This window comes from Micromonospora sp. LHW51205 (assembly GCF_003315815.1).
Lineage (GTDB): Bacteria > Actinomycetota > Actinomycetes > Mycobacteriales > Micromonosporaceae > Micromonospora > Micromonospora chalcea.
In genome coordinates this window covers 624,759-855,444 of the sequence record NZ_QMEZ01000003.1, presented here as the reverse complement: position 1 = coordinate 855,444, position 230,686 = coordinate 624,759, and the positions used below count along the sequence as shown (strand labels likewise).

Here is a 230,686-nt window from a genome sequence, read left to right as displayed (position 1 = left end):
CCCCCGCGAGGTCAGTTCGAGCAGGGCGCGCCCGATGGCGGCGGTGAGCCGGGCGTTCTCCGCGTCCGCCGGATCGGCGTCGCTCCATGCGAGGGCGCCCGCGTCCAGCAGCCGGGCGAGGCGGGCCCGGATGTCGGGGGCGTCCGCGGCGCACGACGGCACCGCGCGGACGAGCTGCCGGACGACCTCCAGCGGTACGCTGCGCTCCGCGCGGGAGGCGCTCGCGCCGATGACCCGTGCTCCGGCGTCGCAGGCGCGCCGGGCGAAGGCCTGTGAGAGCGCGGTCTTGCCGGAGCCGACCGGGCCGGTCAGCACGGTCACCGGCCGGTCGGTCGGCGAGGTGCCGCCGCGGAGCAGGTCTGCGAGTCGGCGCTCCAGCAGGCCGAGCTGGCTCGAACGCTCGGTCAGCTCCATCACCGCCCCCTCCGGGGGAGGGCCGGGTGCCCGGTGCGGCCCGACAGCTCGACCAAATTGGAGACCGGCAATTCTTGACCCATTCCATTATCGGCAAGGATCGACTGGTGTCGAGCCTTGCCGGTGCGCCATCGACCGACTTGACCGGTTGGCTGCTGCGAGCCGTGTTCCCGTGTGCGTCGGCGATAATTCCCCAGCTCTCTCGGGGTCGACACTTCCTATCGACCTGCTTGATGGTGGGAGTATGGCAGTTGGGCAATTGGGCGGCAAGCCGAGTTGTGTAAAGGATGGGCAAACATGGGTTACTTGTCTCGGGTGACCCGACCGGGGGTGGCGACGGAAAGTCGCCGGCTGGTCCCGTACCGTGACAGAGCGCTCTCCTGAGCCGATGGTTCCGCTTATTCGGCCCGCCTGCTGATTGGCGAATGGGCTCTTCCGTGCTAATCCGACGTCCGGGCGTTACCGGTCGCTCTCGCCGCAGGGTTCGAAGCTGCCGCGGTCGCGGCGTGCGGAGGCGTCGAGCTGGGCGTCATCGTCGTTGAACTCGGCGTTCGTGACCCCGCCCGTGCCGATCCCGGCGCGGGCGGGCGTGGTGCCGGAAGCTGCTGTGGAGGTGTCGTCCGCCCCCGGGGCGGGGCCGTGGGGTCCGGTCGGGGCTCCGGCAATTGCCGGAGGCGCTCGATTGTTGCGATGTAAGGCATTGATGCCGGAACTGCGATCGATGCCTGTCCGGCCCTGCCGGCGGTCGAGGCTTGGTGGCGTCGGCGGGCCACGATTCGGACGTTTGGGAGATTCTGCGATTATGTATGAAAAAGAATTATGAATCCGAGTGTCCCGTTGGTTGCGGAGGCCTGCGGTCCCATCCGGCCCGAAGGCTGATCTAATGCGGCACACGTCAATGCGATAAAGCCGTGACGGCGAGCTGCCGGGCATCGAGGAGGACGTTTTACGGTCGATTTTCGCTCGCTGAGGACAAATGCGGCCTCTGCATTGTTCGCCGAGCCGGAGTGAGCGCTCGGGTCGGCCGTTGTGTCAGGACGGCCGGGATTCGGTCCTAGCTGGCCAGTAGGCCCGGACAGGGGGATTCGGACTCGGCGGCTAGGGGTTGTGCCCGACGATAGCCCGGCCCTAATTTCGGGGCACCCGGTCTCCACCGTCTGGATAGCCGGACATGGGGCCGTGCAGGCCCGAGACCTGAAGGGTTCTGTGGCCGTCGTGATGTCCCAGCTGCCGCCGCGACTCGTTGCGGCCCCGCGCAGGGGATAGCGGAGATGACGCTGCTGCCGGTGCTGCGTGGATTCGGTGCGGATCGGGCCGACGCGGTCACGGTGGCCGGAGAAGCCCTCTCCAGCGAGGCCCTGCTGGGCTGCGTCACCGCCGTCGCTGATCGGATCAGGGGCGCGACCGCGGTCGCGGTCGACGGCACACCGACGCTGGAAGCGGTGGTCGGAATGCTCGGCGCCCTCCTCGCCGGGGCGCCGCTCGTACCGCTGCCTCCCGGCGCCGACGAACGCGAACGCCGCCGTATCCTGCGGCAGTCCGGAGCGACGGTGATCCTCGGCCGTGCCCCGTCCGGGGCCGACGGCCTGTCCACGATCCCGGTCGACCTGCGAGAACACGCCTCGACGCGGCATCCCGAGCCCGCCCCGGGCAGCGACGCCGTCATCCTCTACACAGGTGGCGCATCAGGGCCGCCACGAGGGGTGCGCATCTCGCGCCGCGCCATCGCCGCCGACCTCGACCTTCTGGCCCGTGCGTGGCACTGGAGCGAGGAGGACGTGGTCGTCCAGGGCACCCCGCTGTTCCGGGCGTACGGTCTGGTCGTCGGCCTGCTCGGCGCGCTGCGGGCCGGCAGCCGTTTCGTCCACCTCGACCACGCCGGCACCGGGCCGGTCGGCTCCGTGCACCTGGCGTCGCCCGACCAGTGGGCGAAGATAGCGCTGGACGGCCACCGGGCCCGGCCGCTGTCCGCGGCGCGGATCCTCGTTTCCGCGGACGGCCCGCTGGCCCGCGCCGTGGCCGAACGGCTCCGACTGCTCACCTCGCACCGGCCGGTGCAGGCCTACGGCACCACCGAGACGCTCGTCGCGCTGACCGGGCGCCCCGGCGACCGTACGGTGCCGGGCGCTGTCGGCACCCCCCTGCCCGGCGTCGAGACGCGCGTGCTGGACCGCGAGGACCGGCCGGTGCCGGCCGACGGCCAGTCGGCGGGCGAGCTGAGCGTCTGCGGGCCGATGCTGTTCAGCGGGTACGTCGGCGGGCGGAGCCTCGCCGCCGGTCGCTGGCACGCCACCGGGGACCTGGCCAGCGTGGCCCCCGACGGCACGTACCGGATCATCGGGCGACGCGGGCTCGACGTGGTGCACAGCCGGGGCCGGCGGATGCCCGCCGGGCAGATCGAGGAGGCGTTGCTGAGCCACCCCGGCGTGCGCGACGCCGCCGTCGTCGGCACGCCGCACCACGCGCTCGGCGAGCAGGTCACCGCCTACGTCGTCGCCGAGGGGGTGACCGCGCAGGTGCTCATCGACCACGTCGGCCGGTACCTCTCGGCGGGCCAGCGCCCCCGGCGGGTGCACTTCGTCGACGAGTTGCCGCGCAGCGCCTTCGGGCGGATCAGGAAGTCCCTGCTGATCGCCGGCGGCTGAGCCGGCCGGACAGGGGGCAGCGGTGACCCGCCCCCGCCACGGTCAGCCCTCCACCCAGCCGTGCCGCCGGGCCAGCTCCAGCATCCTCGCACGTACCGCCACGATCTGCGCTCCGGTCAGGTCCGACACGGAGGTCACCAGCGCCTCGGTGGTCTCCGCGGAGAAGGCCCGCTCGGAGAGGACGTCGCACAGGCCCTCGTCGTCCTCCGCGCCGCCCGTGGCCTGCCCGCTGTCCCTGCTGCGCCCGCCGCCGACCGCGACGCCGGACACCCGCACCAGCACGGCCTTGGGCCCGCGCTCGGTCTCCACCGCGTCGTACTCGACCGGGACGCCGGGCGTCAGTGCCCACTTGTCGCCGTCGAGCATGTTCGCGTGCACGAACACGTCGTCGCTGCCGTCGTCCGGGGCGATGAACCCGTAGCCCCGCACCTCGTCGAACCGCACCACTTTGCCAGTGAGCATCGCCATTCCCGCGTCCATCCGCCCCAAATCCAGGTGCCCCGCCCGCAGGACCGGGACGGCGCTCAGAGTGGCACCTGTCCCGTGCAGGCCGGCACCCGTACCCGACCCCTATGGTGCACCTATCGCCGAGGCCCGCCGCGGCGAGGGGTGCCGCAGCGCCTACCATCGGCCAACGTGATCGAGCAGATCCTGCCCTCCACCGTGGCGGTGTCCGAGTCCTTCACCGATCCCGCCGGCGTGACCCTGTTCCCCGAGGAGGAGGCGCTGGTGGCACGGTCGGTGGAGAAACGACGCCGGGAGTTCACCACCGTGCGGCACTGCGCCCGGCTGGCTCTCGGCGAGCTGGGCCTCGCCCCGGCGCCGATCGTCTCCGGCGCACGCGGTGCCCCGCTCTGGCCCGACGGCGTGGTCGGCAGTATGACGCACTGCGATGGCTACCGGGCGGCGGTCGTCGGCCGTACGGCGGCGTTCGCCAGCCTCGGGGTGGACGCCGAGCCGCACGCCCCGCTGCCCGACGGGGTGCTCGGAGCGATCGCCCTGCCGGCCGAACGGTCGCGCACCGTCACGCTGGGCGCGGTCCGCCCCGCCGTCTGCTGGGACCGCCTGTTGTTCAGCGCCAAGGAGGCGGTGTACAAGGCGTGGTTCCCGCTCACCGGCCAGTGGCTGGACTTCTCCGAGGCGGACATCGTGTTCGACCCGGCCGGCACGTTCGAGGCCCGGCTGCTGGTGCCCGGTCCGGTGCTCGGCGGGGCCGAGGTGCGGGCGTTCGCGGGCAGGTTCCTGGTCGAGCGGGGACTGGTGGTCACCGCGATCAGCATCCCGGCGGTCGCGTCCTAACCGTCGGCGCTGAGCCGCGTCTTCTGCACCTTGCCCAGGGCGTTGCGGGGCAGGGCGTCGACCAGGCGCACCTCGCGTGGTCGCTTGTGCGCCGAAAGGCGCCGGGCCACGAAGTCGATCAGCTCGGCCTCGCCCACCCCGTCGCCCACCACGTACGCGGTGACCTGCTGACCGAGGTCGGGGTGCGGTGTGCCCACCACGGCTGCCTCACGGACCCCCGGGTGCGTCAGCAGGGCGTCCTCCACCTCCCCGGCGCCGATCCGGTAGCCACCGCTCTTGATCAGGTCGGTCGACGCCCGGCCGACGATCCGGTGCCAGCCGTCCGGGTCGACGGTGGCGACGTCCCCGGTGCGGAACCAACCGTCCGGGGTACGGCTCGCCGCGTCGGCGTCCGGACGGTTCAGGTAGCCGTCGAACAGCGTGGGGCCGGTGACCTGAAGCTCGCCCATCGCCGCCCCGTCGGCCGGGAGCGGGGTGCCGTCGTCGCCGACCAGCCGCGTACGGACCCCGGGCAGCGCCAGCCCGACGGTGCCGGGCCGGCGTGGGCCGTCCGTCCGGGCGCTCACAGTGATCAGGGTCTCGGTCATCCCGTACCGCTCGACGACCCGGTGACCGGTGAGGGTGGCGAGGTCGGCGAAGACCGCCGCCGGCAGCGCCGCGCTGCCCGAGACCAGCAGCCGCGCCGGACGCAGCGCCCGGGCCGCGTCCGGGTCGGCGGCGATTCGGGACCACACCGTCGGCACCCCGAAGTACATCGTGCCGTTGGCGGCGGCGTACCGGTCGGGGCTGGGGCGGCCCACGTGGTGCAGCCGGCCGCCCAGCCGCAGTGGTCCGAGCACGCCGAGCACCAGCCCGTGCACGTGGAACAGCGGCAGGCCGTGCACCAGCAGGTCGTCCGGCGTCCATGCCCAGGCGTCGGCCAGCCCGTCGAGGCAGGCGGCGATCGCGCGGCGGGAGATCACGGCGCCCTTCGGGGCGCCGGTGGTGCCGCTGGTGTAGAGGATCACCGCGGTGCAGGCCGGATCCGGCTCGGGGTGGACGGTGTCCGACCGGCGGGTCAGGTCGACGGGTACGACGGGCCGGCCGGCGTCACCGACGGTGCGTTCCGCGCCGGCCGGGGCCAGCAGCGCCGTCGCGTCCGAGTCGCGCAGGATGTGATCGCGCTCCATCGGCCCGGCGTCCGGCGGGATCGGCACGACCGCAACCCCGGCCGTCAGCGCGCCCACCACGCCGACCACGGTCTCCAGGGTGGCGGTGGCCTCGATCGCCACCCGGTCGACGCCGCGCAGCTCGTCGGCCACCGCCGTGGCAAGGCGGCGAAGCTCCACCCAGGACGCCGCCCGGCCGCCGACCCGGATCGCGTCCGGGTGCTCGTCGGTTGTCTTCGTCAGCCAGCCCAGCAGCGGCATGGTGCGATCCTCTCAGCGGCCCGGTCCGAGCCCTGCCGGGGGCCGCGACGCCGGTAGGGTCGTGGGGTACCGCCGGATCCGGGCGGGCGAGTGCGCCGCCGGTGGGCCGGGAGAACGGTCCTGACCGTAGTCGGGGGTCTCCGCGGCCTGCCACCCCTACCGGCCGTGGCGGTCGTGCGGGCGGGGAGGTGACATCGATGGTCGCGAGGGCGACGGCGGCACCCGACGGTGTCCGGGCGGTGGTGTTCGACCTCGACGGGGTGCTGGTCGACAGCCTCGCCGTGGCCAGAGAGGCGTTCGCCCTCGCCTACGCCGAGGTGGTCGGCGACGGCCTGGCCCCGGTCGACGAGTACTGCCGCCACCCGGGCCGGTACCTGCCGGAGGTGCTGGAGCTGATGGGTCTGCCGGCGGCGCTCGCCGAGCCGTTCGTGCGGCAGAGCAACCGCCTTGCACACCGGGTCAGCCCGGTCGTCGGCGCGGCGGAGCTGCTGCGCACCCTGCGTCGGCGGGGGATCGGGCTCGCCGTGGCCACCGGCCGCAGCGGTGTACGCGCCCGGGACCTGCTCGGCCGGCTCGACCTGTTGCCGCTCGTCGACCACGTGGTGGGCTCGGACGAGGTGCCCCGCCCGAAGCCCGCGCCCGATATCGTACGGCGGGCGCTGCACCTGCTCGGGGCCCGGCCGGAGGAGGCGCTGATGGTCGGCGACGCGCCCAGCGACCTGGCCAGCGCGCGGGCGGCCGGGGTGACGGCGGTGGCCGCGCTGTGGGGCGAGTCCGACGAGGAGACGCTGCGCGCGGCCGGCCCGGACGTCGTTCTGACCCGGCTCGACGAGCTGCTGCCGCTCTGCCCGGCACGGCGGTGACGAGCCACACCGGATCCGTGGGCGAGAAGCCGCCCGGAGCCGCCGCCCGCCCGGACGGGACGCCCGGACACCTGGCGTGACCGGGCGACACCCCTGTCGCCGGGCGGTACCCCTGTGGAGGATGGTTTCCCGCCTCGACACCCCCGATTCGTCACCTGATCAGTTGATCGGGGCATCGGTTGCGCGGATGATGTCGGGCGTCGGTCGGCCCGGGTCCGGCCCGTTGCCGCGGACCGACGCCGCGATCAGCCGAGTGGTCCGCCCTTCCCGGCGGCAAACCGCACATGAAGGAGGACCATCCCGGATGCCGGTCATCGAGGTCGATCATCTGCAGAAGCGGTACGGCGAGAAGGTCGCGGTCGACGACGTTTCCTTCACCGTCGAGCAGGGCGAGATCTTCGGCGTCCTCGGCCCGAACGGCGCCGGCAAGACGACCACTGTGGAATGCGTGCAGGGGTTGCGCCGTCCCGACGGCGGGACCGTCCGGGTGTTCGGGCTGGACCCGGTGCGCGACCGCACCGAGGTGCGCCAGCGCGTCGGCGCCCAGCTCCAGGAGAGCCAACTGCCGGACAAGGTGCGGGTGCGGGAGGCGCTGGACCTGTACCGGTCCTTCTACCGCAACCGGGCCGACATCGACGAGCTGCTGACCGACCTCGGCCTGGCCGAGCAGCGCAACACCTACTTCCAGAAGCTCTCCGGCGGGCAGAAGCAGCGGCTGTCGGTGGCCCTGGCGCTGGTGGGCAGGCCGGAGATCGCCATCCTCGACGAGCTGACCACGGGCCTCGACCCGCAGGGCCGCCGGGACACCTGGGATCTCGTCGAGCGGATTCGCGACCGCGGCGTCACCGTCGTGCTGGTCACCCACTTCATGGAGGAGGCGCAACGACTCTGTGACCGGATCGCGATCATCGACAAGGGGCGGATGGTGGCCATCGACAGCCCCGCTGGCCTGCTCGCCCGGGTCGGCAGCGAGCACCGGGTGCACTTCCGCCCGGCGGAGCCGGTCGAGGACGCCCTGCTGCTCGCCGCGCCCGACGTGACCGGGGTCAGCCGCTACGGGGCGGAGGTGACGGTGACCGGCACGAAGGACGTGCTCCAGTCGGTCCTGGCAGTGCTCAACGGGCGCGGGACGACCTACACGGACCTGCGGGTCGAGCAGCCCACCCTCGACGACGCCTTCGTCGCCCTGACCGGCCGCGGCGGCCGGGCCGCCGCGCAGTCCCCGACCGACGGGAGGTCGTCGTGAGCGCCCTGTCCAAGCTGATCGCCGTCGAGACGAAGCTGTTCCTCCGGGAGCCCGTGTCGTTGTTCTTCGTCTTCGCCCTGCCGATCGGCCTGATGCTCGTCTTCGGCCTGCCGCAGCGTGCCGGTACCGCCGCCGACACCGGCCAGCACGCCGAGCAGACGTTCCTGCCGTCGCTCGCGCTGGCTCTCACCATCGGCATGCTCGCGCTCTTCACCCTGCCGATGGCGCTGGGCATCTACCGGGAACGCCGGATCCTGCGCCGTCTGGCGACCACCCCGGTGCAGCCCGCGCTGCTGCTGGTCGCCCAGGTCGTGGTCAACCTCGTGATGGGCGTGCTCGGTGCGGTGGTCACCTCGATCGCTGTGCGGTTCCTGCTGGACCAGCCGGCGCCGGCCAACCTGCCCGGGTTCGTACTGGCCTTCCTCCTCGGGGTCGCGTGCCTGTTCGCCGTCGGCCTGCTGATCGCGGCGCTGGCGCCGTCGGCCCGGGCGGCACAGTCGATCGGCCCCGCGCTGTTCTTCCCGCTGCTCTTCCTGGCCGGCGCCTGGCTGCCCCGCGACCGGATGCCGGGTGCCCTGGCGGCCGTGGCCGACTACTCGCCGCTCGGCGCGACTGTCGACACCATCGGCGCGGCGTGGGCGGGGGCCGACCCCGAGCTGCCGCAGCTGATCGCCCTGGCCGTCACGGCCGCCGTCGCCGCCCTGGGGGCGACGCGGTTCTTCCGCTGGGAGTGAGCCCGCCTCCCGACCGGGCTGGTCCGCCGGCATCGTCGCTGCCCAGGGCCGTTTCTAGGGGTGCGCTAAGGGTGCTCACGAAATGTGATCTGCACTACGTTCGGAGCTGAACGGGTGGCCGCTCACCGGACAAGGACGTTCGACCGCGGAGCGTCCGTTCACCCGGCAACGGGTGTCGTTGGACCTGTGTGGACCGAACCGCGTCCCGCCTGCGGCGGCTCGTGGGGTGTGCGGAATGCGACGGAGGTCGTGCCATGAAGGACGTTTCGCAAGCTGATCCGGTCGCCCGGGACGCCGCCGGCGTCATCGATGTCGTCCTGGAGGGCGGCCCGGCCGGCCTGCCGGCCGATCTGCGCAGCCGTCGGGTGTCCAGGGCCGAGAAGAAGATCAAGATCCTGTACTACGGCGGGTACGAGCACTTCGAGCGGGGCGCCGCCGCCGCGACGGTCGAGCCGGTGGTCTTCCGCTGGACCGGCCGGACCCGGATCGCCGAGTAGCGAAGGGACGCAGCAGTCTCATGCGGGCACAGGACCAGCGGACGGGGCCGCACCTGACGGTCAGCGACACGAGCGAGGCGATCGCCTTCTACACGGACGTCTTCGACGCCGTGGCCATCCAACGGGAGTGCCTGCTCGACGGGCATGTCGTGCACGCGGAATTGGCCGTCGGCGGTCATCGCCTGATCGTGAGCGAGTGGTGGGAGGCGGGCGACCCGTCGGTGGCCGCGAACCGTGACGAGGTGTTGACCATCGAGCGGACGGACCCCGAGTCGGTGCTGCGGCGGGCGGTGGCCGCGGGCGCCCATGTCGAGCCGCCGGCTGCCCCGTCGCACCAGGTCACGTTGCGCGACCCCGCCGGCCTCTGCTGGACCGTCGTCGGCCCGCAGCGGGCGGGGTAGGGCGAGTCCCGGCGGACCCGGGACAGGCCGCGGGAACCCGTGCGTACGGCGCGGGTTCCCGCGGCCTGTCCGGCGGGACGTCGCCGGAGTCCGCGCGGTGCGCGGCGCCTGGGCGCTCCTCCGGTCTCCTGGTCAGCCGCGCGGCGGTCCCGCCGACAGTCCGGCTTCCGCCGTCAGGTCCTGAGTCGTACGCGGGCCGGCGGGGGCGACGATCAGCTGATCGTCTGCCGGGCCGACGGTTCCCTCAGCGCCTCCGCCACCAGCGTACGCAGCCGCCCGGCGGTCGCCCCGGCCGGCACACGCGGCGGTGGGCGTGCACCGTTCGCCGTTGGTGTCGGCCGGAGGTGTCGGATCTGGGCAGGGGTGTTCGTAGTCAATGAGCGGGGCAGCCCACGAGGCTGCTGGGTGATGCGCCCGTGCGTCCAGGCTGTTGCGGTTGACCATCGAGAGGTAAGGCATGGCCAAGCTGATCTATGTGAACAACGTGTCGCTCGACGGCTACATGGAGGACGAACGCGGCGCGTTCGCCTGGTTGCCGATGGACGACGAGGTGTTCGTCGTCTACACCGATCTCCTGCGGTCCGTGGGCACGTTCCTCTACGGACGGCGGCTGTACGAGGCGATGGCCGTCTGGGAAACCGACGCCGCTCTGGCCGGGCAGTCCGACCTCATGGCCGACTTCGCAAGCGCCTGGCAGGCAGCGGGAAAGGTCGTGTACTCCACGACCCTCGCCGCGGTGTCGACCGCCGACACCCGACTCGAACGCCGCTTCGACCTCGCCGCGGTACGCGAACTGAAGGCCACGGCCGGCAGCGATCTCACCGTTGGAGGTGCAAACCTCGCGGCGCAGGCTCTTGAGGCCGGGCTGGTCGACGAGTGCCAGCTGTTCGTCTGGCCCGTGGTCGTCGGCGGGGGTAAGCCGGGCCTGCCGTCCGGCATGCGCGTCGACCTCGAACTCCTCGACGAGCGCCGATTCCGAAACGGCGTCGTACACCTCCGCTACCGCCCTGTCGGGCAGTGAACGACGGCCCGTCCGATCGCCTGCGCTTGCGTGAAGGTGGGGCGCTGACGGCTGATCCGACCGGATGAGGTCGACCATCACCCACTTCGGTGAACGCATCCCGGGCGCGGCTCAATCCCCGCTCTCGGTGTTCGGTGTTCGGCAGCGGCACCGTGGCAGCTTCTGTGACCCTGTCCTGGTGAGCGCGCCCGGTGACGAGGCTGTCGAGCTGCGTGTTCACGGGGTCTCCGGCGCGTCGGCGGAGACCATCGTCGATCATCCGATCGTGGTGCGGGTGGCGGGGGACCGGCACGCCGGGTTCTACCGGGTCCGGGAGGGACTCGGTCGGGCGGGCGGCGCCACCGCCGGGGTGGTGGTGGAGGCGTACCGGTGGGGGGCCCTGACCGCGGGGGTGGCGGTGCGGACGGCGTCCATGCTGCTGCTGTTGCCGTTCATGCTGGGCAACCTCGCGGTCTGGCTGCGCCCCACCCTGGCGGACCGGTTCGGCCTGCTCGGCGGGTTGTGTCGCCTGCTCGCCGGGTCGCTGACCGTGGCGTTCACGCTCGCGCTGGTCGGGGTGAGCATGAACCTGCCCGGCTGGCAGTGCGTGCCGTACGTGGAGTGCCGGCAGGGGCGGCCGTACCTGTCCTGGCTGGCGGCGTTGCCAATGGGCCCGCGCCTGGCGGTGCTGGCATTGGTGCCGCTGCTGGCGTTGCGGGTGTTCTGGGCCGTCGGCGCGCGCTCGGCGCGTGCCTTCGAAGGCTTCGAGGCCGCCCCGCCACACGAGCGGGTGCTGGAGTCGACCGGGAGCCTAGCCGCACCGGGGATCTGGCACGACGAGCGGATGACGTCGTGGCTGCGTCAGATCCATGTCGGGCTGGGCGCCGGCACTGTTTACGTCAGCCTGGTCGTCGCGGTGTCACACGATCGGTGGAACGGCGTAGCCGTCGCGCTGCTCGGCCTCACCGGCGGACTCGTGCTGTTCTGCGCGGCGCTGCTGCTGGTGACAGTGAGCGTGAGGTGGGCCGGCCCGCTGCGACGCCTGCTGTGGATCCTCGTCGCGGTGGCCACCGTGTCGAGTCTCGGATACGCCGTGTCCCGACGGGAGGTGCCGGTGGTGGCCGGGCAGATGCCCGGCTACGAGGGCGCGGCCGCCGGCCTGGTCACCGCGCAGGGACTGCTGCTGGTCCTGATCGCCGCGGTGACGCTGGCGCGGCAGCACACCCGGCCGGCCGGCTCGCGCGCGCTGCTGCGCGGACTCGGCACGCCGCTGGTGGCGGCGATGTCGGTCACGGTCACCTCCGCCTACACCACCACGTTGGTGTTCCGGACCGCCGACCATCTCGACCGGGGCCGCATCCCCGACCCGATCCGGCCCAGCCCACCTGCGCTGGGCCCACTGGAACCACCGGTGGCGTACTGGTGGGCCGCGCTCGCCGGGCTGGCCGCGTTGCTCGTCGTCACCGCGGCGATTGCCCTCACCCTGCCCGCCGCCCGGCGCCGTCGTCGGGCGTACGCGCAACGCGTGGTCGAGCGGGACTACCCCGACGCGCCCGCTTCGGCGGCGCCGCGGCTGGCCGCGGTCCGCGACACGGTCGCCCGCTCCTTCGTCACCGAGGAACTCGGGCCGACCCTGGTCGCGTTCTTCGTGGTCTCCTCACTCGGGCTCGCCACCGTGGCGCTCGACCTCGTCGGGATCGGCCCCACACAACTCGCCGCCCGCCTCAATCGGCGCCACGACGTCCTCGCCGTGCTCACCGCATATGTCACCGACATCGGTATCTGGATCATCAGCCTCATCGTCGTCGGACTGCTGATCCTGGCCTACCGCGCGTACCGGTCGCCGGAGACCCGCCGGCTCGTCGGCGTGTTGTGGGATCTGGGCACGTTCTGGCCCCGGACGGTGCACCCGTTCGCACCGCCCTGCTACGCGGCGCGGGCCGTGCCCGAACTGACGCGGCGGGTCTGTGCACTGGCCGCGCATGGGCCCGTGGTGATCTCCGGGCACAGCCACGGCTCGGTACTGGCCGCCGCCACCGTCCTGCACCTGCCATCCGAGACTCTGCCACGGATCGCGTTGCTGACCCACGGCAGCCCCCTGTACCGGATCTATGCCCGCCTCTACCCGGCCTACCTCGGCGAACGGGTGCTGTGCGAGCTCGGTGAGCGGATCGACTGGCGGTGGCGCAACCTGTGGCGTGATACCGACCCGATCGGCGCGCCGATCTTCGACCATCCCGACCTCACGCCTGGCGTACCTCGGGAGGCCGCAACTGTCGACGTGCGGCTGCGCGATCCCCGCGGTGTCACCGTGGAGCCGACGGACACCGTTCCGCCCGCAGTGGAACGCCACTGGCCGTATCACACGCAACCGGAGTACCAGGACGCTGTCAGGCTCCTCGTCGGGAGGATCCGTGGCCGTGCGCCGTAGGTGGTGAGGTCAGGTTCGGGGCGCGGCCTGGACGACCACGGGGGGAGTCGCCCAGGCCGCGTCGGTGGTCAGGTGTGACGACGGTGACAGCGGGTACCCGCGCCCGTGAACAACGGGTGGCGGGAGCATCCTCATGCCCGGATCCCTCCCGGAACGTGGCCTGCACCGGATCGCCGGTGTGGCGGCGGAGGGATCGTCGTGGTGTCGGCCGACATCGGCGCGGGCCACGACGCCGCCGCCGCTGAACTGGCTGCCCGGCTCGCCCTCGACGGCGTCGAGGTGCACCACCTCAACTTCTTCACGTCCCTGCCCAAGCCCCTGCACGGGATGATCCGCGAAGGTTACCGGTCGCTGTTGCGCTGGTGCCCGCTCAGCTACGACGCCTTGTTCACGATCACCGACCGTTCGCCACCGCTGGTGGCTATGATCAGGTCCGCCTTACGGTCGGCCCGCCGGCGGATGCTGATGCAAATGCCGCCGGACACCGGCCTGGTCGTGTCGACGTTCCCGTTCGCCAACCAGATCCTCGGCCCGCTGCGCCACAGCGGGAGGCTGAGCACACCGGTCGTCACCTATGTCACCGACTTCGTCATCCACCCGACCTGGATGGCGACCGGCGTCGACACCTACTGCGTGATCCACGAGGCCACCCAGCAGCAAGCCGCTGTTCGTGGCGCACCGGACGTCCGACTCGTCGACCCGCTTGTACCCGCCCGCTACCGGCCACCGACGGATGCCACCAGACGCGCCGCCCGCGCCCAGTTCACGCTGCCCGAAAAGGGAAGACTAGCGCTCATCGTCGCCGGGTCCTGGGGTGCCGGCGACGTGGCCCGTACCGCCAGGGAGGTACTGGCCGCCGGCTGTGTCACACCAGTGGTGGTATGCGGACGAAACGACAGCCTGCGCCGGCGCCTGGCCGGCTTTCCCGGGCACGTCATGGGCTGGGTCGACGACATGCCCACCCTCATGCAGGCGGTGGACCTGATCGTGGAGAACGCTGGTGGCCTCACCTGCCAGCAGGCACTGGCCGCGGGTCTGCCCACCATCACCTATCGCCCGCTTCCCGGCCACGGCCGAGCCAATGCGCAGGTGCTCGCCGGCGCAGGCCTGACCACCTACGTCCGAAACCCCGCCGACCTGTGCCAGGAGTTGACCCGCACAGCGGCTTCCGCCCTGCCGGCGTTCACCAGCGCCGACGACATGGCCGCGATCGTGTCCGCGACCCTACGGTCCGGGGCCGGAGTGGATGGGAACCCGCGGTGACGTCCCGGCGCTCACCCGCGGACCGCTCCTGCACCCAGCCATGATCTTTTACGCGCTGGCCGGGGCCTTCAGCTTCGCGCTGTCCGCCGCGCTGCATCAGCGCGCCGCGGCCCAGCAGCCGCGCTTCGCAGCGCTCGACCCGCGGCTGTTGCTGCGGCTGTTCCGCAACCGCCTGTGGCTTTCCGGCTGGATCCCGGACACGGCCGGAGTCGTCTTCCAGGTGCTCGCGTTGCGTTCCGGCGCGCTCGCGGTCGTGCAACCCATCATGGCCAGCGGGCTGTTCATGGCAGTGCTGATCGAGGCCGTCATCGCCGGCCAGCGCGTCGCGCGCCGGGACCTGCTCGCGGTTGCGGTGGGCGTGGTGGGCCTGACCGCGTTCCTGCTTCTCGCCGACGTCCGCGCCGGCGTGACCCGCCCTGCGCCGACGGCCTGGACGGTCGCCATGAGCTGCGCGGTGGCGGCCATTACGGCCTGCGTCCTGGCCGCGCGCCGCCGCCATGGCGCCGCGCGGGGCGCGCTGCTGGGCGTGGCCAGCGGCGTCGCGTACAGCTTCGCGGCGGCGCTGGTCAAGGACCTCGCCGGCGGCTCCCCGGGCTCCCTGCTGTCCGCCGTGGTCAGCTGGCGATCCGCGGCGCTGATAGTGGCCGTCGCCATCGGGCTGATCCTGAATCAGGCCGCCTTCCAGCACGGTCGCCTCGCCGCACCCCTGACAGCTCTCACGCTCACCGACCCCGTCGTCAGCGTTCTCGTCGCCATCACCGTCTTCCGGGAAACACTCTCCGACGAGCCCATCCGTATCGTCGGCCTTGTCCTGGCGGCCGTCACGGTCGGCGGCGGCGTGTGGCTCGCTGCTTCCGCCTGCTCGGCGGGATCGGTCGAACACCGCCGACGGTGACCGTCACCCTTCCCGGTGCCTTCGTGGGCGTGCTGCTCGGCGTCGGCGCACCCGTCGAGGCGGTCGCCGTCGCGGTGACCATCGAACTGGTCGCCGACGGGCTGCTTCGCCGACCGGAACGCCGCGGATAACCCGATCTCCCCGAGGTCCCGCCACCGAGTCGGCAGGATGACATGGTGAACTACCGCCTGTTCGAACTCATCAACGATCACGCCGGACGCATCGACGGTATCGACGACGCCATGGAGTTCGCCGCGACCAGGTTGCTGTATCTGATCTTCGCAGTCACCGCGTTGCTTGCCGTGGTGACACTGCGCCGCCGACGAACACGCCCGGTCGTCGAGCTCGGCGCCGCCCTGGTCCTCGCCTTTGCCGCAGCCACCGTCCTGGCGCATTCGAACAGTCAGCAGCGCCCGTTCCAGAGTCATCACGTGCACCAGCTGATCCCTCACGGTGCGGGAGTTTCGCTGCCCAGCGACCACGCCACCGCCGCGTTCGCGCTGGCGTTCGGCGCTTACGCCTTCCTGAGCCGCCGGTGGGGCGTGGTACTGGCCGGAGCGGCGCTTGTCGTCGGGGTCGCCCGCGTCTGGGTCGGCGTGCACTACCCAGGCGACATCCTCGCCGCGGCAGTCATCGCCGGCCTCGCCGTCGTGGCCGTCAGCCTGGCGGGCCACCGCCGGCGTCGACTCGGCGCACCGAGTCGACGAACATAGCGGGGCACCAGTCAGCCGGACCCTGGCTCCGATCATCACATTTACGAGGCGCCACCGCGTGAAGCCTTCGGTAACGACGAGGCCGTCACCAGTGATGACCGGCGTATGTCCCAGGACGTGCCTCATGCCGGGCTGCCGCGAGGCAGACCATGCGTTGGGCGCTCTGCTTGTGACGCCCCTGCCATGGCCGCCGCCCGCGCAGGCGATGTGCGGGGCGGTGGCTGTGCCTCGGGGAGCGGGCTGCCCGTTGGGCCCTACGAGGCGTCCGCTTGGCCTGGGCGGTCAGGGGACCCAGCAGACGGAGGTTGCCGTGGGCCGGGACGCCGGGGTCGGTGGCGCAGAGGAACAGCGTCTGGTCCGGGGCACCCGGCATGGCGCCTCGTCAGCATGCTCGGTCCGACCGCCGGGTGGCTCATCCGCTTGATGCCGTGCCCGCGCTCGTACACGTGGTGCCTGTTCCGGCAGGTACCGGACTGCGGATTCCTGATCGGCAGCTCGCTGACGAGCTGGTTGTTCGGGTGCACGGGTCGCCCGGCACGCCTGCACGGCCGGTGCATGTGGTCACGCACCGACCGTTTTCGGCCCGCCGGAGGTCACCCGCAGCGGTGACGCTCCCGCTTCGGTGTCTGGGATCGGCTCGTTTCGGCAAAGATCGGAGGGCGGGGCAGGCGCAGCAAGGGCCCGAATGGGTGTCTGCCCGCCACATCGACGCTCCGCCAGCAGGGGCGAGTTCCTACGGAGGGTGTGGTGGCCGACGGGAACGCAAGCGACAGGGGCCTACGGCTGGCGGCTGTCCTGCTGGGCCTGGCCGGGATCTTCGACGCGGTAGCTGGTGCGGCCGACCTGAGCGGCGCCCGCTACGTCTCGCTTGCTGACGGTGCCGTGCACGAGCACGACCTCACCGGCTGGGCTTGGCTGCATCTGGCCGTCGGGGTGTTCACGGCGCTGGCCGGAGCCCTCGGACCGCTCCGCCGCCGTTGGTCGACGTCCCTGGCTCTGGCTGCAGTGGTGATCTTCGTCGGGCTCCACCTGTTCTTCCTCACCTATCACCCGATCCGCACGGTGCTGGTGCTCGGACTGGCACTGGCTGCCGCCCGCTTACTGATCATCAATCGATCTCGCGCTGTCGCTTGAGAGCGTCCGGGCGACGGTACCCGCACGCCTACGCAAGCGAGTGGCCGGCTCCGCGGTGGGCCGGCGACCAACGAGGACGGATCAGTCGGTTGGCTGACACACCTTCCCCGTGAAGGCGGGATCGGGTTGCCGGAACGCGGACCAGGCCGGGTTGGCCGCGATGGGCAGGGGCGGGGCCTGCCAGGCGGCGCCGAGACGTTGCAGGAGTGGGTACTCCTCGCGTTCCTGCTGGATCGGTTCGCCGGAGAGGAAGGTCAGGAGCCGGTCTTCGACCAGGCTGCGGTTGAGAAGACCCCCGTGTACGCCGGGCATCTGGAAGACGGGGATCCCGCTGTAGTCGCCGGGTGGCGCCTCTGCGGCCGTGGTGGTGGGAATGAAGGCGACCATCCGGATCCCGGGCACCGGACACATGAGTTGGTTACGGTAGAACGGCGCGTCGTCGACCAGGGAGCGGATGAACGGTTCGTCGGGCCCGGCATGTGGGCCACCGAACAGGCGCATCACGCCGAACACGATCCGAAGCTGCGATCCCGTCGCCACGCCCCAGCCGTGGTTCTCGCGCGGGGGCGGGTAGTAGGCGCGACCCGCGTTGATCAGGGGACTGAACATGGCCAGCGTGTCGACGGCGGGGTGCGCTCGCTGCTGAAGGTAGGTTCGGGCGACGATCGCGCCTTCGCTTTCCCCGATCAGGGCGATCGGCCGGCCGGTGCGCTGGTGTAGCCGTCGCACCTGTGCGTCGAGGAGTCCCACGCTGTCCGCCACCGAGATCGTGGTGTCGTGCGGCCGGTAGGGCAGGGGTGTGCCGTCCCGGCTCAACCCCCGGTAGGAGAACCTCTCGACACGATTGTCGAGAGGTTGCTCGCCCCCGTACGACGACCCGTAACCTGCGAGGACGATGACTGCCTGCGGCACGTCGGGCGGCAGCGGGTGGTCGAGGACCACCGCCTCGGCCCGCAGGCTCTTGTCCGGCACCGCATCCACCATCGGCGGGATGAGCAACGGCACCGCAAGGGCGAGAACCGCCGCGACGGGAGTCGCCGGCACCCTCACCCACCGTGTCGACGGATTGATCAGCGCGGTACGGACCGTCCGGTTCCACAGCAGCCCGTTGACCAACCCGGCCACGGCGGCCACCGGCACCGACCACCAGCCCGGCAGACTCCAGCACAACGCGCCGGCCACGGTCAGCACCACGAAGTTGAGCATCGACCATCCCACCAGCGAGATCGACGGCAGGCCTCGCCACCACGGCCCCACCACGGCTGCCCGTTGCAGGAATGGCGCCAGCAGGAACAACGGCACCAGGGAGGCCAGCAAGACCCAGGACAGCGCCACCACCGACGCGGCCACCGAGATCAAGGCCCACGGGGCGACGAAGACCGCCACCAACGCGGCGAGCCCGACATTCCGTTTCAACAGCCACCGCGCCGGTGGCCGAGGCACCTCAGCCGGCCATGCCAACATCACCAGCAGCGTGTGGAAGAGCCCTCGGGCCACCACCAGCAAACTGAGCCAGAACACGAACGACGGCCACGAGTCGTGATAGACATACAGCCACCGCAGGTCGTGGTAGGTGTCGTACGGCCACACCGCCGCCGCCTGCGGCGCGAGGCCCCGCGCCGCGACGAAACCCAGCGAGACCAAGACGACGGCCTCGACCGTCGGAGACACCGCGGTCAGCAGCAGCAGGCCCACCAGTCTGCGGTCCGCGACCAGCACGCTGCCTCCCTTGCCGTTGCCTCTGCATGGAGATTTCCGCACACCACGCCCAAAGGGCGGCGTATCCCGCAAGGCCGTACCCGATAGGAACAGCACCGCCGCGCCTGCCGGGATGGCCGGACCGCGAAGGCCGCGTTGCTGGCGCCGCCGGCTGCCCTTCTGGGAGCGGGTTCGGACCCTTGTCAGCGAGTCGACATCCGCGCACCGCGCCGGCTACTCCACCACCGGGCGGGCCCTCACCCTCCGGCAACCTGTCCGACATCGACGCCGCCGGCCGCGGCGGCTGCACCTGCATCCTCGACGTAGGGACGGAGTTCCGCGACGCTCGGTGCGGCAACCTCGTGCCATCGCGGCAGCGCGTTCGAGCACCGCCTGCCGTCGGATCTCCTCGTCTTCGCACCACAGTTGCAGGAATACCCGACGACGGCTTCCCCGACGTGCGCCCGCGTCAGCTCGCGAATGGGGTACTGCGGGCGTCCCTGGCGTGCCATCCGACCCGGACACCGGCAGGGCTCGATCCCTCACACCGAGCACACTGTTGCCCCCGCCGGTGGCGATCCTCTACGGTCTGCTCAAGCGGTGGGCGGTGCGGTCCGCATCCGACCGACACCGCCGGGTGCCCGTCGAGCGGGCCGGGATGGTGGAGTCCCGGGCCACCCGTAGGCGGCGTCGCGGCGGTCGTGTGACTCCAGCTCGTACTCCGGGTGGTCCTGCCCGGCGCGGCTCCACGCGGAGCCGACGGCGAGCGGGCCACGCCGACCCCACCGGAGAATCCCGTGTTCCTCAGCCCGCACGAGCAGGACCGCCTGCTCGTCCACGTCGCGGCCGACGTCGCTCGCCGCCGCCGCGAGCGCGGCCTGCGACTCAACTATCCCGAAGCCGTCGCGATCATCACCGCTTTCCTTCTCGAAGGGGCCCGTGACGGACGGTCGGTGGTCGACCTCATGTCGGCCGGCCGGAGCGTGCTCGGCCGCGAGGACGTCCAGGACGGCATCCCCGAGCTGCTGAGGGAGGTGCAGGTGGAGGCGACGTTCCCGGACGGTACCAAGCTCGTGACGGTGCACCACCCGATCCCGTGATCCCCGGGGAGATCCTGCCGGCGGCCGGCCCGGTCGAGATCAACGTGGGCCGGCCGGTGACCACTCTGGTCGTGGTCAACACGGCCGACCGTCCGGTGCAGGTCGGCTCGCACTACCACTTCGCCGAGGCCAACCCGGCCCTGATGTTCGACCGGGCGCTCGCCTGGGGTCAGCGTCTCGCCGTTGCGGCGGGCACCTCGGTCCGGTTCGAGCCGGGCGTGAGCCGCACCGTCGAGCTGGTTCCGCTCGGCGGCGCACGCGTCGTGCCCGGCCTGCGCGGCGAGTGCGCCGGGCCGCTGGACGAAGCGCCACCGGCCGCGCCGGGAACAGACGCGCCGACGAGCGGGGCGCCGACGACCGACGGGCCGACGCGGTGACCGCCGTGCGGCGGGACCGCTACATCGATTTGTACGGGCCGACCACCGGCGACCGCATCCGGCTGGCCGACACGAGCCTCCTGATCGAGGTGGAGACCGACCACTGCGCAGGCGGCGACGAGGCGGTCTTCGGCGGCGGCAAGGTGATCCGCGAGTCGATGGGCCAGTCGCGGGCGACCCGCGCCGAGGGCGCCCTCGACACCGTCATCACCGGCGCGGTGGTGCTCGACCACTGGGGGGTGGTCAAGGCCGACGTGGGTCTGCGCGACGGGCGGATCGTGGCGCTGGGCCGGGCCGGCAACCCGGACACCATGCCCGGCGTCCACCCCGAGCTGGTCATCGGCCCGGCCACCGAGGTCATCGCCGGGAACGGCCGGATCCTCACGGCCGGCGCCGTCGACACGCACGTGCACTTCATCTGCCCGGAGATCGTCACCGAGGCGCTCGCCGGCGGCATCACCACACTCGTCGGCGGCGGCACCGGCCCCGCCGAGGGCACCCGGGCCACGACTGTCACCCCGAACGCCTGGCACCTGGCCCGCATGCACGAGGCGCTGGACACGCTGCCGGTCAACGTGCTGCTGCTCGGCAAGGGCAACACCGTCTCACCGGAGGCGCTGTGGGAGCAGCTGCGCGCCGGCGCGGGCGGTTTCAAGCTGCACGAGGACTGGGGCACCACACCGGCGGCGATCGACGCCTGCCTGCGGGTGGCGGACGCCTCCGGGGTGCAGGTCTCCATTCACACCGACACCCTCAACGAGGCCGGTTTCGTGGCCGACACGCTGCGGGCGATCGCCGGCCGGGCCATCCACTCGTACCACACCGAGGGCGCGGGAGGCGGGCACGCGCCGGACATCATCACAGTGGCCGGCGAGCCGAACGTGCTGCCGTCGTCGACCAACCCGACCCGGCCGTACACCGCCAACACCCTGGCCGAGCACCTGGACATGCTGATGGTCTGCCACCATCTCAACCCGTCCGTGCCGGAGGACCTGGCCTTCGCCGAGAGCCGCATCCGGCCGTCCACCATGGCCGCCGAGGACCTGCTGCACGACCTCGGCGCGATCTCCATCATCGGCTCCGACTCGCAGGCGATGGGCCGGGTGGGCGAGGTGATCCTGCGAACCTGGCAGAGCGCGCACGTCATGAAGGAGCGGGTCGGCGCGCTACCCGGCGACGGCGCTGCCGACAACCACCGGGCCCGCCGGTACGTGGCGAAGTACACCATCTGCGCGGCGATGGCGAACGGGCTGGACCGGGAGATCGGCTCGGTCGAGCCGGGCAAGCTGGCCGACCTGGTGCTGTGGGATCCGGCGTTCTTCGGCGTACGACCGCACCTGGTGCTCAAGGGCGGCATGATCGCGTACGCCCAGATGGGTGACGCCAACGCGTCCATCCCGACGCCGCAGCCGGTGCTGCCACGCCCGATGTTCGGGGCATACGGCGCCGCGGCGGCTGCGACCAGCCTGGCGTTCGTCGCGCCGGCCGCCCTCGACGCCGGGCTGCGCCTCGACGTGCGGCGGCGGGTGGTGCCCGTCGCGGACGTGCGCTCGCGGGGCAAGGCCGACCTGCCGGAGAACGACGCGATGCCCCGGATCGAGGTGGACCCGGACACGTTCACCGTGCGGATCGACGGTCAGGTGGTGGAGCCGGACCCGGTGACACGCCTGCCGATGGCCCAGCGGTACTTCCTGTTCTGATGACGACGTCGAGCCTGCTCCTGCTGGTGGCCGACGGTCGCTTCCCGGCCGGCGCGCACGCCCACTCCGGCGGCCTGGAGGCGGCCGTCGCCGCCGGCCGGGTCACCGACCTGGCCACGTTGGAGGCGTTCCTGGCCGGCCGGCTGGCCACCGCCGGGCTGGTCGGTGCGGCGTTCGCGGCGGCGGCGCACCGGGCGGTGACGTCGGGTTCCGCCGTACGCGGGTCCACGCTGGCGTTGCTCGACGCGGAGCTGGACGCCCGGACGGCGGCGCCGGCGCTGCGTACGGTGTCCCGCCGCCAGGGACGGGCCCTGCTGCGCGCGGGCCGGGCCATCTGGCCGGAGGCGTCCTTCGACGACCTGCCCGCCACACCCGGCGGAGCGCACCAGCCGTTGGTGCTCGGGCTGCTCTGCGCCGCCGCGGGCCTGAGCCGCGCCGAGACCGCCACCGTCGCCGTCCACGGGACGGTGACCGGTGCGGCCAGTGCGGCGGTACGCCTGCTCGGCCTCGACCCGTACCGGGTCCAGGCCCTGCTTGTGGGTCTCGCCGGCCGGTGTGACGGCATCGCCGCGGCGGCGGCCCGGGCCGCCGACGACCCACCCGAGCGGCTGCCCGCGGCGGCCGCCCCGCTTGCCGACATCCATGCCGAAGCTCATGCCACCTGGGAGGTGCGTCTCTTTGCGTCCTGACACCGTTGCGCCCGAGGCCGACCGGAATCCTGCCCCGCACGACGAGACCGTTCCGCACACCCACCCCGAGCCGGGGGTGGACCCGCATCCGCCGCTGGCCCAAGCCGGCCGGGCGCTGCGCGTCGGCATCGGCGGGCCGGTCGGGTCCGGCAAGACCGCCCTGGTGGCGGCCCTGTGCCGGGCGTTCGCCGGCGAGCTGCGACTCGGCGTGGTCACAAACGACATCTACACGACCGAGGACGCCGACTTCCTCAAGCGGGCCGGTGTGCTGGACCCGGCCCGGATCCGCGCCGTGGAGACCGGTTGCTGCCCGCACACCGCCATCCGGGACGACATCGGGGCCAACCTCGACGCCGTGGACGAGCTGGCCGAGGCGGTCGGCCCGCTGGACCTGGTGCTGGTCGAGAGCGGCGGGGACAACCTGACCGCCACGTTCAGCCGAGGGCTGGTGGACCGGCAGATATTCGTGGTCGACGTGGCCGGCGGGGACAAGGTGCCGCGCAAGGGCGGACCCGGGGTGACGTCCGCCGACCTGCTCGTGATCAACAAGACCGACCTGGCCCCCATGGTGGGCGCGGACCTGGCCGTCATGGACCGGGACGCGCGGGCCCGGCGCGGCGACCTGCCGACCGTGTTCCTGTCGATCGTCGGCGACCCGGCGGCGGGACGGGTCGCCGACTGGATCCGCCACGAACTGGCCCACCACGCGGCTCTGCACCCGGTCGCCGCGCGGGGCGGCCCGGCCTGATGCGCGCGTACGCCCGGCTGGTGGCCCGGGCCGACGGCCGGGGCGGCACGGTCCTCGCCGAGCTGCGCGGTGAGACACCGCTGCTGCTGCGGCAGACGCCCGGGCGCGGTCGGGCCGTGACGGTGTACGTGGTCGGCGGGGCGGCCGGCCCGCTCGCCGGCGACGACCTGCGGCTGGAGATCGACGTGGGACCGGGGGCGGCGGTGCGGCTGCACACCGTCGCCGCCTCGGTCGCCCTGCCCGGCCGGCCCGGCGTCGTGTCGCGGATGGTGGTGCGTGCCGTGGTGCACGACGGCGGTGCGCTGCACTGGCTGCCGGAGCAACTGGTCGCCGCGGCCGGCTGCGCCCACCTCGCCGAGTCCCGGGTCGAGGTGGCCGCCGGGGCGAGGCTGACGTGGCGCGACGAGGTGATCTGCGGCCGGTACGGCGAGGCGCCGGGCAGCGCGGTCGTGCACACCCGGGTCGACTACGACGGCCGTCCGTTGCTGCGCCAGTCGCTTGCCGTGGGACCGGGCGCGCCCGGCTGGGCCGGCCCCGCGGTGCTCGGCGGCGCGCCGGCCACCGGGTCACTGCTGGTGGTGGACCCGTCGCTTCCCCACGAGCCCGCGACGGTCGAGGGCACCGTCGCCCGGCTGCCCCTGGCGGGCGGTCCGGCGACACTGTGGACCGCCACCGCTGCCGACGCGCACACGCTGCGCGCCCACCTCGAAGGCGATCCGCTGCTCACCGAGGTGTAGTGAGGCGAACGCCGGCCGTCTCAGCGTCATCGCGCCGAGCCGCCGGGTCGAGCCGGGCGATCAGGTCGGCGAGGTGGTCGAGCAGGGGAGTGTCGGCCGGTACGCCCGCCTCGGCGAGGCTGGTGCGGACCCGCTCGTCGAGGCGGGCGTGCTCGCGGCGGCCTCGGGCGGTCAGGTGGGCCCGGATGCGTCGCCGGTCCAGCGGGTCGATCCGCCGGAACACCAGGTTCCGGTCGACGAGCTGGTCGACCAGCTTGGTGAGGGTCCCCGGCGGCAACGACGCCTCGGCGGACACTTCGCTCATCGGATGGCCCTGCCCGTCGGCGAGCAGGCAGAGCACCCGCCACGCCTCGGTGGTCAGGTCGTCGTCGGCCAGCACGGCGGCCAACCGGCGGGAGAGCAGCCGTTCGGCGCGGGTGAGCGAGCGCAGCAGATCGGCTGGCGCCCCGGGCACGTCTGACATGGAACTCCCTGGGCCGGTGGCCCTGCCATGGTAGCGACTCGTCCCGCTCCATGGAGAGCTATGGTTTTCCCACGTCGGCCGGGCAATCATGGGCTCATGTCCGCGCCGGCCCCGCCGTGGCTCACAGTCGATCGGGCCGTGGTCAGCATCGCGCTGGTGTACCCGATGCGCGGGCCGGCGGGAATGTTCGGCCCGACCTGCGAACTCTGCGCCCAGCTCGCGGTCGAGGAGATCAACGCCGGTGGCGGGGTGCTGGGCCGCGAGGTGCGGCTGGTGCCGGTCGACGGTGGCGCGCCGCCGGCCGAGGTGGCCGCCCAGGTGGAGGCGCTGGTGTCGGTGGGCGCCGTGCAGGGCGTGACCGGCTGGCACATCTCCTCGGTGCGGCAGGCGCTCGCGCCCCGGGTCGCGCACCGCGTGCCGTACGTCTACACCGCCCTGTACGAGGGCGGTGAGCGTACCGAAGGGGTCTATCTGACCAGCGAGACGCCGGACGCCCAGCTGTGGCCCGCGATGCGGCTGCTCGCGGGGGAGCAGGGCGCGCGCCGCTGGTTCGTGGTCGGCAACGACTACGTGTGGCCCCGGCGCACCGCGCGGGCGGCCCAGCGGTACGCGCTGCGCGGCGGTGGTCGCGTAGTGGGGCAGGCGTTCCTGCCGTTGGAGACACACGACTTCGACGACGTGTTGCGCCGGATCGAGCGCAGCGAGGCCGACGCGGTGGTGATGCTGCTCGTCGGCGCGGACGCGGTGCGGTTCAACCGGGCGTTCGCGCGTGCCGCGATGGACCAGCGCTGCCTGCGGCTGAGCACCCTGATGGACGAGAACATGCTGCTGGCCAGCGGGGCGGGCGCGACGCGGCGGCTCTACAGCACGGCGGGCTTCTTCGCCGGCCTCGTGACGCCGGAGAACCTCGACTTCCACGGCGAGTTCGCCCGCCGGTTCGGGGTGGAGGCGCCGCCGCTGGGCAGCCTGGGGGAGTCCTGCTACGAGGGCGTGATGCTGCTCGCCGCGCTGATCGGGCAGGCCCGCACCCTCGACGTACGGGCGATCGAGACGGCTGCCGACACGGTGGCGTACCACGGGCCGCGCGGCCGGCTGCAGCTGCGTCGACGGCACGTGCGCCAGCGGATCTACCTCGCCGAGGCAGACGGTCTCGACTTCACAGTGCTCGCCCAGCTCTGACCGCCCGGTACCGGCCCTTGACACGTCCACCCGGCCCGGCCCTAAGATACTTCCTGCGTGAAGTATCTACCCCAGGGGTGGATACCGCGAATGTCTGTCCACCGTCGGCGGAATCTGTCCGCCGACCATTGTGGTGGCGCAATTCCTCACCGAATTCATCACGGCTGACACCGCCTCGCACGGGGCGGTGTCAGCCGTTGCGGCGTGCGTTCTCTCCGGGTTTCCGGGAAACAGTCAATTAAGGACCGGGAAACGTCCGCGCAATCATGCCGGTCAACGCTTTGCGTGCCCAAAGCCGATGCGATGACCACAGGCGACGTCCACCCGTCGACCCCGGCATCGCCAACTCCACCGGACCGCACCGACCGTCCTTTCGCTACTTGAGCGCACCGCAGGGAGATTAGATGTCACTTCTTTGGGGCCGCCGCATCCTGGCGGGGGCCATGACCCTCGTCGCCGCGGTCGCCGTGACCGCGTGCGGCAGCAAGACCAGTGACGAGGGCGGCGCGGCCGGCGTCACCGCCGACGTCTCCGGCGACACCGTCAAGGTGGGCCTGCTCAACTCGCTCTCCGGTACCATGGCGATCAGCGAGGTCACCGTCCGCGACTCCATCATGCTCGCCGTCGAGGAGATCAACGCGGCCGGCGGCGTCCTCGGCAAGAAGATCCAGCCGATCGGGGAGGACGGCGCCTCGGACTGGCCCACCTTCGCGGAGAAGGCCGAGAAGCTGATCTCCGAGGACCGGGTCGCGGCCGTTTTCGGGTGCTGGACGTCGGCCAGCCGCAAGGCGGTCAAGCCGGTGTTCGAGAAGAACAAGGCGCTGCTGTTCTACCCGGTGCAGTACGAGGGCCTGGAACAGTCGCCCTACATCTTCTACACGGGCGCGACGACAAACCAGCAGATCGTCCCCGGGCTCGACTACCTCAAGGCCCAGGGAACGAAATCGGTCTACCTGGTCGGCAGCGACTACGTCTTCCCGCGAACGGCGAACAAAATCATCAAGGCGTACGCGGCGGCGAACGGCATGACTGTGGTCGGTGAGGATTACGCGCCGCTCGGGTCCACCGAATTCGGCACGATCGTCAACAAGGTCAGGTCGTCCGGCGCGAAGGCGGTCTTCAACACCCTCAACGGCGACAGCAACGTGGCGTTCTTCAAGGAGTACAAGTCGGCCGGGCTCACCGCCGCCGCGATGCCTGTGGTGTCGGTGTCCATCGCCGAGGAGGAGGTCAAGAGCATCGGCACCCAGTACCTGGAGGGCCAGCTGACCGCCTGGAACTACTACCAGACCACGCCCGGCGCGGCGAACGGCAAGTTCGTGGCCGCGTACAAGGCGAAGTACGGCGCGGACAAGCCGACGAGCGACCCGATGGAAGCCGCCTACGTCAGCGTCTACCTGTGGAAGGCGATGGTCGAGAAGGCCGGCGCGTTCGACGTCGAGAAGGTCCGTGGCGCCTCCGACGGCATCACCTTCGAGGCGCCGGAGGGCCTGGTCACCGTCGACGGCAAGACCCAGCACATCGCCAAGACCGCCCGCATCGGCAAGGTCGGCGCGGACGGCCTGATCACCGAGGTGTGGAACTCCGGCAAGCCGATCGCGCCGGACCCGTACCTGAAGACCTATCCGTGGGCGAGCGGCCTGAGCTGACGACGCCGGCCCCGGGCGGGGTGGCCCTGCCCGGGGCTTCGACCAGCAGTACGGGAGTACCCACCGTGACAGTCCTCTTCGGTCAACTCTTCACCGGCATCAGCATCGGCGCGGTGCTGCTGCTCATCGCGCTCGGGCTGGCGCTGACCTTCGGCCAGATGAACGTCATCAACATGGCGCACGGCGAGTTCATCATGGCCGGCGCGTACACCACGTACGTGCTGCAACAGAGCATCACCGGCGCGGGCCTGTCGCTGCTGGTCGCGCTGCCGGTGGCGTTCGTGGTCGCCGGCACGATGGGGGTGCTGCTGGAGATCCTGCTGATCCGCCGGCTCTACGCCCGTCCGCTGGACACCCTGCTGGTCACCTGGGGCGTGTCCCTGATGCTGCAACAGCTCGCGCGGGACATCTTCGGCAGTCCGAACGTGCAGACCCGCGCGCCGGACCTGCTCACCGGCAACGTGGCGGTGCCCGGCGGGCTGACGGTCGCCAACAACCGGCTGTTCATCCTGGCCCTGGCCCTGGCTGCCGTCGCCGCCCTCACGCTGGCGCTGCGGTTCACCCCGCTCGGACGCCGGATCCGCGCGGTCGTGCAGAACCGCGACCTCGCCGCGGTGTCCGGCATCCCCACCGCGCGGGTCGACCGGACGACCTTCTTTCTCGGCTCGGGCCTGGCCGGGCTCGCCGGGGTGGCGCTCACCCTTCTCGGCCCGATCGGCCCGACCATGGGCACCAACCTGATCATCGACGCCTTCCTGGTCGTCGTGGTCGGCGGGATCGGTCAGCTCAAGGGCAGCGTGATCGTCGCCTTCGCCCTCGGGGTCCTCCAGGCCACCGGGGAGTACCTCACGACCCTCAGCGTCGCCAAGGTGATCGTCTTCGTGGCGATCGTCGCGTTCCTCCAGTGGCGGCCACAGGGCCTGTTCACCCTGCGGACCAGGAGCCTCGCATGACCGCCGTGACACCCGCGCCGCCGAGCACCGCCGGCGCACCGGCCCCGGCCGACGTCGCGCCTGGGAGCCGGTCCGGTGGCCGGTCCCGGCTGCGCGCGGCGGCGGGGTTCGCGTTCGGCGCGGCGCTGCTGTTCGCCGTCGCGCCGCTGGCGCTGTCGGACTTCCGGCTGGCCCTGCTCGCCAAGTACCTGTGCGTCGCCATGGTGGCCGTCGGCATCGGCATCGCCTGGGGGCGCGGCGGCATGCTCACCCTCGGCCAGGGCGTCTTCTTCGGCCTGGGCGGCTACGCGATGGCCATGCACCTCAAGCTCGCCGACGCGGGTCCCGGTGGGATGCCCGACTTCATGCAGCTGTACGGGCAGCTCGACGAACTGCCGGTCTGGTGGCGGCCGTTCGCCAGCCCGTGGTTCGCGCTGCCGGCCACGGTGCTGCTGCCGATGGCCGTCGCGTTCGGGCTCGGCTCACTGGTGTTCCGCCGCCGGGTGCGGGGCGCGTACTTCGCCATCCTCAGCCAGGCGCTCGCCGCCGCCATGGTGATCCTGTTGATCGGCCAGCAGGGGACCACCGGCGGCACCAACGGGCTCACCGACATCCAGGGCTTCTTCGGTTACGACCTGGACGACCCGGTCAACCAGCGGATGGTCTACTTCATCATCGCCGGCGTCCTGCTCGCGCTGCTCGCGTTGGCCCGCCAGATCGTCCACAGCCGCTACGGGGAACTGCTGGTGGCGGTGCGGGACAGCGAGGAGCGGGTCCGCTTCCTCGGCTACGACCCGGCGTCGGTCAAGCTCGTCGCCTACGTGGTGGCGGCGGGTATGGCGGGCCTCGCCGGCGCGCTGTTCGTGCCGGCGGTGGGCATCATCTCGCCCGCCCTCATCGGCATCGTCCCGTCGATCGAGTTCGTCATCGGTGTGGCGGTGGGCGGCCGGGCCACGCTGCTCGGGCCGGTGCTCGGCGCGGTGGCGGTGGCCTGGGCGCGTACCGCCCTCTCCGAACGTTTCCCGGGCACCTGGACGTACCTGCAGGGTCTGCTCTTCGTGGTGGTCGTGGCGTTCCTTCCCGGCGGCCTGGCGTCGCTGTGGGCGCTGGCCCGCCGCCGCGCCGAGCGGGCGGAGGTGCACCAGTGAGCGACGACCGGCTGGACGGGCTGTCCGTCCGTGACGTGCGGGTCAGCTTCGACGGCTTCACCGCCGTCGACGGCGTCTCGCTGGAGGTGCCCGCCGGTGACATCCGGTTCCTGATCGGGCCGAACGGCGCCGGCAAGACCACCCTTGTCGACGCGATCACCGGTCTGGTGCGGGCCACCGGCTCGGTGCGCTTCGGCGACCAGGAGCTGCTGGGTCGCCCGGTGCACCGGATCAGCCGGCTCGGCGTCGGCCGGACGTTCCAGACGTCGACGGTCTTCGAGGAGCTGTCGGTCGTGCAGAACCTCGACATCGCCGCGGGCGCCCGCCGGAGCTGGGCCACCCTGGCCCGGCGCCGGCGGGGGATCCCCGACGAGGTGGCCGCCGCGCTGGAGACCATCGGGCTGGCCGGCCGGGCCGACCAGCTCGCCGGCACGCTCGCGCACGGCCAGAAGCAGTGGCTGGAGATCGGCATGCTGCTGGTGCAGGACGCGCGGCTGCTGCTGCTCGACGAGCCGGTCGCCGGGATGAGCCACGAGGAGCGCGACGCCACGGGCGTCCTGCTGGAGACGGTGAGCCGGGATCGCACGGTGGTGGTGATCGAGCACGACATGGACTTCCTGCGTCGCTTCGCGCGCAGCGTCACCGTGCTGCACGCGGGGAGGGTTCTCAGCGAGGGCACCGTGGCGCAGGTCCAGGCGGACCCGCGCGTGCAGGAGGTCTACCTCGGCCACCCGGTCGACGCCGGGTCGGTCCCCAGCCCTCTGGAGGCATGATGCTGACCCTGCGCGGGGTGTACGCCGGATACGGGCGTTCCCGGGTGCTGCACGGCGTGGACCTCGCCGTCCCGCCCGACGGGGTGGCCGCGGTGCTCGGGCACAACGGCGCCGGCAAGAGCACCCTGCTGCGGGTCGCGGCGGGCCTGCTGCGCCCGACCGCCGGCACCGTCGAGCTGGACGGCGAGGACGTCACCCGTCTCGCGCCGCACGAGCGGGTGGCGCGTGGCATGGCGTACGTCCCGCAGGGCCAGCAGTGCTTCCCGCACCTGACGGCGGCGGAGAACCTGCGCCTCGTCGCCGACGCCCGGCGCGACGGCGCGGTGGCGACGGCGGAGGCGCTGGACCTGTTCCCGGCGCTGCGTCCGCTGCTGCGGCGGCGGGCCGGGCTCCTCTCCGGCGGCCAGCGTCAGCAACTCGCCATCGCCCGCGCGTTGATCACCCGGCCCCGGCTGCTCATGCTCGACGAGCCGACCGAGGGCATCCAGCCGTCGGTGGTCGCCGAGATCCAGGAGCGGATCGTCGAGCTGACCCGGCAGTCCGGCTTCAGCGTGCTGCTCGTCGAGCAGCATCTCGGGTTCGCGCTGCGGGTGGCGAACCGCTATCACGTCCTCGAATCCGGCCGGGTCACCTCGCACGGCGACGGGGGAGTGACGGCGGAGCGGGAGGTACGGGCGGCTCTCGCGGTCTGATCCGGGACGGGTCCGATTTACATTGACGGTGGTCTTTACTAAGATCGTGGCCGGGAGTCGCCAAGCGCTGCTGGGCAGCAGTGCCGTCCACCTGGTGGGCGGCTTGAATCGACCGGCGTCACCTTCTCCGGGGTGGGCACCCAGCGAGGGCCACTGGGCGTCGGCGCATCCACTGGAGCATCATGAAAATCTCACGGACAGCACGCCGTCTGGGACTGGCCGCGGCCGCAGTTCTCGTCGCCTCGTTCACGATGGTCGTGGTCAACCAGGCCGGTCCGGCCTCGGCGCACGGATCGGTCACCAACCCGCCGTCACGCAACTACGGATGTTACGAGCGCTGGGGTTCCGACCACCTCAACCCCACGATGGCCCAGACCGACCCGATGTGCTGGCAGGCGTGGCAGGCCAACCCGAACACCATGTGGAACTGGAACGGCCTGTACCGCGAGAACGTCGGCGGCAACCACCAGGCCGCCGTGCCGGACGGGCAGCTGTGCAGCGGTGGTCGCACCCAGAACGGCCTGTACGCCTCGCTCGACGCGGTCGGCGCGTGGACCGCGAAGTCGATGCCGAACAACTTCACGCTGACGCTGACCGACGGCGCCAAGCACGGTGCCGACTACATGTTGATCTACATCACCAAGCAGGGTTTCGACCCGACCACCCAGCCCCTCACCTGGAACAGCCTCGAACTGGTGCTGCGCACCGGCAGCTACCCGACCACCGGGCTCTACGAGGCGCAGGTGAACGCGGGCAACCGCACCGGGCGGCACGTCGTCTACACCATCTGGCAGGCGTCCCACCTCGACCAGCCGTACTACCTCTGCAGTGACGTGATCTTCGGCGGCGGCAACAACCCGCCGCCGACGACCCCGCCGCCGACCACGGCGCCGCCCACCACCCCGCCGCCCACCACGGCGCCGCCCACCACGCCGCCGCCGGCCGGCAACGGCGCCTGCACCGCCACCTACCGCAAGACCAGCGAGTGGTCCGGTGGCTTCGGCGCCGATGTCACCGTCCAGGCCGGCAACGCCGCCATCTCCGGATGGACGGTGGCGTGGACCTGGCCCAACGGCCAGAGCATCACCAACGCCTGGAACGCGACGGTCACCTCCAGCGGCTCGTCGGTCTCCGCGTCGAACGTCGCCTACAACGGTTCCCTGAGCGCCAACGCCAGTACCAGCTTCGGCTTCAACGCCTCCTGGAACGGCACCAACTCCGCACCCATCCTCACCTGCACCGCCCGGTAACAGCGTCTGCGGTGGGGTGGCGCGGCACGCGCCACCCCACCGCCGGCAGGGCCCTGCGCCAGCATCAGGAACCGCGACGAGGTGAGGAACGACAATGATTTCCCGGGTAGGCGTCGGCGGCTGGTACCGAAGCGTCTTCGTGTGGATCGAGGTGTGCCTGCTTGCCGCGTCGCTCGGTGTGGCCGCCCTGGTCACCTCGACCACCCCGAGGACGGACCCGGCAGTTCTCCGCCAGGAGATCCTGACCCGGATGCGTACGACCCTCGAGCAGGCGGACCCGAAAGATCATCAGCACGCCGGGCACACCGCCCCACAGGCGCCGGCCGGAGAGCAGGCGCCGCCGGCGATCGTCTGCGGAGTCCATGTCTACGGTTACGAGCCCACCGGGGCCGCCACACTGGCCGACGTCGAGACGGTCTACGGCTTCCACCTCTGCGGCGTCGCCGAACAGAAGCGCCACTGGGACGGGGCGGTCAAGCTCGTCGGCCCGGTGATCATGGACATGACCACCCAACCTCCCGGCATTCAGGTGGTCGAGGCGACCGCCGACGTCAGGTTCGTCGACCGGCTACGGGAGATGTTCCCCGACAAGTACGAGGAACTGGCGCTCAGGGAGGCGTTGCCCGCATCGGAGATGGCCGACCTGCGGCGCCGGTACGACGCCGCCGCCGGCCTCTGACCACGCCGGACGGCCGACACCCGCCGGCGGGCAAGCGGCCTGGCCGGCAGCAGATCGTCACCGGAGGGGATGCTCTCCTTCCGCCGTCTGTGGCAGCTGTTGCGCCGGTTCACGCCCGCGGCGGGTCCAAAAAGCGTTGTGCCAGATCGGCGAGGGTGTCGGCGGTGGCGTCGACGGGCGCGGTCGGCAGCACGATGTGGCTGACGACCAGTCGCGCGAGGGATTCGGCGCCGACGGTGACGTCATCGGCCGGCACCCGGGGCAGGTGCGTGCCCGCCCACTCTCTCAGCACCGTGACGGCGGCGGCCAGGGCCAGGTCGGCGCGGGTGGTCAGGTAGGGGAGCAGGGCGTCGGTGCCTCGGGCGCTGTTGAGGACGGTTTTGACCAGCGGGTCGGTGCCGGCCTGTGTCAACACGAACGTGACCGCGGCATGGACGGCGGCCCGTACGTCGCCGCCGTGTGCGGACAACGCCTCCCGTACGCCGTCCGTGAACCGGTCGATCTCGCGGTGTGCGATGGCTTCGCCGAGTCCGGCCTTGTTGGTGAACTCGTTGTAGAGCGTCTGCCTGCTCACGCCCACGCGGGCCGCCACGTCGGCCATTCGTACCGCGTCCCAGCCGCGGTCGATCGCCAGGTCGCGGCCGGCCTTGAGGACCGCGTCGCGCAGGTGGCGGCGCGCGGTGTGGCGATAAGGCGGAGGGTCGACCATGGTGCGCCGAGTCTATCGACTGGACACATACGCCCTGCATGCCCACCAAATTTACGCGGGGTCAAATATTGTCAAGCATGGGTATCCGTGTGACAGTCGACGCAGCGCTCGACACTCCGGAGGCGGCACATGCAGACCTCGATCGATGCTCCAGCGGTCGCCGCCGGTTGGCATGACGGCAAGAAGCACCTGTGGCCACTGGCTCTTCTCGTACCGGTGCTGCCGTTCCTGGCGTACGCGTTGTGGCAGGCCGGTGCGGGACCCGCTGCCTGGTGGCTCACCCCGGCGGTGGTCTTCGGACTCATCCCGGTCATCGACGTGCTGCTCGGTGACGACGGGGAGAACCCGCCCGACGACGTCGCCCGGCGGTTGCAGGAGGTCCGTTACTACCGCTGGATCACGTTCCTGTTCCTGCCGGTGCAGTACGCCGCCCTGCTGCTCGGAGCATGGGTCTGGACGCGTGGCGGCCTCGGTCTCGCCGGCGCCGCCGGCCTGGTCGCCACCATCGGAATCGTCAACGGACTGGCCATCAACACCGCACACGAGCTCGGCCACAAGCGCGAAACGGTCGAGCGGTGGATGTCGAAGATCGCGCTCGCGCCCACCGGGTACGGCCACTTCTACGTCGAGCACAACCGCGGACACCATGTCCGTGTCGCCACACCGGAGGATCCGGCCAGCGCCAGGCTGGGGGAGAGCTTCTACTCGTTCTGGCCACGTACGGTCTGGGGCAGCCTCATCTCGGCGTGGCGGCTGGAGACCGGCCGCTTCCGGCTGCGGCGCAAGAGTCCGTGGACGCTGCGCAACAACCTGCTCAACGCCGGGCTCATGACCGTCGTGCTCTTCGCCCTGCTGATCGCGGTGTTCGGGTGGCGGCTCGTGCCCTTCCTGCTCCTACAGGCGATCGTCGGCTTCTCGCTGCTGGAAGCGGTCAACTATCTCGAGCATTACGGACTGTGCCGCCGGCGCACGGCCACCGGCCGCTTCGAGAAGGTCGACCCACGGCACAGCTGGAACAGCGACCGCGTCGTCACCAACGTGTTCCTCTTCCAGCTGCAACGCCACAGCGACCACCACGCCAACCCGCTGCGCCGCTACCAGACGCTGCGCAGCTTCGACGTCTCGCCGCGGCTGCCCGGAGGCTACGCCTCGATGGTGTTGCTCGCTCTCGTTCCGCCGCTGTGGTACCGGGTGATGAACCCGCGGGTTCTGGCGCACTACGGCGGCGACCTGAATCTCGCCAATCGCAACCCCCGCGCCGAGGCCCGGCTGCGGCGCCGCTACGGCCGGCCCGCAGCGGACACCGCCTAGCTGCCGGTAGACCTCGGCCCTGCGGCGCGAATTGCGAGCACCCTTCTTATTTACATCGACCGGGATTACGCTCTGGGCCAGTCCTGAGGTGGATCACATCGGAGGTTCCTATGAGGAGAATGACCATCCGTCGCACTTCTGCGCTCCGCCTGGTGTCGGGCGCACGCCGGCTGTGGATCGAGTGGTGCTGGTAACTGCCGGTCCGGCGGGCGCTTCCGGGCGCCCGCCCCTGCGGCGGTGGGCCCTGCGGTGACCGGCGGGCCGGAACGTTACGACTGCCACCGCGACCACGGGCCGTACGCCGGGGTCTCGGTCTTCCTGGGTCGGGTCGCCGCCGACCGGCCCCGCCTGGCGGCCCGGCACGCGGTCGAACTGCGCGCGATCGCCCCCCGGCTCGATCCGGCGGCCCGGCCGGCCGCCGAGGAGGAGCCCATCCGCTTCCACCCCGCCCGCCGTACCGCCTGCCTGGCCTACGGCGCGGCGGAGCTGGTGGCGGCCTGGGCCGGCACGCTCCGGCGGCCGGTGACCGTCCGGTTCGATCACGTCGCCAGCGCCGACGAGACGACCACCGAGCTGCTGGACGCGCTGGCCCGCCGGCTCGGGCCTTCCCCGGTGCGCCTCGACCTGCGCGACGAGGGCGCCCCCGACCCGGCGCCCGACGGGCGCACCCCGCAGGCGCTGCGGCGGGCCCTGGGCGACAGCCTGGCCCGCGGCTACTACCACCACGCGGCCCGGGTCGCCCGGCGCGGGCGGGCGACGGTCACCCCCGACGGCGACCTGCGGCACTGGTGGGCGTTCACCACCGGCCTGGCCACCGCCCTGGCGGCCCTGAACCGGGCCGCCGAGGCGCTCGACCTCTACGACGAGGCGCGGGCCGTCACCGACGATCCGAAGATCACGATGTCGGCGGCGTACGCCACCGCCATGCTGCACGCCCGGCACCTGCCGGTGGCCGAGCAGGACCCGGCGCTGGCCCGGCAGTGGCTGGAGCGGGCGCTGTACCTCGCCGCCGAGCTGGCCGACCCACGCCAGCGGCTGTTGTCGACGGTCTTCTACGAGCAGGGCCTGGCGCTGCTGGACAGCCGGGCCGGCCGGCCCGACCGCGCGCTGCGGCTCGTCGACGACGGACTGGCCCGGCTGACGGCCGCGCTCGGGCCCGGCGAACGCCCGCAGGACCTGGCCCGGCTGCGCCACAACCGGGCGCAGGTTCACCTCGCGCTGGGCGACCCGGCGCGGGCGCTGGCCGACCTGGACACCGTGATCGCGCACGACCCGGACAACTGCGAGTACTACGTGGACCGCGCCGCCCTCTACCGGGCGGCGGGCCGGACCCGGGCCGCGATCAGGGACTACGACGCCGCCATCCGGCTGGGACCGCACCTGCCCGAGGCGTACTACAACCGGGCCGTGCTCCACCAGGAGCGGGGCCGCCCCGAGCGGGCGCGCGCCGACCTGGAGCGGGTGCTCGCCATCGAACCCGGGCACCTCGACGCCCGGATCGCCCTGGTCAACCTGCACGTGGAGCGCGGCGAGCTCGACGCCGCCGAGGCCGGCGCACGGGCCGGGCTGGCCGGCGCTCCGCACGAGCCCGCGCTGCTGTGCACCCTGGGCCTGGTTCTCGCCGAGCGCGGCCGGCCCGCCGAGGCCGACGAACTGCTCACCCGGGCCCTGAGCGGGGACCCCGGGCTGGTGGAGGCGTGGACGAACCGGGCCGCCGCCCGGTTCGAGCGCGGCGACGTGGCCGCCGCGCTCGCCGACCTGAACCGGGCGGTGGCGCTGTCGGAGGCCCCCGTGCCGCGCTACAACCGGGGCACGGCCCTGACCCGGCTGGGCCGGTGGGACGAGGCGGCCCGCGACTTCGCCCATGCGCTCGCCCAGCCCGGCCTGGACCGGGCCCTGCGCCGGGATCTGCGCGCGGAACTCGCCCGCTGTCGCCGGGCGCTGGCCGGCTGACCCGGCCGGGCGTAGCTCGGGAGACGGCCGAAGACGCGCGGATCGCCACTGCCGCTCCGGCCCCGCCCACGATCGCCCGCCGGCGCCGGCGTTCACAGCAGCCGGCGCCGGGTCAGGAGCCGGAAGGCCAGATATCCCGGCGGTACCGGGAGCCAGAACGTCGCGAGACGGTAGATCAGGGTGCCCGCGACGGCGGCGTCCAGTGGCACTCCGTAGAGCAGCAGACCGGAGACGAGCGCGGCTTCGGTGGCGCCGAGCCCGCCGGGGGTGGGCGCGGCGGACGAGACACCCTCGCCGACGAGGCAGACCAGGATCACCGGGGGCAGGTGGGCCAGCGGGACCGGGCCGGCGGCGATCAGCGCGACGTAGAGACAGAGGCCATAGGTGAGGGTGAGCGCCGTCGACGCGACGACGAGCCACCGCAGCCCGTGCTGGTGGCGCAGTTCGCGCAGCGCGGTCACGACCTGGCCGGCCGCGGCGCGTCCACGCCGCCGGACCCGGGGTACGGCGAGCACGCCGGCGAGGACCAGCAGCACGGCCAGGGCGCCCAGTAGCAGCGGCAGTGCCCTGGCCGCGTCGTGGGTGAGGATGCGGGCGGGCTGGCGTGCGAACGGCAGCAGCACCGGCAGCAGCAGCACGACGGACACCACGCCGGCGGCGCGGGAGACGGCCACGGCGGTGCCCGCGTCAGCGGCGACGAGTCCCTTCTGGTGCAGGTAACGCAGGCTGAGCGCGGCGCCGCCGAGGCTGCCGGGCGCCAGCCGGTTGGCGAACGACGCGGCCACCTGCACCAGGGTGGCCTCGCCCAGCGGGACCCGGCCGGCCGTGGCCAACCGGAGCACGAGACCGCTGAGCAGGTAGGTCAGAGCGGAGCCGAGCAGCGTCGCGGCGACCGCTACCGGGTTGGCGTGCACGATCAGACCCAGGGCGGTGCGGATCTCGCCGAGCTGGGGGAGCAGCAGGTGCACGACCAACCCCAGGACCAGCAGCTCCAGGACGGTGCGGCGGCTGATCCGGACCACCTTCGCCGCCGGGCGGTCGCGGTCCGGGCTGCGTCGCAGGATCTCCTGGCGAAGGCTGTCGAGCATGCCGGGCCGGGCGCGCAGGGCGGTCCGGCCGGCGCGGGACAGCACCGCGGGTTGCAGGAACGGCACGCTGTCCGCGACCGCCGCGACACCCAGGTGGTCGATCGCCGCATCGACCACGCCGGCCGGGTCGACCCGGCCGGCCAGGGCGACCATCAGCTCGACGACGTCGCGGGCCCGCTGCTCGGCCGAGGCGTCGTCGGCGCCGAAGCCCAGGTCCACCAGGTAGACGTGGTCCCGGCCGACGAGCACATTCGCGGCCCGCAGGTCCCGGTGCGCGATGCCCACCCGGTGCAGACGCGCCACCTGGTCCCAGGCGTCGCGTACGGCGGCAAGCGGGACCGGCCCGACGACGGCGTCCAGCGGGGCGGCGTCGATGAACTCCTGCACCAGCACGGCGTCGCCGCCGGGCGCGGCGGCGGTCGTGACGACGGCCGGTATCCGCACGCCGGCACGCGCGGCGAGCAGGGTCAGACAGGTCTCGTGTTCGCTCTGCTGCCGTGCGCTCAGGTACGGCGGCGCGTCGGCCACGTGGCGGTAGCGCATCCGCCGGTAGAGCTTGTAGACCCAGTCCGCGTCGCGTTGCTCGCCACCGGTCACCTTGACGAACAGTCGCCGACCGCCGGTGGTGACCGCCTGCCACGGCTGCGAGCCACGGGCGTCGCCGTGGATCGGCGCCAACCATGCCACCTCGATCCCGCGCCGCCGCAGCGTCGCCCGCAGTGCGGGCACCGACCGTTGCGGCCCGACCTCGCCGACCACGAGTCGGGCCAGACACACCGCGAGCCAGCCGACGAGGACACCGCCGGCCACATCGATCGGCAGATGCGCTCCGACGTGGATCCGCGCGACGGCGACCAGCCCGATCACCACCCAGGCGGCGCGGCGCCACCGGGGGCCGCCGGCCCGCGCGGCGACGAGCGCCAGGGCGGTGGCGACCGCGACGTGTCCCGACGGGTACCCGAGGCGTCCGGTGATCGTCTCGCGCAGGACCACGTCGGTGAACAGCGCCGCGGGCCGCTGCCGGGCGACCGCGGCCTTGACGGCTGTCGCGAGCCAGTACGCCAGACTCCCGGCCAGCAGGAGAGTCCACGCGGCGCCGATGCGGCGTGCGATGACGGCTGCTGCGGCGGCGACGAACACCGCCGGGTACGAGCCGACCTGCATGACCAGGACCAGGACCGGGGTCAGCCCGGCCGGAAGGTGGTTGAGCAGGGTGAACAGGTCCTGCTCCCAGCGAGGCACCCGGTGGCTGCGTACGGCCGCGCTGAGCGCCGCCAGAAGGCACGCCGAGACGGTCAGGCTGACCAGCAACGCCGGCGACGGGCGATGCGTACGCGCTCCCACCGGTCCTCGGCCGCCCCTCGTCCGGCACCGTCCCTGCCGTCGACCCGAACCCTACGGTTCGTCCGCCCGCGGGAGCCGCTTCTCTCTCACCGGCCACTCTCCGGGGCGACAATCATCGGGTGGACAGGATCCTGGCGGTGCTCGTGGGGCTGCCGCCGCTGCTCGTCCTGACCCTGGTGATCGTCCTGCCGGCCCTGGAGTCCTCGACGCTGCTCGGGCTGGTCGTACCGGGTGAGACAGCGATCCTGATCGGCGGGCTGGTGGCCCACGGTGGCGCGCTGCCGCTGTGGGCGGTGGTGGCCGCCGGGGCGGCCGGGGCCTGCCTCGGTGACCAGGCCGGGTACGCCCTCGGCCGCCGGTACGGCGCGGGTGTGCTCGCCCGCGCCCCGCGAGTGCTGCGCCGGCGCCTCGACATCGCGCGGGCCCGCCGCCTGGTCGCCCGCCGCGGGGCGCGGGCGGTGCTCATCGGACGCTGGGTGGCGGTGCTGCGCGCCGTGGTTCCCATGATCGCCGGCGCAGGTGGGATGCGGTGGCCGGTGTTCCTGCGGGCGAACCTGGCCGGCGGCCTGGTGTGGGCGACGGCCGTGGCGCTGCTGGGCTACCTGGGCGCCGCCTCCTACCGCTATCTGGAACGGGAACTGGGCATCGGGGAGTGGGCGCTGCTGGCCCTGATCGGCGTCGGCGTGGCGCTGCGGGCGTGGCAGAGGGCACGGCGCGAACCGGCCGACGGTGAGCGGGCAGGCCAATCACCCGCGCGCGGTGGGGCGGATCGGTAGCGTCGCTCGTGGGGGTGGCCGGCGACCGCGGAGTGCGCAGTGGGGCGAGCAGACGACGGGCGCGCGGCGTTCTGGGCCGGGCCGCTGCCGCAGGCCGTGGCCGCCGTCGGAGCCTCCACGGCCGGGCTCACCGGTGAACGCGCCGCCGCCCTGCTGCGCGAGCACGGGCCCAACCGGGTCGACGCGGGCGCCAGGCGGGGCTGGCGGCTCCTGCTGTCGCAGTTCACCAGCCCGATCATCCTGATCCTGATTGCCGCGACCCTGCTGTCGATGGCCGTCGGGGATCTGATCGACGGCACCATCATCCTGGCCATCGTCGCGGCCAGCGGTGGCCTCGGCTTCTGGCAGGAACACGCCGCCGGGCGGGCCGTCGACGCGTTGCAGGCCCGGGTCCGGGTGGACACCGAGGTGATCCGCGACGGGCGTGAGGTGTCCGTACCGGTCGAGGAGGTCGTCGTCGGCGACCTCGTGGTGCTGCGCGCCGGGGACGTCGTCCCGGCGGACTGCCGGATCGTTGAGGCGGAACGTCTGCAGGTCGACCAGGCGGTGCTTACCGGCGAGTCGTTCCCCGTACCCAAGTCGGACGACCCGTCGCCGCCGGACGCGGAGCTGACCGCGCGCGGCAACGCGCTGTGGATGGGTACGCACGTGGCCAGTGGCACCGCGCGCGCGGTGGTGATGCGCACCGGCCGCGACAGCACCTTCGGAGCGGTGTCCCGCCGGGTCGCCTCCCGCCCCGCCAGCACCGGCTTCCAGCGCGGGCTGACCCGCTTCGGGCTGCTGCTCGTGCGGATCATGGTGGTCCTGCTGGTCGGCATCTTCGTCGCCAACCTGCTGCTGCACCGCCCGGTCATCGACTCCCTGCTGTTCTCGCTCGCCCTCGCCGTCGGGCTGACCCCGCAGATGCTGCCGGCGATCGTCGCGGTCAGCCTCTCCGCCGGCGCCCGTGCGATGGCCGCGCACCGGGTCATCGTCAAGCGCCTCGAGGTCATCGAGGACTTCGGCGCCATGACCGTGCTGCTGACCGACAAGACCGGCACCCTCACCGCCGGCACGGTCACCCTCACCGGCTGCCTCTCGGTCGACGGTGAGCCGGACGCCGAGGTGGCCCGGCTCGCGAGGCTCAACGCCGGCCTCCAGCGTGGATTCCCCAACCCTGTCGACACGGCGATCATGAGGGGGCAACCACCCGCCGACCCGGGCACCCGCATCGCCGAGGCGCCCTACGACTTCACCCGCCAGCGCCTGTCCCTGCTGGTGCGCGACGGAGACGAGCCGATCCTGGTCACCAAGGGTGCGCTACGCGCGGTGCTCGACGTCTGCGCCACCGCACGCACCGCCGCGGGCACGGTACCGCTGGACGAGGTACGCGAGCGGGTCCTGCGACGGTTCGCCGCGCTCAGCGACCAGGGCGACCGGGTGCTGGGCCTCGCCGTGCGAGCCATGCCCGGCGCCACAGCCGTCGCCGTCGCCGACGAACGGGAGATGACGCTGGTCGGGCTGCTCGCCTTCCAGGACCCACCCCGCGCAGACGCCGCCGCCGCCATCCGCCGGCTCGCTGACATGGGCGTCACGGTCCGACTGGTCACCGGCGACAACCGGCACGCCGCCCGGCACGTCGCCGCCAGCGTCGACCTCGCCGGCGAACCGCTCGTCGGCGCCGACCTCGCCGCCTGCCCCGACGACCAGTTGCCGGAGCGGATCGCCGACGTCACCGTGTTCGCCGAGGTGGACCCGCTGCAGAAGGAACGCATCCTGACCGCGCTGCGCCAACGCGGCGACGTCGTCGGGTTTCTCGGCGACGGCATCAACGACGCTCCCGCGCTGCACGCCGCCGACGTCGGCATCTCCGTCGACACCGCTGTCGACGTCGCCAAACAGGCCGCGGCGATCGTGCTGCTCGACAAGAACCTCGACGTGATCGCCGACGGCATCCGCCTCGGCCGCCGCACGTTCACCAACACCTTGAAGTACATCCGGGTCAACACCAGCGCGTCCTTCGGCAACGTCGTCAGCATGAGCATCGCCGCGCTCCTGCTGCCCTTCCTGCCGCTGCTGCCCCGTCAGGTCCTGCTGCTCAACTTCCTCTCCGACATCCCCTACACCACCCTGTCCACCGACTACGCCGATCCCGAGCAGATCCAGCATCCGCGTACCGTCGACGTCCGGACCATCCGCAGGTTCATGCTGGTGTACGGCTCGATCAGCATCGCCGTGGACCTCCTCGTACTCGGCGCCCTGCGCTGGTGGTGGCACGTGTCGACCGACGTCTTCCGCGCCGCCTGGTTCGTCCAGTTCACCGCCACCGAGATCATCGCGCTGCTGGTGCTGCGCTCCAATCGGAGTTTCCTGCGCAGCCGCCCCTCCGCCGCGCTCGCCGGCACCGGACTGTTGCTCATCACGGTCACCGTCGCGCTGCCCTTCAGCCCACTGTCCGGGCCACTCGGACTCGCCGCGCTCCCGCCGGTGGTGCTGGCGGCCCTCGCCGCGGTCACCCTGGTCAACGTCGCCGCCAACGAGACCGCCAAGCACGTCGTCCCGCCGGACCCGACCGCCGCACGGCGGGTGCCCCGCCCGTGACGGTCTCGCGTCCATCGGTGATCGCCTATTGACAAACAAAATTAACAATTGGACCCTGCTGAGAGAGCGCTCTCCCGTCCCTGTCTCCAGCGAGGTGTCGCCATGCGTCTTCGAAGAAAGCTGCTCGCCGCCGCGTCCGCACTGCTCGCCGGGCTCGCGGGCACCGTCGTCGCCACGCCCGCCCACGCGGTCGGACCGGCGTTGCTACCCGTCACCGTCACCAACACCACCGGTCGCACCGACCCGGTCTACCTCTACGTCATCGGCGTCCAGCTGTCCTCCGGCCGGCTCGGCTACGTCACCGCCGGTGGCGCCTTCGTGCCGTGGAGCGGCGGGCAGATCCCGCCGTCGCCCGCGCCGGACGTCTCCATACCGGGCCCCGGCAACGGCGGCAGCACCACGATCCAGTTCCCCCGGGGCTTCTCCGGCCGGGCCTACTTCGCCCTCGGGCAGAAGCTGAAGTTCTTCCTCACCCCGGACGGGCTGGTGCAGCCCGCGCCCTGGGCGGCCGGTGACGCGAACCGCGACATCCTCTTCGACTGGAGCGAGTTCACCTACAACGACTCCGGGCTGTGGCTCAACAGCTCCCAGGTCGACATGTTCGCGATCCCGCACGCGGTCACGGTGACCGGCGCCAACGGCGTCACCAAGCGCACCGGCGACGTGGTGGCCAACGGACGCAACGCGGTCATCGACGGCATCCGGGCGCAGCCGGGCTGGGCCAACACCGTCCACACCCGCTCCGACGGGACCGTGCTGCGCGTCCTGGCTCCGGGGAAGGCGGCCGGGGCCGGCCTGCTGAGCACCACCTATCTGGACTCCTACATCGCCTCCGCGTGGAACGCGTACACCACGAAGACGCTGACCGTGGCGCCCTTCGCCGACCAGCCGGCCATCCGGTACTACGGCCGCACCTCGGGCAACACCATGACCTTCACAAACGGCAGCGGCCAGGTGGTCGCCTCCTTCAACCGGCCCTCCTCGGCCAGCGTCTGGGGATGCGACGGCGACCTGCCCGCGCCGAACGACCAGGTGGTCGGCCCGATCTCGCGTACGCTCTGCGCGGCCCTCAACCGAGGCACGCTCGGCACCATCGACACCCAGCCCAGCACGAACGCCGCCGACTTCTACCGCAGCAACCCCACCAACCAGTACGCCCGCCTGATCCACGCCAACATGACCGACGGCCGGGCGTACGCGTTCGCCTTCGACGACGTCGGCGGATTCGAGTCACTGGTGCACGACGGCGACCCCCGTTCGGCCGGACTGATCCTCAGCCCGTTCACCGGCGGTGGGGGCGGCAACCCGGCCACCGGGGTGCCCGTGGTCAGCAACTGGAACAACAAGTGCATCGACGTGCCGAGCTCCAACTTCGTCGACCGCGCGCCGCTGCAGATGTGGAACTGCAACAACACCAACGCGCAGAAGTGGACGTTCAGCGGCACGGCGCTGAAGAGCCAGAACAACAAGTGCATGGACGTCGACGCCGGGTCCACCGCCAACGGGGCGGTGGTGCAGCTCTACACCTGCAACGGCACCGGCGCCCAGCAGTTCACCCTGAACTCGGCCGGGGACCTGGTCAACCTTCAGGCCGACAAGTGCGTCGACATCAAGGACCGGAACGGCAACGACGGCGCGAGGCTCCAGCTCTGGGACTGCACGGGCACGGCCGGCCAGAAGTGGCGCAAGGGCTGACCGGCCCTGCGACGGGGGGCGGGGGCCGACCGCGAGTCGCTCCCGCCACCCGCCGCGACGGCTCGCCGTCCCGCAGGACGGACGCGCCGACCACGTCGGCTCACCGCCCCATACGATGGACAACGGTGCTGGTTCGCCGTGCCCGTGAAGGGTGTGGCGTCGTAAGAGGGAACCCGGTGTGAGTCCGGGACTGCCCCGCAGCGGTGAGTGGGAACGACAGCCGTCATCGAAGCACTGGACCGTGAGGTCTGGGAAGCGACGGCCAGTAGGTGACCGGGTGGATCCGGTCGCGCCCGCGAGTCCGAAGACCTGCCCGCACCGCGCGCACCGTCCGGTGTGCGCCGCCGACGGTCGCTCGGGACGGCCGGTGCGGAAGCCGGTACGCCGTCTGTGCCCCTTCCCTCCCCGCCTCGATCGGCCTCGTGTGCTTCGAGGGAAGGGATCTCCATGAGTACCGCATTCGGTCAGAGCACCGTGCTGGGCTATCCACGTATCGGGGGCAACCGGCAACTCAAGAGGGCCGTCGAGGCCTACTGGGCGGGCCGGATCGACGCCGAGGAGTTGGCGGCGACCTCTGCCGCGCTACGGGCGAAGGTGTGGCGGACGCTGCGCGACGCGCGCCTGGACGCGATCCCGTCCAACACGTTCTCCTACTACGACCACGTGCTGGACACGGCCGTCGCCGTCGGCGCGATCCCGCGCCGGTTCGCCCGTCTCGGCCTCGGCGACCTCGGCACCTATTTCGCCATGGCCCGGGGCGTCGATGCCGAGCCGGCGCTCGAACTGACGAAGTGGTTCGACACCAACTACCACTATCTGGTTCCCGAGATCGGCTCCGACACCACCTTCGCGCCGAATCCCGACAAGGCGCTGCGCGAGTACCGCGAGGCCCGCGAGCTGGGAATCGACAGCCGGCCGGTGCTGGTCGGGCCGGCGACATTCCTGCTGCTGGCCAAGCCCACCGAGGCCCGCGGCGAACCGTTCGACCGGCTGACCGACCTGGTCGACGTGTACGCCGGCATCCTGCGATCCCTTGCCGCGGCGGGCGTGCGATGGGTGCAGCTGGACGAACCCGCCTACGTCGCCGACCGGAGCGCCGCCGAGATCGACGCGCTGCGGGAGGCGTACACCCGGCTCGGCGCGGTGGAACAGCGGCCGGCGATCTTCGTCGCCACCTATTTCGGCGAGCTCGGTGACGCGCTGCCCGCCCTGCTCGACACGCCGGTCGAAGCGGTCGGCGTGGATCTGGTGGCCGGGCCCGGCAACCTGCGGCGGCTGGCCGGTGCGGGACCACTGCGCGGCAAGACGATCGTGGCCGGCCTCGTCGACGGCCGCAACGTCTGGCGTACCGACCTGCGGGCCGCCGTGGCGGCCGGTGCCGCCGTCACCGCCCTCGCCGACCACGTCGCCGTGTCCACCTCGTGCTCGCTGCTGCACGTGCCGGAGGACCTGTCCGCCGAGACCGCTCTCGACCCGGCGCTGCGTCAGCGGCTCGCCTTCGCCCGGCAGAAGGTCGATGAGGTCGTCCGGCTCGGCCGCGCGCTGCGCAACGGCACCACGTCCCTGCCCGAGCCGCTGCCGCCCACCCCTGCCGCCTGGCGCGACGACACCGTACGCGGTCGGCTCGCCGCGCTGCGCGCCACGGATCGGCAGCGCGGCGCGTACCCGGAGCGTGCGGCGGCACAGCAGGCCCGGCTGAACCTGCCGCCCCTCCCGACCACGACCATCGGATCGTTCCCGCAGACCGACGAGCTGCGCCGCGCGCGTGCCGAGCACCGGGCCGGGCGTCTCGACGACGCCGCCTACACGCAGCGGATGCGCGCCGAGGTCGAGCACGTCGTCCGGCTCCAGGAGCGGCTGGGCCTGGACGTGCTCGTGCACGGCGAGCCGGAACGAAACGACATGGTCCAGTACTTCGGCGAGCAGCTGGACGGGTTCGCCGCCACCGAACACGGCTGGGTCCAGTCCTACGGCTCCCGATGCGTGCGTCCGCCCGTCATCTACGGCGACGTGGCACGCAGGGCGCCGATGACCGTCAACTGGTCCACCTACGCGCAGTCGCTGACCGACCGGCCGGTCAAGGGCATGCTCACCGGCCCGGTCACGATCCTGGCCTGGTCGTTCGTCCGCAGCGACCAGCCACTGGCAGACACTGCGGACCAGGTCGCGCTCGCCCTGCGCGACGAGTGCCGTGATCTCGAGGCAGCCGGTATCCGGGTCATCCAGGTCGACGAGCCGGCGCTGCGTGAGACGCTGCCACTGCGCAGGGCGGACCAGAAGGCGTACCTGGACTGGGCAGTCGGGGCGTTCCGCCTGGCCACCTGCGGAGTCGCCGACGACACCCAGATCCACACCCACCTGTGCTACTCGGAGTTCGGGGAGGTGATCACGGCCATCGACGCCCTCGACGCCGACGTCACGAGCATCGAGGCATCCCGCTCCCGGATGGAGGTCCTCGACGACCTCGCCGCGATCGGATACCGCCGGGGTGTGGGGCCCGGCGTCTGGGACATCCACTCACCCCGGGTGCCGTCCCACGACGAGGTCGTCGGCGCGCTGCGCCGGGCCGTGGCCGCGGTGCCGGCCGAGCGGCTGTGGGTGAACCCCGACTGCGGCCTCAAGACGCGCGGCTATCCCGAGGTCGAGGCGTCCCTCCAGCACCTGGTCGCCGCCGCGGCCGAGCTGCGCGGACGCTGAGCCGCCGGCCGGGCGGAACGCCGCGCCGTTCCGCCCGGCCCGGGCCCGGTTCAGCCCTTGACAGGCCGTGCCCGGAGCGCCGAGGCTGCATGAAGTGATGTATGTCGATGTTACGGGGGCATGATGCGACGCAGGATCTTCGCGCTGGCTACAGCAGCCGCGGTCGTCGTCGGCGGGGCCATGACGATGGCGCTGCGGCCGGCCTACGCCGCGACGGCGTGCACGGTGGACTACACCATCACCCGGGAGTGGTCCAGCGGCTTCTGGGCCGAGCTCACCGTCACCAACCTGGGCGCTCCCGTCACCGACTGGTGGCTGCGGTTCCGGCAGGCGAACGGTCAGACGATCACCATGGGCCTCGACCGGCTGCCGGACGGATACACGCTGGGCAGCGGCGAGATGTATCCGATGACCATGCTCCGTCCGCCGGCGGGATCCACGCTGCCGACCGGCGCCTCGGTGACGGTGCGGTTCGGCGGCAACTACCAGGGTGCCGACCCCGAGCCGACCGACTGGGTGTTGAGCGGCCAGCCGTGCGACGGGGACGGCGCCGACCCGACCGGCTCGTCGCCGCCGCCGGCCTCGGGGAGCCCGCGGCCCAGCCCACTGCCGGGCGGGCCGTCGGTGGCGCTCACCTCGCCCCTGCCCAATGACTTCTTCGCCGCGCCGGGCGTCATCCCGATCCGTGCCGAGGCCACGGCGGCGCCCGGCCGGCGGATCGAGCGGGTCGAGTTCCGCGAGCGCGGCAGGCTGCTCGCCGTGGACACCACCGCGCCGTACGCGTTCGACTGGCGCGGCGTGGCGGCGAACAGCGGCACCCGCGTCACCGCCACCGCCTACGACAGCAGCGGCGCCCAGGCCACCGCCGAGGTCCGCGGCATCCGGGTGCTCCCGCCGCAGGCGCCCGGCGCCGCGCCTGCGCTGAAGGCGTTCGGCAACCGCATCCTCACGGTCACAGCCAGTCCGAGGCCGTACCGGCCCCGTGGAATCATCCGGTCGGCCGCGCCCGGCGAATGCGCATGGGGACCGATCCACTGGGACGGCCCGGTCGACGACGCGTCGGTAGGCGCGCTGCGGGCCCGCGGCGTCAACGCGGTACGGGTCGTGCTGAGCGACGCCTGCTACGCCTACACCGGCAGCCCTGCCGATCGGCAGAACCGCGTCGGCTACCTCGACGAGGCGGCCCGGTACGTCGACCGGCTCGTCCGGGCCGGCATCACACCCGTCGTGTCGCTGCGGCAGAGCGACATCTCCGCCACCCGCACGTTCTGGAGCGCGGCGGCGGAGGTGTTCGGCGACGACAACGCAGTGGTCTTCGACATCTCGCCGTACGACTTCCCGGCGGCCGGCGGCACCGATCCCGCGGCGGTCTGGACCTGCTGGCGCGACGGCGGTACCTCGTGCACGGGCACCGGCCTGCCGCCCTTCGGCGTGCAGGAGCAGATCCGCCTGCTTCGCGTCCAGGGCTCGTTCAACCTGGTCCTCGCCGCCGGGATCGACGGCGGCAACGATCTGAGCCGGTGGCTGGAATATCGCCCGGCTGACCCGGACGGCCGCAGCGTGGCCGCCGCCTGGCGCGTCGACGACCGCTCGGCCTGCGCCACGCCGGCCTGCTGGCGGTCCACGCTGCTCCCGGTCGCCGCCCAGGTGCCGCTGGTCGCCACCGACGTCAGCGCCGGCTCGGGGGCGCCGACGTTCGTACCGCGGACTGTCGCCTGGCTCGACCAGCACGGCATCGGCCACCTGCGCCGGTGACCGGGGGAGGGGAGGTCGCGGCCGGAGGGCCGGTCAGACGGCCGTGCGCGCCCACTGCTGGTTGGTGCCGCTGCCTCTCCTACCCGTACGACCCCTCGACCGGGTCGGCGTGGGCGGGACATCGCACATCGAGCCGTCCATCGACGTTCATCCAACAGATCGGCGTGCGTAAGCTCCGCACGGTCGGATCCATGGAACCTACGGAGGAGGTTCCATGGATCGTCGAACGATGTTGCGGGCCACTGTTGTCGGTGCGGGCGCTGTCGCCCTGCCGTTCACGGCGTGGTCGGCGGCGTACGGAGCCCCGGCACAGAACGCGGCGGGGCCCTACGGTGGGCTTCAGGCAGCCGACGCCAACGGCATCCAGTTGCCGGCCGGGTTCACCAGCTCGATCGTCGCGCGGTCCCGGCGGACGGTGCCGGGGACGTCGTACACCTGGCACGACGCCCCGGACGGCGGCGCCGTGTTCCCGAACGGCACCGGCTGGATCTACGTGTCGAACTCCGAGGTGTCGGCCGGTGCGGGTGGCGGCGCCTCGCGACTCGTCTTCAACTCCAGCGGGGCCGTGGTCGGGGCGTCGCGGATCCTCTCCGGCACCAACAACAACTGCGCCGGTGGCAAGACGCCCTGGAACACCTGGCTCTCCTGCGAGGAGGTGTCCCTGGGCCGGGTCTTCGAGACGTACCCCCTCGGCGGGACCGCGGTGGCGCGTCCCGCGATGGGCCGGTTCAAGCACGAGGCGGCCGCGGCCGACCCGGTCCGCCGGGTCGTCTACCTGACCGAGGACGAGACCGACGGCAAGTTCTACCGCTTCGTGCCGGCTACCTGGGGCGACCTGTCCGCCGGAACCCTCCAGGTCCTCCGCGCCGGTACGGCCACCTCCGGCACGTTCACCTGGGCCACGGTGCCCGACCCGGACGGCTCGCCCACCCCGACCCGGCAGCAGGTGTCCGGCGCGAAGACGTTCAACGGTGGCGAGGGCTGTCACTACGCGGACGACACCGTCTGGTTCACCACGAAGGGCGACAACCGCGTGTGGCAGGTCAACCTGGCCGCCGGCACGTACGAGCTCGCCTACGACGACAACCTGGTCAGTCCGGGCGCCCCTCCGCTGACCGGCGTCGACAACATCACCGGGTCCACTGCAGGTGACCTCTACGTCGCCGAGGACGGCGGCAACATGGAGATCTGCATGATCACGCCGGACGACAAGATCTCGGTCTTCCTGCGGATCACCGGACAGAGCGGTTCGGAGATCACCGGGCCGGCGTTCACCCCGGCGGGGGACCGGCTGTACTTCTCCTCGCAACGCGGCACGACCGGCTCGTCGTCCGGCGGCATCACCTACTGCGTCACCGGTCCGTTCCGCCGTTGACCGGCTCCCGGTCCCGCCGGCAGTGACCACACGGTGAGGGACGCCCGGTCCTCACCGGGCGTCCCTCGCCGGCGTGCTCCACGCGGACGCGCCGGGACGACGGCTTCTCGACGTCGGGTGTGAAACCGCCGACTCCGCCGGCCGTCACGGCACGTGGCCGGTTCCTGGCGCATTGACATCGGCGCACCGGCCACAGCAGACTGTCGCGACAACTCAACCACCGCGTGTACGTGCGGGGGAAGACCGGTCGAAATCCGGCGCTGGCCCGCAACGGTAGGCCGCCCAGAGAACTCTGCGGCGGCGAGCCCGAATACCCGTCGTACTCGTGCAACCGCTCCCCACCCGTCGTGGCCCACGGGTCGGAGTCCCGGACGCCCCCGCGTACTGCGGTCGTCCGGGCTTTCGACGACCGCCGGGCCGGAAAGGCGCTTCCGATGGTCGTCCGCCGAAGCCGGCACCGCCTGCTCGCGCTCCTCTGCGGCGTACTCGCCGCCCTCACCCTCACCACACCGGCCGTCGCCGCCCCCGATCGCGCCGCCCTCACCCGCCCGGAGGCCGCCGCCGGCTGGCTCGCCCGGCAACTCGTCGACGGCGAACGCTTCGAGGCGGTCTTCGACGGTGTCGCCTACCCCGACCAGGGGCTGACCCTCGACGCCGTGTTCGCCTTCGCCGCCGGCGGCGTCGCCGACGACCACGGCGCCGGCGCGCTGGCCTGGGTCACCCGGCCGGACATCCGCGACGGCTACCTCGGCGACGGCGTCTCCGAGGCGTACGCGGGCGCGACCGCCAAGCTCGCCCTCGCCGTGCAGGTGCGCGGTGGCGACCCGGCCGACGTCGGCGGGGTGGACCTGATCGCCCGGCTGCGTTCGCTGCAGACGCCGGCCGGCCGGTTCAGCGACCGGTCCGCGTACGGCGACTACAGCAACGCGTTCAGCCAGTCCTTCGCGCTGCTGGCGCTGGACCGTACGGCGGCCGGGGCGCCTCCGGCGGCGGCCGCCTGGCTGGCCGGCATCCGATGCCCGGACGGCGGCTACCCGCTGCTGCCCGCCCAACCGGTCTGCACGTCCGACGTGGACGCCACCGCGCTCGTGACGCAGGCGCTGCGCGCCGCGGACCGTCCGGCCGACGCCGCCGCCGGGCTGCGCTGGCTGGTGTCCGTTCAGCGTGCCGACGGCGGCTTCGCCAACGCGGCCGGCACACCGAACGCCAACAGCACCGGCCTCGCCGCGCAGGCCCTGCGCGACGGTCACCGGCTGCCGGCCTGGGCGCGGTCCCGGGCGTTCCTCGCCGGACTCCAGGTCGGCTGCGCCGGGGCGCCCGCCGACCGGGGCGCCGTCGACTTCGACGGTGGCGGCTTCGACCCGGCCACCGCGCCCCGGGCCACCGCCCAGGCCGTCCTCGGTCTCACCGGGATCGGGTACGCCCGTCTGTCCGCCGCCGGCGCCGACCCCGGCGCACCGGCGCTCGCCTGCCCGTGAACCGCCTCGCCGCTCACCCGATCACAGGAGGACCCGTGTTCCGTCACCGTCCCACCGCCCGCACCTGGATGGCCGGCCTGCTGGCCGCCGTCGTGGCCGGCGTCGCGCTGACCGCAGTCGAACCCGCGCCCCGGTCGGCGCACGCCGCCGCCTGCGCCGGCACCTCGGGAGTCACTGTGGTCGTCGACTTCGCCGCGCTCGGCGGCGGCGTCCAGGTCGCCTGTGCGCCGGGCGATCCGGCCACCGGCCTGGCCGCGCTTCAGGCCGCCGGCTTCACCGTCACCGGCACCGCCCGCTGGGGCCTGGCCTTCGTCTGCCGGATCAACGGCAAGCCCACCGCCGCGACCGAGCCGTGCGTCAACACCCCGCCGGCCACCGCGTACTGGTCGTACTGGCATGCGTCCAGCGGCGGCTCCTGGTCCTACAGCACGTCGGGGGCGACCGGCTACAACCCCGCGCCGGGCAGCGTCGAGGGCTGGTCCTTCGGCGCCGGCGCCCCGCCGAGCATCGCCGCTCCCTGACCCGCCGGCTGCGAACGGTGTGACCAGCGGCGCGCCGGGTACCGGCAGCTGCTCTGGCGTCGTCGCGCGCCCGGGCGGTACGGTGTCGGCACCCGGTGCGCCGGGCACAACTGCATACGTCCCGTGTGGGGGGAAGCCGGTTCGAAGCCGGCGCTGACCCGCAACCGTGAGCGAGAGTCCCTTTCGCGAGCCGGAATGCCCCGCCCGGGACGAGCGGCTTCCACTGTCGAGGTCTACAGGGTGAAGTCCGGGCCGCCGAGGTCCGACCACCCCGCCCACCGCAGCACGCGGAGCGGGGTGTCCGTTTCTCGGGGCGCTTCCCGGAGCTTTCACCGACCGCTCCGCGAAAGGCACCCTGATGCCACTGTCCCGGCGTCTCACCATCGGTCTCGGAATCGCCACGGCGACAACTCTCGCCACGATCACCAGCGCCCCGCTCACCGTGGCCGCGGCACCCGCCCCGGCCCACGTCACCGCCGCCCGCGACGCCGCGTCCTGGCTGGCCGGTGAGTTCAAGAACGGTTCGCTGCCCGGACCGTTCACCCCCGAGGACTGGGGGCTGACAATCGACGGTCTGGTCGCGCTGTCCGCCACCGGCGTCGACGCGCAGACCCGGCAGGCGGCAACCGCGCAGGTCGCAAAGCATGTACGGTCCTACAACAGCTACGACGACTGGGGCATCGAGGGCTTCACCGACGGCGGGGCCACCGCCAAGCTGCTCTATGCCGCAGCCGCCGCCGACGCGGACCCCACCGACTTCGGCGGCTACGACCTGCGGGCGGAAACCCTGTCGCTGATCGCCACGGCCGACGCCGGGCACCAGCGGGGACGGATCACCAGCCGTACCACCGCCGACAGCGGCCCGGACGCCAGCAACACCTTCGACCAGTCCTTCGCCGTGCTCGGCCTGGCCCGCAGCGGCGACCTGCCACAGGATCCGGTGGACTTCCTGATCCGGCAGCAGTGCGCGGCGGGCGGCTTCCGGCTCTACCCGGACGCCGCCGACGGGCCGTCGCCGTCCTGCGACGACCAGCCCGGCGCCACCCTCGACGTCGACTCGACCGCGATGGCCGTGCAGGCATTGCTGGCCGCGGCCGAGGACGGCGCCACGGGCGCCGGCGACGCCGCCCGCAAGGGCGCCGACTGGCTGGTCACCCAGCAGCACGCCGACGGTTCCTTCGGCGGCTCGGGACCGACCACCGGCGCGAACTCCAACAGCACCGGCCTGGCCGGGCAGGCCCTCGCCGCCGCCGGCCGCGACGACGAGGCCGCCCGGGCGGCGACGGCCCTGGCCGCGCTGCAGCTCACCGCGGGCAACGGTGGCGCGGCCTCCGCCGACGCCGGCGCGATCGCCTACAACACCGACGGATTCACGGCTGCCGCGGCGGCCGGGATCACCGACACCGACCGGGACCAGTGGCGCCGGGCCACCGCGCAGGCCCTGCTCGGGCTGGCCCAGGTCCCGCTGGGCCGGATCGGCCTCGACCCGCCGCCCACGTCGACTCCCACCCCGACCGGCACGGCCTCGCCCACCGCGCCGTCCACGCCCTCCGCGTCTCCCACGCTCACCACGTCGCCTCCACCGACCGGCACCGCCGGCCCGACGCCGAGCGTGACCAGCCCTCCGGCGACACCCGCGCCCACGACCGCGGCGCCGGCCACCGCCGCGCCGCCGATCACGACCCCGGCCGCGTCCGGGCCGGGCGGGCTGCCGACGACCGGCGTGGCGATCGGTAGCTACCTGCTGATCGCGCTGCTGCTGATCGGTGGCGGAGTGACACTGCTCGTGCTCGGCCGACGGCGGGCGGGATGAGCCTCCGCGCCGCCCGTGGCGCGCTGGCCGTCGCCCTGGTCACCGCCTGCACCACGATCGGACCGGGCAGTCCTGCGGTGGCCGCCGGGTCGGCCGGCTACTGCCCGGACGCCTCCGGGGTCACAGTCGTGGTGGACTTCAACGAACTCGGCGGCGGGACGGTGGTGCGGTGCGCGCCGGGCACCCAGGCCACCGGCCTCGCGGCGCTCAAGAACGCGGGCTTCCCGATCACCGGAACCCTGCGCTGGGGCGAGGGGTTCATCTGCCGGATCGACGGCAAGCCGTCGGCCGCGACGGAGAAGTGCGTCGACACCCCGCCTGCGAGCGCCTACTGGTCGTACTGGCACGCCCCGAACGGCGGCAGCTGGACGTACAGCGACAAGGGCGTGCTCAACCGCAAGCCGGCGGCCGGTAGCTTCGAGGGCTGGTCGTTCTCCCTCAACCGCAACGCCGACGACGCGCCCCGTCCCGGCGTCGTGCCGAAACGCCCCGCCCCTCCACCGCCACCGCCACCACCGCCGCCGCCCACGGGCGGTGAGCCGGCGGCGCCACCACCGGCGGGAGGAACCGTCGCACCGCCGCCGGTCGCCGGTGGCCGGCCCGGCGAGCCCACCCGGCCGGGCGGCACCTCCGGCCCGCCGGTCTCCGTCGGCCCGCCGACCTCCGCCGGCACGTCACCGACGGCCGGTACGCCGACCCTGACGGCGACGCCGGGCGCCGCCACCGGCACGGCACCGCAGGGCTCCTCCGACGAGCCGGTGGTGACGGATGTCGCCGCGTCCCGTGACGACGACGGCCTGCCACTGGGCACGATCGCCGGGGTGCTTCTGCTCGCCCTGCTCGCCACCGGCGCGCTGGTCGCGGCCCGACGACGCCGTGCCGCCGACCCGGATGACTGACGTCACGGTCACCGGGTCGCGGCCGGCCGACGCCCGTCGTCTGCCGGGCCGATGGCCGGTGTGGTGGCTGCCCCGGGGGCTGCACCCGGGCGCATGGTGGCTGTGGGCGCTCGGCCTGGCCACCGCGGCCAGCCACACCACGAATCCGCTGCCGCTGGCCCTGCTCGTCGCCGTCGCCGGTCTGGTGGTGGTGCGCCGCCGGGGCGACGCGCCGTGGGCGTTGGCGTTCCGCATGTACGTCTGGCTCGGCGCGGTGATCGTCACGATGCGGGTGGTGTTCCGGATCGTGTTCGGCGGCGGCCAGGGCGACCACATCCTGGTCCGGCTGCCGGAGATCCCGCTGCCCGCGTGGGCGGCGGGCATCCGCCTGTTCGGACCGGTCGCCGCCGAGCAGATCCTCGGTGGCTTCTACGACGGGCTGCGGCTGGCGACGATGCTGATCTGCCTCGGTGCGGCGAACGCCCTGGCCAACCCGAAGCGGCTGCTCAAGGCCGTACCCGGAGCGCTGTACGCGATCGGCACCGCCGTCGTGGTCGCGTTGTCGGTCGCCCCGCAGCTGGTGGAGAGCGTGCTACGGGTCCGCCGGGCCCGGCGGCTGCGCGGCGCGTCCGCCCGCGGGATGAGGGCGCTGCGCGGGATCGCCCTGCCGGTGCTGGCCGACGCGTTGGACCGGTCCCTGGCCCTCGCGGCCGCGATGGACTCCCGTGGTTACGGCCGCACCGCGGCGGTGCCCGCCGGGCAGCGAACCGTCACCGGGGCGCTCGTCCTCGGCGGGCTGGTCGGCGTCTGCGCCGGCACCTACGGGCTGCTCGACACCGCCGCACCCGGCTACCTGGGGCTGCCGATGCTCCTGGCCGGACTGACCGCCGCCGTGACCGGCATGCTGCTGGCCGGCCGCCGGGTCCGCCGCAGCCGGTACCGACCGGACCGCTGGCGCCCGGCCGAGCTGCTCGTGGCCGGCTGCGGGGTGGCCGCCGCGGCACTGACCATGCTCGCCGGCTCGGTGGACCCGGAACTGCTCTACCCGCCGGTCAGCCCGCTCACCTGGCCCCAGCTGACCCCGCTGATGCTTCTCGCCGTCGGCGTCGCGGCGGCACCCGCCTGGCTGGCGCCGCCACCACCGCCGACAGTATGTGCCGGACGCCCGCCGTCGGTGGACCGGCCCATCCCCGTCACGGACGTGCCGGCAGACGGAGTGCGCGCCGCGAGGGCATCGACACCGGGAGACCGCCCATGATCACTTTCGACCGGGTCACCGTCCACTATGCCGAGGGCGGCCCGCCACCGTTGCGGGATGTGACGTTTCGCGTCGAGGAAGGTGAACTCTGCCTGGTCGCGGGCCGTACCGGTGCCGGAAAGTCGACGCTGCTGCGGGCGATCAACGGTCTCGTCCCACACTTCACCGGCGGCACCCTGCACGGCGCCGTCACCGTCGACGGCAGGGACACCCGCACGCATCCGCCGCGCGATCTCGCCGACGTCGTCGGCGTGGTCGGCCAGGACCCGTTGGCCGGCTTCGTCACCGACACCGTCGAGGAGGAACTGGCGTACGGGATGGAGCAGCTCGCCCTGCCACCCGCGGTGATGCGCAAGCGGGTGGAGGAGACGCTGGACCTGCTCGGCATCGCCGACCTGCGCGACCGGCCCCTGCGGACGCTGTCCGGCGGTCAGCAACAGCGGGTCGCCATCGGCGCGGTGCTCACGGCGCACCCCCGGGTGCTGGTGCTCGACGAACCCACCTCCGCGCTGGACCCCACCGCCGCGGAGGACGTGCTCGCCACCGTCACCCGGCTGGTGCACGACCTCGGAGTGACAGTGGTGCTGGCCGAGCACCGGCTGGAGCGCGTCCTGCAGTACGCCGACCGGCTGCTGTACCTGCCCGGCGACGGCCATGTCCACGACGGGACGCTGGCGACCGGGCTGGCCCACATCGACATCGCGCCACCCCTGATCGAGCTGGGTCGCCTCGCCGGCTGGACACCGCTGCCGTTGTCGGTCCGTGACGCCCGCCGACGGGCGTCCGACCTCCGGCACCGGCTCGCCGGCGTGGCGCCGCCGCCGGTCCCGGCGGGCGCGGACACCGGTCCCACGCTGACCGCGCGGAAGATCGTCGTACGGTATCCGGGCACCGTCGCGGTGGCCGGCGTCGACCTTGATCTGCGCGCCGGCCGGGTCGTCGCGTTGATGGGCCGCAACGGATCCGGCAAGTCCAGCCTGCTCTGGGCGGTGCAGGGCAGCGGCCCACGCCACGGCGGCACCGTCGCCGTGACCGGGCCGAAGGGCACCGTCGACCCGAAGGCCCTGCCGGCCGGTCAGGCCCGCCGGCACGTCGGCCTCGTCCCGCAGGACTCCGGTGACCTGCTCTACCTGGAGACAGTCGACGCGGAGTGCGCCCAGGCCGACCGGGAGACCGGCGTGCCGGCAGGCACCTGCCGGGCGCTGGTGGACCAGCTCGTCCCCGGACTGCCCGGTGACCGGCACCCCCGGGACCTGTCCGAGGGACAGCGGCTCGCCCTCGCACTCGCCGTGCAGCTCACCGCCGCTCCGCCGGTGGTCCTGCTCGACGAGCCGACCCGCGGCCTGGACTACCATGCCAAGCGGCAGTTCACCGCCGTCGCCCGGATGCTGGCCGGCAGCGGCCGAGCCGTGGTGGTCGCCACCCACGACGTCGAACTCGTCGCGACCCTCGCCGACCGGGTGATCGTGATGGCCGAAGGGGAGATCGTCTCCGACGGCACCACCGCAGAGGTCATGCTCGCCTCGCCGGCGTTCGCGCCGCAGGTGGCCAAGGTCCTCGCCCCTGCCCCCTGGCTGACAGTGGAACAGGTCGCCGCCGCGCTCGACGAGACCAGGGCACCGGCATGAGCGTGCTGCGGGTCGCCCCGCGTACCGCTGTGGTGCTGACCCTCGCCTCGGCCGCCGCGCTGGCCACCTTCACCTGGCCGTTCTTCGTCCCCGCACACCCGGAGAGCACCGCCCGCACCGGCGAGGCGCCGCTGGTCTTCATCGTCCTGCTGCCGGTACTCGTGGCGCTCGTCCTCGCCGAACTCACCTCCGGCGGCATCGACAGCAAAGCCCTGGCGATGCTCGGCGTACTCGCCGCCGTCAACGCCGCCCTGCGCCCCCTGGGTGCGGGGACCGCGGGCATCGAGACCGTGTTCTTCCTGCTCGTCCTGGCCGGCCGGGTCTTCGGACCCGGGTTCGGGTTCCTGCTCGGTGCCACGTCGCTGTTCGCCTCCGCCCTGCTCACCGCAGGCGTCGGGCCGTGGCTGCCGTTCCAGATGCTCTGCGCCTCGTGGATCGGCCTCGGCGCCGGCCTGCTTCCGGCCCGGCTGCGCGGCCGCGCCGAGGTCGCCGTCCTGGCCGGGTACGGGATGCTCGCCGCCTACGGCTACGGCCTGCTGATGAACCTGTGGTTCTGGCCGTTCAGCGTCGGCGCGGACACCCAGCTGTCCTACGTCGCCGGTGCCCCCGTACTGGAGAACCTGCACCGTCTCGCCCTGTTCACCGCCGTCACGTCCACCTTCGGCTGGGACACCGGCCGCGCGATCACCACCGCCGTGGCGATAGTCCTCGCCGGTCCCGCCGTCCTCGCCGCGCTGCGCCGCGCCGTCCGGCGGGCCGCGTTCGGCGCGCCGGTCACCTTCGCCGCGGCGTCCGACAGGCCCGCGGCGAAGGTGACAGGCATCCCGCAGTCCTCCTCGCAGGCGACGTAGGGCGCCGGCCGGAGGGTCGGTCAGACGGTCGTACGCGACCACTGCTGGTTGGCGCCGGTGTTGCACGCGTACTGCTTGAGGACCACACCGTCAGCGGTCGATGCGGCCGGTACGTCCACGCACTTGCCGCTGTGCCGTGCCCGGAGTTGGAAGTAGCTGCCGCCTGTGACCATCTGGAACTGCTGGTTGGTGCCGGTGCCGCAGGTGTACTGGATCAGTTCGGCGCCGTCGGCGGTGGACGCGCTCACGACGTCGAGGCACTTTCCGCTGTTGCGGCTGACGAGTCGCCAGTAGCCGTTGCCGGCGTCCTGGAACTGCCACTGTTGCCACGTGTTGCCGTTGTACGTGTACTGGCCGACGCGCGCGCCGTTGTCGGTGTTCGGTTGCTGGACGTCCATGGCCTTGCCGCTGTGTCGCACGGTGATCCGGTAGAACGTGTCAGTCGACGGCGGGGGCGTCGTGGGGCCGCCGCCGATGGTGTCGCCCCAGGCGTACCGGATCTGGTCGGCGCCGGAGGTGTTGCGGACGGTCAGGTTGAGGTCGGTGCCGCTACCGCTGAGCGAGTACATCGAGTACCAGTCGTAGCCGATGGTGCCGGGCTTGCCGCCGAGCGCGGGCCAGTAGGTGCCGCCCATCCGGTTGTCGCGCATGACCTGGGCCATGGCGCGGATGTGGCGCACGAAGTTGTCGGTGCTGTTCGCGTCGGCGTAGTTGCGGCCGTCGTTCATGGGTGCGCCGAACTCGGTGGCGACCGCCCGCGACGCGCAGTTGCCGAGGCGGGTCTGGATGTGGCTCCGGAAGGCGTCGTAGGTCATCTCGCCGTAGAAGAATGCGTAGTGGTGGAACGACAGCAGCGTCGAGGCGAATCGGTTGTCGTTGCAGATGTCGCGCAGGTCCTGACTGAACCCGGTGCCCCCGATGAGCACCCGGCTGGGCACCGCCGAATAGTGGTAGCTGAGCCAGTTGGCAGCGACGTTGCGCCACTCCGTCGAGCTGTAGCCGTGGGGCTCGTTCATCGGCTCGAAGTAGACGTTGGAGTTCGAGCCGTACGTGTTCGTCACCGTGGACCACATCGCGTTCCAGGCGGCGAGGTTCGTGATCCGGCCGCCGGAGGCGGCGCCGTCCTCCCAGTAGGCGAGGATGACCTTGAACCCGCGGGCGGTGGCGGCGTCGATGGTGCCCCGGTAGGCCTCCCACCACGCCGTCCCCACCGTGTGGGTGTTGATGGGCAGCCGGACGGTGTTGACGCCCATGGTGGAAGCCATGTCGTCGTAGAGGGCGTTGGCCTTGGCTCGCACCGTCGCGTTGCTGTCGGAGGAGCTGAGGCCCTGCACGACGAGGGGACCGGTGCTGAAGTTGTCACCCAGCACGGCCCAGTTCATGCCTCGGAACTGGTTCGTGGCGGCAGCGGCCGGCGACGACATGACGGCGACGCCGCCGACCATCGCCGTCGTCGCGGCCACCAACACGATCAGCAGCCGGCGTAGTGACCTGGTGCTCCGCGACGGGCCCGCTGGGCGGCGCCGCGACAAGGTGGTCCGCGTCGGGAAGTGGTCGATCATCTGATCCAGCCTCTCTGGCTCCGGACATCGGGCCGACCGCCGAATCCGCTGCTGCCCGTAGTGGTCCCGGCCGTCGTGAGGTCCCTCTGGAGATGGGCGCTGTTAGCGCTAACGCCGGTGGAGCGGCGTACCTCCGGGCTTCAGCGGCGGGTTGCGTGACACCGAGGCAGGGGTATGCCTTCTGGCTGTTAAATGTGCGTTGCGAACAAGTGTTCGCGATAACATCCGGGGTGTCAAGGCATCGACATGTGTCGTCCCCTGTGGCGATCGGGGTGCCGGGGTGGGGCGTGGCCCTGCGTCGACCTCGTGATCCAATGAGGCGCATGGTTCTCCAGTGGATCGCCGCCGGCCTCCTGTTGCTGATCGGGCCGGCGCGCTCGGCGGGCGGGCGCGGCGGAGGCGTCGGATACTGGGTCGATGACCAACCCCGACCTCGATCCCGAGGTGTACCCGCCGATCGACCCGCGTGAGGACGTGCCGGACGATCCCGGCGAACTCCTCCCGGACACGCCCGGTGAACTGCCCGAGGCGCCGGTCGAGCCGATGCCCGACGACGGGGAGCCCGGGGGTGTGCCCGAACCGGCCTGACCGGCCCGGCGCCGGGGTGCCCGATAGATCGACGATGGTGGATAATCTTGCGGTGACCGGCGCGCGGACCGCAGGGGAGACCGGATGAGAATCGTCGACGCCCGGGTGATAGTGACCTGCCCCGGCCGGAACTTCGTGACCCTGAAGGTCGTGACCGACGCCGGCGTCACCGGCGTCGGTGATGCCACCCTCAACGGCCGGGAACTGGCCGTCGCGTCCTACCTGCGCGACCACGTCGTGCCGCTGCTGATCGGGCGTGACCCGGCCCGGATCGAGGACACCTGGCAGTACCTCTACCAGGGGTCGTACTGGCGGCGCGGACCGGTCACGATGAGCGCCGTCGCCGCCGTGGACACCGCGCTGTGGGACATCAAGGGCAAGGTCGCCGGGCTGCCGGTCTACCAGTTGCTCGGCGGCCGGTCCCGCGAGGGCGTGACCGTGTACGGGCACGCCAACGGCGAGACGGTCGACGAGGTGCTGACCGAGGTCGCCCGTTTCGTCGACCTCGGCTACCGCGCGGTGCGGGTGCAGTGCGGCGTGCCCGGCCTGCCCCGGACGTACGGCGTCAGCGCCGACAAGATGTTCTACGAGCCCGCCGACGCCGCGCTGCCGACCGAGACGACCTGGTCCACCGAGGCGTACCTGGCCCACGTGCCGGGCGTGTTCGCCCGGGTCCGCGAGGAGTTCGGGCCCACCCTCCGGCTGCTGCACGACGTGCACCACCGGCTCACCCCGATCGAGGCGGCGCGGCTCGGCAAGAGCCTGGAGCCGTACGCGCTGACCTGGATGGAGGATCCGGTCCCGGCGGACCTGCAGGAGGGCTTCCGGCTCATCCGCTCGCACACCACCACGCCGATCGCCGTCGGCGAGGTCTTCAGCAGCATCTGGGACGCCGCCCAGCTCATCCGGGAACAGCTCATCGACTACGTCCGTACGACTGTGGTCCACGCCGGCGGGATCACCCACCTGCGACGCATCTTCGACCTTGCCGCGCTGCACCACGTCCGCAGCGGCTCGCACGGCGCCACCGATCTCTCCCCGGTCTGCATGGCCGCCGCGCTGCACCTGGACATCGCCATCCCCAACTTCGGTCTGCAGGAGTACATGCGGCACACCGAGGCGACGGACGAGGTGTTCCCGCACGGCTACCACTACGACGGCGGCTACCTGCATCCGGCCGAGACTCCGGGGCTCGGCGTGGACATCGACGAGCAGGCCGCGGCCCGCTACCCGTACGCGCCGGCCTACCTGCCGGTGAACCGGCTGACGGACGGCACCGTGCACCCCTGGTGAAGCGCGCCGGTTCAGTGGATGCGGCGACCGTGCGCGTCCGGCACCCCGGACTTGCGGAAGAAGTAGGTGTTGATCTGGTCGCGCCACTCGACGGCGCTGCGGAGCTGCTCGTCGAGGCGCTCGGCCACCCGGTCGTGGACGGCCGGGGCGAGGGCCCCGGCGAGGAGCCGCCACCGCTCCCGCATCGCCGCCACCTCCTCGACCCCGGCGAAGTGGGTGTCGTAGATGTGCTGGATCACGGTACGGCCGCTGTGCAGCACGTGCCGGTACGGGACGTGATGGAAGAACAGCAACAGCTCGTCGGGGCAGCGGTCGCGGGACTCGTACACCTCCGACCACGGCGGCGGGTACTGGCCGGTGAAGCCGGTTCCGGTCGCCCGGGTCCGGTCCACCCCGACGCCGTCGCGGTCGGCGAAGTGGTAGGTGCCCCACTGGGTGTACTCGTAGCCGTCCACGTCCGGGCCGTAGTGGTGGCCGGGCCGCACCATGAACCCGACGCCGAGCGGGGCGGTGTAGCGCTCGTAGGTGCGCCAGGAATCGTCCATGATCGCGTGCATCGTGCGCCGCAGCGCTTCCGGGTCGCCGGAGGTCACCGGCAGCCACGTCAGGTCGATCCACTCGTCGAGGATCGCGCCGGGATCCAGCAGCGGATCCCAGGCGAGCCGGCCGAAGGCGTACAGGTTCGCCTGAGCCAGCGGGTGCCCGGTCCAGAACGGGTCGTCGCCCACGTTGGACACGGCGACCAGGCCGCCACCGGCGCCCGCCACGTCGGCGATCGTGTCGCCGGCCGCGCCGTGGGGCCGGAACCGCAGCACCTCGCTCCACCAGGGTCCGAGGTAGCAGACGTGCCGCTGCTGGCCGGTGTACTCCTGCGTCGCCTGCACCTCCACCGCCAGCCGGGTAGCAGGCATCGCGGCGAGCACCGGGGACACCGGTTCGCGTGGCTGGAAGTCGATCGGGCCGAACTTCACCTGGACGATCACGTTGTCGGCGAATCGTCCGTCCAGCGGCGCGAAGTGGTCGTGGGCGGCCCGGGCCCGGTCGGTCGACCGGTCCCGCCAGTCCTGGTGGTGGTCGTAGACGAACGCCCGCCAGCGCACCACGCCGCCGTGCGGTGCGAGCGCCTCGGCGAGCAGGTTCGCGCCGTCGGCGTGGTCGCGCCCGTACGCGAACGGGCCGGGCCGGCCCTCGGAGTCGGCTTTCACCAGATAGCCGCCGAAGTCGGGAATCCGCTGATACACCCGCCGGGTGGCGGCGGCCCACCAGTCCCGTACGCGCTCGTCCAGCGGATCGGCGGTGGGCAGGCCGCCGAGGACCACCGGGGCGGCGAAGGTCACCGCCAGATGCACCCGGATGCCGTACGGGCGGAACACCTCGGCGATCTCCGCGACGTCGCCGAGCCGGTCGGTCAGCAGCAGCGCCTCGGTGTCGTGCACGTTGACGTTGTTCACGCAGATCGCGTTGACGCCGCAGGCGGCGAGCAGGCGGGCGTAGTCGCGGAGCCGGGCGGGCTCGTGCCGGGCGGCGCCGTCGCGCCAGAACAGAGAGCCGCCGGCGTAGCCCCGCTCGACCTGGCCCGACACCGGGTGCAGGGCCACGTTGTCCCAGTGGTCGAGCATCCGCCGGTCCAGTGCCGGCCGGTGCCGCCGCGCCGGAAGGTCGTCGTGGAAGGCCGCCGCGCCGAGCCGGACCACGTGGAACATCCCGTACAGCAGGCCGGCCGGCGCGTCGGCGAGGACCACTGTCACGCCGCTGGCCCGCGTCAGCAGGTACCCCTCGTCGCCGAGCGCGCCGTCGCCGGTGCCGTTCACCGCCGGTGTCGCGCCGAGCCGGACCGTCTCCGCCGCCGCGTTCGGCACCGGGCCGGCGCCGCGCAGGGCCAGCACCAGGTCGGCGTCGACAGGCCACGGTGGCCCGTGCCAGAGCCGTCCGCCGTAGCGGGCGCAGGCCCGGCTCACCTCGTCGAGGACGGTGTCGACCAGGAGCCCGTCGCCGTGCACCAGCACCGGCCGGGAACCGAGCTCACGGAACGCCGCAGTCGGTAGCCAGGCGGCGTGCCAGGCCGACTCGCCGCTGTCGGCCGACAAGCGGCCGGTGACCGGGACGCTCACGCGGTGAACTCCGCCCGGATGTCGTCGATCATGGGAGCACCGATCCGCAGCAGCGCCAGCACCAGGAGCGCTGCGAGCAGGGCGAGCACCGCCTCGGAGAACACCGCGGTGACGCCGGCGGCGGCGACCAGCAGCGCGACGTTGCCGATTGTGACGCCGGGCTTGCGCGCCACGTAGTAGACGGCGAGCCGGAGCACGTCGCGGGTGCGGAAGGTGAACAGCGAGACGATCACCAGCGCGTTGACCCCGACCAGGATCACCCCCGCCCCGACCACGACGAGCGGCACGGCCCACCAGCCGGGGACGGCGGCGGCGGGCAGGTTCGCCAGGTTGACCGCGATGACTGCGAGCCACAGCAGCGTCGGCGCCCAGACGCGCAGCACGCCCGCCAGGTTGGCCCGGTAGGCCCGGCGGAACGCGGCGGCGGGACGGAGATCGGTCAGGTCGGGGCGCTGGTGCCGCAGCGTGTACAACGCGGCCGAGACGGCCGGACCGACCGGCAGCGCGGCGGCGGCGACCAGCGGAAGGTTGCTGCTGTCGCGGTCGAGCAGCACGAGCACGGCCAGACCGGGCAGCGTGCTCACCAGGAGCAGCAGTTCGACCACGAGCAGGGTGTGGACCGTCGCGGCGGCCCGCGACAACGGCCCGTCGCCGAACTCCCGCAGCCCGCCGGTCGCGCCGGTCACCGTCGGTCCTCGTGCGGGTCGAGCAACCTGTCGTCCCACCACGGCGGCGTCTCGTCCACCACCGGGGTCAGCTCGGCGAGAGTCACCTCGTGCCGGGCGAGGTCGAGGTCGAGGTCCGCCCGCCCGCCCGCGACCGGCACTGCCCGATGGGTACGGGCCGGCTCGGCGGCCTCCCGCAACGCGTCGAGCTGCCGTGGCCGGGGTGAGTGCGGGCTGCCCATCTCCCGCCAGGCCGCGAAGGTGTTGCCGGCGTCCTCACTCACTGCCGAGCGGAGCAGGAACGCCGACGCGGTGCCCGGCGGGCCGATCGGAACCGACAGCGACAGGGTGTGCCGCTCGGGTACCGGCTCGCGGCCGGTGACGTCCACCGGGGCCCAGGCCAGGACCGCGACCCGGCCGTCGGGGTGCCGGGTGACGAGATGGTCCGGCCCGCGCGCGAGCACCTCGTCGCCGAGCCGGGCCATGAACGCGTACAGATGGTAGGTGGGTTTCTTGATCTGCCGGTGGGTGAGCAGGCCGAAGCCGCCGTGCAGCGGCGCGGTCGGCACCCCCTCCTCCTCGAACACGTCGCTGAAGGTCCAGTAGGAGAAGGAGTCGACCAGATCCCCGCCGCCGGCCAGCACCGGAGCGAGGTAGGCGGCGTGGAAGGCCGTGTCGTGGATCGGGTTGTCCGGCCGGTAGGAGGAGTTGAACTCGGTGATGTGCACCGGGTGGTCGGCCAGCGCGGTGCCGGCCAGGTGACGGCGGGGCGCGGCGAACTGTTCCAGCAGCTCCGTGGCCGGAGCCAGGGTCTGCCGGGTGCCGAACGGCAGGTGCCGCGCCGGGCCGGAGGTGTAGGCGTGCCGGCTGACGAAGTCGACGGGCACGTCGCGGTCGGTGACGAACTCGGCGAACGGCTTCAGCCACTCGTCGGCCCCGGGGGACAGGGCCGGGCCGCCGACCTGGAGCGCCGCGTCGACGTCCTTGACGGCGTGCGCCGAGACCTCGTACAGGCGGTGGTAGGCGTCCTGGTCGGCGCGCGCCCAGAACGCCGGCAGGTTGGGCTCGTTCCACACCTCGATCGGCCAGCCGCGCACCTCGTCGAGGCCGTACCGGTCGACCAGGTGGGTCACCGTGGCGCGCACCAGGTCACCCCATTCGGTGTACGACTCCGGAGGCGTCACGTTTCCCCGCCACCAGAACACGGTCTGGTCGCCGGAGGCGAGCGCCGAGGGCATGAACCCCAGCTCCACGAAGGGCCGGATGCCCAGCGCGAGGTAGGCGTCGACGACCTGGTCCACGTAGGTGAAGGCGTGCCGCACCCGGCGCTCGCCCCGGTATTCGTACGGGCGGTGCACGCCGACGCCGTCGCTGAGCAGCCCGTGGCCGCGGATGTGCCGGAAGCCGATGTCCTGCTGCACCAGCGCCAGCGAGTCCTGATAGTCACGTCGCAGAGCCAGGTCGAACCGGCCGGTGCCCACGCAGGTACGCCAGGCGTCGGTCAGCCGGCCGGCAGGCCGGTCGGGGACGAGGAGCCGCGTCATCCGTGGTTCTTGCGGTACCGGTCGTACGCCTTGTTGACCAGGTCGATGTAGGCCTGCGCGTTCTTGCCCTTCAGCTCCGAGACGTAGGCGTCCCACTCGCTCAGCGGCCGCTGGCCGAGGGCGAACTTCAGCGTGTTCTGGGTGACGTGGTCCTTCAGCGCGGTCGCCCACAGCGTCGTCTGCTCCCGCTCGGAGTCGCTGAGCGGCGCCGGTGGCGGAGTCACCCAGGGCGCGGCCTTGCGGGCGTTCATCTCCTTCTGGAACTCCAGTTCCTCGGGCGAGAAGAACGACTGCACCAGGTCGAGCTTGCCCCCGTAGGCGAAGACGCCGTTGTAGAAGCCGAAGTCCTTCTGCAGGTGCTTGGTGCCCTTGGGGTTGAGGCCGATGACGTTGACGTCCGGGGCGAGGGTGCGCTTGCCCGAGCCGTCCTTGGTGTACGTGGTTCCCTCGACGCCCCACTTGGCGAACTCCTGGCCGGCGTCGGAGTACCAAAGCCAGTCGACGAACTGCATCATGGCCACGAAGTTCTTGCCGTCGCGCGCCTTGCTGGAGATCATCACGCCGTTCTCCAGCCGGGTCGCCGGGTTGACCGCTCCGGCCGGCCCGACCGGGAAGAGGATCTTGCCGAGCCGGGCGTTCGGGTTGATCTTCGCGATGTCCGGGCGGTAGTCGTTCACCAGGGTCTGCGCGTTCGTGCTGATCACGAAGGACTTGCCGCTGGCGAGCTTCTGCCGGGCCTGGTCGTCGGTCTGGGTGAACGTCTCCGGGTCGAGCAGCCCCTCGGCGACCAGCTTGTGGAGATACTCCACCACCTGCCGGTAGCCGTCCGAGGCGCCGGTGAAGACGTACTTCCCGGCCCCGGAGTCCCAGCTCGTCGGCTGGTAGTTCCAGCCGGCGCCGGGCAGGCCGTGCGCGAGGGCCAGCATGTTCAGCAGGTTGCCGGCCGGGTTGGGCTTGCCGAACCGGTCGGAGAACGGGATGACGTCCGGGTGGGCCGCCTTCATCGCCTTGAGCATGGCGTACACCTCGTCCCAGGTGGTCGGGGACGGGATCTTCAGCTGCTCCAGCACGTCGGTGCGGACCGCGAGCGTGTAGTCCTGCCAGGGCTTCTCGTGCAGGCCGGGCAGCAGGTAGAACTTGCCGTCCTCCTGCCGGAGCGTGTCCATCTCCGGCTGGAGCTTCCACTTCTCGATCTTGTCCTTGAAGTGCGGCATCAGGTCGAGGTAGTCGCTGACCGGCAGGATGGCGCCGGAGGAGACGTACGAGTTCTCCTGCGGGTGGTAGGTCTTCGGGATGATCATCGGGGCGTCACCGGAGCCGACCAGCACGCTGCGTTTCTGCTCGTAGTCGCTCAGCGGCACGGCGACCGGGTCCAGCTTGACGTTCGTCCGCCCGGCCAGCTCGGTCCAGAACAGCCACTCCGGCTTGAGCGGGTAGTTCGGGTGGTTGTTGTAGAGGATCGAGAACGTGACCGGCTCGGTGGCCTTGAACTGGTCGCCGATGCCGTACTTGTCCATCGCGCCCGTACGGTTGCGGTCGAGGTCCTTCTTGTCCGGGGTGTCGTCGCCGCAACCTGCCAGGGCGACGACGGCGGCCGCGCCGCTGGCGAGCAGTACCTGGCGCCGGGACAGCTGGGCCATGGGTTCTTCCTTCCGGTGGTGGGGTGGTGGTGCGGGCGGCGGCTATCCCTTCACGGCGCCGAGCATGATTCCGGAGACGAAATAGCGCTGGATGAAGGGATAGACCGCGAGGATCGGCAGGATCGTCAGCACGATCGTCACGGACTGGATGGTGGCGGCGGACTGGACGACGTCGCCGGCGCTGCCGAGGCCGCCGCCGGTCTGCGTGGCGTCGGTCGCGCCCGCGATGAGGTTGCGCAGATAGACGGTCACCGGGAGCAGGTCCTGCCGGTCCATGTAGAGGAACGCGGCGAACCACGAGTTCCAGAACGAGACGGCGTAGAACAGCACCATCGTGGCGACCATCGCCTTCGACAGCGGCAGGACGATCCGCAGCAGCGTGCCGTACGTGTTCAGCCCGTCGACGGCGGCCGCCTCCTCCAGCTCGACCGGCAGGCTCTCGAAGAACGCCTTCATCACCAGCAGGTTGAACACGTTTATCGCGTTGGGCAGGGCGATCGCCCACACCGTGTTCTTCAGCCCGAGGCTGGTGACCAGGACGTAGTTGGGGATCAGGCCGCCGGTGAAGAACATGGTGAACACGGCGATCCCGACCAGCGCGGTCCGGCCCCGCAGGTGCTTCTTCGACAGCACGTACGCATAGCAGGTGGTCAGCACGACGGAGACGAGCGTGGCGACCACCGTGTAGAAGACGGTGTTGCGGTAGCTGACCCAGAACGTCGGGTCCGACGTCACCACCCGGTACGCGGTCAGGTTGAACCCCCGCGGCACGAGGTTCACCTCGCCCGCGACGATGTACGCGTTGTCGCTGAGCGAGCGGGCCACGATGGTGAGGAACGGATACAGGGTCACCACCACGACGCCGGTCAGCACGAGGGCGTTCACCACCTGGAAGACCCGGTAGCCGCGGGTGGGCCGGGGGCCACGCGGCCGGGCCACCGGTTTCCGTGTGCGGGCCTGGGCGCGGGCCTGCGTGCTCACCACAGGCTCGTCCCCACCGTGCGCCGGGAGATCGCGTTCGCCGACAGCACCAGCGTCAGCCCGATCACGGACTCGAACAGGCCGATGGCGGCGGCGTAGCTGAGGTTCCCGGAGACGATGCCCACCCGGTACAGGTAGGTCGAGATCACGTCCGCCGTCGGGTAGGTGAGCGGGTTGTACAGCAGCAGGATCTTCTCGAAGCCGACGGCCATGAAGGTGCCGATGTTGAGGATCAGCAGCGTCACCATCGTCGGCCGGATCCCCGGCAGCGTCACGTGCCAGGTCTGCCGCCACCTGTTGGCGCCGTCGATGCGGGCCGCCTCGTACAGGTCGCCGTCGACGGTGGTGAGCGCGGCGAGGTAGAGGATGGTGCCCCAGCCGACGGTCTGCCAGACCTCGGAGGAGACGTAGATCGTCCGGAACCATCCGGCCTGCTGCATGAACGCCACCGGCTCGCCGCCCACGGCACGCACCATCTGGTTCACCGTGCCGTCCACCGACAGCAACTGGAGGACCATGGCGGCCACGATCACTATCGACAGGAAGTGCGGCAGGTAGGACACCGACTGGACGAACCGCTTGAGCGCGCGGTTGCGCACCTCGTTGAGCAGCAGTGCGAGCACGATCGGCAGCGGGAAGCAGAACACCAGCGTCAGCGCGCCCAGCACCAGCGTGTTTGTGAACACGCTCCAGAAGGTCGGGTCGGTGAAGAACAACCGGAAGTACCGCAGCCCGGTCCAGTACTCGCCGAAGAGGCTGCCGCCCGGCTGGAAGCGCCGGAACGCGATCACGTTGCCGAGCATCGGCAGGTAGCGGAACGTCAGGAAGAACAGCAGCGGCAGGACTGCGAGCGAGTAGAGCTGCCAGTCCCGGCGCAGGGCCCGCCGCCAGGGCGTACGGCGACTGCGCGGGGTCGGGGCTGCCAAGCTCGTCCTCCCCCTGACCGTCGGCCGGAACGTTTCCGGTAATACGTCGTAAGCCTTTCGGAAATTTATGGGTATCGTTATCTTCGTGTCAAGAGCGTCGATTGATATCTCCCTCGGCCAACTCCGCCGCTACACGCCGGCTGTCGTCGAGCCCGCCGACTTCGACCGGTTCTGGCGGGCCACCCTCACCGCCGCCGCGGCCAGCCCGGTGCTCGTCGACGTCCGCCCCGAACCCACCGACCTGCGGCTGCTCGACGTGTGGGACGTGACGTTCGCCGGGTTCGCCGGCGAACCGGTGCGGGCCTGGTACACCCGTCCCGCAGGCGTAGCCACACCGCTGCCGGCAGTGGTGGAGTACCCCGGCTACGGGCGCGGCCGGGGCCTGCCGGGGGAGCGGCTCACCTGGCCGGTGGCGGGCTACGCCCACCTGCTGGTGGACAACCGGGGACAGGCCGGCCTGTACAGCCGCGGTGACACCCCGGACCCGCACGACGCTCCCGGCGGGCCCAGCCCCGCCACGAGGGGAATCCTGTCCCCGGACGACTACCACTACCGCCGCCTGATCACCGACGCAGTCCGCGCGATCGACGCCGTCCGCGTACTGCCCGGGGTGGACCCGGCCCGCGTCGCCGCGGTGGGCAACAGCCAAGGTGGTGGACTCGCGCTCGCGGCGGCGGGCCTCGCCGACGGCCTCGCCGCGCTCCTGGTCACCGCCCCGTTCCTGTGCGACATCCAGCGCGCCATCGAAGTGACCGAGGCGTCCCCCTACGGCGAGATCGCCCGCTACCTCGCGGTGCACCGCGAGGCCGAGGAGCCGGTCCGGCGCACGCTGTCCTACGTCGACGGCGTCAGCTTCGCCCGGCGCGCCACCGCACCGGCGCACTTCGGGATCGGTCTGCGCGACGAGGTCTGCCCACCGAGCACCGGCTTCGCCGCCTACAACCAGTACGCCGCTGCCGCATCGGCCACTCCGCTACGGGAGATGCACACGTACCCGTTCAACGGCCACGAGGGCGGGGAGGCCGTCCACGTCCGGCGGCAGCTGCGCTGGCTGGACGCGGTGATGCGTTCCGCCGGGACGGCAGCCGGCTGACGGACTCACCGGATGTCCGATGCAGGGCGCTAGATCACCCGGCGGCGTACCCGCCACACCACCACGCCGATCAGGATCGCCGCGACCGCGACGAACACCGCCGCCTCGATGAGCTGGAAGGTCCAGAACCGGTCGGCCGGGTGGTAGACCCCGAACCGCTGGATGCCGCGTTCGTGCAGGAACTGGCTGAGGTTCGTGCCGGCCTGGTTGGCCGCGTCCTCCAGTTCGTAGTACTCCGTCGAGCTCAGCCTGCGCCCGGCGGCGTCCGCGTAGCCGCGTTCGATCACCCAGTCGGCGACGCCGGCTCCGGCCTGACCCTTCGTGCCGCCGGCGGGGACCGGCTCCATGGTGGTGAGCGGCGTGGCGTACGCGGGACGGGCCAGCAGCGCCACCGACATCCGGGCGGCGAGGAACGCCCCGAACGCGACGCCGAACGCGGGCAGGCTGCGCCGCAGGATCGCCCCCGCGGCGGTGGCGACGCCGAACGCGAACAGCGCGTACGCCAGCGGAACGAGCCCTTCCAGGTCGAAGGCGTCGTACTGGAACCGCCCTTCCCAGGCGTCGAACGGCTGACGGAACCAGGTGAGCACGGCGGTGAACATGCCGGTGAGCGCGACTGTGACGCCGGCCAGCGCGGCGAGCTTGGCCGCCAGCCAGCGCATCCGCGGCACGGCCTGGGTCCAGGCGAGCTGCCAGGTGCCGTCCTCCAGTTCGCGGGCGAGCAGCGGCGCGCCGAGGAACGCGCCGATGAGGACGGGCACCAGGTAGAAGGCCGCGAGGAGGTTCTCGACGTACCCGTACTCCTCGTCGAGCCGGCGGAAGGCGGCCGTGCACGTCTCGCCGGCGCCTGCTGTTGCCGCGCACCGGGCGGGGCCGCCGGGGAACAGGTCGTGGGCCTGCGTTCCGAGCACCAGCAGGGCGATGCCGAACACGCCGAGGAGCAGAGCCAGGACGCAGACCTCGGTGCGGTGCTGGCGCCAGATCAACCACGTCATGCCGCCACCTCCGACGGGACCGCGGCGCCCGGCTCGGACGGCCGGCGCAGGTACGCCAGCACCAGGTCCTCCAGCCCGACCGGCTGGGCCTGCCAGCCCGGGGCGGCCGGGATCCCGCCGTCGCGTACCAGCAGGGTGGTGTGCCGGTCGCTGTGGACGGCCTCCACGACGGCGCCGGCCCGGTCGAGGTCGGTGGCCGTGCGCGGGCCGACGAGCAGCCGGTGCTCGGCGAGGAGGGTGTCGATGTCACCGGTGAGCGTGACCCGGCCGTGGTTGAGCACGACCAGGTGGTCGCAGACACGTTCCAGCTCGTGCACGACGTGGGAGGAGAACAGGACCGTCACCCCGCCGTCGGCCACCGCGCCCATGAGGACCTGCAGGAATTCGCGCCGGGCCAGCGGGTCGAGGCTGGCGACCGGCTCGTCGAGGACGAGCAGGTCCGGCCGTTTCGCCAGGGCCAGGGCCAACGCGACCTGGGCCTGCTGCCCGCCGGAGAGCGAGCCGGCCCGGCGGTCCAGCGGGATGCCCAGTTTCGCCAGCCGGCGCTCGGCCAGCCCCTGGTCGAAGCGGAGGTTGCAGGCCCGGCCGAAGCGGAGCATCTCGGCGACGGTGAAGCGCTTGTACAGCGGGTGGTCCTGGGCCAGGAACCCGATCCGGGACAGGGTCTGCGGGGTGCTGGCGGTGACGTCGTGGCCGAGGACCTCGACGGTGCCGGTGCTCGGCGCCAGCAGCCCGACGATCAGGCGCAGCAGCGTGGTCTTGCCCGCGCCGTTCGGCCCGACCAGGGCGATCACGCCGCCCGCCGGCAGGGTCAGGGTGCAGTCGCGCAGCGCCCAGCCCTTCCGGTACCGCTTGCCCACGCCGTCGGTGCGCAGCGCGATCTCGGTGTCTGTCACGCCACGTCCTCGTTTCTCGTCTGCTGGTGGACGGAGGTGAAGAGCGCGTCGACCGCCTGCTCGTCGAGGCCGGCCTCGTAGGCGCGGCGCAGCCACGTCGCCAGGCCGCGGCGCAGCGACGTGTACGTCGACGGCGACATCGCGGCCGACTGCTGCTCGGTGACGAACGTGCCCTGGCCGGGCCGGCCGGTGACCAGGTTCTCCTGCTCCATCTGCCGGTACGCCTTGGCCACGGTGTTCGGGTTGATGGCCAGGTCCTCGACCACCTCGCGGATGAGCGGGAGGCGGTCGCCGGGTTGGAGGAAGCCCAGCAGCACCGCCTGGCGGACCTGCTGGACGAGTTGCAGGTACGGCGGCACGCCGGAGTGGGTGTCGAGCCGGAAGACGAACACTGGTAGCCCTTCGCTGTTTTACTAGTACCGTAGTAAAGCAGCAGGTGAGCGGTCAAGAAGGGCGGGTTGGCCGCGGCTGGGGGATCGACATGATCGCCGATGGCTGTATCGTTGCCGACGCCGCATCCCGCAGGCCGCTTCCAGCAAGGACGACCATGACCGCCTCCACCGTCACCGCCGTCATTGACCTCGACCTGACCGGCCCCACCATCTCCCGCCACGTCTACGGCCACTTCGCGGAGCACCTGGGGCGCTGCGTCTACGGCGGCTTCTGGGTGGGGGAGGGCTCCGCGATCCCGAACGAGGGCGGGATCCGCCTCGACGTGGTGGAGGCGCTGCGCCGCATCGGCATCCCGAACCTGCGCTGGCCGGGCGGCTGCTTCGCCGACGACTACCACTGGCGCGACGGGATCGGCCCGCGCGAGCTGCGCCCCCGCATGGTCAACTCGCACTGGGGCGACGTGGTCGAGGACAACTCCTTCGGCACGCACGAGTTCATGGCGCTGTGCGAGCTGCTGGGCGCGGATCCGTACGTCTCCGGCAACGTCGGCTCGGGCAGCGTGCGGGAGATGTCCGAGTGGGTCGAGTACCTGACCCGCGGCGACGACTCTCCGATGGCCGCCCTGCGGCGGGAGAACGGGCGCGACGAGCCCTGGCGGGTCCCGTTCTGGGGACTGGGCAACGAGGCGTGGGGCTGCGGCGGCAACCTGCGCGTCGAGCAGTTCGCCTCGCTGGCCCGCCAGTACGCCACCTACGTCCGCGACCACGGCGACAACACCGTCTACCGGATCGCCGCGGGCGCGAACAGCGACGACTACCACTGGACCGAGACGTTGATGCGCTCCTTCGACGACCTCGCAGCGCCGGACTCCCGCGCCTGGCCGTTCCAGGCCGTCTCGCTGCACTACTACACGATGACCCGGGGCTGGTCGTCGAAGGGCGCGGCGACCGGCTTCGACGAGGAGGAGTGGTACCTCGCGCTGCGGAACGCGACCCGGATCGAGGAGCTGGTCTCACGCCACGAGGCGGTCATGGACCGCTGGGACCCGCAGCGCAAGGTCGGCCTCGTCGTGGACGAGTGGGGCACCTGGTGGGACGTGGAGCCGGGCACCAACCCCGGCTTCCTCTACCAGCAGAACACGCTGCGCGACGCGCTGGTGGCCGCGGTGCACCTCGACACGTTCCACCGCCACGCGGCGCGCGTCGTGATGGCGAACATCGCGCAGACAGTGAACGTGCTCCAGGCCATGATTCTCACCGACCCGGAGACGGGCGCGCTCGTGCTGACGCCCTCGTACCACGTGTTCGCGATGAACCGGGCCCACCACGACGCGGCGTCGCTCGCGGTGACCTTCAAGGGCGACGTTCCGGTGCGCGAGGTGGTGGGGGATCACCTGGCGACGCTCTCGGCGTCCGCCTCGACGCGCGGCGACACGGCGCTGGTCTCGCTGTCGAACCTCGACGCGCGGCGTCCGGTGACCGTCGTCCTCGACCTGCGCGGTCGGGACGTCACCTCCCACCGTGCCACCGTCCTGACCGCCGACGCGCTCGACGCGCACAACACGCCGTCGACCACTGGCGTCGCGCCCCGCGAGCACGCCGGGGTCACGGACCACCCGCGTGGCCTGGAGGTCGAACTGCCGCCGCACGCGTACGTCACGGTGGCGCTCGACCTCGCCTGACCGCCGGACACACGGCTCCGCGCACGGCCGCGTGACGACAGCGGTCCGGTGACGCCTGCGTTCCTCTCCTCACTCCGGCGCCTGGGGCCAGTAATCGCCAGTGACCTCGGTCGATCGAGTTCGCCCAGTGGCGCGCTGCTCGGTCCGATAATTTTCGGTGCTGTGCCGGTCGGAACGTCTGCCTCTTGCCCGGTGCTACCGCAGGCAGCGGGGTCGTTGACGGATGGCGGGGCACTTAGTAGCCTCAGCGCACACAATCCTGGCATGTAAATATCTCGATAAGTTTCGGAGACGACGACCTCGCCTGCGGTGCCCACCGCCGGAGGGACCGTCGCGCTGATTCGCCGCGGTCACCCGACCACCGCCGCGCACGATTACCGCATGGAGGGCCGTTGAAACGCGTCCGGAGCACCGTAGCCATCATCGCCACCGCCGCGCTCCTCCTCGGCGGATGTGGCGGATCAGACGGCGAATCCGACTCGAAGACCTTCGAGTTCTGGTCGTTTGCCAACATCAACCAGAAGGCCGACGTCGACGTCTACACCAAGGCGCACCCCGATGTGCGCATCAAGCTCACCGAGGTCGGCAGCACCACCGAGACCGCGCAGGCGCTCACCGCCGCGCTGGCCGGTGGCAAGGTGCCCGACCTGGTGCTCATCCAGGCCGACGACCTGCCGAAGTTCATGCAGTCGCCGGACAACTTCGTCGACCTCACCACGCTGGGCGCCGGCGACATCAAGGGGAACTACCTCGACTGGGTGATGTCGCAGGCGACGACCAAGGACAACAAGATCATCGGGGTGCCGACCGACGTCGGCGGGCTGGCGGTCGCCTACCGTACCGATCTGTTCAAGGCGGCCGGCCTGCCCACCGACCGGGACGAGGTCGCCAAGCTCTGGCCGACGTGGGACGAGTTCATCAACGTCGGTAAGCAGTACGTCCAGAAGACCGGGAAACCGTTCGTGGACAACACGCCGACCAGCGTCTTCTTCCAGGCGGTCAACCAGGGCAGCCAGCGCTACTACAGCGCCGACCGCAAGCTCGACTACGACAACGAGCAGGTCAAGGCGGCGTTCGACGTGACGCTGAAGGCCTTCGAGGCGGGCATCTCCGCCAAGCAGGGGTCGTTCTCCTCCGGCTGGACCGCGGCCATGAAGAAGGGCGACTACGCGGTGGTGTGCTCACCGTCCTGGATGCTCAGCCAGATGAAGACGAACGCCCCCGAGACGAACGGCAAGTGGGACATCGCCACCATTCCCGGGGGTTCGGGGAACTGGGGCGGCAGCTTCCTCGCCATCCCCAAGCGCGCCAAGAACGCGAAAGCGGCGTGGAACTACATCTCCGAGATGCAGTCGCCGAAGGGCCAGCTCGAGCACTTCCTGATGCAGGGGTCGCTGCCCACCACGCCGTCGGTCTACACGGACCCGCAGCTGGTCGGAAAGACCGACCCGTTCTTCAGCAACGCGCCGATCGGCAAGATCTACACCCAGTCGGTGCTGGGGATCAAGCCCTTCTACTTCGGCCCGCAGGACGGCCCGATCGGCACCGAGTTCCTCAACACGCTCACCAGCGTCGAACAGGGCAAGGTGAGCCCGGCGAAGGCCTGGGACACCGCGCTGACAAACGTCAAGAACGCCGTACGCGAATGACCGAGGGCTGACGTGCGGCAGCCGGGCACCGCCCGGCTGCCGCCCATCGCGGAGGTGACGCTTTGACCACCATGCTCAGCCCGGCCACGGCCCCGCCGGACCTCCGGCGGCCCCATCGCAGACGGCGGATCCAGCAGGGCGTACGGGAGTTCTTGGCGCCGTACGCGTACATCGCGCCGTTCTTCGTGCTCTTCCTGATCTTCGGTCTCTTCCCGCTGCTGTTCACCTTCTACATCTCCCTGTTCGACTGGGATCCCATCGGTGAGCACCGTTTCGTGGGGCTGGACAACTTCACCGAACTTCTGCACGACCCGCGCTTCTGGGGCGCGTTGCGGAACACGTTCAGCATCTGGGTGATGTCGACGGTGCCGCAGTTGCTCCTGGCGCTCGGCCTGGCGCATCTGCTCAACCACGCGCGGCTGCGGCTGGCCGCGTTGTTCCGGATGTCGGTGCTCGTCCCCTACGTCACCTCGGTCGCGGCCACGACCATCGTCTTCGCGCAGATGTTCGACCGCGACTACGGCATGATCAACTGGTTCCTCGGGCTGCTGGGCTTCGACCACATCGACTTCACAGCCTCGCTCTGGGGCAGCCACGTCATGATCGCCACGATGATCGCCTGGCGCTGGACCGGGTACAACACGCTGCTGTACCTCGCCGCGCTGCAGTCGGTACCCCGGGAGCTGTACGAGGCCGCCGCCGCCGACGGCGCGAACGGCTGGAAACAGTTCCTGCACATCAGCATCCCGTCGTTGCGGCCGATCATCGCGTTCACCGTCGTGACGTCGACCATCGGCGGGTTGCAGGTCTTCACCGAGCCGCTGCTGGCCAACCCGGTGGGTGGGCTCACGTGCGGGGCGGCACGGCAGTGCCAGACCGTCACCCTCTACCTCTACGAGCAGTCCTTCGGGCAGTTCCACTTCGGCTACGGCGCGGCGGTCGGCGTCGCGCTCTTCGTCATCGTGGTCGCCTTCTCCGGACTCAACTATCTGCTGGCCACCCGCGTCCGCTCGGAGCGCCCATGAAGCCCGCACCCTCGACCGCCGCGCCCGTACGGACCCGGCGGCGCTCGGCCAACCGCGTCTCGATCGCGGTGTACGCGCTGCTCACGCTCGTGGCGCTCGCCAGCGTCTTCCCGCTCTACTGGATGTTCGTGGTGGCGACGACGGACTCCGCCACCGCGACGACCCTCCCGCCGACGATCACACCCGGCGGCAACTTCCTGCACCTGGCGGAGCTGGTCTTCACCATCGTGCCGTTCGTGCAGTCCCTGCTCAACAGCGTCATCGTCGCCGGCACGATCGCCGTGGGCCAGGCGGTGCTCTGCGCGCTGGCCGGGTTCGCCTTCGCCAAGCTGTCCTTCCCCGGCCGCAACACGCTGTTCCTCATCGTCGTGCTGACCATGACGGTGCCGGCGCAGCTGGCGGTGGTGCCGCAGTACCTGATCATGTCCCAGCTGGAGTGGGTCGACACCCTGCAGGCGGTGATCGTTCCCGGTCTGGTCAGCGCGTTCGGCATCTTCTGGATGCGTCAGCACATCGGCAGCACCATCGACGACGAGCTGATGGCCGCGGCACGTGTCGACGGCGCCACCACCTGGCAGATCTTCTGGCGGATCGCGTTCCCGCTGGTCCGCCCGGCGGCGTACGTGCTGGGGCTGTTCACGTTCGTCTACGCGTGGAACGATTTCCTGTGGCCGTTCATCGTCCTGAAGTCGCCGGAGAACTACACCGTCCAGATCGCCATCAAGGCGCTGCAGCAGAACCGGGACATCGACCTGGGGCTGGCCATGTCCGGCTCGTTCCTGGCCACCATTCCGCTGCTGGTGCTGTTCGTGTTCGTCGGACGCCGTCTGGTGCAGGGAATCATGGAAGGCGCATTCAAGGGGTGAGGTCCGTCTCGGTCCCGTCAGCCGGCCGGCCGGTAGTCGAACCAGTCGAAACCGGCGCTTCCCTCGGTGACGTACATGCCGATGACCCGGCCGGTGAACCCGGAGGCGACCTCGGTGGACAGGTAGCGCCCGTCGAGCTCCGCCAGGCACGACCAGCCGTCGCCGGTCTCGACCTCGAAGCTGATCGTGTCACTGCCGGCCGCCGTGACGCCGACGAGGCCCGCCCGCGCCAGGTCGCCGGACGAGGTGACCGTCGGGGGCAGCACGCCGGTGGTCCGGATGGCCAGCGCCACGGTCACCGCCCCCGCGGGCACCGGGCACTCCCCGAACACCTGCCGAAACGGTCCGACCCGGCCGACGACCCGGGCCCGCCCCCGGGCGAGCTCCAGGTCGTAGTGGTGGGCCTCGTCGATCCTGATCGTCAGGCCGGACCGGCCGGAGCCGGGATCGAGGCGGGCGCTGACCCGGCAGTCGTGGTGCTGCTGGCGGCGGCCGACGACGGTGGCGCCACTGCGGTCGAGGCTGTCGCCGGTCGCGTGCAGCGTCAGCCAGCCGGGCCGGTCGGTCAACGACCACGCCGAGTCGGGCCGGCTACGGGGAGAGATCCACTGTGGGCCGAGCCGCTCGTCGTCGAAGTCGTCCCGCTCGGCCCACCGGCTCGTCCCATCCGGGCCGTTGGCGATCGAGACCGGGTCGACCACCGGCCACCCGTCGACCCAGCGCACCGGCGCCAGGAACGTCTCCCGTCCCAGGACGTGGTAGGGCGGCCACTGGCCCTTTGGCCGGATCCCCAGCAGAACCATCCACCAGCTGCCGTCGGCCGCGTCGACCATGTCGGCGTGCCCGGTCGCCTGCACCGGCCGGTCGGTGCCGCGATGCGTCAGGATCGGATTGGCCGGCCCCGGCTGGAACGGCCCGCGTGGCGAGCGGGCGCGAGCGACACTCACCGCGTGGCCGGTGTGGGTGCCGCCCTCCGAGACGAGCAGGTACCACCAGTCGCCGACCCGGTACAGATGCGGCGCCTCCGGGTACTGGCCACCCGTCCCCGACCACATCGCCACCGGCCCTTCCAGGACCTCTCCGGTACGCGGGTCGATCCGGTACGACTCGACCCCGGACACCGTCATCCAGCAGGTGCCGTCGTCGTCCCACGCCAGCGACGGGTCCACGCGGGGCAGATCCAGGTAGACCGGGTCCGACCACGGGCCGGCCGGGTCGGTCGCCGTGACGATCAGGTGCCGGTCGAGCGTGACGTTCGTCGTGACGACCCAGAACCGGCCGTCGTGGTGGCGGATCGTCGGCGCGTAGATGCCCCGCGAGGCGAGCGTGTCGGCCGGCAAACGGAGCTGATCGGCGCGGTCCAGCACGTTGCCGATCTGCTGCCAGCTGACCAGGTCACGACTGTGGAAGATCGGCACACCGGGCGCGTACTCGAAGCTCGAACACACGAGGTAGTAGTCGTCACCGGCGCGGCAGATGCTCGGATCGGGCCAGAAGCCCGGGAGGATCGGGTTGCGGTAGCCGTCGTCCGCAGGCTCCGGTTCCATTTCCGCTCCTTCTCGTACGGGCACAACGCCTCCACGAGTGTCGATGTCGCGAACCGTATCGGACAACCCGCGAGTGGGCGATGACAGTTCTCGGCCGCCTCCTGTCCCGGCGCCCCCGTCGCGACGCGGCCACGGAGTTCCCGTACACCTTCACCGTGCGGCGCGGGCTGCGCGTGCCGATGGACGACGGCGTCGAGCTGGTGGCCGACCTCTACCAGCCGGTCGGCGTGGTGGAACCGCCGTTGCCCACGATCGTCGTCCGCTCCCCGTACGGCCGGCACGGCTCGCTGACCCACGCGCCGGCGCTGGCCCGCGCGGGGTTCACGGTGCTGGTGCAGAGCTGCCGCGGCACCGGTGGCTCCGGTGGCAGTTTCCGGCCACAGCTCGACGAGCAGCGCGACGGCATCGCCACCCACCGGTGGGTACGCCGCCAGCAGTGGTGCACCGGCACCGTCGCGACGTACGGGGAGAGCTACCTCGGCTACACCCAGTGGGCGGTGGCCGGACGGATGTGCCGTGACGACCCCGGCAACGCCCCGGACGCGCTGTGCCTGAACGTCACGATGGCCGACTTCGGCCCGATCACCTGGACCAACGGCGCGTTCTCGCTGGAGGGCTCGCTCGGCTGGTCGCGCCGGATGGACCTGCGGGGCCTGCGCGGCGCCCTGGTCCGGGCGTGGCTCGCGCGGCGGCCGGACCGGAAGCTGGCCGCGGCCTTCGACGTGCTGCCGCTGTCCGGTGGCGACACCGCGGTGGCGGGCCACCCCATCAGCTGGTACCAGGACTGGCTGGCCCACGAGAAGCTCACCGACGACTACTGGACCCGGCAGTCGCACACCGCGTCGGTGCCCGACGTCACCGCGCCCGTGTACATGGCCACCGGCTGGTACGACATCTTCCTGCCCTGGCAGCTGCGCAACTACGCCCAACTCGTCGCGGCCGGCCGCCCGCCCCGGCTGACCATCGGCCCGTGGGGCCACAGCAGCGCGCAGAGCCCGTTCCTCACCGAGTCCATCGCGTTCCTCAAGGAACACTTCGCCGGCGCGCCCACGACCCGGCCGGCACCGGTGCGCGCCTTCCTCACCGGCGCGGAGCAGTGGCACGATCTGCCCGCGTGGCCACCGCCGGGCACCGTGGCGCAGCGGTGGCACCTGCACCCGTCGGGGCTGCTCGACCCGGCCGTCCCCGGCGCGGGCAGCACCCGCTACACCTACGATCCCGACCGGCCCACGCCCGCGCTCGGCGGCCCCGGCATGGGCCCGTCCCCGGGGCCGGTCGACAACAGCGCCCACGAACGCCGCGCGGACGTGGCCGTCTTCCGCAGTCCACCGCTGGCGCACGCGCTCGTACTCGCCGGGGAGCCGACCGCCCATGTCCGGTTCCGTTCGACGGCGGCCAGCGCGGACGTGTTCGTGCGGATCTGCGACGTGCACCCCGACGGCCGCTCGATGAGCGTGTGCGACGGGATCCGCCGCGTCGGCGGCGTCGGTACCGCGGCTACCGACCCGCAACCGGACGAGGACGGGTTCGTCGAGCTGGAGGTGCCGCTGTGGCCGGCGTTCCACCGCTTCGCCGCCGGCCACCGCGTCGCCGTGCAGGTCAGTTCCGGAGCGCATCCGCGCTACGCCCGCAATCCCGGCACCGGCGAGCCGGCCGCCACCGCGGCCAAAACGGTGCGGGCGGAGCAGGAGATCTCCCACGGCGGCGACCACCCGTCCCGGATCGACCTGCCGGTATGGACCTGAACAGACATCTCCAGAAGGGACCCCCGGATGGCATCCGTATTCCATGTGGCGACAAGCGGTTCCGATCGCGCCGACGGCTGCGCCGAGCGGCCGTTCCGGACGATCAACCGGGCGGCCGGCGTCGCCCAGCCCGGTGACACGGTGGTGGTGCACGCGGGGGAGTACCGCGAGTGGGTGAAGCCACGCCACGGCGGTCTCAGCGACTCCCGCCGCATCACCTACGAGGCCGCGCCCGGCGAGCACGTGGTGATCAAGGGATCGGAGCGCGTCACCGGCTGGGAGCCGCTCGGCGGGACGGTGTGGCGGGCACGAGTCGACAACGCGCTGTTCGGCTCGTTCAATCCGTTCGCCGAGGAGGTGACAGGTGACTGGATCGTCCACCGCACCGGCACGCCACCCAAGCACCTCGGCGAGGTCTACCTGAACGGCCTGAGTTTCTTCGAGGTGGGGAGCCGCGCGGAGGTCGAGGACCCGCCCCGGCGTACCGAGGTCGTCGACGACTGGACCGGGGTGACCCGTCCGGTCGGCGATCCCGACCAGACCCGGCTCGTCTGGTACGCCGAGGTCGGTGAACAGACGACGATCTGGGCCAACTTCCAGGGCGCCGACCCGAACACGGAACTGGTCGAGATCAACGTACGCCGCAGCGTCTTCTACCCGGAACAGCCGCACCTGGACTACATCACCGTCCGTGGCTTCGAGTTGGCGCACGCGGCCAGCCCGTGGGCGCCACCGACCGCCGACCAGCCGGGCCTGATCGGACCCGGCTGGGCGAAGGGCTGGGTCATCGAGGACAACGTGATCCACGACGCCAAGTGCTCGGCGATCTCGATCGGGAAGGAGGGCTCCACCGGGCAGAACTTCTCCGCTCTGCGCGGCGACAAGCCGGGCTACCAGTACCAGCTGGAGTCGGTCTTCGCGGCCCGCCGGATCGGGTGGGACCGGGAGCACATCGGCTCGCACGTGATCCGCCGCAACACGATCTACGACTGCGGCCAGAACGCGATAGTGGGTCACCTCGGGTGTGCGTTCTCCACCATCGAGGACAACCACATCCACCGCATCGGCCTGAAACGCGAGTTCTACGGGTACGAGATCGCCGGCATCAAGCTGCACGCCGCCATCGACGTGGTGATCCGGCACAACCGGATTCACGACTGCTCGCTCGGCACCTGGCTGGACTGGCAGGCGCAGGGCACCCGGGTCTCCCGCAACGTCTACCACGACAACTGCCGGGACCTCTTCGTCGAGGTCAGCCACGGTCCCTACCTGGTCGAACACAACATCTTCGGCTCACCCGCCGCGTTGGAGCTGTTCAGCCAGGGCGGTGCCTTCGTCAACAACCTGATCTGCGGCACGGTACGGCTGGAGCCGGTGCTGGACCGCGCCACCCCGTACCACCTGCCGCACAGCACGCAGGTCGCCGGGTACGCGGTGATCTACGGTGGGGACGACAGGTACGTGGGCAACCTCTTCCTGGGCGGCGATCCGGGCGCGGCCTACGCGACGGGTGCGGAGGGTCGGGGGACGCCGCTGGGCGGCACCGCCGGATACGACGGCCATCCCGCGTCGTTCGCGGAGTACCTGGCCCGCCTGGACGAGCAGCCGCCCAGCGACCAGAAGAAGTACCTCGACGTGAAACAGCCGGTGTACGCCCGGGCGAACGCCTACGCCGCGGGCGCCCGGCCGTTCGCGGGCGAGCGTGAGCCGTGGGTGCTGGGCGCCGCGACGGTGACGGTCGTCGCCGAGGGCGACGCGGTCTGGCTCGTCACCGATCTGCCCGAGACGTTCGACGAGGCCCGTGTCGGTGTGGTCACCGGCCGGGATCTGGAACGGGTCCGGTGCGCCGACGCGGATTTCGAGGAGCCGGACGGCAGCCCGGCCGTCATGGGCGTCGACCTGGTCGGGGAACCCCGGCAACCGGGACGCAACGGCGCCGTCGGCCCGATCGCGGGCCTCGCGTCCGGGTCGCGCCGCACGCGCGTCCTCTGACGGCGGACCCGCCCGTACGCGAACGGAGACGGTGACGCCGGCCCGCGTCACCGTCTCCGTCTGCCTCAGCCGCGCGCGGCCCAGTCGCCGAGGGCCCAGTCGCGCACCTCGGGCATGTCCTCCAGGTGCTCCACCACGTACGTCTCGTGGCGGTCGAGCTGGCTGCGGCACCACGCCTTGAGGTCGGCGGCGCCGCGCGGGAGGCGCTTGGCGTTGTTGATGGCGTCCATCACGAGGTGGTACCGCGACGCCTTGTTGCGCACCGTCATGTCGAACGGCGTGGTGGTCGTGCCCTGCTCGATGAAGCCACGCACGCGGAACCGGTCCGCGTCCGGGCGGCCGTGGACGAGCTGGTGGATCGCGCCGGGGTAGCCGTGGAAGGAGAAGATCACGTCTACGTCGTCGGTGAACAGCTCGGTGAACAGGGTCTCGCTCATGCCGTGCGGGTGGTCCTTGGGCCGGACCAGGGTCATCAGGTTGACCACGTTGACCACGCGGACCTTGAGCCCGGGCAGCCGCTCGCGCAGGATCTGCGCCGCCGCGACCGTCTCCATGGTGACGACGTCGCCGGCGCAGGCCAGGACGATGTCGGGGTCGCTGGTGCCGTCGTCGGTGCCGGCCCACTCCCAGATCCCCGCGCCGCGGGCGCAGTGTTCGATCGCCTCGTCCATGGACAGGTACTGCAGCTGCGGCTGCTTGTCGATGACGATCAGGTTGATGTACGACCGCGACCGGAAGCAGTGGTCGGCCACCGACAGCAGGGTGTTGGCGTCCGGCGGCAGGTAGACCCGGGCGACGTCGCCCCGCTGGGTGAGCACCACCTGGATCAGGCCCGGCCCCTGGTGGGAGAAGCCGTTGTGGTCGTTGCGCCACGCCGTCGAGGTGAGCAGCACGTTGAGGCTCGGCACCTTCGCCCGCCAGGGCAGGTGCTTGGCCTCCTGCAACCACTTGCCGTGCTGCACGGTCTGCGAGGCGCTGACCATCGCGAACGCCTCGTAGGTGGCGAACATGCCGTGCCGGCCGGTCAGGTTGTAGCCTTCCAGCCAGCCGTGGCAGTTGTGCTCGCTCAGCACCTCCATCACCCGGCCGTCGCGGCCGATCGCCACGTCCTCCGGTGTCACCCGCTCCATGAAGGCACGGTCGGAGACGTCGAAGACGCTGCCGAGGCGGTTGCTGTTGGTCTCGTCCGGACAGAACAACCGGAACCGGTCGGCGTTGCGCGTGTAGATGTCGCGGATCATCTCGCCCAGCTTGCGCGTCGACTCGGCCCGCTGCTGCGCCGGCCGGGGCACCTCGATCGCGTACGACCGGAAGTCCGGCAGGTCCAGGTCCCGGGTCAGCAGTCCGCCGTTGGCGTGCGGGCTGGCGCTCATCCGCAGGTCGCCGTCGGGGGCCTGGTCCCGGATCAGCGCCACCGGCGCGCCGGTGGAATCGAACAGCTCCTCCGGACGGTACGACCTGAGCCAGCGCTCGAGCAGCGCGAGGTGCTCCGGGTTGTCCTTGACGCCGGACAGCGGCACCTGGTGCGAGCGCCACGTGCCGGTGACCGGCGTCCCGTCGACGGTGTCCGGGCCGGTCCAGCCCTTCGGCGACCGCAGGACGATCAGCGGCCAGGTCGGGCGGGTGCCGTCCCAGGAACCGTCACGGGCGGCGGTCTGGATGTCGCGGATCCTCGTCCACGCGGCGGCGAGCGCGGCGGCGAAGCGGTGGTGCATGCCGGGCAGGTCGGAGCCCTCGACCTCGATGACGTCGTAGCCGTGGCCCCGCAGCAGGTGGCGTACCTCCTCGGGGTCCTTGCGCCCGAGTACGGTGGGACCGGAGATCTTGGCGTCGTTGAGGTGCAGGATCGGCAGGACGGCGCCGTCGCGTTCGGGGTTGAGGAAGGACACGCCCTTCCAGGAACCCTCGAGCGGCCCGGTCTCGGCCTCGCCGTCGCCCACCACCGCGATGGCCAGCAGGTCGGGGTTGTCCATCACCGCGCCGAACGCGTGGACCAGGACGTAGCCCAGCTCGCCACCCTCGTGGATGGAGCCCGGGGTGGTCACCGACACGTGCGACGGGATGCCGCCCGGGCTGGAGAACTGCCGGAACAGGCGCAGCATCCCGGCCTCGTCCTGGCTGACGTCCGGGTAGATCTCGCTGTAGGTGCCCTCCAGATAGCCGGCGGCCACCAGCGCCGGCCCGCCGTGGCCCGGGCCGGCCAGGTAGATCGCCTGCTGACCGGTGTGCCGGATCAGCCGGGAGACATGCGCGTAGATCAGCGACAGGCCGGGGCTGGTTCCCCAGTGGCCGAGCAGGCGCGGCTTGATGTGCTCGGCCGACAGCGGCTCGCGCAGCAGCGGGTTGCCCTGCAGGTAGATCTGCCCGATGGTCAGGTAGTTGTTCGCCCGCCACCACGCGTCCAGACGGGCGAGTTCGGTGTCGTCGAGTTCGGCGAGCGTACGGATTTCGGATTCGACCGCGGTCACCGTGCTTCCTTTCACTGATCTCGTCATGTCCGGACCCAGGTTAGGCCCAGCCGGGCTCGTTCACCGGGGGCCGCAGACCGCAAGCCGCGGGACCTTCGGCCCTCTCGATCCGTAGTACGCGGCGCGCATCAGTTCCTGCATGTCGCCGAGCATCGGCATCCGCGGATTGGCCGGCGCGCACTGGTCCTCGTACGCGTTCAGCGCCTGCTGCGGCAGCGCGGCGAGGAAGGCCCGCTCGTCCACCCCGACGGCCGCGAACGACGGCTCGATGCCGACCTCGTCGCGCAGGCGCTCGATCGCCGTGGCCAGGGCTTCGACCGCTTCGGCGTCGGTGGCCGCGGGCAGCCCGAGGGTACGGGCGATGTCGGCGAAGCGCTGCGGCGCCCGGTACGTCTCGTACCTGGGCCAGCCGGTGAGCTTGCTCGGCACGGTCCCGTTGTACCCGATGACGTGCGGGAGCAGGATCGCGTTGGTGCGCCCGTGTGCGACGTGGAACGTGGCACCCAGGGTGTGCGACATGGCGTGCACGATGCCGAGGAAGGCGCTGCCGAACGCCATGCCGGCGATCGTGCCGGCGTTGTGCATCTTCTCGCGGGCCACCGGGTCCGCGGCGCCCTGGTGCACGGCCCGGGCGAGGTTGCCGAAGATGAGCCGGACGGCGTGCAGGGCCAGACCGTCGGTGAAGTCGTTGGCGTAGACCGACACGTACGACTCGATGGCGTGGGTGAGCGCGTCGAAGCCGCTGTCCGCGGTGACCACCGCCGGCAGGTCGGCGGCCAGGACCGGGTCGACGATCGCCACGCTCGGGGTGAGCGCGTAGTCGGCGAGCGGGTACTTCTTGCCGGAATCGGTGTCGGTGATGACCGCGAACGGGGTGACCTCGGCTCCGGTGCCGGAGGTGGTCGGAACGCAGACGAGTTGGGCCAGCGCGCCGAGGGTGGGGAACTTGAAGGCGCGTTTGCGGATGTCGAAGAACTTCTCCCGCAGATCGGCGAAGACCACCTCGGGGTGCTCGTAGCGCAGCCACATCACCTTGGCGGCGTCCATCGCCGAACCGCCCCCGAGCGCGACGATGGTGTCCGGGCGGAACGAGCGCATCAACTCGGCGCCCCGGTCGACCGTTTGTACGCTGGGCTCCGGCTCGACGTCGTCGATGATCTGCAGGGCGACCTGCTCGCGGCGGCGGTGCAGCACGGACAGCACGCGGTCCACGTACCCCAGTCTGGTCATGGTGTGGTCGGTCACCACGGTGACCCGGCGCACGCCGGGCATGTCGGCGAGGTAGCGGATCGCGTTCGGCTCGAAGTAGATCTTCGGCGGCACCTTGAACCACTGCAGGTTGTTCGTCCGCCGGGCCACCCGCTTGATGTTGATGAGGTCGACCGCTGTGACGTTGTGCGACACCGAGTTGTGGCCGTAGCTTCCGCAGCCCAGCGTCAGCGACGGCAGGAAGGCGTTGTACATGTCGCCGATGCCGCCCTGCGAGGCCGGCGCGTTCCAGATGATCCGGACGGCCTTGACCCGGCGGCCGTACGCCTCGGCCAGGTCGGCGTCGCGCGTGTGGATGACGGCGCTGTGCCCCAGGCCGTCGAACTCGACCATCTGCTCGGCGTACTCGAATCCCTGGTCGTGGCCGGTGGCGGGCAGCAGGGCGAGCACCGGGCAGAGCTTCTCCCGGGTCAGCGGCTCGGCCGGGCCGACCCGGTCGACCGGAACCAGGATGATCGAGGTGTCCGGGTCGACCGGGAATCCGGCGTGTTCGGCGATCCAGGTCACCGGCTGCCCGACCACGTCCGGGTTGAGCTTCCCGGAGCCGAAGAGCAGCTTCTCCAGCAGCGACTTCTCCTCCGGCGTCGCGATGTGGGCGTGCAGTCGCCGGAACTCGGCGAGGGCGGCCGGCCGGATCGCGTCGTCGATGATGACGGCCTGCTCGGAGGCGCAGATCATGCCGTTGTCGAACGCCTTGGACAGCACCACGTCGTTCACCGCGCGGGCCACGTCGGCCGACGCCTCCAGGTACGCGGGGACGTTCCCGGCGCCGACGCCCAGCGCCGGTTTGCCGGTGGAGTAGGCGGCCCGGACCATGGCGTTGCCACCTGTCGCCAGGACCACCGAGACGTCGGGATGGCGCATCAGCTCGTTCGTCGCGGCCACCGACGGCTCGTCGATCCACTGGATGCAGTGCGCCGGCGCGCCGGCGGCGACGGCGGCGTCGCGGACCGTGCGGGCCGCTTCCTGGCTGCACCGTTGCGCCGCCGGGTGGAAGGCGAAGATGACCGGGTTGCGGGTCTTGAGGGCCAGCAGCGCCTTGAAGATGGTGGTCGAGGTCGGGTTCGTCACGGGCGTCACCGCGGCCACCACGCCGACCGGCTCGGCGATCTGGGTGATGCCCGTGATGTCGTCCTGAGCGATCACCCCGACCGTGCGGACGTCGGCCATGTGGTTGGTGACGTGTTCGCAGGCGAAGATGTTCTTCACCGCCTTGTCCTCGAACACGCCGCGACCGGTCTCCTCGACCGCCAGCATCGCGAGTTCGGCGTGCCGGCCGAGCGCCGCCACCGACGCCTTCTTCACGATCCCGTCGATCTGTTCCTGGCCGTAGGAGTCGTAGGCGGCCAACGCCGTGAGACCGTTCTCCACCAGGGTTCCGATCATGCTTCCGCCCTCCATCGGTCGTCACCCCGAACATAGATCCGCGGTGATCGATGCGACTATGGCCGGTGGGCCCGCGAGGACGGGACCACCGGCCCGCGCTTGGCCCGCTGGATCTGCTCGTAGACGTGGGTCCGCAGTTCGGTGAACCGGGGCAGGGCCCGGGTGGTGAGCTGATCGCGTTTCGCCGGGAGGTCGATCACCAGGTCCTCCTGGACCCGGGTCGGTGAGTTCGACAGGACGAGTACGCGCTGGCCCAGGTAGACGGACTCGTCGATGTCGTGCGTCACGAAGACGGTGGAGATCCCCCGGGTCAGGTGCAGTTCGCGGACGAGGTCCTCCAGGTCCGCGCGGGTCTGCGCGTCCACCGCGGCGAACGGCTCGTCCATGATCAGCACGTCCGGCTGGTACGCGATGGCGCGGGCGATCGCCACCCGTTGCTGCATTCCGCCGGAGAGCTGCCACGGGTGGCTGCGCGCCGACTGCGGCAGCCCGACCGCGTCGAGGGCGTCGGCGACCAGCCGGGCGCGTTCGGCGCGGGAGAGCTTCTTGTGGCGGAGCGGAAGCTCCACGTTGCCGCGGACGGTCAGCCACGGGTAGAGGCTGCGGCCGTACTCCTGGAAGACCACGGCCATCGCCGGGCTCGGCCCGGTCACCGGCGAGCCCTCCATCTCGACCAGGCCGCTGGTGGGCCGCAGCAGTCCGGCGAGGCATTTCAGGAGCGTGGTCTTGCCGCAGCCGGAGGGACCGACGACGCACAGCAGCTCACCGGGATCCATGGTGAAGCTGAGATCCCCGATCGCCTCGACCTCGCCCCGGCCGGAGGCGTAGACCTTCCGCAGGTGCTCGACCCGCAACAGGGGGGTCCCGTCAGGCACGGGTGATCTCCTTCATTCCGTGGTACCAGCGCAGGACGCGGCGTTCGACGACACCGAAGGCCACGGCGAGGAAGACGCCGATGAGGCCGAGCAGGAGGATGCCGCTCCACATCTCGGCGATGAGGTAGTTCCGCTGGAAGTAGGCGATCCGGTAGCCGAGGCCCGCCGACGACGCGAACATCTCCGAGATGACCATGAGGATCAGGGCCACCGAGAGCGCCTGCCGTACGCCGGTCATGATGCGCGGACTCGCCGCCGGGAGGATCAGCAGCCACAGCCGGTCCCACCGCGAGATCCGGAACGAGCGGGCGGTCTCCAGCATCACGCTGTCGGTCGACCGGACGCCTTCGATCGTGTTCAGCAGGATCGGCCAGATCGCGCCGGAGGTGATGACGACGACCTTCATGGTGTCGGTGATGCCGAGCAGGAGCATCGCGACCGGGATCAGCACCGGCGGCGGAATCGCGCGGAAGAACTCCAGCAGCGGCTCGAGCATCTCGCGTAGCGGGCGGAGCCGGCCGATGACGACGCCGGCGGCGACGCCGAGCAGGATCGACGCGAACAGGCCGATCAGGAGCCGGTACACGCTCGGCAGGACGTCCTCGACGAACGCCGGGCCGATCCAGGTCTGCCGGAACGCGTCGAGGAGCGTGCCGGGGCCGACGAGGAACCGGCTCGTCGACCGGGTGGACCAGACCGCCCAGAGGCCCACGGCCAGGACCGGAAGGCCGACCGCGAACAGGAGGTTCTCGGCGACCCTGACGCCCAGGTCACGAGGGCGGGCCTTTGCCGCGCCGACGGCGGTCATCGGGCCGCCTCGTCCGCGAGCACCGACTGGTGCCAGGCCAGCGAGCGGCGTTCGACGAAGCGGAACACGACGTTCACCAGCAGGCCGAGCATCCCGGTGACCACGACGAGGCCGTACAGGCCGACGGCGTCACCGGCGGAGCGGGACAGCTCGATCATCCGACCGAGGCCGGGGTTGCCGATCACCATCTCGGCGGTGACGGCCAGGATGAGCGCGACCGCCGCGCCGAGGCGCAGGCCGGTCATCAGGTACGGCAGAGCGGTCGGCAGGATGAGGTAGCGCAGCCGCTCGGCGCGGGTGAGGCCGAAACTCCGCGCGGTGTCCCGGGCGACGCTGTCGACGTCGGCGACGCCGTAGATCACCTGCACGAACACCTGCCAGAACGCCGCGTAGACGATGATGACGAGAGCGGCGCGCATCTGCAGGCCGAACATCAGCACGGCCAGCGGGATCAGCGCGACCGACGGCACCGGTCGCAGGAACTCGACTGTCGTGTGGGTCGCGCGACGCAGGAACGGCACCATCCCGACCACGGTGCCCAGCGCGACCGCCGCGAGCGTCGCCACCGTCAGACCGATCGCCCACGACGTCATGGTGAGCCGGACCCGACGCCAGAACGCCAGGTCGCGGACCTCCTGGGCCAGCCGTCCGAACACGTCGGTGGGGTACGGCAGGTAGTCCGGGTCGACCAGCCCCAGCGCCGGGATCAGTTGCCAGACGACGAGGAACCCCAGCAGGCCGACGGCGCCCAGCAGGATCTTGCGCATCGGCCGGCTACTGCTGCTGCTGGATGAGGCGGTCGAAGTCGGGGCGCCGGTCGAGCACGCGGTACTTCTGGGCGAGCGTCGCCAGTTGCTCCAGGCCGGCCCGGTCGAGCTCCCACCCGAACGACGGGAGCCGCACGGAGTCCGCCACCGCCTCCGGCAGTTCGAGGTTGTCCTTGATGGCCTGGCGCAGATCCTTCTCGTTGGCCGGATCCTTGGCCCAGGCGAGCGTCTTCTTCATCGCCGCCGAGAAGTCCGCGACGAGCGTGGCGTCGGAGTCCTTCAGCTTGCTCGACGTGATCGTCGTCAGGGTGGTGAGTCCGGGGACGGTGGCCTGGTACGGAGCGACCACGAGGACGTCGCCGCGCTTGCGCATCTGGGTGATGAACGGCTCGGTCACCCAGGCTGCGTCGATGTTGCCGGCGGCGAGCTGGGCGGGCGCGTCCGGGAAGGCCACCTCGACGAACTTGACCTTGGTGGGGTCGCCGCCGTCCTTCTCGACCGCCGCCATGATCGTGACGTCGCCGGCGGCGCCCAGGCTGTTCACCGACACCTTGCGCCCGGCGAGCTGGGACGGCCGGGTGATGCCGGATTTCGCCGACGCCAGCACGGCGTTGATGTCGTCACCGTCGGCGTAGGACGACGCGTAGTTGCCGATGATCACCACGCCGAGGTTCTGCAGGTCGGCCCGGAACGGGCCGAACGGCTGACCGATGGCGAAGTCGATGTCGCCGTTGATCAGGGCCGGGATGGCCTGGGCCCCGCCCTGTGCGGGCACCACTTCCACGTCGAGCCCCTGCTCCCGGAAGATGCCCGCCTTGATGCCGCCCCACAGCGCGGCGGTCTCGCTGATGGGCAGCGCCGCCACGCGGACCTTGCGCAGCTCGCCGCTCGACCCGGGGGACGGATCGGTGGCGTCGGAGTCGGTGCAGCCGGTCAGGGCGATCGCGACGCTGGCGAGAACAGCCAGGGCGGTGACCTTCTTCATGGACGAGCCCTTCCGTGCGAAGCGCTGGTGCATCCGGAGGAGTGGGGCCGGCGAACAGAGATGAACCATCCGACCGCGTCGATCAGCGTCGTGCAGAGTTGATTGATTGTCAAGAATTCTGATAAGGCCACTCGCATTGCGCCCGAAGTGGTCAGACCTCGATGACAATGCGTCTTGACGAACGACGATTTTGTGACCAAACTGTGCGGTGGCGGAGGGGGCGACGACTTGGCGATCGTGATCGTGGGCGCTGGTATCGGTGGCCTCACCACCGCGCTCAGCCTGCACCGGGCCGGCTTCCGTGACATCGCCGTCTATGAGCGCGCCGACGCGCTGCGCCCACTCGGCGTCGGGATCAATCTGCTTCCGCACGCCGTCCGAGAGCTGACCGAATTGGGCCTCGGAGAACGCGTGGAAAGGCTGGGCGCCGCACCCGGCACACTCGCTTACTACAACCGGCACGGTCAGCAGATCTGGAGCGAGCCGCGCGGACTGGACGCCGGATATCGCTGGCCGCAGCTTTCCGTGCACCGCGGCCGGTTCCAGATGGAACTGCTCGCCGTGGTGCGGGAACGGCTGGGCGCCGACGTGGTGCGCACCGGGCACCGGCTCGTCGGCGTCCACGACGGCGTCGCACGCTTCGCCACGGCAGCGGGAGAGGTGAGCGTCGCGGCCGACCTGATCGTCGGCGCGGACGGCATCCACTCCGCGCTGCGCCGGCAACATCAGCCCGACGAGGGCGAGCCGCTCTGGAACGGGCTGACGCTGTGGCGGGGGACGGCCCGGGCACCCGGATTCCTGGACGGGCGAACCATGATCATGGCGGGGGACGCGGAGCAGAAGTTCGTCGCGTACCCGATCGGTCCCGGCGTGATCAACGTCGTGGCCGAGCGGCGCGGCCCCGGCTTCGCCGGGCCCAACGCGGACTGGAACCGGGCGGTCGACCCCGCGCCCGTCGTCGCGCTCTTCGCGGACTGGCGTTTCCCGTGGCTCGACGTGCCGGAACTGCTGGCCGCCGCCGACGAGATCCTGGAATACCCCATGGTGGACCGCGACCCCATCGACACGTGGACCCACGGGAACACGACGCTGCTCGGAGACGCGGCACACCCGATGTACCCGAACGGCTCCAATGGGGCGTCGCAGGCGATCCTGGACGCGCGTACCCTCGCCTTCCACCTCGCCACCGCGACGACGGTCCCGGCGGCGCTGGACGCCTACGAGGCGGACCGGCGGCCGGCGACCACCGCGCTCGTGCTGAGCAACCGGCGGCAGGGCCCGGAGCAGGTGATGGTGCTCGCCCGCGAGCGCGCGCCGGACGGGTTCGCGCACATCCACGACGTCATCCCGCCGGACGAGCTGACCGAGATCGCCACCGGCTACAAGAAGGCGGCCGGCTTCCTGCCCGCCGATCTCAACGAACGTGCCTCCCTGACGCCGACGGTCTTCTCCGGTGTCCTGCCGTGACCGGCCCCGAATCGGCCGAACTGGACGCGGCACGCCTGGCGTCGGTCATCTCACCGCTGCGCCGCACGCTGCTCGCCGCGGCCCGGGCCGCCGAGCACCTGCCGGAGATCCCGGACGCGCAGATCGAGATCGTGCGGGCACTGCCCCGCGGCACCGTGTCCGGCCCCGGTGAGCTGGCCGAACGACTCCGCCTGAGCCGCTCGACGGTCAGCAACCTGCTCACCACGATGGCGGGCAACGGCCTGGTCGAGCGCCGCCCCCGTCCCGGCAACCACCGCCACGTCGACGTCCTGGCCACCCCGAAGGCCCTCGACCTGTTCGACCGCTTCGACCTCGCGAGCGGAGACCTGGTCGCCCGCGCCGCGGCCACCCTGTCGGCGGCGGACCGCGCGGCCCTCGCCGCCGCGGTGCCCGCGCTGGAACGCCTGCGCGACGCGCTCGCGGACACCAAGGACACCCCATGAGTACGCGCCGACCCGCCGTCAGCGCCCCGGCGGTGCCCGGACTGGAGGCCGCGTTCGACGTGGAGGTGCGGCTCGGCGTGCTGGAGGACCACGGGGTGACCCGTGCGGGCCACCGGCGCGTGGTGCCTGTCGTCGGCGGCCGGGTCACCGGCCTGTTCGACGCCGACATCCTGCCCGGCGGCGCCGACTGGCAGCTGGTCCGCCCCGACGGCGCGATCGAGATCGACACGCGCTACTCGGCGCGCACCGCCGACGGCGGCCACGTCTACCTCCGGACGTTCGGCGTCCGCAGCGGACGCCCTGAGATCCTCGCGGCGTTGTTGCGCGGCGACGCGGTCGACCCCGCCGAGTACTACTTCCGCCTGGGCGTACGACTGGAGACGTCGGTGCCCGCGCTGGCCGCGCTGGAGCAGTCGATCTTCGTGGCGTCGGCGATCCGCGAGGCCGACCGGGTGCGCTACACCGCCTACCGCGTCACGTAGGTGTTCGCGCTCCGGGCCTCAGATCTGCACTCCCGCGTAGATCCACGGCACGATCAGCGCGTACCCGAGCAGGAGCGCGCCGACGGTGACGACCGGTGAAGGTCATGTGGGTGTCGGGTACGCCAGGGCGCGCTTGTCCGGCTTGCCGCTCGCCGCCACCGGAACCCGCTCGATGGCCTGGATCGTCTTCGGTGCCGACGAGTCGCCCAGCGCCTCCGTCACCACGGCACGCAGCCGCCCGGCATCGATGTCGTGACCGGCGGCCGGCACCACGTACGCGTGCACCGCCTCCCCGGTGACGTCGTCGGGACGGCCGACGACGTACGCCTCGGCGACCGTGGGATCGGCGGCGAGGACCCGTTCGATCGGGCCCGCGTACACCAGGTTGGCGTGCACGATGATGACGTCCCGGATCCGGCCGAGCAGGTGCAGGTAGCCGTCGCCGTCCAGCCGGGCCAGGTCGCGGGTGCGCACCCAGCCGTCGACGAACACGTCGGCGGTCTCGTCCGGGTCGTCCCAGTAGGCGGTGGCCTGCGCCGGTGTCCGCACGAACAGTTCCCCCTCGGTGGCGGGCCGGCCGTCGGCGTCCCGGATGGACAGCGCGGTCACCGCCGGTGGGCGGCCGACCGAGGCGAGCGCGGCCGGGGACGCGAGCATCTCGGCCGGCGTCACCATCGTGATCATGCCGGTCTCGGTCTGGCCGTAGCCGTGGAAGACGACGGGGCCGAGCACGTCGAGCGCCTCGGCCAGCCGGCCCGGTGGGAGTGGGGAGCCGGACACCAGCAGGGCCCGTAGGCTGCTCAGGTCGACCGGATCGGCGCGCTGGTCGCGCACGAGCTGGTACAGCTTGCCCACGGTGATGACGCTGGCGGTCGCCCGGTGCCGGGCGATCATGCCGGGGAAACCCGGGGGCCGGGCCGCGACGAGGGTGCCGCCCGCGGCCAGGGTGAGGATGCCGTACTCCAGCATCACCTGGCTGCTCAGCGAGCCGAAGACCAGGTAACGCTGGAGCCGGGTGGCGAGGTCGGCGATCGCCGGGGGCCACCGGTCCGGGTACGGGGCCCAGGCCGCGCTCATCGCCGCGTACGTCTGCGCGCAGCCCTTCGGGCTGCCGGTGCTGCCGCTGGTCCAGACGATCCGGGCGACGTCGTCCGGGCGACCGGCGGCGATCAGCGGCCTTCCGTCGTCGGGGGTGCCCGCCAACTCGGCGACCCGGGCGTCGTCGACCAGCAGCGTGTTCTCGCCGAGTTGCCAGGCGCGGTGGGCCGGTGTCAGGTCGGGGCGGATTCCGGATACCCGGGCGCCGACCGCGAACGCCGCGATGATCGCCGCGAACGCCTCCGCGGTGACGCCGAGCCGCAGGGCCACCCCGACGCCGGGGCCGGCCCCCGCGGCCCGGAGCCCGGCGGCGATGCGCCGGACCAGCCGGTACATCTGGGCCGTGGTGACCCTCCGGTCGCCGTCCTCGAAGACCGGCCGGTCGTCACCGGTGGCGAGCAGGTCCAGCACGGGCTGCGGCCAGACCTCAGCCGGCATCGGAGAGCACGCCCTTGACGAAGAGCACGAGCGGCTGGTGGTGCACGTCCGGCAGATTCCAGTGGTTCTCCAGGTTCTCCGCGAGGTGGTGCGTCGCGACGACCCGGCCGCCGCGATGGACCCGGACGACCGGGTGCAGGTAGCTGGCGTCGTGCGCGTGCGCGGCGTCGTTCTCGGCGATCCGGGGCACCGTGACGTCGAACGGGTCGACCTGGTCGTGGTCCGGCCCGTACTCCAGGGTGACCACGAACGCGAACGGCTCCGGGCCCAGGCCGCCGTCGTGCACGTACGCGACGGGCACCTCCTCGTGGTAGCGCGCGGTGTCGCCGTCGACGACGACGACGTCGCCGAGGACCGCGAACTGTTGCCACAGCGCCGAGGTGCGGTTGATCCGGGCGATGACCGCGTCGGCGATCGCCTCCGGGGTGGGTTCCAGCGGCGTGGCCGGCCACGGGGTGTCGTGGTGGCGGGCGCCGAGGATGCGGTGCAGGGCCCGCACGCCGTACCGGAAGCCGTGGATGAACCCGTTCGTCGAGCGCTTGAAGTCGCGCTGCTGGGTGAGGGTGCCGGCGAAGTAGAGGCCGGGCACGTTCACCGACTCGTACGCCGGGGTCTGCTCCGGGAAGCGGTCGTTGATGACCAGCCGCGGCCGGGCGGACGGGTCGAAGATGCTCGCGTCGAACCGGAATCCGGTGCAGAGGATGACCCGGTCGTAGTCGATCTGCCGGATCGCCTCGACCGTGCGGGCGTACCGGAAGTCGATCCGGTAGCCGCCGTCGTCGCGCCGGGCGATCCGCTCGACGACGCCGTCGAGGACCGCGTTCTGCGACTTGAGCTGGTACGTGTCGAGGAAGTTGTTGTTCACCGCGCGCAGGTGCCCGACGTAGTGCGACTGCCACGCCAGCTTGATCGAGTGCGGGCCGGCGAGGTGGATGACAGCGGCCGTCTCGACCAGGGCGTCAGCGGTCTCGAAGGCCGAGTTGCCCTTGCCGATGATGAGGACGCGCTGGTTCGTGAAGTCGTCCGGGTCGACGCTGACCGTGTCGTACCGCTCGGCGAGCGCGGCGCCCTCGATCGGCGGGACGTACAGCTGGGACACGCCGGTGGCGACGACCACCCGGCGGGCGGTGAGGGTGTCGTCGCCGGTGTCGACGGTGAACAGGTCGCCGTCGCGCGCGATCCGGGTGACCCGGGTGTCGTACCTGACCCGGAGGCCGCGTGCGAAGTCGGCGAGGTAGCGCACCAGGTCGGCCGCGTCCGGGAAGTACCGGCGGCTGTAGTTCTTGAACAGCAGCGCCGGATCGTCGGTGAGCAGCGAGTTCCAGTCCGCGCGCAGGTTGAACTCCGGATCGTCGGACCCGGTCCAGACCTTGTTGATCGAGATGAGTTGCCGGTGCCGGGGGTAGGTGGTGAAGAACGTGCCCGGCGCCGGGCCGGCCTCCAGGACCAGGTAGTCGCGGCCGTCGCGCTCCAGCAGGTGAGCGAGCTGCAACCCGGCCGGTCCGGCTCCGATGATCAGATAGTCGACCGTCATGCGCCGCAACGTAGCGACTCGATCTCAGAGCGTTCTGAGAATTCGTCTCTAGGGTGCGATCGCATGACGACAGAGGTGGACCTCGATGTCCCACTGCGGATCGCCGACCTCCGTGCCGCCCGTGACCCGGTCAAGGTCGTGGTCGGAGCACAGGCCAGGGAGCGCGTCACGGCAGCCCGTACCTTCCTGTCCGCGGTGCTCGGCGACGACCGCGCGGTGTACGGCGCGACCACCGGCTTCGGCGCTCTCGTCGGGTACGCGGGCCGCGCCGACCTGCGCGACCAGGCCGACAACACGCTCGCCCACCTCGGCGCGGGGCAGGGCCCGGAACTCGACCCGGAGGTGGTCCGCGCGACACTGCTGCTGCGGGCCGCGTCGCTGGCCCGGGGCGCGTCGGGGGTCTCGCCGCACGTCATCGACGCGCTCGCGGCGATGCTCGCGACCACGTTCGTCCCCGCGGTGCCCCGGCTGGGTTCGGTCGGCGCCAGCGGTGACCTGATCCCGCTGGGCGCCGCCGCCCAGGCGTTACGGGGCCGTGGGCACGCCTACCTGGACGGGGTACGGCTACCGGCGGCCGAGGCGCTGCAGCGGGCCGGCCTGGAACCGCTGCCGCTGGACGGGCGGGACGCGCTCGCCCTGGTCAACGGCACGTCGCTGACCACCGCGGCGACGGCGCTGGCGCTGGACGCGGCCCGCTGCGCGCACCGGGCGGTCCAGGTGCTCACCTGCCTGCTCGCCGATCTGCTGGGCAGCGACACGCAGTTCCTCGACGCCCGGCTGCTGGCCGCGTACGGCCATCCGGGCGCGGTCGACGTGGGCGCGCGGATGCGGCGGGTCGGCGCCGGGATCGTCGCGTCCGGGGCGCGCCCGTTGCAGGAGCCGTACAGCATCAGGTGCGCGCCGCAACTGCTCGGCGCGGCCGAGGACGCGCTGCGCTACGTCGACGCCGTTGTCGGGGCCGACCTCGCGAGCGTGACCGACAACCCGCTGTTCTTTCCCGACGAGGACCTCGTCGTGCACGGCGGCAACTTCTTCGGGCAGCCGGCCGCGTTCGCCGCCGACGTGCTGTCGATGGTCGTGGCGCAGGTCGGCAACCTCGCCGAACGGCAACTGGATCTGCTCGTCGACCCGAACCGCAACGGCGGCCTGCCGCCGATGCTGGCCGCCGGCCCGGGACAGCAGCACGGGCTGCAGGGCGTGCAACTGGCGGCGACCGCCCTGATCACCGAGATCCGCCGGGACACCATGCCCGCGAGCATGCAGAGCGTGCCGACCAACCTGCACAACCAGGACGTCGTCCCGCTCGGCACCCAGGCCGCGCTGCGGGCGCTGGACCAGACCCGGCTGCTGCACCTGATCGTCGGATCGCTCGCGGTGGGACTGCGCCAGGCGGCGTACGTCGGCGCGCGTGCGCCGACCGCGCCCGGCTGTGCCGAGGCGCTGGCCGCGGTGGCCGCTGTCGTACCGCCGATCGACCCGGACCGGCCGCTGGACGCCGACGTTCGGCGCGCCGCCGATGTGATCGCCGATTTCTCCGTTTCCTTCTCCTGAGGTGGACGCACATGACGCTTGACTACCTGATCGTCGGAGCCGGACCGGCCGGCCTGCAGCTCGCGGCCCTGCTGGAGGCCGACGGCAAGCGCGACTATCTGGTCCTGGAACAGGCGGGGATACCGGGGGCGTTCTTCGCCACCTTCCCCCGCCACCGGCAACTGATCTCCATCAACAAGCCGCACACCGGCTCCGACGATCCGGAGCTGAACCTGCGGCTGGACTGGAACTCGCTGCTCAGCGACGACCCAGCGCTGCGGTTCACCGGCTACACCGAGCGGTACTTCCCCGACGCCGACGTGATGGTCCGCTACCTGGCCGACTTCGCCGCGAGGACGGGGGCGCGTGTCCGGTACGGCTGCCGCGTGACGTCGGTCGGCAAGGTCGACGGGGTGTTCGAGGTCCGGGCGGGGGAGGAGGTGTTCCGGGCGCGACGGCTCGTCGTCGCCACCGGCGTCTCGCAGCCGTACCGGCCGGAGATCCCGGGCCTGGAACTCGCCGAGCAGTACGCGGAGATGTCCGTCGACCCGCGCGACTACCTGGACCAGAAGGTGCTGATCATCGGCAAGGGGAACTCCGCGTTCGAGACCGCGGACAACCTGATGGAGACCACCACGCTGATCCACGTGGCCGGGCCGAGTTCGATCCGGATGGCCTGGCGCACGCACTACGTGGGACACCTGCGCGCGGTGAACAACAACTTCCTGGACACCTACCAGCTGAAGTCGGCGAACGCGATCCTCGACGGCGACGTCAAGCGGATCGAGCGCGACGGTGACGGCTTCACTGTGACCTTCTCGTTCTCCCGCGCCGACGAGGTGGTCAAGGAGCTGCGGTACGACCGGGTGCTCGCCTGCACCGGGTTCGCCTTCGACGCGTCCATCTTCGACGACACCTGCCGTCCGCAACTCGCCATCCGGGACCGCTTTCCGGCGCAGACCGCGGAGTGGGAGTCGGTGAACGTGCCCGGCCTCTACTTCGCCGGCACGATCAGCCAGGAGCGGGACTTCAAACGCTCGACGAGCGGCTTCATCCACGGTTTCCGGTACGCCGTCCGGGCGCTGCACCGGATCCTGGAACGGCGGTACGGGGACACGCCGTGGCCGGCGGAGAAGCTGGACGCCACCGGGGAGCTGATCGCCGACGCCGTCGTCGCGCGGGTCAACCGCACCTCCGCGCTGTGGCAGCAGTTCGGCTTCCTCGCCGACGTGGTCACCGTCGCCGGGTCCGACGCGCGCTACCACGAGGAGGTGCCCGTCGAGTACTTCACCGGCACCGGCCTGCGTACCCCCGACCACGACTACGAGCACGCCTTCGTGGTCACCCTGGAGTACGGTCCCGAGCACGACCAGGTGGACCCGTTCGACGTCACCGTCAACCGGGTCGCCCAGGACGTCGCCGGCCAGGCCCACGACGCCGCCTACCTGCATCCGGTCGTCCGCCATCACCGGGCGGGCCGGGTCGTCGCCACCCACCACCTGGCGGAGAACCTGGAGAACCGGTGGGACCGGCCGGAGACCCATGTCGCGCCGCTCGTCGCGTTCGTCGACAGCTGCCTGAGCAGTGCCGAGAGCTGAGATGCGCCCGCTCGACGCGGCGCTGGACGGTCCGGCGCTGAACCTGGCCGAGCTGGCCGCCGACGCGCGGGGCCGCCTGGACCCGGTGCACTGGGACTTCTTCTCCGGCGGAGCCGGCGAGGAACGTACGGTGCGCGCCAACGAGGCGGCCTTCGCCCGGCGCTACCTGGTGCCCCGCGTCCTGCGCGGCGCCGCCCGGCGCGACCTGCGGGTCTCCCTGTTCGGCAGCCGGATCTCGATGCCGGTGCTGATCGCGCCGACCGCGTTCCACCGGCTGGCCCACCCCGAGGGCGAGGTGGCCACCGCCCGCGCCGCCACCGAGGCGGGCACGATCATGGTGGTCAGCATGGCGGCCACCCGCCCGGTCGAGGAGATCGCCGCAGCCGGCGGGCCGCTCTGGTTCCAGCTGTACCCGCAGCCGGACCTCGACTTCACCGCATCGGTGGTACGGCGGGCGGAGGCGGCCGGGTGCAGCGCTCTGGTCGTCACCGTCGACTCGCCCGTGTTCGGCCGGCGCGAACGCGACCTGCGGCACGGCTTCGTCGACCTGCCGGCCGGGCTGAGCTGCGAGAACATGCGCGACGCGACCGGCCGGGTGCGGGACATCGAGATGGACGCCGGGCTGGACTGGGCCCGGATCGCCCGGCTGCGCGAGATCACCGCGCTGCCGATCCTGCTGAAGGGGGTGCTGCATCCGGCGGACGCGGCGCTGGCCGTCTCGTACGGTCTCGACGGTCTGCTGGTCTCCAACCACGGGGGCCGGCAGCTCGACGGCGCGCTGGCCACCCTGGACGCGCTGCCCGCGGTGGTCGAGGCCGTCGGCGGGCGGCTGCCGGTGCTGCTCGACGGCGGTGTCCGCCGGGGCGCCGACGTCCTGGTGGCGCTGGCGCTCGGCGCGAGCGCGGTGCTGGTCGGCCGTCCGGTGCTGTGGGGGCTCGCGGTGGGCGGCGCCGCCGGGGTACGCCACGTGCTCGACCTGCTCCACGCCGACCTCGACCGGACGCTGACGCTGGCCGGCGTCACCGGGCCGGCCGACCTGCGCGACGACCTGGTCGCCACGGTGGCGTGCGGATGAGCGCCCTGATCGTCCTGCTGGTCCTGGCCGGGATCGGGTGGACCGTGCCGTACTGGCTGCCCCGCACCGTGGTCCGGCTGCGGGAGTGGGTGTTCGTCAGAGTCAACGGTGTCGAAGGCGTTCCGGTGCCGGGCCCCGTCGTCGGCATGGAGCACTTCGAGCGGGTGTACGCCGATCCTGCGGCGGACGGACGCAGCCGCGGGGCCGGGCTGTCGGACCTGTTCTGGTACTGGCTGGCGCCCGGACCGCACATGCACCAGGAACATCTGGAGCCGGGGGAGCGCTACCGCACCGTCGCCGCCACGACCCGGCGGGTGCTCGCGGTACGCCGCGAGCGCTGCGACGCTCTCGCCACCGCCGCCACCCGGCGGGTGCTCGACCTGTTGCCGGCCGACCGGACCAGCCACGTCCGGCTGCGTGACCTGATGATGCCGGTCTGGGCCGAGGTCTACTACGAGCTCGTCTTCGGCGAGGCGTGCCCGCCGCACGCGCGGGCGCTGATCGTCGCCAACGCCGACGACGTGGTCAGCGGGCTGAAGTGCACCGGACTGCGGCACATGCGCCGGCGCGAGCGGCTGACCGGGTATCTGCGCGACCGGATCGAGGCGGGCACCTGCCCGGTGACGCTGCCGCCGCCGTTCACCGCCCAGGAGACGGCCTGGTATCTCCAGGGCGCGTTCTTCAACACCGCCGTGGTGCAGATGTCCGAGGCGATGGCGCACGTGCTGCTCGCCCTCGCCACGCACCCCGACGTGCAGCGCGGACTGGACGGTGACGACGCGCTGGACCGGGTGATCGACGAGACGCTGCGGGTGCACCCGCTCTTCGGCGTCGCGCACCGGATCACCTCGGCGCCGATCACGCTGCCCACCGGCGTGTCGCTGCCGGCCGGAACGGTGCTGCTCTTCAACTACCTGGCGTTCCACCGCGGTGGGGCCGCCGGTGACGACCGGTTCGACCCGGACCGGTGGCTGACGCTCAAGCGCGGCGACGCGCACTTCATCCCGTACGGGGTCACCGCGAACCGCGCCTGCCCGGCCCGCGGCGTCGCGCCGGTGATGATGCGCGCCGCGACCCGCGAGGTGCTGCGCCGCTACGTGCTGACCTCCTCCGTCTCACACACCCGGTCGCTGCCCAGCCGGGGCCCGGCGTATCTGACACCGGTCGGGAGCCCCCCGCCGGGGCGGCTGCGGCTGGCCGCGATGCGGTCGCGGGACCGGTGGGCCGACGTGGGCCGCAGCGTCCGGCAACTGGTGTTCGGCACCTGGATGGTGGTCGACGCCCGCCGGCAGCGGTTGTGCACCGACTACTTCGAGAGGGCTGTCCGATGACACCAACGGAGCTGGCGCCACGGTTCTTCATCGCGGTCACGGTGATCCTGATCTTCTGCAAAGGGGTCGCGTGGCTGCTCGGCAAGGCGGGCCAGCCCGCCGTGGTCAGCGAGATGCTCGCCGGCGTACTGCTCGGCCCGTCGCTGCTCGGGCTCCTCCTGCCGGACGTGCAGAACGCCCTGTTCCCGGCCCCCCTGCTCCCGGTCCTCTACATCGTGGGTCAGGTCGGCCTGGTGCTGTTCATGTTCCAGGCCGGGTACGCGTTCAGCAGCCATCGGGTCACCGGGCTCGCCGGCACCGCCGGCGTGATCTCGCTGGCCGGGGTCACCGCGCCGCTGCTGCTGGGGGCGCTGCTGGTGCTGGTGACGGCGGGCGTTGTGCCGATCCAGGCCGACGGGACGTCACTCGGGGTCTCGGCCGCGTTCGTCGGCGTCGCCCTGGCCATCACCGCGTTCCCGATGCTGGCCCGGATCATCACCGAGAAAGGGCACGCCGGCACCCGGCACGGCACGCTCGCCCTGGCCAGCGGCGCGATCGACGACGTGGTCGCCTGGATCATGCTGGCCGCCGTGCTGGCGGTCGCGTCCGGCCGGGCCGGTCCGGCGATCGTCACCGCGGGCGGAGCGGTCCTGTTCGGGCTGGTGCTCTGGTTCGGCGGGCGTACGGCCGCCGCCACGCTGATGACCCACCGGGCCCTCAACGACCGCGCCCGGCTGCTCGGCACCGTCGCCCTGCTGTTCCTGGTCGCCTGGTACACCGACGAGATCGGGCTGTACGCGGTCTTCGGCGCGTTCGCGGTCGGCGTGGTGATGCCGCGCACCGACAACACCGACAAGGTGGTGGACACGCTCACACCGGTCGCCGCGACGCTCTTCCTGCCGTTGTTCTTCACCTACTCGGGCCTGCGTACGGAGTTCGGCCTGCTCGCCTCGCCGCCGGTGCTGTTGTTCGCGCTGGCCTGCGTGACGGCGGCGATCGCCGGCAAGTTCGGCGCCTGCTGGGCGGCGGCCCGGCTGCGGGGTGAGCCGTCGAGCGTCGCGATGCGGGTCGGCGCGCTGATGAACGCCCGTGGCCTGATGCAGCTCATCGCGCTGAACGTCGGGCTGGAGGCGGGCATCGTGAGCCCCGCCCTGTTCACCGTGCTGGTGCTGGTCGCGCTTGTCACCACGCTGATGACGACGCCGGCGCTGAGCTGGATCGAGCGCCGGGAGGCGCGGCAGCCCGACGGCGTACGGACGCCCGCGCTGGCGGTTTCAGATAGTTGAAGAGGCAAGTACTGACGCTTCCATCGTCAACCATCTATGAGATCGTTAACATATGCGGGGCGGAACATCGAACCGGCTGTTGCTGGTCGAGGACGACGCGGATCTGACCGAGATGCTCACCGAGACGCTCGGCCACGAAGGTTACCTGGTCGACCAGGCCTTCGACGGCCAGCGCGGGCTGCATCTCGGGCTGACCCGCCCGTACGACGTGATGGTCATCGACCGGATGCTGCCGGCGCTCGACGGCCTCGACCTGGTCACCCGCCTGCGCGCCCGGGCGGTCCCGGCCCGGACCTTGATGCTCACCGCCCTCGGCACCGTCGACGACCGGATCGCCGGGCTGGACGCGGGTGCCGACGACTACCTGGTCAAACCGTTCGACCTCGACGAACTGAGCGCCCGGGTCCGGGCGCTGTGCCGGCGCCGGCCCGAGCCGACCGACGTGCTGCGCATCGGCGCCGGGCGGCTCGACCTGGGACCGCGCGAGGCGGTGCTGCCCGACGGCACCCGGGTGGCGCTGTCCACCCGCGAGTTCGAGCTGCTGCGGGTGCTGGCGGCCCGGCCGAACGCCGTCCATCCGCGAGCCGTGCTGCGCCGCAAGGTCTTCGAGGAGGCCGCCGGCGCGTCGATAGTGGACACGTACGTCTACTACCTGCGGCGCAAGCTCGGCCGCGCGGTGGTACGCACCGTGCACGGTCTCGGCTACCGCCTCGGGACCCTCTGATGGAGGCGGTCGAGAAGGCGATCGTCAGACGGGCCCGGCTACGGATCGGCCTGCTCGTCGGCCTCACCATCGGCGGCCTGCTCCTGCTGGCCGGTGGCATCTCCTACGCGGTCCTGGTCCGCGGCCAGGAGGCGCAGATCCAGCGTGAGCTGGCGTGGGGCACGGAACACGGGACGATCGCCGGGCCGCCCGCATGCAGTTGGATCTTCCGGTACGACGGCGCCACCGTGCTCACCGGCGCGAACCCGCCGCCACCGGGCTTCCCGTTGCACGACACGCTGGCCACCGTGGCGGCGAACCGGACCACCGAGATCACCACCGTCGCGCGTAACGGCACCACGTACCACGTACGCACCGAGGCGCGCGGCGACACCGTCGTCCAGGCGGTGTTCGACGCCCGCTTCCAGCTCTCCGACCGCCGGCACCTCCTGCTCGCGTTCAGCCTCGCGGCGGTGGCCGGGCTGCTCGCCGCCGTGCTCACCGGTGTCCTCGTCGGCCGCCGTGCCGTCGCGCCGCTCGCGGAGGCGCTGACCCGGCAGCGCCGCTTCGTCGCGGACGCCAGCCACGAGCTGAGGACGCCGATCGCCCAGGTGCACACCCGGGCCCAGCTGATCGCGCGCCGGGCACGCAACGACGGCGCCGCCACGAACCTGGACGACCTGGAACGGCTGATCGGCACCACGCGCCGGCTCGGCGAGATCGTCGACGACCTGCTGCTCTCCGCCCGGCTCGCCGCCGCGCCCGCCGACCGGGAGCCGGACCCGCCGGTCGACCTCACCGCGCTGATCGGTACGACAGTCGCCGCCGAGGGTGACCGGGCAGCCGAGCGCCAGGTCACGCTCGTCCTGGACGTCCCGGGTGACCCGCTGCCGGTGCCGGGTGTCGAGTCGGCCCTGCGCCGGGTCGTCGGCGAACTGCTGGCGAACGCGCTCGCCCACACCCCCGCGGGAGGCCGGATCACCGTGACGCTGCGGGCGGTGGACAACGCCGCGGAGTTCGTGATCGCCGACACCGGCAAGGGCTTCGACCAGGCGGACGCCCGGCGGATCTTCGACCGGTTCCACCGTGGCGCGGGCGCCGGAGACCGCCGCTTCGGCCTGGGACTGGCGCTGCTTCAGGAGGTCGTCACGAGCCACCACGGCACAATCGAGGCGGAGGGTCATCCGGGCCGGGGAGCCCGCTTCACGGTGCGCCTTCCCACGGCGGGATCGTCGGCTACCACGGGTCGGGCCGCGCGGATCAGGAACCTTCGGATGTGGCAGCTCGGCGTCGGTACGTGATCGCCGGACGGGACGGATCGCCACACCGGGACGCCGCGTGGTCGCTCCGAGCGCACTGGCCGCCAGTGCGCTCGGAGCGACGGATGAGATCGCCGGTGCGAACCCGGGCATCCCCCGGCCCGCGGTGCCGGGTCAGATGCCGAGCGACCTCCGAGTGGCCCGCACCGTGTCGGACAGTTCCTCGTAGCAGTCGAATCCCCGCTCGATGCAGTCCATGTCGACCCCGCATTCGCGCTGCCGCGCCCGCAGCAGTGACTCGTCCGCCACATACACCGGAAAGGTCAGGAAATCGACGTCGGGAACCCGTTCCCGGAGCACGGCTACCTCGTCCTGCCCGTCTTCCCTGACCTTGAGCCAGCCGTTGAGGTCATCGTGGACGACCGCGCCGGCGGCGATCCCCTTCGTCCAGCCGGTGAAGAGCGCGGCGAGGCTGGTGGCGGCACGAGCCGAACCCCAGACGTCGGGGGTGAACTCGTAACGCCAGATCTCGCCCTCGTACTCGCCGGCGAGCACGAACGTGTAGACCAGATGCTCGAAGTTGAACAAGCGCACCTGGTGCCGCCACGGGAACGGCGTGCCGATCGAGATGGCCAGGGTGTCGAGTTCCTCGCCCCCGTCGGCCGGCCACGGCATGATCCAGCCGCCGTTGGGAAGCAGCCGCCGGGGCGGCCAGTTCTGTGACTGGAACCAGGTCAGCTGCTCCGCGACGTGGTCCACGCCGAAGATGCGGTAGACCGAGCCGGGCGGCTGCCCGGCGGGCGCCTCGGCGTGCTCGGGCCAGTCGAGGCCGGCCGCGGTCGCCGCCGCACGGTACTCCGCGACGGCGTCACGCAGTACGCGCATGTCGTCGAGCATCAGGGAGCCGCCGCCGGCTTGGGGCTCATGCACATGCTGGCCCCGCCCTCACTGACCCGGAACCCGAAGCTCGGCCCGTTCGCCGCGACCCACGGCTTCACCGGCAGCACGATGAACCGCTCTCCGTCGGCGACCTCGCACTTGCGGAAGAACGCCGACATCTCGGTGCCCTGCGGGCTCGACTCCGACGGTGGAACCGGCTTCAGGGAAGCGCGCTCGCCCGACAGGTTCACCGCCTGGTTGGTCACCCAGAACGGGAACTCGTCGCACACGGTTCCCGGCGCGCGCCCGGTGCACTCGTTCGGCGTGAAATGGGTGTTGAACCACCGGCGTGGATAGCCGGCGTCGATGGCGGCCCGACCGCCCTGGCTGCGAGCCGGGTAGAACCACTGGGCCCGCGTCGGTGGCTGCGGATATCCACCGTCACCCATCGCCGTCACGATGTGGGTCCCGGTCTCCTTCATGGGCCGGAGGTCGTAGGACACGCCACCTGGGACGTAGACGGCGAAGCCGTTGTCGCAGCCGGCCGTACCCTGGGTGCCACGCTGGGCGGTGCACGCCGCATCGATGATCCGCTTGAGCCGGCCGTCCTCGGCGTTGGTCCAAGCGAAGGGAATGCCGTCCCGGTCGGCCACCAGCTTCGTCGTCTTGATCACCTCCGCGTAGATCTTCAAGCTGTTGTACCACTCGCCCTCGTCCGCGCCCCAGTTCTCGAACGTGTCGAAGTCGGTGTCGTGGCGGATCGGGTACTCGAGGATGCCGTGGATGCCGATCTGACCGGGGAAGAGGATCTCGAGCAGCGCCCAGAGCGCGAGTCCGATGCCGATTCCCGAGAGAGCGACGACGACCCAGGAGGTGCCGACGGCGGCAGCGGGCGCGACTGCGACGAGCCGGACGGCCTGCGCGGCAGGCGCCAGCACGAGCGTGCACGTGGTGGTGTTCTGGGCGCACCAGGTGATCGGCATCGTCGCATTGCCCGGATCGAACAGCGTCGAGACGCGACCGGGGACCGGGTCCACCGAGGAGATCACCGGACCACGGCCGGGCGGTGCCGCCGAGAAGAGAAGCTGGGTGAGGCTGTCCGCGCAGTTGACGAGCTTCTCCCCGGACGGCGGTAGGAAGGCGTCCAGGCAGCTGTCGTTCGAGACGGTGTAGCAGCCCGGGAACAGCTCCGTGCTGCCGGCCGGCACCGTGACACTGGTACGCGAGTCCGCAGCGAGGTAGAAGTCTCCGCCGCTCCCGGCGCACTGAGAGCCTTCGCTTGCCGCCTGCTGGGTGGCGGCGGGAGACACCTCGTCCGTATTGATCATGGTGGTGAAGTCGGCGGAGAGCTCACGGGCCACCGTGCGGTCGGCGCGTAGCGCCTCGACCCGGAACGTGTACGGCGTGTACTCCTCCAGGGGGCCGATCGGAAGGACGATGCTGTTCCCCGCCGTGCACGGGTTCGCCGGATTGCCGTCGGCGTCCTGGCAGAAGTGGGTCAGCGAGAACTCGTCGTACAACTGGCCGTCGAGGTAGGCGCGGTAGCTGGTCTCGGTTGCGGGGTCGGGATGCCATGTTGCCGTGGCGGCACCCTGCTCCGGGTCGAGGACCAGGTCGGCGTCGGGATCCGGTGGCGGCGGGGCGGCGGCCGTCGTGAAGGACGCCGTGGCGCGGGTCGCGGACTTGTTGCCGGCCAGGTCGACGGCGACCACGGAAACCGTGTGGTTGGTGGACGGCGACAGCCCGGTGATGGAGTACGACCGGGTGCCGATGGTGGTCCGGTGCGGGGTTCCGCCGTCGACGGTGATCTCGTACCCGGCAAGGCCGTAGTTGTCCGTGGCCTCGCCCCAGGTCGCCTTGGCCGTGGTCGCCGTGATCGCGCCGACGGTCAGGTCCGGGACGGCGCTCGGCGGGAGCAGGTCCACCACGGTGACGGACCGCAGGATCCGGGCGTAGCGTCCGGGTTCGCGTTCGGCGCGGGCGCACACCTCGTTCTCGCCCAGTTCCGCCGGGCGAAGACTGGCGGTCCACGACGCCGACCAGTCCGACACACCGGCCGGCGGCGGCCCGAGGGTGATGTCGGTGGTGGTCAGCCGGCCGACCGAGACGTCGACCATGGTGGCGTTCTTGTGCAGGAAGCCGCTGAGAGCGATCTTCCCGTGCTCGTCAACCGCGACCTCGGTCCCGGTCGTCGGCCCTTCGAGCCGGATGGAGGCGTGGTTGACGTCCTCCGGCACCGACGGGTCCGCGCACGCGGGAAGTTGCTCGGCCGGAGTCGCCTCGGCAGCCGGCTGGCTCACCAGGCCGACGGGGAGGATGAGCGAGACGGCGAGCGCCGTAGCTCGTAAGAATCTGCTGAAATGCCTGTCGTGCCCATGGTTGGCCATGCCTACCCCCGTATGAATGACGCCAATCAATGGTTGGGCGGACATTAGCAAGGCGCGGTCCATCGTGGTGGCCCCCTCGTCGCCCGGTCGCACCAGGCGACGTGGCCGGAGCGGAGGTCACTAATCGGTTGCCCGTCGCGGTGAGGGCTGCCTAGATTGCCGATCATGCACGACATCGACGGGCGTTCCGGATGAGCAGCCGTCTCCGCGAGATCGCCCGGCAGACGGTCGCGATCGCCGAGTCGGGGCGCTACCGCAACAGCGCCGGCGAGGACATCGCGATCGAGGCAGCGGTCAGCGCCGCGGTCGACGGCACCCGTGAGCACCTGCCGGACGAGGTCCTCCACCTGGACGGCGCGAAGCCCGGCGCCGACACCGTCGAGGTGACGTACGAGTCGACGTTGCAGGCGGCCCGCCGGCTCGGACCCGGCGCGGCGTGTCTGGTGTTCGCGTCGGCGAAGAACCCGGGTGGCGGGTTCCTGGGCGGGGCGAAGGCGCAGGAGGAGAGCATCGCCCGCTCGTCGGCGCTGTATCCCTGTCTGCTCGCCGCCCCGGACTTCTATGCCTTCCACCGGGGGCAACGGGATCTGCGCTACAGCGACCGCGTCGTCTACTCCCCGGGCGTGCCGGTGTTCCGTGACGACAAGGGGAACCTGCTCGACCGGCCGTACACGACGTCCTTCCTGACCGCGGCGGCGCCGAACCTGGGCGCGATCGTGCGCAACCAGCCGGAGCGCGCGGCGGACGTGCCGGCGGTGCTGGGCCGGCGGGCCCGGCGGGTGCTGGAGGTGGCGGCCGCGCACGGGCATCGGACAGTGGTGCTGGGCGCGTGGGGGTGCGGGGTGTTCCGCAACGACCCGGCCGTGGTGGCCGGCGCGTTCGCCGACGCGCTCCGGGTGGTCGACCGGTTCGACCTGGTGGTGTTCGCCGTGCGCGACGGGCTGCCGGGCACACCGGTCTACCGCACGTTCGCGGAGCGCTTTCGGTAGGTTCGTCGCATGAGTGAGGACACGCTCCGGTCGGTGGAGATCGAGCGCACCAGCGTGGGCAGGTACGTCGTGCGCAACGCCCGTGGCGGCGAGCTGTCGATGGGTACGGGGGAGGACGCGACCTTCACGCCCGTGGAACTGCTGCTGGCGGCGCTCGGCGGCTGCACCGCCGTCGACGTCGACCTGGTGACCAGCCGGCGCGCCGAACCGACCCGGTTCGCCGTCACGGTGAGCGGTGACAAGATCCGCGACCCGGAGGCCGGCAACCGGATGGAGAACCTCACCGTCACCTTCGCGGTGGCGTTTCCGGCCGGCGCGGACGGTGACCGGGCCCGCGAGGCGCTGCCCCGATCTCTGCGGCAGTCACACGACCGGCTCTGCACCGTGTCCCGCACGGTGGAGCTGGGCACCCCCGTCACCATGGTGGACGCGAGCGACAGGGGCCCGGCCGAGCCTCGGTGACCGCCGGAGACCCGGTGCCACCCGGGCCGGTCAGCCAGGTCTGTTAACGCTAACCATTGTCGAGGCAGTGTCCCGGCATGGGTCGCCATCCGGCCACAGAAAAGCCTTCGGAAAGCTTCGACCCCCCGATTACCTTGACAGCCGTCTATGTTATCGAAAACATGACTGGTAACTCGGACGTAACGCCGCTGCCATGATCGCTCGCCCCGTCTCGTGATCTCGGGAGCGGAAGCGACCAAGCGCGGGAGGTTTCGGTGGCACGGACCGCTCAGACGACGCGGACGGTTGCGGTGGTGGTCTCGGCGACCCTGGCACTCGGCGCGGGGGCGCTGGCCGGGGTGCCGCCCGCGTCTGCGGCGACGGTGGACACGACCGCGTCGTACGTGTTCGTGAACCGGCACAGCGGCAAGGCGATGGACCTGTACGACTGGTCGACGGCGGAGAACGCGCCGGTGAACCAGTGGACGCGCAACGACCTCGCGGTGCAGCAGTGGCAGTTCGTGGACGCCGGTGGCGGCTTCTACAAGGTGCGGTCGCGGCACAGCGGGAAGGTGCTGGAACTGCCGAGCGGCAGCGACGGCACCCAGCTGGTGCAGTCCACCGACAGGTCGTCGGCCACGCAGCAGTTCCGGTTGCAGGACTCCGCGGGCGGGTTCGTGCGGTTCGTGAACCGCCAGTGGAACAAGGTGATCGACGTGTGGGGCTGGTCGACCGCCGACGGCGGCCGGCTGGCCGGCTACTCCGACCTGGACGGCGGCAACCAGCAGTGGCAGCTGATCCGCCTGGGCGGCGGGACGCCGACCACCCCGGCACCCACCACTCCGGCACCCACCACTCCGGCGCCGGCGTATCCGCAGCCCGGCCGGGTCACCGGCGACATCGGCGTGCACGACCCGACGGTGGTCAGACGACCCGACGGCACCTACCTCGTCGCGCACACCGGTGACGACATCGCGTTGAAGACCTCCACCGACCGGGTGGCCTTCCGCAACGCGGGCACCGTCTTCCCCGGTGGCGCGCCGTGGACCACCACGTACACGGGTGGCGCGCGCAACCTCTGGGCGCCCGACCTGTCGTACCGCAACGGGCGCTATCACCTGTACTACTCGGCGTCGACCTTCGGCTCCAACCGTTCGGCGATCTTCCTGGCCACCAGCGCCACCGGAGCCTCCGGGAGCTGGACCAACGAGGGGCTGGTCGTCGAGTCGCGGACCACCGACGACTTCAACGCCATCGACCCGAACCTCACCGTCGACGACCAGGGCCGCTGGTGGCTCACCTTCGGCTCGTTCTGGTCCGGCATCAAGATGATCCCGATCGACCCGGCCACCGGGCGCCGGCTCGGCACCGCCATGTACGGTCTCGCGAACTACGGCCCCGGCATCGAGGCGCCGGTCCTGGTCAAGCGCGGCGCCTGGTACTACCTGTACGTCTCGTTCGACAGATGCTGCCAGGGCGCCGCCAGCACGTACCGGATCATGGTCGGCCGTTCGGCGAGCCCGACCGGGCCGTTCCTGGACCGCGCCGGCCGGGACATGCTCGCCGGAGGCGGTACCCAGATCCTCGCCTCGCACGGCAGCGTGCACGGGCCCGGCCACCAGGCGGTCCTCGCCGACACCGACGGCGACGTCCTCTTCTACCACTACTACGCCGACAACGGCGCGTCGCTGCTCGGCGTCAACCGCATCGGCTACGACGCCGACGCCTGGCCCTACGTCTACTGACCCGGGACCAGCCCCGATACCTGGCCCACCTGGGAGGGCACATGCCGCTTCGACACCTGCTCCGCACGGCCCACCGGGCCGGCGCGGCGCCCGCACGCCGTCGCCGGCGGCCGATGCTGGCCGCGGCGCTCGCGGCGATCGCCGTGACCGCCGGCCTGCCGGTGGCCGGACCCGCGCAGGCCGCACCGGCGGTGAGCTACACCAACCCGCTGGTCAACCAGCGTGCCGATCCGCACATCGTCAAGCACAGCGACGGCTACTACTACATGACCGCGACGGTGCCCGAGTACGACCGGATCGTGCTCCGGCGGGCCACCACCCTCCAGGGACTGGCCGGCGCCGCGGAGACGACGATCTGGCGTCGGCACACCAGCGGAGAGATGGGCGCCCACATCTGGGCGCCGGAGATCCACTTCATAAACGGCAAGTGGTACGTCTACTTCGCCGCCGGACGCACCGACGACGTGTGGCGGATCCGGATGTACGTGCTGGAGAACGCGAGCGCGAACCCGCTGTCCGGCTCGTGGACCGAACGCGGCCGGATCACCACGCCGTGGGACACGTTCAGCCTGGACGCCTCCACGTTCGTCGTGAACGGGGTGCGGTACCTGACCTGGGCCCAGCAGGAACCCGGCATCTCCACCAACTCCAACGTCTACCTCGCCCGGATGGGCGCCAACCCGTGGCAGATCACCGGCACGGTGACCCGGCTGGTGGTGCCGACGTACGACTGGGAGACCCGGGGTTACCGGGTGGCCGAGGGCCCGACGGTGATCCAGCGCAACGGCCGGGTGTTCCTCACCTACTCGGCGAGCGCCACCGACGCCAACTACTGCCTCGGCATGCTGACCGCGTCCGCCGGCGCGAACCTGCTCGACGCCGCCGCCTGGAGCAAGAGCCCGACCCCGGTGTTCGCCAGCAGCGCCGCCACCGGCCAGTACGGCCCCGGACACAACTCCTTCACCGTCTCCGAGGACGGGCAGAGCGACATCCTGGTCTACCACGACCGCAACTACCGGGACATCAGCGGCGACCCGCTCAACGACCCGAACCGGCGGACCCGGATCCAGAAGCTGTACTGGAACGCCGACGGCACCCCGAACTTCGGCATCCCCGTGCCCGACGGGGCCACCCCGGTCCGGCTGCGGTCACACGACCTGACGACGAGCTACGTCCGGCACTACGACTACCGCGCCCGCGTCGAGCCGAACGTGACGAAGCTGGCCGACTCGCAGTTCCGCATCGTCCCCGGCCTCGCCGGCGGCGGATCGGTGTCGCTGGAGTCCACGAACTTCCCCGGCTACTACCTGAGGCACCGCGCGTTCGCCCTCTACGTCGAACGCGACGACGGCTCCGCCCTGTTCGACAACGACGCGAGCTTCCAGCGCCGTCCCGGCCTGGCCGCGCCCGAGGCGCTCTCGCTGGAGTCGCAGAACTACAGCGGCCGGTACGTCCGCCACCGCGACGGACTGCTCCAGCTCGAAGCGGTGGACACCAGCGCCGACCGGGCCACTGCCACCTTCCACCTGGAGTAGGCGCCCGCAAACCGGCGTACCCCCTTTGGAGGTCCACGATGCTCAACCCCGCAGTGACGTCGCCGCCCGGCGCCCGACGGCGCCGGCGGGCCGGCCTGGTGCTGGCCCTGGTGGCGGCGGTGGCCGGCGCGATCGGCGTGGCGGCGGTGGCCGCGCCGCCGGCGCAGGCCGCCACCATCGACACCAGCGCCTGGTACGTGCTGGTCAACCGCAACAGCGGCAAGGTCCTCGACGTCCGGGACACCTCGACCGCCGACGGCGCGGTGATCCAGCAGTGGTCCCGCAACGACGGCGCGTGGCAGCAGTTCCAGTTCGTCTCCTCCGGCAGCGGCTACTACCGCCTGCGAGCCCGCCACAGCGGCAAGGTGATCGACCTGTGGGAATGGAACACCGCCGACGGCGCCGAGTACCGGCAGTGGCCCGACCTCAACGGCACGAACCAGCAGTTCCGGGTCCTCGACTCGGACAGCGGTTACGTCCGCCTGATCAACAGGCACTCCAGCAAGGCCCTGGAGGTCTGGGAGCGGTCGACCGCCGACGGCGCCCGGATCAGCCAGTACACCGACCTCAACGGCGCCAACCAGCAGTGGCAACTGGTCCCGATCGGTACCGGCACACCCACCACGCCGCCACCGGCCACCGGGTGCGGCAGCGGCTCGTACCAGGCCGAGGCAGTGTTGAACGGTGGAACCTGGACGGCCCGCAACGGATCGTCGACCGTGTACACCGGCTCGGACATGCTCGCCGCGATGCAGGCGGCGGTGAACTCGCTGACGCCGGGACGGACCGCGAAGCAGCGGGTGGTGGTGCGCGGCTCCGGCTCGATGAGCGCGGGCTCGCGGTTGTCGCTGCCGTCGTACACGACGCTGGCGGTCTGCGGCACGATCAACGTGACCGGCTCGGGGTCGGGCGACTACGCGCCGGTCTACTCCCGCGGCACCACCGACGTCGAGGTGCAGAACCTGACGCTCACCGGTGCTCCGCTGTACGGCATCTTCATGCGCAACGTGAACAACCTGACGCTCGGGCAGATCGACATGCGGCTGTCCGGCGGCCTGGGCGTGCGGATCGACAACCACGGTGGCGACCGGGCGGTCAAGGTGCGCAACGTGCGCATCGACACCGTGTACGTGTCGGGGACCGGCGCGCACGGCGTCGAGACGTACGGCGTCGACGGCCTGACGATCGGCACCGTCACCGCGCGCAACACCGGATACTCCGGTCTGCTGCTCAACGACACGATCAACGCCACAGTGGGCACCGTCGACGCGCAGGGCGCCGGCACCGGAACCGGCTACGCGGCGTTCCGGATGGCCAACCGCAACGGCCGGATCGGCAGCTCGTACCCGACGAACATCCGGGTCGGCACCGTGATCGCGTCCGGTGGCGGCCGGGGGATCTTCTGCGTGTCGGAGTCCGGCGGCGCGGTCGTCGACCGGGTGACGATCTCCAACACCGGCAACAACTCGATCCTCGTGGAGAACTGCTACAACGTCACGATCGCCGGGGTGTCCGGCACGGTGACCGGCGGCGGCGAGGTGCGCATCGCCTCCCGGACCGAGTTCCCGATCTCCTCGGGCATCCGCTTCCAGAACCTCTCCGTCACCAACACCAACATCACCCAGAGTCCCTGCGGCGGAGCGAACAACACGATCAGCAACGTCACGCGGGTCAACTCGACGCTGACCTGGTGTTGAGCGCCGCAGGCGCACCCCCGCACCACCCACCCACCACCACCGTCCACCGGAGGAGTCCCCGTGACAACGGCTCTCACCACCACCGAAAGGCGCCGGCGGCACCGCTGGCGGTCAGTGGTCGCCGCCGCCGGCGCCCTCGTCGTCGGCACCGTCGGCGCGGTCGTCGCATCGCCCTCGGCCCAGGCCGCGACCATCGACACAGGCGCGTACTACGTGCTGGTCAACCGCAACAGCGGCAAGGTCCTCGACGTCCGGGACACCTCGACCGCCGACGGCGCGGTGATCCAGCAGTGGTCCCGCAACGACGGCGCGTGGCAGCAGTTCCAGTTCGTCTCCTCCGGCAGCGGCTACTACCGCCTGCGAGCCCGCCACAGCGGCAAGGTGATCGACCTGTGGGAATGGAACACCGCCGACGGCGCCGAGTACCGGCAGTGGCCCGACCTCAACGGCACGAACCAGCAGTTCCGGGTCCTCGACTCGGACAGCGGTTACGTCCGCCTGATCAACAGGCACTCCAGCAAGGCCCTGGAGGTCTGGGAGCGGTCGACCGCCGACGGCGCCCGGATCAGCCAGTACACCGACCTCAACGGGTGGAACCAGCAGTGGCAACTGGTGCCGATCGGCGCTGGCAGCCCCGGCACGCCCCAGACCGGGCTGGTCGGCTGGGCCACCCAGAACGGCGGCACCACCGGCGGCGGCAACGCCGCCGTCACCACGGTGACCAGCGCGTCCGCCCTGTCCAGCGCGCTCGGGTCGTCCAGCGCCGCGGTGATCCGGGTCTCCGGCACGATCTCCTGCTCCGGCATGCTGCGGGTCCGCTCCAACAAGACGATCCTCGGCAACGCCGGCGCGACGATCTCCGGCTGCGGATTCACCGTCAGCGGCGACCGCAACGTCATCGTCCGCAACCTGAACTTCCGCAACTGGAACGATGACGCGATAAACGTCGAGCAGTCGGCCACCAACATCTGGATCGACCACAACAGCTTCACCAACGGGTACGACGGCGCTGTCGACATCAAGCGCGGCTCCGACTTCGTCACCGTGTCCTGGAACCGCGTCTACGGTCACGACAAGTCGATGCTGCTGGGCCACAGCGACGACAACGGCAGCCAGGACGTCGGGCACCTGCGGGTCACCTACCACCACAACTGGTTCGACGGCTCCAACCAGCGCCACCCGCGGGTGCGCTTCGGCAACCCGGTCCACGTCTACAACAACCTCTACAGCAACGTCGGCGGCTACGGCGTGGCGTCGACGATGAACGCCGGGGTGCTCGTGGAGGGCAACTACTTCGAGAACACCGCCGACCCCTACCACCGGGGCGAGGGCTCCTCCGGCCCCGGATCCCTGGTCGCACGCAACAACTGCTTCGTCAACTCGGGGGCCGGGCAGGCCGGCGGCAGCGTCGCCGGCATCCCGTACCCGTACACGATGGACGCCGCCTGCGACGTGAAGTCCGTCGTGACGGCGGGCGCCGGCGCCGGCCGGATCAGCGTCTGACCGCGCGCCGCCTGGCGCCAACACGTCACCGGCTGGGCCGGCCCGGGCTTTCTCGGGCCGGCCCAGCCGTCGGAAGCAGGGCCGGGCCGGGCTCTCATTGCGGGGCCGCCGAGGGGGTGACGGGATGAACTATCGGAAGAAGTTCCGGAAACAGAAAGCGCTAACAGAACACAGATGTACTGGTCGTCGACATTGTCACTAGAACGCTTCAACGGATAGTCTGTGCCGGTCGGGCGATCGAAGTTCGCCGAAACTTTCGACAAGCTACCGCTACGGAGAAGCGACATGACGACCGCAACAAAGAGCCCCGAAACAGCCGGGCCCCACGGCGGCGAGGTGCGCGGCCGTCTGATCCGAAATCCGGTTCTTCCCGGCTTCAACCCCGACCCGTCGATCTTGCGCGTCGGCACCGATTACTACATCGCGACGTCGACCTTCGAGTGGTACCCGGGTGTCCGCCTGCACCACTCGACCGACCTGGTGCACTGGCGCCCGCTCGGCGGCGTCCTCACCGAGCGGCGTCTTCTCGACCTCACCGGAGCGGGTGACTCCTGTGGCGTCTGGGCGCCCGATCTGTCCTATGTGGATGGCGAGTTCCATCTCCTCTACGCCGACGTCGCCAGCTTCGCCAGCGGGTACTGGGATCCCCAGAACTACCTGGTGACCGCGTCCGACCTGGCCGGGCCCTGGTCGGATCCGGTGGTGCTGCACGGGCGCGGGTTCGACGCGGCGTTGTTCCACGACGAGGACGGCACGACCTGGATGCTGTCGATGACCGCGGACTGGCGGCCCGGCCGCGACCGGTTCGCCGGCATTCAGATCCAGCAGTACGACCGTGAGGCCCGTCGCCTCGTCGGCGCCGAACGGGTCATCTTCCACGGCACCACGGTCGGCGTCACCGAAGGGCCGCACCTGTACCAGAAGGACGGCTGGTACTACCTGGTGACCGCGGAGGGTGGCACGTCCTGGACGCACCAGGTGACAGTGGCCCGCTCGCGTAGCCTGTTCGGGCCGTACGAGGTCGATCCGGCCGGCCCGATGCTCACCTCGCACGGTCGTCCCGAGCTGGAGCTGCAGAAGGCCGGCCACGGCAGTCTCGTGTCCACGCCGGACGGGCGTTGGTACCTGGCGCACCTGACCGCCCGGCCGTACACCCCACTCGGCCGGTGCGTGCTCGGCCGGGAGACCGCGATCCAGGCCGTGCAGTGGCCGGAGGGGGAGTGGCCGCGCATCGAGGGCGGGGTACCGGCGGTGACGGTGCCGGTGCCGGGCGAAGCCGAGCCGGCAGAGGATCCGACGGAGGACCGGGACGACTTCACCGGGCCGGTGCTCGGCCCGGAGTGGTCGACGCTGCGCCGCCCCGCCACTGCGGACTGGGTGGACCTCACGTCGCGTCCGTCGTACCTGCGGATCCAGGGCGGGCAGTCGCCGGTCGGCCGCCAGCGTCCGAGCCTGGTCGCGCGCCGTGTGACCGCGCAGCAGTGCGAGCTGACCGCGCACATGCGCTTCGAGCCGGCCAACTACCGCCAGCTCGCCGGCGTCACCGCCTACTACAACACCCGCAACTGGCACTTCGCCTACGTGACCGCCGACGACGACGGGCGGCCGGTACTCGAGGTGATGTCGTCCGACAACGGCCGGCGGGCCATGCACGACGCGTGCCGCGTCGAACTGCCGGAAGCGGGGGAGATCACGCTGCGGGTCACCTTCGACGGTCCCCGTGTCACGTTCGCCTATCAACCAGCCGGCGCGGCGCACTGGATCGGGCTGCCGGCGGAACTGGACGCCACCATCCTGTCCGACGAGTACGCGGCGACGCTCGTGGACGGTGAGCCGGAGGGCTGGGGCTTCACCGGCGCGTTCGTCGGCCTGTGGGTACAGGACCTGGGCGCCGAAGGCGGATACGCGGACTTCGACTGGGCCTCGTACCGCTCCTGGTGAGTAGTGGCCGGCCTGATCGCGGCCGGGTGTGTGCGCCGTCCCCGGCGTCCGCGCCCGGCCGCGTCGCGTTGCGCACCCGGTCGGTCGACGTCTCGGCGCGGCACGTGGAAACATGGTCGACGTACGTCGATCGATCGAACGGGGGATCATCGTGACGACGCAATTGTCAAAGGCCGCCGTCGTGCCGGGTCCGGCCGGGCATCCGCTCCTCGGCATGCTGCCGGCGCTGCGCCGCGACCTGCTGGGCACGATTCTGGACGGCTTCCACACGTATGGCGACGTGGTGGCGTACCACGTCGGACTGCCCCAGGGGCCGCGCGCCGTCAGCATGGACGTGGTGAACGTGCACCACCCCGACGGCATCCACCAGGTCCTCACCACGCCGCAGGTGTTCAGCCGCCGCGCGAGCGCGTACGAGATCCTCCGCGAGTTCATCGGAGAGGGCCTGCTGACCAGCGACGGAGACCGGTGGCTGCGACAGCGGCGGACGCTGCAACCGCTGTTCACGCCGCGCCGGGTGGCCCGCTACACCGAGCTGATGACCGAGGAGGCAGCCCGCGTCGCCGACGACATGGCGCTCACCACGGGATCCGTCGTGGACCTCTACCAGGTGATGCAGCGCTACACCATGCGTGTCGTCGGCCGGGCGCTGTTCGGCGACGACATCGACGAGGTCGTACCCCGTCTGCAGGAGCTGATGCCGATTCTGGGCGACCTCGCGCTGGCGCGCGCCCTGCAGGTGGTCAAGCTGCCGCTTAGCTGGCCGACGCCGCGGGCACGCCGGATCGGGCAGGTACGCGCGAGTCAGTACGAAATCGTCGACCGCATCATCGCCGATCGACAGGGCCGGGCGGTCGGGGAGGGTAAGGAGGATCTGCTCAGCCGGTTGTTCGCGGCCGAGGATCCGGAGACCGGGCAGGCGCTGTCCATCGAGGAAATCCGGGACCAGGTCCTGGTGTTCCTGCTCGCCGGCCACGAGACGACCTCGGCCGGGCTGGCCTTCACCATGCACCTGCTGGGCCGCCATCCCGACGTGCAGGAGCGGGTCGCGGCCGAGGCCGCCACGGGCGACGGGGAACTGGTGCGGGCCGCGGTCCTGGAAGGCATGCGGCTGTACCCGCCCGTGTACAGCATGGAGCGGATGTCCGAGACGGACGTCGTCGTCTCCGGTCACCGGATTCCCGCCAACACCAAGGTGGTACTCGCTCCCTGGGTCACGCACCGGCACCCGGAGTTCTGGCCCGACCCCGAGCGCTTCGAGCCCGACCGGTTCCTCGGCCGGCAGGAGCGGCCGCGCTATGCGTATTTCCCCTTCGGTGGCGGGCCGCGTAGCTGCATCGGGGAACACTTCGCGCTGCTGGAGATGACCGTACTGCTGAGCGCGTTGCTCGCCCGCTATCGCGTCGACACGCGCGACGAGAGGCTGGAGCTCGTACCGATGGTCACTCTGCGTCCGGCCGGCGCGGTCCGGGCCACGCTGACCGTCCGGTGAACCGGCGCCCTGGCTGATCCGACGGGGTCAGCCAGGGCGCGTCCGGCTCCGGTGAGGGTCGGTCGCTACGTGGCCCGCGACCCTTCGCCCTTCGCGGCGGGCACCGCCTCGACGGCTGGTGGAGCGCCAGTCACCGCGGCGGGCCGGGGATCGGCGGCACGCCTGCGGGGCCTGGCGAACCGGCGCATCATCGGCCGTTCCACGCTGACGTGCAACAGCGACGCGAGGCCGAGCGTCACCAGGTACGCGCCGACCATGACGGCCAGCGCAGCGGCGACACCGAAGCCGTTCGCGGACATGTTGCCGGCGCCGTACAGCACCAGGATGTGGATGAGATAGAAGGCGAAGGACGTGTCGCCCAGCCAGCCGGCGACCGGCCCGCGCAGTGGTGAGCGGTGCCCCTCGACGTCGGCCCGGGCTGCGGCGGCCACCAGCAGCGCGAGCGGGACGACCATCGCCGCGACGACCGAGTAGAGCAGCGGCACGACCTCGGAGACGCCGTAGAAGGCCAGCGTGACAAGTGCGGCGGCGGGCAGGCTCAGCCGGAACCACAGGCCCTGCATGACGAGCCGGGCGATGACGATCCCGAGGAGGAAGTCCAGCATCCGGATCAGCGGAAACTGTTGCACGAACCAGAACTGCGGAAATGCCGCATCCGCATAGGTGTACGTCGGCTCGGCGGGAAGGAACGCCGTGGAGACGACGGGGGCGACGAGCATCGCGGCGACGATGCCACCGGCGATCCACCAGAGCCAGGCGGCGGAGAGCCGCCGGAAACCGGCGAGCAGCCACGGGAACGACGCATAGAAGAAGATCTCACAGCTCAGCGACCAGCTCGGGGGATTGATTCCGTTGAAGATGAACTCGTCCGGAATCCAGCTCTGCACCAGCGTGATGTTCGCCAGCGTCGGCCACAGCGGCGCGCCGCCCCGGATCAGGACCATGAGAACGACGACCACGGCGCACACGACCAGATGGTTCGGCAGGATCCGGGCGGCCCGGCGGCGCCAGAACTGGCGCTTCGGCTCGTGCTCCGGAGCCGACCAGGTCAGGACGAAGCCGCTGAGGATGAAGAAGAAGCCGAGGGCGGCAGAGCCGGTCCGGCTGAGGACGGCGAACCACCAGTCGTCGATCCGGTCGTCGGCGAAGAAGCCGAACAACGTCGTGTGGGAGAAGAAGACCGTCACGGCCGCGATCCCCCGCAACCCGTTGAGCGTCGGCAACTGCCGGGCCATGCGGCCCGCCTGCTGTGTCATCGGCGGCCACCCTCCGTGGTGTCGGACAACTCCTGTCGGCGTACCGGCCGGCGCGTCCGGAACGCCTGCTCCGCGATGTCGGCCGCGCGCCGTACGCCGTCCAACTCCGCGATCCTGCGCTTGTAGTGCTGGGCCTTCGCCCGGTAGGCGGGGTCGCCGCTCACCCTGTCGACGGCCGCACGAAGCCGCCCCGGAGTCACCTTGTGCACCGGGATGAACTCGCCCGCGCCGAGGTACTTGAGCCGGGCCGCCACGCCCGGCTGGTCGTTGCCCACGGGTAGCGCGACCATCGGCACGCCGTGGGCGAGGGACTCCAGCGTGGTGTTGATTCCGGCGTGCGTGATGACGAGGGACGCCCGCGCCAGCAGGTCGAGCTGTGGTGCGTACTGCACCACGATCGGGTTGCCGGCCAGGTCGGCCGGCGGCTCGACATCCGTGCTGCCGAGGGAGACGACCAGTTGCGCGTCGAGTCCGGAGCACGCCTGGGCGATCGCCCGGAATATGTGCGGGAGGCGGTTCTGGAGGGTGCCCATCGACGCGTAGATCAGCGGGCGACCGTCGAGCTTCTCCCACGGGAAGGACACCGGCTCGGTGCTGTCCTCGTCATGGAACGGCCCGGTGTAGTGGAACGTGTCCGGCAACCGGGTGCGCGGGAAGTCGAAGAACGGCGGCTGCTGGGTGATCTGGGCGAGGTCCGAGCCGTCGTTGACTCCCTTGACCGGCGGCAGGCCCCATGCGGCGCGACGTTCGTTGATCCGTTGTACCACCGGCCGGATGACCCAGGCGATCACCTGGTCGCCCAGCATGTTGCGCACGCGCGCGAGCAGTGAGGGATGGTACGGCCACGCCGTCATGAACGGTGGTACACCCGGCTCGGTGTTCAGCGCCAGCGCGTTGCAGACGTTCACGACCGGAAGGTCGAGGTGTTCCGCGACGGAGTTGCCCGCGCCGTAGACCTGGTCCACCAGCAGCGCGTCAATGCCGTGCCGCTGCACCAGCCCCGGTAGGTCCCGCAGGAGGACCTCGACCTCCCGTACGTAACCGCGGACGATGAAACGGATCGCGGCCAGACCGGTCAGCCGGCCCTGTTCCTCGGAGAAGCGAGCCAGCGTGCCGACCGGAAACTCGCGCTCGCCGATCGGTGCGAAGGCGAACCCGGCCGTGAACGACCTCGTCCCGGCGTCCGGCAGGGAGACCAGGGTGACCCGGTGGCCGCGTCGGAGCAGTTCCCTGCCGAGCGTCGCCATCGGGCTGAGCTGACCGGTGTAGTCGGGGACCACCAGTCCGATGTGGAACGTGTTCGGGGCAGGCATGTCTCGCTCCCTCGCTGTGCTCATACCACAGTCGTCAGACGCGACTGATGTATCGAAAACTCGGCCGGGGTACGTCCGACGATCTCGCCGTCCACCTCCACCGGCAGCGGACTGTCCGCGTCGACACGCACGGTGCGCACCTCCTGCCGGTGGATCGCCGGGTGTCCCGCGGCGGCGCCGCGGAACACCCGCCACATCAGCCCGGCCACGCCGGCCCGGCCCACACCGGCCACCCGCACCGCGTCCAGGTAACCCGCCCGCGGCGGCTCGGCGCGGCCGAAGGTCAGCCCGCCGGCGAAGTACGGCACCTTGAGCACGGCCAGATTGGTGATGATCTGGTGCGACGGATCGCCGTCGAGTTCCAGCCGCACCGCGACGGGCCGCCAGCGGGCCAGCGTCCGGATGCTGGACGCCGTCTCGGCGAGTTGGAGGTTGAGCCGCTTGAGGACCCGGTTGGCGGGTGTCTTCTCGGTGAACCGCTGGCCGATCACGCTGATCAGCCCGACCGTGCAGCTGACGAGGAAGTACCTGTGGCCCCGGGTGCCGTCGGGCCGGGTGAAGGTCACCTCGCCGACATCGGTCTCCCGGTCGCGGGCGCGGTCGAGCAGACCGCCGAGGTCGGCGACCGGCCGCAGGCCGCGGGCGAAGTCGTTGCAGGTGCCGGCCGGCACGTACGCCAGCCGCACCTTCTCCCCGCCCGCCACCAGCACCCCGTTGGCGACCTCGGACAGTGTGCCGTCACCACCGACCGCCACCACCGTGCCGTACCCGTCCTCCACCGCCTGTCGCCCGAGCGCGATGCCGTGCCCGGGGTGGCGGGTGAACCAGCAGTCCGCCTCGGGTAGCTCGGTGGCGATCCGCTGCTCGATCGTGCGCCCGCGCTGGACCCCGGAAGCGGGGTTGACGATGCAGACGGCCGGGCCGCGCTCACCGGCCGCCATGTGCCTGCTCCTTCGTCAGGTCCGCCAGGGAGTGGCTCAGCGCCTCCGCGAAGCCGACCCGTGGTGAATAGCCGATCGACCGGATCCGGCCGACGTCGTACCGCATTCCTCCGGCGACGGACCGGACCGCGTAACGGGTGAGCAACGGCCGGCCCGACCCGGTGCCGATGCCGGCGAGCCCGGCCAGTTCGGACAGCGCGCCCACGGCCAGCGCCGCGCCGAACGGGACCGACGAGGTCGGTGGCCTCGCCCCGATCCGCTCGGCCACCGCGGCGAACAGCCGCCCCAGGGTCAGGCCGTACGAGTCGCCGACGATGAACCGCCCACCCGCGCACCCGGGTGCGGTGCCGGCCAGCACGATCGCGTCGGCCAGGTTCGCGCTGTACGTCAACTCGATCGGGGGCGCGCCGCGGTCGAACTGGACGAGCTTGCCGTCTCGCAGTCCGCGCACGAGCTCGGGCAGGAAATTGCGGTCACCGGGTCCGAAGACCCAGGCGGGGTACACCACAGTGACGTCCAGGCCGTTTCCGTGGTACGACCACGCCACGTCTTCCCCGGCAGCTTTCGACAGCGGGTACGGGTATCGCGGCACCCGCCGCGGTGACGCCTCGTCGATGACCTTCGCGGCGTCGAAACCGAAGACGTCGACGGTGCTCAGGTAGACGAACCGGGAGACGCCGCAGCGTCGCGCCTCGTCCAGCACCGCCCGGGTGCCGTCCCGGTTCACCTGCCAGATGCGAGGGCCGGGCCGCCAGTCGGTCAGATCGGCGGCCGCGTGCACCACGAGGTCGACGCCCGCGCAGGAGCCACGCAGCGACTCCGGATCGGTCAGGTCACCGAGGTGCGCCGCGTACGTCGCGTGGTCCGGTGCGGGCGACCGCACCAGCCCTCGTACCGACCAGCCGTTCTCCGCGAGCGCGGCCGCGACCGCGCGGCCGACGCAGCCGGTGACACCCGTCACCAGCGCGACACGGGACCCCATCACGAGCCGCCCGTCAGCAGTGCACGCAGGTCGGCGAGCAACGACCCGGCCGGGTCGATCGCCCGCATGCGCGGCAGCAGGGTGCGCAGGTCCCGGCGCTGGCCTGACTCGTCGATCAGCAGCAGTTCCGGGCCGGCGACGAACTGTCCCACGTGCGCGGGCTGGAGGCCGCGCTCCGACATCGCCCGGGAGCATCGCTCCGCGTCGGCCGGATCGATCGCGTACAGCAGCTCGAATTCGCCCCACTCCGCGGCAGCCGAGCACCACCGGGGCAGGCGGGCCGCCTCCGCGACGGCGGAGGCGATCGGCGCGTACACCTCGTCGTGCAGCACCACCTCGACCCCCAGGCCATTGAGCTCGGCCAGGCTGACCGCCGCGCTCAACAGGCCGTCGCTGGTGTCGATGCACGCCCGGGCGTACCGGCGCAGTGGATCGCCCGCGGCCACCCGCGCCTCAGGCAGCCACGGATCGCCCGCCGCCGTGCCGCCCAGCGCCAGGGTGCGGAATCCGACCGCGTTGCCGGCTCCGACCGGACCGGTCACGTAGAGCGCGTCACCGGGGCGGGCGCCGAGCCGGCTCAGGACGGAACCGCGGCGCAGCGTACCCAGGGCACACGAGGTGAAGCTCTCCTCGTTGGCCCAGTTCGTGTCACCGCCAACGACGTGGCAGCCGTAGCGTTCGGCGGCCTCGGACGCGCCGCGCCCGAACTCGCGGGCGTCCTCGAGAGTCCATCTGTCCCGGCGCAGCGAGCAGGAGACGAGCACGGCGACCGGGTCGGCGGCCACCGCGGCGAGGTCACTCACGCTGACGGTGGTGGTCAACCACCCCTTCGCGTACGGCGTGGTGGCGGTGGCCAGCTCGGCGCCGTCGTTCAACGTGTCGACGGTCAGTGCCAGGAGCCCGCCGGCGCCCAGATCGAGGAGTTCGGCGTCGGCCTCGAAGGCGTTGTTGAGCTGCCGGGGCGACCGGACCATGCACTCGCGTATCGCGGTGATCAGGCTGCCCTCGGCCGCGTTCAGGGACAGCCGGTTCCAGGCGGTGGAGGTCATGTCATGCCTGCCGGGAAGACTGGGTCGCGCGCAACGTCAGCTCCAGATAGGCCATCATCGGAACGGCGACGACGAGGAAGAGCGTCGGCCGGTGCAGCGCGCCGAGCGACAGGAAGAACAGCGTGGTCGCCCTGATGAACCAGACCAGCGCCTCGTACGCGCGGGTCTCCGGCGCCCTGATGAGCGTCACGAGACTCTGCGTGAACCCGAGCCCGGACGCGACGAGCAGCGCCCAGAAGACGACCTCGGCATAGGCGCCCGCGCGATCGGCGCCCGCCACGGCCGCCGCGCCCGCGGCCACCACCGCCACGACCGGGAACACCACGGCGATCCGGCTGGAGGCCCTGGTCCCGATGGCCACCGGCAGCGTCCGGTAGCCCGCGACCCGGTCGCCTTCGATGTCCTTGAAGTACCCCACGAGGCAGAAGCCACTGAACGCGACCGCGACGAGCGCCGTCTGGAACCAGGTCACCGCCGGGATGTCGAGCCATCCCGCGTCGGGTCGGACGGCCACGGCGCCGAGCACCGTGAACAGCGCCATGTCGACGCCGTTGACGAGGTTGCCCAGCATGGGGATGCGCTTGGTCCAGGAGTAGACCAGGTGACCGCCGATCGCGATGACGCTCCACAGGGCCAGCGTCGGTGCGGCCACGACAGCCACCAGCATCAGCGCGGTGGACAGCGCGAGCGTCAGCCCCAGCCCGACGTGGGGGTTTATCAGCCCGGTGACGAAGGGGCGGTCCGGCGCGTTGACGGCGTCGGCCTTGCGGTCGAACCAGTCGTTCATCACCACGCCGACGCCGTATCCGAGGGTGCAGAACAGCAGCCCGATCACGATGCTCGCGGCGCTGGCCCCGACCGGCGGCGCCGTCATGCCGACCAGACCGGCCGACAGCGAGAAGGGCACGAAGTGGAGCCGCCACATCCGCGCCCAGGCCACCAGCAGGTCCCGGGTGCTGACTGCGGGTTCGAGCCGGCTGACGGTCATCGGTCCTCCAGGTGCATCAGGTCGCGGACTTCGGCGAACGCGGCGACGACGCGCTTGAGCTGCTCCGACGTGTGCGTGGTGGCGAAGCTCGCCCGCAGCCGGGGCGAGGCGGCCGGGGGGACCACGGCGTTGACGTACACGCCGTGGTCCAGCAGGCTGCGCCACGCGAGCAGGGTCTGCTGGACGCCGTCGAGCCGCACCGACACGATCGGCGTCTCACTCGGTATCGGGTCGTAACCCAGGGCGGTGAGCTCGCGACGCACGTACGAGGCGTTCTCGACCGCCTGCCGGCACAGCCATGGTTCCGCCCGCAGGATGCGCAACGCGGCGTAGGCGGCGGCCAGGTTCGCCGGCGGCGCGGATGCGCTGAAGATGAGGCTGCGCGCGTGGTGGCGGAGGTACTCGATGACATCCTCCGGACCGAGCACCGCCCCGCCGATCGACGCCAACGACTTGCTGAAGGTGACCGTGACGAGGTCGACCTGATCGGTGACGCCGAAATGGGCGCTGGTGCCCCGGCCGTCGGCCAGCACGCCGATGCCGTGCGCGTCGTCGACGAGCAGGCGGGCGCCGTACTGCCGGCACAGCCGGACCACCTCGTTCAGCGGGCACAGATCGCCGGCCATCGAGTAGACGCCGTCGACCACGACCAGCCGGCCGGCGTCCGAGGGGCCGGCCGCCAGCTGCCGCTCCAGGTCGGCCATGTCGTTGTGGGCGAACCGGCGGGTCTTCGCACGGCTCATGCCGCAGCCGTCGTAGGCCGAGGCGTGCGCCTCGCGGTCGAGGATGACCTCGTCGTGACGAGACAGCAGCGACGCGATGACTCCGACGTTCGCCTGGTAGCCGGTCGGGAACACCAGAGCGGCCGGCATGCCGAGGAACTCGGCCAGCTCGTGCTCCAGTTCCTCGTGCAGAGGTGTGTTGCCGTTGAGCAGCCGAGAGCCCGTACGCGACGACCCGTACGCCTCGATCGCCGCCTGCGCCGCTGCTTTCACCTGGGGGTGGGAGGTGAGTCCGAGGTAGTTGTTCGAGCCGCACATCAGGATGTCGCCGTCCCCGGTCTGCGCGACGGTCGCGTCCTGCCCCTCGAAAGGAGTGAAGTACGGGTAGAGCTTGGCCGCGCGAGCCTCCCTGCTCTCGGTGTACGACCGGCAGCGGCCGAAGATGTCCACTGTCACCACGTTCGCGTAACCCCTCTCGTCTGGTACCCCGTGTGCATCAGGTCATCGGGCGGACCTGCTGCCCCAGCTGTCGGCGAACTCGCTCCGGACGGCGGCGCACCGCCGACCGGTTCCGGCCGGCACGGAACCGCTGTGCGGAGGGAGGTGGGCGATCGGACGCGGACGGCGTACGGAGGCTCTGCGGGTGGGTGCCCGCCGAGGCGGGCCCGGGCTCTCGCCGCAGGGTGGCCGGACCTGCCCGGCGGCCTGGCGCAACGGCGCGCCGACACGCCGGTGGCGGGTTCGCCCGGGTGAACGACGGCCGCCGGCCGCGGTTCGGCCATTCCGAATGCGAGCGGGTGAGCCGGGCGCCGCGGCCTGCACTTCGATCCGGGGCCGGCGATATCAGCCGGCATCAGGCCATCAGGCTTGCGAAGGCTCTCGGAAGCCAGGACCAGAACCAGAAGACGCGCTTCTACAGCAGCCCGATGAAAACGGTATTTCGACGGCAACACATAGACCGGTACCTCCCCCGTTCCGCTGTCGACATTCATCAGCGGCGAATCGCTAAGCGATCTCTCTGGGGCAGGATGCTACGCCGGATCCGCAGCGCGAGTCCACCCCGCTTCGGGCGTCGGTTCCTCCCGGGCGCGGGGTCCACGCCGGCTTCCGGTGCGGTGCGCAGGGCGGTGATCGAGGGCTTGAACAGGGGTCATCCGGCCGGTTCGACAAGATCAACGAATAGTCGTCGATGAATAACCCGCATCTTCGTTCCGGCTGCCCGGCTTTGAGCGGTCGCGCATCGGGCAGGCGAATCGGCGGGAGAATGTGGATAATGATCGTCGTGGCGCATCGCAGCAGACTCTCGACGATCCTGATCGACGTGCCGGGCGGTGAGGCGCCCGCAGCCGCCGCCTTCTGGTCGACGGCACTCGGCGTTCCGGCACGTACAGTCCCCGACGAGCCGCAGTTCACCTCTCTGCACGGCGCGTTGCCCGGCCTGGTGCTCGCGATCCAGTCCGTGGACGAGCCGGCTCGATATCACGTCGACATCGAGACCGACGACGTCGAGGCCGAAGCACGCCGGCTGATCGCCCTCGGCGCTGTCGAGGTCGGCCGCTGGCTGGAGTGCATCACCTTACGGGCTCCGGGCGGTCATCTCGTGTGTGTCATCCCGTGCCACAGCGATCCGAAGACCTTCGAGTCCCTCTCCCAGGCGTGGGAGTAGGCGCGCGGCCACGCAGGCGTCCGCATGGCCCGTGTCATGCTCGAAGCGATGAGCACCCAGCGTCCGCGCGACCCACGTCCCCTCCGTCGGCCGCGCCGCCCCCTGGCCCGCGTCGCGTTGGTCGTCGGCGTCCTCGCCGCGTTGGGCGCCGTCGCTGTGGTCGTGGTGCCGCTGCTGCGGCCGCCGGGCCCGCGACCGGCCTTCCAGCTCCCGGTGGCCTGCGGTGAGACGTGGCGCCTGTCGACCTATCCCGGGCACGACGACTACGACATCGACCTGTTCCCGGCCCGGGGCGAGGCGTGGGGACGGCCGGTGCTGGCCTCCGCCGCCGGCACCGTCACCGTGGCCGGGGTCAACGGTTCCCTGGGTGGTCGCACCCCGCAGGACCCGAACGGGCCGAAGGGGCGCGGCGGCGGCTACTGGGTGAAGATCGACCATGGCGGGAAGTGGGAGACGCAGTACCTGCACCTGCTCGAACCGCCGCTGGTCGAGGCCGGTCAGCGGGTGGCCCGCGGCGATCAGCTCGGGCGGGTCGGCAGCACCGGGAACTCCGGCGCCCCGCACCTGCACTACGAGCAGCGCCGGGGCTGGGAGAAGGTGGAGGCCCACTTCGACGGCGTGCCGTCCGGCATCACGTCCGACGACCGCGAGTACACCGTCCGGCTGACGAGCGCGAACTGCGACCAGGGTCGCCGGTAGCCACGGTTCGGCGTACCACCGGGGTCGCGCCGGACGGCGGCGAGAGCGGTCCCGGCGATAGGATCACCGGCACCCGCCGCCCGTACCCGCTGGAGCCCCGCTGTCCCGGCAGCCCGCCACCCGTCCCGCCCGGCGTGCCCGCCGGGCGCTGGCGCTGGTGTGCCTGCTCGTCGTGGCCGGGCTGCCCGCCGGGTCGGCGCCGCTCGGCGAGCCCGGGTCCGGGACGCTGCGGCTGCTCCAGATGAACCTCTGCAACAGCGGCCGGGCCGGCTGCTACACCGGCCGGGCCGTCCGCCAGGCCGCCGACGTGATCGCCGCCGAGCGACCCGACCTGGTCACGCTCAACGAGATCTGTCGCGACGACGTGGAGACGCTGGAGCGGGCGCTGCGGGCCGCCCGTCCCGGCGGCACGGTGGTGTCCGCGTTCCACGCCGCCGGTGACCGCCCCAACGCCGAGCCCACCTACTGCAACAACGGCCAGCCGTACGGGATCGGGTTGGTGACCCGTCTCGACGCGCGCGGTGCGCGGCCCACAGTGCACCGTGGCACCTACCCGGCGCAGGATTTCGCCGACCCGGAGGAGCGGGTCTGGCTCTGCCTGCGGGCCGCCGGGCTGCTGCACGCCTGCACCACGCACCTGGCGAACACCAGCGGTCAGGTCGCGCTGGCCCAGTGCGCCCAACTGGTCGGCGCGGTGGTGCCGGCGATCCGCCGCGACGGCGGGTACGCGCCCACAGTGCTCGCCGGTGACCTCAACCTGCGCGTCGGCGGCACGCCGGACGTGCGGTCGTGCGTGCCGGCGGGTTACCGGCGGATCGACGACGGCGCCCGGCAGCAGATGGTGACGACGGGCGACGTCACCATCTGCTGCCACCGGCCGGTGGACATGCGCGGGACGACCGACCATCCGGCGCTGCTGGCGACGGTGTCGATCGACGGCGAGCCCGCGACGGACCTACGGTTTGCGGGCGAGTAGCCCGACGAACGTGTGGTAGGTGTCGGTCTGCTGCGGCGCGGGCGCGCCCGGATCCGGACGCCACTCGGCCAGCGGCACCAGCCCCGGCTCCAGCACCGTCAGCCCGTCGGCGAAGGCGAGGATCTCCTCGTCGGTACGCCAGCGGCCGGTGCCCAGCGACTCGTTGAAGACCCGCTCGACCTCGCGCGCCTTGCGGGAGCCCTCCGGGTCGCGCTCGCCGGGGTCGCGGAAGTGCGAGATCGCCACGTAGCTGCCGGACGGCATCGCGTCGATCAGCTCCGCCGCCACCGCGCCCGGGTCCTCGTCGTCGCCGAGGTGGTGCAGGATCGCGAAGAGCAGCAACCCGATCGGCCGGTCGAAGTCGAGGAACCGGCGGACGTCCGGGTCGTTGAGGATCTCCTGCGGTGCCCGGACGTCGGCCTGGATCACCGTCGCGGTGCCCTCCGCGGCGAGCAGCGCCCGCCCGTGGGTCAGCACGATCGGGTCGTTGTCCACGTAGACCACCCGGGCGGCCGGGTTGTGCTCGGTGGCGACCTCGTGCACGTTGCCCTGCGTGGGCAGCCCCGAGCCGAGGTCGAGGAACTGGTCGATGCCCGCCTCGGTGACCAGGAACCGGATGACCCGGCGCAGGAACGCCCGGTTGGCCTGGCCGGCGGCGGGCCCGTCCGGCGTGATCCGCAGCGCGTGCTCGGCGACCTTCCGGTCGACCTCGAAGTTGTCCTTGCCGCCCAGGAAGTAGTCGTAGACCCGGGCGACGCTGGGAACGTTGAGGTCGATGCCGGGGGGTGCCGCCTTGTCGCGGGTCACAGGCGTCTCCATTCGATTCTGATCAGCGCCGCCCGCCGGTGGGGTTACGGGCGTTTTCGGGGAGTGTAGCGACCGGACGGCCCGAATTGTGGCCCCGGCTGGTACCGCTCCCACGGCATCGGCCCGTCACCAGCACGTTCACCGTGCGACACGCGGAACGCGCCGGGCCGGAACCGGTTCGCCGATGTCCGATGTGGCGTTCACACTGCCATACTCGGCATCGGACAGGTGAACATCGTCGTAAGGGTGATGGCGTGCGGTTCCGGGTGCTGGGTCCGCCCGGCATCGACCGGGACGGGCGAGGCGTGCCGCTCGGCGGGCCGAAGCAGCGGGCCCTGCTGGCCCTGTTCCTGCTGCGGCCGAACCGGTTCGTCGCCGCCGACTGGCTGGTCGAGGCGCTGTGGGACGGGCGACCGCCGGTCAGCGCCCACACGACGCTGCGCACCTACGTCGCCGGACTGCGCCGGGCGGTGGAGCCCGAGCGGTCCCACCGCGAGCCGGCGCGCGTCCTGCGCAGCCGCCCCCGGGGGTACGAGCTGCGGGTCGAGGACGATGCCGTCGACGCGATCCGATTCGGACGCCTGGTGGACCGGGCGGCGGACGCACTCGCGGCCGGGCAGCCGGCGGTCGCCGAGCGGACGTACGCCGAGGCGCTGGCACTGTGGCGGGGCGAGCCGCTCGCCGGCGTCGGCGAGCTGAACGCGGTGCGTCCGGAGGTGGCGCGGCTGACCGAGCTGCGGCTCACCGCCGAGGAGGGCCGCCTGACGGCTGCCGTCGCGGCCGGCCGGCACGCACCGCTGCTGGCGGAACTGCGCCGCTTCGTGTCGGCGAATCCGCTGCGCGAGGGGGCCCGCGCGCAGTTGATGCTGGCGCTGTCCCGGTCCGGCCGGCAGACCGAGGCGCTCGCGGCCTTCGACGAGGGCCGCCGGGTCCTCGCCGCCGAGTACGGCCTCGACCCCGGTGAGCAGATGCGGGCGGCGCACCGGCTGATCCTGGAGCAGGCCGTACCGGCGCAGCCCGGACCCTCGGCGGTGGCCGGCCGGCAGGTCGTGCGGGCGGCCGGGCCCGCGCCGGCGCCGGCCGAACCCGAACCGGGACCGGCCGCGGAGTCGCCGCGGCGGCACGCGGACCCGCTCGTGGGGCGCGGCGCCGAGCTTGCGCTGCTGCGGGAGACGCTCGACGCGGCCACCCGGCGCGGCGGGCGGGTGCTGGCAGTGGTGGGGGAGGCGGGCATCGGCAAGACCAGCCTCGCCGCGGCGCTCGGCGACCGGGCCGCCACCGGCGGCGTGCCGGTCGTCTGGGGTCGCTGTCCCGACGTCGGGCAGGCGCCACCGTTCTGGCTGTGGAACCAGGTGGTACGCGCGCTCGCGGCGATGCCGGACGCCGGCGCCACCGGCTCGGCGAGCCGCCTGGGCGGGTTCGCCGCCGGATCGCTGCCCGGCCCCGCGGAAGGCGGCGGCCTCGACCCCACGGCGCGGTTCCAGGTGTACGAGGCGGCGTCCGGCCTGGTGCACGCGGCGGCCCGGCGGCACGGCCTGCTGGTCGTGCTGGACGACCTGCACGCCGCCGACCCGGACTCGCTGCTGTTGCTGCGCTACCTCTCCGCCGGGCTGTCCACGTCCCGGGCGCTGGTGGTCGCCACGCTCCGTCCGTACGACCACGACCCGGCCCTGGTGGCGACGGTCGCCGAGCTGGCGCGCGGCCGCGACTTCGGTCAGCTCCGGCTCGCCGGGCTGGACGCCTCCTCGGTCGCCACCCTCGTCCGGCGCCGGACCGGGGTGGCGCCGCCGGAGCCGGTGGTGGCCCGCCTCGTCACCCGCACCGGCGGGAACCCGTTCTTCCTCACCGAGCTGCTGCGGTCCCGCACCGACGCGGCGGCCGACGCGGAACTGCCGCCGAGCATCCGGGACACGGTACGGCTGCGGCTCGTCGGGCTGCCCGAGCCCGCCCGACGCTGCCTCGACCTGCTCAGCGTGGCCGGACACGACCTGGACCTGCAGGTGATGGCGGCGGCGCTGGACACCACCGCACCGGCGCTCGCCGAAGCGCTCGCCCCGGCGTACACGGCCGCGCTGGTCACCGAGGCGGGGCCGGGCACCGTCACGTTCCGCCATCCGCTGATCGCCGAGGTCACCTACGCCGAGCTGGTCCCGCCGCGCCGGGCCGCGTTGCACGCCCGGCTGGCGCGCGCGTACGAGCGGGCCGCCGGTGTCGCGCCGGCAGAGCTGGCCCGCCACTACGGTCAGGCGATCGGCCTCGGACACGGCGAGGACCACCTGCGGTGGTCGCTGCGCGCCGCCGACGACGCGACGCGGCGGGTCGCCTACGAGGACGCGCTCGGTCACCTCGAACGCGCCGCGCACCGGCTGGCCCCGGCCGCGCAGACCTCGCCCGACGCGGCGTCCACCGAACTGACCGTCCAGCTGCGCCGCGCGGCGCTGTTGCAGATGACCGTCGGCGTCGGCAGCGACGCCGTCGACCAGGTCTGCGCCCGCGCCCGGGAGCTGCTGACGCTCGTCGGGCCGGACACCGACCTCCGGCACGCGCTCTGGGCGCTGGGTGAGCTGGCCGCCAACCGGGCCGAGTTCGCGATCTGCGCCGACCTCGCCGGGCGCCTGGTGCGGTCCGCGGACGACGGCAGCGGGCTGATCGCCGTGGCCGGTGAGTACCTGCTCGGCGCGGTCGGCTACTTCACCGGCCGTCAGGCCGAGGCCGAGCGGCGGCTCAGCGCCGGCATCGAACGGCTGCGTACCGTCGACCGGGCGCTGCTGCGCCGGGAGGTCGGCCGGCGGCCGGTGCTGGCCTGCCACAACTTCCGGGCGCTCGTGCGGTCGATGCGCGGCGACCCGGCCGGCGCCCGGGCGGACATCGCCGACGCCGAGGCCCTCGCCGAGGAACTGGACGACCCGTACGGCCGGGCCAACGCGGCGCTCTACGCGGCCTGGCTGGCGATGCAGGAACACGACGTCGACGCGGCCGACGCCGCGGGACGGCGGTGCCGGGACATCGGGAGGTCCACCGGCCTGCCGCACATGACGGCGACCGGCGCGTACTTCCTGGAGTGGGCCGCCGCCCGCGCCGGCGACCACGGCCGGCTCGACGCGATGCGCGCCGCCGCCGACGGGTTCTACCGTCCCGGGTTGCGGTCCACCCGCACCATCACGTGTGCCGCGATGGCCGAGGCGTACCTGACCGCCGGCCGCGCGGAGACCGCCGCGACGCTGGCCGAGGAAGGGCTGGCCGTGGCGGACCGGTTCGGTGAGCGCGTCGTCGTCGCGGAGCTGCACCGGATCCGTGGGGTCGCGCGCCGCGACCGCGCGGAGTGGGACCTCGGCGCCCGGATCGCCGCCGACCAGGGCGCCGCACTGCTGCGGCAGCGGTTCGCGACGTTCTGACCGGTGTGGCGGCCCGCCTCCACGCCTTCTCCACACCCTTTCCACGCCGGGCTGGTGCCCTGGTCGGCGTCGGACGGCCGGAGCCGTCCGGGACCACGTTCCGAAAGGGCATCACGATGGGATCAGTTCAGCCGCCGGATCGCCAGGCCGTCCAGGAGGTCGACGTCGCCGTCATCGGCTGCGGGCCGGTGGGCGCGCTCACCGCGAACCTGCTCGGCGCCCGCGGCGTCCGCACGCTCGTCGTGGAGCGCAGTGCGACGGCGCACGGCCAGCCGCGGGCCTTCTCCTGCGACGACGAGGCGATGCGCATCTACCAGCAGGCCGGCCTGCTCGACGAGATCCGCGACGCCACTGTCGCGCCGCCGCTCGTGGAATACGTCAACGGCGCCGGCCGGGTCTTCGCCCGGATGGCGCTGTCCGAGACGGACTTCGGGTACGGGCACGCGCCGCTGCGCTTCTTCGACCAGCCTCGGCTGGAACACACGCTGCGTACCGGGCTGGACCGGTTCCCGCACGTGCAACTCGCGCTCGGCACCGAGCTGGCCGGCCTCACCCAGGACGAGGACGGGGTCACCGTGCTGCTGTCCGACGTGGCCACCGGGCAGCGGCGGACGGTCCGCGCCCGGTACGTGCTCGGCTGCGACGGCGCGCGCAGCGCCACCCGCGCCGCCGTCCGGATCCCGCTGTCCGGGGCGAGCTACGCCGAGCCGTGGCTGGCCGTCTCCGGCGACGTGCCGCCCGACGCGGTACGGGTCGGGGACACCCGGTTCGTCTGCGACTGGCGGCGTCCGGCGTTCGTGTCCCCGGGCGCGGCCGGCAGCTACCGGATGGAGTTCATGCTGCGCCCGGGGGAGACCGAGGACGAGATGCAGCGGCCCGGGACCGTCGCCGCGCTCGTCTCGCCGTACGTCGACCCGGACCGGTTCACAGTCACCCGCGCGGTGGTCTACACCTTCCACCACCTCATCGCGCGACGGTGGCGGGAGGGACGGGTGTTCCTGCTCGGCGACGCCGCCCACCAGATGCCGCCGTTCATGGGCCAGGGACTGTGCAGCGGCCTGCGCGACGCGGCGAACCTGTCGTGGAAGCTGTCGCTGGTGCTGTCCGGCGTCGCCGACGCCGCAGTGCTCGACACGTACGAGATCGAGCGGCGCCCGCACACGGTGGAGATGGCGCGCACGAGCGTCCGGCTGGGGCACGTCTTCCTGGCCCGCAACCGGGTCACCGCCGGAATGCGCGACGCCGCGCTGCGGGCGGTGCAGACGATCCCCCGGGTACGGCGGTTCGTGGAGCGCTTCGAGTTCAAGCCGGTGCCGGCGTACCGGCGGGGCCTGATGGCCGGCGGGCGGCGCGCCGGCGTGGTCGGGACGATGTTCCCCCAGCCGCGGGTCCTCGTCCCGGGCGCGCCCGGGGAGCGCCTGCTCGACGAGGTGCTCGGCGACGGTTTCGCCGTGCTCGGCCGCGCCGGCGTGGACAACCCGCTCGGAGCGTGGCGGCCGGGGCTGCCGGCGCGGTTCGTCGCGGTCCACCCGAGCGGTACGTCGCTCGCCGACCTGCCGGATCCGCTTGCCGGCCCTTCGGCACCCGGCGGGCCGGACCGGGTCGACGTGGTGGACGCCGAGGGGGTGCTCGGCGGTTGGCTGCGACGGCACGGCGCCGACCTGGTGGTGCTGCGGCCGGACCGGTTCGTGTTCGCCATGGTGGCTGCCGGTGGGATCGAGCAGGCCGGGCGGGACCTGTCCGACGCGCTCGGCGCGGCGCCGCACGGAGGCCGGAGCCGGGCGGACACAGCGGGACTCGCTGCGGCGCCGGGTTCGTGACCTGAGCCCCGGTGCCCGTGGCTCCCGCTCCTATCATCGTTCACTGTGGACGACGCGAAGGTCGACCGGGTGGCTGTCGACGGGGCGGGCTCGATCGCGCACCTGCTGCCCAGGTCACGCGGCCGGTGCGGCATCTACGAGCTGACCTTCGCCGACGGTGAGCGGTACGTGGGGCAGGCCGTCGACGTGGTGGCGCGGTTCGGCATGCACCGCCAGAAGTGGCACGACATCGTCGAGATCGCTTTCCGGCGGGTGCCGCGCGACCGGCTCGACGAGGAGGAGCGGGATCAGATCCGCAGGCGGGAGTCGGCCGGGGTGCGGCTGCGCAACGTCGTACACACCGCCGGCCGGCTCGGCGCCGCCGACCTGGACCGGATACTGCCCCCGCCGCGGCAGCAACGCTGGCTGGCCGGACACGAGCCGTGCCCGATCCCCCTCGCGCTCGGCGAGGGGGATCCCGACCTGCGCCGCCGTACCCGCCACCAGTTCGACCGGCTGCGAGCCGATGCCCGGTTCACCGCCGAGATGGGCCGTCTGGTCGGGGCGTACCTGCGCCTCACGATCCCTGCACCGGAGCAGACCGAGCGTGACTTCTGGACGCTCACCGCGCTGCCCGGCACCAACGCCGCCCGCTACCCGCGCCTGTTCACCGTCTCCGTGCACGCGCTGGAGACGCTGTTCGTCTGCCATGACCGGCGGCGGCCGCAGGCTCCGCACATCCGCCTGAACATCGACGAGACCGTGGCCCGGTCACAGTTCCGCACGCGGCTGCGGCTGCGAGCGATGGGTGCGGCCCGGGCCCCCTACCGCGTCCGACCGGGGGTTTTGGCGCTGGAGTTCGAGTCGGTCGAGAGCGCGCACGACGCGCTGACCCGGCGGCAGATCGTCAAGGCTGCTCGCCGGCTCAACCTGGACCTGATGAGGAAGGGACCCGCGCTCAACTGGAAGACCCACTGCCCGGACCTCGTCCGGCACGTGCTGTCGAGTTGAGCACGGGAAGGTTGGTGCGCTGCCGGGCGCGGCGGCCGCGACGGCGATCCCTTGCCGGGATGCGTGCACGCGCGTAGGAAGAGCACCACCATCCACCACCGTCGTACCACACTCCGATGCCGAAGGAGACGCGCGTGCCCACCCCCAGACGGCTCCGTCTCGCCGTGTCCGCGCTGGTGACCGTATCGGCCGTGTTGCTCGGCTCCGGCGCCGCCGCGGCGCCGCCCGCGCCGGCCGCGAACCGGTCCTGCGACCCGATCGACCCGGCGGCCTGCCTGCTGCCGTTCCCCAACGACTACTTCACCGTGCCGGACCGCAGCACGCCGACCGGCAAGCGGGTGCGGTTCGCCGCCTCCGCGATGCCGGCGAACGTGCTCGGCGTGCCGATCGACCCGGCGGAGTGGAACCGGCAGGACGGGTTCAGCCCCGGCTCGCCGATCCTGGCGCGCGTACCCGGTCTCGACGCCACTCGGACCCGGATCGCGCCGGTCACCGACGTCGCGCGCTCGCTGGCGCCGGACGCGCCGATCGTGCTGCTCGACGCCCGCACCGGGCGGCGTACGCCGTACTGGGCCGAACTGGACGCGCACGCCGCCGGCAACCCGGACCGGCAGGTGCTGATCATCCGGCCGGCGGTCGCGCTGACCGAGGGCGCCCGGTACGTCGTCGGCCTGCGCGGCATGCGCGACGGCGACGGCGCGCTGATCCCGGCCCCGAAGGCGTTCCGCAGTTACGTGACCGGCGCGGGCCTGGACCGGCGTGACCCGCGCGCGCCTCAGATGAAACGGATCCTCGCCGACCTGAGCCGGGCCGGCGTCAAGCGGCACAGCCTCTACCTGGCCTGGGACTTCACAGTCGCGAGCCGGCACGGTCTGACCGGGCGGATGCTGGCGGTCCGGGACGGCGCGTTCGCCGCGCTCGGCCGCCGCGCCCCCTCGTTCACCGTCAGCCAGGTCACCGACTACACGCCCGAGCAGGACCCGCTGATCGCCCGGCAGGTGACCGGCACCGTCGCCGTGCCGTCCTACCTGACCGGTGACGGGGGACCGGGCTCCCGGCTGCACTACGGTCCGCCCGGCGGCGACGGCACGCCGCCGACGCCGAACGCGCTGCCCACACCGTCCGGCACGACGGTGGCGGCCGACTTCGTCTGCAACATCCCGCGCAGCGCGTCCGCCACGAAGCCAGCCCACCTGTCGCTCTACGGCCACGGTCTGCTCGGCCGGCCCACCGAGATCAACGCCGGCAACGTCAAGACGATGTCGCGGACGTACGACTTCACCTTCTGCGCGACCAGCTGGATCGGCATGGCGGCGGCCGACGTCCCGTACGTGGCGGGCGCCTTCACCGACCTCAGCGCCTTCCCCGCGGTGGCCGACCGGCTCCAGCAGAGCTTCCTGAACTTCCTCTTCCTCGGCCGGACGATGATCCATCGCAACGGGTTCGCCGGCCATCCGGCGTTCCGCGACGCCGCTGGACGGCCGCTGATCGACGTGGCCGGCGGGCTGCACTACGACGGCAACAGCCAGGGCGGCATCAACGGCGGCGCGCTGACCGCCATCGCTCAGGACTGGACCCGCTCGGTGCTCGGCGTGCCCGCGATGAACTACTCCACGCTGCTGCAGCGCAGCGTCGATTTCGCTCCGTTCCAGACCGTCCTGGACGGCTACTACCCGGACAAGATCGATCAGCAGCTCGTCTTCGGGTTGTTGCAGATGCTGTGGGACCGGTCCGAGGCCAACGGGTACGCCCAGCACATGACCGACCGCCCGCTGCCGCGTACCCCGGCGCACCGGGTCCTGATGCACGTGGCCTTCGCCGACCAGCAGGTCTCCACCGCGGCGGCGGAGGTGCAGGCCCGCACCATCGGCGCCCGCCTGCACACTCCGGCGCTCGCCGACGGCTGGTCACCGGACGTGCGCCCGTTCTGGGGCATCGCGCCGATCCGCAGGTACCCGTACGCGGGCTCGGCCATGGTGGTCTGGAACAGCGGCGCGGCGTACGCGCCACCGCCGACGAACCTCGCCCCGGCCGGACCGGAGTACGGCGAGGACTCGCACGAGTTCCCCCGCGCGCAGCCCGGCGCGCAGCGGCAGAAGGCCGTCTTCCTGCTCACCGGCAAGGTGATCGACGTCTGCCCGGGCCGGCCCTGCCCGTGACGTCCGGACCGGGCGTGCGATGGCGCACGCCCGGTCCGCCGCCGGGGGAGTGGCGCCACCGGCAGCGGCGTGCGGCGTCTGATCGCTGACAGGTGAATCAGCGATTGGATATCCCGCGTCTTTACGGCCAGATCCCGAACAAGACCTCATTATCCGGCTCTTCTCCGCAGTAGGAACTGTCTCCGATAAGGCGCCGATTCCACATGAGACGGACATGTCCCTCCAGTCCGTGATTGCGGCACGGGTGGATGAGACCGGCCGGCACGGGCTCCTGGGCGAGAAGTCAACCCCGTGGATCAGGGCAATTTTGAGGACTTCTTCCTCTTGTTTTCGCCCACTCCTTTACTTTGGTCGACGCGCTTATTGCGCGCCCCGATCCGGATGCGGAAGCCATTTCCGCAGGTCGCGTGGAGTGTCGTGAGCATACTGATCTTGGCTGCCCGGATTGGCGGCCCTGATTGGCGTGATCGACGGGCAACGCAGAGCGACGCCTGGTGTTATGCTGCGCTCCGGGGGAGGTAGTCTGGATGATGTCATCGGCTATCAGACGGGCCTTGGCCAGGAGTTTCAGGCCCGTACACGACGGCGTTTATTCCACTCGTCAATATGTGCGGCGAGGACGGCATAGGCGGGGCGGATGACGCCCGCCGACGTGCTTCTTGGCTGAAGCGCACCATCTGTCACGGGCATGGCGCAGCGGGGCACGTAGGCCGCCGTACGCGCGTTCGCCCGCGTTTTCCCTGCGGCAAGGCGCGCCGTTGTGTATGCCGTGATGGCCTACGGCCTGCGCTTTTGCGCGCTCCCTGCCGGGCGGGACGCTGCTCCGGGTCGACTGTCGGGTAAGTGGCGCGCAATTATCCGACAGTGGCAGAGCTGCGTTCACCTGCAGTTATGAAAATCGTTCCCGCCTGTCGGAGAGTTGGCGCTCGGTGCGTTGCTTGCGCCTCCTGGGAAAACCGAGTTACACAAACTTTATCAACGATCAGGGTTGACACTCGCCGATGAACGCCGGGATGCTGGTGCCGCCGCCGTCCTGGTAGTCGGCGGGACGAACGCGGATCCTTTCGCGAAGTCCAGAACGTGCTTTCCGGACTATTAACGTGGTGCGAACGCAGCATTAATCATGCATTCGTGCCGGACCTGCTGTGCCTTTACCGGACGTCAGAAGGAATCGGATCGTGGGCATTTCCCTGCCAGGACGAGGCGATGCGGCCGACCCAGTGCGACAGTCGGCCGGGTCCGCCGGTCGCGCTGGTCAACCGCCGAAACCCGGCACCCTGGTCGACCGGTTCCGTGCGGTCCTTCTCGACCGTCCGGACGGCGTGACCTATCGGTTCCTGGCCGACGGCGAGAACGACGAGGTCGCCATTTCCAACGCCGACATGGATCGGCGGGCCCGGGCCATCGCCGCCACGTTGCGAGAGCGCGTGAACGAGGGCGAGCGGGCGCTCATCGTCTGCCCACCGGGCCTGGACTACCTCGCCGCGTTCCTGGGCTGCCTCTACGCCCGGGTGATCGCCGTACCGGTGTATCCGCCGAACCCGGTGCTGCTCAAGCGGACCCTGCCCCGGCTGATCGGCGTGATCCAGGACGCCCGTCCCGCTGTCGTGCTCGCGCCGGCGGAGATCACCGCGATGGCCGGCCAGATCACCGCGCTGGCGCCCGCGCTGGGCTCGCTCGTCTGGCAGGCCGTCGACCGGATCGACCCGGCCGTGGCCGACGGGTGGCGCGAGCCCGGCCTCGGCGGTGACGACGTGGCGTTCCTCCAGTACACGTCCGGCTCCACCGGGCGGCCGAAGGGCGTGGTGCTCAGCCACGCCAACCTGCTGGCCAACCTCGAGGCGACGAACCAGCGTTTCATCACCGACGTCGAGACCACCCGGCTGGTGAGCTGGCTGCCGCCGTACCACGACATGGGGCTGATCGGCGCCATGCTGCAGCCGCTCTACGCCGGGTTCCCGGCGACCTTCATGTCACCGACGTCGTTCCTCAAGCGCCCGCTCCGCTGGCTGCAGGCCATCTCCACCTACCGGGCCACGCTCAGCGGCAGCCCCAACTTCGGTTACGAGCTGTGCCTGGCGAAGACCACCGCGGACGAACGCGCGGCGCTGGACCTGAGCAGCTGGCGGCTGGCGTTCAGCGGGGCCGAGCCGGTCCGGGCCGAGACCATCGACCGGTTCGTGGCGGCCTTCGGGCCCAGCGGGTTCCGCCGCGAGGCCTTCTACCCCTGCTACGGCCTGGCCGAGGCGGCGCTGTTCGTCGCCGGCGGGCTGGCCGGCACCGAACCGGCAGTACGCCGCGTGCGTGCCGCCGACCTCGCCGACAACCGGGCGGTCGAGGCCGGCCCGGACGAGGAGAGCCGGACGCTCGTCAGCTGCGGAACGGCGGCCGCCGGGCACGAGCTGGTCATCGTCGACCCCGCTACCTGCGAGCGGCTCCCGGCCGGCCGGGTCGGCGAGATCTGGTTCGGCGGCGGCAGCGTCGCCCAGGGCTACTGGGGACGCCCGCAGGAGAGCGAGGAGACCTTCCGGGCCCGGCTCGCCGGCAGCGGCGACGGCCCGTTCCTGCGCACCGGCGACCTGGGCTTCCTGACCGACGACGGGGAGCTGTTCGTCACCGGCCGGCACAAGGACCTGATCATCATCGCCGGGCGGAACCACTACCCGAGCGACATCGAGGTGACGGTCGAGCAGAGCGATCCGACGCTGCGGCCGGGCTGCGGCGTGGCCTGTTCGGTGGAGGTCGACGGCGAGGAGCGGCTCGTCGTCATCCAGGAGGTCGGCGGCAGCCGCGCCCGGCTCGACGCCGAGCGCGTCGTCACGGCGATCCGCGGCGCGGTCGCCCAGGAGCACGGCCTCCAGGTGCACGACGTGGTCCTGATCAAGCAGGGCAGCATCCCGAAGACCTCCAGCGGAAAGCTGCAACGGCGGGCGGCCCGGCAGTCCTTCCTCACCGGCGACCTCACGGTGCTGGCGAGCTGGAGCGCGGCCGACCCGGAACACGTCACCGGCGGTGCGGGCAGCACGCCGGCACCGCCCGTGGCCGCACCCGGTCGCGCCGAGGTCGAGCAGCGCCTCGTGGCGGAGCTGGCCGCCCGGCTGGGGATCAGCCCGCAGGCGGTGGACCTCACCCGGCCCATCGCCACCTACGGGCTGCAGTCGGTGGAGATGGTCGGGCTCGTGGGCGAACTGGAGACGTGGCTGGGCCGTACCCTGTCCGCGACCCTGATCTGGGAGTACCCGACCATCGAGGCGCTGGCCGCCCACCTCGGCGACCCGGCCGTCGGCTCCGAACCCGCCGCGCCGGTCGAGCCCACGGCGCCGGCGGATCCGGCCGCGACCACGGCGACCGGCGCCGAGGCGACGGCGGGCCACGCGGACGCGACCGACGAGGCCGTCGCCATCATCGGCATCGGCTGCCGCCTCCCCGGCGGCGTCGACGGACCGGAGAGCTTCTGGCGCCTGCTGACCGAAGGACGCGACGCGGTCCGCGAGGTGCCCGCCGACCGGTGGGACGCCGACGAGCTGCACACCGACGACGCGACGACGCCCGGAAGGACGACCACCCGCTGGGGCGGCTTCCTGGACCGGATCGACCAGTTCGACCCGCACTTCTTCGGCATCGCCGCCCACGAGGCCGCCCGGATGGACCCGCAGCAGCGGCTTCTCGCCGAGGTGACCTGGGAGGCGCTGGAGGACGCCGGACTGGCCGCCGACGACCTGGCCGGCTCCCCGACCGGCGTCTTCATCGGCATCGCCACCAGCGACTACGCCCAGCTCACCCTCGCCGACCTCGACCGGGTCGACGCGTACACCGGCACCGGCAACGCGTTCAGCATCGCGGCGAACCGCCTGTCGTACCTGTTCGACCTGCGCGGCCCGAGCATCGCCGTCGACACCGCCTGCTCCTCCTCGCTGGTCGCGGTGCACCAGGCCGTCACCAGCCTGAGCCGGGGAGACTGCACGCTGGCCGTCGCCGGCGGGGTCAACGTGGTCCTGTCACCCGCGCTGGCGATCAACTTCAGCAAGGCCGGCGCGATGGCGGGCGACGGTCGCTGCAAGACCTTCGACGCCCGGGCCGACGGCTACGTCCGCGCGGAGGGCGCCGGCGTGGTGATTCTCAAGCCGCTGTCCCGGGCGCTCGCCGACCAGGACCCGATCTACGGGGTGATCCTCGGCGGGGCGGTCAACCAGGACGGCCGGACCAACGGGCTGATGGCGCCGAACCCGCACGCCCAGGAGACGGTGCTGCGCAGCGCGTACGAGCGGGCCGGCGTGGCGCCGGAACAGGTCGGCTACGTCGAGGCGCACGGCACCGGCACGCTGCTCGGCGACCCGATCGAGGCCAAGGCGCTCGCCGCCGTGGTCTGCGCCGACCGCGATCCGGCGCGGCCCCTGCTCATCGGATCGGTCAAGTCCAACCTCGGCCACCTGGAGGCCGCCGCCGGGATCGCCGGCCTGATCAAGGCCGCGCTGGTCCTGCGGCACCGGCAGATCCCGCCGACCCTGCACTACCGGCAGCCCAACCCGCACATCCCGTTCGCGCAGCTCGCGCTCCAGGTGGCCGACACCGGCCAGCCGTGGCCGGACGGGTACGCGCGGGCCGTCGCCGGAGTCAGCTCGTTCGGCTTCGGCGGCACCAACGCGCACCTGGTCCTCGCCGAGGCGCCCCGGTCCGACCGGCACGCCCTCGCCGAAACGGCCGCCGCGCCCGGCGACCTCCGCCTCAACGGCAGCGCGCCCGCCGGAGGCGTCCCGGCGGACCCGGCCCGGCTGCTGACCATCTCGGCCCGTACCCCCGAGGCGCTCGGTGAACTCGCCCGGCGGTACGCGGCGAAGCTGGCCCCGCCCGGCGAAGGCGCGGACCTCGCCGCCGTCTGCGCCGCCGCCGCCGTGCGCCGCACCCACCACGAGCACCGGCTGGCCTGCGTCGGTGACTCGCCCGAGCAGGTACGGGACGCGCTCGTCGCGTACGCGGCCGGCACGGAACGGCCCGGGCTGTCGTGGGGCGCCCGGCGCGTCTCCCGGCGCCCGAAGCCCGTCTTCGTGTTCTCCGGCCAGGGGCCCCGGTGGTGGCCGATCACCGAGGACCTGCTCGCCGAGCCGGCGTTCCGCGACACGTTCGCGCAGTGCGACCGGGCGCTGCGGCAGTACGTCGACTTCTCCCTGCTCGACCTGGTCACCGGCCGGGACGACGCGAGTCTGCTGGACGACCCGGCGGTCGCCCAGCCCGCGCTGACCGCCGTGCAGATCGCCCTGGCCGCGCTCTGGCGCTCCTGGGGCGTCGAGCCGGCCGCCGTGGTCGGGCACAGCGTCGGCGAGGTGGCCGCCGCCCAGGTCGCGGGCGCGCTCGGCATCGCCGACGCGATGCGGGTCGCCCGCCAGCGGGGCCGGGTCATCCGCGCCGCCATCGGCAACGGCCGGATGGCGGTGCTCGGCCTCCCGCTCGACCGGACCGAGCAGTTGCTCGCCGAGCGGCGGCCGGGCGCCGTCTCGGTCGCCGCCGCCAACGGACCGGAGTCCACTGTGCTCTCCGGCGACGGCGCGGCCCTGGCCGCCCTCGCCGAGACGCTGACGGCCGACGGGACGTTCTGCCGGATGCTCGAATCGGTCGACTACGCCTCGCACAGCCCACAGATGGAACCGCTGCGCGCCGAGCTCGGCGCGCTGCTCGACGGGCTCACCCCGGGGCCCGCCGCCGTGCCGATGCTCTCCACGGTCACCGCCGGGCCGATCGACGGCGCCGCGCTCGACGCCGCGTACTGGGCCGACAACCTGCGCCGGCCGGTGCTGTTCGACACCGCCGTCACCCGGCTGGTCGACGCCGGGCACGACGTGTTCGTGGAGATCTCCCCGCATCCCATGCTCGGCGGCCCGGTCACCGAACGCATCGCCCGCCAGCAGCGCGACGGCGTCGTCGTCGCCTCGCTGCGCCGCGACGAGCCGAGCCGGGCCACGGTCCTCGGTGAGCTGGGCCGCCTCTGGACCGCCGGCTGCCCGGTCGACTGGCGCCGGATGTACGGACCGGTCGTGCCGATGGCCGCGCTGCCGGCGTACCCGTGGCAGCGGGAACGGCACTGGATCACCGACGAGTACCCCCGGACGCGGCGCACCGCCCACCGCGGGCACCCGGTGCTGGAGACGTACGTCCGGTCCGCCGCCGAACCGGGCGGACACCACTTCGGCGTCCGGCTCGACCTGGCCGGGTTCGGCTACCTGCGGGACCACGTCGTCGAGGACAGCCCGGTGCTGCCGGCCAGCCTGCTGCTCGACGCGGCGCTGGCGGCGACCCGGCGGCTCCTCGACGATCCGGCCGCGGTGGTCGAGCGGATCGAACTGACCCGGGTCACCCTCGTCGAGGAGCTGGCCGAGGCGGACACCGTCCAACTCGTCCTGCTCCCGGAGACCGCCACCGGCGGCACGCTGCGGATCTACAGCCGCGGACCGGACGACGCCTGGAACGAGGTGGCGCACGGCCGGTACGGCGCCGCGCAGCCGTTCCCGGCCGGAGCCGTCGAGCCGCTGACCACGATCCGCTCGCGCTGCGGCGAGCAGCGGGACAGCGCCGAGCACTACGCCCGGCTGGCCCGGTCCGGCCTGCGCTACGGCCCCGCCTTCCAGGGCGTCGCCGCGCTCTGGCAGGGCGAGCGCGAGGCGGTCGCCGAACTGCGCGACCCGGCCGAGCTGACCGGCGCCCGGGAGCCGTACCTGGTGCACCCCGCCCTGCTGGACAGCTGCCTGCAGGTGCTGGCGGCGGCCATGACCGGCGCCGACGACGGGACGTACCTGCCGGTGGGGGTGGAGCGTTTCGCCCTCGCCGCCGGCCCGGGCGTACCCCGATGGGCGCACGCCACCGTGGGCGGGGCCGCCACCGACGGCCCGGAGATCGACGGCGCCCGGGTGGTGCTCTACGACGCGGCCGGCGACCCGGTGGGCGAGATCGCCGGCGTGCGGCTGCGCCGGCTGGCCGGCTCCGGCCCGGCCGACCCGGTCGGCGAGGCGCTGCTCGACCTGGCCTGGCAGGAGGCCACCGACGGGGCACAGACGCCGGAGACCGGCGGCTGGTGGCTGTTGCTGGCCGGCTCCGACCCGGTCGGCGGCGACCTGCGGGCCGCGCTGTCCGGCCGGGGCGTGGACACGGTGACCGTCGCACCCGGTGACGCCTACCGGCAGGTTGCCCCGGACCGGTACGAGGTCGACCCGGCCCGGCCGGCGGACTTCGTGACGCTCCTGACCGACCTGCGTGCCGCCCGGCCGGAGCCGTGCGCCGGAGTGCTGCACGCGTGGAGCCTCGACGTGCGCCTCACCGAGCAGAGCCCGGCCGACCTGCCGGACACCCCACTCGACCGGCTCGAACTGCTCGGTCCGGTCGCCGTCACGCATCTGGTGCGGGCGCTCACCGAGGTCGGCGGCCGGTCACCCCGGCTGGTGCTGGCCACCCGGGGCGCGCAGGTGGTCGCCGCCGACGCGGGCGCGCCGGACCCGGCCCAGGGCGGACTCTGGGGACTGGCCCGGGTGGTCGCGCTGGAACACGCCGAGCTGCGCCCCACGATCGTCGACCTCGACCCGGCCGACGGGCGGCACGGCGTTCCCGGCCTGGTCGACGAACTGCTGCACCGGCCCGGTGGCGAGCAGGTCGCGCTGCGCGGCGGCCGGCGCTACGTGCCCCGGCTGGTCCCGTGGCGCGCGCCCACGGCCACGCCGGCGCGTCCGCACCCGTTCGACCGGTCCGCCGCCGACGGCAACTACCGGCTGCTGTCGGTGCAGGGACACCTGGGCAGCCTGACGCCGGTGCTCTCCGCACGCGTGCCGCCCGGCCCCGGCCAGGTGCAGATCGAGGTGGCCGCCGCCGGACTCAACTTCAACGACGTGCTCAAGGCGATGGAGATCTGCCCCGGCGTACCCCCGGGCATCGTGCCGCTGGGCGGCGAGTGCGCCGGCCGGGTCACCGCGCTCGGCGCCGGAGTCACCGGCCTGAGCGTCGGCGACGCGGTGATGGCGGTGGCCCCGTCCAGCATGGCCGCGTACACCACCACCCGGGCCGAGCTGGTCGCCCCCGTCCCCGGCGGGCTCACCGACGAGCAGGCCGCCGCGCTGCCGATCGCGTTCCTCACCGTGGTGTACGGCCTGGAGTACCTGGCCCACCTCGGCGAGGGCGACACCCTCCTGATCCACTCGGCCACCGGCGGCGTCGGCCTGGCCGCGCTGCAGGTGGCCCGCCGCAACGGCGCCGAGGTGCTGGCCACCGCCGGCAGTGAGGAAAAGCGGGAACTGCTGCGCCGCCTCGGCGTCAAGCACGTGATGGACTCCCGGTCGCTGCGTTTCGCCGACGAGGTGCTGGCCCTCACCGACGGCCGGGGCGTGGACGTCGTGCTCAACTCGCTCACCGGCGAGGCGCTCACCCGCAGCCTCGGCCTGCTCGCGCCGAACGGGCGGTTCGTCGAGATCGGCAAGCAGGACATCTACGCCAACAGCCACCTCGGCCTGCGGGCGCTGCGGCACAACCGCTCGTTCCTCGCCGTCGACCTGGAACGCGCCTTCGCCGAGCGGCCGAAGCTGATCGCCCGCCTCTTCGCCGAGGTGCTGCGCGGCTTCGACAGCGGCGAGTTCACCGCCCTCCCGGTGACCACCTACGACTACGCCGACGCGGCGGCGGCGTTCGGTCTCATGGCGCAGGCCCGGCACACCGGCAAGATCGTGCTCCGGCCCGGCGGGCACGAGGTGGCCGCCGTACCGCCGGGGGAGGTCCCGGTCCGGCCGGCCGCCACGTACCTGATCACCGGTGGTCTCGGCGCTCTCGGCCTGGAGACCGCCCGCTGGCTGGCCGGTCGCGGCGCGCGGCACCTGGCGCTGCTCGGCCGCAGCCGGCCCTCGGCGTACGCCGGGCAGGTCCTCGACGAGCTGCGCGGGCAGGGCGTCGACGTCCAGGTCCGGCAGGCCGACATCGCCCGCCACGAGGACGTCACGGCGGTGCTGGCGGACCTCGACCGGACGATGCCGCCGCTGGCCGGCGTCGTGCACGCCGCCGGCGTGCTGGACGACGGGCTGATGCTGCAGCTCGACCGGGCCCGGTTCCGGGCCGTGGCCGCGCCCAAGGTGGACGGCGCCTGGCATCTGCACCGGGCCACCCTGGACCGGGACCTCGACTTCTTCGTCCTCTACTCCTCGGCCGCCGCGCTGCTCGGCTCACCGGGCCAGGCCAACTACGCCGCCGCGAACGCGTTCCTGGACACGCTCGCGCAGCGGCGCCGGGCGCAGGGACGGGCCGCGCTGAGCGTCAACTGGGGTCCCTGGTCCGGGTCCGGCCTGGCGGCCCGCCCGGACCGTGGCGGCCAGCTCGCCGGTCAGGGCATCGTCGGCATCGACCCACGCGACGGCATCGAGGCGCTGGACCGGCTGGTGCGGACCCCGGCGGCGCAGGTGGCCGTCCTGCCGCTGGACCTCGACCGGCTCCGCGCGGCTGCGGCCGGCGGGCTCGTGCCCGCGCTGCTGGCCGACCTGGTCGCGGTGGACACCCCGCGCACGGCCGAGGGCCGGGCGCGCTCCGGCGAGGTACGCCGGCGGCTGCTCACCGTCGAGCCGGGCCGCCGCCGGCGCGCCCTGCTCACCGGGCACGTCGCCGGTGAGGTGGCCCGGGTGCTCAAGGTGGACGCCGACCGGGTCGACGTCACCTCGCCGCTGGCGAACATGGGCTTCGACTCGCTGATGTCGCTGGAGCTGCGCAAGCGGCTGGAGACGTCGCTCGACGTCGAACTGTCCGCCACGCTCGCGTGGCGCTTCCCGACCATCGACGCGCTCGTACCGCACCTCGCCGAGCGGATGGACGTGGCGCTGGAGGCCGGGCCGGACGCCGACGTCTCCCTGGCGGGGACGGGCCCGGCGACCGCGCCCGGCGCGACACCGGCCGCCGGGACCGACGACCCGGCCACCGACCTGGAGCAGCTCTCCGACGACGACGTCGAGGCGCTCCTGCTGGCCAAGCTCAACCAGATCGAGGAAGGGCGTCAGGGATGACCACGACCGGGCAGCAGGCGCAGGCGCCGAACTCCACGCTCAAGCGCGCCTACCTGCAGATGGAGCGGATGCAGCGGCAGCTCGCCGAGTACGAGCGCGGCCGGACCGAGCCCGTCGCGGTCGTCGGCATGGGGCTGCGCTTCCCCGGCGGCGCGGTCGACGCGGAGAGCTTCTGGCGGATCCTGCGCGACGGCGTCGACGCGGTCGCGGAGATCCCGGCCGACCGCTGGCCGGTCGACGAGTTCTACGACGAGCAAGCGCAGCAGCCCGGCAAGATGCGGACCCGCTGGGGCGGCTTCCTGGACCGCGTCGACCACTTCGACTACGAGTTCTTCGGCATCTCCCGGCGCGAGGCGCTGGCCATGGACCCGCAGCAGCGGCTCGCCCTGGAGGTGTCCTGGGAGGCGCTGGAGAACGCCGGGAAGGCGCCGACCGCGCTGGCCGGCAGCCGTACCGGGGTGTTCCTCGGCGTGTGCAGCAACGACTTCGCCACCGAGAACTTCCCCGGGCTGGAGGACATCACCGCCTACGCCAGCACCGGCACCGCGCACAGCGTGGTGACCGGGCGGATCTCGTACGTCTTCGACTTGCGCGGCCCGAGCGTGGCGGTGGACACCGCCTGCTCCTCCTCGCTGGTGTCGGTGCACATGGCGGTGCAGAGCCTGCGGTCCGGCGAGTGCGACCTGGCCCTCGGCGGCGGGGTGAACGTCGTCCTGTCGCCGCTGCCCAGCGTGGCCTTCTCCCAGTTCCCCGGCATGGTCGCCCCGGACGGCCGGTGCAAGACCTTCGACGCCCGCGCCAACGGCTACGTCCGCAGCGAGGGCTGCGGCATCATCGTGCTCAAGCGTCTGACCGACGCGGTACGCGACGGCGACCAGGTGCTCGCGGTGATCCGCGGCGGCGCGGTCAACCAGGACGGTCGCAGCTCCGGGGTGACCGCCCCGAACGGGGTGGCGCAGCGCGACGTGCTGCGCCGGGCGCTCGCGGCGAGCGGCGTCGCCGCCGAGCAGGTCTCCTACATCGAGGCGCACGGCACCGGCACCACGCTCGGCGACCCGATCGAGGTCGAGGCGCTGGCCGAGGTGTACGGCCGGGAGGAGGGCGCACCGGTCTACCTGGGGTCGTCGAAGACGAACGTCGGCCATGCCGAGGCCGCCTCCGGCATCGTCGGGCTGATCAAGGTGGTGCTCGCCCTGCACAAGGGCGCGATCCCGCCGAACGTGCACTTCACCGAGCTGAATCCGCACATCTCCTTCGCCGGCACCACGTTCGCGGTGCCGACCGAGTTGAGCGAGTGGCCGGCGGTCGCCGAGCGGCCGGTGGCCGGGGTGAGCAGCTTCGGTTTCAGCGGCACCAACGCCCACCTGATCGTGCAGGCCGCGCCCGAGCCGCCGGCCGTACCGTCGGAACCGGCGGTGGAGCGGCCCCGTTCGGTGCTGCCGCTGTCGGCCCGGACGCCGGACGGGCTGCTGGAGCTGGCCCGGCGCTACCAGCAGCGACTGTCCGCCGACCCGGGCGCGGCGCTGGCCGACGTCTGCTTCTCGGCCGGCACCGGACGGGCCCACTTCCCGCACCGGCTGGCCGCCGTCGGCGCGTCCGTCCGGGAGGTCGCCGACCAGCTCGCCGACTTCGTCGACGGGCTGCCCGGCGACCTGCCGGTGGTGGGCGAGGCCGGCAGCGACGACGTGGTCTTCCTCTTCACCGGGCAGGGCCCGCAGCGCGTCGGCATGGCCCGCGCCCTCTATCAGACGCAGCCCACCTTCCGGCAGGCCGTCGACCGCTGCGACGAGATCCTGCGGCCGCTGCTGGACGTCCCGCTGCTGGACGTGATCTACCCGGCCGACCCGGACTCCGACCTGGTCTACCGCACGACCTACTCGCAGCCGGCGCTGTTCGCGGTGCAGTACGCCATGGCGCAGATGTGGCGCTCCTGGGGCGTCGAGCCGGTGGCGGTGCTCGGGCACAGCTTCGGCGAGTACGTGGCCGCCTGCGTGGCCGGCATGATGAGCCTGGAGGACGGGCTGCGGCTGGTCGTCGAACGCGGCCGGCTGATGTGGGAGCTGAACGGCAACGGCGCGATGGTGGCCGTCTTCGCCCCCGAGGCCGAGGTCACCGAGGTGCTCGCCGGGTACGCCGACCGGGTGTCCGTCGCCGCGGTCAACGGCCCCGGCACCACCTCCATCTCCGGTGAGCGGGAGGCGCTGGCGCGGATCTGCGCCGAGTTCGACAGGCGCGGGGTGAAGACCAAGCAGCTGCACATCACCACCTCGTCGCACTCGCCGCTGATCGAGCCGATCCTGCCGGGCCTGCGCGCGGCGGCCGACGCGGTGACGTTCACCCCGCCGCGCATCCCGCTCGTGGCGAACCTGACCGGTGAGCTGTGGCCGTGGGACACCGCCCCGGACGCCGACTACTGGTGCCGGCACGCCCGCCAGCCGGTGCGCTTCGCGGCCAGCATCGACACGCTGCGCGAGCTGGGCTACCGCACCTTCGTCGAGATGGGACCCGCGCCGACGCTGCTCGGCATGATCAGCGACAACCTGCCGGCGGGGGAGGCCCTGCTGGCGCCGAGCCTGCGGCCCAAGCACGACGACTGGGCGGTGCTGCTGCACACCGTCGCCCGGCTCTACACCGCCGGCGTGGACCTGGACTGGGCCGGTTTCGACCGGGACTACCGGCGGGCCCGGGTGCCGCTGCCCACCTACCCGTTCGAGAAGACGCACTGCCGGCAGGAGCCGCGCCGCACGCAGCGGCAGCGGCACACCGGATCATCCACCGTGGACGACACCGGCGAGGACGGCGCCGCCGCGTACGCCGACGACGACCTGCTCTACCGGCTCGACTGGCAACCTGTCGACGCGCCCGCGCCGGCTCCCGACCCGCAAGCAACCCCGGCCCGGACCTGGCTGGTGCTCACCGACGGGACCGGGGTCGGCGCCGGGTTCGCCGACGCCGTCGCCGCCCGGGGCGAGCGGGTGGTACGGGTGTCGCCGGGCCTGGCGTACCGCGTCGACGGCGCGCGGGCCGAGGTGCGCCTGGACGGCCCGGCGGACCTGAGCCGGCTGGTGGACGAGCTGGCGCTCGACGGCGGCGAGCTTCAGGTGCTGCACCTGTGGAGCCTCGACGACACCGACCCGGACGGCGCGGCGGACGCCGCCGCGCTGCTGCGGGCCACCGAGCGGGGCAGCCTCAGCGCGGTCCACACCGCGCAGGCGCTGGCCCGGGCGCGGGGCCCGGAGACGGTACGGCTCTGGCTGGTCACCCGCGGCGCGGTACGGCCGGCCGACGCCCCGGGCGGCCCGGTGTCGCTCGCGGTGGCCCAGTCGGCCCTGTGGGGTCTGGGCCGGTCGTTGCAGCAGGAGCACTCGGCGCTCTGGGGCGGCCTGATCGACCTCGACCCGGCCGCCGACCCGGCCACGCTGGCCGCGCGTCTGGTGGGGGAGCTGACCGCCCGGGACGCCGAGGACCAGGTCGCGTTGCACGGCGACCGGCGGTACGTGGCCCGGCTCGTCCGCCAGGCGGTGCCCGAGGCCGACGCCGCCGACGGGCCGTGGCGGCCCGACGCGAGCTACCTGATCACCGGCGGCCTCGGCGGCATCGGCCTGGAGGTGGCCCGGTCGATGGTGCGGGCCGGCGCGCGGCGGCTGGTGCTGCTCGGCCGCACCGTGCTGCCGCCCCGGGCCGAGTGGACCGCCCTGCCCGCCGACCATCCGGCGGCGGCACGTGTCGCCGGGGTGCGCGAGCTGGAGGCGCTCGGGGCCGCCGTGCACGTGGCCTCCGTCGACGTCGCCGACGAGGAGGCGGTACGGGCGTTCCTGGCCGGCTACGACCGGGAGGGCCGGCCGCCGATCCGGGGCGTCGTGCACGCCGCCGGCACCGGTGAGGTGGCCCCGCTGACGGAGCTGACCCGGGCCGACCTGGAACGCCCGCTGCTGCCCAAGGCCGTCGGCGCCTGGGTGCTGCACCGCCTGTTCGCCGGCCGGGAGCTGGACTTCTTCATCCTGTTCTCCTCGACCAGCTCGCTGCTCAGCTCGCCGTTCGTGGCCGGGTACGCGGCGGCCAACGCCTTCCTCGACGCGCTGGCGGCGCAGCGCCGCGCCGCCGGACTGCCCGGTCTGAGCGTCAACTGGGGTATCTGGGAAGGGGTCGGCCTGGCCAACCGGGGCGCCGACGCCACCCCCGGGCTCAGCAAGGGCATGGGCACGCTGCGGCCCGCCCAGGCGCTGCGGGTCTTCCACCGGCTGCTGCGCCACGACGAGCCGCAGATCGCCGTGGTCCCGGTCGACTGGACCGAGTGGGGGCGCCGCTACCAGGAGGTCTCCGGTTCGGCCCTGCTCGCCCCGCTGCTGCGCGGCGACGGCCCCGCCCGGCCCGCCCGGCGTACGGCCCGGACCAGCCTGCTGCCCAGCCGCGCGCAGCTGCTGGCCCTGCCGGCCGACCGGCGCGCCGAGACGCTCACCGGGCAACTGGTGCTCGCCGTCGCGGCCACCCTCGGCTCCGCGACGGCGTCGGTCGGGCTGGACCAGCCGCTGTTCGACCTGGGCCTGGACTCGCTCATGGCGGTGGAGCTGAAGAACGAGATCGAACGCCAGCTCGGCGTCTCGCTGTCCATCGCGGTGTTCCTGGAGGGCGCCACCCTGCGCACCCTCACCGAGCAGATCGTCAGCCGGCTGCCGGCCGGCGCGGACGACGGCGGCGCCGACACGGCGGCCATCGGGCGGGTCGAGCGGTTCGAGGACGTCGCCTCGGAGCTGCTCGCCGAGCTGGAAGGCCTCTCCGACGAGCAGGCGCGGGCCGTACTGGGCCAGGAGGCGTGAGATGACCGACCTCGACGCACGGCTCGCCGCGCTCTCCCCGGAGAAACGGGCGCTGTTCGAGAAGCTTCTGCGCGAGCGGGGCCAGGCGCGGCCCGCCCGGCGGGAGAACGTCTTCCCGATCTCCGTGATGCAGCAGGGCATCTGGTTTTTGGAGCAGCTCCGGCCCGGCAACCCGGCGTACCTGATCCCGGCGGCGGTGCGCATCCGCGGCCCGCTGGACACCGCCCTGCTGCGGCAGGCGGTCGACGGGATCGTCGCCCGGCACGAGTCGCTGCGGACCACGTTCGAGCTGCGCGACGGGCGGCCGGTGCAGGTGGTCCACCCGGCGCTCGCGATCCCGCTGGCCGAGACCGACCTGCGCGGCACGCCGGCCGGCGGCGACGAGCTGGAGGCGCGGATCGTTGCCGCGCTGCGCGAGCCGTTCGACATCACCACCGGCCCGCTGCTGCGGCTGGCCCTGCTCCGGCTCGGTGACGACGACTGCGTGCTCGGCGTGGCGATGCACCACCTCGTCTCCGACGGCTGGTCCGTCGGGGTGCTGCTGGGTGAACTCTCCACCCGGTACGCCGCGCTGGCCACCGGCGACCGGCCGGCGCTGCCCGAGCTGAGTGTCCAGTACGGCGACTACGCCGCCTGGCAGCAGGACTGGCTGCGCGGGGAGGACCTGTCGGCGGACCTGGCCCACTGGCGGGAGCACCTCGCCGGGGCGCCGGCCGTGCTCGACCTGCCGACCGACCGGCCCCGCCCGCCGGTGCAGGGCTTCCAGGGCGCCTCCCACCCGTTCACGTTGCCCGAGCCGGTGCTCACCGCGCTCGGCGTGCTCGGCAAGCAGCACGGCGCGACCACGTACATGGCGCTGCTGGCCGCCTTCGGCGTGCTGCTGCGCCGCTACAGCGGGCAGGACGACGTGGTGGTCGGCGTGCCGATGGCCAACCGGGACCGGGCCGAGATCGAACCGCTCATCGGGTTCTTCGTCAACACCCTGCCGGTCCGCGTGGACCTGACCGGCAACCCGACCTTCACCGAACTGCTGGGCCGGGTCCGGGACGCCTGCCTCGGCGCGTACGCCCACCAGCGGGTGCCGTTCGAGAAGGTGGTGGAGGAGCTGAAGCCGGCCCGCGACCTCAGCCGGCCGCCGATCTTCCAGGTGGGGCTCTCCTACCAGAGCGACCCGCTGCCCACGCTGGCCCTGGCCGGGGTGGAGTTCGAACGGCTGCCGCTGCGCGCCCAGGGCGCCCGCTTCGACCTGGAGCTGCAGCTGTTCAACGACGCCGGTGGGGTCAGCGGCTGGTTCGAGTACGACCGGGACCTGTTCGAACCCGCCACCATGGCCCGGATGGCCGGGCACTACCGGCGGATCGTCGAGCTGGCCGTCGCCGGCCCGCACACGGCTGTCGACGAACTGCCGTTGCTGGACGCCGACGAGCGGAACGCAGTGCTGGCGCTGTCGCGGGGCGAGGCGCGGCGGTGGCCCGGCGCGGGCTGGGCGCACGAGCAGATCGCCGAGCGGGCCCGGCGTACGCCGGAACTGCCGGCGGTGCGGTTCGCCGGCCGCACCGTCGGCTACGGGGAGCTGCTGCGCCGGGCCAACGGGCTGGCCCGCCGGCTGCGTGCCGCCGGGGTCGGCCCCGGCGTGCGGGTCGGCCTGGTGCTGGAACGCTCGGTGGAGCTGGTGGTCGGCCTGCTGGCGATCTGGCAGGCCGGCGGCGCGTACGTGCCCGTCGACCCGGGCCTGCCGGCCCGGCGGGTGGCGCTGATGCTCGACGACGCGGACCCGGCGGTGGTGCTCACCCAGCGGCGGCTCGGCGAGAAGCTGTCCTGGGACGGGCCGCTGTGGTACGCCGACGAGCTGCTCACCGACGACGTGCCCGCGGACGCCGCCGACGACCCGCCCACCCCGGTACGCGGCACCGACGTCGCCTACGTCATCTACACCTCCGGGTCGACCGGCCGGCCCAAGGGCGTGCCGAACACGTTCGCCGGCATCCGCAACCGGCTGCTGTGGATGCAGGACGCCTACGGCCTCGGCCCCGGCGACCGGGTGCTGCAGAAGACGCCGTACTCGTTCGACGTCTCGGTCTGGGAGTTCTTCTGGCCGTTGATGACCGGCGCGACGCTCGTCGTGGCCCGCCCGGACGGGCACCGCGACGGCGCCTACCTGGTCGACACGATCCGCTCCGAACAGGTCACCACCGTGCACTTCGTGCCCTCCATGCTCCAGGCGTTCCTGCGCGAGCCCGACGTCGAGCGGTGCGTGAGCCTGCGTCGGGTGATCTGCAGTGGCGAGGCGCTTCCGCGCGACCTGCAGGACCGCTTCTTCACCCGGTCCGCCGCCGAGCTGCACAACCTGTACGGCCCGACCGAGGCGGCGATCGACGTCACCGCCTGGGCCTGCCGCCGCGACGACCCCCGGCCGGTGCCGATCGGGCGGCCGATCGCGAACACCCAGGTGTACGTGCTGGACCGCCATCTGCAGCCGGTGCCCGTGGGTGTGCCGGGCGAGCTGCACATCGGCGGGGTCAACGTGGCGCTCGGCTACCTGAACCGGCCCGAGCTGACCGCCGAACGGTTCGTCGCCGACCCGTTCGCCACACCGGCGCCGGCCGGCGGCACGGCCGTCACCGGCGACCGCGACGACGACCGGCCGCCCGGCCGGCTCTACAAGACCGGTGACCTGGGCCGGATCCGTGCCGACGGCGCGATCGAGTACCTGGGCCGCCTCGACCACCAGGTGAAGCTGCGCGGCTTCCGGATCGAGCTGGGCGAGATCGAGGCGGCGCTGACCGCCTGCCCCGGCGTCACCGAGGCGGTGGTGGTGGCGCGTGCGCACGGCGGCGACACCCGGCTGGTGGCGTACCTGGTCGGGCCGGCCGTGCCGGCCACCGGTGAGCTGATCGGCCGGTTGGAGGAACGGCTGCCCGACTACATGGTGCCGGCGGTCTTCACCACGCTGGACGCCCTGCCGCTGACCCCGAACGGCAAGGTGGACCGGTCGGCCCTGCCCGAACCCGACCTGGCCCGCCCGGAGCTGCGCAGCCCGTACGTGGCGCCGCGCGACGAGCTGGAGCGCACCGTCGCCGGCATCTGGCGGGAGCTGCTCGGCGTGGAGCAGGTCGGGGTGGACGACAACTTCTTCGAGCTGGGCGGCCACTCCCTGCTGATGGCCGAGGCCCGCCTGCGGCTCGTCGCGGCGGCCGGCCGGGACGTGACGCTCGTCGAGCTGTTCCAGTTCCCCACCGTCGCCGCGCTCGCCGGTTACCTCAACCGGCCCGGCGCGGACGGCGACGGCCTGGGCGACGCCCAGGAACGGGCGGCCACCCGCCGGCAGTCACTGAGTCGACGTCGCCGCCGCTCGTCGGCCGCGCAGGCATGAACGGTAGGTGAGACAGATGTCAGACGACGTCGAGAACCTCGACCAGATAGCCGTCATCGGCATGGCGGGGCGGTTCCCCGGCGCTGCCGACGTGGACGAGTTCTGGGCGAACCTCACGGCCGGCCGGGAGGGGATCGCCCGCCTGTCCGACGAGGAGCTGCGCGCCGACGGCGTCGACCCGCAGGTGGCCGCGCGGGACGACTACGTGCCGGCCAAGGGCGTCCTGGCCGACGCGGACCGCTTCGACGCGGGCTTCTTCGGCTACCACCCCCGCGAGGCCGAGGTCCTCGACCCGCAGCACCGGGTCTTCCTGGAGTGCGTGTGGACGGCGCTGGAGTCGGCCGGCCACGACCCGAAGACCTTCGACGGGCGCATCGGCGTCTTCGCCGGGTCGAGCCTGAACTCGTACCTGCTGTTCAACCTGCTCGCCAACGAGCAGGCGGTGGACGCGGCCGGCAGCTACCAGACGCTGATCTCCAGCGACAAGGACTTCCTGGCCACCCGGGTGTCGTACAAGCTGAACCTGACCGGGCCGAGCATGACCGTGCAGACGGCCTGCTCCACCTCGCTGACCGCGGTGCACCTGGCGGCCCAGAGCCTGCTCAACGGCGAGTGCGACCTGGCCCTGGCCGGCGGCGTGTCGGTGAGCGTGCCGCTGCGCGGCGGCTACCGCTACGAACAGGGCGGCATCCTCTCCCCGGACGGGCACTGCCGGCCCTTCGACGCGCAGGCGCAGGGCACCGTCGCCGGCAACGGTGTGGGCGTGGTGGTGCTGCGGCGGTTGACCGACGCCCACGCGGCCGGGGACACAGTGGACGCGGTCATCCTCGGCACCGCGGTGAACAACGACGGCTCGCTGAAGGTCGGCTACACCGCGCCGAGCGTGGACGGGCAGGCCCGCGTCGTCGCCGAGGCGCTCGCCGTGGCCGACGTGGACCCGGACAGCATCGGCTACGTCGAGACCCACGGCACCGGCACCGCCCTCGGCGACCCGATCGAGATCACCGCGCTGACTCGCGCGTACCGCAAGCACACCGACCGGGTGGGCTACTGCGCGATCGGCTCGGTGAAGAGCAACGTCGGGCACCTCGACGCCGCGGCCGGGGTGACCAGCCTGATCAAGGCGGTGCTGGCGCTGCGCCACGAGGCGATCCCGGCGACCCTGCACCACACCCGGGCCAACCCCGAGCTGGCGTTGCCGACCAGCCCGTTCTTCGTCAACACCGAGCTGCGGCAGTGGCCCCGGCGGGAGACGCCGCGCCGGGCCGGGGTCAGCTCGTTCGGCATCGGCGGCAGCAACGTGCACGTGATCCTGCAGGAGGCGCCGGCCCCGGCCGCGTCGGCCGCCGCGCCGCCCGCCGCACCGGCCGTAGCCCGGGTGCTGCCGCTGTCGGCCCGGTCCGCGCCGGCGCTGGCCGCCGTGGCCGGCCGGCTCGCCGACCACCTGGCCGCCCACCCCGACCTGGACCTGGACGACGTGGCGTACACGCTGGCCGCCCGCCGCCGGGCCTTCGAGCACCGTACGGCGGTGACCGGCCGGGACAGCGCCGAACTGGTCGCCGCGCTGCGGCGGGCCGCCGACGCCGGCACGGGCACGCCTGCCGGACGGGACGCGCCGGTGGCGTTCCTCTTCCCCGGCCAGGGCGCGCAGTACGTGGGCATGACGCGGGGCCTGTACCGCAGCGAGCCGGTGTTCGCCGCCGAGCTGGACCGCTGCGCCGACCTGTTCGCCGGCCACCTCGGCGAGGACCTGCGGGTGCCGCTGTTCGCGGCCGACGACGGGACCGGCGACGCGGCGCTGGCGCTGGCGCGTACCGCTGTCACGCAGCCGGTGCTGTTCGCGGTGGAGTACGCGTTGGCCCGCCTGTGGATGTCGTGGGGCGTCCGCCCGGCGGCGATGGTCGGGCACAGCGTCGGCGAGTACGTGGCCGCCTGCCTGGCCGGGGTGTTCTCCCTCGAGGACGCGGTGGCGCTGGTCGCCACGCGGGGGCGCCTGGTGCAGTCGATGCCGGCCGGGTCGATGCTCGCGGTGTTCCTGCCCGAGGCGGAGGTGACCGGCCGGCTGACCGGCGGCCTGTGCGTGGCGGCGGTGAACTCCACCGGTCTGTGCGTGGTGGGCGGCCCGACCGCCGAGGTCGACGCGCTGGCGCAGCGGCTCGCGGCGGACGGGGTGGCGTGCCGCCGGCTGCGCACCTCGCACGCCTTCCACTCACCCAGCATGGACGCGGCTGTCGCGCCGTTCGTCGACGCGGTCCGCCGGGTCGCCCTGCGCCCGCCCGCCACCCCGTTCGTCTCCAACGTCACAGGCGCCTGGATCACCGACGAGCAGGCCACCGACCCGGAGTACTGGGGACGACACCTGCGCGCGCCGGTGCGTTTTGCCGACGCCCTGGACGTGCTGCTCGCCGACGAGGAGCTGGTGCTGCTGGAGGTCGGTCCGGGGCAGACGCTGCGCAACTTCGTCCGCCAGCACCGCGCCTGGCACGAGCGGCGGACGGTGGCCGGATCGGTGCGGCACCCGGTCGAGCCGCGCGACGACCAGGAGTACCTGCTGGCCGGGCTGGGTGAACTCTGGGCCGCCGGGGCGCCGGTGGACTGGGCCGCCCGCGCCGGGGACACGCCGCGGCTGCTGCGCCTGCCCACGTACCCGTTCCAGCGCCAGCGCTACTGGATCGAGCCGCGGCCCGGCCCGGTCCGGCCCGCGCCGGTCGCGGCGACCGGGCCGGACGCGCAGTGGTTCCACGTGCCCGGCTGGCGGCGGCTCACCGCGCCGGCCGCCGGGACCGCCGACGGGGCGACCTGGGTGGTGCTCGGCGCCGAGCTGCCGCTGGGCGTGGCGCTGGCCGGGCGGCTGGCCGACGACGGCGCGACAGTGCTGCGGGTCAGCGCCGGCGACGAGCTGCGGGAGACCGGCGAGCGGGCCTGGTCGCTGGACCCGGCCAGCCGGGACCAGCACGCCGGCCTGCTCAAGTCGCTGGAGGTGGACGCCGGCCGGACGATCCGGGTGGTGCACCTGTGGAGCCTGACCGTGGAGCCGGGCGACGGCCCGGATCCGGACCGGATCGACAGCGCCCGGCGGGTCGGGTTCGACAGCCTGCTGGCCCTGGCCCAGGCGATCGGGGACGTGCAGCCGGGCGCCCCGGTGGAGATCGACGTGCTCAGCCGGGGCCTGTTCGCGGTGACCGGCGAGGAGGCCCTGCAGCCGGAGAACGCCCCGCTGCTCGGCGCCACCACGGTCATCCCGCAGGAGGTTCCGGACGTCACCTGCCGCGTGCTGGACCTGACCGCGGCCGACCCGGCGCCCTGCCCCACGACCGTGCTGGCCCGGCTGACCGCGCCCACCGCCGACCGGGAACTGGCGCTGCGCGGCCGGCACTGGTGGGTACGCGACTTCGAGGCCCTGTCCGCCGACGCCGCCGGCGGGACGGGCGGCCGGCTGCGGCCCGGCGGCGTCTACCTGATCACCGGCGGTCTCGGCGGGGTCGGGCTGGCGCTGGCCGAGCAGATCGCCCGCTCGGTCGACGCGCCGGTGCTCGGGCTGCTGCACCGCTCGGCGTTCCCCGACTCGACGCGGTGGCCGGACTGGCTGGCCGAGCACGGCGAGCAGGACGACACCAGCCGGCGGATCCGCGGCGTGCAGCGGCTGCGGGAACTGGGGGCGCGGGTGGTGGTGCTGCACGCCGACGTCACCGACCGGGCCGCCCTGTCCGACGCGGTCGGACGGCTGCGCGCCGAAGGCGGTGGCCTGCACGGCGTCGTCCACGCCGCCGGCCTGCCGTCGCGGGGACTGATCGCGGTCAAGTCCGGCCGGGACGTGACCGACGTACTGGCCGCCAAGACCGTCGGCACGCTGCACCTGGACGCCGTCTGCGACGCCGACGGACTGGACTTCCTGCTGCTCTGCTCGTCGCTGACCGCGCTGCTCGGCGGGCCGGGGCAGAGCGACTACTGCGCGGCGAACGCCTTCCTGGACGTCTACGCCCAGTGGCGGCGAGCCACCACCGGGGCGCCGGTCGCGACTGTCGCCTGGGACACCTGGCGCAACACCGGCATGGCCGCCGGCCTGGTCGAGCGGCTGCACGGCGGCGCCGCGCTGACCGGGCACCCGCTGCTGCAACGCCTGGTCTCCTCGACCGGCACGTCCCGGACGTACGCCACCACGCTCAGCACGGCCGACAGCTGGATCGTCGACGAGCACCGGATCATGGGCCACGGCCTCGTTCCCGGCACCACGTACCTGGAGCTGGTCCACGCGGCGGTCGCCGACCGGGCGGCCGGCCGGGTGGTGGAGCTAAACGACGTGCTGTTCCTGATGCCGGTGATCGTGCCGGACGGTCGGAGCCGCGAGCTGTTCACCACGGTGGGGGAGCGCGACGGGCAGCTCCGGTTCAGCGTGCAGAGCCGCGTCGACGGGGAGTCCGGCCGCTGGCAGGAGCACGCGAGCGGCACCGTGGCCTTCCACGAGCGGCCGGCGGACACGGCCCGGGACCTGGACCGGCTGCGCCGCGACTGCGCCGTCACCGAGGTGATCGACACCGAGGACGAACTGAAGCGGCGGCTGAAGCTCGACCGGGTGGAGCAGGGCGGCCGGTTGCAGTTCTCGTTCGGCCCGCGCTGGCGGTGCCTGCGCCGCATCGAGGCCGGCGAGCGGCGGCTGATGGTCACGCTCGAACTGGCCGAGGAGTTCGCCGCCGACCTGGAGCGCTACCCGCTGCACCCGGCGCTGCTGGACGTGGCCGGCGCGTCCGCACGGATCCGCGCGCGGGACGTGTTCTACCTGCCGTTCACCTACCGCAGCCTGCGGGTCTTCGCCCCGCTGACCCGGGTGGTCCACTGCCACGTCGAGGTGGACGAGGCCGGTGACTCCGGCGAGACGCTCACCGTCAGCATCGAGCTGATCTCCCCGCAGGGACAGCTGCTGGCCCGGATCACCGACTTCACCATCAAGCGGATCAACGACATCGACGGCCTGCTGGAACAGGTGCGCGACGGCGCGGTGACCGCCGCCGGCACGGGCGCGGGCGAGGCGACGCCGGGCACCCTGCACGTGCTCAGCGAGGGAATGACCGCCGCCGACGGGATGGCCGCCTTCGACCGGCTGCTCGCCGCGCCCGAGCTGCCGGAGCACGTGGTGGTCACCGGCCGGGACCTTTCCGGGCTGCGCCGGCTCGCCGCCTCGATCACCCCCGCGCTGCTCGCCGGGGAGGTGGAGCAGATCGCCCCGCCCCGGGGCACCCATCCGAGGCCCGATCTGGACACCCCGTACGTGGCGCCGGGCACCGAGGCCGAGCGGACGGTGGCGGAGATCTGGCAGGAGGTGCTCGGCCTGGACCGCGTCGGCGTGCACGACGACTTCTTCGCCCTCGGCGGACACTCGCTGGCCGCCGTGCAGATCGGCGCGAAGATCCGCGGCCGGTTCGGGGTGGAGCTGAACCTGCGGGGCTTCTTCGACAGCCCGACGGTGGCGCACACGGTGACCGTGCTGGCCGACCCCGGCGAGCCGGGGGATCGGGGCGCCGACCGGATCGAAGCGGTGAGCCGGGACGTGCCCGACGACGAACTGGCCGGCCTCGACGAGCTGTCCGACGAGGAGATCGAGGCGCAGCTCGCCGCCCTGCTCGCCGAGGACGACGGCGGGGGACGGGCATGAGCCGGCCGCTTCCGCCCGCCCCGGCGCGTGCCCGCCGTACGCGAGCGCCGCACGTCCTGTCCGCAGCCGTGTCAGCTCACCCACACACCGAGGATGATCGCCCGTGACGACCACCGACCTGGGCAGCCTGTCCGCCGCCGAGAAGCGCGCACTGCTGGCCGAGCGGCTGCGGCAGAAGAAGCAGCGGCGGGAGTTCCCGGCCTCCTTCTCCCAGCAACGACTCTGGTTCCTGGAGCAGCTCTCGCCGGGCAGCGCCGCGTACAACATCCCCGGCGCCGTCCGCATCCTGGGCCCGCTGGACCTCGAGGTGTGGCGGCGCTGCTGCAACGAGATCACCCGCCGGCACGAGGCGCTGCGGACCACGTTCACCGAGGTCGACGGCGAGCCCCGGCAGCTGGTCAACGCCGTCTGCGAGCCGGAGTTCACCGTGGTCGACTGCGCCCACCTGCGCGGACCGCAGGGCGAGGCGGGCATCCAGGAGCTGGCCCGGGAGGAGTTCACCCGCCCGTTCGACCTGGCCGGCGGGCCGCTGCTGCGGGTGCGGTTCCTCCGGCTCGGACCGCAGGAGCACATCCTGCTGCTGACCATGCACCACATCGCGGCCGACCTGTGGTCCATGTCCGTGGCCATCGCCGAGCTGGTCGAGCTGTACGGGGCGTTCGCCGCCGGTCGCGAGTCGACCCTGCCGGACCTGCCGATCCAGTACGTCGACTACACCGTCTGGCAGCGGCAGCGGCTGGAGGGCGACGCGCTCGACGCCGACCTGGAGTACTGGAAGAAGACGCTCGCCGGGGCGCCGGCCGCGCTGGAGCTGCCCATCGACAAGCCCCGCCCGGCGGTGCAGAGCACCCGGGGTGGCTCCCGGCCCTTCGCCCTGCCCGAGCCGGTGATGACCCGGCTGCGCGCGTTGAGCCAGCGGGAGGGCGCCACCCCGTTCATGACCCTGCTCGCGGCCTTCCAGGCGCTGCTGCACCGTTACAGCCGCGAGGACGACATCGTGGTCGGCGTACCGGTGGCCAACCGGAACCGGCCGGAGATCGAACGGCTCGTCGGCTACTTCGTCAACACCCTGGCGCTGCGCACCGACCTGTCCGGCGACCCGAGCTTCCGCGAGCTGGTCGGGCGGGTCCGGCAGACCTGCCTCGGCGCGTTCGCCCACCAGGAGGTGCCCTTCGAGCGGCTGGTGGAGGAGCTGGCCCCGCGCCGGGACCTGTCCCGCTCGCCGATCTTCCAGGTGCACTTCATCTTCCAGAACATCCCGATGCCCGAGTTCGACGTGGCCGGGCTGCGGCTGGAGCCGGTCGACGTGGAGAGCTCCACCGCCCGGTTCGACCTGGAGCTGCAGGTCTTCGACCGGCCGGACGGGCTGACCGGCTGGTTCGAGTACAACACCGACCTGTTCGAGCCGGCCACCGTGGAGCGGATGTCCCGGCACCTCGCGCAGCTGGTGGAGAACCTGCTCGCCGACCCGGACCGGCCGATCGACCAGGTTCCGATGCTCGGCGCCGACGAGGAGCGTGACCTGCGGCTGCGGTGGAACGACACCCGCCGGGACTGGCCGCAGCCGGTGTGCGTACCGCAGCGCTTCGCCGCCCGGGCCGCCGCCACCCCGCACGCCCCGGCGCTGCGCACCGACCGGGAGACCCTGACCTACACCGAGCTGGACGGGCGCTCGACCCGGCTGGCCCGCCGGCTGCGGCGGCTCGGGGTGGCCCGGGAGACGATGGCCGGCATCTGCCTGGAGCGTTCGGCCGACATGGTCGTGGCGATGCTCGCCGTGCTCAAGAGCGGCGGCGCGTACGTGCCGCTGGACCCGGGTTTCCCGCCGGACCGGATCGCCTTCATGCTCGCCGACTCCGACCTGTCCGTGCTGCTCACCAGCAGCGACGTGCTGGCGGGCCTGGGCGGGGTGAAGGCGCAGCCGCTCTGCCTGGACCTGCTCGGTGACGAGCTGGCCGCCGAGTCGGCCGAACCGCTGGACGTCGACGTGCGCCCCGACGACCTGGCGTACGTCATCTACACCTCCGGCTCCACCGGCCGGCCCAAGGGCGTGCAGGTGCCGCACGGGGCGCTGGGCAACTTCCTGCTCGCCATGGGCGAGCGCCCCGGCGTCACCGCCGACGACGTGCTGCTGGCGGTCACCACGCTCTCCTTCGACATCGCCGGGCTGGAGCTGCTCCTGCCGCTGGTCGAGGGGGCCTGCGTGGCAGTGGTGAGCCGCCAGGTCGCCGCCGACGGGGAACGGCTGGCCGCCGCGCTGGACGCCTTCGGCGCGACGGTCATGCAGGCCACCCCGTCCACCTGGCGGATGCTGCTCGACGCCGGCTGGACCGGCGAGGCCGGGCTGCGGGTGCTGGCCGGCGGTGAGGCGCTCCCCGCCGAGCTGGCCCAGCGCCTGCTCGGCCGGTGCGCCGAGCTGTGGAACATGTACGGCCCGACCGAGACGACCATCTGGTCGGCGGTGGCGCGGGTCGACCACGGCCCGATCTCCATCGGCGAGCCGATCGCCAACACCGAACTGCACGTGCTCGACGGCAGCGGCCACCTGGTGCCGCCGGGTGTCCCCGGCGAGCTGCACATCGGCGGCGCCGGCCTGGCGCGGGGCTACCTGGACCGGCCCGAGCTGACCGCCGAGCGGTTCGTCCGGCACCCCTTCCCGATCGGGCTGGGCGACCGGCTCTACCGCACCGGTGACCTGGTCCGCCGTCGCGCCGACGGGAGCATCGAGTTCCTCGGCCGGCTCGACCACCAGGTGAAGCTGCGGGGCTTCCGGATCGAGCTGGGCGAGATCGAGTCGGTGCTGGAGCGGCAGCCGCAGGTCAACCAGGCGGTGGTGACCGTACGCGAGGACACCCTCGGCGACCAGCGGCTGGTGGCGTACGTGGTGGCCGGCGCCGACGCCCGGGCCGAGGCGGCGGCGCAGTGGCCGCACGAGGTGGAGCAGTGGCGCGACGTCTGGGACGCCGCGTACGACGTGACGGACACCGGCGAGGTCGACCCGACGTTCGACACCCGGGGCTGGAACAGCAGCTACACCGGAGCGCCGATCCCGGTGGCGGAGATGCGCGGCTGGGCCGAGGCGACCGCCGAGCGGATCCTCCAGGACGGCCCGCGCTCGGTGCTGGAGATCGGCTGCGGCACCGGCCTGATCCTCTACCGGGTCGCCCCGCACGTGCGCCGCTACTGGGGCACCGACATCTCCGCTGTCGCCCTGGACCGGCTGCGCGCCGACGTGCCGGCGCGGGGACTGTCCGGGGTGGAGCTGTTCGGCTGCGCCGCCGACGAGCTGGACGCGCTGCCCGACCAGCTCTTCGACGTGATCGTGCTCAACTCGGTGGCGCAGTACTTCGCCGACGAGGACTACCTGCTGCGGGTGATCGAGGGCGCGTTGCCCCGGCTCGCCCCGGGCGGCTCGCTCTTCCTCGGCGACATCCGCAGCCTGCCGCTGCTGGAGACCTTCCACACCTCCGTGCAGGTGGAGCGGGCCGAGGCGCAGGACAGCGCCGAGCAACTGCGCGAGCGGGTGCGCCGGGCCGTCGCCGACGACCGGGAGCTGGTTTTCGACCCGGGCTTCTTCACCGCGTTGCCGGCCCGCTTCCCCCGGCTGACGGGGGTACGGGTGATGCCGAAGCTCGGCTCGGTGAGCAACGAGCTGACCCGGTTCCGCTACGACGTACGGCTCACCGTCGACGGCGACGTCGTCGACGCCGGGGACGTGACGTGGCTGGACTGGCGCGACAGCGGGCTCACCGCGGCCGGGCTGCGCGAGCGGCTCACCGCCGACCGTCCGGCGCTGCTCGCGCTGCGCGGCGTACCCAACGCCCGCGTCGACCGCTGGGCGCGGGCGGCGACGGCGCTCGCCGGGGCGGACGGCACGGTCGCCGACCTGCGGGCCGAACTGGCGTCCCCTGTCGACCCGGCCGCCGTCGAGCCGGAACAGCTGCGCCGGCTCGCCGACGCGACCGGCTACCGGCTGGACCTGGACTGGTCCGGTCACGGACCGGCCGGTGACCTGACCGTCGTGCTGCGCCGGCTGGCCGGCGACGGCCGGCCGGAGACGCCGCTGCCCCGGCTCGCCGGGCCGCCCGCCGCCGAGCCGCGCTGGGACTCGTTCGTCAACGACGCCCTCGGCCGCCGGGCGAGGCGGCTGCTGCCGCGGCTGCGGGCCGCGGTCGGCGAGCAGTTGCCCGACTACATGGCGCCCTCGGCGTACGTCTTCCTCGACGCGCTGCCGCTCACCCCGAACAACAAGGTCGACCGCAAGGCGCTGCCCGCGCCCGAGTCGGGCCGGCGGCAGGTGACATCGGCGTACGTGGCGCCGCGCACACCGGTCGAGGAGGTGATCGCCGGCATCTGGGCCGAGACCCTCGGCGTCGACCGGGTCGGCGTGGGCGACGACTTCTTCGCCCTCGGCGGGCACTCGCTGCTCAGCACCCGGATGGTGGCCCGGGTACGGGAGGCGTTCGGCGTGGACGTGCCGTTGCACAAGGTCTTCACCGACCCGACGGTCGCCGGGCTCACCCGCGCGCTGACCGCCGACCCCGCGCAGCGGACCGTCGTGGAGAAGACCGCCGAGCTGCTGATCCGGCTCAGCGACCTGTCCGACGACGAGGTGCAGCAGGCGCTCGACCGCGCCGACGGAAGGACGCAGGCATGAGCACCAGGCGGTTCGCCCTGTCCGCGCAGCGGCTCGCGCTGCTGGGCAACCTGCTCCAGGAGGAGGGCATCGACCGCGCCCCGGCGCGGACCGTGCCACCGCGCGCCGACCGGGACGCCCCGGTGCCGCTGACCTTCTCGCAGAGCCGGATCTGGTTCCTGGAGCAGTTCGCGGCGCACACCTCCGCGTACGTCATCTCCACGGCGATGCGGGTGCACGGCGACTTCCGCGCGGACCTGTTCGCCGGCGCCTGCGCCGAGGTGGTCCGCCGGCACGAGTCGCTGCGGACGGTCTTCTTCGAGCGGGACGGACGGCCGTACCAGCAGGTGCGGGCCGAGCTGCCGCCGGACGTGCGGGTCGAGGACGTGCCCGGGGTGACGCCCGGGGAGGTCGACGCCGAGCTGCGCCGCCGCGAGGAGGAGCTGATCGGCCGGCCGTTCGACCTGGCCGCCGGTTCGCCGGTGCGGGTCCGGCTGCTCCGCTTCGGCCCGCAGGTGACCGGCGTGCTGCTCAACCTGCACCACCTCGTGTCCGACCGCTGGTCGATGGGGGTGCTGCTGCGCGAGCTGATCGACTGCTACCGCGCCCTGCTCACCGGCGGGCCGCACGGCCTGCCCGAGCTGCCGGTGCAGTACGCCGACTTCGCCCTCTGGCAGCAGGAGCCGGCCGCTCAGCAGGCGTGGGCGGCGGACCTGGCGTACTGGACGGGCCAGCTCGGCGGCGCGCCACCGGAGATCGGCCTGGTCGGTGACCGGCCCCGGCCGAGGGAGAAGAGCTACCGGGGTGACTCGGTGCCGGTGGAGATCCCGCCGGCCGTGGTGACCCGGCTGCGGGCGCTGTCCCGGCAGGAGAACGCCACGCTGTTCATGGTGCTCCAGGCCGCCTTCGCGGTGCTGCTGCACCGGCTCACCGGCGACGAGGAGGTGGTGGTCGGCTCGCCGGTGGCCAACCGGCGCCTGGTCGAGCTGGAGCCGCTGATCGGGCTGTTCATGAACACCGTGGCACTGCGTACCGACCTGCGCGGCGAGCCGTCGTTCCGGGAGCTGCTGCGCCGGGTCGGCGCGGTGTGCCTGGCCGCGTACGACCACCAGGGCATCCCGTTCGAGCGGCTGGTCGAGCAGTTGCAGCCGGAGCGGTCGGCGGCCGGCACCCCGGTCTTCCAGGTGCTGTTCTCGTACCAGAACGTGCCGTTCCCGTCCTGGCACGACGGGCCGCTGCGGGTCGAGCCGGTCTCGCTGGACGCCCGCAAGGCCGAGTTCGACCTGCTGCTTGACCTCTTCGAGGACGGCGACACGATCTGGGGGCGGCTGGAGTACAGCACCGACCTGTTCGACGAGGCGACCGCCCGGCGTCACGTGGGCATGTTCCACCGTCTGCTGCGGGGCCTGCTGGACGACCCGGACACCCCGATCGGCGTGCTGCCGCTCGTCGGCCCGGTCGAGCGGGACGAGCTGCTGGCGCTGGCCACCGGCCCGGCGACCGACGCCGCCCGTCCGCTGGTCGGTGACGCCTTCGCCGCGGCGGTACGCCGTGACCCGGCCGCCCCGGCGGTGCGGTTCGGCTCGCGTACGGTCGGCTACGGCGAGCTGGACGCGCTCGTCGGCGTGCTCGCCGATCGGTTGCGGGCAGCGGGCGTGCGCCGGGGCACCCGGGTCGGCGTGCGGCTGGACCGGTGCGTGGAGCTGGTCGCCGCGCCGCTCGCCGTCTGGCGGGCCGGCGGGGTGGTCGTACCGGTGGATCCGGGGCTGCCCGCGGACCGGGCCGCCGCGCTGCTGACGGCGGCCGAGGTCGCGTTGCTGCTCACCGCGCGCCCGCAGGGCGGCGTCCCGCGCTGGTCCGGGCCGACCTGCCTGGTGGACGACCCGTCCGCCGACCCGCGCGCCGTGCGCGGCGCCGCCGTGCCCGGTGCCCTCGTGCCGGACGCCGCGGCGCCGGCCGGCGCGGGCACTGTCACCGGCGGCGACCCGGCCTACGTCACCTGTCCGCCCGACGGTGTGCCGCGCACCACGGTGCACAGCCACGCGGCGCTGCGCGACCGGCTGCGCTGGTTGTCCGAGGCGGCCGGGCTGACCGCCGCCGACCGGGTGCTCCAGCAGGCGCCCCTGGCCGCCCCGGCGGCGGTCTGGGAGCTGTACGCCCCGCTGCTGAGCGGCGCGGCCGTGGTGCTGGCCCGGCCCGGCGGGGACCGCGACGCCCGCCACGTGGTCGGCCTGATCCGGGCGGAGCGGGTCAGCGTGGCCTGCTTCCGGCCCGACCTGCTCGCCGACCTGCTCGACCAGCGCGGGGTGGAGCGCTGCGCCGCGCTGCGGCACGTGTTCTGCGGTGGGGCGCCGCTGTCCCGGGACCTGGTGGCGCGCTTCGCGGAGCGGTCGCCGGCGGCCCTGCACCACGTGCTCGTGCCGCCGGACGTGGCCGCGCCGGTCACCGCCCACCTGTGCGCCGTCGACGGCGAGCTCACCGATCCGGCCACGCCCGACGGCGGGCCCGCCGACCCGGCCACGCCCGACGGCGGGCAGCGGCAGTTGATGCCGGTCGGCCGCCCGGTGCCGGGCACCCGGGCGCACGTCCTGGACCGGGCCGGTCAGCCACTCCCGGCCGGCGTGCCGGGGGAGCTGTACGTCGGTGGCGACCCGCTTCCGGCGCCGGCCGGAGACGTGGCGGCGCTGCTGGCGCCGGACCCGTTCGGCACGGCGCGCGGCGTGCGGCTGCTGCGCACCGGCGAGCGGGCCCGGATGCGCGCCGACGGCGTGATCGAGTACCTGGGCCGCCTCGACCACCAGGTACGGCTGCGCGGCTTCCCGGTGGACCTGGACCTGGTCGAGTCGATCGTGTCCGGGCATCCCGCCGTGACCGGGGCCGCCGTGGTGGCGCACGACGACCGGCTGGTCGCGTACGTCGTGGGGCAGGCCGGGACCGGTGAGCTGGCGGCGTACCTGAGGCAGCGGCTGCCGGAGAATCTGCTCCCGGCCGCCTGGGTGGCGCTGCCGGAGCTGCCGCGCACCCCGGCCGGCACTGTCGACCGGTCCGCCCTGCCCGCGCCGCAGCCGCTCGCCGACGAGCCCGCCGCCGCTGCCGAAGCGCCCCGCGACGAGGTGGAAGCGGCGATCGCCGACATCTGGCGGGAACTGCTCGGGATCGACGAGGTCGGCCGGGACGACAACTTCTTCACCCTGGGCGGGCACTCCCTGCTCGCCACCAAACTCGCCGCGCAGATCGACGCCCGGTACGGCGTACGGCTCGCGCTGCGCGACCTCTTCGGCAACCCGACCGTCGGCTGGCTGGCCGGGCAGGTCCGGCGGCACGCGAGCGGCGCGGACACCGGCCCGGCCCCGATCCCGCGCGTCGGCCGCGACGGCGACCTGCCGCTGTCGTTCAGCCAGGAACGGCTGATCCGGCACCACCCGCTCGGCCCGGCCGACCCGATCCACAACGTGGTGACCGCGCTGCGGCTGACCGGACCGCTGGACGAGGCGGCGCTGCGCCGCGCCCTGGACGACGTCGCCGGGCGGCACGAGGCGCTGCGGACCCGGATCGTGGACGGCCCGGACGGGCCGGCGCAGCGGATCGAACCGGCCGGCGGCTGGCCGTTGACGGCGGTGGACCTCCGCGACGCCGAGCCGGGCGAACTGCGCGCGCTGATCGAGGAGCAGGGACGGCGGCCGTTCCGCATCGACGCGGAGCCGATGGTGCGCGGCCTGCTGGCCCGCCTCGGCGAGGACCGGCACGCGCTGGTGCTCACCATGCATCACCTGGTCACCGACAACTGGTCCTACGGGGTGCTGGTGCGCGACCTGACCGAGTTCTACGGCGCCCACGCCGCCGGCCGGGCGCCGCGGCTGCCGGAGCTGGCCGTGCAGTACCCCGACGTGGCGGCGTGGCAGCGCCGGCAACTGGCCGGCGGCGCGCTCGACGCGCACGTGGACCACTGGCGGCGCGCCCTCGCCGGCCTGCCACCGGCACTGACGCTGCGGCCACCGGCCACCGGGACGACCGCCGCCGACGGCTTCACCCGCGCGTTCCGCGTCGACCCGGCGGTCACGGAGAAGCTGCGTGGGCTCGCCCGGCAGGAGGGGGCCAGCCTGTTCATGGCGCTGCTGGCCGCGTACCACCTGCTGCTCGCCGCCTGCTCCGGCCGCGACGACATCCCGGTGGGCTTCCCGGAGGCGGGCCGGGACCGGGCCGAGACGGCCGACCTGATCGGCTGGTTCGTGCACCCGCTCGTGGTACGCGCCGACCTGACCGCCGCGTCGACGTTCGCCGGGCTGGTGCGGCAGGTCCGGGACCGGACGCTCGACGCGTACGCCAACCGGGCCGTGCCGCCGTGGCTGGCGGTGCCGGCCACCGCGGACGCTGACCCGACCCGGACCCTGTTCAACCTGCTCAACGCCGAGGTGCCGGAACTCGCGTTGCCCGGGCTGCGGGTCGATTCGTTGGAAATCGGTGACGACTACGTCTTCTCCGAGGTGCTCGGCACCAACCTCAGACCGGCGGAGGTCGACTTGGCGCTGATCATGCGGGAACAGGGCGCGGAACTGCACGGCACCTGGATCTTCTCCACCGACGTCCACGACGCCCGGGCGCTCCAGGCGCTGATGCGACGCTGGGACCTGCTGCTCGGCCGGCTGGCCGACTCACCGGCGGCGCCGCTGACCACGCTCCGTGCCTGGCTGGACGAGGTGGGCGCATGAGCCTCTTCGCCTACCTGCTGCGCTACAGCCGGGGCCCGTTCCTGCTGGCCATCGCGGCGGGCATCGTCAGCGGCGGCACCGGCGCCGCCTTCATCGCCATGGTCAACCTGGCGCTGGCCGCCGACGCCGCGCCCTCGCAGCGGCTGATCTGGGGATACGTGGCGCTCTGCCTGGCCACGCTGGTCACCAAGTTCGCCTCCCAGAGCATGCTGTACCGGCTGTCCCAGGGCGCCGTCTACCACCTGCGCCGCCGCCTCATCGACGGCATCCTGGACGCCCCGCTGCGGACCGTGGAGCGGACCGGCACGGCGCAGCTCTACTCGGCGCTCGCCGACGACGTGGTGGTGATCGCCGACGCGCTGCCCGGCCTGCCGGGCATCTGCTCGGGCGCGGCGTTCGTGCTGGTGGCCATCGCGTACCTGGTGATCGTCTCACCGGCGGTGGCGCTCGCCACCGGCGCCACGGTCGTCGTGGGCGTGCTGCTCTACCTGCTCGTCTCCGCCTCCGGCCTGGGTGCGCTCAAGGCCGCGCGGCGGGAGCAGGACGCGCTGTTCGGTCACTTCCGTTCGGTCACCGAAGGGCTCAAGGAGCTGAAGCTCAACCGGGAGCGGCGGGCCGCGCTGATCGACGGTGAGCTGACGGCCACGGCGTCCGCCTACCGCCGGCACAGCGTCTTCGGCCTCTCCGTCTACGAGGGCGCCACAGGTGGCGGTCAGGCGGTCTTCTTCGCCTTCATCGGCCTGCTGCTGTTCGCCTTCCCCGCCTGGTTCGCCCTGTCCGACCAGACGCTCACGTCGTGCGTGCTGATCCTGCTCTTCGCCGTCTCCAGCCTTCAGGGTGTCCTCGTCTGGTTCCCCGCGCTGGGCCGGGCGTCGGTGGCCCTGGGGAAGATCAAGGAGCGGCTCGCGGAGCTCGACGCGGGTCTCGGCGGGCCGGGCGCGGGGCGGGCGCCCGCCGTGCCGAACAGCAGGGTCCCGGCCGCCGCGGGCCGGGCGGGCAACGTCTTCGCCGGGTGGCGAAGCATCGCCTTCCGCGGAGTCAGCCACGTCTACCCCGGACCGAAAGGCGAGCAGTTCGTGCTCGGCCCGCTGGACTTCGAGTTCCGGCGCGGCGAGATCCTCTTCGTCGTCGGCGCCAACGGCAGCGGCAAGACCACCCTGGCGAAGGTGCTCACCAGCCTGTACGAGCCGGAGAGCGGCGCGATCCAGGTGGACGGCACCCAGGTCACCGCGGCCAACCGGGAGGACTACCGCAACCTGTTCTCCGCCGTGTTCTCCGACTTCCACCTCTTCGACAGCCTGCTCGGGCTGCCGGCGGGGGAGCAGGCCGCCAAGGCGCAGCGGTACCTGGAGCGCCTGCAACTGGACCACAAGGTACGCGTCGACGGGGACCGCTTCTCCACCACGGCGCTCTCGCTCGGGCAGCGCAAACGGCTGGCGTTGCTGGTGACGTACCTGGAGGACCGCCCCTTCTGCCTGTTCGACGAGTGGGCGGCCGACCAGGACCCGGTCTTCAAGGACTTCTTCTACCGGGAACTGCTGCCGGAACTGCGGGACCGGGACAAGGCCGTCGTGGTGATCAGCCACGACGACCGCTACTTCGACGCCGCCGACCGGCTCGTCCGGCTCGACTACGGCCAGATCAGGGAGGAGGAGGTTCCCCGTGGACAGTCGGTGGCTGGGCGGTCAGGTGTGGAATCCGGACGCTGACGTCCGCCTGTTCTGCCTGCCGTACGCAGGTGGCGGCGCGGCGGCGTTCCGGGGCTGGCAGCGCGCCGCGCCACCCGGAGTCCAGGTGGTGGCGTTGGAGCTGCCCGGCCGGGGCACCCGGCTGCAGGAGGCGCCCTTCCTGCGCCTCACCCCGCTGATCCGGTCCCTCGCCGACGCGCTGACCGGCGCGCTGGACCGGCCGTACGCGCTGTTCGGGCACAGCATGGGTGGCCTGCTCGCCTTCGAGCTGGCCCGGGCGCTGCGCCGCCGCCCGGTGCGCCAGCCGGAGCACGTGTTCGTCTCCGCCGCCGCGTCGCCGGACTCCCCGTCGTCGCGGCCGCTGCTGCACTGCGCCGCCGACGACGAGATCCGCGCGCACCTGGCGAAGCTGGGCGGCACCCCGCCGGAGGTGCTCGACAACGCCGACCTGATGCGGCTGATGCTGCCCGTGCTGCGGGCCGACTTCTCGGTGCTGGAGACGTACGAGCACCGCCCCGAGCCGCCGCTGGCGACGCCACTGACGGTGCTGGGCGGCCGGGGGGACCGGATCGTGCCGCCGAGGGCGCTCGACGGGTGGCGGCGGCACACCTCGGCCCGGTCGCGGCTCTGCCTGTTCCCCGGCGACCACTTCTTCCTCCACGGCGCGCGGGCCGAGGTGGTGGCGACGGTGGCGCGGGATCTCGCCGCCGTCGTACCGCCGCCCTGGGTGTCCGGCGCCGCCGACCGGTACCACCACCGACCGCCCCCGACCACAGCCGCCGCCGTACCCGCCCGGAGCGGGCCGCCGGTGGACCGGAACCCAGGAGACGAGACATGACCCCCCTCGACCCGGCGGTGGAAGCGGCCGACATCGAGCCGTTCACGCTGCTCAGTCCCCGGGACCGGGCGATCGTCCCGGCCGGCGTCAGCGACGCCTATCCGCTGCCCGACGTGCCGGCCGACCTGGTCGCGCAGGCGTCGGCGTTCACCGAGGTCGACCTGGACGGCCGGCGGATCGAGGACCCGGCCCCGTTCGCGCCGGAGCGTTTCGCCTCGGCGGTCGAGGCGGTGGTGCGCGCGCACGAGCTGCTCCGTTGCTCGACCGACCCGTCCGGCGGCACCGAGCCGCTGTACCTGGCGCATCCGGACGCCGCGGTCCCGCTGGCCCGGCACGACCACCGCAGCGTCGACGCGGACAAGCGCGACGCGATGCTCGCCGCGCTGCTGGAGACCGAACGGGCCACGCCGTTCGACCCGGCCGCCGCCGGGGCGCTGCGGCTGACCGTGATCCTGGAGACCGAACAGAGCTGGACGCTGCTGGTCGCCGCGCCCCGGGCGCTGAGCTGCGTGGCCGACCCGGCGGGCATCCTCGCCGAGCTGCTGCGCGCCTATTACGCCGCGGCGCCGGTCACCGCCACCCGGCACGCGCCCTGCGTCGCGGACGCGCTCGACGCCGCCGCCGACTTCGAAGGCGAGGAGTACTGGACCCGGGCGCTGGCCGGCGGCTCCTGCGCCCTGCCCGGCGGCTGGGGCGGCGCGGCCGGGAGCACCGAGCTCACCGTCGACCTGGCCGGGATGTCCGCCGGGCTGGCCGTGCTCGCCGACGCCGCCGGGGCGCCGCTGTCCACTGTGCTGTTCGCCGCCCACCAGACCGTGCTCGGCATGCTCGGCGCCGAACCCGCCGGGCACACCGACGCCACCCTCACCCCGCACGGCGGCGCCGCGCGCCCGGACTGCGAGCGACTGCTGCACCGCGTGGTGCGGCCCGTGCCGACGGCCGCCCGCGCGGCGACCTGGCGGGCGCTGGTGCGCGACGTGGCCGCCCACGAGCGCGACGCGTGGACCCACCGGCTCGCGTACCGCCCGGTCACCGGCGGGCCGGGGCAGGGGCAGCACGCCCTCTTCGAGTGGGACCCGGCCGCCGGCCTGCCCGGTGAGCCGCTGCCCGGCCTGCCGGACGACCGGGACGGGTACGGCCTGCGGGTCACCGCCGGGCCGGACCGCCTGCGCCTGCGCGTCGCCGGGGAGACAGTCGACCCCGGGTACGCCCGCCGGCTCGCCGCGCTCTACCGGGAGGTGCTGGTGGCGATGGCCGCCGACCCCGACGGCGACGCCGGGCGCACCTACCTGCCGGCGGACGAGCGCGACGCGGTGCTGCGCGACTGGGCCGTCGCGGAGACGGCGCACCGGGGCGACGTGACCGTGGTCGACCTGATCCGGGCCCAGGCCGACGCCACTCCGGACCGGATCGCCGTCCGGGTCGGCGACACGCGGCTCACGTACCGGGAGCTGATGCGGCGGGCCAACCGGCTCACCCACCACCTGCTCGACCTCGGCGCCGGCCGGGACACCCTGGTCGGCGTGTGCCTGGGCCGCACACCAGACCTCATCCCCGCCCTGATCGCGGTCTGGCAGTCCGGGGCCGGCTACCTGCCGCTGGATCCGCAGCTGCCGGCGGAACGGCTGCGCTACATGATCGAGGCGGCCGGCAGCCCGGTGGTGGTCACCTCCACCGTCGAGCAGGCCACCCTCACCGGCCTGTACGACGGCGTCCTGGTCCTGGTCGACGCGGATGCGGCGGCCGTCGCGGCCCGGCCCGACACCCCGGCGACCGTGCCGATCGACCCGGCCCAGCTCGCCTACGTCATCTTCACCTCCGGCTCCACCGGGCGGCCCAAGGGCGTGCTGGTGCCGCACGCCGGCCTGGCCAACTATCTGCTCTGGACCGTCGGCGCGTACGCCGCGCACGGCCCCGGCGGCGCCCCGGTCTTCTCCTCGATCTCGTTCGACCTGGGCATCCCGAACATCTTCACCCCGCTGATCACCGGGGAGCCGGCGCACCTGCTGCCCGAGCCGCTGGACACCGCCGAGCTCGGGGCGCACCTGCTCACGGGCGCGCCGTACAGCTTCATCAAGATGACCCCGGGCCACCTGGACCTGCTCACCTGGCAGCTCACCGGGGAGCAGGCGCGGGACCTGGCCGGCATGGTCATCGCGGCCGGGGACTCGTTCACCGCGGCGCTGGCCGAGCGCTGGCTGGATCTGGCCGGGCCGGACGGCACGAAGGTCGCCACCGAGTACGGCCCCACCGAGATCACCATCGGCAACTCGGGGCAGCCGATCAGCGAGCCGCCGGCCACCGAGCTGGTGCCGCTCGGCGTCCCGATCGTCAACACCACCATGTACGTGCTGACCGAGCGGCTCGACCCGGTGCCGGTCGGCGTGCCCGGCGAGGTCTGGATCGGCGGCGTCGGGGTGGCGCGCGGCTACCTGGGCCGCCCGGACCTGACCGCGGACCGGTTCCGGCCCGACCCGTACGGCCCGCCGGGCAGCCGCCTCTACCGCAGCGGCGACCTGGCCCGCTGGCTGCCCGACGGCACGCTGGAGTTCCTCGGCCGCATCGACAACCAGGTCAAGATCCGGGGCTACCGGGTGGAACTGGGCGAGATCCAGGCCCGGCTCGCCGCCCATCCGGGCGTCCGTGACGCCGTGGTGCTCGCCCGCGAGCCCAGCCCCGGCGAGAAGCGCCTGGCGGCGTACGTGGTGCTCACCGCCGGCGCGGCGGTGGACGCCGCCGCGTTGCGCGCCCACCTCGCCGTCGACCTGCCCGACTACATGATCCCGGCGGACGTCGTCGCCATCGACCACATTCCGCTCACCACCAACGGGAAGGTGGACAGCCGCGCGTTGCCCGCCCTCTGATCCGCTCCCACGAATCCCCTCCGTGCCGACACCGGCCCCCGTGCGCCGGGACGATCGCGCACGCCGTACGAGAGGACGAATCCATGACCACGACATCTGACCGGTCGACGCGCGGCGCGCAGGGACTGAGGCTGGACCTCGCCGACGACGAACGGACCGCCCTGCGGGCGCTGGCCGAGGAACTCGTCGCCGCGTCGCCGCGCCTGCTGGACGACCTGTCCTGGGTGACGCAGGCCCGGCAGGCGAGCTGCCGGATGCCGCTGCGGCTGATGGAGACGCTGCGCGACTTCCGCAGCGACGCCGGGGCCACCGGCTCACTCGTGCTCGCCGGCCTTCCGGTGGACGAGCGCGACCTGCCGAGCACTCCGACCGTCCGGGAGTCGGTGGAACGGGCGACCACCGTGCCGGCCGTCCTGGCCATGCTCGTCGGCCTGCACCTCGGCGAGGTGATCGCCTACCGCAGCGAGAAGAGCGGCGCCCTGGTGCAGAACGTCGTCCCGGTGCGCGGCCTGGAGGACTCCCAGAGCAACGCCGGGTCGGTGCCGCTGGAGTTCCATGTGGAGAACGCGTTCCACCGGGAACGCCCCGACTACGTCGGCCTGCTGTGCCTGCGCAACGATCACGCCAAGCGGGCCGGCACGCTGGTCACCTGCATCCGGCAGGCCCTGCCGCTGATCGAGGAGACCGACCGGAAGGTGCTGCGCGAGCCCCGGTTCGTCACCGCGCCGCCGCCCTCGTTCCGCCAGGGTGACCGCACCACGCCGCACGCGGTGCTCACCGGCAGCGTGGAGGACTCGAACATCTGCCTCGACCTGAACGCGACCACCGCGCTGGACGAGGAGGCCGGCGAGGTGATGGCGCGGTTGAAGCGGATCCTCACCGACGTCTCCACGCCGCTGGTGCTGCAGACCGGGATGATGGCGCTCATCGACAACCGGCTGGTGCTGCACGGCCGGTCCGAGTTCACTCCCCGCTTCGACGGGCGGGACCGTTGGCTGCACCGGGTCTACGTGCACCTGGACAACCGGCGGAGCCGGGAGTTCCGGGACGACGCCGGCGCCGTACTCAACTGATTTCGACGTTCACAAGGTCCACAAAACGGCCTCTAGTGGACGGTAGGCTGACCGGCGCCGGAAGGGGGCGCCGGCAGCCGTACCGCAGTGGCCGGCGGACATCAGTGCCAACCGCGAAAGGGATTCGATGACCGACACGCTGTCGCGCACCCGCCGAGGTGGCGAACACCGGCCGCTGGAGGAAGGCTTCCTCTACCGCTGGGCCGTCTGGGCGGCGCTCAATCCAGTGAAGGTCATCCTGGTCTGGCTGGTGCTGCTCGCCGGCGCGGCCGTCTCGGCCGGCTACTTCACCTCGCACCTGACCGGCAACACCAACTCCGTGATCGGCTCCGACTCGGAGAAGGCCGCCGAGCTGATCAGCGCCGAGTTCCCCGACACGCCGAGCGAGACCGACTTCGTGGTCCTGCACTCGACCTCGATCGACGCGCAGGACCCGGCGTTCCGCGAGGTCGTCCGCACCGCTGTCGAGCGCTACCGCCAGGCCCCGGACGTGCGCACCGTGGTCAGCCCGTACGACGCGCCGGACCGGCTCATCGCCCCCGGCGGGAAGACCGCGCTCGTGCCGGTCAGTCTCGACGGCGACGACAAAAAGCTCCAGGAGCAGGCCGGGCCGCTCGGCGAGATCGCCGAAGGGCTCGGCACCGGCCAGGTGGAGGCGTACTTCACCGGCGTCTCGCCGCTCGCCGCGGCCGCCGTCGAGCAGGGCAACGAGGACCTGTCCATGGCCGAGACGATCGGCTTCCCGGCCGCCGCCATCGTGCTGCTGCTCGCGTTCGGGTCGCTCGTGGCGGCCGCCATCCCGCTCCTGCTCGGTGTCGTCGCCGTGCTCGCCGCGTTCGGCGCGCTCGGCATCGCCACCCACTTCACCACCTTCGACGTGTTCGTGCAGACCGCTGTCAGCATGGTCGGCATCGCGCTCGGCATCGACTACACGCTGTTCATCGTCACCCGGTTCCGCGAGGAACTGGCGAAAGCCGGTGACAGCGGCCGTCCGGAACGGGCCCGGGCCATCGGGCGCACCGTGGCCACCGCCGGGCAGGCCGTCCTGTTCTCCGGCATCACCGTCGTCGTCTCGCTGGCGGGGCTCTGGCTGGTCCGCTCCGCGAAGGTCTATTCGATGGCCGTCGGCATGACAGTCGCCGTGCTGGTCATGATGCTCATCGCGGTCACCCTGCTGCCCGCCCTGCTCGGTCTTCTGGGCCCCCGCATCAACCGCTTCGCGCTGCCCTGGGCCCGCCGGTCGCTGGCCCACCCGGACCCGGAGCACTCCGGCTGGGCCAAGGCCATCGCCGTGGTCATGCGCCGTCCGCTGCTCGTGGCCGCGCTCGGCACCGTCCTGCTCGGCGCCCTGTCCATCCCGGTCTTCCACCTCCAGTACGGCGTCGACCTCGGCGCCGGCGCGGTGGCCGAGTCGCCGCCGGGCAAGGGGTACGGCATCGTCTCCGAGGCGTACGCGCCCGGCGTGCTCGCCCCGATCACAGTTGTCGTCTCGGCCGGCGGCGACCGGTTCACCGACGCGCAGCTCGACGCCGTCGCCCGGTTCAGCGACCAGGCCGCCGGCAACCGGGAGACCGCTGACGTCGTAAGCGTCACCCGGGTGCTCGACGCCCAGGCCAAGGGGCACACCACCGCCCACCTCGAAGCCGCGACGCGCGCCGCCGGCCCGGCCCTGGCCGAGCTGGTAAGCCGGGACGGGGACACCACTGTGGTCACCGTCCGTCCACGGCACGGCGCGGACACCGACGAGACGGCCGATCTGGTACGCGAGCTGCGCACTCAGGCCGGTGGCGCGTTCGCCGGCACCGGGCTGACCGCTCACGTCGGCGGTGGCCCCGCCGAGATCGTGGACATCACCGACGAGAGCTCCCGGGCCATGCCGCTGGTCATCGGCGCCGTGCTGGCGGCGAGCTGGCTGCTGCTGTTGATCGCCTTCCGCTCGCTGGTCCTGCCGTTCGAGGCGATCTTCATGAACCTGCTCACCTCGGGCGCGGCCTTCGGCGCGGCGGTGCTGGTCTTCCAGGAGGGGCACGGCGCCGACCTCCTCGGCGTCGAGCGGACCGGGTTCATCCAGGTGATCCTGCCGCTGTTCGCGTTCGCCCTGGTCTTCGGGCTCTCCATGGACTACCAGGTGTTCATGCTCTCCCGGATGCGCGAGGAGTGGGACCGTACCGGCGACAACGCCGCCGCCGTCCAGCTCGGACTGACCCGCACCGCGAAGGTGATCACCGCCGCCGCGGCGATCATGGTCGTGGTCTTCGCGTCGTTCATGTTCACCCGCATCCTCGAGATCAAGCAGATGGGCTTCATGCTGGCCCTGGCCGTGCTGATCGACGCGACGATCGTCCGGCTGCTGCTGGTCCCGTCCCTGATGCGGCTCATCGGTCGCGGAAACTGGTGGCTGCCCGGCTGGCTGGACCGGATCCTGCCACGCACCCGGCACTGACCGCGGCGCCGTCGAGGTCCCGCCGGACCGGCACGATCCGGCGGGACCGGCCGTTCGGGGCGGCCGGGCGGCCCGCTCAGGCGGCGGCCGGCTCGACCAGCTCGACCAGGATTCCACCCGCGTCACGCGGGTGGACGAAGTTGATCCGGGAGCCGGCCGTGCCGCGCTTGGGCTGCTCGTAGAGCAGCCGTACGCCGCGCTCACGCAGCTCGGCGGAGGTCTCCTCGACGTCGTCGACGGTCCAGGCGATCTGCTGCACGCCCGGGCCGGACTGGCTGAGGAAGCGGGCGATCGGTGAGGTCGGGGTCAGCGGGGCGAGCAACTGCAGCCGGCCATGGGCGGGGTCGGGGCCGATCGACATCATCGCCTCCCGGACTCCCTGCTCGGCGTTCTCCTCCACGTGTACGCACCGCATGCCGAAGACGGTCTCGTACCGCTCGATCGCCTCGTCCAGATCATTCACCGCCAGGCCGATGTGGTCGATGCCGCGCAGGCCGATTCCGGACAGCGCAGACTGCTGCGCCGAAGGTGAAAGCTCGTCAGACATGTCGTCAGCCTAGTGCCGGAAACGGGTTCTTCGAATAGGCGTCCATCGACGGAATGACGACCGGCGAGGGCGTGCGTGGCGTCCGGGCGAGGCGCTTGCCCCGCGTCCGAACCGGCCGTACCTTACATCGATGATCCTCAGTGACGGGTCGTCCCGGGACGTCGGCCACGGCGCTCCGCCGCCCGAGGACCTCGGCGGCATCGCCTACCTGCGCGGACTGTCCAGACGCGGGCTCCTCACCGGCGCCGCGCTGGCCGCGTCCGGGGTGTCGGCCGCCTTCGCCCTGCTGCCCGGCTCCGCCCGGGCCGCCGGCGGCTACCAGCGGCCGTGCGGACGTGTCCGCATCTCCAGCTCCTGGCAGGACCACCGGAACCGGACGCCGCCCTCGGCCGAGCCGGGCACCGACTACGCGGTCGGCGCCGGCACCCCGGTCATGGCGGCGGCGAACGGCACGATCCGGTTCGTGAAGGCCGACACGTCCACGGCCACCGGGCGGGTCGTGGGGATGGCCCACGACGACGGCAACTACACCCGGCACCTGCACCTGTCGGCGGTCGCCGTCTCACCCGGTCAACGTGTGTCGCGTGGCCAGACCATCGCGTACTCCGGCGCCTCGGCCAACGGCAGCGAGTCCGGCGTCGGGCCGCACGTGCACACCAGCCTCTGGCTGAACACCGCCAGTCCGACGGATTTCCGCGCGACAGCCGATTTCGAGAGCTGGGCCGGAGACGTCACCAACCCGAACCCGCCCGACCAGGAGGCAGACGACGTGTTCATCGCGAACGTGAAGGGCAACTGGTATCTCGTGGTCCCCCAGGGCACCGGCAAACCGCGGGCGGTGGTCCTCGGCGGCGACAGCAACGCCGCCGCCTCCGGCATCCCCGTCCTGAACTTCACCTGGGATCCGTCGATCAGCGCGCTGCGGGCCGCGGTCGACGGCATCGGCTGACCCGATCCCGCGTCCGACCGCGGCTCGTGCGCGCGGGGACCAGCGGTCAGCGCCGGGCCGGGTCCGCCCGGGCGACGACCGCGCCGTCCACGAGCGTGCCCGCCGCGCCGAGGTAGCCGGCCGGATCACCGATGCGGGCCAGTTCCTCGGCGGTGTAGTGGCCCCGCAGCTCCGGCGTCTCCGCCAGGACGTCGTACAGGGCGCGGTCGGTTGCGTCGGCCTCCGCGGCGGCCCGGGTCAGCACCTCCTTGATCCGGTCCCGGCCGACGACGGGGGTGAGCCGGGCGGCGACCCGTTCGGAGGTGAGCTGGCCCCGGGTCAGCGCCAGGTTGGCCGCCATCCGCTCCGGGCGCACCACGAGCCCCCGCGTCAGCGTCACGGCCGCCTCCGCGGCGCCGCCGGTGAGCCGCAGGCACTCGCGCAGCAGCAGCCACTCGGCGTGCCACACGCCGGCGGACCGCTCGTCCTCGCTGAGCAGCGCCTGGGTGAGTCCGGCCGCCAGCGGCGGCACCTGGAGCGCGGCGCTGCGGATCAGCGTGGCGAGGACCGGGTTCCGCTTGTGCGGCATCGCGGAGGAGGCGCCGCGCCCGCTGGCCGCCGGCTCGGCCACCTCGCCCACCTCGCTGCGCGCCAGCGAGAGCACGTCGACGGCGATCTTGCCGAGCGCGCCCGTCACGAACGCGAGCACCGCGGCGAGGTCGGCCAGCGGCGTACGCAGGGTGTGCCAGGGCAACGCAGGCCGGCTCAGGCCGGTCTCCTCGGCGAACGCCGCCACGAGGCGGTCCACGTAGCCGGGGTCCGGCTCGGCCGCGCCGTCCAGCGCCGCGTACTCCAGATAGCCGGCCAGCGTGCCGGCCGCGCCGCCGAGCGACACCGGCAGGCCCTGGTCGCGTACCCGGCACAGCCGCACCCGGGCGTCGCACAGCAACTGGTGCCAGCCGGCCGCCTTCAGCCCGAACGTGGTGGGGGCGGCGTGCAGGGCCAGCGTCCGCCCGGCCATCGGCAGGTCGCGGTGGGTCAGCGCCAGCCCGGCGAGCGCGTCGACGGCGGCGGCGAGGTGGTCGTCGATGACGGTGAGCGCCCGGTGCGCGACTGTCATCGCCGCGGTGTCCAGGATGTCCTGGCTGGTGGAGCCACGGTGGACGTGCTCGGCGGAGGCCGGGTCCAGCTCGGCGACCGCGCGGGTCAACTGGGCCACAAGCGCCACCACCGGGTTCGCGGTGTCCCGGGACGCCATCGCGACGCCCCGCAGGTCGAACAGCTCGGCCCGGGCGGTCCGGGTGATCACCGCGGCGGCCTGGACGGGCAGCGTGCCCAGCCGCGCCTGGGCGCGGGCGAGCGCCGCCTCGGCGTCCAGCATGGCCTGCAGCCAGGCCCGGTCGCCGACCACCGGCTCGATGCTCGTGCCGGCGCGCACCGGTGAGAGCAGGCCGCTGTCCACCGCCACTTCGAGCGTGTCGATCACACGATCACCCCCGGAAAGCGGGCCGACCCGGAGGCCGCGCGGTCGGCCACCGCGTGTCCGGCCGGCGCGAGCGAGCGCACCTCGGCGGCGATCGCGTCGGCGTCGGCCAGGATCACCGAGTCGTTGCCCGGCCGGATGCCGGCCGCTGTCACCCAGTGCACCGACTCGGTGGGCACACCGAACGCGAACCGGCGGGGGTGTGGCTGATCCTGGGCGTCGACGACCCGGTAGGGACGTTCGGTCACGGCGAGTCCTCCTGTCTCGTACGTGCCGCCGTCGTAGGGGATCCGGTACGGCCGGCACTGTTCGGTGTCGAGCATGTGGCGCAGCAACGGGTCGGCGGTGCCGCGCAGGTCGGGTTCCGGCAGCCGCGCCTCGATGAGGACGCCGGCGCGGACCGGGGGACCGGGCACGGTCCGGGACGTCGCTTCGAACGCGGGTGTCTCGGTGTCGATGACGATCTGGGTGTCCGGCCCGGTCAGTTCCAGCACACCGGCTTCGATCAGCGCGATCGTCTCCTCGATGCGCCGGGCCGGCGGGCCGATCGAGAGGAACGCGTTGAACGGGGTGAACCACCCGGTCAGCTCGTCGCGGTACGAGTCGCCGTCGATCCCGCCGTGATCGACCGCCAGGCGGATTTCGTTGCGCAGGTCACGCAGGACGTCCAGCGCTGCCTTGAGCGGCCCGTCGACGTTGCCGGCCCGCGCGTGCGCAACGTCCCGGGCCAGGTGGTCCAGCGCCCAGGCGCGGAAGTCGTCCCGGTCGCGGAACTCGCGCCCGCGGTACGGGTGGGCCAGCCGGTCCCAGTCCCAGCGCCGCTGCGGCGGTATCGGGTACTCGTCGAGCAGCGCCGGCCGCCGCTCGGCGGGGGTCGCGAAATAGCGCAGCGTGAAGCTCTCGGCCCGGCCGGCGTGCCCGGTGCGGCGCAGCAGCGTCGCGTAGTAGACGCTCTCCACCTCGGCGGCGATCAGCGGCCACACGTCGCGGCGGAACCGGATCGACTCCCCGCGGGCGCGGCGGGCGCGCAGCCGCGCCACGGCCTGCGCGGTCAGCAGCCGGGGCAGATGCCGGCCGGTCACACCCTTCTGGTTGTCGCCCCGGGCGTGCGCCGGGATGCCCCGGCGGGAACTGGCGGACAACCTCGGTTCGGCGCCGCTGGGCCGGTACCGCAGCCGTCCGCCCTCCTCGGCGAAGCTGCCGCCCCGGCCGACGGTGAGCAGGATCAGATGGTCGAAGAACGTCAGGCCCAGCCCGCGCAGCAGCACCGGCGCGCCCGCCGGGATGTGGCCGAGGTCGACGTCGGCGGGGTTGGCCTGGGGGAGATAGGTGAGTCCGTGCACCCGGGACAGGCTCGCCGTGCGTGCCTGCCGGGGATCCAGCCGGGCGGCGGCGTGTCCCAGGGCCAGCACCACGGCGTCCAGGTGGTGCAGCCGAGTGCCGTCGGCCAGCCGTACGCCCTGCGGACCGCCCGGCACGCCCGACGTGTCGGCGCTGGCCACCGCGCGGGAGCGGTGGCACCGGATCGAGACGTGCGGCGGCGCGCGGCGCACGATCCGGCGGAAGCTGGCCCGCAGGTAGTGGCCGTAGAACGCCCGGGTCGGATAGTCGTCGGGGCCGAGGGCACGCGCCTCGTCGAGCACGTCGGGGTCGAGCGCGCCCCACGGGCCCGCCGACGCCACGCTCCGGGCCCACTCGTACAGGCTCGGCCCGGGCTCGATCGGCCCGGCCAGCCGGCAGCTCGGGTCGGTGTAGACGGTGATCTGTGAGGCGACGGTGTTCGTCAGCAGCAGCCGGGACTGGTCGGTGCGCCACACCGCGCCGGCGCCGGGCGCGGCCGGGTCCACCACGTGCACGGTGAGGCTGGCGCAGGCCCGGTCGTGCCGTTCCTGGGCGCAGAGCCGCTCCAGGACGGACAGTCCGCGCGGGCCCGCGCCGACGATGCAGATCCGCAGATGCCGCGGGCCTGTCATCGCACGGCCTCGCTCGGGCGCTCGCCGCGCACCCGGGCGGCGTGCATCCAGGCCACCGCCGTGTGCAGCTCCTGCGGCGTCATCGCGGCGAGCGCCCGGTTGCGGGCCGTCGCCGCGTCCCCGGCGGCGTGCCAGAGCCGGATGCTGTCGCGGGAGACGGCCTGCACCGCGGCGGTCCGCTCCCGCCGTTGCGCGACGTAGCGGCGGAGCACCTCGGGCACCGGCTCGGCGCCGTCGCCGAGCAGGTCGCCGAGCACCACCGCGTCCTCCAGCGCCTGGCAGGCCCCCTGCGCGGCGTAGTGCAGCATGGGGTGCGCGGCGTCGCCGAGCAGGGCGACCCGGCCGTCGGCCCAGTCGTCGACGGGCGGCCGGTCGACGAGCACCCAGGCCCGCCACTCGTCGCTGAGGCGCAGCAGGTCACCGACCGCGCCGAGGCGCGACATCGCGGCCCGGACCAGTGCGCCGTCGGTGGGCCGGCCGGCGAACAGCGTGGGCGCGCCGTCGGCGTGACTGGCGGCCATGTTCAGGTACGCCCCGCCGCTGATCGGGTAGTGCACGAAGTGGCAGTCCGGTCCGGCCCACCAGGTGACCGCGTCCCGGCGTACCCGGGCCGGCACCTGGGACATGGGGACTATGGCGCGGTACGCGGTGATGCCGGAGTTGCGCGGCTCGCCGTCGCCGACGAGCTGGCGGCGGATGCGGGAGTGGATGCCGTCGGCGCCGACCACCATGTCGGCGGGGATCCGTTCGCCGGAGTCCAGGCGCACGGTGGCCTCGGCCGCGTTCTGGTCGTAGCCGGCCACCGAGGCGGCCGGGCGCAGCGTGATCCGGGGCAGCCGCCGGGCGGCGTCGAGCAGCCGGCGGTGCAACTCGGCGCGGTGCACCACCACGTACGGGCTGCCGAACCGGCGCTGGTAGCGCTCGGTCAACGGCATGCTGGTGACGTGGGCGCCGGTCACGCCGTCCATGAACCGCAGTTCCGCCATGGCGACCGCGGTGGCCCGCACCTGCGGTCCCACACCGAGCGCGTCCAGCGCGTGCAGGCCGTTGGGGGCGAGCTGGATGCCCGCGCCCAGCTCGGTGAACTCGTTCTGGCGTTCCAGGACCGTCACGTGATGTCCGTGCGCCGCGACCGCCAGCGCCGTGGCGAGCCCGCCGATGCCGCCCCCGGCCACGACCACGCGCACAGGCGTCCGGGTGCTCATCCGGCCGCGCTGTCCCGGTCGAGCAGCTGCCGGGCCAGCTCCAACCGTTTGATCTTGGTGGTCGCGGTCTGCGGGAGATCCGCCAGGCGCCGCTGCACCGGGCGGGCCATCGGCGGCAGCGTGGCGACCGCGCCGGCCCAGCGGTCGATGTCGATCGGCAGGTCCTCGCTGGTGCAGATCACCGGCACGGGCGGCCCGTCCGGCGCCGGCAGGATGATCACCTCGACGAGCTCGTCCAGCCGGGTGAAGAGCGTGTCCTCGACCGCCAGCGTGCTGCCGAACCCGTCGATCTCGTCGACCTCGCGGTCGAGCAGGTGCAGGCAGCCCAACCGGGTGCGGTAGCCCAGGTCGCCCATCCGCCACCACGATCCGTGGCGCTGACCCTCGTACCGCTGCTGCTCGCCGAGGTAGGTGACGATGCGCCCGTCGGTGCGTACCTCGATGTAGCCGGGGTTGTCGCGGGTGGGCGGGCGTCCGTTGCGGCTGACCACCCGGATGTCGGTCATGCCGGGGAACGGCATGCCGACGCAGCGCCCGTCGGCGTCCTCGGGCCGGCGGCGGGTGAACGCGCGGGCCGCGACCGGGCCGACCTCGCTCTGCCCGTACAGCTGGCCGAACACCGGCTTGGGATGCGCGGAGGCCCCGAGCATGCGCCGGACCGTGCGCGGGTGGATGGCGTCGAAGGTGCTGCTGAAGTAGCGCACTGTGGCCAGCGGCGCGCGCGGGTCGTCGGCCAGCCGCTCCCACCGCAGGAACGAGTTGGGGTGGGTCTCCAGCACGCCCGGACGATGGGTGAGGAACAGGTCGGTGGCCTGATCCGGGTCGTTGTCGGCGAGCACCAGCAGCGGGAAGCCGCGCAGCATCGTGATCGCCAGCGCGGTGAACAGGCGCGAGTGCACGAACGAGACGTGGATGGCGACCGGGCAGCGGCGTCGCACCAGCGCGGCGACCGACGCCTGCGGGCGGTAGCGCGCCTGCAGCGTCCGTCCGGTGTGCACGGCCAGCTTCGGCAGCCCGGTGGTGCCGGAGGTGTGGGTGACCAGGATGGGGTGGTCGGGGGACATGACGATCGGCGGGACGCTCGGCACACCGGTCAGGGCGCGCAGCGACGTGGCCGACGGATGCTCTCCGGAGGCGAGCAGCACCCCGGCGACCGCCGGGAACACGGTGTCCGCCAGTTCCCCGTCGAGGGTGGCGCGGTCGGTCAGCAGGTACGGCCGGCCGGCCCGGCGGATCAGATGCAGCACCGTGGTGGCGTCGAGGTGGGGGGAGAGCAGCACCGGCACGGCCCCGATCCGGGCCAGCGCGCACGCGCTCAGCGTGATGTCGAAGTTGTGCGACTTGTGGACCACCACGCGGTCGCCCGGTCGTACGCCGGCGGCGTGCAGGCGGGCGGCCAGGTCGGCGACCAGGCCGGCGACCGCGCCGACCGTGAGCCGCCGACCGAGTTCCGGCGCCACGTCGAGGTCGTGGTCGAGGGTGACGCTGTTGTCCGGGTGCCGGGCCGCGGCCCGGTCGAAGAGTGTGCCCAGTCGGATGCCGCGATTGGCGATCGTCTGCAGCAACATGTCCGGCTCCTACCGTTCGGTCTCGATGATCGACTTGAGTCGGCGCAGCGTCTCGTGCAGATCGGCGCCGACCTTGGCGCCCCATTCGGTGACGAAACGCCGGCGCTCGTCGTCGTCCATGTCTCGGGTGATCTTGCGGATGCCCTCGGTGGGCTCGTCCATCCGGAAGTGGTGCGTCAGGCGGCAGCCGGCGCCCTCGGGGCTCATCCGGAAGGCCCACACGCTGCTCTGGGCGCGCCCCCGGCTGTCCCGCATCGCCCAGCTGAACTCGACGCCGGGGATCGCGGTGTGCACTTGCGACTCCGTGGTCCAGACGCCGCGGACGACCGGCGCCCAGGCGACGACGTCCTCGCCGCGGACGTTGTGGCCGCGGAACACCGCCCCGGCGGCGCCGGGACGGCCGCTGATCCACTCGCCTCCGGTGCACTCGGTGCTCCACTCCCGGCACCGGGGAAGGTCACTGACGAGCGCGTAGACCTCGTCCGGAGTGGCGTCGACGACGATTTCCGCCTGCGATTCGAACAGTGGCGTGGTGGTATCGGTTTCGGCCATGCGGAGAATCGTCGTTATCGGCTTCCCGAAGGGTCAAAGTGTTCGACTGTGATTCATCAGGTTCGACGTCTTTCGTGGCCGGGACGCCTATAATCCGGCGCAGATCCGCGACGCGACTAAGGACACGGGAAGAGTCATGGGGGGGAGCACGGAACAAGGCGCCGCCGTGCCCGGCTCCGCCGACGACGCCGGGGTGCCGCACGACGAAGGCGGTCTGCTGCGGGACATCGCCCGGCAGGGCCGGCGGCTGCTCGACGCGCCGGCCGCCTTCGTCGCCGTCGTGTCCGAGGACGGACCGACGATCACGGTACGGGCAGTGGACGGCCCACACGAGGACGGCCGGCTGGACCTGCCCGGTCACCATCCCTCCGGCGCGGCGCTGCTGGACGGATCGCCGCTGTGGTGCGGTGACGCGGAATCCGCCCCGGCCGCCGCGCCGGTGTCCGGATCGGACGGCGACGGGGCACTGCACGCGGTGGTCGCGGTACGTCTGGGCCACCTGCGCGGATACGCCCCCCGCCGGTCCGTCGCCGCGCTGTACCTCGCCGACCGGCGCCCCCGGACGGTCACCGAGGGGGAGCGCGTCCAGTTGACCTCGTTCGCCCGGCTCGCGGGCGCGGCGATGGAGAAGACGCAACTGCTGGACGTCGCGATCGCCCGGCTCTACGGGCTGGAGCAGCAGTCCGCCCGTACCGCCGCCGACCTGGACCGGATGCGGGCGCTGCGCTCCGCGCACTACGGCTTCATCGACCTGGCCGTGGCCCGCGGCGACGCGCGCGCCTTCGTGGTGGAGGCCGACCGGCGTCTCGGCGCGTCGGTGCGGCTGTGCACCGACGACGGTCTGGTGGTCGCCGCGAGCCGGTCCGCCGCCGCCGGACCGGAGCCGGGCGTGCCGGACGGCCGCCGCATGGTCGTCCCGGTGCTGGCCGGCGACCGGCGGATGGGAGACCTGCTGCTGGAGATGGACAGCCCGCTCGCCGACCCGGACGGGCAGCTCCTGCTCCTGATCGCCCAGGCGGCGGCGGTGATCCTGCGCCAGCTCGACGACAGCCGGGAGAGCCAGGCCCGCCGTGCCCTGCTCAACGAGCTGATCACCACGCCGCAGCCCACCGGCACGCTTGTCGAACGGGCCCGGCGGCTGGGCGTGCGGCTGGACCGGCCGTACGTCGTGGTGGTGTTGCGCCCGGACGGCGTCAGCCCGCACTGGGCGTCGATGTGGAGCGCGGCGTTCGCCGCCCGGGGTGACGGTCTGTCCGCGCTGCACGACGACGACATCGTGCTGCTGCTGCCGGGGGAGGCCGACCCGGCCGAGGTCGCCCGGACGGCGGCGGAGGAGTCGGGCGCGCTCTTCGGCCGCCCGGTGACGGCCGCGGCGTCCGACAGCGGTTCCGGGCCGGAGCGGGTGGCGGTGCGCTACCGGCAGGCGCTGCGCTGCCTCGACGTCATGATCTCAATGGAGCTGGCCGGTCGCGGCGTGTCGGTACGGGAGCTGGGTTTCCTGCCGATGCTGCTGGCCGGCCGGGAGGGCATCGACCAGTTCATCGACGCCACCCTCCAGCCGGTGCTCGACTACGACCGGCACCGCGACGGCGACCTCGCCCGCACGCTCGACGCGTACTTCGAGGCCGGCCGCAGCCCGACCAACGCGGCGGAACTGCTGCACATGCACCCGAACACGGTCACCCGGCGGCTGGACCGGGTGAAGCGCCTGCTCGGCCCGACCTGGCAACTCCCGGCACGGGCGCTGGAGATCCAGCTCGCGCTACGCCTGCACCGCCTGCTCACCGAGCTGTGACGCCGCGCCGTCCGGGACGACCAGGGCCCGCCGCCCGCGCATCTCGCCGTCCTCCACCATCCGGTGCGCCTCCCGCATCGCGGACAGCGGAAGCCGCACCACCTCGCGCGGGCGCAGCCGGTCGGCCGCGAGCAGCCGGTTGATGAAACCGGCCGCCTCCGCCAGTTCCGCGGTCGTGGCGAGCGAGATGACGAAACCGACTATCGACCTGTCGTTCGTGTACAGCTCACCGGCGGGCAGCGCGGGACGGGTCCGCGCGCCCGCGAGCAGCACGATCCGCCCCCGTACGGCGAGTTGCCCGACCGCCAGGTCCAGGTCGTTGGTGCCGGAGGTGTCCAGGTAGACGTGGACGCCCTCCGGGCAGGACGCGGCGAGCCGGTCACCGAGATCCGGTGCGGCGTAGTCGACCACCTCGACGGCGCCGGCGGCCCGGCAGAACGCCTCGTCACGGGGCGCCGCGGTGGCGACCACGCGCGCGCCCAGCGCCGTCGCCGTCGTGATCAACGCGGAGCCGACGTTGCCGCCGCCACCGCCCACCACCACCGTCTCACCGGGGCGCATGCGGCCGTGCACCGCCAGCGCCAGGTAGGCGGTGGCGGCCGGGTGCAGCACGGTGACCGCCTCCACCGAGGCCGCCGCCGGTAGCGGGTACAGCCGGTCCGCGGGCACCACCACCTGCTCGGCGGCCGCGCCCTGACGTCCGCCGTGGCCCAGGCTGTTGCACCAGACCCGGTCGCCGGGGCGGAAGCCGGCCACGCCGTCACCGGCGTGCGCGACCACGCCCACCACGTCCCGGCCCACCACGAACGGCAGCGGGACCGGCGTACGGTACGTGCCGGCCCGCACGAACGTGTCGACGTGGTTGACGGTGGTGGCGAGCGTGTCGACCAGCACGTCGGTGGGGCCCGGCCGGGGCGCGGGCAACTCGCCGTACCGGATCTCGGTGGCCGGGCCCAGCCGGTCGACGTAGGCGGCCCGCACTGTCGTCATCGGCGGGCCGGCCCGCCGTCGTCGTTCTGGAAGAACGCCATGCGCGACGACTGGTCCGCGTACGGGCTCGGCGTCGGCGGCTTGTCCAGGACGATCCCGAACCACCGCCGGTACGCCTCCAGCAGCGCGTCGTCGTCGGTGAGCGTCTCGACGCTCCGGCGGTCGCCGGCGATGACCGTCAGCACGTCGCCCTGGAGCGTGACCCGGCCGTCGGCGGTGGGCAGCGTGCAGAACATGTTCCGCAGGAACGGCGAGTCCGGGCAGGTGCGGTACCACCACAGGTTCTGCCGGAAGTCGGCCAGGTCGGCCGGCTCGTCGTGGAACCGGTACTGCAGCGCGTCGTTGCGGTACACGTCGACGACCCCCGGCTCGACCCGCCGGGTGGCGAACCGGCCGTGCGGGTCCACGTACGGCTCGGCCGCGTCGAGCCGGAACGGGAACCGGCTGTTCTTGCCGAAGCCGACGTCGACCAGCCAGCGGGAGCCGGTCTCGGGCAGGTCCACGGTCAGCATCAGATGATTGTGCGGGCCGTTGAACCGCCCGGAGAGCCAAACCCGCCCCTGATGCAGCGTCACCGCGAAACCCAGCGCCCGCAACAGGAAGAACAGCGAGGTGTTGATCTCGAAGCAGCCGCCGCCGCGGCGCTGGCGGATCACCTTGTCCAGCACCCGCTCGTCCATGTAGATCTCGTGGCCCAGGTGGTAGTCCAGGTTCTCGAACGGCACCGTGAACGTGTGGCGCTCCTGCAGGTCGCGCAGCGCCGCGAGGTCCGGCCGCTCGGGGCGGGCGGCGTCGATCCGGTCCAGGTAGCCGCGCACCTGCTCGTCGGTCAGCACGGCTCAGTCCCGCTCGTACGACATGCGCATCGACTTCTTGACGTGCGGACTCGGCTTCGGCGGCGCGTCCAGCTTGATGCCGAAGTACTTGTCGTACGCCGCCAGCAGGTCGTCGTCGTTGGTGATCCGTTCGATGCGCCGCTCGTCGCCGTCGATCACGACGAGCTTGTTCTCCCGCAGGATGATGCGCCCGTTCTCGGTCGGCAGCGTGCAGGACAGGTTCTGCAGGAACGGCGAGTCCGGTGAGGTGCGGTACCACCACAGCACCTGCATGCCGTCGGCCGCCACGACCGGCTCGTCGTAGAAGCGGTACTGCAGCGCGTCGGCCCGGAAGACGTCGGTGGCGTTGTCGGCGACCCGCTTGGTGGAGAAGGTGCCGTGCGGGTCCTCCTGCGGCTGCGGCGACTCCAGCAGCAGCGGGTAGCGGCTGCTGCGACCCAGGCCGACGTCGCTCAGCCACCGCTGCTCGCCGATGCGCACCGTGGTCACCGAGTGGTTGTACGGCGGCGTGAACTCGTGCCCGAGCCAGACCCGGCCCTGGTGCAGCGTGACGTCGAAGCCCAGCGCCTCCAGCAGGTAGTGGAACGCGTTGTTGATCTCGCCGCAGCCGCCGCCGCGGTTCTGGTACACGATCTTCTCGACCACCCGCTCGTCGATGAAGATCTCCTTGCCGAGGTGGTAGTCGATGGTCTCGAACGGCACCGTCAGCTCGTGCTGCGCGTGCAGCAGCCGCAGCGCCTCGGCGTCGAGCCGCTCCGGCCGGGCCACACCGATGCGGTTCAGGTACGCGTCGACAAGCGTGTCGTCGAGCATGTGGTCACTCTCCTGTCGAGGGGAAACGGGCGAACAGCTTCGCCGCGTTGGACCGGTTGACCGCGGCCCACCACCCCGGATCGAGGTCCGCGTGGCGCGCCACTCCCGCACCGATCGAGGCGCCGAAGGACTCCGGCATGAACGGGTAGTCGGAGCCGACCAGGACCCGTTCCGGATCGGCGAACAGCCGCAGCGAGGCGAGCGCGTGCCGGCCGCACATCGCCACGTCGAAGTAGAGGCGGCGGAGCACGGCGAGGGGATCGTCCGGCAGGCGGTCGGCGAGGTCGCGGTTGATGACCGGGCCGTAGGTGAGCCGGTCGGCGTAGTAGGTGACCCCGCCGCCGCCGTGCGGCAGGATGATCCGCAGCTCGGGGAACCGCTCCAGCGTGCCGTTGTAGAGCAGCTGCGCCACCAGCCGCACCGTCTCGAACGGGAACTCGTACAGCGACAGCGGCAGCCCGAAGGCGGGCTGGCCGGTGGCCGGCGGCGCCGCCGGGTGCACGAAGATCGGCGTACGCCGCCGCTCGGCCTCGGCCAGCAGCGGATCGAGCCGGCGGTCGCCGACGTAGAGCCCGTCGTAGTTGGTGAGCAGCCCGAGTCCGTCCAGGCCGAGCACGTCGACCGCGTGGACGAACTCCGCCACGCAGTCGTCGAGGTGGGGGAAGGGCAGCACCGCGAACGCGCCGAAGCGGCAGTCGCCGGCCGCCACGAACTCGGCCAGGTACTCGTTCAGCCGCCGCGCGAGAGCGCGGCTGCGGGCGCGGTCCAGCGACGGTACGCCCGGCCACAGGCTGACGATCGCGGCGCGTATGCCCTGCCGATCCATCATGGCGAGGCTGCCCGACCGGCTCCACGTGGGGCGGTCCACTCCGGAAAGAACCGTGGAACCACCCAATTCGCGAAGCTCGGCCGCATAGAAATCGGGAATTATGTGATGGTGCACGTCGATGGCGTCCATCCACGGTGACCCGGCCGGACCGTTTACGGGGTTGGCGTCCACATCCGCATGGTGGTGACCGGAGCGCGCCCGGCCAAGGCGGTGCGGGTGAATATGTCACGTCGGCTCCGCCGGTTGCCCTGCCCGTTGCGGGTGCCATACATTGACCGCAGGTCTGGTCTGGAGGACCGTCGACACTATTCGCCGCGAAGTCGGTGCCCGTCCTTATCGCAATTTTCGCGATCGACGGCTGGTGAAGAAATGGACCTGGCGCATGCTCACATATTCGCGTGGCGACCGGCCGATCGGTGTGCTCGGCACCGGCTCCTACCTGCCCGGCCGGGTGGTGACTAACGACGAGGCGGCCGAGCACGCCGGCGTGACCGGCGACTGGGTGTACGAGAAGACGGCCATCCGGCAGCGGCGGTGGGCCAAGCCGGACGAGGCGACCTCCGACCTGGCGATCGGCGCGGCGCGCATCGCGCTCGCGGACGCCGGCGTCGACGCGGCCGACCTGGCGCTCGTCGTGGTGGCCACGTCGACGCCGGACTCGCCGCAACCACCCACGGCCAGCGTCGTCGCCCACGAGATCGGCGCCGGACGGGGTACCGCCGCGTTCGACGTCAACGCGGTGTGCAGCGGCTTCAGCTACGGGCTCGCGGTCGCCGAGCGGCTGGTGACCGCAGCGGGGGACCGGCCGGCGCTGGTGATCGGCGCGGACGTCTACTCGCGCATCCTGTCGCCGCAGGACCGCCGCACAGTGGTGCTGTTCGGCGACGGCGCGGGCGCCGCGGTGATCGGGGTCGGTGGCGCGCACCGGGTCGTGGCCACCCGGCTGCTCAGCTTCGCCGAGGCGCGCGGGCTGATCGGCGTGGCGGCCGGTGGCAGCCGCCTGCCGGCCTCCGAGCAGACGCTCCGCGACGGCTCGCACCACTTCCGGATGGACGGCCGGGGAGTACGCGAGTTCATCGACACGTACGTGGTCGCCGGCATCGCCGAGTTCCTGGCCGAGCACGGTGTGCCGCCGCACCGGCTCGGGCATCTGGTGCCGCACCAGGCCAACGGCCGGATCCTCGCCTCGATGGCGGAGCGGCTCGGGCTGCCCTTCGACCGCGTCGCCAGCACGTACACCGCCTATGGCAACACCGGCGCCGCCGCGGTGCCCATCACCTACGACCAGCTGTGCCGCTCCGGCCGGGTCCGCGTCGGTGACCTCGTGCTGCTCACCGCATTCGGCGGCGGGATGTCCATGGGGATGACCCTGCTCCAGGCCGGCTGAGCCCGCCCGTCGCGCGTCAGGAGGTGCGCCGCAGGGCCGGCTCCGGCCGGCCGTGCGTCGCGAGCACCGTGTGCGCCGCCGACGCCAGCGTCACGTGGCGGTGCCAGCCCCGGTACGAGCGGCCGGTGAAGTCGCGCAGTCCCACCTGGTCGCCGGTGGACTCCAGGTCGTCGGTGACCCGCCGGACCAGCGCCGCCCGGCGGACCAGGTCGGCGAGGCCGATGTCGCCGCGACTGGTCAGCCACAGCTGGCCGGGCTCACCGCGCCCCGGCGCGCTCAGCTCCACCAGGAGCAGGGGATCGTAGCTGCGGGTGCTGGGCAGCCGAACCGCGACGGTGCCGGCCAGCACCGGCGGGCGCGCCGTGAGCCCGAAGACCGGCCGGCGCTGGTGCCGTACGGTCGCCGCCAGGTCGCCGGCCGGCTCGGCGGTGGCGCCGGCGGCCGGGACCAGCCGCAGGCCGGCGGGCACCCGGACCAGCACCGGCGCTCCGGCGGCCCGTAACCGGCGGACCACCGCCTCGACGTCCATCTCCCGCGCGTCCACCACGACCAGCTCGCCGGCCGGCGCCCCCAGTTCCAGGTACGCCTCGACGGTGCAGGCGCCCAGCGACTGGGCGACCAGGTCGTCCGGGATGGCCGCGCGCCGGCGGCGCTTCTCGTCGGACAACCAGTCCTCGTTGAGGTGCAGCCGCCAGTTGACCGGCGTGACGACGCTCGTCGAGGCCGCCCAGAGACCAACCGCGTGCTGCGCGTTGAGGGACTGCCCCAGGCCCGGCGAGTACCGGCGGCCGACGCCCACCGAGTGCGTCCCGGCCTTGCGGATCAGGGTCGGTTGCAGCACCCAGGTCCGGGCCCCGCTGATCCGCGTGACGTGCCGGGCGAGCGCCCGCCGGACCGGCATCCAGTCCCAGGTGGAGTCGCTGACGAAATGGTGCAGCGCCTGCTCCGCGGCGGGTTCCGTGGAGATCGCGGCGATGTTGCGGATCGACTTGCGTCCCCGGGCCAGCAGCAGCCCGCGGACGTACTCCCGGCCGCGCCGTCGCTGATCGCTGCGCGGCAGCCCGGCCAGGATGTCGTCACACAGATCCGTCAGGTCCTCGTCCAGCAGCATCCTGCCTCCTCGCGGCGCGGCGGCGAATGCACACGAGCTTGGAACCCGCGGCGAGGATGGTCGAGGTGCTGGCGGCACCGCCCTCGGGGCCACAGTGGTTGGCCGAGGCGCAGGTCGCCGGGAGGCCCGCGGGGCGGGCGTCACTTGCCGATGTGCAGCGCCTCCCGGATGAACATCTGCGCGAAGGTCGGCGCGCCGGTGGTGGTGACCACGTCGATGAACTGGCCGACGTGGAGGTCCTCGGTCGCCTCCCGGACGAGCAGGTCGGCCAGGTCGGTGCGGGAGGTGAACCGGCCGGGGAGCCGGCGCGGCTCGGCCCGGTAGTCGGTGACGCCGTCACCGTCAAAGAGGCCGGCCGGACGAATGACCGTCCAGTCCAGACCGCTTTCCGACACCACCTTCTCCATCCGCGCCATGTCCTCGTAGACGGTGCGTCCCATCCGCAGCAGGATCGGCGCGATGATCTTCTTGAACGTGAACGTCTCGCCCTCGGCGTGCTCGCCGCTGGTGCCGGTCGACGTCACGCAGACCAGCCGGCGCAGGCCGTGGGCCCGCATCGCGGCGATCATGTTGGCGGCGCCCTCGGAGTAGGTTCGCACCGTCTCCTTCGTGTACGGCACACCCAGCGTCGAGATCACCGCCTGCTGGCCGGCGACGGCGGCGTCGACAGCCGCGGCGTCCAGCACGTCGGCGCCCACCACCCGCAGGTTCTCGCCCCGCACCGGGAAGGACTCCGGACGCCGGGTCACTGCTGTGACGACGTGACCCCGGGCCATCGCCAGCTCGGTGGCCAGCCGGCCGGTGGGGCCGTTCGCGCCGAACACCACGAGTCTCATCTGGCCCCACCTCTTCGTCGGCGCGAGGGTCGAACGACGGTCCAGCAGTCGAACAACGTTCCGGTGCCCGACCAATGTACTACGCTCACGGGCGGAACAGGCAGATTTCGGGCGAGGCGGGTGACGGGATGGCGGAGCGGAGCCGGAGCCTGTGGCTGCGGACGACGTCGGCCGGGCGGCCCGACCCGCCACTGACCGTCGAGCGCATCACCGCCGCCGCGGTCGAGCTGCTGGACGAGGACGACGTCGGGCAGCTCACCATGCGCCGCCTCGCCGACCGCCTCGGCGTCGGCACGACCACGCTCTACTGGCACGTGGACACCAAGGAGGACGTGATCGACCTCGCGGTCGACGCGGTGTTCGCCGCCACGCCGCCACCGCCGCCCGGCGACGACTGGCGGGCGGACGTCACGACGCTGCTGACCGAGCGCCGTGCCGCGCTGCTGCGGCACCCGTGGTCGGCGGTGATGCGACGACGCCCCGCGGTCGGCCCCGGCTTCCTGTCCTGGATGGAGTTCCTCCAGGCCACCCTGACCCGCGCCGGGTTCACCTCCCGGGACGTCACCGCGGCGAGCTGGGTGCTCTACAGCCACGTCCAGGGCTCCGCGGCCAGCCAGGCCACGCTGCGGTGGTCGGCGGCCGAACGCCGGGAGGGCCAGCTGATGCTGGAGCGGCACAGCGCCAGCTATCCCACACTGGCCGCGCAGCGGCACCTGCTCGACGACGACTGGGACACGAACTTCGCGCTCGGGCTGGCGTACGTGCTCGACGGTCTGACCGCCCGCGCCGCAGCCGGCGCCACCTGAGGCCGGACACGCCGAACCGGCCCGCGCCGGGCGGGCCGGTTCATGTCGGAGTCAGAGGCCGAACTTCTCCGCCAGCAGCCGGCGGTCCACGTACCTGATCGCCGACGTGGTCTGCTCGCGGCCGATCTTGTACGCGGTGGCCACCTCGACCAGCCGCAGCGCCTGGTACTCGATGGCGGCGAGGTTGTCCTCGTGGACGTTGTTCGCCTCGTGCCGGGAGACGCTGCACGTGCCGTACGGCGCGCCGTTGTTCGGCAGGCCGAGCACCTCGACGCTGGAGCCGTTCGGGACGATCAGCGAACCCCAGTGGCAGATGCAGTTGTGCAGCGCCAGGATGGCCGCCTGCTGCCCGGCGTGTGGCATCGAGCCGGACGCGAACACGGACACCACCTTGTTCGCCAGGTCACCCGGAATGGCGACCGGTCCGGAGTGGTCGATGAAGTCGAGGATCTGCGGAGCCGGCAGCCCGTAGTGCACCGGCGTGCCGATCATGATGGCGTCCGCCGCGACCAGGTCCGCGAGCGTGGCCACCGGGACGTCCGCGGTCTCGGCGTTGAGCTCGGCGTACGCCTTGTGGTCGAGCACCATCGGGCTGGGCAGGTCGGGCACCTTGTAGAGCTGCGCCTCCGCGCCCGCCTTCACCGCCGCAGCCGCCGCTGCCACGGCCATCTGGTAGGTATTGCCGCTGCGGGAGTGGAAGATGATTGCCACCTTGATCACAGGAACGCTCCTCACGAGTCGATGCGCCTGGGCATCGCATGGGCCATCTACGGGCATCCTGTCGGCCGCGCCCCGCCCGGCAAACGGCGCGGATCTTAGTTAGTCACCTCGATGTCCGCCGGGGCCGCGACCTGACAGAACCGGCCCGTCACCGTTGACCGGTCCGTCCCGGTCCGGGTGTGCTGCGCCCATGTCGAACGCTTCCGCGGAACCGCCCGCCGCACCCACCGACCCCGCCGCGCTCCTGCCCCTGTTCGAGCGCGCGTTCAACAACCGCGATCTCGACCAGCTGGAGCAGCTCTACGAGCCGGACGCCCTGCTGATCCTCGCCCCCGGCACGGTCCTGACCGGCGACCAGAGGCGCGCGCGCAGCCGGGAGGAGCAGCACTTCCTGCCGATCAAGGTGGCCGTCCGCCACCAGTACGTCACCGGCGACATCGCCCTGGTGATCAACGACTACGTCCACGAGGGAACCGGACCCGACGGCACCCCGCTCCGGATCGAGGGCACCGCCGTCGACGTGCTCCGGCGCGGCGCGGACGGCGCCTGGCGCTGCGTCATCAGCAACCCCGCCGGCCTGGGCGCCGCCGGTCCCACCGCACCCTGACCACTGTCGACACCGGGCCGCAGCGGCGCCGGTGACCGGCCGGCCGGACGGTCAGCCCGTCAATCGGGCGACGATGTCGGCGGCCGGGCCCGGCACGGCGGACGCGAAACCGGTCCCGGCCCACAGGTTCAGCGCCTCGGCGTCACCGAGACGTGCCGCCGCGGCCCGGATCGGCGCGGTCAGGTGGTGCACCGCCGGATAGGCGACCGGCGCCGCCGCGGAGTAGGCGTCGGTGAAGCGGTTGGCCAGGGCCCGCGCCGGATGACCGGTGAACGCCCGGGTGACAACGGTCCGGCGGAAGTCGCCGGAGAGCATCGCGGCGCGCTGCGCCGGCCGGGTGCCGGCCTCGTCGGCGAGCAGGAACGCGGTGCCGCTCTGCACCGCCGCCGCGCCGGCCGCGCGCAGCCGCGCGACATCCTCGGCGGACGAGGTTCCGCCGGCCACGACGACCGGCAGGTCCGTGACCGACCGTACGGCGGCGAGCAGGTCCCGCGCCTCGCCGCGCGGCCGGTAGCCGGACGGATCGGTGGTCGAGGCGTGCCCGCCCGCCGTGCCCGCCTGCGCGACGAGCGCGTCCGGTCCGGCGGCGACCGCCCGGCGGGCCTCGTCGGCCGAGGTGACGGTGATCAGCACGTGGCATCCGGCGTCGCGCAGCGCCCGCACCACGCCCGCCGGCGGTACGCCGAACGCGAAGCTCACGAGCGGGACCGCGTACGCCACCGCCAGGTCCACCTTCGCGGCGAAGTGGTCGTCGTCGTGCCGGCGCGGCGTCGGCAGGTCCACCCCGTACCGCTGCGCCTCCGGCAGCAACAACCGGCGGTACGCCTCCACCCGCGCCGGGTCCGGCTCGGCCGGGGTCGGCACGAAGATGTTGAGCCCGTACGGCACGCCGGCCGCGCGCGTCGCGCGTACCTGGTCCTCGACGGCCTCGGGGGTCTGGTAGCCGGCGGCGAGGAAGCCGACCGAGCCGGCCCGGGCGGCGGCGGTGACCAGCGCCGGGTTCGACGGACCTCCGGCCATCGGGGCGACCACGAGGGGAGGGAGCAGCTCGGTCATGGCGTGACCCTACGTCGGTTCCGGACGACAGCGAGTGCGGGGAACCCCGTCCAGGGGTTCCCCGCACCCTGTGGGGGAAGGGCTCAGATCCGGGCCGCTTCCTCGACCCCGGCCGGGGGAACCGGGGCCGTCTTCGCCCGCCGTCCGGGCATCCACCAGTTGGCCTTGCCGCACAGCTCCATCACGGCCGGGACGAGGATCATCCGGACGATGGTGGCGTCGACGAACACCGCCACCGCCATGCCCAGGCCGACCTGCTTGACCGAGACGTCGGGGCCGAGCATGCCGGTGGTGAACACGGCGATCATGATGGCGGCTGCCGCCGTGATCACCTTGGCGGTACGGGCCAGACCGCGGGTCACGGCACGGCGGGTGTCGCCGGTGCGCTCGTACTCCTCACGGATCCGCGAGATCAGGAAGACCTCGTAGTCCATGGAGAGGCCGAACAGCAGCGGGAACATCATCATCGGCACCCATGTCGTGATCGGCATGGAGGTGGGGAAGCCGAGGGCGGACCCGAGCCAACCCCACTGCACGATCGCCACCAGCACACCGAACGAGGCGCCGATGGACAGCAGGTTCATCACCGCCGCCTGCAGCGCGATCGTGACCGACCGCACCAGCACGACGAGCAGCAGCAGGGACAGCAGGATGACCACGGTGATCATCACGGGCAGCCGGGAGCTGGTCTCCTCGGCGAGGTCGATCGCGCCGGCGTTCGGGCCGCCGAGATAGACCTCGCGGCCGCCGGACGCCGCGGGGAGCACGTCGTCGCGCAGCTTGTGCACCAGGTCCGCGGTGGCCTCGTCCTGGGCGCCGGTGCGGGGGAAGGCCATGAAGACGGCGGCCTGCCCGTCCTGGCTGATCCGGGGCGGCGTCGCGTACGCCACGCCCTCGGTGCCGCTCACCGCGGCGACGACCGGACCGAGGTCGCTGTTTCCGTCGCCGACCTCGGCGGCGAAGATCAGGGGAGCGCCGTAGCCGGGGCCGAAGCCCTCGGACAGGATCTCGTACGAGGTGTAGCTGCTGCGGTCGCGGGGCTGGACGCTGGCGTCGGGCAGGCTCAGCCGCATCGACAGCAGCGGCGCGGTCAGCACCAGCAGGATGGCGGTTGCCCCGAGCGCGGCGATGACCGGGCGGCGCTGCACCACGCCGGCCCAGCGTTCCGCGAGCGTGCGGCGCTCCTGCTTCGGCGCGTCGGAGCCGGCCTGCCGAAGGGGGCCCCGGCGCGGTACGCGCAGACCCTGGATCTTGTAGCCGGCGAAGCCCAGGAAGGCCGGCATCAGCGTGACCGCGGCGATCATCGTCACCAGCACCGTCGCCGAGGCCCCGAGCGCGACGCCGTTCATCATCTTCTGGCCCATGGCGATCAGGCCCAGCAGCGCGATCATCACGGTGGTGCCCGCGAAGAGGACCGCGTGACCGGCGGTGGTGATGGCCTTGACCGTGGCGCTCTCGGGATCGTCCCCCTCCACCAGGCTGTCCTTGAAGCGGGTGAGGATGAACAACGCGTAGTCGATGCCGACGCCGAGGCCGATCAGCACGGCGATGAGCACCGTGAAGTCCGGTGAGGGGACCAGGTGTCCGACGAGCTTCATCAGCGCGACGCCGCCGAGCACCGCCAGCAGCGCGGTGACGATCGGCAGGCCCATCGCCACCAGCGAGCCGAACGCGAGGAACAGGATCACCGCGGCGGTCACCACGCCGACCGCCTCGGCCGGACCCTGCGGGGGCGTCTCCGCCTTCTCCGCCCGCTCGCCGCCCAGCCCCAGTGTCACGCCGTCGCCGGAGGCGTCCTTGACCGTGTCGACGAGTGGCTTGGCCTCGGCCTTCTCCACGTCCATCGAGGTCAGCGGGATCGTCGTCCGGGCGATGCGGCGGTCGGCGGTGACCAGGTTGCGGTCGTCGTAGGGCGAGACGATCGGCCCGGTCACCGGTGAGGCGTCCAGGTCGGAGATGACCTTCTCGATCTTCTGCCGCGCCGCCGGGTCGTCGATGCCCCGCTCGGCCTTGATGGCCAGGGTGAGCGTGTCGCCCCGCTGCTCGGGGAAGTGCTTCTCGATCAGGGCCTGCGCCCGTGCGGAATGGGAGTCCCCGCCGGAGTAGACGTTGTCCGGGGCGGCGCCGTAGCGGAAGCCCAGGAACGCCAGGGCGATGACGCCGACGATCCAGGTCAGGAGCACCAGTCGACGACGCCGGTAACAGAACCGCGCCAATCCCGCCAGAGCTCCGTCTGTGCGGGGAGTCTCGGTAGGCATCATCTTCTCCTCAAGTCAATAAGCGCTCTACCTAATGGTCGTGAACAGGCACTTCTGTGTCGCCGTACGGATGCAGGCACTTCCTGGACGTCGCTACCACGGTTGCGGTACTCCATTTGCAGTACACCTGTCGGTATCCGGTCAGCGCCGTATCCTGCGCTTTCTCTGTCGGCAGAGCGGTGCGGTGACCCGCCGCCGTCGACCGCCCGCGGGAGCGGTCGCGTCCGGACCGGGCAGGAGTGACGCCGTGTTCCGGTCGGAGCTTGTTTCACCTGGTCATGATGGTGCTGGACGTTCGGCCGGCCGGTCCGGGACGGTCCGCGGCGAGGGCTGTTTCGGTCATGCGTGCGAGTTCTGCCAATCGTGGCATTGTTTAGGTAAGTCCGATATCAGCGGGATGCTGCCTGATATATGACGGCTGCGCCGGGGCCTGCCGGATAGTTATGATGAGCGACGACGGTGATCGATGGCAAATGTGGTTGCTGTGGGGTAGCGTCATCGACCGAGTCCAGGCTTTTCTTGAGCTGTGTGCGCATATTCCGGGGGGATTATGACAACGGGACGGCCGCGGGAGAACGAGGCGACAGCCGCAGCACGAAATCCGGTGTGCGCCGCCGGGGGGCCGGTGTCCCAGCCGGGGGGCGGAGGGAGCGACGAGCAGGTCCTGCGCGAGATCCTCGGGGTCGACGTGCACCGCGAGCTGATTGACTTCGCGGGCGGTGCCGGCGGAAATCCGCACCTGGTCGCCGAACTGGCGCGCGGGCTCGCCGAAGAGGGATTGATCCGGGAGAGAAATGGTCGGGCGGAATTGGTTTCCCGTCGAATTCCCCGGCGTGTGCTGAGTTTTGTCATGCGGCGATTGAATGACGTGAGCGCCGGCTGCCAGCAGTTTCTGAAGGTTGCCGCCGCATTGGGCAGATCCTTCATGCTGGAGGACGTCTCGAGAATGCTGGGCAGATCGTCGGCGGCCCTGCTCCCGCCGGTGGACGAGGCGATCGCCTCGGGCTTCGTCGTGGCCGCCGAGCATCAGCTCGCCTTTCAGAGCGATTTCCTGCTGCGCGGCATCATCGAGGCCATTCCCGGGCCCGCCCGCGACGCCTTACGACGTGAGGCGATGAGCCTTTCCGGGCGACGCAGCCCGGTGGCCGACCGGAATCGCCGGATGGACGCCGCGACTGCCGCGCCGGTGAGCGCGGCCGGAGAGGACGCCACCGGATCCTGTTCCCGCGCGCACCGCCTGATCATGAGCGGGAACGCCGAGGCCGGCGTCCGTGTCGCCGAGGCGGTTCTCGCCGGCCCGGCCGCGTCGCCCGCCGCCCGGCGTGACGCGCAGGCGTGTCTGGTGCTGGCCGATCTCCTGCTCGGCGGCGAGGGCACCGATCCGCTGACCGAGGCGATCCTGCGGGAACGCGACGCCGAGTCCGGTGACGCCGCGCTGGCGATGGCGCTGACCGCCCGGTCCACCGGGCTGTGGTCGGCGGGAAAGCTGGCGGAGGGCCTGGAGCTGGGACGGGCGGCGGTGCGGGCCGGCGCGGAGGCCGAACCGGTGTGGCGTCTGCACGCCCAGCTCGCGCTCGCCGGCAAACTCGCGAACCTGCGTGAGTTCGACGAGGCCGAGGCGCTGATCAACGAGGCGGAGGCCGGCCTGCGCGGACTGCCCGCGCCGATCTGGACGGCCGCGCCGGCGGTGATGCGGTCCCGGCTGCTGCTGCAGGCCGGGCGGATCGGGGACGCGCGCCGGGAGGCGGCGCTGGCCACCGCCGCCGTGGCCGGGGACGCGGTGCCCATGCTGCGGCCCCTCGCCTACGCGGTGCTCAGCACCGCCTCCTTCTACATGGGCGACGTGCCCGCCGCGATCGAGTACCTCAGGCGGGGGCAGAAGGACGCGGACCGCCACGTGGTCCTCGACTCGGTGCAGTACTCGTGGGCGGAAGTGCTGATCACGGTCAAGCAGGAGGGCCCGCGGGCCGCCGCCCGGCTGCTGGCGGGCAAGCACCGCCGCCTGCCGACGCGACGCCGCCTGTACGTCGAGGTGCCGAGCGCCGCCGCCTTCCTGGTCCTGCTCGCCCGCGACGTGGACGACCGTGACCTCGAACGCCGCGTCCTCGCCACGGTGGACGGGCTGGCCGCGGACAATCCCGGGATCCAGGTCGTCAGCCTCACCGCCATGCACGCCCACGCGCTGGCGAACAGCGCCCCGGCGGCTCTGGCGCTCATCATCGTGCAGTCACGGGACCCGATCTCGGTGGCGCTGGCCACCGAGGAGCTCGCCAAGCTCTACGCCGCGCAGGCCCAGGCGGGGGGACGGCCGGTGACACCGGCCCGCGCCGAGGAAACCGGCGTCCCACCGGCGAGCTGCTGGTCGACCCTGTCCGACATGGAGCAGCGGATCGCCTACCTGGTGAGCGTGGGCCTGACGAACCGGCAGATCGCCAAGCAGGTCCACCTGTCCGCGCACACCGTCAACTACCACCTGCGGAAGGTCTACCGGAAGCTGGGCTTCAACACCCGGGCCGAGCTGGCGCACGCCGCGGCCACCTACTCCAGCCGTGCGGCGATCTATTCGATGACCGGCGAGCCGGACTGGGACACGGGCTCCGTGACCGGCAAGGCCAGCTGAACCGCGTCTCCGGCGTCCGCCGGCTGAACCGCGCCCGTCCGCCGGACGGCCCGCTCAGCCGGCGGACGCCGGCTGGCGTGGGGTGGCCAGCGCCGGCCGGACCGCCTCGTGCGCGATGAAGCAGCGGGTCAGTTCGACCCGGCTGTTGATGTCGAGCTTGGAGAAGACGCGCCGCAGGTGGCTGTCGACGGTGTGCGGGGACAGGAACAGCGAGCTCGCCGCCTCACGGTTGGTCATCCCGTCCACGATGGCCCGCACGACCCGCAGCTCCGCGCTGGTCAGGCTCTCCCACCCGGACCGGGGCCGGTCCGGGACCAGCGGGCGGACGTTGTGCGCGGGCACACCACGCAGCTCGGCCTCCACGCGGTCCAGGTCGCGTCGCGCGCCGCACTCGCGGTAGGCGTCCGCCGCGGCTTCGAGGAGCCGGATGGCCTCGGCCCGGTCCCGGGTGCCCCCGGCCGCGTCCTCCACCGCGCCGGCCGCGGCCAGCGTACGGCCGGCGAGCCGGTGCAGATCCGCGGCCCGCAGCAGTGCCGCCGGATCGTCGCGCAGCAGACCCGCGGCGTGCTCGGCCGCCGCCGCCAGCGACTGGACGAACGGATTGCCGCGGGCGACGCGCCGGGCGACCTCCACGGCCCGCTCGGCCTCCGCGTCGAGCCCGGCCCGGCGGGCGTGGCGGACGAGCGCCGCCGCCGCGGCCGGCGCCTCGGTGAACAGCAGCGGATCGGGTACGACCTGCCCGGCGACGTCGATCAACGTCTGCACCATCATCGCCGGACGGCCGCTGGCCGCGTGGAACCGGGCCAGCGCCCAGTCCATCCGCGCCGTGTCGTCGGCGCCGGCCAGCCGCTCGGCCGCCCGTAACTGGTCGCTGGCCGTGGCGAGGTCACCGCGGTGCACGCTCAGGTGGGCCAGGACCAGGCGCGCCGGTACGCAGTCGGCCGGCCGGGCGCGATCGGCGGCTCGCAGCGCCGCCTCCGCCTCGGCGCGCGCCTCCTCCAGCCGTCCCGCCGCCGCCAGCAGCTCGGCCCGGTGGCCGCGCCGGAGCGTCTCCGAGCCGGTGTGGCAGGACTCCCGCGTCGTCGGCCGTACGGTGTCCAGCACCGCCTGCGCCTCGTCGCGCTGATCGGCCGCGGCCAGTGCCCGGACCAGCCAGGTCCACAGCGGCCGCCCGCCGGGCGCGCAGCCCGGCGACGGGGTCCCGGGCTCCGGCCCGGCGGGCGACGCACCGCCCAGGCGCTTCGTGACGTCCGCGAGCGCCCGGTCCAGCTTGGCCCGGTCCAGCTCGCACACGTCGCGGCGGGCGCGCGTGCGCCGCAGGAAGCCGGCCGCCAGGCGGTGGCTGCCGGCGGCCCGCATGCCGTGGCCCAGTTCGAGCACGAGTTGCGTCTCGACGTCCGCCGGGAGGTCGCGGCGCAGGATCACCTCCGCGAGGCGGCCGGCCTCGGTGGGCCGTCCCGCCCCGGCCAGCAGGCGCAGCGCACGGGCCAGCGCCCGCGGCGCCTCGGCGGACCTGTTCTCCAGGTGGGACACGGCCTCCGCCACCACCTCGTCGCACCCGCACCGGCCGGAGCGCGGCGCCGGCCCGGCCGCCGCGACGGGCACTGCCGCCTCCGGCGCGGAGCGGGCGACACGTACGCCGGCGGGGGAGTGGGGCGGACCGAGCCGCCCGCGCGGGGCCGGGCCGTCCGCCACGTCGCCCGCCGCCGGCGCGGTGGCGGGCTCGGCGCGCTCCGGTCGCGGGTACGCGGCGTGCCGAAGCGCCTCGCCGACGACCTGGTGGGCGAAGGTCAGCTCCGCGCCGTCGCGCCGCAGCAGCCCGACCCGTACCGCCTCGTCGATCGCGGCGGACACGTCGGCGGCCGGCCCGTCGAGCAGGCCCGTCACCCGGTCGGCGGGGAACGTGTGGCCGAGCCGGCCGGCGGCCGCGAGCAGGCGCCGCAGCGGGGGCGGCATCTCCTCCAGCAGCCCGTGGACGGCGGTGAGGACACCGTCGGGCAGCCCGTCGGACACCACCGACGCGGCGCCGTCCACGATGATCATCTGGCCGGCCTTGATGAACGCGCTGAACACGTTCTCCATCACCTTCGGGTTGCCGCCGCAGCGGGCCGCCCAGCGCAGGACGGAGGCGTCCGGCCGGGCGCCGAGGAGGCCGGCGCACAGGTCGGCCACCGCCTCCTCGCCCGGCTCGCGCAGCCGTACCCGTACCGCGACGTGCTCGGCCAGCCAGTCGACGGCGTGCTGGGCGATCGACCCGGCGGCGACCGGCCGTCGGGCCAGCAGCCAGAGCACCGGCGAGGACGCCAGCCGCGGCACGAGTCCGCGCAGGGCGAGGGCGCTGACGTCGTCGATGCGCTGGGCGTCGTCCAGGGCGACCACGAGCGGACGCCGGCGCGCCGCGACCTCGACCAGATCGCCGACCCGGTCGATCAGCCAGAACGGGTTGGCGCCCGGGACGGCGAGCTGCTCGACCGCCGCTTCGCCGGGCATCGCGTGGCGCAGGAAATTGACCAGCAGGTGAACGGGCACCGGCTGGTCCGTGACGCTTGCCCGCCCGGCCACCACTGTCAGCCCGCGGGCTGCCGCCTCCAGGCCGGTGACCTTCAGCAGGTGGGTCTTGCCGATGCCGAACGGCCCGTCGACCACGACGCAGCCGCCGGAACCTCGCACGGTGGCGTCGAGCAGTTCCCCCAATGAGGACAATTCCCGCTCGCGCCCCGCCATGCGATTCATGATGACCATCCCGTTTTTCCTCTGCTGAATCGTCCGACGCGCGCCGCGAGTCGAGGTCCTCGGGCGTTCGACCGTCCGTTCTGGACAGTTGAACGCCGGATCGGTGCGGGCTACTCAGTTATACGGGATCTGCGGCCGTTCGTCGGCGACGTCGCTGGCAGCGCCCACTACTCGCGTGAGTAGTGGGCACGGTGACGGAGTGCGATTACTGTCAGGCCATGCCGGAATCGGCATGCCGGCGCGGACGAAATGGCGGCGCCGATGGGGAGATCGGCGTCGTTTCCGCGCCGGCGGGACCGTCCGGAACGGAATCGACTGATCGCGGCTCGACGTGACTGGTCCAGCGAATCCAGGGGAGTCCGAGATGCGTGAGTGTAATGGTGAATGCCGCCTCGATCGGGAGACCCGGGCATGACCGTCGGACATCTCGGGACGGTCACCGACTCGGCGCCCGTCGACGCCGCGCTGCGGGACTTCTTCGCCGAGCGGCGCGCCGAGGCCCGCGAGCTGGGCGACGACTTCGCGGCCCTGGTCGCCGAACTGGAGAGCTACGTGCTGCGGGGCGGCAAGCGCATCCGGCCCGCCTTCGCCTGGCTGGGCTGGATCGGCGCCGGCGGCGACCCGGAGGACCCGGTGGCCGGCGCGGTGCTGAACGCCTGCGCCGGGTTCGAGCTGCTGCACGCGTCCGGCCTGATCCACGACGACATCATCGACGCGTCCCAGACCCGCCGCGGCCATCCCGCCGCGCATGTCGCGTACGCCGAACGGCACCGGGCGCGGCGCTTCTCCGGTGACCCGGGCACGTTCGGCACCGGCACCGCCATCCTGATCGGCGACCTGGTCCTGATCTGGGCCGACGTCCTGGTCCGCGCCTCCGGCCTGCCGGCCGACGCGCACGTGCGGGTCTCGCCGGTGTGGTCGGCGGTGCGCTCCGAGGTCATGTACGGCCAGCTGCTCGACCTGATCAGCCAGGTCAGCCGGAGCGAGGACGTCGACGCGGCGCTGCGCATCAACCAGTACAAGACCGCCTCGTACACGGTGGAGCGCCCACTGCAGTTCGGCGCCGCGATCGCCGGCGCGGACGACGACCTCTTCGCCGCCTACCGCGCCTTCGGCGCCGACATCGGCATCGCGTTCCAGCTCCGTGACGACCTGCTCGGCGTGTTCGGCGACCCGGTGGTGACGGGCAAGCCGTCCGGCGACGACCTGCGGGAGGGCAAGCGGACGGTCCTGCTCGCCACGGCGCTCAAGCGCGCCGACGAACGGGACCCGGACGCGGCGGCCTACCTGCGGGCCAAGGTCGGCACGGGCCTCGCGGACGAGGAGATCGCCCGCATCCGTGGCATCTTCTGCGATGTCGGCGCGGTCGAGGAGATCGAGCGGCAGATCTCGCTGCGCACCGACCGGGCGCTGGCCGCGCTGGAGGCGAGCAGCGCCACCGCCCCCGCGAAACATCAGCTCGCCGACATGGCGATCAAGGCCACCCAGCGGGCCCAGTGATGTCCACGGAACCGGTGACCGTCGTCGCCCGCCGCGTCCTCGACGACAGGGGTGACGGAGCGGTCCGCCTCGGCGCCGGCCGCGCCCACGGCAAGGCCATCCTGCTGGGCGAGCACGCCGTCGTGTACGGCGCGCCGGCGCTCGCCGTCCCGGTGCCGCAACTGACCGCCGTGGCGAAGGCGCGCCAGGTCGGCGGCGACGGCCCGGACGAGATCTCGTTCGCCATCGCCGGGCTGGAGAGCCCGGAGGTGACGTCGCTGCCGACGGACGGTCTGCAGCACCTGGTGACGGAGTTCCGGCAGCGGGCCGCCGTCACCGAGCCGATGCGCGTCGACGTGCTCGTGGACTGCGCGATCCCGCAGGGCCGGGGGCTCGGGTCGAGCGCCGCCTGCGCCCGCGCCGCGGTGCTGGCCCTCGCGGACGCGTTCGACCGCCGTCTCGACGCCGGCACGGTGTTCGATCTGGTGCAGGCCTCGGAGAACGTGGCGCACGGCCGGGCCAGCGGCATCGACGCGCTGGCCACCGGCGCGACCGCGCCGCTGATCTTCCGCAACGGCGTCGGCCGGGAACTGCCGGTCGCCATGGCGGGCTCCGCGCGGCTGTCCGACCCGGCCGGGTTCGACGCGGTGCTCGTCATCGCGGACAGCGGCGTCAGCGGCAGCACCAGGGACGCGGTGGAGTTGCTGCGTGGGGCCTTCGAACGCTCCCCGCGCACGCGCGACGAGTTCGTCAGCCGGGTCACCAGCCTGACCGAGGCGGCGGCGCACGACCTGCTCCAGGGCCGGGTCGCCGACTTCGGCGCGCGGCTGACCGAGAACCACCGGCTGTTGCGTGACGTGGGGGTCAGCACCGACCGGATCGACCGGATGGTCGACGCCGCGCTCGCCGCGGGCAGCCCGGGCGCCAAGATCAGTGGCGGTGGGCTGGGCGGCTGCATGATCGCGCTGGCCGGGGACCGCCGGGAGTCCGCGGCGGTGGTGCGCGGCGTCCGGCAGGCGGGCGCCGTCCGCACCTGGGTCGTCCGGATGGGGAGGTTCGCCGGCCATGACGACTGACCACCGGACGCAGCAGTCCACGCCGGCGCTGGACCGGCGGGCGACCGCGGTGGCCCATCCGAACATCGCACTGATCAAGTACTGGGGCAAGCGCGACGAGCAGCTCATGATCCCGTACGCCGACAGCCTGTCGATGACGCTCGACATCTTCCCGACCACCACCACCGTCCGGATCGACAGCGGCGCGCCGGCCGACGAGGTGGTCCTCGACGGCTCACCCGCCGGCGGCGAGCGGCGACAGCGCGTCGTCGCCTTCCTGGACCTGTTACGGCAGATGGGCGGGCGCACGGAACGGGCCCACGTCGACACCCGCAACTCCGTACCGACCGGCGCCGGCCTGGCGTCCTCGGCGAGCGGATTCGCCGCCCTCGCGCTCGCCGGCGCCGCTGCGTACGGCCTCGACCTGGACGCCACCGCGCTGTCCCGGCTGGCCCGGCGGGGGTCCGTGTCGGCCTCCCGGTCGGTCTTCGGCGGCTTCGCGATCTGCCACGCGGGCCCTGGCGCCGGGGCCGCCGCGGACCTCGGCTCCTACGCCGAGCCGGTGCCGGTCGCGCCGTTCGACGTCGTGCTGGTGGTCGCCATCGTCGACGCCGGGCCGAAGGCGGTGTCGAGCCGTGAGGGGATGCGGCGGACCGTCCGGACCTCGCCGCTCTATCCGTCGTGGGTGGCCTCCGGCCGGGCCGACCTGGCCGAGATGCGGACCGCGCTGCTGCGGGGCGACCTGGACGCCGTCGGCGAGATCGCCGAACGCAACGCCCTCGGCATGCACGCCACCATGCTGGCGGCCCGGCCGGCGGTGCGCTACCTGGCACCGGTCACGGTGGCCGTGCTCGACAGCGTGCTGCGCCTGCGCGCCGACGGCGTCGGCGCCTACGCCACCATGGACGCGGGACCGAACGTCAAGGTGCTCTGCCGCCGTGCCGACGCCGACCGGGTGGCCGACACCCTGCGCGACGTCGCGCCGGGCTGCGCCGTGGTCGTCGCCGGACCGGGCCCGGCGGCCGCGCCGGACCCGGGCAGCCGGCCGTGACCGGGCCGGGCGCCGTGCGCCACCACGCGCCGGGCAAGCTGTTCATCGCCGGTGAGTACGCGGTGCTGGAGCCGGGTCACCCGGCGCTGCTGGTGGCGGTCGACAGGGGAGTGGACGTCACCGTCTCCGGCGCCGACGCCCACCTCGTGGTCGACTCCGACCTCCGCCCGGACCGGGCGCGCCTGCGGTGGCAGGACGGCCGGCTCGTCGCCGCGGACGACGGGCAGCCGGCGCCCGCCGACCTCGGCGCCGTGACCTCCGCGATCGAGGTGGTCGGCGAACTCCTGGCCGGGCGCGGACTGCGCCCGCTGCCGATGCGGGTGGCGATCACCAGCCGGCTGCACCGGGCCGGGACGAAGTTCGGGCTCGGGTCGAGCGGGGCGGTGAGCGTCGCCACGGTGACCGCCGTGGCCGCGTACCACGGGGTGGAGCTGTCGCTCGAATCGCGGTTCCGGCTGGCGATGCTGGCGACGGTGCGCGACGGCGCCGACGCCTCCGGCGGTGACCTGGCCGCGAGCGTCTGGGGCGGCTGGATCGCCTACCAGGCGCCCGACCGCGCCGCCGTACGCGACATGGCGCGGCGGCGCGGCGTGGAGGAGACGATGCGCGCGCCCTGGCCGGGCCTGCGGGTCCGGCGGCTGCCGCCACCGCGTGGCCTCGCGCTGGAGGTGGGCTGGACCGGGGAGCCGGCCAGCAGCAGCGCGCTGACCGGGCGGCTGGCCGCCTCCCGGTGGCGGGGCAGCGCCGCGCGGTGGAGCTTCACCAGCCGCAGCCAGGAGTGCGTACGCACCGCGATCGACGCGCTGGAGCGGGGCGACGACCAGGAACTGCTGCACCAGGTCCGGCGGGCCCGGCACGTGCTCGCCGAGCTGGACGACGAGGTCCGGCTCGGCATCTTCACCCCCCGCCTGACGGCGCTGTGCGACGCCGCCGAGACCGTCGGCGGCGCGGCCAAACCGTCCGGCGCCGGCGGCGGCGACTGCGGCATCGCGTTGCTGGACGCCGCCGCCGCGACGCAGACCGCGCGGCTGCGCGAGCAGTGGGCCGCCGCCGGGGTGCTCCCCATGCCGGTCCAGGTCCACCAGACGAACGGGAGCGCGCGATGATCGCCAACCGCAAGGACGACCACGTCCGGCTCGCCGCCGAGCAGCAGGACCGGCTCGGCGGTCACCACGAGTTCGACGACGTGTCGTTCGTGCACCACGCACTGGCCGGCATCGACCGGTCCGACGTCTCGCTGGCCACCTCGTTCGGCGGCATCGACTGGCCGGTGCCACTGTGCATCAACGCGATGACCGGCGGCAGCACCAAGACCGGCCTGATCAACCGGGACCTGGCGATCGCGGCCCGGGAGACCGGCGTACCCGTCGCGACCGGGTCGATGAGCGCCTACTTCGCCGACGAGTCGGTGGCCGAGACGTTCAGCGTGATGCGCCGGGAGAACCCGGACGGGTTCATCATGGCCAACGTCAACGCCACCGCCACGGTCGAGCGGGCCCGGCGGGCCGTCGACCTGATGCGGGCCGACGCGCTGCAGATCCACCTGAACACCATCCAGGAGACGGTGATGCCGGAGGGCGACAGGTCGTTCGCCGCCTGGGGACCGCGGATCGAACAGATCGTCGCCGGCGTCGGTGTCCCGGTGATCGTCAAGGAGGTCGGCTTCGGGCTCAGCCGCGAGACGCTGCTGCGGCTGCGGGACATGGGTGTCCGGGTGGCCGACGTCGCCGGCCGGGGCGGCACGAACTTCGCCCGGATCGAGAACGACCGGCGCGACGCCGCCGACTACTCCTTCCTCGACGGGTGGGGGCAGTCGACACCCGCCTGCCTGCTCGACGCCCAGGGCGTCGACCTGCCCGTGCTGGCCTCCGGCGGGGTCCGTAACCCGCTCGACGTGGTCCGTGGGCTGGCGCTCGGCGCCGGCGCCGCCGGGGTGTCCGGGCTGTTCCTGCGGACGCTCCTGGACGGCGGCGTGCCGGCGCTGCTGTCGCTGATCTCCACCTGGCTCGACCAGATCGAAGCCCTGATGACCGCCCTGGGCGCGCGCACGCCGGCCGACCTGACCCGGTGCGACCTGCTGATCCACGGACGGCTGAGCGCGTTCTGCGCGGCCCGGGGCATCGACACCCACCGCCTCGCCACCCGCTCCGGCGCCACCCACGAGATGATCGGAGGCATTCGATGAACGACGCCATCGCCGGTGTGCCCATGAAATGGGTGGGTCCCGTGCGGATCTCGGGCAACGTGGCACAGGTCGAGACGGAGGTCCCGCTCGCCACGTACGAGTCGCCGCTGTGGCCGTCCGTGGGCCGGGGCGCGAAGATCTCCCGGCTGGTCGAGGCGGGCATCGTCGCCACGCTCGTCGACGAGCGCATGACCCGCTCGGTGTTCGTGCGCGCCAAGGACGCGCAGACCGCCTACCTGGCCTCGCTGGAGGTCGACGCGCGGTTCGACGAGCTGCGCGACATCGTGCGCACCTGCGGCAGGTTCGTCGAGCTGATCGGGTTTCACCACGAGATCACCGCGAATCTGCTGTTCCTGCGGTTCAGTTTCACCACCGGTGACGCGTCCGGGCACAACATGGCGACGCTGGCCGCCGACGCGTTGCTGAAGCACATCCTGGACACCATTCCGGGAATCTCGTACGGCTCGATCTCGGGCAACTACTGCACCGACAAGAAGGCCACCGCGATAAACGGCATTCTCGGCCGGGGCAAGAACGTGGTCACCGAACTGGTGGTACCACGGGAGATCGTCCACGACAGACTGCACACGACGGCGGCCGCCATCGCCCAGTTGAACGTGCACAAGAACATGATCGGCACATTGCTCGCCGGCGGTGTCCGCTCGGCCAACGCGCACTACGCGAACATGCTGCTCGGGTTCTACCTGGCGACCGGGCAGGACGCCGCGAACATCGTCGAGGGCTCCCAGGGCGTGACGGTCGCCGAGGACCGCGACGGCGACCTCTACTTCTCCTGCACGCTGCCCAACCTGATCGTGGGCACCGTCGGCAACGGCAAGGGTCTCGGCTTCGTGGCGGAGAACCTGGAGCGGCTCGGCTGCCGCGCCGCGCGTGATCCGGGCGAGAACGCCCGGCGGCTCGCGGTCATCGCGGCCGCGACGGTGCTCTGCGGCGAACTGTCCCTGCTCGCCGCGCAGACCAACCCGGGCGAGCTGATGCGGGCGCACGTCCGGCTCGAACGCCCGACCGAGACCACGAAGATCGGAGCCTGACGATGGCCGCGAGACCCGCCGTCGGCATCCACGACCTGTCCGCCGCGACGACGCACCACGTGCTGACGCATGCCACGCTGGCCGCCACCAACGGCACCGACGTGGCCAAGTACCACCGGGGCATCGGCCTGCGGGCGATGAGCGTGCCCGCCCCGGACGAGGACATCGTGACCATGGCCGCTGCCGCCGCCGCGCCGGTCGTCGCCCGCCACGGCACCGACCGGATCCGGACCATCGTGTTCGCCACCGAGTCGTCGGTCGACCAGGCGAAGGCGGCCGGGATACACGTCCACTCCCTGCTCGGCTTCCCCTCGGCCACCCGGGTGGTCGAGCTGAAGCAGGCCTGCTACGGCGGTACAGCGGGACTGCAGTTCGCCGTCGGCCTGGTGCACCGCGACCCGTCGCAGCAGGTCCTGGTGATCGCCAGCGACGTGTCGAAGTACGCGCTGGGCGAGCCCGGCGAGGCGACCCAGGGCGCCGCGGCGGTCGCCATGCTCGTCGGCGCGGACCCGGCGCTGGTACGCGTCGAGGACCCGTCGGGCATGTTCACCGCCGACGTCATGGACTTCTGGCGGCCGAACTACCGCACCACCGCCCTGGTCGACGGGCACGAGTCCATCTCCGCCTACCTGCAGGCGGTGGAGGGCTCGTGGAAGGACTACACCGAGCGCGGCGGCCGCGCGCTGGACGAGTTCGGCGCGTTCTGCTACCACCAGCCGTTCCCCAGGATGGCCGACAAGGCGCACCGGCACCTGCTCAACTACTGCGGGCGCGACGTCGACGACGCGCTGGTCGCCGGCGCCATCGGGCACACCACCGGGTACAACGCCGAGATCGGCAACAGCTACACCGCGTCGATGTACCTCGGGCTCGCGGCGCTGCTCGACACCGCCGACGACCTGAGCGGCCGGACCGTCGGCTTCCTCAGCTACGGGTCCGGCAGTGTCGCCGAGTTCTTCGCCGGCACCGTCGTGCCCGGGTACCGCGAGCACACGCGACCCGACCAGCACCGGGCGGCGATCGACCGGCGGCAGGAGGTCGACTACGACACGTACCGGGAGCTGCACGAGCACGCCTTCCCGGTCGACGGCGGTGACTATCCCGTGCCGGCGGTGACCACCGGGCCGTACCGGCTGGCCGGGCTCTCCGGCCACAAGCGCGTCTACGAGCCGCGATAGCGACCGGCCATGCCGGCCGCCCCGACCGAACGACACATGCTTGGAGGATCGATGTCCGGAACTCCCGAGGTGGCCGAGCTCTACTCGACCATTGAGGAATCGGCCCGGCAGCTGGACGTGCCCTGTTCGCGCGACCGGGTCTGGCCCGTCCTGTCCGCGTACGGCGACGCGTTCGCGCATCCCGAGGCGGTGGTCGCCTTCCGGGTGGCGACCGCGCTGCGTCACGCGGGTGAGCTGGACTGCCGGTTCCGGACGCATCCGGACGACCGGGACCCGTACGCCTCGGCGATCGCCCGGGGCCTCACCCCGCGGACCGACCACCCCATCGGCGGCCTGCTCGCCGAGGTGCACCGGCGCTGCCCGGTGGAGAGCCACGGCATCGACTTCGGGGTGGTCGGCGGCTTCAAGAAGATCTACGCGGCCTTCGCCCCGGACGAGTTGCAGGTGGCCTCGGTGCTCGCCGGCATCCCGGCGATGCCCCGCAGTCTCGCCGCGAACGCCGGGTTCTTCACCCGGCACGGTCTCGACGACCGGGTCGGCGTGCTGGGCTTCGACTACCCGGCCCGGACCGTGAACGTCTACTTCAACGACGTGCCGCGCGAGTGCTTCGAGCCGGAGACGATCCGGTCGACGCTGCGGCGGACCGGGATGGCCGAGCCGAGCGAGCAGATGCTGCGGCTCGGCGCCGGGGCGTTCGGGCTCTACGTGACGCTGGGCTGGGACTCCCCGGAGATCGAACGGATCTGCTACGCCGCGGCGACAACGGATCTGACCACGCTTCCCGTACCCGTGGAACCGGAGATCGAGAAGTTCGTGAAAAGCGTTCCGTACGGCGGCGGGGACCGCAAGTTCGTCTACGGCGTGGCGCTGACCCCGAAGGGCGAGTACTACAAACTCGAGTCGCACTACAAATGGAAGCCGGGCGCGGTGAACTTCATTTGAACACCCGCCGGTGCCGCCCGGCCGGCGGCACCGGGATCAATGCCTGTTCGCTCGGGGCTCAACCCTGGCACCCTCCGCTAAAGTGCGATTATGAGGACTGGACTGTCCAGTGTGTGGGCCCGGGTGAAGAACTGGGTCATCGCGGTCGGTGTGGCGGCGGTGCTGCTGATCAGCGCGCTGGCCGGTGACCATCCCGCCCCCGACGGCCTCGGGCTGCTCGGCTACGCGCTGGTGGTGGCGAGCGGCCTGGCGCTGGCCGCCAGTCGCCGGGCTCCGGTCGCCGTGCTGGTCGCCACCGGGCTGTGCGTGGTGGGCTACAACGCGGTCGGCTTCGGGGTGCCGGCCATCGCGTACCTGTTCGCGGTGTACGCGGCGGTCCGGGCCGGGCACCGGCTCGTCACGCTCGGGGTGAGCGCGGCCCTGCTCGTCGTGCTGCCGCTGGCGATCATGGTCTCGCCGGCGGACGGCGCCCTCAAGGAGGCGCTCGCGCAGTCGCGGGGCGTGCTCGAACTGGCCTGGCTGGTCGCCGCGGCGGCGGCCGGTGAGGCGTTGCGGCAGGCCGAGCGGCGGGCGGACGAGGCGGAGCGCACCCGCGAGGAGACCGCCCGGCTGCGCGCGACCCAGGAGCGGCTGCACATCGCACGGGAGCTGCACGACTCGCTCACCCACCAGATCTCGATCATCAAGGTGCAGGCGGAGGTCGCGGTCCACCTGGCCCGTAAGCGCGGCGAGCAGGTGCCGGAGTCGCTGCTGGCGATCCAGGAGGCCGGCCGGGCGGCGACCCGGGAGCTGCGCGCGACCCTGGAGACGCTGCGCGACCTGACCAAGTCCCCGTCGCACGGTCTCGACCACCTCCCGGAACTGCTGGCCGGGGCCGAGAAGATCGGCCTGGCCACCACGCTGACGATCGAGGGTGACCAGCGGGACGTGCCGGAGGCGGTGGGCCGCACCGCGTACCGGATCGTCCAGGAGTCGCTCACCAATACGGCCCGGCACGCCTCCGCCGCGGCCGCCGCGGTCCGCATCGACTACCGCCCGGACGCGCTGAGCATCCGGATCGACGACGACGGCACGGCCCGGCCGGGCGCCGCCCCGGTGCCCGGCGTCGGGCTGCTCGGGATGCACGAGCGGGTCCTCGCGCTGGGCGGCCGGCTCCGGGCGGAACCCCGCAGCGGCGGCGGGTTCACCGTCCAGGCAGAACTCCCGGTGGTGCGCATCCCATGATCAGGATCATGCTGCTCGACGACCAGCCGCTGCTGCGCAGCGGGTTCCGCGCGCTGCTGGACGCCGAGGACGACATCGAGGTGGTGGCCGAGGGCGGGAACGGCCGGGAGGGCCTGGCCCTGGCCCGGCACCACCTGCCCGACCTCGCCCTGATCGACATCCAGATGCCGGTCATGGACGGCGTCGAGACGACCCGGCAGATCGTCGCGGACCCGGCGCTGGCCGGGGTGCGCGTGGTCATCCTGACCAACTACGGCCTCGACGAGTACGTCTTCCACGCGCTGCGCGCCGGCGCCACCGGCTTCCTGGTCAAGGACATCGAGCCGGACGACCTGCTGCACGCCGTGCGGGTAGCCGCGCGCGGGGACGCGCTGCTCGCGCCGTCGATCACCCGGATGCTGATCAACAGGTACGTGTCGGAGCCGCTCTGCGCGGACGTCACGCCCGGCATGGAGGAGCTGACCAACCGGGAACGCGAGGCGGTCGCGCTGGCCGCCCGGGGCCTGTCCAACGACGAGATCGCCGATCGCATGGTGATCAGCCCGCTGACCGCGAAGACCCACGTCAACCGCGCCATGACCAAGCTCCAGGCCCGCGACCGCGCACAGCTGGTGGTGTTCGCCTACGAGTCCGGCCTGGTGTCACCCGGCAATCGCTGACCGGGCGGCACGGCCCGGTCTGTCGCTCGCAGTGCTGCGACTGCGGTATACGGCTGCTCCGCGCGCAGACGCCGCACCGCGGGAATACCGTCACCGCAGTAGATCGATTGTCTCCATCGGCATGACGACCCGTAGCGGCGTCGTTACCTACGCTGGCGCAGATGCCTGTTCCCGCAGCCGAAGGGGCTCCCATGTTCATCCGTCGTCTGCTCACCGCCGCCGCAACCGGCGTCCTCGGTGGGCTCGCACTCGTCGCGCCGGCGGCCGCGCAGGTGACGGCCGCCGACGGTGACGGTGGTTCCGGCCGGGCCGGGTCCGTGCTGGCGCTCGCGCTCGCGTTGCTCGGCCTCGTCCTGGGCGTGTGGGCGTTGCGCTCCGCGGGGCGCGGCGGCGGTCGTGGCAACGCGATCGCCGCGCTGGTGCTCGCGGCGGCCGGCCTGATCGCCGGTGTGGTCGCCCTGGCCGGCTCCGACGGCGGTGTCGGCAGCGGCAACGGCCGTGGCGGCGCCATCGTGTCCATCGTGCTGGCGCTGATCGGGATCGCCGTCGGCGGTCTGGCATTCACCCGCTCCCGGCGCGCCGCCTGACCGGCGCCGCCGACCGAACACCCCGGTGACCCAACCGACCCGAAGGGGAGTCCCATGCGCAAAGTGTTCGCCGGACTGGCAGCGTTCCTGCTGCTCGTGCTCGTGGTGCAGTTCTTCCTGGCCGCCAGCGGCGCGTTCAGCAACGAGGCCAACGAGGAGGCGTTCCGCCCCCACCGGATCCTCGGTCTGGGGAGCATCCTCGTCGCCGTGGTGCTGACGGTGGCCGCCGCGGTGATGCGGATGCCCGGCCGGATCATCGGCCTGTCCGGCCTGGTCGCCGGGCTGGGGATCCTGCAGGCCCTGATCGCGGTCATCGCCAAGGCGTTCGGCGACTCGGCCGGCGACTCGGCCGTCGGCCGGTACGTGTTCGGCCTGCACGCGGTCAACGGGCTGGTGATGGTGGCCGTCGCCCGCGTCATCCTGCGCAGCGTCCGGCCGGGGCCGGACACGACGACCACGCCCGGCGTGGACACCACTGTGACCGGCCCGGCGGCCGACTCGGCGCGAACGGCCTCATGAGCACGCTCCAATGGATCCTCGTGGACCACGTCGTGGCACTGCTCGGTGTCGCGACGTGGTTCGCGGCAGGCGTGACCGCCGCGCTCGGCCGCAACCGCCTCGCGCTGGGCCTGCTCGCCGCCGCGGTGCTCGTGACGATCACCCGGCTGGGCACCGTGGCGCTGCTGGCCGGGCGCGGCTGGTGGTTCGTCCAGGAGAAGGTTCTGCTGGGGCTGCCGCTGCTCTTCGCCGCCGGGATCGTCGCGGTGCTCCTCGCCGGCCCGCGGCTGCTCGCGGCCCGGCAGTCGCCGGCCACGGGCCTGCCGGCCGGCGGGCTCGTCGCGCTGCTGACCGCCGGTTACGCCGCGCTGGCCGGCCTGGTGGTGACGTTCACCGCCGGCTACCCGTTGACGTTGAGCACCTCGCTGATCGCCGTCGCCGTCGTCTGCGCCGGCGCGCTGCTCACCGCCCGGGTGGTCGGACGACCCACCGGGCAGGGCGCGGACGCGGGCGCCCCGGAACGCTCGGCGGTGGCGGACGCCGGCTCCGCCGAACGCTCGGCGGCGGCTGACGCGGGCTCTCCCGAACAAGCGCCGGTGGCGGCCGGGGCGTCGGCGCTGTCCCGTCGCCGGTTCCTCGGCGTGGCCGGCGGCGTCGTCGCGGCGGGCGCCGGCGCCACCGGCGTCGGCCTGCTCTTCCGGGAGCCCGAGGCGATGGTCACCGGAGGCGGCCCCGGACACGCCGGTGGCGCCGGCCCGAAGGTTTCCGTGGCGGACCTGCGCGGCCCCGGCGCTCCGGCGGCGGGCGGCACCGCGCGACGCCACGTGCTCACCGCCCGGACGGGCACCGTCACGCTGCCGGAAGGGCGTCCGATCGACGCCTGGAGCTACGAGGGCCGGCTGCCCGGGCCGGCCATCACCGCGACCGAGGGCGACCTGATCGAGGTGACGCTCCGCAACGCCGACATCGAGAACGGCGTCACCCTGCACTGGCACGGGTACGACGTGCCGTGCGGCGAGGACGGTGCGCCGGGCGCCACGCAGCACGCGGTGCGGCCCGGCGGCGAGTTCATCTACCGGTTCCGGGCGGACCAGGTGGGGACGTACTGGTACCACACCCACCAGGCGTCGCACCCCGCCGTGCGCAAGGGGCTGTACGGGACGCTCGTCGTGACGCCGCGCGAGGACCGGCCGGACGCGGAGCGCGGGCTGGACCTGACGCTGCCGGTGCACACGTTCGACGACGTCGTGATTCTCGGCGACCAGGAGGGACGCGCCGTCCACGACGTCCGCCCGGGACAGCCGGTGCGGCTGCGTCTGATCAACACCGACTCGAACCCGCACTGGTTCGCCGTCGCCGGCTCGGCGTTCCGGCTGGTGGCCGTCGACGGCCGCGACCTCAATCAGCCGGGCGAGGTACGCGAGGTCGGCCTCCGCCTGCCCGCCGGTGGCCGGTACGACGTGGTCCTGACCATGCCGGACGCCACTGTCACGCTGCTGCTCGACCACGACCCCGACCAGGGCGTCCTGCTGCGCCCGGCCGGCGCCGGCGGCGGCGACCGCACCCTGCCGGACACCGGCGACTGGCCCGAGCTGGACCTGCTGGAATACGGCGAGCCGGCACCCGTGCCGTTCGACCGCGACGACGCCGACCGGCACTTCACCATCGTCCTCGACCGCGCCCTGGCCATGGTTGACGGCAAGCCCGCCTACGCCCAGGCCGTCGACGGCCGCGCGCACCCCTCCGTCCCGGACCAGCTCGTCCGGGAGGGTGACGTCGTGCGCTTCACGGTGGTCAACCGGAGCCTGGAGACCCACCCGTGGCACCTGCACGGTCATCCGGTGCTGATCCTGTCCCGCGACGGCCGGCGCTACTCCGGCAGCCCGCTGTGGATGGACACGTTCGACGTACGGCCGGGAGAGGTGTGGGAGGTGGCGTTCCGGGCGGACAATCCGGGTGTCTGGATGAACCACTGCCACAACCTGCCGCACCAGGAGCAGGGCATGATGCTGCGGCTCGTCTACGACGGTGTCACCACGCCCTTCGACAGCACGAGCCACGCACACTGAAGGGGACTGCCATGACCGCAGACGTGCACGCCCTGGCCGGCGTCCGCTACGTCGTCGACGACGTGCCGGCGGCGATCGAGTTCTACACCGCCCACCTGGGTTTCACGGTGTCGACCGCGTTCCCGCCGGCCTTCGCGGACGTGGTGCGCGGGCCGCTGCGGCTGCTGCTGTCCGGTCCGGCCAGTTCGGGCGCCCGCGTCACGCCGGCGGACGCGGCCGGGTGCGGGCGCAACCGTATCCACCTGATCGTCGACGACGTCGACGCCGAACGGGAGCGGCTGCAGCGGGCCGGGGTGACGTTGCGCAGCGACATCGTGTCCGGGCCGGGCGGTCGTCAGTTCCTGATCGCCGACCCGGCCGGCAACCTGGTCGAGATCTTCGAGCCCACGGCCCGCCGCTGAGCCACCGGACCCGACCGCCTCCCGTCTACCCCGGACCGTCCGCGCCGATCTTGCACTTACCGCCCTTCCAGTGCCGGGGATATCCCTTTTGCGGGGGCCGAAAGTGCAAGATCGCGGAGGCCGGGAGGGACGGTGGCGGGATCAGTACCGGTTCGTGGTGGGTGCGGAGAGCCGGGCGGCCAGGATGGGGATGATCACCGCGCCGGCGATCACGTGGGTGCCGGCGAGGACGAGCTGCGTGGACACGGCGGTGTCCTGGGCGAAGGCGGGCGCGGCGAGGGACAGCACTGTGAACGCGACAGTGCCGGCCACGAAGACGCGTACGGGCCGCCGGGCCCGCCGGGCCGCGACCACCGCCAGGACGATCCCGCCGATCGACCAGAGCACGACGCTGCGGGCGATGGCGCCCACCGGGATCGCCTGCGCCTGCTCCTCCCAGACACCTGCCGCCTCCATCGGTACGCCGAGACCCCGGGCGGCGAGCGTGAACGTCTCCGCGGCCACCGCCCCGGCGAGGGTGGCCAGGACGCCGACCAGCCACACCGGGGCGGTGGCCAGCGACCGGTTCGACCGCGCCGCGACGGGGGGTCGCTGAGTGGCCTCATCCATGGCGTCGCCTCCGGTCCGGTGCCTCGATGTGTTCTCCGGGAGAATGCGGGGACGCCACGACGGCAGTCAATCGTGGACAGTTGAACGCCGGGGCGTCACGGCCGGGTCCCGCGCCGGCCCGCCGCCCCGGCTGCGGCGGCGGCCGTGCCGTCGGCGAGCAGGGAGACCAGCAGATCGCCCAGGATCCGCGGGCCGTGCTGGGTGAGGACGGACTCCAGGTGGAACTGGACGGAGCGGAATCCCGCGCCGCGCAGCGCGTGCACGTCACCGCTGTCTGGGCTGCGGCTGATCTCGATCGGGCCCCGCCGGCCGCCGGCCACCACGTCGTGCGCGGAGCGGGCCGTGTAGGTGTTGTAGAACCCCACCAGCTCCGGCCGGCCGAACAGGTCGATCCGCTTCTGCACGCCCTGGTTGGGCACCGCGCGCCGGGCGAGGGGGAACCCCAGCTCGGCGGCGAGCACCTGGTGGCCCAGGCAGATGGACAGGAACGGCACTGTCCCGGCGAGCAGGTCGCGGGTGAGCCCGCGCAGAGTCCGCATCCGCCTGTCGCTCAGGTCGCCCGGGTCGCCGGGGCCGGGGCCGACGACGACGAGGTCGTATCCGTCCGGCCGCAGCGGGCTGTCGAACCGGACGATGCTCGACCGCAGCCCGAGGGCCCGCAGCTGGTGGTCGAGCATGGCCATGAAGGTGTCCTCGTTGTCGACGACGAGCACGCGGCGCCCGGCCAGCGCCCGGTTCGGGGTTCTCCGCTCCGCGCCGTCGAGCCAGAACCTCGACAGCGTGGCGTTGCGCTCGCGCAACGCCCGCCGTACCCGGGGGTCGGTGGCCAGGGACGAGCGTGCCCGCACGGGCGTCGCCGGCCCGCCGTCCGGGCTGGCCGGGTCGACGCCGAGGCCGAGCGCCGCGCGCATGCCGCCCGCCTTGGCCCGCGTCTCGGCCACCTCCGACTCCGGCTTGGAGTCGCGTACCAGGGTGGCGCCGACGCCCAGGCGGAGCGTGCCGTCGTGGTCGATCTCGGCGGTGCGGATCATGATGGCCGAGTCGAGCGTACGGCTGCCGGCCGGGTCACTGCCGATCAACGCGAGCACGCCGCCGTAGTAGCCGCGGCCGGTCGTCTCGTGGCGGGTGATGACCCGGAACGCGTTCTCGATCGGGCTGCCGGTGACGGTCGGCGCGAGCAGCGTCTCCCGCAGCACGTCGCGTACGTCCAGGTCGCTGCGGCCGGTCAGGATGTACTCGGAGTGCGTCACCCGCGCCATTTCCTTGAGGAACGGGCCGTGCACCTGGCCGCCGGAGGCGCACATCCGCGCCATCATTTTCAGTTCCTCGTCGACCACCATGTAGAGTTCGTTCGCCTCTTTCGGGTCGTTCAGGAATTCCAGCAGACCGGAAACCGCCGGGCCATTCGGAGGATGCCGGTACGTCCCGCTGATGGGATTCATCGAGACGGTTCCGTCGATCATGCTGACGTGCCGTTCCGGTGACGCGCCGATGAACGTGCCGGCGCCGGAGTGGAACAGAAACGTCCAGTAGGAACCCAGCTCGCCGGTCAGCAACCGGCGGAAGATCGCCAGTTCGGTGGCGGTCGAGCAGTCGGCCAGCCGCGCGGTGAAGGTGCGCCGGATGACGAAGTTGGATCCGGCGCCCTGCCCGATCTCGTCGCCCACCACCCGCTTGACGATCGCCGCGTAGTCCTCGTCGCTGAGGTCGAAGTCGGCGTCGGTCACCGGTACGGCGCGCTCGGGCAGGCCCGCCAGCGCCTGCTCGCGGTCGAGCCCGAACTGCTCGTGGACGCGCATCGCGAGCAGTGGAGCGCCGTCGTCGTGGCAGTCGTACCCCCGTTCGGTGACCTGCCGGTACGGCACCGCGACGAGCAGGTCGTGCCGCCCGCCGGTCGCCGGCCCGGCGGGCAGGGGCAGCTCGGCGAGCGTGTCCACGTGGCACACCTCGCCGGTCAGAACCTCCACGTACGCGCTCCCGGCGGCGCCGGGCCGGTGCAGCAGGGCGAAGGCACGCCCGTCGCCGCCGAGACCGGACAGCAGATCCGGGAATCCGGCCACGTTCGATTCCGTCCCGTCCATGTCGCTCCCTTTGCCCTAGAGATCGCCTGTCGATAGTGCGTCCGGCAAAAGGCGTCGCGCATGACGTGTTGTCGCCGACGGCATCACGTGTTTCCGGTAACGCGCCGACGTTATGGCGTGAACGACTGAATCGGCGGGCTACTACTCGGGCGAGTAGTGCCCTCGCAGATCGACCGCGATTACTGTCGACCGCAATGCCGATACGACGAGGGCGGTGAAGACGACTGTGGACGTGCTGGTCCAGAAATACGGGGGCACCTCGCTGCAGACCCTCGACCGCGTACGGCACGCCGCGCTGCGGATCGCCGCGGCTCGGCGGGACGGGTCCGCCGTGACAGTTGTCGTGTCGGCCCGCGGCAGCCGCACCGACGACCTGCTGCGGCTCGCGGCCGACGTCGGCGCCGCCGGCCCGTCCCGGGAACTCGACCAGTTGCTCGCAGTCGGCGAGTCCGAGTCGGCGGCGCTGATGGCGCTGGCGTTGACCGGGCTCGGCGTGCCGGCCGTCTCACTGACCGGGCACCAGGCGGAGATCCACACCACCGACCGGCACGGCGACGCGCTGATCTCGCGGATCGGGGCGGCGCGGGTCGAGGCGGCGCTGGGCCGCGGCGAGGTCGCCGTGGTCACCGGGTTCCAGGGGATCGACCGGGCCGGGGACGTCGCCACGCTCGGACGCGGCGGCTCCGACACGACAGCGGTGGCGCTCGCGGCCCGGCTGCGCGCGTCGGCGTGCGAGATCTACACCGACGTGGACGGCGTGTTCAGCGCCGACCCCCGCATTCTTCCGGCGGCGCGTTGCCTGCCGTGGGTCGAGCCCGGCGTCATGGCGGAGATGGCGTTCGCCGGCGCGCGGGTCCTGCACACCCGATGCATCGAGCTGGCCGCCATGGAAGGGGTCGAAGTGCGCGTGCGCAACGCGGCGTCGCAGGCGCCCGGAACGACGGTCGTGGATCGTCCGGACGACCGGCCGCTGGAGACCCGGCGGGCTGTGGTGGCGGTGACCCACGACACCGACGTGGTGCGCGTGCTGGTGCACTGCCGCGACGGCCGGCGGGACATGGCGCCCGACGTGTTCGAGGTGCTGGCCGCCCACGGCGCGGTGGCGGACCTGGTGGCCCGGTCCGGGCCGTACGAGAGCGAGTTCCGGATGGGGTTCACCATCCGCCGCAGCCAGGCCGACGCGGTGCGGACCGCGCTGCACGACCTCACCGCGTCCTTCGGTGGCGGCGTCCACTTCGACGAGAACGTCGGCAAGGTGTCGGTGGTCGGCATGGGCCTGCTCAGCCGCCCCGAGCACACGGCCCGGCTGATGGCGGCGCTGGCCGAGGCCGGGATCTCGACGAGCTGGATCTCCACCTCCCAGATGCGGCTGTCGGTGATCGTGTCGCGGGACCGCACCGTGGACGCCGTCGAAGCCCTGCACCGCGCGTTCCGCCTCGACCGGTCCGAGCCGGCGGACGCCACGTCCCTGACCTCCCGTCGTTCCGCCACCGCCTGAGAGAGGTAGGAAACCGTGGCCGTACTCAACGCTTCGTTCGCTCGTGGCCTGCGTCTGCGCCGACTGTTCCGGCGCGGCGACGGACGCCTGCTCGTCGTCCCGCTCGACCACTCCGTCACCGACGGGCCACTTCGCCGCGACCTGAACTCGCTGCTCGGTGAGCTGGCCGGCACCGGCGTGGACGCCGTGGTGCTGCACAAGGGCAGCCTGCGGCACGTCGACCACGGCTGGTTCGGCGACATGTCGCTGATCGTGCACCTGAGCGTGAGCACCCGGCACGCGCCGGACCCGGACGCGAAGTACCTGGTCGCGCACGTGGAGGAGGCGCTGCGGCTGGGCGCCGACGCGGTCAGCGTGCACGTCAACCTGGGCTCGCCGCAGGAGGCGCGGCAGATCGCCGACCTGGCGGCGGTGGCGGGGGAGTGCGAACGCTGGAACGTGCCGCTGCTGGCCATGGTGTACGCCCGCGGGCCGCAGATCACCGACTCCCGGGCACCGGAACTGGTGGCGCACGCAGCGACGCTCGCCGCCGACCTCGGTGCCGACATCGTCAAGACCGACTACGCGGGTACGCCCGAGCAGATGGCCGAGGTGGTGCGTGGCTGCCCGATTCCGCTGATCGTGGCCGGCGGCCCGCGCTCGGCCGACACCGAGACGGTGCTTGCCCACGTCTCGGACGCGCTGCGCGCCGGTGTGGCCGGCATGGCCATGGGCCGCAACGTGTTCCAGGCCGAGCAGCCCGGCCTGATGGCCGCCGCCGTGGCGCGGCTGGTGCACGAACCACGGCACGTCCCGGACCGGTACGACGTCGACGACCGGCTCGCCCTTACGTCCTGAGACTCCCTGACCGTCCACCGAGGAGAAACCCGTGAAGCTGTGCTGGCTGGACATCCGTAACGTCAACGGCGCCAAGGAGGCAATCGTCGAGGAGGCGGTCCACCAGCGGGTGGACGCCGTCGTGGCGGCCGATCCGGCCGACCTGGAGACGCTCCCCCCGACGGTGAGGAAGGTGCTGTTCCCACAGGGCGGGCCGCTGCCGGAGAAGCTGGAACCGGCCGACCTGGTGATCGTCGAACCAGCCCGGCACGGCGAGCCCGCCGAGCTGGCGGCCCGGTTCCCGGACGTGGAGTTCGGCCGGTTCGTCGAGATCGTCGACGCGGACAGCCTGGAGGACGCCTGCCGGTCCGCGCGCCACGACCGGTGGAGCCTGCTGTACTTCCGCGACCCCACCAAGATTCCGCTGGAGATCGTGCTGGCCGCCGCGGCGGGCGCGGCGGGCAGCATCATCACGCAGGTCGCCGACGTCGAGGAGGCGGAGATCGTCTTCGGCGTGCTGGAGCACGGCTCGGACGGCGTGATGCTGGCGCCGCGCGCCGTGGGGGAGGCCACCGAGCTGCGGACCGCGGCGGTGAGCACGGCGGCGGACCTGTCGCTCGTGGAGCTGGAGGTCACCGGCATCCGGCGGGTGGGCATGGGCGAGCGCGCCTGCGTCGACACCTGCACGAACTTCCGCCTGGACGAGGGCAT

The 230,686-nt window shown here is 72.6% G+C and carries 166 protein-coding genes and 3 riboswitches (2 of these 169 only partly in view); of the genes, 112 read left to right on the top strand and 54 right to left on the bottom strand.

The window, feature by feature from the left end; genetic code table 11:
* Window positions 1-414, bottom strand: the start of a protein-coding gene (locus DQE82_RS15915; protein WP_113973084.1) for an AAA family ATPase. It extends 2,442 nt beyond the left edge of the window; 414 of the gene's 2,856 nt are visible here — the first part of the coding sequence; its start codon is at window positions 412-414; the stop codon falls past the left edge of the window.
* A 1,271-nt stretch (window positions 415-1,685) separates the two neighbouring features.
* Here DQE82_RS15915 and DQE82_RS15910 point away from each other — a divergent pair.
* A complete protein-coding gene (locus tag DQE82_RS15910) occupies window positions 1,686-3,059 on the top strand; it encodes an AMP-binding protein (protein WP_069088287.1) in 1,374 nt (457 codons plus the stop codon).
* A gap of 42 nt (window positions 3,060-3,101) precedes the next feature.
* Here the strand turns inward: DQE82_RS15910 and DQE82_RS15905 are convergent, their stop codons facing one another.
* A complete protein-coding gene (locus DQE82_RS15905) occupies window positions 3,102-3,539 on the bottom strand; it encodes a cold-shock protein (RefSeq protein WP_064445434.1) in 438 nt (145 codons plus the stop codon).
* Window positions 3,540-3,695: 156 nt separating this feature from the next.
* Here DQE82_RS15905 and DQE82_RS15900 point away from each other — a divergent pair, with 156 nt between their 5' ends.
* Complete coding sequence (locus DQE82_RS15900; RefSeq protein ID WP_043322816.1) at window positions 3,696-4,358, top strand: 4'-phosphopantetheinyl transferase; 663 nt, start codon at window positions 3,696-3,698, stop codon at window positions 4,356-4,358.
* On the opposite strand, the gene DQE82_RS15895 is transcribed toward DQE82_RS15900, so the two are convergent.
* Complete coding sequence (locus DQE82_RS15895) at window positions 4,355-5,767, bottom strand: acyl-CoA synthetase (RefSeq protein ID WP_113973083.1); 1,413 nt, start codon at window positions 5,765-5,767, stop codon at window positions 4,355-4,357. The two genes, DQE82_RS15900 and DQE82_RS15895, sit on opposite strands and share 4 nt — an antisense overlap.
* Before the next feature lie 197 nt (window positions 5,768-5,964).
* On the opposite strand from DQE82_RS15895, the gene DQE82_RS15890 reads away from it, so the two are divergent.
* From DQE82_RS15890 to DQE82_RS15835, 12 genes are all read left to right on the top strand, one after another.
* On the top strand, window positions 5,965-6,630 hold the full coding sequence (locus tag DQE82_RS15890) for an HAD-IA family hydrolase (protein WP_043322821.1): 666 nt from the start codon (window positions 5,965-5,967) through the stop codon (window positions 6,628-6,630).
* Window positions 6,631-6,934: 304 nt separating this feature from the next.
* Window positions 6,935-7,876 carry an ABC transporter ATP-binding protein gene (locus DQE82_RS15885; protein ID WP_043322824.1) on the top strand — a complete coding sequence of 314 codons (942 nt, stop codon included), beginning with the start codon at window positions 6,935-6,937 and terminating at the stop codon, window positions 7,874-7,876.
* Window positions 7,873-8,610, top strand: coding sequence for an ABC transporter permease (locus DQE82_RS15880; RefSeq protein ID WP_043322827.1), 738 nt, complete (start codon window positions 7,873-7,875; stop codon window positions 8,608-8,610). The genes DQE82_RS15885 and DQE82_RS15880 overlap by 4 nt, the downstream gene beginning before the upstream one ends.
* A 254-nt stretch (window positions 8,611-8,864) precedes the next feature.
* On the top strand, window positions 8,865-9,107 hold the full coding sequence (locus DQE82_RS15875; protein ID WP_104112198.1) for a DUF5988 family protein: 243 nt from the start codon (window positions 8,865-8,867) through the stop codon (window positions 9,105-9,107).
* Between the two features lie 20 nt (window positions 9,108-9,127).
* A complete protein-coding gene (locus tag DQE82_RS15870) occupies window positions 9,128-9,508 on the top strand; it encodes a glyoxalase/bleomycin resistance/extradiol dioxygenase family protein (RefSeq protein WP_064445437.1) in 381 nt (126 codons plus the stop codon).
* Between the two features lie 457 nt (window positions 9,509-9,965).
* Window positions 9,966-10,529 (top strand): dihydrofolate reductase family protein, encoded by a 564-nt coding sequence (locus tag DQE82_RS15865; protein ID WP_113973082.1) that lies wholly within the window; start codon window positions 9,966-9,968, stop codon window positions 10,527-10,529.
* 178 nt (window positions 10,530-10,707) lie between these two features.
* Window positions 10,708-12,939, top strand: a complete 2,232-nt coding sequence (locus DQE82_RS15860; RefSeq protein WP_233514682.1) for a hypothetical protein — start codon at window positions 10,708-10,710, stop codon at window positions 12,937-12,939.
* Window positions 12,940-13,080: 141 nt separating this feature from the next.
* On the top strand, window positions 13,081-14,202 hold the full coding sequence (locus tag DQE82_RS15855) for a glycosyltransferase (protein WP_370446797.1): 1,122 nt from the start codon (window positions 13,081-13,083) through the stop codon (window positions 14,200-14,202).
* Window positions 14,203-14,242: 40 nt separating this feature from the next.
* Window positions 14,243-15,097 carry a DMT family transporter gene (locus DQE82_RS15850; protein ID WP_043322834.1) on the top strand — a complete coding sequence of 285 codons (855 nt, stop codon included), beginning with the start codon at window positions 14,243-14,245 and terminating at the stop codon, window positions 15,095-15,097.
* Window positions 15,094-15,228 carry a hypothetical protein gene (locus DQE82_RS31330; protein ID WP_255358557.1) on the top strand — a complete coding sequence of 45 codons (135 nt, stop codon included), beginning with the start codon at window positions 15,094-15,096 and terminating at the stop codon, window positions 15,226-15,228. Before DQE82_RS15850 ends, DQE82_RS31330 begins: the two co-directional genes overlap by 4 nt.
* A 45-nt stretch (window positions 15,229-15,273) precedes the next feature.
* A complete protein-coding gene (locus DQE82_RS15840; protein WP_158559977.1) occupies window positions 15,274-15,810 on the top strand; it encodes a phosphatase PAP2 family protein in 537 nt (178 codons plus the stop codon).
* A gap of 747 nt (window positions 15,811-16,557) precedes the next feature.
* Entirely contained in the window at window positions 16,558-16,944 is a 387-nt protein-coding gene (locus DQE82_RS15835; RefSeq protein ID WP_113973079.1) for a hypothetical protein, read from the top strand.
* A gap of 81 nt (window positions 16,945-17,025) precedes the next feature.
* On the opposite strand, the gene DQE82_RS15830 is transcribed toward DQE82_RS15835, so the two are convergent.
* The gene (locus DQE82_RS15830; RefSeq protein WP_233514681.1) at window positions 17,026-18,663 is read right to left on the bottom strand and encodes a hypothetical protein; all 1,638 of its coding nucleotides are present in this window, start codon (window positions 18,661-18,663) and stop codon (window positions 17,026-17,028) included.
* A gap of 776 nt (window positions 18,664-19,439) precedes the next feature.
* On the opposite strand from DQE82_RS15830, the gene DQE82_RS15825 reads away from it, so the two are divergent.
* The 6 genes from DQE82_RS15825 to DQE82_RS15800 are packed head-to-tail and all read left to right on the top strand — an operon-like array spanning window position 19,440 to window position 23,993.
* Window positions 19,440-19,742 carry an urease subunit gamma gene (locus DQE82_RS15825; RefSeq protein ID WP_043322840.1) on the top strand — a complete coding sequence of 101 codons (303 nt, stop codon included), beginning with the start codon at window positions 19,440-19,442 and terminating at the stop codon, window positions 19,740-19,742.
* On the top strand, window positions 19,739-20,119 hold the full coding sequence (locus DQE82_RS15820; RefSeq protein WP_051610833.1) for an urease subunit beta: 381 nt from the start codon (window positions 19,739-19,741) through the stop codon (window positions 20,117-20,119). The genes DQE82_RS15825 and DQE82_RS15820 overlap by 4 nt, the downstream gene beginning before the upstream one ends.
* Window positions 20,116-21,819 (top strand): urease subunit alpha, encoded by a 1,704-nt coding sequence (locus DQE82_RS15815; protein ID WP_043322842.1) that lies wholly within the window; start codon window positions 20,116-20,118, stop codon window positions 21,817-21,819. Before DQE82_RS15820 ends, DQE82_RS15815 begins: the two co-directional genes overlap by 4 nt.
* Complete coding sequence (locus DQE82_RS15810) at window positions 21,819-22,508, top strand: urease accessory protein UreF (protein ID WP_043322844.1); 690 nt, start codon at window positions 21,819-21,821, stop codon at window positions 22,506-22,508. The genes DQE82_RS15815 and DQE82_RS15810 overlap by 1 nt, the downstream gene beginning before the upstream one ends.
* Complete coding sequence (gene ureG / locus DQE82_RS15805; protein ID WP_197494839.1) at window positions 22,498-23,256, top strand: urease accessory protein UreG; 759 nt, start codon at window positions 22,498-22,500, stop codon at window positions 23,254-23,256. The genes DQE82_RS15810 and ureG overlap by 11 nt, the downstream gene beginning before the upstream one ends.
* Complete coding sequence (locus DQE82_RS15800) at window positions 23,256-23,993, top strand: urease accessory protein UreD (RefSeq protein WP_113973078.1); 738 nt, start codon at window positions 23,256-23,258, stop codon at window positions 23,991-23,993. The genes ureG and DQE82_RS15800 overlap by 1 nt, the downstream gene beginning before the upstream one ends.
* Here DQE82_RS15800 and DQE82_RS15795 read toward each other — a convergent pair.
* Window positions 23,980-24,456 carry a MarR family winged helix-turn-helix transcriptional regulator gene (locus tag DQE82_RS15795; protein WP_069088294.1) on the bottom strand — a complete coding sequence of 159 codons (477 nt, stop codon included), beginning with the start codon at window positions 24,454-24,456 and terminating at the stop codon, window positions 23,980-23,982. The two genes, DQE82_RS15800 and DQE82_RS15795, sit on opposite strands and share 14 nt — an antisense overlap.
* A 96-nt stretch (window positions 24,457-24,552) precedes the next feature.
* On the opposite strand from DQE82_RS15795, the gene DQE82_RS15790 reads away from it, so the two are divergent.
* The 8 genes from DQE82_RS15790 (at window position 24,553) to DQE82_RS15755 (ending at window position 32,758) form a co-directional block, all read left to right on the top strand.
* Complete coding sequence (locus tag DQE82_RS15790) at window positions 24,553-25,635, top strand: substrate-binding domain-containing protein (protein ID WP_043322855.1); 1,083 nt, start codon at window positions 24,553-24,555, stop codon at window positions 25,633-25,635.
* A 404-nt stretch (window positions 25,636-26,039) separates the two neighbouring features.
* A complete protein-coding gene (gene urtA / locus DQE82_RS15785; RefSeq protein WP_043322858.1) occupies window positions 26,040-27,284 on the top strand; it encodes an urea ABC transporter substrate-binding protein in 1,245 nt (414 codons plus the stop codon).
* A gap of 65 nt (window positions 27,285-27,349) precedes the next feature.
* The gene (gene urtB, locus DQE82_RS15780) at window positions 27,350-28,237 is read left to right on the top strand and encodes an urea ABC transporter permease subunit UrtB (RefSeq protein WP_043329910.1); all 888 of its coding nucleotides are present in this window, start codon (window positions 27,350-27,352) and stop codon (window positions 28,235-28,237) included.
* Window positions 28,234-29,364, top strand: a complete 1,131-nt coding sequence (urtC, locus tag DQE82_RS15775; protein WP_113973077.1) for an urea ABC transporter permease subunit UrtC — start codon at window positions 28,234-28,236, stop codon at window positions 29,362-29,364. The genes urtB and urtC overlap by 4 nt, the downstream gene beginning before the upstream one ends.
* On the top strand, window positions 29,361-30,137 hold the full coding sequence (gene urtD / locus DQE82_RS15770) for an urea ABC transporter ATP-binding protein UrtD (RefSeq protein WP_084789371.1): 777 nt from the start codon (window positions 29,361-29,363) through the stop codon (window positions 30,135-30,137). The genes urtC and urtD overlap by 4 nt, the downstream gene beginning before the upstream one ends.
* Window positions 30,137-30,829, top strand: coding sequence for an urea ABC transporter ATP-binding subunit UrtE (urtE, locus tag DQE82_RS15765; protein ID WP_113973076.1), 693 nt, complete (start codon window positions 30,137-30,139; stop codon window positions 30,827-30,829). Before urtD ends, urtE begins: the two co-directional genes overlap by 1 nt.
* A gap of 182 nt (window positions 30,830-31,011) precedes the next feature.
* Window positions 31,012-32,079 (top strand): lytic polysaccharide monooxygenase, encoded by a 1,068-nt coding sequence (locus DQE82_RS15760; protein WP_113973075.1) that lies wholly within the window; start codon window positions 31,012-31,014, stop codon window positions 32,077-32,079.
* 94 nt (window positions 32,080-32,173) lie between these two features.
* A complete protein-coding gene (locus DQE82_RS15755) occupies window positions 32,174-32,758 on the top strand; it encodes a hypothetical protein (protein ID WP_104112210.1) in 585 nt (194 codons plus the stop codon).
* A 109-nt stretch (window positions 32,759-32,867) separates the two neighbouring features.
* Here DQE82_RS15755 and DQE82_RS15750 read toward each other — a convergent pair whose 3' ends face one another.
* Window positions 32,868-33,467 (bottom strand): TetR/AcrR family transcriptional regulator, encoded by a 600-nt coding sequence (locus DQE82_RS15750; RefSeq protein WP_069088298.1) that lies wholly within the window; start codon window positions 33,465-33,467, stop codon window positions 32,868-32,870.
* 129 nt (window positions 33,468-33,596) lie between these two features.
* Between DQE82_RS15750 and DQE82_RS15745 the strand changes: the two genes are divergently transcribed.
* Complete coding sequence (locus DQE82_RS15745) at window positions 33,597-34,778, top strand: alkane 1-monooxygenase (RefSeq protein ID WP_113973074.1); 1,182 nt, start codon at window positions 33,597-33,599, stop codon at window positions 34,776-34,778.
* Window positions 34,779-35,015: 237 nt separating this feature from the next.
* Window positions 35,016-36,731, top strand: coding sequence for a tetratricopeptide repeat protein (locus DQE82_RS15740; protein ID WP_233514680.1), 1,716 nt, complete (start codon window positions 35,016-35,018; stop codon window positions 36,729-36,731).
* A 92-nt stretch (window positions 36,732-36,823) separates the two neighbouring features.
* On the opposite strand, the gene DQE82_RS15735 is transcribed toward DQE82_RS15740, so the two are convergent.
* On the bottom strand, window positions 36,824-39,163 hold the full coding sequence (locus DQE82_RS15735; protein WP_113973073.1) for a lysylphosphatidylglycerol synthase domain-containing protein: 2,340 nt from the start codon (window positions 39,161-39,163) through the stop codon (window positions 36,824-36,826).
* 119 nt (window positions 39,164-39,282) lie between these two features.
* Between DQE82_RS15735 and DQE82_RS15730 the strand changes: the two genes are divergently transcribed.
* The 13 genes from DQE82_RS15730 (at window position 39,283) to DQE82_RS15670 (ending at window position 58,468) form a co-directional block, all read left to right on the top strand.
* The gene (locus DQE82_RS15730; protein ID WP_113973072.1) at window positions 39,283-39,939 is read left to right on the top strand and encodes a DedA family protein; all 657 of its coding nucleotides are present in this window, start codon (window positions 39,283-39,285) and stop codon (window positions 39,937-39,939) included.
* Between the two features lie 39 nt (window positions 39,940-39,978).
* Window positions 39,979-42,519: a magnesium-translocating P-type ATPase gene (gene mgtA / locus DQE82_RS15725; protein WP_113973071.1), complete on the top strand. Its 2,541-nt coding sequence runs from the start codon at window positions 39,979-39,981 to the stop codon at window positions 42,517-42,519.
* A 102-nt stretch (window positions 42,520-42,621) separates the two neighbouring features.
* The gene (locus DQE82_RS15720) at window positions 42,622-44,214 is read left to right on the top strand and encodes a beta-1,3-glucanase family protein (RefSeq protein WP_043322876.1); all 1,593 of its coding nucleotides are present in this window, start codon (window positions 42,622-42,624) and stop codon (window positions 44,212-44,214) included.
* A gap of 112 nt (window positions 44,215-44,326) precedes the next feature.
* A riboswitch (cobalamin riboswitch) is annotated at window positions 44,327-44,546 on the top strand.
* A 115-nt stretch (window positions 44,547-44,661) separates the two neighbouring features.
* Complete coding sequence (gene metE / locus DQE82_RS15715; RefSeq protein ID WP_113973070.1) at window positions 44,662-46,911, top strand: 5-methyltetrahydropteroyltriglutamate--homocysteine S-methyltransferase; 2,250 nt, start codon at window positions 44,662-44,664, stop codon at window positions 46,909-46,911.
* 120 nt (window positions 46,912-47,031) lie between these two features.
* Entirely contained in the window at window positions 47,032-48,666 is a 1,635-nt protein-coding gene (locus DQE82_RS15710; protein ID WP_113973069.1) for an Ig-like domain-containing protein, read from the top strand.
* A 214-nt stretch (window positions 48,667-48,880) separates the two neighbouring features.
* The gene (locus DQE82_RS15705; RefSeq protein WP_113973068.1) at window positions 48,881-50,041 is read left to right on the top strand and encodes an alkaline phosphatase PhoX; all 1,161 of its coding nucleotides are present in this window, start codon (window positions 48,881-48,883) and stop codon (window positions 50,039-50,041) included.
* Between the two features lie 200 nt (window positions 50,042-50,241).
* A riboswitch (cobalamin riboswitch) is annotated at window positions 50,242-50,378 on the top strand.
* 97 nt (window positions 50,379-50,475) lie between these two features.
* Window positions 50,476-51,519 (top strand): peptidase, encoded by a 1,044-nt coding sequence (locus tag DQE82_RS15700; protein ID WP_113973067.1) that lies wholly within the window; start codon window positions 50,476-50,478, stop codon window positions 51,517-51,519.
* 68 nt (window positions 51,520-51,587) lie between these two features.
* Window positions 51,588-52,040 carry a hypothetical protein gene (locus tag DQE82_RS15695; RefSeq protein ID WP_181373699.1) on the top strand — a complete coding sequence of 151 codons (453 nt, stop codon included), beginning with the start codon at window positions 51,588-51,590 and terminating at the stop codon, window positions 52,038-52,040.
* A gap of 85 nt (window positions 52,041-52,125) precedes the next feature.
* A riboswitch (cobalamin riboswitch) is annotated at window positions 52,126-52,263 on the top strand.
* Window positions 52,264-52,398: 135 nt separating this feature from the next.
* Window positions 52,399-53,853, top strand: a complete 1,455-nt coding sequence (locus DQE82_RS15690; RefSeq protein WP_113973066.1) for a prenyltransferase/squalene oxidase repeat-containing protein — start codon at window positions 52,399-52,401, stop codon at window positions 53,851-53,853.
* Window positions 53,850-54,752: a hypothetical protein gene (locus tag DQE82_RS15685; RefSeq protein ID WP_064445461.1), complete on the top strand. Its 903-nt coding sequence runs from the start codon at window positions 53,850-53,852 to the stop codon at window positions 54,750-54,752. Before DQE82_RS15690 ends, DQE82_RS15685 begins: the two co-directional genes overlap by 4 nt.
* On the top strand, window positions 54,745-55,989 hold the full coding sequence (locus tag DQE82_RS15680) for a CbiQ family ECF transporter T component (protein WP_113973119.1): 1,245 nt from the start codon (window positions 54,745-54,747) through the stop codon (window positions 55,987-55,989). Before DQE82_RS15685 ends, DQE82_RS15680 begins: the two co-directional genes overlap by 8 nt.
* Entirely contained in the window at window positions 55,986-57,617 is a 1,632-nt protein-coding gene (locus DQE82_RS15675) for an ABC transporter ATP-binding protein (protein WP_113973065.1), read from the top strand. The genes DQE82_RS15680 and DQE82_RS15675 overlap by 4 nt, the downstream gene beginning before the upstream one ends.
* Complete coding sequence (locus tag DQE82_RS15670; RefSeq protein WP_113973064.1) at window positions 57,614-58,468, top strand: ECF transporter S component; 855 nt, start codon at window positions 57,614-57,616, stop codon at window positions 58,466-58,468. Before DQE82_RS15675 ends, DQE82_RS15670 begins: the two co-directional genes overlap by 4 nt.
* A 20-nt stretch (window positions 58,469-58,488) precedes the next feature.
* Here the strand turns inward: DQE82_RS15670 and DQE82_RS15665 are convergent, their stop codons facing one another.
* A complete protein-coding gene (locus tag DQE82_RS15665; protein WP_231915411.1) occupies window positions 58,489-59,850 on the bottom strand; it encodes an RICIN domain-containing protein in 1,362 nt (453 codons plus the stop codon).
* On the opposite strand from DQE82_RS15665, the gene DQE82_RS31135 reads away from it, so the two are divergent.
* From DQE82_RS31135 to manD, 3 genes are all read left to right on the top strand, one after another.
* The gene (locus DQE82_RS31135; RefSeq protein ID WP_231915412.1) at window positions 59,849-60,034 is read left to right on the top strand and encodes a hypothetical protein; all 186 of its coding nucleotides are present in this window, start codon (window positions 59,849-59,851) and stop codon (window positions 60,032-60,034) included. The two genes, DQE82_RS15665 and DQE82_RS31135, sit on opposite strands and share 2 nt — an antisense overlap.
* 413 nt (window positions 60,035-60,447) lie before the next feature.
* Complete coding sequence (locus DQE82_RS30820) at window positions 60,448-60,618, top strand: hypothetical protein (RefSeq protein WP_013287071.1); 171 nt, start codon at window positions 60,448-60,450, stop codon at window positions 60,616-60,618.
* A gap of 84 nt (window positions 60,619-60,702) precedes the next feature.
* Window positions 60,703-61,911: a D-mannonate dehydratase ManD gene (gene manD, locus DQE82_RS15660; protein ID WP_064445464.1), complete on the top strand. Its 1,209-nt coding sequence runs from the start codon at window positions 60,703-60,705 to the stop codon at window positions 61,909-61,911.
* Between the two features lie 11 nt (window positions 61,912-61,922).
* On the opposite strand, the gene DQE82_RS15655 is transcribed toward manD, so the two are convergent.
* The 6 genes from DQE82_RS15655 to DQE82_RS15630 are packed head-to-tail and all read right to left on the bottom strand — an operon-like array spanning window position 61,923 to window position 69,778.
* The gene (locus tag DQE82_RS15655; protein WP_069088310.1) at window positions 61,923-64,022 is read right to left on the bottom strand and encodes an alpha-glucuronidase; all 2,100 of its coding nucleotides are present in this window, start codon (window positions 64,020-64,022) and stop codon (window positions 61,923-61,925) included.
* Window positions 64,019-64,708, bottom strand: coding sequence for a DUF624 domain-containing protein (locus DQE82_RS15650; protein ID WP_113973063.1), 690 nt, complete (start codon window positions 64,706-64,708; stop codon window positions 64,019-64,021). Before DQE82_RS15650 ends, DQE82_RS15655 begins: the two co-directional genes overlap by 4 nt.
* A complete protein-coding gene (locus DQE82_RS15645; RefSeq protein ID WP_113973062.1) occupies window positions 64,705-66,231 on the bottom strand; it encodes a xylan 1,4-beta-xylosidase in 1,527 nt (508 codons plus the stop codon). Before DQE82_RS15645 ends, DQE82_RS15650 begins: the two co-directional genes overlap by 4 nt.
* Complete coding sequence (locus tag DQE82_RS15640) at window positions 66,228-67,871, bottom strand: extracellular solute-binding protein (protein WP_069088313.1); 1,644 nt, start codon at window positions 67,869-67,871, stop codon at window positions 66,228-66,230. The genes DQE82_RS15645 and DQE82_RS15640 overlap by 4 nt, the downstream gene beginning before the upstream one ends.
* A gap of 42 nt (window positions 67,872-67,913) precedes the next feature.
* Entirely contained in the window at window positions 67,914-68,852 is a 939-nt protein-coding gene (locus tag DQE82_RS15635; protein ID WP_233514679.1) for a carbohydrate ABC transporter permease, read from the bottom strand.
* Entirely contained in the window at window positions 68,849-69,778 is a 930-nt protein-coding gene (locus DQE82_RS15630) for a sugar ABC transporter permease (protein WP_064445469.1), read from the bottom strand. The genes DQE82_RS15635 and DQE82_RS15630 overlap by 4 nt, the downstream gene beginning before the upstream one ends.
* 67 nt (window positions 69,779-69,845) lie before the next feature.
* On the opposite strand from DQE82_RS15630, the gene DQE82_RS15625 reads away from it, so the two are divergent.
* Window positions 69,846-70,871 carry an acetylxylan esterase gene (locus DQE82_RS15625; protein ID WP_113973061.1) on the top strand — a complete coding sequence of 342 codons (1,026 nt, stop codon included), beginning with the start codon at window positions 69,846-69,848 and terminating at the stop codon, window positions 70,869-70,871.
* 29 nt (window positions 70,872-70,900) lie between these two features.
* On the opposite strand, the gene DQE82_RS15620 is transcribed toward DQE82_RS15625, so the two are convergent.
* Genes DQE82_RS15620 through DQE82_RS15610 form a run of 3 tightly spaced genes read right to left on the bottom strand, consistent with a single transcriptional unit; the run spans window position 70,901 to window position 73,154 of the window.
* Window positions 70,901-71,866: an ABC transporter permease subunit gene (locus DQE82_RS15620; RefSeq protein WP_113973060.1), complete on the bottom strand. Its 966-nt coding sequence runs from the start codon at window positions 71,864-71,866 to the stop codon at window positions 70,901-70,903.
* The gene (locus DQE82_RS15615; RefSeq protein ID WP_113973059.1) at window positions 71,863-72,762 is read right to left on the bottom strand and encodes an ABC transporter ATP-binding protein; all 900 of its coding nucleotides are present in this window, start codon (window positions 72,760-72,762) and stop codon (window positions 71,863-71,865) included. The genes DQE82_RS15620 and DQE82_RS15615 overlap by 4 nt, the downstream gene beginning before the upstream one ends.
* Window positions 72,759-73,154 (bottom strand): GntR family transcriptional regulator, encoded by a 396-nt coding sequence (locus DQE82_RS15610; RefSeq protein WP_043322934.1) that lies wholly within the window; start codon window positions 73,152-73,154, stop codon window positions 72,759-72,761. The genes DQE82_RS15615 and DQE82_RS15610 overlap by 4 nt, the downstream gene beginning before the upstream one ends.
* A gap of 155 nt (window positions 73,155-73,309) precedes the next feature.
* Here DQE82_RS15610 and DQE82_RS15605 point away from each other — a divergent pair, with 155 nt between their 5' ends.
* The 4 genes from DQE82_RS15605 to DQE82_RS15590 all read left to right on the top strand — a co-directional run bounded on the left by DQE82_RS15605 (window position 73,310) and on the right by DQE82_RS15590 (window position 78,376).
* Window positions 73,310-74,836, top strand: coding sequence for an alpha-N-arabinofuranosidase (locus tag DQE82_RS15605; RefSeq protein WP_113973058.1), 1,527 nt, complete (start codon window positions 73,310-73,312; stop codon window positions 74,834-74,836).
* 392 nt (window positions 74,837-75,228) lie between these two features.
* Window positions 75,229-76,485: an ABC transporter substrate-binding protein gene (locus tag DQE82_RS15600; protein ID WP_043322939.1), complete on the top strand. Its 1,257-nt coding sequence runs from the start codon at window positions 75,229-75,231 to the stop codon at window positions 76,483-76,485.
* A 71-nt stretch (window positions 76,486-76,556) separates the two neighbouring features.
* Window positions 76,557-77,510: a carbohydrate ABC transporter permease gene (locus DQE82_RS15595; RefSeq protein WP_051611455.1), complete on the top strand. Its 954-nt coding sequence runs from the start codon at window positions 76,557-76,559 to the stop codon at window positions 77,508-77,510.
* Window positions 77,507-78,376 carry a carbohydrate ABC transporter permease gene (locus DQE82_RS15590; protein ID WP_043322941.1) on the top strand — a complete coding sequence of 290 codons (870 nt, stop codon included), beginning with the start codon at window positions 77,507-77,509 and terminating at the stop codon, window positions 78,374-78,376. The genes DQE82_RS15595 and DQE82_RS15590 overlap by 4 nt, the downstream gene beginning before the upstream one ends.
* 17 nt (window positions 78,377-78,393) lie before the next feature.
* Here the strand turns inward: DQE82_RS15590 and DQE82_RS15585 are convergent, their stop codons facing one another.
* Window positions 78,394-79,923, bottom strand: a complete 1,530-nt coding sequence (locus DQE82_RS15585) for a glycoside hydrolase family 43 protein (protein ID WP_082930888.1) — start codon at window positions 79,921-79,923, stop codon at window positions 78,394-78,396.
* Between the two features lie 80 nt (window positions 79,924-80,003).
* Here DQE82_RS15585 and DQE82_RS15580 point away from each other — a divergent pair, with 80 nt between their 5' ends.
* Window positions 80,004-81,668 (top strand): CocE/NonD family hydrolase, encoded by a 1,665-nt coding sequence (locus DQE82_RS15580; protein WP_113973057.1) that lies wholly within the window; start codon window positions 80,004-80,006, stop codon window positions 81,666-81,668.
* 27 nt (window positions 81,669-81,695) lie between these two features.
* A complete protein-coding gene (locus DQE82_RS15575; protein ID WP_069088319.1) occupies window positions 81,696-83,660 on the top strand; it encodes a right-handed parallel beta-helix repeat-containing protein in 1,965 nt (654 codons plus the stop codon).
* Between the two features lie 65 nt (window positions 83,661-83,725).
* Here the strand turns inward: DQE82_RS15575 and DQE82_RS15570 are convergent, their stop codons facing one another.
* The 6 genes from DQE82_RS15570 to DQE82_RS15545 are packed head-to-tail and all read right to left on the bottom strand — an operon-like array spanning window position 83,726 to window position 92,218.
* Window positions 83,726-86,155 (bottom strand): phosphoketolase, encoded by a 2,430-nt coding sequence (locus DQE82_RS15570; RefSeq protein WP_113973056.1) that lies wholly within the window; start codon window positions 86,153-86,155, stop codon window positions 83,726-83,728.
* Between the two features lie 33 nt (window positions 86,156-86,188).
* Window positions 86,189-88,783: a bifunctional acetaldehyde-CoA/alcohol dehydrogenase gene (adhE, locus tag DQE82_RS15565; RefSeq protein ID WP_233514677.1), complete on the bottom strand. Its 2,595-nt coding sequence runs from the start codon at window positions 88,781-88,783 to the stop codon at window positions 86,189-86,191.
* A 56-nt stretch (window positions 88,784-88,839) separates the two neighbouring features.
* Window positions 88,840-89,658, bottom strand: coding sequence for an ABC transporter ATP-binding protein (locus DQE82_RS15560; RefSeq protein ID WP_199496006.1), 819 nt, complete (start codon window positions 89,656-89,658; stop codon window positions 88,840-88,842).
* On the bottom strand, window positions 89,651-90,466 hold the full coding sequence (locus DQE82_RS15555) for an ABC transporter permease (protein ID WP_064445478.1): 816 nt from the start codon (window positions 90,464-90,466) through the stop codon (window positions 89,651-89,653). Before DQE82_RS15555 ends, DQE82_RS15560 begins: the two co-directional genes overlap by 8 nt.
* A complete protein-coding gene (locus DQE82_RS15550; RefSeq protein ID WP_043322952.1) occupies window positions 90,463-91,233 on the bottom strand; it encodes an ABC transporter permease in 771 nt (256 codons plus the stop codon). The genes DQE82_RS15555 and DQE82_RS15550 overlap by 4 nt, the downstream gene beginning before the upstream one ends.
* A 7-nt stretch (window positions 91,234-91,240) precedes the next feature.
* Window positions 91,241-92,218 carry an ABC transporter substrate-binding protein gene (locus DQE82_RS15545; RefSeq protein WP_113973117.1) on the bottom strand — a complete coding sequence of 326 codons (978 nt, stop codon included), beginning with the start codon at window positions 92,216-92,218 and terminating at the stop codon, window positions 91,241-91,243.
* A 237-nt stretch (window positions 92,219-92,455) separates the two neighbouring features.
* Between DQE82_RS15545 and DQE82_RS15540 the strand changes: the two genes are divergently transcribed.
* The 3 genes from DQE82_RS15540 to DQE82_RS15530 are packed head-to-tail and all read left to right on the top strand — an operon-like array spanning window position 92,456 to window position 94,631.
* Window positions 92,456-93,685, top strand: a complete 1,230-nt coding sequence (locus tag DQE82_RS15540; RefSeq protein WP_233514689.1) for a flavin-dependent oxidoreductase — start codon at window positions 92,456-92,458, stop codon at window positions 93,683-93,685.
* Window positions 93,682-94,149, top strand: coding sequence for a MarR family winged helix-turn-helix transcriptional regulator (locus tag DQE82_RS15535; RefSeq protein WP_199496004.1), 468 nt, complete (start codon window positions 93,682-93,684; stop codon window positions 94,147-94,149). Before DQE82_RS15540 ends, DQE82_RS15535 begins: the two co-directional genes overlap by 4 nt.
* Entirely contained in the window at window positions 94,146-94,631 is a 486-nt protein-coding gene (locus DQE82_RS15530; RefSeq protein WP_113973054.1) for a DUF3237 domain-containing protein, read from the top strand. Before DQE82_RS15535 ends, DQE82_RS15530 begins: the two co-directional genes overlap by 4 nt.
* A 102-nt stretch (window positions 94,632-94,733) precedes the next feature.
* Here DQE82_RS15530 and DQE82_RS15525 read toward each other — a convergent pair whose 3' ends face one another.
* Together DQE82_RS15525 and DQE82_RS15520 are read right to left on the bottom strand one after the other, a co-directional pair.
* Window positions 94,734-96,167: a class I adenylate-forming enzyme family protein gene (locus tag DQE82_RS15525; protein ID WP_113973053.1), complete on the bottom strand. Its 1,434-nt coding sequence runs from the start codon at window positions 96,165-96,167 to the stop codon at window positions 94,734-94,736.
* Window positions 96,157-97,701 carry an NAD(P)-binding domain-containing protein gene (locus DQE82_RS15520; RefSeq protein ID WP_113973052.1) on the bottom strand — a complete coding sequence of 515 codons (1,545 nt, stop codon included), beginning with the start codon at window positions 97,699-97,701 and terminating at the stop codon, window positions 96,157-96,159. Before DQE82_RS15520 ends, DQE82_RS15525 begins: the two co-directional genes overlap by 11 nt.
* 63 nt (window positions 97,702-97,764) lie before the next feature.
* Here DQE82_RS15520 and hutH point away from each other — a divergent pair, with 63 nt between their 5' ends.
* From hutH to DQE82_RS15485, 7 genes are read left to right on the top strand one after another with little or no spacing between them, the layout of a single operon-like run.
* Entirely contained in the window at window positions 97,765-99,252 is a 1,488-nt protein-coding gene (gene hutH / locus DQE82_RS15515; RefSeq protein ID WP_043322962.1) for a histidine ammonia-lyase, read from the top strand.
* Window positions 99,253-99,263: 11 nt separating this feature from the next.
* Window positions 99,264-100,829: an NAD(P)-binding domain-containing protein gene (locus DQE82_RS15510; RefSeq protein ID WP_113973051.1), complete on the top strand. Its 1,566-nt coding sequence runs from the start codon at window positions 99,264-99,266 to the stop codon at window positions 100,827-100,829.
* Window position 100,830: 1 nt separating this feature from the next.
* Window positions 100,831-101,904, top strand: a complete 1,074-nt coding sequence (locus tag DQE82_RS15505; RefSeq protein WP_064445489.1) for an alpha-hydroxy acid oxidase — start codon at window positions 100,831-100,833, stop codon at window positions 101,902-101,904.
* Window positions 101,901-103,235, top strand: coding sequence for a cytochrome P450 (locus tag DQE82_RS15500; protein WP_113973114.1), 1,335 nt, complete (start codon window positions 101,901-101,903; stop codon window positions 103,233-103,235). The genes DQE82_RS15505 and DQE82_RS15500 overlap by 4 nt, the downstream gene beginning before the upstream one ends.
* Window positions 103,232-104,500 carry a cation:proton antiporter gene (locus DQE82_RS15495; protein WP_064445490.1) on the top strand — a complete coding sequence of 423 codons (1,269 nt, stop codon included), beginning with the start codon at window positions 103,232-103,234 and terminating at the stop codon, window positions 104,498-104,500. The genes DQE82_RS15500 and DQE82_RS15495 overlap by 4 nt, the downstream gene beginning before the upstream one ends.
* A gap of 52 nt (window positions 104,501-104,552) precedes the next feature.
* Window positions 104,553-105,224 carry a response regulator transcription factor gene (locus tag DQE82_RS15490; protein ID WP_104112254.1) on the top strand — a complete coding sequence of 224 codons (672 nt, stop codon included), beginning with the start codon at window positions 104,553-104,555 and terminating at the stop codon, window positions 105,222-105,224.
* A complete protein-coding gene (locus tag DQE82_RS15485) occupies window positions 105,224-106,504 on the top strand; it encodes a HAMP domain-containing sensor histidine kinase (RefSeq protein ID WP_233514676.1) in 1,281 nt (426 codons plus the stop codon). The genes DQE82_RS15490 and DQE82_RS15485 overlap by 1 nt, the downstream gene beginning before the upstream one ends.
* 132 nt (window positions 106,505-106,636) lie before the next feature.
* Here the strand turns inward: DQE82_RS15485 and DQE82_RS15480 are convergent, their stop codons facing one another.
* Together DQE82_RS15480 and DQE82_RS15475 are read right to left on the bottom strand one after the other, a co-directional pair.
* Window positions 106,637-107,347: a hypothetical protein gene (locus tag DQE82_RS15480; protein ID WP_233514675.1), complete on the bottom strand. Its 711-nt coding sequence runs from the start codon at window positions 107,345-107,347 to the stop codon at window positions 106,637-106,639.
* Between the two features lie 11 nt (window positions 107,348-107,358).
* Window positions 107,359-109,641: a NucA/NucB deoxyribonuclease domain-containing protein gene (locus tag DQE82_RS15475; protein ID WP_233514674.1), complete on the bottom strand. Its 2,283-nt coding sequence runs from the start codon at window positions 109,639-109,641 to the stop codon at window positions 107,359-107,361.
* A 278-nt stretch (window positions 109,642-109,919) separates the two neighbouring features.
* Here DQE82_RS15475 and DQE82_RS15470 point away from each other — a divergent pair, with 278 nt between their 5' ends.
* From DQE82_RS15470 to DQE82_RS15435, 8 genes are all read left to right on the top strand, one after another.
* The gene (locus DQE82_RS15470) at window positions 109,920-110,717 is read left to right on the top strand and encodes a TIGR02452 family protein (protein WP_113973049.1); all 798 of its coding nucleotides are present in this window, start codon (window positions 109,920-109,922) and stop codon (window positions 110,715-110,717) included.
* A 9-nt stretch (window positions 110,718-110,726) separates the two neighbouring features.
* Window positions 110,727-111,179 (top strand): OsmC family protein, encoded by a 453-nt coding sequence (locus DQE82_RS15465; RefSeq protein WP_064445493.1) that lies wholly within the window; start codon window positions 110,727-110,729, stop codon window positions 111,177-111,179.
* A 254-nt stretch (window positions 111,180-111,433) separates the two neighbouring features.
* Window positions 111,434-112,903 carry a family 43 glycosylhydrolase gene (locus DQE82_RS15460; RefSeq protein WP_113973048.1) on the top strand — a complete coding sequence of 490 codons (1,470 nt, stop codon included), beginning with the start codon at window positions 111,434-111,436 and terminating at the stop codon, window positions 112,901-112,903.
* A 41-nt stretch (window positions 112,904-112,944) separates the two neighbouring features.
* On the top strand, window positions 112,945-114,438 hold the full coding sequence (locus tag DQE82_RS15455) for a family 43 glycosylhydrolase (RefSeq protein ID WP_113973047.1): 1,494 nt from the start codon (window positions 112,945-112,947) through the stop codon (window positions 114,436-114,438).
* Between the two features lie 38 nt (window positions 114,439-114,476).
* A complete protein-coding gene (locus DQE82_RS15450) occupies window positions 114,477-116,135 on the top strand; it encodes an RICIN domain-containing protein (RefSeq protein WP_113973046.1) in 1,659 nt (552 codons plus the stop codon).
* Between the two features lie 60 nt (window positions 116,136-116,195).
* The gene (locus DQE82_RS15445; RefSeq protein WP_043322973.1) at window positions 116,196-117,638 is read left to right on the top strand and encodes an RICIN domain-containing protein; all 1,443 of its coding nucleotides are present in this window, start codon (window positions 116,196-116,198) and stop codon (window positions 117,636-117,638) included.
* 285 nt (window positions 117,639-117,923) lie between these two features.
* Window positions 117,924-119,579 carry a glycoside hydrolase family 43 protein gene (locus DQE82_RS15440; RefSeq protein ID WP_187692950.1) on the top strand — a complete coding sequence of 552 codons (1,656 nt, stop codon included), beginning with the start codon at window positions 117,924-117,926 and terminating at the stop codon, window positions 119,577-119,579.
* A gap of 28 nt (window positions 119,580-119,607) precedes the next feature.
* Complete coding sequence (locus DQE82_RS15435) at window positions 119,608-121,071, top strand: cytochrome P450 (protein ID WP_147265141.1); 1,464 nt, start codon at window positions 119,608-119,610, stop codon at window positions 121,069-121,071.
* 65 nt (window positions 121,072-121,136) lie between these two features.
* Here the strand turns inward: DQE82_RS15435 and DQE82_RS15430 are convergent, their stop codons facing one another.
* Genes DQE82_RS15430 through DQE82_RS15400 form a run of 7 tightly spaced genes read right to left on the bottom strand, consistent with a single transcriptional unit; the run spans window position 121,137 to window position 128,778 of the window.
* Window positions 121,137-122,327, bottom strand: coding sequence for an acyltransferase (locus tag DQE82_RS15430; RefSeq protein WP_113973045.1), 1,191 nt, complete (start codon window positions 122,325-122,327; stop codon window positions 121,137-121,139).
* A complete protein-coding gene (locus DQE82_RS15425; RefSeq protein ID WP_064445499.1) occupies window positions 122,324-123,640 on the bottom strand; it encodes a glycosyltransferase in 1,317 nt (438 codons plus the stop codon). Before DQE82_RS15425 ends, DQE82_RS15430 begins: the two co-directional genes overlap by 4 nt.
* 20 nt (window positions 123,641-123,660) lie before the next feature.
* Entirely contained in the window at window positions 123,661-124,581 is a 921-nt protein-coding gene (locus DQE82_RS15420) for a diacylglycerol kinase family protein (RefSeq protein WP_113973044.1), read from the bottom strand.
* Complete coding sequence (locus DQE82_RS15415) at window positions 124,568-125,563, bottom strand: NAD(P)-dependent oxidoreductase (protein WP_158559976.1); 996 nt, start codon at window positions 125,561-125,563, stop codon at window positions 124,568-124,570. The genes DQE82_RS15420 and DQE82_RS15415 overlap by 14 nt, the downstream gene beginning before the upstream one ends.
* Window positions 125,563-126,612: a thiamine-monophosphate kinase gene (locus DQE82_RS15410; protein WP_113973043.1), complete on the bottom strand. Its 1,050-nt coding sequence runs from the start codon at window positions 126,610-126,612 to the stop codon at window positions 125,563-125,565. The genes DQE82_RS15415 and DQE82_RS15410 overlap by 1 nt, the downstream gene beginning before the upstream one ends.
* Before the next feature lies 1 nt (window position 126,613).
* Window positions 126,614-127,600: a UbiA family prenyltransferase gene (locus DQE82_RS15405; protein ID WP_064445501.1), complete on the bottom strand. Its 987-nt coding sequence runs from the start codon at window positions 127,598-127,600 to the stop codon at window positions 126,614-126,616.
* Window positions 127,597-128,778: an aminotransferase class I/II-fold pyridoxal phosphate-dependent enzyme gene (locus DQE82_RS15400; protein ID WP_197494843.1), complete on the bottom strand. Its 1,182-nt coding sequence runs from the start codon at window positions 128,776-128,778 to the stop codon at window positions 127,597-127,599. The genes DQE82_RS15405 and DQE82_RS15400 overlap by 4 nt, the downstream gene beginning before the upstream one ends.
* Before the next feature lie 817 nt (window positions 128,779-129,595).
* Here DQE82_RS15400 and DQE82_RS15395 point away from each other — a divergent pair.
* The 3 genes from DQE82_RS15395 to DQE82_RS15385 all read left to right on the top strand — a co-directional run bounded on the left by DQE82_RS15395 (window position 129,596) and on the right by DQE82_RS15385 (window position 131,663).
* Window positions 129,596-129,988: a VOC family protein gene (locus DQE82_RS15395; protein ID WP_043329945.1), complete on the top strand. Its 393-nt coding sequence runs from the start codon at window positions 129,596-129,598 to the stop codon at window positions 129,986-129,988.
* Between the two features lie 48 nt (window positions 129,989-130,036).
* A complete protein-coding gene (locus DQE82_RS15390) occupies window positions 130,037-130,687 on the top strand; it encodes a M23 family metallopeptidase (RefSeq protein WP_069088341.1) in 651 nt (216 codons plus the stop codon).
* Window positions 130,688-130,844: 157 nt separating this feature from the next.
* Window positions 130,845-131,663, top strand: a complete 819-nt coding sequence (locus tag DQE82_RS15385; RefSeq protein ID WP_233514673.1) for an endonuclease/exonuclease/phosphatase family protein — start codon at window positions 130,845-130,847, stop codon at window positions 131,661-131,663.
* Here DQE82_RS15385 and DQE82_RS15380 read toward each other — a convergent pair.
* A complete protein-coding gene (locus DQE82_RS15380) occupies window positions 131,643-132,470 on the bottom strand; it encodes an SAM-dependent methyltransferase (RefSeq protein WP_043322995.1) in 828 nt (275 codons plus the stop codon). The two genes, DQE82_RS15385 and DQE82_RS15380, sit on opposite strands and share 21 nt — an antisense overlap.
* 254 nt (window positions 132,471-132,724) lie before the next feature.
* On the opposite strand from DQE82_RS15380, the gene DQE82_RS15375 reads away from it, so the two are divergent.
* The 15 genes from DQE82_RS15375 (at window position 132,725) to DQE82_RS15305 (ending at window position 182,938) form a co-directional block, all read left to right on the top strand.
* Window positions 132,725-135,865, top strand: coding sequence for a BTAD domain-containing putative transcriptional regulator (locus DQE82_RS15375; RefSeq protein ID WP_113973041.1), 3,141 nt, complete (start codon window positions 132,725-132,727; stop codon window positions 135,863-135,865).
* A 116-nt stretch (window positions 135,866-135,981) separates the two neighbouring features.
* Window positions 135,982-137,685 (top strand): bifunctional 3-(3-hydroxy-phenyl)propionate/3-hydroxycinnamic acid hydroxylase, encoded by a 1,704-nt coding sequence (locus DQE82_RS15370; RefSeq protein ID WP_113973040.1) that lies wholly within the window; start codon window positions 135,982-135,984, stop codon window positions 137,683-137,685.
* 45 nt (window positions 137,686-137,730) lie between these two features.
* Window positions 137,731-138,675 (top strand): GIY-YIG nuclease family protein, encoded by a 945-nt coding sequence (locus DQE82_RS15365; RefSeq protein WP_064445507.1) that lies wholly within the window; start codon window positions 137,731-137,733, stop codon window positions 138,673-138,675.
* Window positions 138,676-138,809: 134 nt separating this feature from the next.
* Window positions 138,810-140,834, top strand: a complete 2,025-nt coding sequence (locus DQE82_RS15360) for a hypothetical protein (RefSeq protein ID WP_113973111.1) — start codon at window positions 138,810-138,812, stop codon at window positions 140,832-140,834.
* Between the two features lie 1,322 nt (window positions 140,835-142,156).
* The gene (locus DQE82_RS15355) at window positions 142,157-150,847 is read left to right on the top strand and encodes a type I polyketide synthase (protein ID WP_199496002.1); all 8,691 of its coding nucleotides are present in this window, start codon (window positions 142,157-142,159) and stop codon (window positions 150,845-150,847) included.
* The gene (locus DQE82_RS31375) at window positions 150,844-155,664 is read left to right on the top strand and encodes a type I polyketide synthase (RefSeq protein ID WP_113973038.1); all 4,821 of its coding nucleotides are present in this window, start codon (window positions 150,844-150,846) and stop codon (window positions 155,662-155,664) included. Before DQE82_RS15355 ends, DQE82_RS31375 begins: the two co-directional genes overlap by 4 nt.
* A gap of 1 nt (window position 155,665) precedes the next feature.
* Complete coding sequence (locus DQE82_RS15345; RefSeq protein WP_113973037.1) at window positions 155,666-159,037, top strand: non-ribosomal peptide synthetase; 3,372 nt, start codon at window positions 155,666-155,668, stop codon at window positions 159,035-159,037.
* 16 nt (window positions 159,038-159,053) lie between these two features.
* Window positions 159,054-164,687 carry a type I polyketide synthase gene (locus DQE82_RS15340; RefSeq protein WP_113973036.1) on the top strand — a complete coding sequence of 1,878 codons (5,634 nt, stop codon included), beginning with the start codon at window positions 159,054-159,056 and terminating at the stop codon, window positions 164,685-164,687.
* 103 nt (window positions 164,688-164,790) lie between these two features.
* Window positions 164,791-169,344 (top strand): non-ribosomal peptide synthetase, encoded by a 4,554-nt coding sequence (locus DQE82_RS15335; protein ID WP_113973035.1) that lies wholly within the window; start codon window positions 164,791-164,793, stop codon window positions 169,342-169,344.
* Window positions 169,341-174,032 (top strand): condensation domain-containing protein, encoded by a 4,692-nt coding sequence (locus tag DQE82_RS15330; protein ID WP_113973034.1) that lies wholly within the window; start codon window positions 169,341-169,343, stop codon window positions 174,030-174,032. The genes DQE82_RS15335 and DQE82_RS15330 overlap by 4 nt, the downstream gene beginning before the upstream one ends.
* Window positions 174,029-175,741, top strand: a complete 1,713-nt coding sequence (locus DQE82_RS15325) for a cyclic peptide export ABC transporter (RefSeq protein WP_113973033.1) — start codon at window positions 174,029-174,031, stop codon at window positions 175,739-175,741. The genes DQE82_RS15330 and DQE82_RS15325 overlap by 4 nt, the downstream gene beginning before the upstream one ends.
* A complete protein-coding gene (locus DQE82_RS15320; protein ID WP_113973032.1) occupies window positions 175,695-176,558 on the top strand; it encodes a thioesterase II family protein in 864 nt (287 codons plus the stop codon). The genes DQE82_RS15325 and DQE82_RS15320 overlap by 47 nt, the downstream gene beginning before the upstream one ends.
* Complete coding sequence (locus tag DQE82_RS15315) at window positions 176,555-179,422, top strand: amino acid adenylation domain-containing protein (RefSeq protein WP_113973031.1); 2,868 nt, start codon at window positions 176,555-176,557, stop codon at window positions 179,420-179,422. The genes DQE82_RS15320 and DQE82_RS15315 overlap by 4 nt, the downstream gene beginning before the upstream one ends.
* Window positions 179,423-179,505: 83 nt before the next feature.
* Window positions 179,506-180,495, top strand: coding sequence for a TauD/TfdA family dioxygenase (locus tag DQE82_RS15310; protein ID WP_082930898.1), 990 nt, complete (start codon window positions 179,506-179,508; stop codon window positions 180,493-180,495).
* Window positions 180,496-180,622: 127 nt separating this feature from the next.
* Window positions 180,623-182,938: an MMPL family transporter gene (locus DQE82_RS15305; RefSeq protein ID WP_069088354.1), complete on the top strand. Its 2,316-nt coding sequence runs from the start codon at window positions 180,623-180,625 to the stop codon at window positions 182,936-182,938.
* A gap of 76 nt (window positions 182,939-183,014) precedes the next feature.
* Here DQE82_RS15305 and mce read toward each other — a convergent pair whose 3' ends face one another.
* Window positions 183,015-183,485, bottom strand: a complete 471-nt coding sequence (gene mce / locus DQE82_RS15300) for a methylmalonyl-CoA epimerase (protein WP_104112278.1) — start codon at window positions 183,483-183,485, stop codon at window positions 183,015-183,017.
* 130 nt (window positions 183,486-183,615) lie between these two features.
* On the opposite strand from mce, the gene DQE82_RS15295 reads away from it, so the two are divergent.
* On the top strand, window positions 183,616-184,434 hold the full coding sequence (locus DQE82_RS15295) for a M23 family metallopeptidase (RefSeq protein WP_113973030.1): 819 nt from the start codon (window positions 183,616-183,618) through the stop codon (window positions 184,432-184,434).
* 46 nt (window positions 184,435-184,480) lie between these two features.
* Here DQE82_RS15295 and DQE82_RS15290 read toward each other — a convergent pair whose 3' ends face one another.
* From DQE82_RS15290 to DQE82_RS15270, 5 genes are read right to left on the bottom strand one after another with little or no spacing between them, the layout of a single operon-like run.
* Entirely contained in the window at window positions 184,481-185,899 is a 1,419-nt protein-coding gene (locus tag DQE82_RS15290; protein WP_113973029.1) for an adenylosuccinate lyase family protein, read from the bottom strand.
* Window positions 185,896-187,869, bottom strand: coding sequence for an FAD/NAD(P)-binding domain-containing protein (locus tag DQE82_RS15285; protein WP_113973028.1), 1,974 nt, complete (start codon window positions 187,867-187,869; stop codon window positions 185,896-185,898). The genes DQE82_RS15290 and DQE82_RS15285 overlap by 4 nt, the downstream gene beginning before the upstream one ends.
* On the bottom strand, window positions 187,866-189,074 hold the full coding sequence (locus tag DQE82_RS15280; protein ID WP_113973027.1) for an FAD-dependent monooxygenase: 1,209 nt from the start codon (window positions 189,072-189,074) through the stop codon (window positions 187,866-187,868). The genes DQE82_RS15285 and DQE82_RS15280 overlap by 4 nt, the downstream gene beginning before the upstream one ends.
* Window positions 189,071-190,642 (bottom strand): class I adenylate-forming enzyme family protein, encoded by a 1,572-nt coding sequence (locus tag DQE82_RS15275; RefSeq protein ID WP_113973026.1) that lies wholly within the window; start codon window positions 190,640-190,642, stop codon window positions 189,071-189,073. Before DQE82_RS15275 ends, DQE82_RS15280 begins: the two co-directional genes overlap by 4 nt.
* Before the next feature lie 9 nt (window positions 190,643-190,651).
* Window positions 190,652-191,194 (bottom strand): SRPBCC family protein, encoded by a 543-nt coding sequence (locus DQE82_RS15270; protein WP_064445522.1) that lies wholly within the window; start codon window positions 191,192-191,194, stop codon window positions 190,652-190,654.
* A 136-nt stretch (window positions 191,195-191,330) separates the two neighbouring features.
* On the opposite strand from DQE82_RS15270, the gene DQE82_RS15265 reads away from it, so the two are divergent.
* On the top strand, window positions 191,331-192,989 hold the full coding sequence (locus DQE82_RS15265; RefSeq protein WP_113973025.1) for a helix-turn-helix domain-containing protein: 1,659 nt from the start codon (window positions 191,331-191,333) through the stop codon (window positions 192,987-192,989).
* Here DQE82_RS15265 and DQE82_RS15260 read toward each other — a convergent pair.
* Genes DQE82_RS15260 through DQE82_RS15245 form a run of 4 tightly spaced genes read right to left on the bottom strand, consistent with a single transcriptional unit; the run spans window position 192,957 to window position 196,586 of the window.
* On the bottom strand, window positions 192,957-193,979 hold the full coding sequence (locus tag DQE82_RS15260) for a zinc-binding dehydrogenase (RefSeq protein ID WP_233514672.1): 1,023 nt from the start codon (window positions 193,977-193,979) through the stop codon (window positions 192,957-192,959). The genes DQE82_RS15265 and DQE82_RS15260 overlap by 33 nt on opposite strands.
* Window positions 193,976-194,815: an arylamine N-acetyltransferase gene (locus tag DQE82_RS15255; RefSeq protein WP_113973024.1), complete on the bottom strand. Its 840-nt coding sequence runs from the start codon at window positions 194,813-194,815 to the stop codon at window positions 193,976-193,978. Before DQE82_RS15255 ends, DQE82_RS15260 begins: the two co-directional genes overlap by 4 nt.
* A 3-nt stretch (window positions 194,816-194,818) precedes the next feature.
* Window positions 194,819-195,628 carry an arylamine N-acetyltransferase gene (locus tag DQE82_RS15250; RefSeq protein ID WP_051610887.1) on the bottom strand — a complete coding sequence of 270 codons (810 nt, stop codon included), beginning with the start codon at window positions 195,626-195,628 and terminating at the stop codon, window positions 194,819-194,821.
* A 4-nt stretch (window positions 195,629-195,632) separates the two neighbouring features.
* Window positions 195,633-196,586 (bottom strand): amidohydrolase family protein, encoded by a 954-nt coding sequence (locus DQE82_RS15245; protein ID WP_113973023.1) that lies wholly within the window; start codon window positions 196,584-196,586, stop codon window positions 195,633-195,635.
* 253 nt (window positions 196,587-196,839) lie between these two features.
* Here DQE82_RS15245 and DQE82_RS15240 point away from each other — a divergent pair, with 253 nt between their 5' ends.
* Entirely contained in the window at window positions 196,840-197,844 is a 1,005-nt protein-coding gene (locus DQE82_RS15240; RefSeq protein WP_069088363.1) for a 3-oxoacyl-ACP synthase III family protein, read from the top strand.
* A gap of 16 nt (window positions 197,845-197,860) precedes the next feature.
* On the opposite strand, the gene DQE82_RS15235 is transcribed toward DQE82_RS15240, so the two are convergent.
* Entirely contained in the window at window positions 197,861-198,955 is a 1,095-nt protein-coding gene (locus tag DQE82_RS15235; RefSeq protein WP_113973022.1) for a transposase, read from the bottom strand.
* A gap of 140 nt (window positions 198,956-199,095) precedes the next feature.
* Window positions 199,096-199,791, bottom strand: coding sequence for an NAD(P)-dependent oxidoreductase (locus DQE82_RS15230; protein WP_043323041.1), 696 nt, complete (start codon window positions 199,789-199,791; stop codon window positions 199,096-199,098).
* A gap of 128 nt (window positions 199,792-199,919) precedes the next feature.
* On the opposite strand from DQE82_RS15230, the gene DQE82_RS15225 reads away from it, so the two are divergent.
* Complete coding sequence (locus DQE82_RS15225) at window positions 199,920-200,597, top strand: TetR/AcrR family transcriptional regulator (protein WP_064445529.1); 678 nt, start codon at window positions 199,920-199,922, stop codon at window positions 200,595-200,597.
* Between the two features lie 51 nt (window positions 200,598-200,648).
* On the opposite strand, the gene DQE82_RS15220 is transcribed toward DQE82_RS15225, so the two are convergent.
* The gene (locus DQE82_RS15220; protein WP_113973021.1) at window positions 200,649-201,317 is read right to left on the bottom strand and encodes an NAD(P)H-dependent oxidoreductase; all 669 of its coding nucleotides are present in this window, start codon (window positions 201,315-201,317) and stop codon (window positions 200,649-200,651) included.
* Window positions 201,318-201,507: 190 nt separating this feature from the next.
* On the opposite strand from DQE82_RS15220, the gene DQE82_RS15215 reads away from it, so the two are divergent.
* Window positions 201,508-201,924: a DUF4440 domain-containing protein gene (locus DQE82_RS15215; protein ID WP_043323046.1), complete on the top strand. Its 417-nt coding sequence runs from the start codon at window positions 201,508-201,510 to the stop codon at window positions 201,922-201,924.
* A 51-nt stretch (window positions 201,925-201,975) separates the two neighbouring features.
* Here DQE82_RS15215 and DQE82_RS15210 read toward each other — a convergent pair whose 3' ends face one another.
* Both DQE82_RS15210 and DQE82_RS15205 read right to left on the bottom strand, forming a co-directional pair.
* Entirely contained in the window at window positions 201,976-202,980 is a 1,005-nt protein-coding gene (locus DQE82_RS15210; protein ID WP_113973020.1) for a nitronate monooxygenase family protein, read from the bottom strand.
* A gap of 83 nt (window positions 202,981-203,063) precedes the next feature.
* Window positions 203,064-205,163 (bottom strand): MMPL family transporter, encoded by a 2,100-nt coding sequence (locus tag DQE82_RS15205; RefSeq protein ID WP_197494845.1) that lies wholly within the window; start codon window positions 205,161-205,163, stop codon window positions 203,064-203,066.
* Between the two features lie 1,000 nt (window positions 205,164-206,163).
* On the opposite strand from DQE82_RS15205, the gene DQE82_RS15200 reads away from it, so the two are divergent.
* Window positions 206,164-207,858: a LuxR C-terminal-related transcriptional regulator gene (locus DQE82_RS15200; protein WP_147265139.1), complete on the top strand. Its 1,695-nt coding sequence runs from the start codon at window positions 206,164-206,166 to the stop codon at window positions 207,856-207,858.
* A gap of 54 nt (window positions 207,859-207,912) precedes the next feature.
* Here DQE82_RS15200 and DQE82_RS15195 read toward each other — a convergent pair whose 3' ends face one another.
* Window positions 207,913-210,582 (bottom strand): AAA family ATPase, encoded by a 2,670-nt coding sequence (locus tag DQE82_RS15195; protein ID WP_158559975.1) that lies wholly within the window; start codon window positions 210,580-210,582, stop codon window positions 207,913-207,915.
* Between the two features lie 420 nt (window positions 210,583-211,002).
* Here DQE82_RS15195 and DQE82_RS15190 point away from each other — a divergent pair, with 420 nt between their 5' ends.
* The 14 genes from DQE82_RS15190 to DQE82_RS15125 all read left to right on the top strand — a co-directional run bounded on the left by DQE82_RS15190 (window position 211,003) and on the right by DQE82_RS15125 (window position 224,971).
* A complete protein-coding gene (locus tag DQE82_RS15190) occupies window positions 211,003-212,091 on the top strand; it encodes a polyprenyl synthetase family protein (protein ID WP_113973017.1) in 1,089 nt (362 codons plus the stop codon).
* Entirely contained in the window at window positions 212,091-213,146 is a 1,056-nt protein-coding gene (gene mvk, locus DQE82_RS15185; protein ID WP_113973016.1) for a mevalonate kinase, read from the top strand. The genes DQE82_RS15190 and mvk overlap by 1 nt, the downstream gene beginning before the upstream one ends.
* Complete coding sequence (gene mvaD, locus DQE82_RS15180) at window positions 213,136-214,176, top strand: diphosphomevalonate decarboxylase (protein WP_233514671.1); 1,041 nt, start codon at window positions 213,136-213,138, stop codon at window positions 214,174-214,176. Before mvk ends, mvaD begins: the two co-directional genes overlap by 11 nt.
* Window positions 214,173-215,282, top strand: coding sequence for a phosphomevalonate kinase (locus tag DQE82_RS15175; protein ID WP_043323053.1), 1,110 nt, complete (start codon window positions 214,173-214,175; stop codon window positions 215,280-215,282). Before mvaD ends, DQE82_RS15175 begins: the two co-directional genes overlap by 4 nt.
* A complete protein-coding gene (fni, locus tag DQE82_RS15170; protein ID WP_069088370.1) occupies window positions 215,279-216,361 on the top strand; it encodes a type 2 isopentenyl-diphosphate Delta-isomerase in 1,083 nt (360 codons plus the stop codon). Before DQE82_RS15175 ends, fni begins: the two co-directional genes overlap by 4 nt.
* Window positions 216,358-217,413 carry a hydroxymethylglutaryl-CoA reductase gene (locus DQE82_RS15165; protein ID WP_113973015.1) on the top strand — a complete coding sequence of 352 codons (1,056 nt, stop codon included), beginning with the start codon at window positions 216,358-216,360 and terminating at the stop codon, window positions 217,411-217,413. Before fni ends, DQE82_RS15165 begins: the two co-directional genes overlap by 4 nt.
* Window positions 217,414-217,415: 2 nt before the next feature.
* Window positions 217,416-218,591 carry a hydroxymethylglutaryl-CoA synthase gene (locus DQE82_RS15160; protein ID WP_104112296.1) on the top strand — a complete coding sequence of 392 codons (1,176 nt, stop codon included), beginning with the start codon at window positions 217,416-217,418 and terminating at the stop codon, window positions 218,589-218,591.
* Between the two features lie 51 nt (window positions 218,592-218,642).
* Complete coding sequence (locus DQE82_RS15155; protein ID WP_043323060.1) at window positions 218,643-219,533, top strand: aromatic prenyltransferase; 891 nt, start codon at window positions 218,643-218,645, stop codon at window positions 219,531-219,533.
* 90 nt (window positions 219,534-219,623) lie between these two features.
* Window positions 219,624-220,757, top strand: a complete 1,134-nt coding sequence (locus DQE82_RS15150; RefSeq protein WP_113973014.1) for a sensor histidine kinase — start codon at window positions 219,624-219,626, stop codon at window positions 220,755-220,757.
* Window positions 220,754-221,416, top strand: a complete 663-nt coding sequence (locus tag DQE82_RS15145; protein ID WP_030499014.1) for a response regulator transcription factor — start codon at window positions 220,754-220,756, stop codon at window positions 221,414-221,416. Before DQE82_RS15150 ends, DQE82_RS15145 begins: the two co-directional genes overlap by 4 nt.
* A gap of 191 nt (window positions 221,417-221,607) precedes the next feature.
* Complete coding sequence (locus DQE82_RS15140) at window positions 221,608-222,003, top strand: DUF6223 family protein (protein ID WP_113973013.1); 396 nt, start codon at window positions 221,608-221,610, stop codon at window positions 222,001-222,003.
* A 54-nt stretch (window positions 222,004-222,057) separates the two neighbouring features.
* The gene (locus DQE82_RS15135; protein WP_043323072.1) at window positions 222,058-222,522 is read left to right on the top strand and encodes a DUF6220 domain-containing protein; all 465 of its coding nucleotides are present in this window, start codon (window positions 222,058-222,060) and stop codon (window positions 222,520-222,522) included.
* The gene (locus DQE82_RS15130) at window positions 222,519-224,570 is read left to right on the top strand and encodes a multicopper oxidase domain-containing protein (RefSeq protein ID WP_113973011.1); all 2,052 of its coding nucleotides are present in this window, start codon (window positions 222,519-222,521) and stop codon (window positions 224,568-224,570) included. The genes DQE82_RS15135 and DQE82_RS15130 overlap by 4 nt, the downstream gene beginning before the upstream one ends.
* A gap of 11 nt (window positions 224,571-224,581) precedes the next feature.
* A complete protein-coding gene (locus DQE82_RS15125; RefSeq protein ID WP_113973010.1) occupies window positions 224,582-224,971 on the top strand; it encodes a VOC family protein in 390 nt (129 codons plus the stop codon).
* A gap of 141 nt (window positions 224,972-225,112) precedes the next feature.
* Here the strand turns inward: DQE82_RS15125 and DQE82_RS15120 are convergent, their stop codons facing one another.
* Complete coding sequence (locus DQE82_RS15120) at window positions 225,113-225,580, bottom strand: DUF6069 family protein (RefSeq protein WP_113973009.1); 468 nt, start codon at window positions 225,578-225,580, stop codon at window positions 225,113-225,115.
* A 95-nt stretch (window positions 225,581-225,675) separates the two neighbouring features.
* Window positions 225,676-227,661: an anthranilate synthase family protein gene (locus tag DQE82_RS15115; RefSeq protein WP_113973008.1), complete on the bottom strand. Its 1,986-nt coding sequence runs from the start codon at window positions 227,659-227,661 to the stop codon at window positions 225,676-225,678.
* 214 nt (window positions 227,662-227,875) lie between these two features.
* Between DQE82_RS15115 and DQE82_RS15110 the strand changes: the two genes are divergently transcribed.
* The 3 genes in view from DQE82_RS15110 to DQE82_RS15100 are tightly spaced (at most 31 nt apart) and all read left to right on the top strand, a layout consistent with a single transcriptional unit that may run on beyond the window.
* Window positions 227,876-229,159 carry an aspartate kinase gene (locus DQE82_RS15110; protein ID WP_199495998.1) on the top strand — a complete coding sequence of 428 codons (1,284 nt, stop codon included), beginning with the start codon at window positions 227,876-227,878 and terminating at the stop codon, window positions 229,157-229,159.
* 15 nt (window positions 229,160-229,174) lie between these two features.
* Complete coding sequence (locus DQE82_RS15105; RefSeq protein ID WP_064445544.1) at window positions 229,175-229,996, top strand: 2-amino-3,7-dideoxy-D-threo-hept-6-ulosonate synthase; 822 nt, start codon at window positions 229,175-229,177, stop codon at window positions 229,994-229,996.
* A 31-nt stretch (window positions 229,997-230,027) separates the two neighbouring features.
* A protein-coding gene (locus DQE82_RS15100) for a 3-dehydroquinate synthase II family protein (RefSeq protein WP_113973007.1) crosses the window boundary here: on the top strand, window positions 230,028-230,686 show its 5' portion. Its footprint extends 445 nt past the window's final position; only the first 659 of its 1,104 coding nucleotides appear in the window; it begins with the start codon at window positions 230,028-230,030; its stop codon lies beyond the right edge, outside the window.

Bases quoted from the DNA above. Each gene is read 5' to 3' on its own strand.
- DQE82_RS15580 (WP_113973057.1), top strand. From the start codon at position 80,004: ATGACAGTTCTCGGCCGCCTCCTGTCCCGGCGCCCCCGTCGCGACGCG.
- DQE82_RS15640 (WP_069088313.1), bottom strand. From the start codon at position 67,871: ATGGCCCAGCTGTCCCGGCGCCAGGTACTGCTCGCCAGCGGCGCGGCC.
- DQE82_RS15370 (WP_113973040.1), top strand. From the start codon at position 135,982: ATGGGATCAGTTCAGCCGCCGGATCGCCAGGCCGTCCAGGAGGTCGAC.
- DQE82_RS15800 (WP_113973078.1), top strand. From the start codon at position 23,256: ATGCGCGCGTACGCCCGGCTGGTGGCCCGGGCCGACGGCCGGGGCGGC.
- DQE82_RS15240 (WP_069088363.1), top strand. From the start codon at position 196,840: ATGCTCACATATTCGCGTGGCGACCGGCCGATCGGTGTGCTCGGCACC.
- DQE82_RS15450 (WP_113973046.1), top strand. From the start codon at position 114,477: ATGCTCAACCCCGCAGTGACGTCGCCGCCCGGCGCCCGACGGCGCCGG.
- DQE82_RS15645 (WP_113973062.1), bottom strand. From the start codon at position 66,231: ATGACGCGGCTCCTCGTCCCCGACCGGCCTGCCGGCCGGCTGACCGAC.
- DQE82_RS15865 (WP_113973082.1), top strand. From the start codon at position 9,966: ATGGCCAAGCTGATCTATGTGAACAACGTGTCGCTCGACGGCTACATG.
- DQE82_RS15525 (WP_113973053.1), bottom strand. From the start codon at position 96,167: ATGCCGGCTGAGGTCTGGCCGCAGCCCGTGCTGGACCTGCTCGCCACC.
- DQE82_RS15235 (WP_113973022.1), bottom strand. From the start codon at position 198,955: ATGCTGCTGGACGAGGACCTGACGGATCTGTGTGACGACATCCTGGCC.
- DQE82_RS15530 (WP_113973054.1), top strand. From the start codon at position 94,146: ATGAGTACGCGCCGACCCGCCGTCAGCGCCCCGGCGGTGCCCGGACTG.
- DQE82_RS15465 (WP_064445493.1), top strand. From the start codon at position 110,727: ATGAGTGAGGACACGCTCCGGTCGGTGGAGATCGAGCGCACCAGCGTG.
- DQE82_RS15420 (WP_113973044.1), bottom strand. From the start codon at position 124,581: ATGGCGGCCGGTGAGCGCGGCCCGGCCGTCTGCATCGTCAACCCCGCT.
- DQE82_RS15195 (WP_158559975.1), bottom strand. From the start codon at position 210,582: ATGGCGGGGCGCGAGCGGGAATTGTCCTCATTGGGGGAACTGCTCGAC.
- DQE82_RS15120 (WP_113973009.1), bottom strand. From the start codon at position 225,580: ATGGATGAGGCCACTCAGCGACCCCCCGTCGCGGCGCGGTCGAACCGG.
- DQE82_RS15425 (WP_064445499.1), bottom strand. From the start codon at position 123,640: ATGCCTGCCCCGAACACGTTCCACATCGGACTGGTGGTCCCCGACTAC.
- DQE82_RS15135 (WP_043323072.1), top strand. From the start codon at position 222,058: ATGCGCAAAGTGTTCGCCGGACTGGCAGCGTTCCTGCTGCTCGTGCTC.
- DQE82_RS15485 (WP_233514676.1), top strand. From the start codon at position 105,224: ATGGAGGCGGTCGAGAAGGCGATCGTCAGACGGGCCCGGCTACGGATC.
- DQE82_RS15215 (WP_043323046.1), top strand. From the start codon at position 201,508: ATGTCGAACGCTTCCGCGGAACCGCCCGCCGCACCCACCGACCCCGCC.
- DQE82_RS15325 (WP_113973033.1), top strand. From the start codon at position 174,029: ATGAGCCTCTTCGCCTACCTGCTGCGCTACAGCCGGGGCCCGTTCCTG.
- DQE82_RS15315 (WP_113973031.1), top strand. From the start codon at position 176,555: ATGACCCCCCTCGACCCGGCGGTGGAAGCGGCCGACATCGAGCCGTTC.
- urtE (WP_113973076.1), top strand. From the start codon at position 30,137: ATGCTGACCCTGCGCGGGGTGTACGCCGGATACGGGCGTTCCCGGGTG.
- DQE82_RS15695 (WP_181373699.1), top strand. From the start codon at position 51,588: ATGGCCGGCCTGCTGGCCGCCGTCGTGGCCGGCGTCGCGCTGACCGCA.
- urtA (WP_043322858.1), top strand. From the start codon at position 26,040: ATGTCACTTCTTTGGGGCCGCCGCATCCTGGCGGGGGCCATGACCCTC.
- mvk (WP_113973016.1), top strand. From the start codon at position 212,091: ATGTCCACGGAACCGGTGACCGTCGTCGCCCGCCGCGTCCTCGACGAC.
- DQE82_RS15495 (WP_064445490.1), top strand. From the start codon at position 103,232: ATGACACCAACGGAGCTGGCGCCACGGTTCTTCATCGCGGTCACGGTG.
- DQE82_RS15555 (WP_064445478.1), bottom strand. From the start codon at position 90,466: ATGACCGCCGTCGGCGCGGCAAAGGCCCGCCCTCGTGACCTGGGCGTC.
- DQE82_RS15595 (WP_051611455.1), top strand. From the start codon at position 76,557: ATGCTCAGCCCGGCCACGGCCCCGCCGGACCTCCGGCGGCCCCATCGC.
- DQE82_RS15145 (WP_030499014.1), top strand. From the start codon at position 220,754: ATGATCAGGATCATGCTGCTCGACGACCAGCCGCTGCTGCGCAGCGGG.
- urtC (WP_113973077.1), top strand. From the start codon at position 28,234: ATGACCGCCGTGACACCCGCGCCGCCGAGCACCGCCGGCGCACCGGCC.
- DQE82_RS15720 (WP_043322876.1), top strand. From the start codon at position 42,622: ATGCGTCTTCGAAGAAAGCTGCTCGCCGCCGCGTCCGCACTGCTCGCC.
- DQE82_RS15345 (WP_113973037.1), top strand. From the start codon at position 155,666: ATGACCGACCTCGACGCACGGCTCGCCGCGCTCTCCCCGGAGAAACGG.
- DQE82_RS15200 (WP_147265139.1), top strand. From the start codon at position 206,164: ATGCTGGAGGACGTCTCGAGAATGCTGGGCAGATCGTCGGCGGCCCTG.
- DQE82_RS15575 (WP_069088319.1), top strand. From the start codon at position 81,696: ATGGCATCCGTATTCCATGTGGCGACAAGCGGTTCCGATCGCGCCGAC.
- DQE82_RS15430 (WP_113973045.1), bottom strand. From the start codon at position 122,327: ATGACACAGCAGGCGGGCCGCATGGCCCGGCAGTTGCCGACGCTCAAC.
- fni (WP_069088370.1), top strand. From the start codon at position 215,279: ATGATCGCCAACCGCAAGGACGACCACGTCCGGCTCGCCGCCGAGCAG.
- DQE82_RS15795 (WP_069088294.1), bottom strand. From the start codon at position 24,456: ATGTCAGACGTGCCCGGGGCGCCAGCCGATCTGCTGCGCTCGCTCACC.
- DQE82_RS15340 (WP_113973036.1), top strand. From the start codon at position 159,054: ATGTCAGACGACGTCGAGAACCTCGACCAGATAGCCGTCATCGGCATG.
- DQE82_RS15750 (WP_069088298.1), bottom strand. From the start codon at position 33,467: ATGGTCGACCCTCCGCCTTATCGCCACACCGCGCGCCGCCACCTGCGC.
- DQE82_RS15285 (WP_113973028.1), bottom strand. From the start codon at position 187,869: ATGACAGGCCCGCGGCATCTGCGGATCTGCATCGTCGGCGCGGGCCCG.
- DQE82_RS15710 (WP_113973069.1), top strand. From the start codon at position 47,032: ATGATGCGACGCAGGATCTTCGCGCTGGCTACAGCAGCCGCGGTCGTC.
- DQE82_RS15790 (WP_043322855.1), top strand. From the start codon at position 24,553: ATGTCCGCGCCGGCCCCGCCGTGGCTCACAGTCGATCGGGCCGTGGTC.
- manD (WP_064445464.1), top strand. From the start codon at position 60,703: ATGAGAATCGTCGACGCCCGGGTGATAGTGACCTGCCCCGGCCGGAAC.
- DQE82_RS15500 (WP_113973114.1), top strand. From the start codon at position 101,901: ATGAGCGCCCTGATCGTCCTGCTGGTCCTGGCCGGGATCGGGTGGACC.
- DQE82_RS31135 (WP_231915412.1), top strand. From the start codon at position 59,849: ATGCCTCGGAACTGGTTCGTGGCGGCAGCGGCCGGCGACGACATGACG.
- DQE82_RS15310 (WP_082930898.1), top strand. From the start codon at position 179,506: ATGACCACGACATCTGACCGGTCGACGCGCGGCGCGCAGGGACTGAGG.
- hutH (WP_043322962.1), top strand. From the start codon at position 97,765: ATGACGACAGAGGTGGACCTCGATGTCCCACTGCGGATCGCCGACCTC.
- DQE82_RS15250 (WP_051610887.1), bottom strand. From the start codon at position 195,628: ATGCTCGACGACACGCTTGTCGACGCGTACCTGAACCGCATCGGTGTG.
- DQE82_RS15230 (WP_043323041.1), bottom strand. From the start codon at position 199,791: ATGAGACTCGTGGTGTTCGGCGCGAACGGCCCCACCGGCCGGCTGGCC.
- DQE82_RS15680 (WP_113973119.1), top strand. From the start codon at position 54,745: ATGACTGACGTCACGGTCACCGGGTCGCGGCCGGCCGACGCCCGTCGT.
- DQE82_RS15885 (WP_043322824.1), top strand. From the start codon at position 6,935: ATGCCGGTCATCGAGGTCGATCATCTGCAGAAGCGGTACGGCGAGAAG.
- DQE82_RS15295 (WP_113973030.1), top strand. From the start codon at position 183,616: ATGATCCTCAGTGACGGGTCGTCCCGGGACGTCGGCCACGGCGCTCCG.
- DQE82_RS15550 (WP_043322952.1), bottom strand. From the start codon at position 91,233: ATGCGCAAGATCCTGCTGGGCGCCGTCGGCCTGCTGGGGTTCCTCGTC.
- DQE82_RS15505 (WP_064445489.1), top strand. From the start codon at position 100,831: ATGCGCCCGCTCGACGCGGCGCTGGACGGTCCGGCGCTGAACCTGGCC.
- DQE82_RS15690 (WP_113973066.1), top strand. From the start codon at position 52,399: ATGCCACTGTCCCGGCGTCTCACCATCGGTCTCGGAATCGCCACGGCG.
- DQE82_RS15685 (WP_064445461.1), top strand. From the start codon at position 53,850: ATGAGCCTCCGCGCCGCCCGTGGCGCGCTGGCCGTCGCCCTGGTCACC.
- DQE82_RS15490 (WP_104112254.1), top strand. From the start codon at position 104,553: ATGCGGGGCGGAACATCGAACCGGCTGTTGCTGGTCGAGGACGACGCG.
- DQE82_RS15455 (WP_113973047.1), top strand. From the start codon at position 112,945: ATGCCGCTTCGACACCTGCTCCGCACGGCCCACCGGGCCGGCGCGGCG.
- DQE82_RS15665 (WP_231915411.1), bottom strand. From the start codon at position 59,850: ATGAACTGGGCCGTGCTGGGTGACAACTTCAGCACCGGTCCCCTCGTC.
- DQE82_RS15545 (WP_113973117.1), bottom strand. From the start codon at position 92,218: ATGAAGAAGGTCACCGCCCTGGCTGTTCTCGCCAGCGTCGCGATCGCC.
- DQE82_RS15125 (WP_113973010.1), top strand. From the start codon at position 224,582: ATGACCGCAGACGTGCACGCCCTGGCCGGCGTCCGCTACGTCGTCGAC.
- DQE82_RS15520 (WP_113973052.1), bottom strand. From the start codon at position 97,701: ATGACGGTCGACTATCTGATCATCGGAGCCGGACCGGCCGGGTTGCAG.
- DQE82_RS15165 (WP_113973015.1), top strand. From the start codon at position 216,358: ATGAACGACGCCATCGCCGGTGTGCCCATGAAATGGGTGGGTCCCGTG.
- DQE82_RS15890 (WP_043322821.1), top strand. From the start codon at position 5,965: ATGGTCGCGAGGGCGACGGCGGCACCCGACGGTGTCCGGGCGGTGGTG.
- DQE82_RS15905 (WP_064445434.1), bottom strand. From the start codon at position 3,539: ATGGACGCGGGAATGGCGATGCTCACTGGCAAAGTGGTGCGGTTCGAC.
- DQE82_RS15415 (WP_158559976.1), bottom strand. From the start codon at position 125,563: ATGGGGTCCCGTGTCGCGCTGGTGACGGGTGTCACCGGCTGCGTCGGC.
- DQE82_RS15160 (WP_104112296.1), top strand. From the start codon at position 217,416: ATGGCCGCGAGACCCGCCGTCGGCATCCACGACCTGTCCGCCGCGACG.
- DQE82_RS15130 (WP_113973011.1), top strand. From the start codon at position 222,519: ATGAGCACGCTCCAATGGATCCTCGTGGACCACGTCGTGGCACTGCTC.
- DQE82_RS15275 (WP_113973026.1), bottom strand. From the start codon at position 190,642: ATGTTGCTGCAGACGATCGCCAATCGCGGCATCCGACTGGGCACACTC.
- DQE82_RS15330 (WP_113973034.1), top strand. From the start codon at position 169,341: ATGAGCACCAGGCGGTTCGCCCTGTCCGCGCAGCGGCTCGCGCTGCTG.
- DQE82_RS15395 (WP_043329945.1), top strand. From the start codon at position 129,596: ATGATCGTCGTGGCGCATCGCAGCAGACTCTCGACGATCCTGATCGAC.
- DQE82_RS15265 (WP_113973025.1), top strand. From the start codon at position 191,331: ATGGGGGGGAGCACGGAACAAGGCGCCGCCGTGCCCGGCTCCGCCGAC.
- DQE82_RS15745 (WP_113973074.1), top strand. From the start codon at position 33,597: ATGCAGACCTCGATCGATGCTCCAGCGGTCGCCGCCGGTTGGCATGAC.
- DQE82_RS15620 (WP_113973060.1), bottom strand. From the start codon at position 71,866: ATGACGTGGTTGATCTGGCGCCAGCACCGCACCGAGGTCTGCGTCCTG.
- DQE82_RS15245 (WP_113973023.1), bottom strand. From the start codon at position 196,586: ATGGACGCCATCGACGTGCACCATCACATAATTCCCGATTTCTATGCG.
- DQE82_RS15155 (WP_043323060.1), top strand. From the start codon at position 218,643: ATGTCCGGAACTCCCGAGGTGGCCGAGCTCTACTCGACCATTGAGGAA.
- DQE82_RS15760 (WP_113973075.1), top strand. From the start codon at position 31,012: ATGAAAATCTCACGGACAGCACGCCGTCTGGGACTGGCCGCGGCCGCA.
- DQE82_RS15280 (WP_113973027.1), bottom strand. From the start codon at position 189,074: ATGAGCACCCGGACGCCTGTGCGCGTGGTCGTGGCCGGGGGCGGCATC.
- DQE82_RS15190 (WP_113973017.1), top strand. From the start codon at position 211,003: ATGACCGTCGGACATCTCGGGACGGTCACCGACTCGGCGCCCGTCGAC.
- mce (WP_104112278.1), bottom strand. From the start codon at position 183,485: ATGTCTGACGAGCTTTCACCTTCGGCGCAGCAGTCTGCGCTGTCCGGA.
- DQE82_RS15585 (WP_082930888.1), bottom strand. From the start codon at position 79,923: ATGGAACCGGAGCCTGCGGACGACGGCTACCGCAACCCGATCCTCCCG.
- DQE82_RS15150 (WP_113973014.1), top strand. From the start codon at position 219,624: ATGAGGACTGGACTGTCCAGTGTGTGGGCCCGGGTGAAGAACTGGGTC.
- DQE82_RS15590 (WP_043322941.1), top strand. From the start codon at position 77,507: ATGAAGCCCGCACCCTCGACCGCCGCGCCCGTACGGACCCGGCGGCGC.
- DQE82_RS15115 (WP_113973008.1), bottom strand. From the start codon at position 227,661: ATGGACGGGACGGAATCGAACGTGGCCGGATTCCCGGATCTGCTGTCC.
- DQE82_RS15260 (WP_233514672.1), bottom strand. From the start codon at position 193,979: ATGACGACAGTGCGGGCCGCCTACGTCGACCGGCTGGGCCCGGCCACC.
- DQE82_RS15755 (WP_104112210.1), top strand. From the start codon at position 32,174: ATGATTTCCCGGGTAGGCGTCGGCGGCTGGTACCGAAGCGTCTTCGTG.
- DQE82_RS15390 (WP_069088341.1), top strand. From the start codon at position 130,037: ATGAGCACCCAGCGTCCGCGCGACCCACGTCCCCTCCGTCGGCCGCGC.
- DQE82_RS15510 (WP_113973051.1), top strand. From the start codon at position 99,264: ATGACGCTTGACTACCTGATCGTCGGAGCCGGACCGGCCGGCCTGCAG.
- DQE82_RS15895 (WP_113973083.1), bottom strand. From the start codon at position 5,767: ATGCCGCTGCTGGGCTGGCTGACGAAGACAACCGACGAGCACCCGGAC.
- DQE82_RS15270 (WP_064445522.1), bottom strand. From the start codon at position 191,194: ATGGCCGAAACCGATACCACCACGCCACTGTTCGAATCGCAGGCGGAA.
- DQE82_RS15470 (WP_113973049.1), top strand. From the start codon at position 109,920: ATGAGCAGCCGTCTCCGCGAGATCGCCCGGCAGACGGTCGCGATCGCC.
- DQE82_RS15405 (WP_064445501.1), bottom strand. From the start codon at position 127,600: ATGACCGTCAGCCGGCTCGAACCCGCAGTCAGCACCCGGGACCTGCTG.
- DQE82_RS15910 (WP_069088287.1), top strand. From the start codon at position 1,686: ATGACGCTGCTGCCGGTGCTGCGTGGATTCGGTGCGGATCGGGCCGAC.
- DQE82_RS15410 (WP_113973043.1), bottom strand. From the start codon at position 126,612: ATGACCTCCACCGCCTGGAACCGGCTGTCCCTGAACGCGGCCGAGGGC.
- adhE (WP_233514677.1), bottom strand. From the start codon at position 88,783: ATGATCGGAACCCTGGTGGAGAACGGTCTCACGGCGTTGGCCGCCTAC.
- DQE82_RS15570 (WP_113973056.1), bottom strand. From the start codon at position 86,155: ATGACGAGATCAGTGAAAGGAAGCACGGTGACCGCGGTCGAATCCGAA.
- DQE82_RS15670 (WP_113973064.1), top strand. From the start codon at position 57,614: ATGAGCGTGCTGCGGGTCGCCCCGCGTACCGCTGTGGTGCTGACCCTC.
- DQE82_RS15225 (WP_064445529.1), top strand. From the start codon at position 199,920: ATGGCGGAGCGGAGCCGGAGCCTGTGGCTGCGGACGACGTCGGCCGGG.
- DQE82_RS15305 (WP_069088354.1), top strand. From the start codon at position 180,623: ATGACCGACACGCTGTCGCGCACCCGCCGAGGTGGCGAACACCGGCCG.
- DQE82_RS15440 (WP_187692950.1), top strand. From the start codon at position 117,924: ATGACGACCGCAACAAAGAGCCCCGAAACAGCCGGGCCCCACGGCGGC.
- DQE82_RS30820 (WP_013287071.1), top strand. From the start codon at position 60,448: ATGACCAACCCCGACCTCGATCCCGAGGTGTACCCGCCGATCGACCCG.
- DQE82_RS15810 (WP_043322844.1), top strand. From the start codon at position 21,819: ATGACGACGTCGAGCCTGCTCCTGCTGGTGGCCGACGGTCGCTTCCCG.
- DQE82_RS15625 (WP_113973061.1), top strand. From the start codon at position 69,846: ATGGGTATCGTTATCTTCGTGTCAAGAGCGTCGATTGATATCTCCCTC.
- DQE82_RS15700 (WP_113973067.1), top strand. From the start codon at position 50,476: ATGGTCGTCCGCCGAAGCCGGCACCGCCTGCTCGCGCTCCTCTGCGGC.
- DQE82_RS15210 (WP_113973020.1), bottom strand. From the start codon at position 202,980: ATGACCGAGCTGCTCCCTCCCCTCGTGGTCGCCCCGATGGCCGGAGGT.
- DQE82_RS15675 (WP_113973065.1), top strand. From the start codon at position 55,986: ATGATCACTTTCGACCGGGTCACCGTCCACTATGCCGAGGGCGGCCCG.
- DQE82_RS15705 (WP_113973068.1), top strand. From the start codon at position 48,881: ATGGATCGTCGAACGATGTTGCGGGCCACTGTTGTCGGTGCGGGCGCT.
- DQE82_RS15140 (WP_113973013.1), top strand. From the start codon at position 221,608: ATGTTCATCCGTCGTCTGCTCACCGCCGCCGCAACCGGCGTCCTCGGT.
- metE (WP_113973070.1), top strand. From the start codon at position 44,662: ATGAGTACCGCATTCGGTCAGAGCACCGTGCTGGGCTATCCACGTATC.
- DQE82_RS15875 (WP_104112198.1), top strand. From the start codon at position 8,865: ATGAAGGACGTTTCGCAAGCTGATCCGGTCGCCCGGGACGCCGCCGGC.
- DQE82_RS15480 (WP_233514675.1), bottom strand. From the start codon at position 107,347: ATGCGCGTACTGCGTGACGCCGTCGCGGAGTACCGTGCGGCGGCGACC.
- mvaD (WP_233514671.1), top strand. From the start codon at position 213,136: ATGACGACTGACCACCGGACGCAGCAGTCCACGCCGGCGCTGGACCGG.
- DQE82_RS15850 (WP_043322834.1), top strand. From the start codon at position 14,243: ATGATCTTTTACGCGCTGGCCGGGGCCTTCAGCTTCGCGCTGTCCGCC.
- DQE82_RS15870 (WP_064445437.1), top strand. From the start codon at position 9,128: ATGCGGGCACAGGACCAGCGGACGGGGCCGCACCTGACGGTCAGCGAC.
- DQE82_RS31375 (WP_113973038.1), top strand. From the start codon at position 150,844: ATGACCACGACCGGGCAGCAGGCGCAGGCGCCGAACTCCACGCTCAAG.
- DQE82_RS15605 (WP_113973058.1), top strand. From the start codon at position 73,310: ATGACCGCCTCCACCGTCACCGCCGTCATTGACCTCGACCTGACCGGC.